Below are 183558 nucleotides of genomic sequence, written 5' to 3'. Positions count from 1 at the left end.
CCGCCGAATCCTGGTGGGCAGATCTGTTGGCCATGAGTGGGCAGTTTTCATGGCCATCAGCGGGCATTTTCCGTGGCCGCCAGTGGGCAGTTCTTCATGGCCCTTGACATTCAGCGAAACAGAAGGATTGGACGCTCTTGAAGGTGGTGTCTTCGACGCAGGCTGGGCTGGTTCGGTGCTCCGAGGGTCACCCGCGGCTGGCTGGGGTGAAGTATCTGAGTAGATGGGTTCCGGGTGCGTCCCGTGTTCGAGGTAGTACGCCCCGTCCTCCGTCAACGTGGCATTCCAAGTGGCGCCCCGACCAGAAATGACCACCAGCCCATGGTTGTGAAGCGAGCGAGCCATGATCCGGTGGGCCCAATCCGCGTAGATTCCGGCGGGGCATCCCTCTTGTACCCACGCGAGCAATCTTGCTTGTGTCGGGTTCAACTCCGCATTTTGCTTTGGCATGCCGCTAATCATCCCGCGCTGGCCTACCGTCGAGTCAAGCAGCGCGGTGAGTTGCCCTACCGTGGGCTCATGGACTTTGAATCATTTGGTGGCTGGTGGACAAGTCAAGCGTGGGGGAGCGTCCCAGACTGGATTGCTGCCATCGCCACCACAGGCGCGTTGTTCTGGGCCTTCCTTCTGTTCTCGTCGGACCGGATTCGAGCTTCGCAAGCTGAAGCCAATCGCTTCACGGCCTACATCGTCAGCACAACGCACGAAGGGACGTTTTCTACCGCCAAGTTCGAGTTCTTCAATGCAGGTGACACGCCTGTCCCGCTTGCCTATCTCATCACCTGCCAGGCGACTGGAAACAGTGGTATGCCGCTGACAGCTGATGGGGGATATATCTTTCGGCCAGGTTCACGGACGAGCTTTCGCACTCGACTTGAGCGTCACTCGAACGACACCTTCAATTACGTCTATTTTCAAGACTCGCACGGGCGCACGTGGCTGCGCGATATCGCCACAGGTAAGTACGTGTCACTTCGACGGCAGACGCGGGGACCGTGGCTGCGGTACAAAGGCAGTCCGAAAGCTAGGTGGGATCAGTTCGTTCAGAATCACCAGGAGCGCCCGCCGCGGTCGAGACAGTGAAGTGGCGGGATTTCGGTCCGAATGTCATAACCGCCCATATCAGTCAGTCTGACTCTCGATACTGGCGGATTCCCCCTGCTCGGCGTTGGCACCTCGTAGTGGGGTCTGGACCAGACATGGGCAAAGTCCGTAGGCTCACGACGAACCTTCCCTACGCGCTTACCAGCGCGGGCGCCTTGGCCCGCTCGTCGACTAATGGGGGCCTGCCGGCCGATGAAACTCCGCCCGGCAGTCGTCTTCGCTGCTCTTGCTCTCCCAACGGGCTGCACCTCATACTCCGACGTACTGCTGTGTAGGAGTGCAAATGAATGTCTCCTTTGAGGCTTACTCTCCTGGCAAGCCACCTTCCGTGACTGTCGCGGCGTCTCCTAACCGGCGCTGAAGATCCTCCCACCTGAGCGGACCAGCGCCCACGTCAACAAGAGACGCTCGTGTGACGTCCCTCGACAAGAAGCTGCCCGGAGCTGCCTCACCAACCGAAGCGACCTCAGTACGTCTCAACAGATAGTAATTGTACGTTTGGGGATCGGCAGTGCCGTCGGGGGCGTCCAATCGCGCCTCCATGAATACGAAGACATCTGCCGACCGAAGATGCAGGTCGATCGTGAAATAAGGTGCATTGTCTTCATCATTTTGGTGCAAGAAGAACGACTTGTTTGCGTTCCTACGGGGGAGGAATCGCACCGGGATTAGCGCAGCGACGGCGTCGTCGGAAAGCTTGATGCCTCCACTGTCGGCTCGGACGCCGCTCACACTTGCGGCCAGCTTGGCTTCAAGGGCCAAAATTGTCTCGCGCTCGGGACGCTTCCTTTCTCTATTCAAGACCTCAGGGAGGTTCGACAGTTTTGTGCGAAATGCAGGGAAGACCGGCCTGAACTCGCCAAACAGAAATGCCTCGTACTCGGATTCGTCCTCGCTTTCGGTGTGACCTCGCAGTGCGCTTTCACGTTGCAGAGAAGTGACGAGAGCAACCACTGCTAATGGGTATAGACCTGCCACTACCGCAGAAAGGATGGCCCAGGGAGCGTCACTTCCGCTGGCAATAACGCCATAGATCGCCGCTATCGCTAGCGGTGCGAGGGCGGCGGAAAGAACACCAGAGGCGAGGCGCGTGCCCGCCGCGGGGGTGCCGACGGCAAGACCTCGAGCAGCAAGCCGGTCCCACCATCTGAAAACGCCTCCTGTGAATATGGCCTGATAAACGACGGCCAGAGTCAAGCCGCAAACCGCCGCCGAGAACGTCTCGCCCAACTGCTGATTAAGGACGCCGGACAGATAATCCCGCAGCCAACCTGGAATGAACCACGCAACAGCAAGAAAATCGCTTACGAGCGCGGGCCATTGACCTTCCTGGAGGAGCAACGTGATACCTGGCGTCGCGGCAAGACTGAGCCAGCGGCAGACCATCCTCATCGCGCTCCGCAGCTCGCGCAATTCGACCGCTAGCGCGAACTCTTGCTCTTCCGCTTCGGTAAAGACTCGGTTGACGGGGCTTCCCGCCGTCTCGTCCTCGTTACCATTCGATCGAGCTGCATCGGCAACCACGGCTAGCAGGACGCTTAGAAAACCCTCCGTGTTCTTGAAATAGGTGGTGTGAGCGGAAAGGGGTGAGCCGCTGTTCTGCGCTATCAGTTCAATTGGGTAGTTGCTGTTCGAGATTTGGCCGGCCGATACCGGGTCCAGTTGACTATATATATTTATCCACCGCGTTTCTGGGCGTCTGGCGCGGAGTCGAGCTACCGGATCACGCCCTGGAAGTTGGAGGAGTCTGAGTGCCGAACCGACGGTCACTAAGAAATCACAACGTGGATCTGTAGTGGCGGCCAACGTTTCCACGGCGATTACGGAACCCTGAGAGTGAGCGATCACGATAACGCGGTCACATTTTTCCGCAATCCATTGGAGGTCACTCAGGCATCGGCTGCGCATCGCCGAAAACTTGGTCTCGCTGCTCCGCAGGACGAGAGCGTCTCCAGCGGCGGTCGTGAGCCAGTCTGCGAACTTTAGAGTGCTTCGCCTACCCCATGGCAGGAGTTGCAGAAGGACATATGCGATCAGAATCAGCAGGGGCACGGCAAGGACGAGAGCCACTGCGAGTCCAAGCGTCACTGCCGCGATCCACCACCATTCCCCCGGAAGAAAGAAGGACAGAAGAGCCAGAAATAGTAGAAGTAGTCCCCAGGTGAAGTGCGTCCACCTCCATATGACTCGATACATCATCCCGGGCATCCAGGCGAGAACTTGGGTCAGCGGCGGAGGAGCAAAGCTTTCGGCCCACCAGCATTCCGCCACTACCACTTTGGCTTCGTCGTTCTCGCAGGACCACGTTCCCTCGATGTGTCGAGGCGTTGTTGGGTCGTCGCTAATTGTTGAAAGATCGAAATCGCCGCCATGGCCGCGTGACCAGGTCCGGAGCCAGCCTAGGAACGGATCGCCCATGTCCGCCAGGGTCGAACCTGGCGCTTGCTTACCAATCCCATGCACGAGTAAGAGCCCGACGGTGTTGCCCATGCCAGCACACTAGCTCTGGTTGAAGGACTTGTGTGCTCGTTGTGGCTTTCGCCAGTGGGGTACCGAGGACATGCGCGGACTCAGAAATGGAGGTCAAATCGTCCGAGGTCACAATGAGCGACGGTCTTTCGATGCCGGACGTGCGCGGGTTCGAGCACGCGGGCGTCGCGCGAGTTCACGCCGACTCGGGGTTCTCGGTCGCCAGCACCTATGAGGACGCCCCGTCGGCCGCCCTCCGGAAGTGGTGTCGTCGGTGGCTCATCCGTTCATGTACTAATTATCTCGACTCTGCTCTGTCGACAGTTGCTCGTTGACGGGCGCTACTTTGCTCTGACAAGCAGTCAAACAAGACTGGCCACGCACAGGGCGACGATTCGGCTGCTCCGACGAATGGGACCACGATCGACTGGGGTTGGCAAGGTGCATCACCGGAATGGTGATAGAAAGTAGCGACTTTCTGGTACGCGGCCCAAGGCGATTATAGGAAGTGGAGGAAAATCCGGAAATTGTGGAGGAAAACGACGCCTGAGATCTGGCGCGATCCGCGCCCTGCAGCCTTTCGTAAACAGCCCACCAAATGTCCCGGAAACTCAAGGGTTTCCGGGACTTTTTGGTTAAAGGATTTAACGAGAGCCCCGCGCTACGCGAGCGGTCTCATCGAGGCACCCGGCTAAAACCGTAAAGGCCCACGGAACGTCTAGGCTCCTGAGGTCATCCGGGCGGTCGTGTCGAAGGTCTCGTGGACCTCTCGGTCGGCCGCGACGGGCAGCGCTAGAACTCACACCCGCGTGGGAGCGCAGTACGTCCATGTTGAGAGCGGCATCCGGGGTTCCCGGGGGCGAGCATCTCTTCGCTTCCCGAGTCGTCTGCGCTCACCATGAACGGCCGTAGCCGCGTGATTGCTGGGATGCCCATTCCCCCACCCGTTTCGAACGCCCGCGGGGTGAACGCTGGCCTTTCCATCAATCAAGAACCTCCATCGAAACCGGGGGGTGATACTACTGTTGCCGTATGTTCATGAACGAGCCGCTGCCCAGCCACCCCGCTCCGGATAACCCGTCAGGGAAGCTGATTCTCTTGCGCCATGGGGAGACGGAGTGGTCGAAGGAGGGTAAACACACTGGACTCACGGATGTTCCGCTCACCGACCGGGGAGAGGAACTGGCCCGCGGCGCGGGTAGGTTAGTGGCCGGCTACGATTTCTCCCTCGTGCTGACCTCGCCGCTGCAGCGTGCGCGACGCACTGCTGAGCTCGCTGGCCTTCAAGCGGAGGTTGATCCGCTTCTCGTTGAGTGGGACTACGGCGGGTACGAGGGGCGTACGACGCGCGATATCCGCAGCGAACTCGGCTACAACTGGAGCGCATTCACCCACGGCGTGATTCGTGGTCACACGCCCGGTGAGACGGTCGAGGAGGTCGCCGCCCGCGCGTCGCGGGTGCTCACGCGGGTGCTGCCTGCCATGGAGGAGGGAAATGTCGCCCTGATCGCGCATGGCCATTTCCTGCGCATTCTCACCGCCGTGTACCTGAGGATGGCCCCTCGATTCGGTGCTCAAATCACCCTGGATGCTGGATCAGTCTCCGTGCTCAGCTTCTACCGTGAGCAGCCGGCCATCGTGTCTTGGAACTACGGAGCCGAACTTCCCTTGGTGCCCTCGGAGTCCTAAGACGCAACTCAGGCTGCCCAAGGACTTGCGATTCGGTGCCGGCTGCTGGTGCGCCGGCATGTGAGCGAGGTTGAACATTTCGCGGATGCGGCTGCCTGGGCGAAACCGTCGGACCTAGAACTGCGCGGCCTAAAAGCGCGCGGTACCTCGCAACGGGCGGGGCCGGCCATCCGGGTCCATGACGAAGCGCCCGATGGGGACCGCCCAGAGCCGCTGGATGCGCGTGACCGGTTCGGGAGTGTGGTGGCGCACTCGTCCCGTGGGGCGGGTCGCGCGGTGGCCGGTTGCGTGCCAGTCGTCGAGGCCGTCGGCGGTGGTGTTCCACAGGCGGAGCGCGGCGGCGGGGTCGCCGAGCGCGGGATCGTCCGGGTCCAGGCCCAGGTGTTCCGACCACAGTTGCAGGCGGAGGTCCCGGGCCAGACGCCCGGAAGCATCGGGGCCGTTCCCTGCGCCGGGTGCTTCCGGGGTGCCCGGGGTGGTATCGATGACGGCGCACGTGAGCTCGCTGTCGGTGGTCCACGATCGGCGATTGAAGTTGTCCGAGCCACAGGTGACCCACGTGTCGTCGACGATGCAGACCTTGGCGTGCACGTAGATCGGAGTGCCCGCGGCGTTCTCGAGGTCGAAAACGCCGACCCGGCCTGGCGCGGCGCGGCGGAGCATGCTGAGTGCCCGCAACTGGCCCAGCCGGCTTGCCGGCCCGGCGAGACGCCCGTCGGAGTCGGGATACCGGGGCACGACGACGATCAGGGTCAACTCGGGGTTGCGTGTGAGGGCCGCCGCGAGAGCGGCTGCGACTTCCGTGGACCACAGATACTGGTCCTCTATGTAGATCAGCGAGCGCGCGCGGGCGAAGGCCTTCCCGTAGGCGCGGGCAATGCTGCGCTCCCCGGCAGGCGCGAACGGGAACGGTGGGCGCTTCACACCGTAGGTGCGCAGCAGCTGCACGGCGTGCGGGCCCGCCGGCGGCGGTGGTGGCGCGGATTCCGGCAGGGGCCTGGGGTGCCGGGGCATGCGGGCGAGACGCTGTAGCAGCATCCGGTAGGGCGTGCGCCGGTCCAGTGGGTGAGGGTCGTTCCATCGCTCGGCGAACACCGCCAGTAGGTCTGCCACCACGGGGCCGTGCAGTTCGAGGGAGGCATCGTGCCACGGCGGGCGTTTGCCGTACCGCGGATCCATATCCAGCGCCTGCGGGTCTCCCGTGTGTCCGGCGTCGTCCCGGCGGCCGTGGCAAAGGTCGAGTCCGCCGACGAACGCGATGTCCCGCGACGGGTCGTCCCGACGGCGGATGACGAAGAACTTCTGGTGATGCGAGCCGAAGAGGCGCACGCGCTGGTCCAGCAGCACCTCGCCGCCAGCCTCGTTGATCTCGCGACCCAGCCGTTCGTTGGAGCGGCCGCTCATCGGGGCCGACACGCTTTCCCCGTGGGATCTCCAGACGAGGCCGCGCACTTCCACTCCCGAGCGGGCCAGTCCAGCGAGCAGATCGCCGATCGATGGCCCGTCCGGCAGCATCCGCTCGTCGGCATCGCCACGCCAGTCGGTGAACCAGACGCGGTCTCCCGCCTGCAACGCCGTCAACTCCTCGTGCAGCCGGGCGAAGTAGGTGGTGCCATGCACCAGGGGCACCACGAGGTTGCCCTCCGACCAGGCCGGCGATCCGGCACTACCCGCATGCACGTCCGTGGACAGGTTTCCGCGCTCGGCCCGGCTGAGGAACCAGGTACTCGGATCAGTGCGCACGCGATGCACTTTACGGCACGACCGATCCGAGGCCGAGGATCACTCCTGCACATCCTCGGGTGGGATAAGGGATCCGTGGAAGTGCTGCTGCCGGAACCATCCCGATGTGCCTCCACCGGGGATCTGATGCAGCCAAACGGGCAATGAAACGACCGTGATGTCTCCTTCAGGAGCAGCCGCGTGGATTTCGCACATGGACTGGCTCACCGACCCGCCGATCTACCTTCCACTTTGCGCCGAGGATCGAGCGTTTTCAATCGTTCCATCCGCGAAAGCGGAAGAACGTCCGTAACTTCCTTGGCGGTGCCGGTGTTGCTCGACGTGTCGGTCACGGTTCAGCGCTCCTAGTGCGTGCGGCCCTCGACGGGTGTGGGGCATCGAGCCGGTGTGCCGGTCAGCCCTTGGTGGAGACGGTCGGGGCGGTCGGGGAGATCGCGTCCTCGGGCCAGGCCGACTCGTACGGGTGGCCGGTCAGCTTCTCGACGACCACACGGGCCTCGGAGGTGACGTCGTCCTTGGAGCCGCCGGCCTCGAGGCGGTCGATCTCGGCGCGCAGGACTGCGTGGTTCTGCGGGTCGAGGTACATGAACCGTGAGATGGCGAACGCGATAGCGATGAGGACGAGGGGCCCGACGATGACGACGAGTGCGATGACGTGCTGGGTGCCGGAGCTCTGAACGAGGGGACAGGAGTTGAGGCACGAGGCGTCGAGCTGCACGCCGCCCTCGCTGCCGGGCTTGAGGAATCCACCCAGGTCCAGGAACCACGAGACGATGAGGGTCGCGACCGCGCCTGTCGACTTGCGGCCGAAGGTCATCACCGCGGCATAGATTCCGGCGCGGTCCTGGCGGGTCATAATCCGGTCGACGTCGGGGATGAACGGGAAGACGTTCCACGGCGTGAACTCGAGGATGGATCGTCCGGCCTGATACGCGAGGCCGACGATGACGAGCAGCACCATCGTCGAGGACGGCTGGATGAGGTAGATCGCGCCGAGGGCGAGCAGGCAGGCGATGATCACGGAGTAGGACATGGCAAACAAGTAGCGCGGGCCCTTGCGGATCATGAGGAATGCGGCGAGCACCGTGGTCGGCAGCCCGATGATGGACAGCGCCTGGAGGGTGAGGCCGAAAGACTCGCTGCCGTGCACGGCGTACACGACGAAGAACGTCAGCGCTGTGGCGAAGATGTCCTTGCCCGTAAAGGAGAAGAGATAGATCGCCAGGTGCTTGCGGAAGCTCGAGTTCTTGAACGTCGAGCCGAAGTCCTTGAGGTTGTCGGTAATGAGCTTTCCGACAGGCACCTTGGGCTGGGCGTCGAGCTCCGCGAGGAACTCCGGGGTGAGCTTGCGCTCCCAGGTGGTGAAGTACGTCGTGATGACGGCGCCGGCGAACAGCACGGAGAAGATGAGACCGGTGATGAGGTAGGCGTTCGGGTTGTTCGTCCCTTTGATCTGGGCCGGGATGAAGAAGACGAGGAAGGTGCCCGTGGCCGACAGGAACATGCGGGTTGAGCTGAGCTTCGTCCGCAGCTTGTAGTTGTCCGTCATCTCAGTGGGCAGGGTCTCCCACGGGATGAGAATCATCGCCATGATCATCTCAACAGCCAGGTAGACGATCAGGTAGTACCAGAAGCCCTGTTGCGAGATCCACAGCAGGGGGAAGACGACGAGGAGCAAGGGTGCGCCGATGAGCAGGAAGAAGTGGCGGCGGCCGAACTTTTTGCCCAGGCGGGTCCGATAGAAGTTGTCGGTCAGCGGGCCGATGATGAGGCTGACGACCGCGTCGACGATGCGGGCGATGAAGAGGATGGTGCCGGCTTGGACGGCGCTGACGTCCCCGTAGGTCGTGAAGAAGTACAGCATCAGGCCGCTGATGATGGTGTTCCAGCCGCCGCCCATGAGGTCCAGGACACCGAAGCCGATGCTCCGGGCAAGCGTGATGGGTCGGGCCGTGTACACGCGTGGGGTCGATTTGTCGATGAGGGGGCTCACGTCATTGTGCCTTCTGCTTCAGGGTCCCAGGCTCGTTCCGGGGATGTCTGCACACTACCATACAAGCACACATGCGCGTGTGATCGAGGCATGAGCACAGCGATATACGGATCCTTCCCTGTGCCGACACGACCGAGCTCAGCGACTAGGTCCGGCTCAGCGCTTCCTCATCGGCCGCAACATTCTTCTGCACGGCGAACTGGGTCCGGTGCAATTCCTCGTACCGCCCACCCGCGGCCAGCAGTTCCTCGTGCGTACCGCGCTCCACGATCGAGCCGTCCTCAACCACGAGGATCAGGTCCGCGTTGCGGATGGTGGAGAGGCGGTGTGCGATCACCATCGCCGTCCGTCCCTTGAGCGCCTCGCTGAGCGCCGCCTGCACGGCGGCCTCAGACGTCGAGTCCAGCGCCGCCGTCGCCTCGTCGAGGATGACGACGCGCGGCTGGGCGAGCAGGAGCCTCGCGATGGTCATCCGCTGGCGCTCACCCCCGGACAGCCGGTAGCCACGCTCTCCCACCATGGTGTCCAGCTGGTCCGGCAGCGACCGGATGAGCGGCTCGAGCCGCGCACGGCGGACGGCGTCCCACACCTCGTCGTCGGACGCCTCCGGCCTCGCAAGGCGCAGATTGGAGAGGATGGTCTCGTGGAACAGGTGGCCGTCCTGCGTCACCATGCCCAGGCTGTGCCGCATGGAGACGAACGTAACATCGCGGACATCCGTCCCCGCGAGGCGCACGGCGCCGCTGTCGACGTCATACAGGCGCGAGAGGAGCTGCGCAATTGTGGACTTGCCGGCACCGGACGAACCAACGAGGGCAACGGTCTGCCCCGGCTCAATCCTGAAGGACACGCCGTGCAGCACCTCCTCGCCGCCGCGGGTGTCCAGCGTGGAAACCTCCTCGAGAGAGGCGAGGGACACCTTGTCCGCGGACGGGTAGGCGAAGCGAACGTTGTCGAACTCGACGGCCACTGGGCCTTCTGGGACGGGGACGGCGTCGGGCTTCTCCTGGATGAGCGGTTCGAGGTCCAGCACCTCGAAGACGCGCTCGAAGCTGACCACCGCGCTCATGATCTCCACCCGTGCGTTTGCCAGGCCGGTGAGCGGCGCGTAGAGGCGGGTGAGGAGGAGCGCCAAGGTGACCACGTCACCGGTATTCAGCTGGCCGGCGAGTGCGAGGGAGCCGCCGAGCCCGTACACGAGCGCCAGAGCGAGAGCAGAGACGAGCATCAGTGCGGTGAAGAAGACGAACTGCAGCATCGCGGTCCGGACCCCGATGTCGCGGACGCGGGCGGCGCGGACGCGGAACTCCTCGGCCTCCTCGTCGGGCCGGCCGAACAGCTTGACGAGGGTGGCGCCGGGCGCCGAGAAGCGCTCGGTCATCTGCGTGCTCATGGCGGAATTGTGGTCGGCGGCCTCGCGGCGCAGCGCGGCGAGGCGGCTGCCCATGCGGCGCGCGGGCACCAGAAAGATGGGGAGCATGATCACGGCGAGAATCGTCACGAGCCAGGACGTGCTGAGCATGACGATCAGGGTGAGGGTCAGCGCCACGAGGTTCGTGACCACGCCGGACAGCGTGCCGCTAAAGGCCTGCTGAGCGCCGATCACATCGTTGTTGAGGCGGCTCACGAGGGCGCCCGTCCGCGTGCGGGTGAAGAACGCGATCGGCATCTTCTGCACGTGGTTGAAGACGGCAGTGCGGAGGTCCAGGATCACGCCTTCGCCGATCCGCGCCGAGTACCAGCGCGTCACGAGTGACACGGCGGCGTCGGCCACGGCCACGAGGGCGATGACCACTGCGATCCAAACGATCGTGGTGACCGCGCCCTGGGCGACGATGACGTCGACCACCTTGCCGGCGAGTACCGGCGTCGCGACCGCGAGAAAAGCTCCCACGATGGAGAGGGTGATGAAGATCAGAAGCTTGGACCGGTAGGGCACCGCGAACGTCAGGATCCGCCGAACGGACTCACGGGAGAAGCCGTTCTTGCCGTCCCTGGCGGAAGAGATCTTGTACAGCGAGCTCCAGGCCGCGCTTTCCATGCTCATTGAGGTTCCTTCCGTGGGCAGAGGGCAAGCTTAGATGGGCGACTTGAGCCCGTATGAAACGAACCATCGTTGGTGTTGCCGCGTTAGTCCTCCTCAGCGGCTGTCAAGCGAATGTGAGTGCAGACACTGTCCCGTCCGGTCGCATCATTCCCACGACCACGGGTACTTCCTTAGATGGAGATTTCGTCGTAGTAGACGGGTGCGTCCACGTGCAGCTGCAAGACGACGGTGAGACATGCCCTGTCATCCGGCCGGAGGGGAGCGGAATCTCTGCTGAGGACTCCACCCGGGTGACCCTCCTCAACGGTTCTGTCGCCCTCAATCGGATGCGAACGAGTCCGTGGTTGTACTGACAGCCGTCGGCGACATCCTGCTCCCGCGATAACGCCACGCCACGCCAGAGTGACCATGCAGTCTCAGTAGCAGGAGACAGGACCTTATTCCGGTCTGGTGAAGTTAACGGTGACCGAGGATCCCGCGGGCTGGAAGTCGCCAGCTAGACGGATGAGTTTGCGGTACGAGATCCAACGAGACTCGCGCGTGTCAGTGTGGTCCCTGGTCTCCACGAACAATTCGAACCGCCGTTCGCCCTTCGTAGTGTGCAGCCAAGCCAGGACCTCTTCGATTGAGGTGACGCCTGTAATCCGTTGCGGATCGTGTCGCGCGGGTTGCTCGATATCGTCGCCAGTCCAGAAGCATACCCAATAGATCGACGCTTCTTCCTGCTGCGCGTCAAAATACGATTCATCCCAGTCGACTCGCACATAGCCTCCACCGTCGAGATTGACGATAGCGCCTTCGGCGGGCCAGCTCATCTTCACCAACGTGCCAACCGTGGCCACCAGCGTGGCCGGCGTGGACTTGCTCGACCAACATGCGGCGGCACGCGGTGGAGGATAGAAGGGGGCGCGTGGTGCTGCTCATGGCGCTCCACGAAGTCATCATTTACTCATCAAATTCATCTCTATTTGACCCAAAACGATGACGTACAATCCGAGGCAGCGAACCGCCCGGTTCCCTGTAAACATAAGGGAATCCGAGTGTTTTCGGAGACATTCGGTAGCGACTAAATTAAGGGCAGAACCTTCATGGGGTCGCAGGTACAAATCCTGTCAGCCGGACATTTGGACCCGGAATCATGTGGAAGCAGCGTGGTCCGGGGTTTTGTTGTTCCCCCTACCGTGTCCGGGCCGAAGGAGCGGGCCCGGTCGGCGAACCACCGCCTCGACCACAGTCGGTCAGCGGCACGATGCTGAAATCTTGTGAGCTAGGCTAACAAAAAGCTTGATGTTAGCGATCACTTTCGGCCAAAGAGCCCACTGGCGTGGCATCCAAGTCCCATAACCGGGAAGGGCATGCGTCAGAGGCATGCGTCAGAGTGGACAGCTGCGATAGGGAATAGCTGAGCACACCACAATGTGCCGCGCTCCATGTCATCGCCGAGAACGCACTCATGGCACAACGGCCTAGGCCCGAGACGACGTCCCGGCCAGCCATCCTTCCTAGTGATCAACCGGGGCTGAAACTAGTTCCTCACTCGGAGTGAAAAATGGAAAAAGAAAAAAAGATCGACAGCAAGTTCATCTACTTCTTCGGATCATTCGGAGGCATCCTTTTCGGCTACGACATCGGAGTCATGACTGGGGCGCTCCCGTTCCTGCAAAGCGACTGGGGCCTTGACGATGCCGCCATCATCGGTTGGGTAACCTCTGGCGTCATGTTCGGCGCCATCTTTGGTGGCGCTGTGGCCGGACAGCTATCCGATCGATTCGGACGGCGCAAGATGATTCTCGCCGCAGCGGTCGTCTTCATGCTCGGATCAATTCTCTGCGGCCTGGCACCCGAGGATGGTGTCATCTATCTGGTCATCGCCCGAATCTTCCTGGGGCTGGCGGTCGGCGCGGCGTCCGCATCGGTTCCCGCGTACATGTCCGAGCTTGCACCCGCGCGGCTACGTGGACGCTTGTCCGGCCTGAATCAGACAATGATTGTCTCCGGCATGCTGATCTCATACATCTTGGACTTCCTGCTGAAGGATCTGCCCGAAGCGTGGGCGTGGCGAGTGATGCTCGCGACGGCCGCAGTGCCGGCTGTGATTCTGTATCTGGGCGTGTTGCGGTTGCCCGAATCGCCCCGGTTCCTGGTGAAAGTCGGCAAGGAAGACGAGGCACTCACGGTACTTCGCTACATTCGCCGCCCAGACGAGGTCGATGCCGAGCTCAGATCGATCACAGAAACGGCCCAAGTCGAGAAGCAGGCGGCTGGCAATACCTCACTTGCAACGTTGTTCGACAGCAAGTACCGGTATCTCGTCATTGCGGGTGTCGGTGTCGCCGCGTTCCAGCAGCTCCAAGGTGCCAACGCGATCTTCTACTACATCCCGTTGATCGTGGAAAAGGCCACAGGTAATGCGGCAAGTTCGGCGCTGATGTGGCCGATCATCCAGGGCGTGCTCCTCGTGCTCGGCTCATTGCTGTTCCTGGTGATCGCGGACAAGTTCAACCGACGCCTCTTGCTGACCGTGGGTGGCACGATCATGGGTGTGTCCTTCCTGCTGCCCGCGATACTGAATACCGTGATGAAGGACGCGAATCCGATGATGATCGTGGTGTTCTTGAGCATCTACGTGGCAGCCTATTCGTTCACGTGGGCCCCACTCACCTGGGTGATCGTTGGAGAGATCTTCCCAATGGCGATTCGCGGCAGGGCCTCTGGTATCGCATCGTCTTTCAACTGGATCGGATCGTTCGCGGTCGGTCTCTTGTTCCCGATCATGACCGCATTGATGAGCCAGGACGCGGTGTTCGCGATCTTTGGTGCCATTTGTATTCTTGGTGTCATCTTCATTCGGACTCGTGTCCCCGAAACTCGTGGCCGCACGTTGGAGGACATCGAAACCAAAAGTATTCCGACCCAGAAAGCTTTCGCTTCTTACGAGAGGGCAGGAAGGTGACGATGTTCTCCGAAAGTTCGGGGCGCTGCGTGCAAGAGTTACGGCGGATGCGACATATTCAGTAGGTGAGCATCGCCGACACCCCAGCCACCGCCGACAGGAGCGAGGGAGTGGCGCTGCCTGACAGTGCGGACCCGCCCACGACTGCGGCCGATGTGGACTGGTTCACCGTGATGGTCCGCGAGTACTCGACCGCGCTCATCCGCTATTTCGCCCGCCGCGGGCCGCGTCAGGATGCCGAGGACCTGGCCGCTGAGGTCTTCGCGACAGCCTGGCGTCGACGCAACGACGTGCCCCGGGAGGCCGTGCTGCCGTGGCTGTATCGCACGGCGGGATTCACGCTCGCGAATGCGCGCAGGAAGCACGTTGATCTTCCGGTGGACGAGGTGCCCGAGTCGGGCGTGGCGCGAGTCGACGGTGATCCGGAGCTGAACAGCCTGTTCGATGCGGAACTCCGTGGCGCGTTGGCAAGCGTGAGCGAGCGCGACCGGCAGATCCTTCTTCTACACGCGTGGGAGGGTCTGGACGGAGCCGAGCTCGCCGAGGTGCTCGGTATCTCCCGATCCGGGGCGGACGCCGCGCTGTCGCGTGCGCGCAAGCGATTGCGAGAAGCCTGGGGCGAGCGGATGTCGTTCTAGGGCTTCTGCAAGATTCGGCACGCCCCGCACATTAACCAGGTGAACCGAAAGCCCGGAGGCTGATTGACATGAACGACGACGACAAACAACAAGACCCGGTCGCCCGGCTGCGTGCCGCCGACCCCGCTGGCGATATCGAAGCACGTGCCGGGTTCGCCGACGAGGTCGTCGCTCGGATGACCGGCCCTGAGGCTGAACCGATGGCCGGATCGGCACCCGTGGCCGACCTGGAGACGGCACGAGCACGCCGACGGCCGCGCTGGCTCCCGTTCGTCGCGGTCGCGGCGTCGATCGCGATCGTCGGTGCCGCGGGATACGGGATCGGAGCGAGCGAAGGCGGGCCGAAGAGCCTGGCCGACGGCGCTGCTCCGCCCATCACTCTGCAGTCCAATGGGCGCCCCGACAGCGTCGGGCAAGGCGGAATGGAGCCATCCGTGGGTTCTGGCGCCGCGACCGACCAGAAGATGTCTTCCTCGACCTACCCCTACGGATCCGGCCGGAACTCCTTCAGCGCGTCCGGTCTTGGCACACAGGCGGGCACAGCGCAGGCTTACGCCTACGACCCTCGTTCGGCATCCAGCTCAGAAAAGGTCACCGCGCTCGCCGCGGCGCTCGGCATCGGGTCACCAGCCGAACTGCGGGACGGCAGCTGGGTCGCCGGCCCGCAGGATGGCAGCGCCCCGAGCCTGTCCGTGAGTCTCGACGGCATGCTGTCCTTCTACTTCCAGAACCCGCAAATAAACCCGTGGAAGTGCGAGGGTGACAGCGCCTGCGAGCCGACCGGCCAGCCGCCCAGTGAAGACGCTGCGATCGGAGCGCTTCGTGCGCTCGTCGTCGCCGCCGGCCGGGACCCCGCCGCGTTCGCATTCACCTCTCAGGTGTCGGAGGGCTCTCCCACACGGACCGCCCTGGCAAAGCCGGTCATCGACGGGCAGCAAGTCGACCAGGGCTGGTCCTTGGAGATGGCCGAAGGTGGTGTCGTCAACGCCAACGGTGCCCTCGCAGATGTCGTCGCTCTGGGGACGTACCCGGTGGTCAGCGAGCAAGAGGGCTTCGAACGACTTTCAGACCCGCGGTTCAGCGGAGCGGCGACGACTCTGTCGATCGCCCTCCGCGATCAGGCGTCGACGACCGAGGGGTGGGTGGCACCGACGGAGCCGCCGGCAACACCAGTCGCCGGGGGCTCGGTCTCCTGGCCGGTGAACACGGTCGAGATCGTCAGCGCACGCCTGGGTCTCACCACCCAGTGGCAGCCGGACGGGAGCGTCCTGGTGGTCCCCGCGTTCGCGTTCACGGATGCCGAGGGCGGCACCTGGTCGGTTCTCGCCGTCGCGGAATCGAAGCTGGACTTCCGGGCCTTCTAGACCATGACAGTCGCATCGGGCGACTATTTCATTCCCCGGTTCGTGCAGAGGCTGCTCAGTGTCGTGTCACGGGCGACCGCGGCTTGGTTGACGAACCACTCATGGATCCAAGGATCGCGATCGTCTCGATGCAGGACCGAGTTGTCAGTCTCGGGCATGTCCGGATGGATCACCGCGTGCGTTCCTCCGACGACGTCCACCTGGAATCCATCGATATCGACACTGTCCCCGGGTGCGACGAACGTAACCCGGCCGTCGTTGTTGTGGACCTGCGCCACGACGTCTGCCGGCGCCCAGATCCGGAGCTCTCGCTGGGACTCGAGTGCCGCAGAGAGCAGGTCGACGTCGAAGTGGTCGGGGTGGTCGTGTGTGACCAGGACGGCGGACGTCCCGCCGACCACCCGAGGCGCAGCAGGTGTGAACGTGCCGGGGTCGATGAGGAGAAAGGTGCGTTCTGTTTGCGGGAGAACCGTGGGATGGGGGTGCTTGTGGAGGATCACGAGAGGGTTGTCGCCTGTTCTGCTTCGGAGTGAGCGTCGCGCTGTGCGTCGAGCGGTGACCCTGGCGCACGGCGGATGCTGACTCGTCGGAGGACGATGGCGACCACCGCGATGAATGCGGCGACGATGAGGGCGTCGATGCCGATTCCGATGCGTAGGGCGAGGAGGCTGGAGAGGCCGCCGGCAGCGGTCGCGATCGCCGACACGATCGGGGTGCCGAGGGTCATGCCGACCTGCTGTGTCATTGTGACCAAGCCGGTCGCGAGGCCCTGTTGTCCCGGTTCGACACCGGACGTCGCGGCAACCAGGAATGTGACGACGGCGACCATATGACCGATCGCGGCTATGAAGCCGACCACGGAGTAGAGGGCGATCGATCCGGGGTGGTCGTTCACGGCGATGAGTGCGGCGGTTGCCAGCGCCTGGGTTCCGAGGCCAAGGAGCATCGCGCCGCGGATACCCAGCCGTCCGACGACGCGGGGTCCAATGACGCCGCCGACGACAGCGCCGACGCCTGTCAAGCCGATGATCAGACCGGTGATGAGCGGGTCGAGTTCCAGCACGTGCTGGAAGTACATCGTGGACAGGAACACAAGGCCGGTCTCCATCGCGAGCGATGCGAAGCCGATGAGGTGACCGGCGAGGATATTCGGCCGTGTCAGGAGCTTCAGGGGCACCAGCGGGGCGCTGTGGCGTCGCTCGGTGCGGATGAAGAAGACGATCAGGACAATGCTGGCGGCGAGACAGATCAGGCCGTTCGGGTCCGTGACGCCGTGCTCACCGAACCGGGACATCGCGAAGACCAGGGTGATCAGCGCCGTGGTGATGAGCGCCGCACCGCGCACGTCAAGGCGGGCCTGATGCTCTCTGGTTGGTTCGCGGATGATGAGTAGCGCCAGTACAACGACTGCGGCGGCGATCGGGACGTTGACGAGGAACGCTGCCCGCCAGGACAGGTAGTTCGTCAAGATCCCGCCGAACACCGCGCCGGCAGTGAATCCCAGCGAGGCGAGGACGCTGCTCAGCCCGAGTGCCCGGCGTCGGAGCGGCCCCTCCGGGAAGATGGAGGTGACCAGCGCGAGCGCGGCGGGCATCGCGGCCGCTGTTGCCAAGCCCTGCAGCGCCCGCGCTACGAGCAGAACCGCGGGAGAGCCAGCGAAGCCGCCCACGAGCGATGCTCCAGCGAGGACTGCCATACCGATGACGAACATCCGGCGACGTCCGACCCAATCGCCCAGCCGCCCGAGCAACAATGTGAAGCCCGCCGCGCACAGCGCGAACGTCGTCGCGACCCACTGCACATCGGCGGACGCAAACCCCAATGCCGACCCGATTTCCGGAAGTGCGACGTTCAGAATCGAAAAGTCCACCGAGAGCAGGAACTGCGAGGAAAGGAGGATCAGGAGTGCGACGAGTTGGTGTCGGGTCATACGTGAGTGCATTTGCCATAGCCTGTCATTGCCGTTGATGACCAGCCAGCCCCCGGTGTGCGTACCACCAGCAGGGTCAGGCTGATCCTCCCGACCGGTCGCTGCACCGCGCATACTGGGATGATGTCAACAGAGTTCGGGGACTTCCTTCGCAGCCGCCGCGCCGCGCTGACTCCGGAAGCGGTTGGGGTGAATGCCTATGGGGCGCGGCGTGTTCCCGGATTGCGGCGAGAAGAGATCGCTCAGCTGGTCGGCGTGAGTGTCGCCTATTACACCCGGCTCGAGCAGGCAGCGGATGCAGAGCGAGCATCTGATCAGGTGATCGAAGCCCTCATTCGCGCCATGCGGCTCGACCCCGATGAAGCACTCCACCTCCGTCGCCTCGCGCGCCCCTCGTACGCGCGTGCGATCGGTGTCCCAGCCGAACGGCCGCGCCAGAGCATCTTGCGGCTCATCGCGGCCCTTCCCGGGCCTGCGATCGTCTTCGATCACGCCAACGATATCTACGCCTGGAACAGGCTCGGTCACCTACTACTTGCCCACGACCTTCCCTTTGACGCGACCGAGCGGGACGACATCCGTCCGAATTTCGCCCAGCGCTTCTTCCTCGGATGCGCTGGCCCCGAGCTGTTCGAGGATTCCGAGACCATGGCGCGTGAAGTCGTTGGGTTCCTCCGGTACTCGTCGAGCACCTGCCCCGACGACAAACGACTCAGCGGAGTCATCGGTGAGCTCGCACAACGCAGCGACGCGTTCGCCAGGATCTGGGCTGAGCACCCCGTGCACGACCTCAGCTATGGCCAACACCTTTTCGCCCACCCCTTGGTCGGTCGGCTCACCCTCGACTTCGACGTCCTCCGGCCAGCTGAATCCAACCTGCGCGTCCTCACCTACCAGGCACAGCCGGGCACCCCCGACGCCGACGCCTTACAACTCCTCGCCCAACTCCGCCAGTGACGGATGCGAGTGGGCACGTAGCATCGGTCGCGTGAGGTCCATATCATCCGTCACCGGGTCGTAGCTGTCATCGCTCAAAGGGGTTCGGACGGCCACTGGAGGGCGCTCCTATCCCCAGCGGGGACGCGGGACTACGCTGACGAAGCTCAGGATCTTGCGAATCCCGTCGAGACCATCGTGGTTGCCCGATCGACCTGCCTCGACCTGAAAACCGAAAAGTGGAGGAACGAACATGGCCACCGAACACGCAACCGTCCCGGCTCGCTCCCCATATCGAAGGACTTCGTTGATCGCGGGCATCCTTTATGTGCTCACCTTCGTCTCGATTCCGTCCCTCGTCCTGTACGGCCCGGTAAAGGGTGCGGACTATGTTCTTGGCCCCGGCCCGGACACCGGGGCCTTGCTCGGCGGTCTCTCGGAGATCATTGTCGCCCTCGCGGGTATCGGCACCGCCGTCGTTCTGTTCCCCGTGCTCAAGAAGCAGAACGAAGCGGCCGCACTGGGCCTGGTGGCCGCACGGATACTGGAGTCGAGCGCCATCTTGCTCGGCGTTGCCGTGATCCTGACGATCGTGGCATTACGGCAGGGCGGTACTGGAACAGACGTCGTGGTCGCCGGCCACACGCTCGCCTACCTGTACGATCGCATCTTCCTCTTGAGTCAGAGTTTCATGCCGGCCGTCTGTGACCTGTTGCTGGGGATCTTGCTGTTCCAGTCCCGCCTGGTGCCCCGGGCCCTGTCCCTGATCGGAATCGTCGGAGCCCCCGTACTCCTTGCAAGCTATCTCGCCGTATTCACCGGGCTCATGGGTCAACACGACGCATTGGCGGGAGCCTCAGCGCTCCTCGTTGCCGTATTCGAGTTCTCGCTCGGCATCTGGCTGATCGTCAGAGGGTTCAGCCCCCAGGCCATCGTGGCCCTGGAAAAGAGGAGCTTGTCCAGCGCTGCTGTTCGATAGTTCACCGGGGTCCTTCCCGTCGCCACTGTCTCGGATTCCGAGGCACGCGCACAGACGACGGCAGCGTCGGGAACAGATTCCGCGGGGATTTCGCCGGGTCTCGGGATCGAGTGCGTTACTCCGACTCCAGCCCCTCCGCGATCTGCTTGATCGTCGCCAGCCGGCGGTCCCACTGCGCCCCGATGAGGTCGAGCCGCCGAGCGGTCTCGGCGAGCTGGCTGCCCAGCACCCGGTACCGGACTTCGCGACCCACTCGCACTGGCTCGACCAGTCCGACGTCCTGCAGCACCGCCAGGTGCTTGGCGATCGCCTGGCGCGAGACGGGGAGGACCTCGGCGAGGGCGGACGCCGATGCGTCCGCCCCACCGAGGGCTGCCAGGATGCTCCAGCGCGTGTCATCGCCGAGGGCGGCGAAAACGGGAACGAGGGTGGACGCGGTCACTCGGAACCTTCGAGGTAGGCGACTAGCTCGTCCAGCTCGAAGTCCCAGCCGCCGCGGTTGCCGTCCATGCTCGCGGCGGGGTCACGGAGGGCGTCGAAACCGGATTCGACGACCGTGAGTTGCGTGCCGGCATCCACTGTTTCGAGGGTGAAGCGGAAGACGGTGGTCTCGCCCGACTCGAGAGTGGATGCGGCGGCGTTGCTGTTGCCCCAGCGGTAGGCGATCATGTGCGGCGGGTCGAGCTCCTCGATGCGGACCGGGAAGTCGCCGTGGTCGGACCAGCCGAAGACGCCGGTGGTGCCGACCGCGAGCGGTGACAGGGTCGCGTGCTCGGGAAACCAGCGGGCGATGTGCTGCGCCTCGGTAACGGCGGCCCAGACCTTCTCGATGGGGGCTGCGATGGTGATGGTTCGTGAGACGGTGAACTTGTCGGCATCGACAACGGACAACTCGTTGATCTTCGTGCTCATGGTGCATCCCTTCGATTGATTGGTCTTTCGGTTGATTGCTGCAACCCAAGAGTTGCACAAGCGAGGGAAAACTGCAACCAAAAAGTTGCAACCGGGCGTGGTTGTCAGGCCGTGCGCACACGTCAGAGCGCGGCTGCCTTGGCGCGCAGCACCGCGCTCTCGCGTTCGTTGCTCGCCAGGTCGGCGGCGGTGCTCAGTTCGGATCGGGCCTCGTCGGTGCGGCCGAGCCGGGCGAGCAGTTCGCCGCGCACGCTCGGCAGCAGGTGGGGCATGGCGCAATCCGTGGACGATCTCGACGAACTCCAGGTCGCGGCATGGATGACCAATGAAACGTCCGTGCCGGGTGTCGGCGGCAAGAAGTATTGAACCTGAGGGTCGCCGCCGCGGCAAGCCTTTCCGTGCGGAGGTGACTGCACAAGTCCGCTCCCCGTTGTGGGGCGTCCGGTGTGGCTTAGGTGCTGGGTGGAAGCGGCATAGTTAGGTAACGGTCGATTCAGTTCGACGGTCTTGGGAGACACTCCTGATAGAGGTTCCAATATCGGGGTAAACGAACCCGACCGTCTCACCACGATCGTCCAGCTCCGACTGAAACGAGGCAATGGTGGGGAACGCAGCAGCAGGTTGGTACGACGACGGTTCGGGTCGCCAGCGACGGTGGGATGGCAACCAGTGGACGGATGTCTGGCAAGACGAGGCGCCGGTGAACAGTCCCGCCGCTCTGATCGACCACATCAAGTCGGAGTCCGTTGCGGGAGGTAGAGCGCGGCCGGCGCAAAATGGGCAGAGCTACGTCGTGTTGCAGGTGGTGCTCAAGGAGAAGCTATTCGGTACCGGATCCGGCAACCTCACCGAGCTGGAAAAGTCCATCAACGCGCAAGCCGCTCTCGGCTATCGACTGCACACCATCACGACGTCAGCCTCAGGCAGTAAGGGTCTCGGGGGCGGCGACCGCATCCAGGCCACGCTGGTCTTTGAGCGACTGGGGATCAACTGACGACTCCCAGACGCGGTGGGTGTGACGCAGCAGAGGTGACGCGTTGTCCGCTCTGTACGTCGGCGTATTCGCCGGCCGTCGTGTTGGCCGCTTTCGGGGCCTCCAGCGGTTATCGCACTCGCTGGGCCGTGAACTGCATGCGCGGGTGCGCATAGGATTCTTGCGCCTGAACGAGCTGCAGTTCTCGCTCACCTGACTGGTAGGTCAGCTCGAGGAGATCGAACACGCTGGACACGGTGCGTTCCAGCGCGACCGCAGCGTCACCTGTCGCGCGGTAGTGCGCCGAGAAGAGCGCCGCGGTGACGTCGCCCGATCCGTTGGCTTTGAAAGGGAGATGGGGCGTCTGCACGATCCACGCGCCCGCAGCATCCACGGCGAGCATCTCGATGGTGCCGGGTTCGCGGTCGGGGCGTTCCACGCTGGTCACGAGCACGGTGCCCGGTCCCATCGCCCGGGCGATGTCGACGGATGCGAGTGTAGAGTCCAGCGTCGAGGGCTCGGTTCCGGTGAGGAATCCCAACTCGAACTGGTTCGGAGTGATGATGTCGGCCACGGGGACGACGCGATCCCGAAGCAGGTGGGGGATCTCGGGCGCAACGAAGCACCCGGACTTCGCGTTACCCATCACGGGGTCACACGCGTAGATGGCCGACGGGTTCGCCGCCTTCACCCGCTGCACCGCATCCACGATGACGTCGCCGATCCCGGTGCCGCCCTGGTATCCCGAGAGCACGACGTCGATCTGGGGGAGCACACCACGTTCTTCGATACCGAGGATGACATCGTGCACATCCTCGGGTGCGATGAGGGATCCGCGCCACGCGCCATATCCCGTGTGATTGGAGAAGTTCACCGTGTTGACCGGCAGCACTTCGACCCCGATGCGCTGGAGGGGGAACACGGCTGCGGAGTTGCCAACGTGGCCATAAGCGACGGCTGACTGAATCGAGAGAATCTTCACGACACCAATCCTCCTCCCTTCGAGAAGCCAGGGCCGTCCGGGAGCTCGCTGGCCTGTGGCGCAATGGCAAGAACTACGCCATCCCCTACTCCTCTCCGGAGCCGCTGAGCCGGCCCGGTCCAACGGGGTCCCGATGCGATACTTTGGTCGACCGGTTGCTTCCGATTGCGATGCCAAGCGCGACCATGACGAGCGCCGCTGCCAGCGCGAAAGCTGCCCGAGTGCCGGTGGCGACGTCACCGGGATCTGCGGTGGTGATATCGACCGCCCCTGACGCGAAGGCGAAGATGGCGCCCATCACGGATGCACCGGTGAGAAGCCCCAAATTGCGCGACAGGTTGAGCATTCCGGAGATCACGCCGCGCTGTTCGGCGAGGATGCCGGTCATGACGGTGGTGTTATTGGCCGTCTGAAACAGTGCATAGCTGGCCGTGATGACCACGAGCGAGATGACATATCCCGCGATTCCGAGCGAGATCGGCACGAAAGACATCGAAATCGACCCGATGACCATGCCGATCAGTCCGACGACGACCACGCGCTGGGCTCCCAGACGATCGACCAGGCGGCCAGCTGGCACGCCGGTGAGCGCTGCGACGACGGGACCGGCCGACATCACGAGTCCGATCAGGGCGGGCTGGATGCCGAGGGCACGAGCGAGATGGAACGGACCGACCACCAGCGTCGTCATCATGACCGTCGAGACGAGAGCGCTCATTCCAAGGCCGGCGCTGAGTGCGGGGTCACGGAAATTCTTCAATCGAATCAGCGGTGACGATACTCGCGTCTCGGTAAGCACGAACAGTCCCAATCCCACCAGGGTCGCCAACAGCAGGGCCATGCTGAGGGATCCGAAGACGCCATGCTCGAGGGTCACAGCGAGCGAGTAGGCGCCGAGCGTCAGGGCGAGGAGCAACGTCCCCACATAATCGAAGCTGAGTCGACCGGCCTTTCGCGTCGGCCCGTCGGCAGGCAGGTAACGTCGAGCGAGCACAAAGGTCAGGAGGCCCAGCGGCGCCGTGACGAGGAAGATCGCCCGCCAGCCGAAGCCTGCGATCAGGAGGCCGCCGAGCGACGGCCCGAGGGCCGTCCCGATCGCGGACATGGTCCCGAGCAACCCCATGGCCCGTCCGATTCGTGGCGTGGGCACCGTCTCCGCAACGAACGCCATGCTGAGCGCCATCATGCTGGCCGCGCCGATGCCTTGAGCCGCGCGCGCAGCGATCAAAAACCACAGGGTCGGGGCAACGCCGGAGAGGAACGTGGCCGCCGTGAATAGAGCGGTTCCGACCAACAACAGGCGCCGGCGTCCGGCGATGTCGCCGAGGCGCCCGACACCAACAATCAGGGACGATATCGCGAGAAGGTAGGCCAGGACAATCCACTGGACTTGCTGGAAGGAGGCAGAGAATCCCTCCGCCATGCTCGGCAGGGCGACGTTGACGATGCTCGTGCTCAGCGCGGGCAGCAACATGGACAGCGAAAGAGTGAGGAGTGCCCCCCGGAACCCGGTCGTACTGCCCGTCGTCGCGGCTGTCGGTTTGTCTCGATTGACGTTCGTTGATGTCATGTATGAACCTTGCTTCCCTGCGGTCTCTGAACGGACATCCTCAGAGTAAAGCCGCCTTTGGCATGGCGGAAGGCGCATCATTGTTACACATGCAGTGCATCAGACGCCATAGTCCGAGGTATCGTGAGACACTGGTCCGGTGGTGAGACCCGACTTGAATCTTCTGGTTGCCCTGGACGTGCTGCTTCAGGAAGGCAACGTCACTCGCGCGGCCGAACGGCTGCGGCTCAGTCCCTCCGCGATGAGCCGGGCGCTTGCCCGGTTGCGTGAGACCACGGGTGACCCTCTGCTGGTCAGGGCCGGACGCGGTCTGGTGCGCACGCCGCACGCGCTTGAACTCGTCGACCGCGTCGGTCAGCTTGTTCACGATGCCGAGGCCTTGCTCAGCCCGGCCGACACCGTCGACCTCGGTGCCCTGTCCAGGACATTCACTTTGCGGACCAGCGATGGATTCGTCGAGAGCTTCGGACCCGATCTGATCAGCAGCGTCATCGAGCAGGCGCCAGGCGTGCGGCTTCGCTTCCTGCAGAAGACCAACAATGACTCCGCATCCCTGCGAGATGGCACCGTGGACCTCGAAATCGGCGTGGCAGACGAGAACCTCGGGGAGATCCGCTCCGAGCCGGTGTTCCGGGACCGTTTTGTGGGCGTCGTCCGGATGGAGCACCCCTTGACGCAAACCAAGATCACCCCCAAGAGATACGCGACCGGTGGTCATATCCGCGTGTCGCGACGCGGTCTCGAAAGAGGACTCATTGACCAGGCGCTCAAGCTCTATGGGCTGGAACGGGAGATCGCCGTGGTCGTCGGCGGCTTCGCGGCCGCGCTCGCTCTGGCCCGGGCTTCAGATCTGATCGCCACCGTGCCTGAACGATAGACAAGGAACCTGCGCACCGACCTGTGGACGTTCCCCCTTCCGATACCCACGCCAGAAATCACCGTCTCGATGCTCTGGCACCCGAGACTGGATGTCGACCCAGCGCACCGGTGGCTGCGCACCTGCGTGAGGCGCTTGTCCGGGGAAATCGACGGCGCGGTCTGAGCCGTCGCGGGTCGCGAAATCATGTGGACGTGGACGTGGACGTGGCCGTGGACCGGGCCCGAATGTGGATGCGCTCGCCCTGTTTTCCAAACACGCTCAGAAGTTCCACTGGTCCCCGACCCGAGGACCCGAACCAGTGGGGATTCCGCGTGTCAAATTCCGCGGCCTCGCCTTCTTCCATCACGATGTCATGCCCTCCCAGGATCAGCCGAACCTGGCCCGACAAAACGTAGATCCACTCGTGGCCGACGTGGGTTCGTGGTTTAGGGTCGCGATCCGTGACGGGGATCGTGATCTTGAAGGTTTGCGGCTCACCGGAATGCTGTGACAGCGGCGTAAAGGTCCGGCCATCAGAGCGTGTCGCGGCGCGAAGAACTCGAGGGTCTTCGACCTGAGGCGACGTCACAATCTCCTCGAAAGGCACTGCAAGCGCGGCCACGATGGGAAGGAGGAGTTCGAGGCTGGGCTTTCGTTGCCCGGATTCGAGCCGCGACAAGGTGCTCGTGGAAATTCCGGTCGCCTCAGCGAGTTCGGCGAGGGTGACGTTCTTCTTCTGGCGCGCCCGGCGCAATCGAGGCGCAATCTCACTGAGCTTGCAGGCGATTCGTGGCGTGACACTCATTTCCACATCAGATCAGGTCGTCCCTATTTCAGCAAGTTAATTCCCAGACCGCCCGTCAGGCGTGGCACTCTCTCTTCAGTCAGCACTAGCCCAACCCCACTGAAAAGGAATACAAAAATGTCACAGCTCAGTCATAACAACGCACCAGCAGGCCCGCCGTCCGTCCACGTCCGCGCCGTGATCACGTGGATTGCAATCTTCCCGCTCGTCACTCTCGGGTTCTTCGCTATCGCTCCGTTCGCGACCGATTGGAATCCAGTACTCCGCGCCTTCGTCCTATCCATTGTTGTCGTACCCGTTGCGGTCTATCTCGTAGTGCCGCAGTTGATGCGCGCCTACAAGTCCCTTGGGCGTCCGCGTCGCTGAGACGTCTCGGGCGCTGAGCCACAGGTCGAGCTCAGCGGCGGGGACGGGCCGGGACATGTAGTAGCCCTGGGCTTGATCGCAGCCGAGGCGGACGAGCTCGGTGTAAGCGGCCTTGGTCTCGACGCCTTCGGCAACCAGCCGCAGGCCGAGGCTGTGGGCCAGGCCAATCGTGGAGGCGACCAGTGCTGCAGCGCGGGCGTCGTCGACCATCGGGAAGACGAACGAGCGGTCCAGCTTGAGCTCGTCGAGGGGCAGATCGCGCAGGTAGGAGAGTGAGCTGTACCCGGTGCCGAAGTCGTCGATGGAGATCTGGATACCGCTGCTCCGCAGCCGGGTCAGGATGCTCCGGGCTCGGTCGCGGTCGGCCATCAGGAACTCCTCGGTGATCTCCAGCTGGAGGGCACCCGGCGGGAGGTTACGGGCCGTCAGCATTGCTGCGACCTCGTCGGGCAGGCTGGTGTCGATCAGCGTGCTGCCCGAGAGGTTGACTGCGACCGTGAGGGGTCGGCCTTCGGCGTGCCACACCGCCGCCTGGTCCAGGGCGACCTGAAGGACGACCCGGGTCAGGGTCCGCATTAATCCTGATTCTTCGACCAAGGCCAGGAACGCGTCGGGGTAGAGCAGACCGCGGGTGGGGTGATCCCAGCGCACCAGCGCCTCCACGTTGTGGACCTCGCCGGTGTCCAGGTCGATCTTGGGCTGGTAATGCACCACGAGCTGGTCGGTGGTCAGTGCGGTTCGCAGTTCCTCGACCGTCTTCAGCCGGGTGGTGGCGTCGGTGTCGTCGGCGGTGTTGTAGACGTGCTGGCCACGTCCCGATGTTTTGGCCTTGTACATGGCGATATCGGCCGTGCGTAACAAGGAGCTCAGGTCCAGACCGTGGTCGGGGAAGAGCGCGATACCGACGCTGACACTGGTGTGCAATGTGATGTCCTCCAGAGCGAATGGCTCGGCCAGCGCGGCGCGCAACTTGACCGTCACCTCAATGGCCTCGGCGTGGCCGGCATCCTCGAGGAGGACCGCGAACTCGTCGCCGCCCAGACGCGCCAGCAGGTCCCCGGGTCGTAGGTGCTCACGCAGGCGGGCGCCGACCTGGACCAGCAGCTGGTCTCCGGCGTGGTGGCCCAGGCTGTCGTTGACCTCTTTGAACTTATCCAGGTCGAGCATCAGCAGCGACTGGCGGCGACGCTCCGGGTCCACCAAGCGCGCGTGCCCCTCTACGTGGAGGGCCCGCCGGTTCGGGAGGCCTGTTAAGTCGTCCGTTGCAGAGGCAACGCGGCGCAGGTGCGCCATCCACGCGACCTGACGGAAGGCGACCTGGGTGCGAGCTGTCGCCGCGACCAACGTCGCCCCCGCAAGAGCGACCGAAAGCGTTGACAAGGGCACCCGGCTGCTCACCAAGAGCACCCCTAGCCCTGCGGCGGTGGCCACCACCGGCACCATCAGTGCCGCCCTGCCGGTCGCTGGGCTCGTCTCGGGTGCCGCGGCCGGATGAGTTCGCTCCATACCGTCGACCCACAATGCCAACAGGGCAAGTCCGATCGCCCAGGCCGCGGCTAGCGGCGTACCGCGCACATACGTGTTGGCGTTCACCTGCAGCGCGTAGAGCACGTCCGCCGCGGCAAAGACCAGCAGGCCCACGAACAGCAACACCCACCGTCTTCCCAGCCGCCTGCCCCCCAAGGCGCCGATCCCGCCGATAGCGGCCACGAGCAGCAGATCGAAGAGTGGGAAGGAGATCGCCGTCACGGTGGCCAACCACGATGAACTGGTCAGGGCCGAGTCCAGCACCGGGCTCAGCGGAATCGCCAGCACCGCGGCTGCGCCGAGCGACCCCACCACGCAGTCCAGCCAGACCGACGATGCCAGCGTCCGCACGTGGCGGCGCACCGCAACGATCAGAGCGGCCAGCATCAGCAGGTAGAACAGCGAATACAGGACGTCGCCAACCGACGGGAACGGAATCGAGCCGGTCGTGGCCTCTACCCAGGCTCTGTAACAGTCACCAGCAACGTAGGCGGTCATCGCGGTCGCGGCGAGCAGAACCTCCGGGCGCCGAAGTCCGACCCTTCCGACAGCCATCCAGCACACTGCGACGGGTAACAGGTCCGTCAGCCCTACCGAGACGACAAGGACCGGCTCGAACCAGACGTCACCTGCCGGGCCCCATCCGCCCCAATGCACAGCCAGCCCGACCACGCTGGCGGCCAGGACCAGGACCATCGCCCACACCAGTCCGGTATGAATTCGCGCGCGCATCAGCGCCTCACCGGAATAGGCAGACTTGAGGTAGTACTCCGGACCAGGTCGCGTTCGCGAGGACAGACGCTCGAACGATCAACCACAGTCCCCCCTAGAACTCCCACCAATCTATCGACCCATTGAGTGACATTCCCCTCAAGAGGTGTCGACCCGAGGTCACCGCCCCAAACTGGGGGAGTCGCGAAGGTCGAGGCCTCCGCGCCCCCAGTCCACAGACACACGCTCACCTTGGCGAATGGTCCACTCAACTGGTCAATAAATGGCCCTTCACGCTGGACCGTAGAGCTTCTAGGTTGGGTGCTGTGAACGTCGGAATCTGGGCTGAACGAACGACAACATCCGCTACTCGCGAAGGAGACGCGTCATGAACGCCCCCATCACAATCACGCCCATTCATGTCGGTGACTTGACCGCAGAGGGGTACCCAATGCCCGTCTACGTGCACCTCATCGAACATCCCGATGCGAGGGTGCTCGTCGACACCGGTTTCACAGAGATCCACCCCGCAGCGGCCGATCTCGACCCTCGCCCCCACTCTCTCAAGGCGCAGGCATTCGACCTCGAGAGCGTCGACATCGTCATCAACACACACCTTCACTTCGACCACTGTGGCGGCAACCACCTCTTCCCCGGCACGCCCATCTACGTCCAGCGCCAGGAACTTGACGATGCCCGCACCGAAGACGACTACACCATCCGAGAATGGGTGGACCCGCCCGGCGTGCACTATGTACCCGTCGATGGAGAATTCGACCTGCTTCCCGGGATTCGACTCCTCCCGGCGCCGGGCCACACCCGCGGCTCACAGATCGTTGTCGTCGATACCGGCGAGCGTCCGACAATCATCGCCGGAGACACCGCGGTGTGGTTCGGCGAGCTGGACAACCCCGAGACCGAAGGCCAGCGACTGATTCGCTCGCTGCATCCTGAACACGTCTGGATCACGCACGAGCACACGTCCTGGACCGCAGATTAGCGGGATCTCCGTGTGCGACCGCGTCATCGGTTTCGCCGTGTCGTTCGCCGGCCGCGAGTAGCAGCCAGCGCTCTGATGGCACGATCCTATTAAAAGGATGTTCGTCCTCTATAATGGCACTCTGGGGTCATTCGACCCGCCCGAAGGAGAAGCCGTGACCGTCGAACCGATCATCCTGTCATCGGACCGTCGCCGTGCCGAACCTGCCGACCATGAAGCATCGGCCGAAGCGCCCACGCGCGCCATCTGACCCCGACGCTATCCTGACCTGACCCACGCCGATGACTACGCCGAGCCCTCTTCGCCGAACCGGCAGCGCTACGCGGGGCACCGGCCCGATGGAGCGGCCTCCTGTCACCGCCCGGCTGGTCTTCCTGCTCCTCGGGGGCATCGCCCTGCTCGCCGGACTCAACGGCGCGCTGCTCCTGCTCGGCCTCTGGGCGCCCGTCGACAGCACCCGACTCACGGAGGTGCACGGCCCGCTGATGGTGTTCGGCTTCGTCGGCACCGTCGTGGTGCTCGAGCGGGCCGTGGCCGTCCGCCGCACGTGGGCCTATCTCTCGCCCGGCCTGCTCGGTGCCGGCGGCATCGCGCTCATCTCACCGCTGCCGGTGGTCGTGGGCCAGGCCGCCTTGGTCGCCGGCACCACCATGTTGCTGGCAATCTACAGCGAGATCTGGCGCAAGCAGGGCTCGGTCTCCACCGCCGTACAGGTGCTCGGCGCCCTGGCCGGGCTCATGGCCACGATCTTCTGGCTGCGCGGAATCGGCATCCCGCAGCTCGCACCGTTGCTCATTCTCTTCCTGGTGCTCACGATCGCCGGCGAACGCCTCGAACTGTCCCGCATCTCGCCCACCGTCAACCGGCGCGCCGAACAGTGGATGCTCGGCATCAGCCTCGCGCTCAGCTTCGGCTCGGTCGTCGCCCTGGTCTGGCCGATCGCCGGCTACCCCCTGCTCGGTACCGGGATGCTGGCGCTGGTGGCCTGGCTGTTCCGGCACGACATCGCCACCCGCATGGTGCGCTCGGTCGGGTTGCCCCGCTACATGGCCTGGTGCCTGCTGGCCGGCTATGGCTGGCTCGCCGTCGTGGGCGGCATCTGGTTGCTGCGGGGTCCGGTCTACTCCGGCCCCGGTTACGACGCCATGATGCACGCCGTGTTCCTGGGCTTCGTCATGTCGATGATCATGGCGCATGCTCCCACCATCCTGCCGGCCGTGCTGCGCCGGCCATTGCCGTATCGGCCGGTCATGTACCTGCCGGCGTCGCTGCTGCATGTGTCGCTTCTGGTGCGGGTACTCCTCGGCGACACCTATGGCCGGCCCGTGCTGGTGCAGTGGGGCGGAGTGTTCAACATCGTCGCGGTGCTGCTGTTCGTGGCGATTGCGGCAGTCTCGGTTCTGCGCGGAACCACTGTGCTGCCCGTGCGGACAACACCGCGCAGCACTGCGGCCCCGTCAGCACCGCCCCTGGGGAGGTCGCTGCTGTGAAAGACAAGCTCTGGCACATCGTCTCGGGCAGCCTGGTGCCCGCGTGGCTGGCTGCCGCGGTGATTCTCACCGTGGTGCACCGCCAACTGCCCTCGTCGGGCTGGCTGCTCGTGCACCTGCTGCTCCTCGGCGCGGTGAGCACGGCCATCCTGATCTGGAGCCAGCACTTCGCCGACACGCTGCTGCGCCGCAAGGCCCTCGGCCATCGTCTCTCGCTCGGGCTACGGTTGAGTGCGCACACCGTCGGCGCCATCGCGGTGATGACGGGCATTGTCATCGGCGGGTATCCGCTTGTGCTGGTCGGCGGCATCCTGGTGGGCCTGAACGCGTTGGCCCACGCCGCCGTCATCGTGGGTCAGACCCGTGGTGCGATGCCGGGCCGGTTCGCCCCGCTGGTGCGCCACTACGTGGCGAGCGCGGTGATGCTCGCCGCCGGCGTGACCCTGGGCATCCTGATGGCCCGGCTCGACGGGGGAGGCGAAGACTACGAACGCCTGTTCATCGGTCACCTCGCGTTCAACCTGCTCGGCTGGGTCGGCCTCACCGTGATCGGCACCGTCGCGCTGCTCTGGCCGACCGTCTTGCACACCCGAATCGCGGGTGCCACAGTGGCGGCCGGCAGCACCTTGTCGGTGCTGGTGGGTGGCCTGGTTCTCGTCGGGCTGGGCTGCCTTGCCGACCTGCGCCTCGTCGTTGCACTCGGTGTTCTGGTTTACCTGGTGGCCCTCGGCCGCGTGCTCTGGGAGGGTGTCGGTCACCTGCGCCGGGCGCCCGCCGTGACCTTCGCAGCCTGGAGCCTGGGCTCCGCGCAGATCTGGTTCGCGCTCTGCACCCTCGGGTTCGGCCTGCGGGTAGCGATCGCCCCCAGCTGGACGGTCGCGGCCGCCGGCGTGGAAACCCTGGTGCCGTACTTCGCAATCGGCTTCGCCGCCCAGATCCTGCTCGGCGCCCTCAGTCACCTCGTGCCCGTCGTGCTCGGTGGCGGCCCGGCCGCCCTGAAAGCCACCGCCGCCGAGCTCGATCGCGGCGGCTTGTTCCGGGTCGTGGTCGTCAACGGCGCCCTCCTCCTGTCGCTGCTGCCGGTCTCCAGCACCCTCACCGTGGCGTTGTCGATGCTGATCGTGGCGACCCTGGCCAGCTTCCTGGTGCTGTTCACCCGGGCCCTTCGCGCGAACCGGCGGGTGCGCGCCCTGCCGCTCGTGCGCGTGGCGCCGGGCGAACGGCCGGTGGCGGGCCCGCGACCGCGCAGCACCGGGCGGATGCTCGCGGCCGCGAGCGTGCTGCTCCTCACGGTGACCGTGGGCATCGTTGTCGACCCGGCCTCGGTGGAACTGTCGGCGGTGTCGACCCAGGCCGCGGGCTCCTCTGGAACCGCTGCCGCGACCGGTCACACCACCACGGTCGCCGTGGACATGGTGCACACCCGCTTTGTGCCCGACCGCATCGAGGTGCCGCTCGGCGACGCACTTAGGATCACCCTCACCAATAGCGACGACATGGCGCACAACCTGGTGCTGGAGTCCGGCCTTGTGTCGGGGTCACTTGACCCGGGCACCACCACGACCGTGGCCGTTGGCGTGATCGGCGCGAGCGTGGACGGCTGGTGCTCGATCGCCGGACACCGGCTGCTGGGCATGGAGATCAGCATCGTCGCGGTGGGCGACGCGGGCGCATCCGCCACCGGCGACAGCACCTCGATGGGCGGCATGGCGGGCATGTCCGCGGACGGCAGTCACACCGGCCAGGACGCGGCCGCGACCGGAACCTCTGCGGCCGCCGACATCGACCCCTCGGCCGTACCCGACGCGAATTTCGAGGCGCACGATGCCGTGCTGCCGCCCGCTCCAGACGCCACGGTGCATCGCCGTACCTTGGTCGTGCGCAATGTGGAAACCGAGGTGGCCCCCGGTGTCACCCAGATGCTCTGGACCTTCAACGGCACCGCGCCCGGCCCCACCCTGCGCGGCAGGGTGGGCGACGTGTTCGAAATCACCCTGGTGAACAAGGGCACGGTCGGGCACTCCATCGACTTCCACGCAGGCGCCGTCGCCCCCGACGCCGTGATGCGCACCATCCAGCCCGGTGAGAGCCTGGTCTACACGTTCACCGCCACCCGGTCGGGCATCTGGCTCTATCACTGCTCCACAATGCCCATGTCGGTGCACATCGCGAACGGCATGTTCGGTGCCGTGATCATCGACCCGCCCGGCCTGGCCGACGTGGACCGCGAGTACCTTCTGGTGCAGTCCGAGCTCTACCTCGGCGCGCAGGGCGGCGAGGTCGACGCCGTCAAGGTCACGGCGCAGACCCCCGACCTGATGGTCTTCAACGGCTACTCCAACCAGTACGCCGCCCGTCCGCTTCCGGCCCGTGTCGGCGAGACCGTGCGGGTCTGGGTGCTGGATGCCGGCCCGAACGTGGGCAGCGCCTTCCACATCGTCGGCGGCCAGTTCCATACCGTCTATAAGGAGGGCGACTACCCGCTCAAGGACGGCGGCAGCACCGGGACGGGTGGCTCGCAAGCGCTCGATCTGGCCTCCGCGCAGGGTGGATTCGTGGAGCTGTCCTTCTCCGAGGCTGGGCACTATCCGTTCGTGAGCCACGTCATGTCGGACGCCGAGAAGGGCGCGCGCGGCATCTTTGAGGTGTTGCCGTGAGTGAGTCGCCGAACACCGTGACGCAGGCTGCGGGAACGCGACCATGCTGACACGTGATCGGCACAAGGCGCGTTGAAATTTTCTGACCCGATCAGGGGCAATTTGCCGTGAATTGCCCGCGGATGGCGTTCAATAGTCATGGGGGTGGTCATGAAGACTGCGGGGGAGTCCGATCTGGTTTTTTCGCGCGGGTCGAATAGTGCGGATCGCCGCGCGTTCGGGTTGCTGTTCGACCGTGTCCGCTCTTCGGAAGCGACGGCACCACCGTTCTCGGCACCTTCCGCGTCTATCCCTGACGGCAGTATCCATCGGGTGCGCCCAACACTGAAGGTCCCGGCTCCGCGCCCGGCACGGGTGTCCTGGAAGGTCCTTGGCATTGCGCTCGTGCTCCTCGTGCTGAGCGGATGCGCCGCCGCGCCGGTCGCTCCACCGTCGGCCACGCCCATCCCGGCGCCCATCCCGCCCGTGATGACCGAGGCCGCCCGGCAGGAGCTGGCCGATCAGGCGCAAACTGCCTTGCGCGACGGATTCGTCGCCAGCTATCCGGACGTGGCCGTGCCGACGGCGACGCGGGAGAGGTTCCTGAGTCTGGAGGAAATCCCGTCGGTGATCGCCGCCTGCTTGACCGCCGCAGGAGTCCCTGCGGTCGCGAGCCCTGAGGGCGGCATCGAAACCTACGTGGCGCTCGGCGACGAGGAGCGTCATGCGATCGCGGACTACGTCTGCAATACCCGGTTTCCCAGCGACCCGAAGAACTCCGTTCCGCTGAACGAGTCGCAGATCACCTACCTCTACCAGTACCAAACAACGGTCCTCATGCCGTGCCTGGAAGCCGCCCACATCCGGGTTGATCCGCCACCGACCCTGGAATCCTTCATGGCCAACTACACCGGCCAAGGCCCCGCAACCGTGACCTGGCAGCCCTATGCACACATCGACCAGGGGCCCCCCGATCAAGGCATCTACAAACAATGCCCACAAATGCCCGAACACCTCAGGGACTGAACACCCATGGCAATGGACGCCCACCGAATCATTGTGACCACCGCACTGACGCTCACGCTCGCGGCTGCACTCGCCGGGTGCGCAAGCTCGACAAGCATTAACGGCAGCACGCCTGCCTCGTCTCCGACAAGCACGCCCTCGCCGACGGCAACCTCGCACCTGTCGACGTACCCGACGCCGCGAGACCAAGGGCCGTTTGAGGGCGCAGAAGGGACCGCGACGACGGACAGTTCGGGCAAGATCATCTACACCGTCGTCAGCGGGGACTCCGCAAGCACGATCGCCACTCGCTTCGGCGTCTACCCCGAGCAGGTCGAGACCCTCGTCGGCGGCAAAGTCGGGATGTCCACCATCCATCCCGGCGACAAACTCCAATTCGGCACCCGCGGCTACACCTGATCGATCGTCAACGATGCCGCGCTCGACCCGTGGCACGAAGCGGTGAGCCCAATGCGCTTCGAGGCGTTGGTTCCAGCCGTCGGGCACGGACATTCGCCGGTGAAAGCGAACGGCCGGGGTATCTGTTTTGAATGCTAGTGACCGGCGTCGCTCACGAGCTTCAGTCCGATCACGCAGCCGATCAGTCCCAGGAGGAGCACGATCTTGAGGATGCTGAGCGATTCGGTCCCGGTGACCATCGCGTAGACGACGGTCAGCGTCGCACCGATCCCGACCCAGACGGCATAGCCGGTCCCGATCGGGATCTCTCTCAGTGCGAAAGCGAGTCCCGCCATGCTTGCGATGATCCCCGCACCGAACACGAGGGTCGGGACGAGCTTTGTGAATCCCGCCGACTTGCCCAGGGCGGTTGCCCAGACGGCCTCGAGAACTCCGGAGAGGGACAGAACGATCCACGGCAACATGATGACTCCACTGGCAAGTCTTGTCGCGTACCGGGTACTTGGCCATCGTCCGGGAACCGTCAGGGGCTCTGCGGCCATTCTGCTTGAGCGCCCTGAGCAACGCCTGATCACCGCGCCAGGCCGGCGGTTTCACTGCCAGGACACGCGAGTCTCCACTCCCGTGTCCTCCGGAGCGTTGCCGCCGGTGACACCAAAGCTCGGACTGTCGTGCGTCGACGAGGATCGATGCTTATGCCGACGCCTTGGGGAGGGCGTCGTCGATGAGGACGACCGCGATGGCGGCCGCGGTGGCAAACGTGTCGGTGTTGAGGACTCGGCTGCGAGCCGAGGCACCGTCCAGGAGCAGTGCCAGTTGCTCGCCGAGCTGTTCGGGGTTGGTGGCGCCGCCCTCGCGGGCGGTATCAGCGAGCCGGGCGGCGAAGCCCTCTTTATAGGTGCGGGCGAAGACGCGTGCTGGATGGCCCGGGTCCTGGATTTCGACGGCAGCCCCGATGAACGGGCACAGGGGGGAGTGGATGTCGAAGATGGCGAGGAGTCGCTCGCGCGGCGTCAGGTCGGAGCGGTCGAAGACTTCGGGCAGGATGTCGGGATCGAAACGGCGCAGATACTCGGCGATGAGCTCGTCCTTGCCGTCGAAGTGCTGGTACAGCGTCCGCTTGGAGACCCCGGCCACCGCACAGAGTTGGTCAACGCCGGTGCAGTTGATGCCTTGATCGGGAAACAGTTGCTGGGACGCGCTGAGAAGGCGCTCTCGAGCGCCCCTGCCGCTCCGCAGGCCGCGCGGTCCCTTCTCCAACTCCGTCATAGTCCCTAGCGTAGCCCGTTGGTACCGATCGGTGTGCATAGCTTGACTCGCCGCGCATCAGCCCGTTAGGTTAGGTACTCAGATCGGTGTACATACATCGACGCGGCGATTGGAAGACACCTCATGACCACCATCAGCATCATCGGCTCGGGCAACATGGCGACCGCCATCGGCACACGGGCGGCGAAGCACGGCCACACCATCGAGTTCATGAGCCGCAACGCCGCCAAGGCGCAGGCCCTCGCCGAACAGATCGGCAACGGTGCCACCGTCGGCGCGTTCGGCGCACGGCCGGCGGGGGACATCGTCATCGTGGCCGTCCTCTACGCCGGCGCCGTTGACGTGGTCGCGCACTACGGCGATGCGCTGGCCGGCAAGATCCTCATCGACATCACCAACCCGTTCAACGCTGACGCCAGTGGAGTCGTGACGACCCCGGGCAACTCTGTGTCGCAGCAGATCGCCGCGGCCGCCCCCGAGGGCGCACACGTCGTGAAGGCATTCAACACGATCTTCGGCGGCGTCATTGCGGAAGACAAGGCCGTCGATGTGTTCTTCGCCGGCGACAGCGCCGCGGCGAAGGCCGAGGTCGCCGCGTTTGTGGAGAGCCTGGGCATGCGGCCCCTCGACGCAGGAGCGCTTGAGATGGCCCACGCCCTTGAATGGGCCGGCATCCTCCTGGTGGGCCTGGCCGCCCATGGCGCAGGCTTCGACATCGCCATGGGCGCGAAGGTCCTCTGACGATTCTCTCCAACCGCGTGCCCGGCAACGGTGGTGAGCAGGCCTCGCCGGGCAGCGGGCCGGGGTAGCTCAGGGAGGTACTGAGCCACCCTCCCTCGTTGACGGGACCGCACGTAGCCTCGAATCATGACTACTTCGTTCACCCTCAACAATGGCGTCGATATCCCCGCGGTAGGTCTCGGGGTCTTCCAGAGCTCCGCGGAGGACACCGCGGCCGCCGTCGAGACCGCGCTGCGTACCGGGTATCGCCACATCGACACGGCTGCCGCCTACATGAACGAGCGGCAGGTCGGCGAAGGACTGCGCAACTCGGGTGTCGATCGCGCCGAGGTCTTCGTCGAGACCAAGGTCTGGATCAGCCAGTACGGCTACGAGGAGACCCTGCACGCCTTCGACGTCGCGACCGGCAAGCTCGGCCTCGACTACCTCGACCTCTTGATCCTGCACCAGCCGGTCCCGCTGAGCTTCGACAAGACTCTCGAGGCCTACCGCGCGCTTGAGACCCTCCTCGCCGAGGGCAAGGTGCGGGCGATCGGCGTGAGCAATTTCAAGCCGAAACACCTCGATGCGCTCCTCGAGGCGCGCACCATCGTCCCTGCCGTCAACCAGATCGAACTGCACCCGTACTTCGTGCAGAAGGAGACCCAGGCGGCGGATGCTGCCCGCGGCATCCTGACCCAGGCCTGGTCCCCGATCGGCGGCATCAACTTCTACCCGGGCTGGGGCGACGGCACTGCGAAGAACCCGCTGCATGACCCGGTGATCGAGGCGATCGGAGCCGTGCACGGCAAGTCGGCGGCGCAGGTCATGATCCGCTGGCACGTCCAGCAGGGGCGCAGTGCCATCCCGAAGTCGATCACGCCGTCCCGCATCGTCGAGAATTTCGACGTCTTCGATTTCGAACTGACGGATGCCGAACTTGCGGCGATCGACGGGCTCGACCTCGGCATCCGCCGCGGCCCCGAACCCGACACCCGCCGCATCGACGAGAACCGCTTCGTGATTCCGGAGGCGTGAACACGATGGCGATCAGCGAACAGGCACAGATGACGCGCTCGTCACCGCACAAATCACGGTGAAGGCCCCGCACCCACGCTCACGCGGGATGGGGGCCTCCACTGATGACGATCAGATGTTCTTCGTGACCTCATAGGCATTCCAGATGGCGTACATGATGCTGGAGACCTCGCCAGCATCTCCGATCAGGTGCAATTCGGGACCGGAGAAGCGCAGCTCCTCGTACAGTGAGCGCTCCGAGACGTAGCCGACGGCCACAACTGCCGAATCCGCCATCAGGACCGTCTCCTCGTTGGTTTCGCGGTCCTTGATGACGAAGCCGCCATCGCGGGCGCCGGTTACCATGCTGTTCACGACCAGGTCGACGTTCTTGAACGCGATGAGGTCCCGGATCATGTCGGAGTTCGCGGTGCAGAGTGGGCCACCGAGCTGCAGGATGTCCGGCTGGTATTCAACCAGAGTGACCTTCTTGCCCAGGCCCTCCAACCACAAGGCCAGCTCGCAGCCAACGAGGCCTCCACCGATGATCACGGCTGATTCGCCGACGTCTTCCTTCAGGAGCAGGACGTCTTCCGCCGTGAAGACCCTGTCGGAGCCCTCGAGGGTCATGCGCTTGGGCTTGGAGCCCGTGGCGATGATGACACAGTCGTAGTCGCCGGCCTCAACCTGTTCCTGGGTCACGGTGGTGTTGTAGTGAACGGGGATGCCCATGGTCACCAGTTCGTTGGTGTACCACCGGGCCAGAGCGAGGTCGTCTTCCTTGAAGTCAGGCGCTCCGCCGGGAATGAGGTTGCCGCCGAGGTGATCGGACTTCTCGAACACGTCGATGACGTGGCCGCGCAGGTGGAGGTTGCGGGCTGCTTCGCAACCGGCGACCCCGCCGCCGACCACCATGATCTTCTTCTTGGTGACCGCGGGCTCGAGGGCGTAGGTCTTCTCGCGACCGGCGGCCGGATTCACGGCGCAGGAGATCGACGTGAAGTGCTGCAGACGGCCCATGCAGGCCTCCTGGCAGGACAGGCACGGGCGGACCGTGTTGTACTTGCCCGCACGGATCTTGTTGGGGATGTCGGGGTCGGCGAGGAGCGGGCGGGCCATGCCGATGAAGTCGGTCTGTTTGTTCCGGATGGCGTCCGAGGCGAGGTCGGGATCTTCCATTCGTCCGGCTGTGATCACGGGGATGTCGACGTGGCGCTTGAGGATTTCGTTGTATGGCAGGTAGAGGCCCTTGGCCTGGTACATCGGCGGGTGGGTCCAGTACCAGGAATCGTAGGTGCCGACATCCGCGTTGAGGCAGTCGTAGCCGGCAGCCTCCATGGCCTTGGCCGTCTCGATGCCTTCTTCGATGTCGCGGCCTTTTTCCTCGAATTCCTCGCCGGGGAGTCCTCCCTGGCGCCAGTCCTTGATCATCGACTTGAGGCCGAAGCGCAGGGAGACCGGGTAATCCGCGCCGCAGGTCTTCTTGATCTCCTGAACGATCTCCGTCGCGAATCGGAGGCGATTCTCCAGCGATCCGCCGTACTGATCGGTGCGCTGGTTGAAGAAGGAGATCGCGAACTGGTCGAGCAGGTAGCCCTCGTGGAGGGCATGGATCTCGACACCGTCGAACCCGGCTTTCTTGCAGACCAGGGCGGCCTCACCGAACTTCCTGACGATGTAGTGGATCTCGTCAACGGTCATCTCGCGACAGACCACTCCGTCGATCCAGCGGTGGGGGATGGGTGATGGAGCAATGGCCGTCTTGCCGAGAATGGAGGGAATCGACACGCGGCCGAAGCCTCCGGTCAGCTGGCAGAAGAATTTGGCGCCGTATGCGTGCACACGCTCGGTCATCTGCTTCGCGTTCTGGATGAAGTGGTTCGGGTTCAACGTGGCGCAGGGGAGGGAGGGCAGGGAGCAGACCTCGACCTCGTTCTCGACCATCGTCGTACCCGTAATGATGAGACCGGCGCCACCCTTGGCTCGCTCCACGTAATAGTCCGCGGCACGCTCCGTGTAGGCGCCCTGTTCGTCGCAGAATCCGCCGGGGCCCATCGGCTCCATCACATAGCGGTTCTTAATCTCCAGGTTCTTAATTTTCAGGGGTTCGAATAGGACGAGGTATTTTTCTTCAAGCATCGTCAGGGCCTTCTCTCAGGGCGATTTCGGAAACGGTCGCTTCCTGAAATTCGCGTTAAACTGAGATTGCCACAAACCTATGTTTGTGGCAAACCTACATCGATACCGGAGGCTGTCCGTGAGCGAGATCGCGACCGAACTCACCCGATTGCTCGGGCCTTTGCGTCGGGAGATGTCCCGGGCGACCCGGGCCGCCGAAGACTTGCCGGACATCCCCGAAGCGCAGATTGAGCTGCTGCGAGTTCTCGTCGCCTCCGGCCCGGTCAATACCCGTGACGCCGCGATCGCTCTCCGCATCGCTCGCCCGACCGTCAGCAACCTCGTGAAAGCCATGACGGCGGCTGGATTGGTTGAGCGCGCCTCGACCGGGGACCTCCGCTCAGCGATACTCGTCGCGACGCCCCACGCGAGGGACATGCTCTACCGGTTCGACCGGACGAGCACGGCGACCGTGGCCGCGGCCATCGACATGCTCTCGCCCGCCGAACAAGACGTTCTGGCGTCCGCGATTCCCGTACTCAACATATTGCGCGATTTGTTTGAACACGCCGCCCGACCGGCCCCATCGGCTTCCGATGCATCCGGTGACCCACTGAGGACTTGAGCCCGGTCTCAGTTTCGAATCCCGTCGGCCCGACCACGAGTCCCGGAGACGCACAGGTCTCCGGGACTCTCTGGCTTTCCGGGTTGTAACCGCGTTCAGCCGAACGGGACGGCGCCGACAAGCACTCCGACGACCAGCATCACAAGCGAGATCACGCAGGCTCGCCAGAGCACTTTCCTGTGGTGGTCGCCGAGGTTGACGCCTGCAAGAGAGACGAGCAGAAGAATGGCCGGTACCAGCGGGCTCTGCAGGTGAACGGGCTGACCGATGATCGAGGCGCGGGCCATCTCGACCGGGGAGATCCCGTAGGTTGCTGCGCTCTCGGCGAGCACGGGAAGAATGCCGAAGTAGAACGCGTCGTTGGACATGAAGAAGGTCATCGGAATGGAGAGCACTCCGGTGATGACCGCGAGGAACTCGCCCATCGATGCCGGCACGACCTGGACAACCCAGTCGGCCATCGCCGTGACCATCCCGGTACCGTTCAGCACTCCGACCAGGACGCCCGCGGCGAGCACCATCGAGACGACGCCGACGATGCTGGGCGCGTGCGCGACGATCTCGTCGGCCTGGCTGCGGAGCTTCGGAAAGTTGATCACGAGCGCCACGCCGGTGCCCACCATGAAGATATAGGCCAAGGGCATGACATCAAGCACGAGCAGCACCATGACGGCGACGGTGAGCGCGAGGTTCACCCAAATGAGTCTGGGCCGCAGCGTCGGACGATCCGCCCGCATCATCGTGTCGGCCATCATCGTGTCGTGATCTTCGGCGTCGAGCACCTTCTGTTCGGCCAGGGCCGTGTGACCCACCGGCACACGCTGGCCCGGCCGCACCGTCACGATGCCGGTCGTCGACAGGGTTGCCGCTGCACCCGGACTGACCTCCGTGCCGCGCACGACGCGGTTGCCGCCGAAGAAGCCGCGCCAGAAGCCGGGCGACGCCAGCGGGGCGGCATTCGCCTGCGCAGCCTGTGAATATTCGAGCGACCCGATGCGCTTGCGTTCGCCGAGCCCGAGGAACCAGGCGAACGCCAGTGCAATGATGACTCCCGTCGCAAGAGACGGCAGCATCGGCACGAAGATGTCGGTCGGCGACACGCCGAGTGCCGAGGCCGCCCGCACTGTGGGGCCACCCCACGGCACGATGTTGAGCGTGCCGTTCATCAGGCCTGCAACGCAGGTGAGTACGACCGGACTCATGCCCAGACGCAGGTAGATCGGCAGCATCGCTGAGGTCGTGATGATGAAGGTCGTCGACCCGTCGCCGTCGAGCGACACCGCGCCGGCCAGGATCGCTGTGCCGAGGACGACCTTGGCCGGGTCGTTGCCGAGGAAGCGGGTGATGAACCGGATGAGGGGATCGAACAGCCCGACATCGATCATGATGCCGAAGAACATGATCGCGAACATGAGGAGCGCCGCCGTCGGGGCCAGGTCCCCGATCGACTCGATGATCATGTCGCCGAGGCCCAGGCCGGCACCGGCGAAGAGGCCGAAGATCGTGGGGACGAGAATGAGGGCGACCATCGGCGTGAGCCGCCTGGTCATGATGAGCACCATGAAGGTGAGGATCATGGTGAATCCGAGGATGACGAGCACATCGACTCCTTTGTCTATGTCTGAATGGTGCAGCCGAGCCAGGCGAATCCCGATCGGCAGTCACTGCCGAGGCGTATGACGAATGGCCTGAAGCTTAGGCAGACCGATGACGAAGCATCCGGTATCTCCCTTTGCTGCACGTATTGCGCATATGGTTGGTTGTGCGCATTTTGCTCAATGCGCCGCAAGGGGGCGGAGATGCGGTTCTCGACGCAGATGCTGCTGCTGCAACTCGCCTGCGTGAGCGTGGTCGTCGTGATCTGCACCGGCGTGTTCGTCTGGATCGGCGTGCAACAGCTCCGGGCCGAGGCCGAGGCGTCGGCGCTGTCGATCGCCCGCACGGTCGCCGCCGACTCCGATGTGCGCGAGGGCATCGCCCGCGCTTCTGCAGACGTCGGCACGCCGACGAACGCGGGCCTCCGCGGCGGACCGCTGTCAACCCTCGCCGCGGCGGCAGAAGCCAATACCGGTGCACTGTTCATCGTGATCACCGACGATCACGGAATCCGATTCGCCCACCCCGAGCCTCAGCTGCTTGGAGCGGTGGTGAGCACAGAGTTCGCCGAGGCTCTGGCTGGACGCGAGACGGTGTCGTGGGAATCGGGCACCCTCGGCGAGTCAGCTCGCGCAAAAGTTCCTGTCCGCGATCCCACCACCGGCGCGCCGGTGGGTGAGGTGAGCGTCGGATTCGCTCCGAGCAGTGTCTTCAAGGAGCTTCCCCTGCTGCTGGGGGGCGTCGCGCTGGCTGCCGCCGTTGCCCTCGCATTGGGCGCTGTCGTGTCGTTCGTCACTCGTCGCCGCCTCGAGCGACTCACCCTCGGGCTGCAGCCCGAGGAACTTGCCGCGCTGGTCCAGAATCAGGCGGCGGTGCTCGACGGCGTCGGGGACGGAGTGCTCGCATCCGGACCGGACGGCGTCGTGACCGTCGCCAACGCGACGGCCGCGCGATTGCTCGGCATCTCGGACCTGGTCGGACGGCGCATCCGCGACCTGGAATTGCCGGGGCCGGTGGTCGCAGCCCTGGCCGGTGAGCCGAAGCCGCCGTCTCGGGGAAGGCGGGGAACGGATGCCGCCGATCCGGTCGTACTCGCCAACCATGTCGTCTACATCGACACTCACGTGGTGTCGCGGGCGAATCGGGACCTGGGCCTGATCGCGGTGATCCGCGACCGCACCGACATCGTGAGTCTCACGGATCGGCTGGAAACCGTGGCGTCGATGACCGACGCACTTCGGGTGCAGCGTCACGAGTTCGCAAACCGCCTGCACGTGACGGCCGGTTTGATGGATGCGGGCCGCGTGTCCGACGCTCGGGGCTACCTCGACGACGTGCTGCAGGCGTCACGCACCCCCGGCGGTCCGTTCGCCGGCGAGCACCTGACCGAGCCCTTCCTGGTGTCGCTGGTGGAAGCCAAGGCCGCGCAGGCCGGTGAGCGCGGAGTCCGCCTGTCGGTGGGTCTGGACTCACTGGTGCGCGGGGTCGTCTCTGCGGCCGAGGATGTGGCCACCGTGCTCGCCAACCTCATTGAGAACGCGGTGAGTGCGGCAGTGTGCGGTCAGCAGCCGGGTTGGGTGGAGGTGGAGCTGCTCGACGACGGTGACACGCTCGTCATGACCGTGGCCGACTCCGGGCAGGGCGTGCCCAACGGGGCACGCGTGTTCAGTGATGTGCGGAGCACGGACCTGGACCCGGACGCGGTACATGGGCGGGGCATCGGCCTTCCGCTCGTGCGTGAGATCGCGGCGCGCCTCGGCGGAGAGGTGTGGCTGGTCGACGCCGGAGGCCGGGAAGGACACGGTGCCGTGTTCTGCGCCCGGCTGCCCGGGGTCATGGGGGAGCAGGCACGCCCACTACAAGGAGAAGAACAATGACCGATCCGATTTCCGTCCTCGTCGTCGACGACGACTTCCACGTCGGCGGCCTTCATCGCGATATCGTCGATGCGTGTACCGGCTACACCGCCCTTGAGCCGGTTCGGGGAGTGCGGGCCGCGCGCGCGGCGGTGCGGGATTTGTCTCCCGACCTCGTCATCTGCGACGTCTACCTTCCCGACGGCGACGGGATCGCCTTCATTGCGGAGATCGACGTGGACGCGTTCATGATCAGTGCGGCGTCGGATGGCGCCACCGTGCGCCGTGCCCTCCGCGCCGGCGCGCTGGACTACCTCATCAAACCGTTCGAACCCGCGCGGTTGAGCGAACGGCTGGGGGCATATCGCCGGTTCCGCACCCTGGTCGCAGAGGACCGCCAACTCGACCAGGACTCCATCGACAGGGCCCAGCGGGTGCTGCACGGGCGGGATGGTGGAGTCGCGTCGGTGTCGCGGTCCACGACCGAGAAGTTGCTCATCGAACTGCTCCAGGACGGGGAATCGTCCGCAAGTCTGATAGCCGGCCGTGCCGGTCTGTCCCGCGCGACGGCGCAGCGGCACCTTGCCGCCCTGGCAACCCGCGGTGACGTCGACGTGACCCTTCGTTACGGTTCGACCGGTCGCCCCGAGCACCGATACAGCGTTCGACGCTGAGCATCGGGTTCTCAGGCGCATGCGGCGGGCCCGATGTGACAGGACCGGCGCCGCATGATCTCCCAGGAGGCTCATCGGTTGGCTCGCCGACCCCGAACCGGTAGAGTTCCCCTGAACGTGACACGATCTGAGGAGGTGAGCCCGATGCACACACTGTCCACTCTGGGCGCTCCTTTCGAGTTCACGATCGCGCGACTGACGTAGCCGTCGCGGGGAGCGCTTCGCGCACTCTCAGAAAGCTACGACTATGAATCAACACCGTTTGCACAATGCGGAGCCGATCTCACGCGACGCCTCCCGGCACCCTTCCCGCACGGCCCTGGTCCTCGGTGGCGGCGGATCGACGGGTAACGCATGGCTGATCGGGGTCATCGCCGGCCTGTACGAGGCCGGTCTCGATGTGACCGACGCCGATCTCATCATCGGGACCTCGGCCGGAGCGACAGCTGCGGCTCAGTTCACGGGCGCGAACCCCACTGACCTCCTGGCGCCCACCCTGATCGCCGTGCCCGTGCCCGTGTCTGCGCAGCGCACCGCCCCGGCCGGTTCGGACGGCCATCGCGCTCAGGGTGGTCCGGTGACCGATCACCTGGAACGTCGGCGCCGCATCATCGCCGCCGCCGAGGACGCGGCCGACATGCGCCGCAGAATGGGTGCCGTTGCGCTCGACCTGGCTGCGGCATCGGACCCGGCGGTGCAGGCCCGGTGGCGCGCCACCGTCGCCTCGCGCCTGCCCAGCCACGACTGGCCCGAACGAAGGGTGCAGATCACCGCGGTCAATGCGGATACCGGTGCGCCGGTAGTGTTCGACCGGCACAGCGGGGTCGATCTGGTGGACGCCGTGGCCGCCAGCAGTGGCTTCGCCTACGGTATCGGCGGCGGCCGATATATCGACGGCGGTTACCGGTCCAACGCCGAGAACGCCGATCTGGCTGCCGGGTACGAGCGCGTGCTGGTGCTGTCACCGTTCGGCGGCAGGGCACTGACGCCGGTGGAGTGGGGCCTGCATCTTGCAACCCAGGTCGACGCGCTGCGCGCAGGCGGCAGCCGCGTCGAAACGATCTTCCCCGAGAGCAGCGCCGAACACTTGTTCGGCGCCAGGGCCATGGACGTCTCGTTGCGCCCGTCCGCCGCCCAGGCCGGATTCGACCAAGGCCGGGTCCGTGCGGAGCGGCTTACCGAGTTCTGGCGCTGAAGGACGCCGCCTCAGGGCTCAGGAGCGCTACGAGGAGCTTGCTTCCTCGTCGGGGCGGGACGAGGCGGGTTGCTGTGTCCAGGCGGGCGGTGTGTCCGTTCCGGCCTTTTCGTCGGCCGCGGCGTCGGCGGCCGTCTTGTGGATATTCCCGGCGGCGTGGTGGACCGGTGCGTAGATGACGTAGAGGTTCATGGGTCCGTCACCGATATTGGTGACGTTGTGCCAGGTGCCCGCGGGGACGAGGATGCACCACCCGTCAGAAACGTCCTGCTCGAAAACGAGGTTGTCTTTCTCCGGCCCCATCTGTGCCCTCCCGGCGCCCGCATCGAGGCGCAGGAACTGGTCGGTGTCGGGGTGCATTTCAAGTCCGATGGATTCTCCGGCAGGGATGCACATCAGGGTGACCTGCAAATACTTGCCGCTCCAGGCCACGGTTCGATAGTTCGTGTTCTCGGTGGTGGCGGTTTCCAGGTCGAAAGAGTCCGGGTGGGGGCCGATGTCGCTGCGAGTCATGGTGGAGGTTCCTTTTTCTCGGGGGCTTACCCCCAGTCTCGTTGAATCGACTGTGGTTGGCTACCGTTCAGAGCCGTCACGGGTGTGTGCGCGGTGGCTGCGGTGGTTGGACGAACGGAGGGACGCCGCTCCTCCGCCGTCGATGCCCGCGCGTAGGCTGGATCATGGCATCGTGTGCCGCATCACTCACACACACTTCGCTGGTTGCCCCAGACCCCGGCAGCTCCGTTTTTCTCGCAAGTCAAGGGAGCAAAAAATGAATCTCTTTGTCATCGTCGCCATCATCGCGGTTGTCTTGCTGGTGGTGGGTGGTTTCGTTCAAGCCCTCCAGTTCCTGCTCTGGGTTGGTGCAGTCCTCCTGATTATCGCGATCATCGGGTGGGTCCTTCGCGCCGTCAGGGGAAGCAACCGCTGATTCGGCTGACCGACCCGGCCCGTTAGTCGGGCGATCGACCACCCGGAGCAGCTCGCGTCATGTTACGTCGAGTCGCTCCGGGTGGCCGACGAAGTCGGTGCCCGACGGGTAACCTTCCCCGTGGTGAGCGCCCAGCCCAGCGCTTGGACCGTCTTACTCAGCCAGGGGACGGGTCACGGGCGAGGGTGCGAGTTTCGCTGATGTAGCTGCCTCGACTCGGCGTCACCAGGAGCAGCGGGCGCAGCCGGTTCTGCGACTATGCGCAGGCCGGCCGGCGTGTTGGAAAGGCCGACCAATTGCTCCAACCAGGCCCGGTTCAGGTGCGGTTCCTGACTGCCGGCGAATTCGAATTGGAGCGGTACGGCCGGGTTGAGCCAGATTGAACTGCGACCGCTTCCCGATTCCGGCGACTTCTCCCAGGAGAACGTGAAGCTCTCGCCGCGGCGCAGCTTCGCGATGATCACGACCTTCAGGTGAGCCAGGGTGCGATCGTCAATCTCGACCGACATGGCCGGGGTTCCGTAAATGAATTTACCCACGGGAAACCTCGTTTGATCGGGAGAATGGGAATACATCGACGACAGGGCGGAGGTGAGGGCAACAGCGCTTTGGTGGACGATTATTCTGATCATAGGCCGAAGCGGCCGCGGTGCATATTGAGAAACCCCGGTCTTCTCCTGATTCAGGTCGTGGCGCCCTGCCCCAGTCCGCCATCGATGTCCAGGATTGCCCGATTGAAGTCTTCCGCCCCCGTTTCGGCGGCGGGGGACGGCTCGGTCACGGCGACCGGTCTGCTGGTCGGAAAGACCGGAACGGGAAAAAGCTCGCCTTCGTCGCCGGTTGGCAAGTTCTCGGCATCGGCCACCTCGAATTGGCTTGCCGGACCGAACAGGAACGTGTGCGTAGTCGTAGCCCCGTTCGTCTCACGAACGGGTATGTCCACGGTCAGGCTCCCCGCGCCCGGATCCAGGTGCGTCGCGAAATCCAGTAGGGCCGCTGTAACGGCATCACCGGTGACAATGGACCCGCCTGCGTACGTGATGCGCTTCATGACACGAATATAGCGGGGCCGGCGTTGGAATCGTCCTGAACGTGACACGATCTGAGGAGGTGAGCCCGATGCACGCACCGTCCACTCTGCGTGCTCCTTTCGCGTTCGCGATCGCGCGGCTGACGTAGCCGTCGCGGGAAGCGCGCCGAACACCTGCTCGGCGCCGCGAAGGGGTGCGGCTCGAGTTCAACAGTCCACCCTGCGACGAGCCGTTCCAAGGCATCATCGATCAGGTACTCCGCGTCAACACCATAGTGAGCCGTTCCGAAACCGGTCAAGGCGAGCGCGGTGACCGCTTGCGCGATTCGTTGTGGCTGGGTATCGTACAATCAAATGGTTGTATCAGAGCTTTCTGAACAGGATGTGAACCGCCTCTTCCGCGCCCTCGCAGACGCGACGAGGCGGGATATCGTGCGCCGCACGCTGGTCACCGACATCTCGGTGTCGCAGTTGGCGGACTCCTACGAGATGTCCTTCGCGGCCGTCCAGAAACACATTGCCGTGCTGGAGGAGGCCCATCTCGTGACGAAGGCAGCGCGGGGCCGTGAGCGGATGGTACGGGGAAACCTTGATCGCATCCGTCAGGCCCAGCGCCTGCTCGACCACTTCGAGGAGCTCTGGCGTTCGCGCATCGACCGCCTCGACAGCCTGCTCGCGGAAGACTCTCCGGCTACACCTGACACCTAACCGAAAGGATCATCATGCCCGTCACCTCCGTCGAGAAAGACCTCGACCAGCTCACGATCACGATCGTCGCCGACTTCCCTGTGCCCCTCCGCCGGCTCTGGGATGCGTACACGGATCCACGCCAGATCGAACGGTTCTGGGGCCCGCCGACCTATCCGGCCACGTTCTACCGGCACGACGCTCTGACCGGGGGACGCAGCGTGTATGCGATGACCGGGCCGGAGGGCGATACGCACTACGGCTGCTGGGACTGGACCTCGACCGATGCTCCCCACGCGTTTGAAGTGCTTGACAGCTTCTCGGATGCGGCGGGTGTGCCCAACGCCGACCTCCCCACCACCCGAATGGACTTCGCTTTCGAGGAGACGCCCGGCGGCAGTCGCCTGAAGACGACGTCGTACTTCGGCTCCCTCCACCAGATGCAGCAGCTCATCGAGATGGGAATGCTCGAAGGCACCCGCCAGGCGATGGCCCAGATCGACCAGGTGCTGGCCGACCTGGCGTCATTTGCCGCCGACCACCTGGCGGAGGCGCAGATCCTCAGCGACACCCAGGTGCGAGTGGCACGGGTGATCCGCGGCACCGTCGACCAGGTGTGGCGGGCCCACAACGATGCCGCGCTCATGAAGCGCTGGCTCCTGGGACCGGACGGTTGGTCGATGCCCGTCTGTGAGATCGCAACAGCCGTCGGTGACAGCTACCGCTACGAGTGGCAGCGGGACGGCGGCGAGGAGCGATTCGGCTTCACCGGTGAGCTCCTCGAGTCGGTCGAACCGCACCGCGCGGTCACGACCGAGGCGATGATCGGGACGGACTTCCCGGCAACGCTCAACGAGCTGACCCTCACGGAAGTCGAGGGCGGAACCCTGCTCTCACTCGTCATCACCTACGCCAATGCGGAGCAGCGTGACGCGGTGCTTGCTACGGGCATGACCGGCGGAATGGAGACCAGCTACCAGCGCCTCGAGGGGCTGTTGCAGCCGACGCTGGCGTAGCTCCAGCCGTATCAGCCTCGTGCGTCTCCCGTGCACGAGGTTGGTAACGTCGGATCATGGCACTCATCGAGCTGGTCCGAGGCGACATCACGGCGCTGCCCGCGGACGCGATCGTCAACGCAGCGAATCACACGCTGCTCGGGGGCGGGGGAGTGGACGGCGCGATTCACCGGGCCGGAGGCCCGAGCATCCTTGCGGAATGTCGCCGGTTGCGTGCCACGACGCTGCCGGACGGGCTGCCGACCGGTGCCGCCGTCGCGACTACGGCGGGGCTCCTCCCCGCCCGGTGGGTCATCCACACCGTCGGCCCGATATGGGCGAAGACCCTCGACCAATCGGACCTGCTCGCCTCCTGCTACGTCGAGTCGCTGCGGGTCGCCGACGAACTCGGCGCCCACCACGTGACCTTTCCTGCGGTGAGCGCCGGCGTCTACGGGTGGCCGATGGACGACGCGGCGCGTATCGCCGTCGAGACGGTGGCCGCGAGCTCCACGGCCGTGGATGTCGTCACGTTCGTGCTGTTCAACGCTCACGCGATCGACGCGTTCCGGTCGGCACTGGCCCGGCTGCGCTGAGAAGAGTCGGCGACAGGCCGAGAGCCAGCCGGCACCTCATCCTCGCATCACAGCGGGGAGGGCACTCCGCACGCATCGGCGCCCGATGGGTTCGGCGACTCGGGCCGCCGACTCCCTAGGCTGTACGCATGGCCACAGTCATCCTCGTGCGGCACGGCCGCACCACCGCGAATGCCGACGGACTCCTGGCAGGGCGATCTCTCGGGGTCGGACTCGACGCGATCGGGCGCACCCAGGCCGCGAGCGCCGGCGAGCGGCTCTCCGTCGTGCCTCTGGTCGGCGTGGTCTCGAGCCCCCTGCAGCGATGCCGGGAGACCTCCCGGCTGATCCTCGACCTGCAGGGCGGCACTCCCTCGACTCCCGTTGACGAGGACATCACCGAGTGCGACTACGGCGACTGGCAGGGCCGCACCCTGATCGACCTCGCCCAGGAGCCCCTGTGGCCGGTGGTGCAGGCGCACCCCTCTGCGGTCGTCTTTCCCGGCGGCGAATCGATGGCCGCCATGCAGGCGCGGTCGGTCGCGGCCATCCGGCGCCATGATGCGATCTTCGAAGCCGAGCATGGTCCCGGTGCGGTGTGGGTCGCGGTGAGCCACGGCGACATCATCAAGTCCGTCCTCGCCGACGCACTCGGGATGCACCTGGACCTGTTCCAGCGGATCAACGTCGGACCAGCATCCGTCTCGATCGTGCGCTACGGGCCCCATCGCCCGAGTGTCCACGCCATCAACACCGACGCAGGCGACCTGTCCTGGCTGGCGGCGGCCGGCCCGGTGGCCGATGCGCCGGTCGGCGGTGGGGCCGGCACTGAGCGGCCGCAGGAAACCGGAGCCTAAAATATCCCCATGCCTACAATCCTGCATGAGTTCGACTGGCCGGACCGGGTCGTCGTCGGTACCGTCGGCCGGCCGGGGTCGCGCACGTTCTATCTGCAGGTGCGCAGCGGAACCCAGATCGTCAGCATCGCCATGGAGAAGCAGCAGTCGGCGCTCCTCGCCGACAGCATCGACGAGATCCTCGATCAGCTGATGTCCACCGAGGGAAATCCCTTCAGCGTCCCCACCACGACACCTGTGGAGCTCGTGGACAACGAACCGCTCGAGCAACCCGTCGAGGAGGATTTCCGCACCGGAACCATGACCCTGGGCTGGGACCCCTCGACCGTGCAGATCGTGATCGAGGCCTTCCCGATCGTGGTGGTCGACGAGGAGGGCCTCGGAGACGACCCCCTCGCCGTCGTCGATGCCGCAACGGCCGACCCCGAGCAGATGCTGTTGCTGCGGATTCCGGTCGGCACGGCCAGGGCCTTCGCGAAGCGCACCCACGAAGTCGTCGGCGCCGGGCGCCCCCTCTGCCCTCTCTGCGGTGACCCCATCGACCCGGACGGGCACGACTGCGTGCTGCGCGACGAGCCCTGATGACGCCGGGCTCCGGCGAGCTCGAGGCCGGCGGGCTTGAACGCGGTGAGCTCGAACTCACGGGCCGCATCACGACCGCCTCGAACGCGACATTCCTCGGCAGCATTGGCGGCGTCCCGGTGGTCTACAAGCCGGTCGCCGGCGAGCATCCGCTCTGGGATTTCCCCGACGGGACCCTCGCGAACCGGGAGGTTGCGGCATACCGGGTCTCCGAGGCCTTCGGGTGGAAGGTCGTACCCCGGACCTGGCTTCGTGACGGTCCGATGGGCCCGGGGATGGTGCAGCTGTGGCAGGACGCGGATCCCGAACAGGACGCCGTCGACCTGGTGCCCTGGGAGATCGGGCCGGGCGCTGGCTGGCGCCGCGTCTTCGACGGTCGCGACGAGCAGGACCGGGCGGTCACGCTCGTGCACGAAGACTCGGTCGCGCTGCGCCGGATGGCCGTGTTCGACATCGTCGTCAACAATGCCGACCGCAAGGGCAACCACATTCTCGCCATGCCGGATGGCCACCGGCACGGCGTGGACCACGGGTTGACGTTCCACGTCGAGCACAAGCTGCGCACGGTGCTGTGGGGCTGGCTGGGCGATGCCCTCAGCGCCGAGGAGCTCGACGGGGTCGACCGGGTGCGCGCGGGGCTCGACGGCGACCTCGGTGTCACCCTCGGGGAACTGCTCGACGCGGACGAGCTCGAGGCCCTGGCCGCCCGCTGTGACCGGCTGCGGGCGGCGGGCCGGTTCCCCGCCCCGCGCGGCCAGATGCCCGCGGTCCCCTGGCCGCTGTTCTGACCCTGCGACCCTGACCTGTGATCGTCGGGTGGGTACGATCAGTGGATGCCCCCGCGTTCGCCCCTTCCGCAACGTCACGGGCTCGACGCGGCCTGGGTCTGCACCCCGGAGCGCGACCCATCCCGGCCGAAGCCGTGGCCGACCATGGGCGCCTGGCTGGCAGAACGGTTGGCCGGGTTCGTCGACGTGGCCGGGTTGCTGGCCGCAGAGCGCTTCGCCTACGAAACGGGCACGCCCGTCGGTACCAGCGACCCCTACCGGCCGCACACCTTCGTCTGGTTTCATCGTGATCTCGCCGCGGAGGCGGTCGTGCCAGGGACCATTCATGTGATCCACCGCGACGAGCGGCTCGTCGTGATCGACAAGCCGGCCTTCCTCTCCACGATCCCGCGCGGCCGGCACGTCGTGCAGAGTGTTGTCGTGCGCCTGCGCGCCGAGCTCGGCCTGCCAGAGCTCTCTCCGCTGCATCGGCTGGACCGGGTGACATCGGGGCTGCTGGTGCTGGCGACCGAGCGGCGCTGGCGCGGGGCGTACCAGTCGATGTTCCAGCGCGGTGAAGTCCACAAGACCTACCGGGCCCTGGCCCCGGCCCGACCGGGGCTTGAGTTCCCCGTCACCGTCCGCAACCACCTGCTCACCCGGCGCGGCCACTGGCAGGCCGAGGTCGTGCCCGGGGCACCGGTCAACGCCGAGTCGCTGATCGAGCTGGAGACCACGCTCGGCAGTGCCGCCGTCTACCGGCTGACGCCGAGCACGGGACGCACCCACCAGCTGCGGATGCACATGCTGGGCCTCGGCATCCCGATCATCGACGACCCGCTCTACCCTGTGGTCCAGGACGTCGCCATCGACGACTTCTCCCGGCCGCTGCAGCTCCTGGCGAGCGAGGTGAGCTTCACCGATCCGATCGACGGGCATCCGCGCCACTTCGAAGGAGTGCGCAGCCTGCCGGTGCTCCCGGAGACTTGTGCCCCGGAGACGGGTGCCTCGGAGTGAGCGGGTGGCTCAGCCGAGGGTCTTCTTCATCTTGATCGATGTCGTCTCGTAGTCCAGCGTCTCGTAGAGCCGCCGCGCCACCGTATTGAAACCGAAGACGCTCAGGCCGAGGGTCCTGGCGCCGTGGGACTTCGCGAACTGTTCCGCGAGCAGCATGGTCTCCCGGCCCAGCCCCTTGCCACGTTCGTCCTCGTTGATGGAGATATCCCAGACCCACCAGTCCGAATCGTCCTCACCCTGGGCGCGGCCGATCCAGAGGTAGCCGACCGGGCGGCCAGGGCCGTCGTGCACGTCGAACACGTACTGACCGGATGCCGGTTGTCCGCCGGGGAAGGAATTTCCGAGACTCCGGGCGGCGAGCCGATGAGCATCTGAGGGGGAGCGGCCGAGGCTGATCAGATCGGATGCGTACTCCTCCGCGCTGCGTCGCAGCCATTTCGGAAGACGTTTGGGGGACAGGGGTTCCAGGGTGACGGGCACGAGCCGAGCCTATCCGTCGGCCGGTGCCCGGTCACACCGTTCGTGGGGGGGAGCTAGGTCGCGAGGAAGGCGAGGATGTCCTGGTCGAGCTCCGCCTGGTAGTCGCCATAGATGCCGTGGGGCGCGCCGGGATAGACCTTGAGGGTGCCGTTCTTGACCAGCTCGATCGACTTCAGTGCTGCGTCCTTGATGGGAACGATCTGGTCGTCGTCTCCGTGGGCGATGAAGATCGGTACCTCGAGCGCTGTGAGGTCTGCGGTGAAGTCGGTCTCCGAGAACGCCTTGACGCAGTCGTAAGCCGCGGCGAGGTTCACCAGCATTCCCTGGCGCCAGAATTCGCGCTTGGCACCCTCAGAGACCGCGCTTCCGGGCCGGTTGGCCCCGAAGAACGCTTCGGTGAGCTCGATGTAGAACTGGGACGAATCGCTCAGGACACCCGCACGGATGCCGTCGAACACCTCGATCGGAAGGCCGTCGGGGTTGCTCTCCGTCTTCACCATGAGCGGCGGCACCGCGCCGGCGGTGATGACCTTGGTCACCCGGCCGACCCCGTGCTGCGCCGCATAGCGCACCACCTCGCCGCCGCCCGTGGAGTGACCGATCACGGCGAGGTTCTTGAGGTCAAGCGACTCGACGAGTTCGGCCAGGTCGCGGGCATACGTGTCCATGTCGTTTCCGGTATACGTCTTCGCTGAGCGACCGTGCCCACGGCGGTCGTGTGCGATGGCACGGTACCCGTTGTCGGCGAGCAGTTTCACCTCGACCTGCCAGGCGTCGGACGAGAGCGGCCAGCCGTGGCTGAGGAGGACCGGCTGTCCTTCGCCCTGGTCGGTGTAGTAGATCTCGGTTCCGTCGGATGTGCTGAAGTACGGCAAGAGGGATCTCCTTCAAAGAATCGTCGGAATGAAAATGACAGGATAGCCCGGCCTCGTGAGCCCTGCCCGGACCGGTATGCTGCGAGTGCGTTCGGCGTTAACGAGGACACCCAGGGAGAAATTCATGAACAAGTACGTTGTCACCAACCCCGCCACGGGGACGAGCGGCCCCAGTTTCACGCTGGCAACCGACGACGAGGTTTCGGACGCGATCGGCGTGGCGGACCGCGCCCACACGGAGTTCTCGCGCCGCACATCCGTCGCGGAGCGGGCGGCACTCATGCAGCGCGTCGCCGACCTGCACACCGAGCGTCGCGAGCACCTGGCCGAGCTCATCGTGCGCGAAATGGGCAAGCCCGTCGAGCAGGCCCTCGGTGAGGTCGACTTCTCCGCCGACATCTACTCCTACTACGCGACTCATGGCGAGGCCTTCCTCGCCGACGAGCCGATCGAACTGCTGGGCGGCGAGGGCACCGCGTTCATGCGCAGCGCGTCCCTCGGCGTTCTCCTCGGCATCATGCCGTGGAACTTTCCCTACTACCAGGTCGCCCGTTTCGCCGGCCCGAACCTGGTGCTCGGCAACACCATCCTGCTCAAGCACGCCTCGCAGTGCCCGGAATCCGCCGCCGCCATCGAAGAGATCTTCACGGATGCCGGGTTCCCCGCCGGCGCCTACCGCAACCTCTACGCGTCCAACGCCCAGATCTCCGACATCATCGCCGATCCCCGGGTGCACGGCGTCTCCCTGACCGGGTCGGAGGGGGCAGGCGCGGCCGTCGCGGAGGTCGCCGGCCGCAACCTCAAGAAGGTCGTGCTCGAACTGGGCGGATCCGACCCGTTCATCGTGCTCAGCGCGGACGACCTCGAGGAAGCCGTCGACGCTGCCGTCGCGGCCCGCCTGGACAACTCCGGGCAGTCCTGCAACGCGGCCAAGCGTTTCATCGTCATCGACGCTCTCTTCGACGCCTTCACCGAGAGCTTCACCGCCAAGATCACCGGCAACGTGCCGGCAGACCCGACGTCACCGGAGACGACACTGGGACCGCTCTCCTCCCTCGGCGCCGCCGAAAACCTCGAGGAACAGCTCCAGCGGGCGGAGGCCCAGGGCGCCACCGTCGTTGCCAGGGGAACGCGGGACGGCGCCTTCTTCTCGCCGACGGTGATCACCGGGGTCTCCCCGCAGAGCGACGCCTACCGGGAAGAATTCTTCGGCCCGGTGGCCGCGATCTACCGTGTGCAGGACGAGGCGGAGGCGGTGCAGGTGGCCAACGACATCCCCTACGGCCTCGGTTCCTACCTCTTCACGACCGACCCGGAGCAGGCACTGCGCGTCGCCGACCAGATCGAGGCCGGGATGGTGTTCATCAACGGGTCGCTCCTGGACAGCCCGGAACTCCCCTTCGGCGGCGTGAAGCGGTCCGGCTTCGGCCGGGAACTGGGACGCTTCGGGATCGCAGAGTTCGCCAACCGCAAGCTCATCCGCATCCTGAAGTAGTCACTCGTGCCTCGGCCGGGTCCCGATCGGGCCCGGCCGACACGGGGCGTGCCAGCTCAACGAGCGCCCAGCATCAGGCCGGGAAAAGCGGCGAGGATGCTGGTGACGACACCGTCATCGTCGTTCGACGGAGCGAGGTGGCGGGCACGGGCACGGATGCTCGGGTGCGCATTGGCCATCGCGTAGGACTCTCCGGCGGCGTCGAGCATCTCGGCGTCGTTGAGGTAGTCGCCGAACGCCATCGTCTGCTCCCGGGTGATCCCGAGTTCGCGCTGGAGGCGGATCAGCGCCCGCCCCTTGTTGACCCCTGGACGCATCACATCGACCCAGTGCTCGCCCGAGACCACGACATCGGCCTCGAGTCCGAGGCCGCGCAGGGACGGCCCGGTGTGCTCTTCCGCTGAGGCGAAGTCGTAGATCGCGAGTTTCACCACCTCGTCGTCGGAGGACGCGGCGAGGACATCGTCCACGATCGCCAGGGCCTCGTAGTACGGCTTGACCCTGGCGAAGTACTCGGCGTCGGTGCGCTCGATATACGCCGTTCGCACCCCGCACACGACGATGCCCACGTCGGAGCCCGTGGCGGCCGCGGTGCGCACCCACTCGACGATGGCGGGGATGACGGACAAGACTACGGGTTCCAGTGCGATGCTCGTGCCGTCGCGAACGACGTTCGTGCCGTTCTCGGCGATGAACACGAGGCCCTCGCGCTCACCGAAGGTTTCCCGCAGGGTCTGGTACTGGCGTCCACTGGCAGGGGAGAACATCACTCCGGCGCGGAGCAGCGCCTCGAGCACGGGCCAGAAGCCGTCGGGCACCCGGCCGGAATCATCGAGGAGAGTGCCGTCCATGTCCGAGACGATCAGGCGGATATCGGCGGGTTCCTGGAGGTGAGTCACCCTTTCCATTATCGGGGACGGCGCGGGGTGCGGTGACCGTCGACAGTGGGCCGGCCCCGTGCACCCCGTTCCGGCGCCCTGCCCGGCGCCCTTGTGTGCTCCCGGTCGTGGGGGCACCATGCATCGTGGACACCGTGCCCGATTCACCGTCGAAAGGTCGTTCCCATGCCTCGTACCTCCGTTGTGACCGGCTCGGCAAGCGGCATCGGGAAGGCAACCAAAGAACTTCTCATGGAGCGCGGTGAGACCGTCATCGGCGTCGATATCCATGATGCGGACGTGGTCGTCGACCTGTCCACCGCGGCAGGGCGCGCGTCCCTCGTCGAACAGGTGAGCGACCTGAGCGGCGGTGCGATCGACGCCGTGCACGCCGTTGCCGGTCTGGCTTCGCCGACGGCCACCACCGTGGCCGTGAACTACTTCGGAACCATCGCGACGCTTGAGGACCTGCGCCCCCTGCTGGTCGGCTCGGCCGCCCCCCGCGCCGTCGCCGTCTCGTCGATGGCCTCGCTCTTCCCGCCGGACGACATCCTGCTCGCCGCACTCCTCGCCGGCAACGAAGCGGATGCCCTGGCCCGCGCCGCCGAGCTCGAAGCGGGCGGCGAGGAGCTGGGAGCCTTGATCTACGGCACGACCAAGCGCGCCCTGGCCCGGTGGATCCGCCGGAACGCTGCGACGGACAACTGGGCCGGCGCCTCGATCCCCCTGAACGCGGTCGCACCCGGGGTCGTGGACACCCCGATGACCTCCGACATGATCAAGACGCCGCAGCAGCGCGAGGCGATGGCCACGATGGTTCCGATGCCCCTCAACGGGATCTTCGAACCGCGCTCGGTCGCCTACCTCCTGGCGTGGCTCGCCGGCGAGGAAAACGCCCACCTGTGCGGTCAGGTCATCTTCATCGACGGCGGTTCGGATGTGGTCATCCGGGGGGATGCGACCTGGTAGCGACACCGGGCGTTCACCGTGTCGTGAGCGCGCCGTCGACCATCGAATGCACCGAGGTCATCAGCGGGAGCAGGCGCTGGTCGTGGGTGACGAGGATCGTGGCGGTGTCGAACTCCGCTGTCAGCCGCAGAATCAGGGCCAGGATGCTCGAACCGCGTTCCTGGTCCAGCGCACTCGTGGGCTCGTCGACCACCAGTGCGCTCGGCTCATTCATCAGTGCCCTGGCGATATTGACCCGCTGGCGTTGCCCTCCCGAGAGTTGCGCCGGATGCTTGGCGGCGTGATCGGCGAGGCCGACGGCATCCAGGAGCTCCCTGGCCCGCGCCCGTGCGGCGTTGCGGGCACTGCGACCCCGGCGGGGTCCGTCGAGTTCCCCCATCACAACAAGCTGCTCCTCTGCGGTCAACGACGGGATCAGGTTCGATTGCTGGAAGACGATGCCGATGCTGTCCCTTCGCAGCTCCGCCCGTTCGGCGAGGGAGAGGGCGGTCGCGTCCACGTCATCGACGTGCAGGGTTCCTGCATCCGGGCTGATCAGGGTCGAAGCCACGGCGAGCAGGCTCGACTTCCCCGATCCGGATGGGCCGGTGATCCCGACCACGGAACCGCGATCGACCGTGAGGCTGACGTCGTCGACGGCGGTGATCCGCCGGTCGCCGTCCGGGAAGCTGAGGGTGATGTGGTCAAGGCGGATCATCGGTTGCTCCCGAGGGCGGTGAGGGGGTCGGCGGTGGTGACGGAACGGAGCGCGAAGGCCGCGCCGGCGAGACCCAGCGCGATCATCGCCGCACCGGGAAGGAGGGTCGTCAGGGGACTGATCACAAACGGCAACGCGGTGCCGGCCAGTGCGCCGAGCAGGGCGGTGAGCGCGATGCCGAGCCCGACGCCCACGATGAGGACGAGGGCGGCCTGGCCGAGAGCGTCGCCGACGAGCATCCGGTTGGACGCACCGAGCGCCTTGAGGACTGCGACGTCCGGTTGGCGTTGCATGCTCCAGACGGTGAAGAACGCGCCGACCACGAGGGCGGAGATGCCGAAGAGCATGGCCACCATCAGGAGCAGCGAGCCGATTTCGGAGCGGAATGCCGACAGGGCCGTCAGCGATTGCAGGACGCCGGCCGAGGACGTGCCGGTCGCCGTGTCCGCGGCGGACCAGTCGGTTCCCGAGGCGGTCACGGCCAGGACGGTCGCGTATGCGCCGGGGCTGCCGGTCGTGGCGGCGAGCTTCTGCCAGTCGGTCAGGGCCAGCCAGCTGACCGGCGTGTGCGAGTACCAGGTGTCGTCGGTGACCCGGTCGACGACGAATGTTGAACCCAGGATGGTGACCGAATCGCCTGCCCCGATGCCGAGTTTCGCAGCGGCCGTCCGCGGCAGGGTCAGGTGCCCGCTCGCGGGAGCGCTGCCGGAACCGAACCCGGAGGCGCTGCCGAACAGCGCGACGGCGACCTGGTTGTCGCCGGCCGATACCCTCTGCTGGCTGATGCCCAGGGGGTGCACGTCCCGGACCCCGGCCTGGTCTCGCCACCGGATCGCATTCGCTTCGGTCACAGCGGAATCGGCGAAGCTGCGTTCGGAGTCCGCGACCGGGGCAGAGAAGACGATCCGATCGGCGCCGAGGCCGGTGATCGCGGAGATGTTCTGGTCGGCCAGGCCGCCGGTCAGGCCGGACAGGAATCCGACCAGCAGGGTGATCAGGGTCACCACGGTTCCGATGAGGACGAATCGCCCCCTGGCGAATCTCAGATCGCGCCACGCTACGTACACAGAGGACTCCTTTTCACGCCGGTCCCGTCACTGGACCGGCTGCAGATGGCGAGCCCGTGCCCGCCACTGACCACTCTGCCGAGAACCGAACGCCCGGTCATCGTGCACCCGAACGGTCATTCCGGGACGAAGGGCGGAGCATCCGCTACACCTTTCGAAGGATGCCGTCCCGGCCTATTCCCCGTACGGTGGACTGGTGATCGCCGAGTGAGAGAAGCAACGCCATGACCGCGCACGGCTCCGGACTCGACTCCGTCTTCCTGGGTCTGCGCGTGAGCCTGCACCTGTTGGTGCTCGGCCTCGTCGTGCTCGTGGTCGCGATGGCCGGGCAGGCGGGGATGCCCGCCGCGGGAGTCATCATCTGCCTTTCCGCCGTGCTGCTCGGAACCTATGCCACCGGCACACTCGTCGCATACAACCTCCCGAGCCGTTCCCTGCCCGGGTGGGCACTGGCCTGGACGGCCGCGCTGAGCCTCGAATGGGTTGTCCTCACGGTTTTCAGCCCAGAGGCCATCTACCTGCTCTTCCCGCTCTTCTTCATCTACCTGCACCTGCTTCCCGGCTGGACGGGCCCCGCAGCAATCGCCCTCGCGACCGGGATCGCGATCGTCGCGTTCGGCGTGCATCGCGGATTCAGCGTGGGCGGCGTGATCGGTCCCGTGATCGGTGCCGTGGTCGCCGTCGTCATCGGGCTCGCGTACCGGTCGCTCACCAGGGAAGCCCGGGAGCGGGACCTTCTGATCGCCGAGCTGCAGGACACCCGAACCCAGCTCGCGGCGGCCGAGCGGGCCGCGGGAGTGCTCGACGAACGCGGCCGGCTGGCGCGCGAGATCCATGACACGGTGTCCCAGAGCCTCTCCAGCATCGTCCTGCTGCTGCACGCTGCCGAGCGCTCCGCCGATTCGAGTGCCGCCGTGCGCATGCGCGTGGGCCAGGCCAGGGATGCCGCGACTCAGGCCCTCGGCGAGACCCGTTCTTTCATCGACGAACTCTCGCCACCGGCGTTGCGGCAGACCACGCTGGTCGAGGCGCTCCGTCGGCTTGCCGCCGAGACGGAGGCGGCCAGCGGAGTACCGGTCAACGTCACGATCTCCGGGGACATCGGCCTGTTGCCGACCCGGCTCGAAACGGCCCTGCTCCGGATTGCGCAGGGGTCGCTGGCCAACGCCGTGCAGCATGCCCGGGCCGGCCGGATCGACCTCACGTTGAGCCGGCTCGATTCGGAGGTCATTCTGGACGTGGTCGACGACGGAGTGGGGTTCGACCCCGAGTCCGGCCCACAGGCCGTTCCCGCTGCCGTCGTACCCGCTGCCGTCCCCACCGCTCGCAACACCTTCGGCCTGCACGCCATGCGGGAGCGGGTCACCGAGCTGGGCGGGACGCTCACGGTCGAGAGCACGCGCCCGGATGGCGACCGGAACCGGCACGGGACCAGCGTCGTAGCCAGCTTCGAGCTCGCCCGATGACCATCCGGGTGCTGATCGCAGACGACCATCCCATCATGCGAACCGGGCTGCTTGCCCTGTTGGACACGGAACCGTCGATCACTGTCGTCGCCGCGGTCGGTACGACCGCCGAAGCGCTCGCCGAAACCGTGCGCCTGGGCCCTGACGTCGTGCTGATGGACCTGCAGTTCCAGGGCCAGTTCGAGGGCGCCGCGGCGACGCAGCGCATCCGCGCGCTCGACAACGCGCCCGCCGTGCTGATCCTCACGAACTATGACGCCGAAAGCGACATCGTCACCGCGATCGAAAGCGGCGCCGCCGGATACCTGCTGAAGGACACCCCGCCGGACGATCTCATCACTGCCGTGATCGCCGCCGCCTCCGGGCAGTCGGCACTGGCACCGGCCGTGGCCACCCGGCTGCTCGCCCGGGTGCGCGACGCGCAGTCGGCGCTGAGCATTCGCGAACTCGAGGTCCTGACCCTCGTGGCGGCCGGGCACAGCAATGGCGACATCGCGCGCGGGCTGCACCTGAGTGAGACCACCGTCAAGTCGCATCTCGCCCATATCTTCCCCAAGCTCGGTGCGACGAGTCGCACGGCGGCGGTTGCGGCAGCGCGCGAGGCCGGGCTCATCCGCTGATTCAGCCTTCGGGTGGCCTGCCTGCTCGTCAGGGGCGTGGCTGCCGCCTGCCCGACTCTTAACGGACTATGTTGAAAAGGTGAACAACGGGTGAACGAAGCCTGATCGATCGGTGAACGTGAGCTGGTATCGATGAGCGTTGGGGCTTCGCGGGTCCGTCACGCCGACCGGATCCCTCACGGTGCTCCGGGCTTCCGAGACCGGAGTACCCCACGAGAGATGCGCAGCGCGACAGTAGCCAGTCGGTTCGAGCCCGGCTCCTCATCGTCGGTAGTTTCTGCGTCGCGACGGCGGTCGTTTCTGCGGTCTGTGTCTTCGGAGCCGGCCAGCACCTGAGCGCAACGTCGGCAGGACCGGGTTCCGTCGTGACCGTGGCGGCCGGGACTCTCCCTGACGCAGCGGAGTCGGTGGATGGCCTGGACAACTCCCATGACTCCGGGATCGAGCTCAGTGTCGATGTACTCTCCTCCCCGTCGATCGTGGACCAGGGCGCTGGCCCGGTCCAGCCTCGATCGTCGATGGGCGACGACTTCACGTCCACCGTCACGATCGCCGGCCGGCAGCCCGAGATCGACCTGTGTTCCGGGCTCGTGGACACGACAGCCTGGTACGGCACGCCGATGCTCGTCGAGCACTGGGGCTGCGGTGGCGAACTCTTCCCGCGGTGGACCGGGGCGCAGGTCCGCCTGGCCGGCATCGACGCCGGCGTCTACCGGGTGACCGGTGTGATCGGCTCCCTGAGCGCTGGCACCGCGATGGTCAGCGACGTTCCGCGTGGCCACGACCTCGTCTTTCAGACCTGCCTGAACGGCGACAGCACTCACATGGTCCTGGTCGGGCTATCCAGGATCGGCTAGACCTGCTCGCGTCGTTCGGGTCGTTCAGGCTATTGGGCTCGCCCGGCCTGTCCGGGCCAGGGCGCCGGCCGGCCGAAGAGATAGCCCTGCCCGTGCAGCCAGCCCTGTGACAGCAGGGTCCGCGCCTGCGTCTCGGTCTCGACGCCCTCGGCGACACCGGTCAGGCCCAGGTGCGCGACGAGCCCCGCGAGGTCTGCCGCCAGGGCATCTGCGCCGCGGTTGCCGTCACCGAGGCCCGCGACGAAGCTCGCGTCGAGCTTGAGTCCCGTGACCGGGAGGTCGCGCAACAGCGAGATGGAGGAGAACCCGGTGCCGAAATCGTCGACGTGCAGGCCGACGCCGAGATCGCGGACCGCATCGAGGCTTCCTGTGGTGGATGGCCGCAGTGACAGCACGGCCGTTTCGGTGACCTCGACGATGAGTCGGGACGGGTCGACGCCGTGGGTCCGGAGGGCCGACCGGAAGGTCTCGGCCCAGGACTCGTGGGCCAAGTCGACGGCGGACACGTTGACGCTGATCGTTGTCGCACCGTTGGGATCCGAGGCCAGGACGGCGCAGACCTGGTCGAGCACGTAGCGATCGATTCCGAGGATGAGCCGGGATTCCTCGGCGATCGGGAGGAACTCGGCCGGCGCAAGGAGTCCCCGCCCGGGGTGCTGCCAGCGGACGAGTGCCTCATAGCCGACGGTGGAGCGATCGAGGAGGGCGACGATCGGCTGGTAGTAGACGACGAAATCGCCCTTCCGCAGCGAAATGCGGATTTCGTCCTCGATGGTGAGCCGCTCCATCGCCTGGGAGTGCATCGTGTCGTCGAAGAACTGCCACCGTGCCCTGCCCGACTTCTTGGCCCGGAAGAGAGCGGAGTCGGTGTCCCGAAGAAGACTGGTGGCGGTGGAACCGTCCGTGGAGAGGGCGATTCCCATCGACACCGTCGGGATGATCCGGTGTCCGTGGATCGAGAGCTCGGTGCTGAGAGCAGCCGTGATGTTCACCGCGACACGTTCGACATCCGCGGGCTCGGATGCATTCGGAACGACGACGACGGTCCTGCTCGAGAACGCGGAGGATCCAGTCCCGGTTGTGCATCCCGGTCAGCCGGTCGTTGTGTGCCTGGAACAGCAGCTCCTCGCGGGACTCGTGCTCGGCCGTGACATCTTCGAGCTGCACGACCAAACGTTCCGGTGCGCCCGCACTGGTCCGGATCACCGACGCGGTCCGGCGGGCCCAGATAATGGCCCCGTCGGCCCTGACCATCCGCAATTCGCGGAAAGGAGCCCTGGCGGCGGTGGCGATCGTCAAGGCCCTGGCCTGGATCACGGTCGCCCTGTCGTCGGGGTGCACCAGCTCGTCGGTGCGCCTGGCGAGAAGCGAGGCCTCGTCGCGGAGGAGCATGGTGCACAAAACCTCGTTGACGACCTGGATGCGTCCGGTGAGGTCACAGAGGATCATTCCCGTCGTCGATGACGTCAGCACGGCCCGGAACAGCTCCTCCGACTTCTCGAGGGACTGCCGCGCGACGGTCTCCTCGTGCACGTCGCGCAGGGAAATCACCCGGCCGGTGGTCTGGCCTGCCGCGTCGTGGAGGTCGCGCGTGATGGTCGACACCCAGCGATAGGTGCCGTCACTGCGCCGAACCCGGAACGGACGATGGCGCCGCACGCCCTCGTTCTGGTTGGTGCGGGCCGCCAGCACGCCCGGCAGGTCGTCGGGGTGCACGAATTCGGCGGACATCCGATTCAGCAGGTCATCGTGCTTCCAGCCCAGCGCCTCTTCGAGGGAGGGCGACGCCCAGACATACCGGTCGGCGGAGTCGACCATGAGTACGACGTCGGAGGCGTTTTCGGCGAGCAGCCGGTAGGGCTGCTCCGAATCCTGCAGGGCCTGGAGGGCGAGGTGCTGCCCGGTCACATCCCGCCAGATCACGGACACGCGGTCACCGACAGGAGCGGCGTGGAAGTCGTACCACCGGTCCGGCCGGTCGCCGTGAGGTGAGGCGGCCCGGAAACCGTCGCGATGACAGGGGACACCCTGCTCGAGGACCTCCGCGCAGAGGTCGCCGAGCGCCCCGGAGATCGCCGCCGGCATGGGGTTGAGCAGCGAGCCGCCGATGAACTGCCCCTGCGGCATCCGGTGGAATGCACAGGCCGCGGGGTTGGCCTCGTCCACCACGAAGTCGATGATGGTCCCGTGGATGTTGCGCACCGCGTGGACGAGGACGTACGGGTCGCCCAGGCCGGCCAACGATGCCTGCAGGGTCCTCCGGTCGGTCCTCGCGGACGTCCAGGAGAGCGAAGGCGCCCACGGTCGCACCGGCCTCGTCGACGGCCGGAATCCCCGAGATCCTGAGCCAGGCCAGACGAGCCGGGTCGGTGTCATCGCCGGGAACGAACAATCCGATCAGGGTTTCTGCTACCGGCGCGCCCGTGCGCAGGGCCGACAGGGCCGGCAGATCGTGCAGGGCGATCGAGGCGCCCCACTCGTCGATGGGATTCCAATTCTGCGCCTCGGGCGTACGTCCGAGCTGATCGTCCCAGACCTATCCTCGCACATCGTGTCCCCCGTTTGGGGTCCAAGCCGGGCGGGACCAGAATCGGCAGAATTCGCACCGCCTACAGACAATTCGGCGGACGCGAGCGTATTTTGTTCGGTGAAGCACGGGGTCTCGCTCGTGGGATGGACATGAAGGGCAGGGTGGCCGGCATGACAGCAGTGGCCGCGGTGATTCTGGCATTGGCAGCGATCCTCGTCGTCTCCGCAGGCGCGACGATCGTGGTGGCGCGGATGCTGTACAAACGCATTCGTCGCAGCCGTGCCGTGGCCGGTGCGGCGCTTCGCACCCGGGCCGCCCTGAGCCGGGGACCGCAGCGCGAGGTCCTGGGACTGCGCATCCGACTGAGAGACACTCTGGGAAGCGGTCAGGCCGCAGTCGATCTCGCGCTGGGCAGTGACGGGCCGCGGGGCGAGCTTCCCCGCCTGTTTCACCGGATCCAGGATGAAGGCGCTGCCCTCGACGCGCAACTGGTGCTGTTGACGAGTGAGACCGATGCCGTCGTCCTCGCAGAGGAACTTCCGATGGCCAGACGCCGTGTGGACGACGTCGCCGGACTCGTTGGTCGGCTGCGGGCGACCGTTGCAGGCGGCCGCGGGGACCTCACCGATGATGTCCTGCTGGCGCTGCGTTCGGAGGTCGACCGCGAGGTCTTGGCCCTGGAAGCCGGAATCCAGGAACTGCACGCACTCAACCTGCACGATCACCGCGACACCACGAGAGGGAGCGAATCATGAGCGCCACGTCACGGCTGCGCATCATCTTCCGGAGCAAGACGTCACGCGCCCTCGACCGGCTGGAAGACCCAGGAGAGGCCCTCGACGACAGCTATGAACAGCAGCTGAAGATGCTCCAGCAGGTGCGGCAGGGACTCGCCGAGGTGACGACGGCGAAGAAACGGATCGAGCTGCAGGGGCAGGAGATGGGAGCCCGGTACCAGCGGTTGGCCGACCAGGCCCAGGAGGCCCTGGACCAGGGACGCGAGGATCTCGCCCGGACCGCTCTCGAACGCCGTTCCTACCTCGAGACCCAGGTCGGTGCCATTCGTGAGCAATACGCCTCGCTCGAACGGCAGCAGGGGCAGTTGCAGGACAACGAGCGGCGACTCGCCGAACGGGTCACCGCGTTCCGGACCGAGAAGGAGGCTCTCAAGGCCACCTATGCAGCTTCCGAGGCCCAGGCGCGGGCGAATGAGGCGGCGGCCGGCATCGGTTCCAATCTGGGTGATGTCGGCGCCAACCTCGATCGGGCCAGGGACCGGGTTGCGCAGATGCAGGCGCGTGCTGCCGCGACCGATGAACTGCTCGCCCGGGGCGTCCTGAACGACCTCACGGCGCCCGCGGACGCGGACCTCGACCGGCAGCTGTCCGCGGGAGTGCGTCAGGCATCCGTCGAACGCCAGCTTCAGGAACTGAAGAACGCCCGCGCAGCAACCGAGGACGGCGCCGCTCGCGCCCAGCGCGCGGGACCGGACGCGTGGCTGAGCATCGGGCAGGGGCCGGACGCCCCCTGAGGCAGAACCCTGAGGCAGAACCCTGAGGCAGAACTCGGAGGAACCAGGTCGACCATGAACCCCGCGGCGCGGCGCGTGCAGAGGATCTACCTGATCCTCCTGCTCGGCAACACCCTGGCCGCGTCTTTCATCTGGGGCATCAACACGCTGTTCCTGCTCGACGCCGGACTGTCGAACTTCGAGGCCTTCGCCGCGAACGCCTTCTTCACCGCCGGGATGGTGCTCTTCGAGATCCCGACCGGGGTCGTCGCGGACACGGTCGGGCGGAAGGCGTCCTACCTGCTGGGCACGATCACGCTCTCGGCCACCACCGCGCTGTACTGGTTGCTGTGGCTCTGGCACGCGCCCTTCGGATGGTGGGCGCTCGTGTCCGTGCTGCTCGGGCTCGGCTTCACGTTCTTCTCCGGTGCTGTGGATGCCTGGCTCGTCGATGCTCTGACCTTCAGCGGGTACACCGACGGCCTCGAGGCGGTCTTCGGCAGGGGACTCGTCGTGACCGGCATTGCGATGTTCGCCGGGTCGGTCCTCGGCGGCGTGATCGCCCAGGCGACCAATCTCGGCGTTCCTTTCCTGCTGCGCGCCGGGGTGCTCGTCGTGATGCTCGTGTTCGCGGCGGTCGTGATGAAGGACCTCGGATTCACTCCGGATCGATCCCAGGGACCGCTGAAGGCGACCAGGACCGTTCTCGCCGAGTCGATCGAGCACGGCCTCCAGAGGCGCTCCGTCCGGTGGGTGATCCTGTCCGCGCCCTTCGCCTCCGGGGTCGGGGTCTATGCGTTCTACGCCCTGCAGCCCTACCTGCTGGTGCTCTCCGGCGACCCGTCCGCGTACTCGATCGCCGGTCTCGCCGCGGCCGTGCTCTCGCTCGCGCAGGTCGCGGGCGGGGTGCTGGCCCCGCGTATCCGGGGAGTATTCCACCGGCGGACGACCACGGTGATCGGGGCATCCGTCACGAGCATCGTCGTGCTCATCGCTCTCGGGCTCACCAGCCTCTTCTGGCTCGCGATCGTGCTGCTGGTGCTCTGGGGGTTCGTCTTCGCCGTCGCCGGCCCGGTGCGGCAGGCGTACCTCAATGACATGATCCCGTCGAAGCAGCGCGCGACGGTGCTGTCGTTCGACTCACTGTTCGGCAGCCTCGGCGGGGTCTTCGTCCAGCCGGCACTCGGCCGCGCCGCCGACCTCTGGGGCTACGGAACGTCGCTCGTGATCGGAGGCCTTATTGAGCTGATCGGCATCCCGTTCTTGTTCGCCAGCCGGCGCCAGCGCGATCCGGCCGACACCGTCAGCACCCTGCGGGCGGATGCCGCGCCGCAGGATCCCGAGGCGTACTGACTGCTGGCCGAGCCGAGGCTCAGCTCTGGGATTCCCCGGCGCCGAGCGGTTCGTCGGCGTGCCAGTAGTTGAGGCTCAGCGCGACCCCGACGAGGAAGAGGACCGCTCCACTGAGGACAGTGGCCTGGAAGAATAGCTGCTCCTCGAAGGCGAGGGCGATCCAGCATGCCCCGAGGAAACCGCCGCCCAGGCCGCCGAGGCCGGCGAACCAGAGGTCGAAGCGCCAGCGGTATGTCATCCACCGCCAGAATCCCTGCGCTGAACCGCCGGAGGCCGCCTCGGGATGGACCCACACCCAGGCCAGGTAGAACGACTTCTTGATCAGGGAGGCGAGCATGGTCGCAGGGAGGCCGCCCGCGATCACGCCGTAACTGCCGAGGAAGAGCCAGACCGCGGTCGACTGGTCTCCGCGCAACCCGTCCGGCCAGCCCCGGCCTTCATACTGCGCACGGGCATGGCGATCAGGGCGACCCAGGCCGCCAACGGGAGCAGGAGCCACAGCGCATGCGCCCAGAGCGCGAGGGTCCGGTCGGCACCCGTCGCCGGCGTTGGTCGATCAGGACGCCCGCGACAACGAGACCCGCACCGATCAGCTGGCGTGGGCCGAAGGGCTCGGCGGCGATGAGCGTACCGAGAAGCACCCCGGTGACGGGATTGAGGAGGCCGACCAGGCCGACCGTCGCCGCCGGCAGGCGCCGAAGTCCCGAGAACCAGGCGACGAACGCGACCGCCGTGGCGATCACCGTGACGTAGGCGAAGCCGGCCAGGGCCGGGCCGTCGAGGGCGGGCGGGGGACCTTCGACGAACGCGGCGAACGGCAGGAGCAGGAGTCCGCCGGCGACGAGCTGCCAGGAGGTCATCGCGATGGTGGACTCCCGGACGGCCCATTTCCTGGTCAGGATGTAGCCGACCGACGACATCAGCATGGCGGCGACTGAGGCGAGTACCCCCAGCGGATTCACTGCCCCGCTGCCGTCGAGGAGCAGGACGCACACGCCGGCGAACCCGGCAGCAGCGCCGAGTGCCGCGGTCCAGGTCGGGTGCTCGGACAGCATCGGCCAGGCCAGGAGCAGGAGGACTCCCGCCGAACTTGCCATGATCGTGGCCGCAAGGCTCGAGGGCAGGAGGTGGGAGGCAATGTAGATGAGGACGAAGAACGCTCCGACGTTCAGAGCTCCCAGTACCAGGGACTTCCACCACCAGGTGCCGCGGGGAACGGACCGCGCCAGTGCCAGCAGGAGGAGACCCGCAGGCAGGGCGCGCAGCGTGCTGCCCCACAGCGGATAGTCGAGCGGCAGGAACTGGCGGGTGACGAAGTAGTTCGATCCCCACGCGATCGGGGCGATCGACGTGACGAGCAGCCAGCGCCATTTAGTTTCCATGGAAGCTACTATAACTTCCACGGAAGATATAATGACGGTATGACGAAGGACGCATCGGATCGGGTCGCACGCATCCAGGCTGAATGGCGACGCGAACGCCCGGATCTCGACGTCGCCCCGCAAGCGGTCATCGGACGACTGCACCGGCTCGCCGCCCACCTCACCGGGGAGCTCGCGAGTGTCTATCGCGCCCACGATCTCGGGGAAGGGGAATTCGATGTGCTCGCTGCCTTGCGTCGCGCCGGCAGTCCCTACGAACGAGCGCCTCGTGAACTCGCCGACCATACGATGGTGACGACGGGCGCGATGACCAAGCGACTCGACCGGCTGGCGGCGGCCGGACTGATCGTGCGCAGGCACGTCGCCGGAGACGGCCGGCGCCGGGTCGTCGCGCTCACCCCCCGCGGCCTCGACGTCATCGATGCCGCGTTCGCAGACCACATGGACAATGAGCGACGCCTGGTCGACCAGCTCTCCGACGACGATCGTGACCGGCTCGAGGCGATCCTGACCCGGTGGTTGCGCGCCTACGAATCCCCGCTGCCGTCGTAAGCACTACCGGGAGAGCGCCTGATTCGCCAGCGCGGGGCCGGTCGCCTGAAGCGACCGGCCCCGCGTCCTGCCGTGCGGTCAGCTCACGCTCTGGTGCACCTGGCTGTAGCCGATGGAATCCGCAAGGGTCCCGACGAGCCCGAGTGTCACGGAGCCGAGTGTCGACGGTAGCCCGCCCGGCGGGGGAGTGGCCGCTCCGAAGCTGACGCTGGTTCCGTCGGGCAGGGTCGTGGTGATCGAGTCCAGGTAGACCTGCACGTTGCCGTGCAATTCCATCCGCGGTGAGCTCGTCACGAGGCCGGAGCCGGATGTCGACCGCACGTCGATGACGGCGTCCGTCAGAACAATGTCATCGGCCACGATCCGGAGCGCGGGCACGGCGGTACCGTCGGCGTGCGACACGGTCACGACCGTCACTGAGGCGAGCCCGGTGATGGTCATCGAGGATGCGCCGAGTTGAGCCGCCGGGTTGCCGAACACGGGTGCATTCGGGTCTGCCACGGCGACAACCGCCGCCGCGGCCGGGGTGTTCGGGCCCGGAGCCGTGACGCCCACGGTCGGACCGGTGGTGGGGACCGGGATCGGGGCAACGACGGGAGCCGGATCGACCGGAGCTGTCGGGACGGTGCTGGGGGTCGCATCCGCCACGGTTGGGTCAGCGGTCGTGCTCGGCGTCGGCGTCGGGACGCCGCAGTCCACGAGGAGCAAATCGCACGGCACGGCCTGACCCGGCGACGGCATCGCCGCCGCCCCGATCGCCGACAGCGACAGCACGAGCCAGACGCCGACGACGCGCGGTCGCAGATCGCGGGTGCGCCCGCGGTCGCGCATCACAGGGCACGCCGCGGACGCGAGCGTTCTTCGAAGAGCTCACCCAACTGGATGTCGGGCTCCTCGACCGGGCTCGCAAACAGCTCAACGGCGGTTCCCGCCCTGGCCGGCTTCGGCATCCAGGCGACGACCAGAATGCCGCCGATCGCGCTCAGGACCATCCCGATGAAGAATCCGCCGAGGTTGACGCCGACCAGCGAATAGATCGAGAACACCAGTGTGATCACCCCGTAAAAGATCCGGTGCGTGGGCATCGCGATCGCGAGGATACCGAGCAGCACCACGATGATCGGGATGATCATCGCCTGCATGCCTTCGATCCCGACCTGCACGTGGATCGTGCCGACGTCGAGCTGGCCGGAGAAGAACATCTCCACTCCGGCCAGCACGACGAGGATGCCACCGACGAACGGTCTCTGACGGCACCAGGCAGTGAATGTGGCCCACGTGCTGGTTTTCATCCGGTCTCCTCCGTGGTGACGGGGTGCTTCGATTAGAAGCACTCAGTTCCGTTGGTCAGCTGCAGGTGCATGCCGTTCAGGGTGAACACCGAGGCCTGGGTGCTCCATGCAGTCTGCTGAAGCCCGGCGACCTTGATCGTGTCGGCGTCCTGGGCGAAGTCGCCCGTGGTGCCCTTGGCCGCCGTCTTCACCGCGGCGGCGTCCACGCCGATGCGGATGTTGCCGAAGGTCGCGTCGCCCTTGAGGTCGGTCATGCCGATCTGCAGGTCGGTCGCGGTGGCCGGCTTGCCGCCGCCGCCCGCACCGATGAGCAGGCCGACCTTGCCGAGCGGGGTCACGGCGACCACGGACTGGCACAGGTCGGCCAGGCTCGCGGTCGCGATGTTCGCGATCGCGACGGGGTGGTACGTGCCGGTCTTGCCTTCCTGGGCGACGCCTCCGTACTGAGAGAAGCCCGTCCCATCGAGCTGGGAAGCGCTGATCTTGAACTGGCCTCCCGACACGGCGAACGAGACGGGGACGGCGCCGTTGGCCACCCCCGCCATGAGGACGGTGGACAGCAGGGCCACGGGAACCGCAGCGAGCACGATCCGTCCGGCGTGGGTGCCGGTGAGCTTGGTGAACTTCATAGATCCTCCTTGATCTGGGCAAACAGTCCGGCAGGTCGTTATTGACTCGCCAACCAATAAGCGCTGTTGACGAGTGTACTAATAGCCGGATTTGCGAAACATCACGGTTTGGCAACGCTTTTTGCGATCTGCTAACCGGGCACTCGCGTGGGAGTGCCCGGTTCGGGGGTGCCGAGGACGGCCCGCTGCCGAACGCGGATATGCTCTAACCATGGAAACGGAGCGGCGAACGCGGCTGACTCCGGACGAGCGCCGGGCCCAGCTGGTCGCGCTCGGAGTGAAGTCCCTCGCGGACCAGCCGCTGGAATCCCTCACCATCGACTACCTCTCCGCGCGGGCCGGCGTTTCCCGCGGGTTGCTGTTCCACTACTTCACCTCGAAGAAGGGCCTGCACCGTGAAGTGGTGCGCACGGCCCGCGACGCCATGCTGGACGCCACAGAGCCTGCCCCGGAACTGCCGCCCCTCGAGCGGCTCCGCGACACCCTGACGCGGATCGTCGGTTTTGTCCGCGAGTACCGCGGGACATTCTTCTCCCTCGTGCGCGGTGTCGCGAGCGGCGACACCGAGGTGCGCGAGGTGCTGGAAGAAGCACGGGCGGCCCAGGCCGATCGCGTGATCACGGTCTTCCTGGAACTCGGAGTCGCGGACTCGGAGTTGCTTCGTCTCGCCCTGCGTTCCTGGGTCGGATTCGCCGAGGACATCCTCGTCGACCTCGCGCTCGACACCGAGATGCCCTCAGCGGAGATCGTCTCGTTCCTGGAGCGGAGTGTCACGGCGATCGCGGCATCCGTTGACCCGCAGGGCACGATCGCTCGCGACTGACGTTCGTCGCGGATTCCGGTCAGTCCTGGCGGGCGTCCCTGCGGTCCTGACGCAGCTGTGAGACCTTGGAGGCACCCCGCCTGGCGAGGTCGTTTGCCCGGCGGCTGACCTTCTTCGCGCCGTCGAACTCGGTGCCGAGCAGCGCGAGGCCGCCGAGGCTGATCAACGCGCCGGGCCCGGGGAGAGGGATGAGCACGATACCCAGCACGACGGTTCCCCCGCCGATGACACCGACGGAGGTGCGGTAGACGCGGTCGACGGTGCGGTTGCGGCCGATGAGGTCGCGGGCGGAGTGGGCTACGGTTCTGACCGGCATGCCGCGAGTGTAGCCGACCCGGCTGGGCTGGGGAGGTTAGGCCGTCTGGTCTGCCGGGGGGCCCGGTTGGACGATATTCGGCCAGAGGCGCCCGCGAGAGTACCCGGTTGCACTGCTGTGACCGAACCAGATGATCGTCGCGAGATAGCCCCAGGTGAAGAGCTGGGACTCGAGCCCGGCGCTCCAGGCCGTTCCCGACGCCGCGCCCCAGCTGTTGAGGAATCCGAGGCTGACGGCGCCCACGGCCAGCCACGCGATGATGGTCTGAAACATGCTCGCGCTCCGCAACGACTCGGCGCGGAATGCGTCGTCCCAGGCTCGCTCGAGGTCTGTTCCCGCAGACGGGGTCTGGCGAAGCATCCGTCGTGCTGCGAACCTGCCGACGATGAGGTTGACGCCCGCTACGGCGAGAACCGGAAGCGCGGCGCTCTGCAGGAACACGTCGGGAGTGAGCATGCCGACGAGCCCCAGCCACAGTGCCCCGCCCGCCAACACGGCGGCGAGGATCACCAGAAGGGGAGCCGCGCGCAACCGCCCGGGGCTCACGTAGTCGGCGAGAACGACCGCGGGCGACCGAGCCGGTCGGGGGTCGTCGGTCAGGGGCAGGATCCGCGATTCTCGGAGGGTCAGCCCCAAGTCGAATGTGGACGCGCCGATCAGGGTCGCAGGGAGGGCGATCAGCCAGACGAACGGGGGCGACACGAGCTCGGGTCGCAGCAGGAGGATCACGGTCGCCGCGAGCAGGCCGGCCAGGAAACCGACGAGGACTCCGGTCCCGGAGATGCGAATCCGGCGGCGAACGGTCAGGGCCATCCGCTCAGTACCCATCGGCAAACCGGTGTTCTGCCAGAACTGCAGAAAGCGCCGGTCTTGAGCCTTCCGGGTCTGCGCGAAGAGCAGCGAGCCCAGGATCATCAGCCAGCCTGCAGCGACGCAGATCCAGACAAAGACGGAATCGGATGACATGCGGCCCCCCAGCGATCGCGATGCACAACAATTTAGCAGGAGATATGGCATATTGTTCAGCGGATTGTGGCGGAGGCATCCGTTGTGTGACCCGTGAGGACTTTCGTCGTGACTCCGTAGGCTGGGGTCATGTTCGACGTGTTGGATGATCCCCGGGCACAGCTCGCGGCGCTGTGCAAGCGGGGACTGGACTGGCACACCGGCGTGGCTCGTTCGCTGCCGGATTCGACGCGGGCCAGGCGCGCTGCGGTGCTGGTCCTCTTCGGGGTGCTCGACTCCTCGCCCGCCCAGCCGCCGGTCGCGGGACGCGAGCGAGCGCAAGTCCCACGGGACCTTGACGTGCTCCTGCTACGCCGGGCCGCAACGCTCGGGAGCCACCCGGGGCAGATCGCCTTCCCGGGCGGACGGCTCGAAGCATCCGACGCCGGCCCGATCGCGGCCGCTCTGCGGGAGGCCGTCGAGGAGACCGGCCTCGACCCGGAGGGCCTCGAGCCGCTCGGCACCCTTCCGGCACTGCCCGTGCCGGTGAGCAACCACCTCGTGACCCCGGTGCCGGCCTGGTGGACGCGCGAGTCGGAGGTGGCAGCCGTCGATCACCTGGAGACGGTCGACGTCTTCCGGGTGCCCGTCGCAGACCTGCTCGACCCCGCCAACCGGGTGAGCACGGCTCACACCGTCGGGGGAGCCGCGTACCGTTCGCCGGCCTTCACCGTCGGCGGCCGGCTGATCTGGGGGTTCACGGCGATCGTGCTGTCGCGGATGTTCGATGAGCTCAGCTGGGCCGAGCCGTGGGACCTCGGCCGGACCGTTCGGCCGGACCTGTAGCCGCAGAGGTGTGGGCCGCTCCCGACCCCGGCAGTGGACGGGAGGTGCCTGAGACGAGCGCGGCCCCGGCGATCAGATCACCGGGGCCGCGAGTGCAGTTCTTAGACGGATGTCTCCGTGCGGGCGGGCAGGCGCCAGCCCGGCCGGACATAGTGGCAGGTGTACCCGGCGGGGTACTTCTCCAGGTAGTCCTGGTGCTCGTCTTCGGCTTCCCAGAAATCGCCAGCAGGCTCGACCTCGGTGACGACCTTGCCCGGCCACAGGCCGGAGGCGTCGACGTCCGCGATCGTGTCGCGGGCGACCCGTTCCTGCTCGGGCGTCGTGTAGTAGATGGCCGAGCGATAGCTGCGACCGACGTCGTTGCCCTGCCGGTTCTTCGTCGACGGGTCGTGGATCTGGAAGAAGAACTCCAGCAGCTCGCGGTAGCTGATCACCGCGGGATCGAAGACGATCTCGACGGATTCGGCGTGGTCACCGTGATGACGATAGGTCGCGTTCGGGGTGTCGCCTCCCGAGTAGCCGACCCGCGAGGAGATGATGCCGGGGCGCCGGCGCAGCAACTGCTGCGCTCCCCAGAAACACCCTCCGGCCAGGATCGCTTGTTCTGTACTCATGATTCCTCCACATACGTTGGGGTGACCGCCGGCTGCGTTCTCACGTCGCCCGCGGGTCAGTGGATAGAACACCGCTCGTGTCGCAGATGTTCCATCACCGCGCCGACGGCCTCCGAGCGCTAGTCGCGGCGGGGGTGGCGCGGGGCGCGGTCCTCGCGGCGCACCGGGCCGCTGTTGTCCGGCTGGATCTCGATGAGCTTGCCGCTGATCCGGGTTCCCACGAGACGATCGAGGACGTCCTGGGACAGGTTCTCTGGCAGCTCGACGAGCGAGTAGTCCGGGTTGATCTGGATGTGCCCGAAGTCCTCGCGGCTCAGGCCGCCCTCGTTCGCGATCGCGCCGACGATCTGGCGCGGCTCGACCTTCTGGCGCTTGCCGACCTCGATCCGGTAGGAGACGAGCGGGATGGTGCTGTCGCGGGGGCGCGGTTCGGGGCGCTCGCTCTTGCGCGGGCGGTCGTCGCGGTCCCAGCGATCGTCGCGTCCGCCACGGTCGTCGCGTCCGCCACGGCTGTCGCGGTTGTTGCGATCGTTGCGGGGCGCATAGCTGCCGCTGTCGTTGCGCTCGGAGCGTTCGCGTTCGTTGCGTTCGCGTTCGTCGCGACGCTGGTTGCGGGCATCCTGCTCGGAGAGGAGCAGCGGGGTCTCACCCTGGGCGACGACCGCGAGAGCTGCGGCGACGTCGGCCTCCGGCACGTCGTACTGCTCGACGTAGTGGGCGATGATGTCGCGGAACCGGTCGACGCGGGCGGTCTGGCCCAGCGCCTCGGTGATCGCGTCGTCGAAGCGCGCCAGGCGGGTGATGTTGACGTCCTCGACACTCGGCAGCTGCATCTGGGTGAGCGGCTGGCGGGTCGCCTTCTCGATGGCGTTGAGCAGGTGACGCTCACGGGGTGTGACGAAGCTGATCGCGGCACCGCTCCGCCCGGCGCGGCCGGTGCGGCCGATGCGGTGCACGTAGGACTCGGTGTCGATCGGGATGTCGTAGTTGATGACGTGGCTGATGCGCTCGACGTCGAGGCCGCGAGCGGCGACATCCGTTGCGACGAGGATGTCGAGCTTGCCCGACTTCAGCTGCTCGACCGTGCGTTCACGCTGAGCCTGCACGACGTCACCGTTGATGGCGCTCGCCGAGTAGCCGCGCGCGCGAAGCTTCTCGGCGAGGGTCTCTGTCTCGTTCTTGGTGCGGGTGAAGACGATCATGCCCTCGAAGTTCTCCACCTCGAGGATGCGGGTGAGCGCGTCGACCTTCTGCGGGTACGAGACCATCAGGTAACGCTGGGTCGTGTTCGCCGAGGTCGTGGTCTTGGTCTTGACCGTGATCTCTTCGGCGTCGTGCAGGTACTTCTTGGCGATGCGCCGGATGGACGCGGGCATGGTCGCAGAGAACAGCGCGACCTGCTTGTCTTCCGGGGTGTCGGCGAGGATCGTCTCGACGTCTTCGGCGAAGCCCATCTTGAGCATCTCGTCGGCCTCGTCGAGCACGAGGTACTTCAGCTCGGACAGGTCGAGGGTTCCCTTGGCGAGGTGGTCCATGATGCGACCGGGAGTACCGACGACAACGTGGACGCCGCGACGGAGCGCGGAGAGCTGGACGCCATAACCCTGTCCGCCGTAAACGGGGAGGACGTGCACGCCGCGCATGTGCGAGGCGTAGCTTTCGAAGGCCTCGCAGACCTGGAGTGCGAGCTCGCGGGTGGGGGAGAGGACGAGGGCCTGCGGGTTCTTCTGCGCCATGTCGAGGCGGGACAGGATCGGCAGCGCGAACGCTGCCGTCTTTCCGGTGCCGGTCTGGGCGAGGCCGACGACGTCGCGGCCGGCGAGCAAGGGGGGAATGGTCGCGGCCTGGATGGCCGAGGGAGTTTCGTACCCGACGTCCTTGAGGGCTTTGAGCACGGCATCGGTCAGGCCGAGCTCGGAGAAGGTCTTCGCGACGAGGGCAGTTGCTGCCTCGCTCGGCGCTGTTGTATCAGGAGGCGTCATGCTATCAAAGGTAGTCGGTCGAAGCTCACCCCCCTATTAGGGAGATCGGGCCATCGGGACGAATCGGGCCGAATATGTACCATAGGGGGGTATCGGGTGTACCATAGGGGGGTATAAGGATCCGACGAGGAGGACAGCGCGATGACGGATATCAGTTCTACGGAGGACGGTGCGACCGCGGTCGGTGCGACCGCAGCAGGTGCGACCGCAACGATCGCCGCCGAGGCGAGTGCAGACCCGCACAGCGGTCCGCATGGCTACATGTCCAACAAGGACGCCTACCTGAAACGGCTCCGCCGGATCGAGGGCCAGGCCCGCGGTCTGCAGGGCATGGTCGCAGACGACAAGTACTGCATCGACATCCTCACCCAGGTGTCGGCGATGACGAGCGCCCTGCAGGCGGTCGCTCTCGGCCTGCTCAACGACCACCTCAGCCACTGCGTGGTCGAGGCCGCCGTCAAGGGCGGCGACGAGGCCGACGCCAAGGTCAAAGAGGCCTTCGACGCCATCGCACGGCTCGTGCGGTCCTGAGCCACGGCTCACCCATTCACTACAAGGAACCAGAAAGAAGTGCATTCCATGATCGGACAGACGGAAAACGACCTCGGCATCAGCGAATACCAGGTGACGGGGATGACCTGCGCGCACTGTGTAGCGGCCGTGACGAAGGAGGTCGGCAAGCTCGCCGGCCCCGAGAACGTCGCGATCACCCTCGTTCCGGGCGGCACGTCCGTCCTGACGGTAACCGGCGCCCCTCTCGACCGCGCTGCCGTCGCAGCCGCCGTCGACGAAGCGGGTTACGAACTGGTCGCTGAGTCACGATGACCACCGAACGCGTCGACCTTCTCGTGGGCGGGATGACGTGTGCCTCCTGCGCGACCCGCATCGAGAAGAAGCTGAACCGGATGCCGGGAGTCGAGGCATCCGTCAACTACGCCACCGAAAAGGCGAGCGTCTCCCTGCCAGAGGGCACCACCGTCGACCAGGCCATCGCCGTGATCGAGGACACCGGTTATACCGCAGAGCGCCCGCGCCCGCCGGAGCCGACCGCCGGGACCTCTGGCAGCGCACCCGCTCCCACGGCGCAGGAGCTCGAGGTGGCGAGCCTGCGTCACCGCCTCCTCGTGTCGACGGCGCTCGCGATCCCCGTCGCCGCGATGTCGATGATTCCCGCCCTGCAGTTCACCAACTGGCAGTGGCTCGCCCTGACCCTCGCGGCGCCCGTCGCCGTCTGGGGCGCCTGGCCCTTCCACCGCGCCATGTGGATGAACCTCCGGCACGGCGCGACGACCATGGACACCCTGATCAGCATGGGCATCATCGCCTCACTCGGCTGGTCGCTCTACGCGCTCTTCTTCGGCACCGCCGGCATGCCGGGCATGCGGATGACGTTCAGCCTCACCGCCCAGGCCGGCGGCGGAGCGAACGAGATCTACCTCGAGGTCGCATCCGCGGTCACGGTCTTCCTCCTCGCGGGCCGGTACTTCGAGGCGCGCGCGAAGAAGCAGTCCGGGGCGGCGCTCACCGCCCTCCTCGAACTGGGCGCCAAGGAGACCGCCGTGCTCCGTGACGGCGTCGAGGTCATCGTGCCCACATCATCCCTCGTCGTCGGCGACCAGTTCGTGGTGCGGCCCGGCGAGAAGATCTCCACGGATGGCGTCGTGGTCGAGGGCGTGTCCGCCATCGACGCGAGTATGCTCACCGGCGAAGCCGTGCCGGTCGAAGTCGGTCCGGGCGCCGTCGTCGTCGGGGCGACCCTCAACTCGGGCGGACGGCTCGTGGTCCGGGCCACCCGGATCGGCGCCGACACCGAACTCGCCCAGCTCGGGCGCCTCGTCGAGCAGGCCCAGACCGGAAAGGCCGACGTGCAGCGCCTCGCCGACCGGGTCTCCGGGGTGTTCGTGCCGATCGTCCTCGGTCTCTCCCTCGCGACCCTCGCGGTCTGGCTTCTGGTCGGTGCAACCCCCGTCGTCGCCTTCACCGCCGCCGTCGCGACACTCATCATCGCCTGCCCCTGCGCGCTCGGGCTGGCCACACCGACGGCACTGCTGGTCGGCACCGGCCGCGGCGCACAGCTCGGCATCCTGATCAAGGGCCCGCAGGTGCTCGAATCCACCCGGCGCGTCGACACCATCGTGCTCGACAAGACCGGCACCGTGACCACCGGGCGGATGTCCCTGGTTCAGGCCGTCCCCGCCTCAGGGCTCGAGGCCGCCGAACTGCTCCGGTTCGCCGGGGCCGCAGAGGCCGGGTCCGAGCATCCGATCGCGAAGTCCATCGTGACCGGGGCGAGGGAACGGGTCGGTACCCTCCCGGCGGCCGAATCGTTCGCCTCCGCGGACGGCCTCGGAGTACAGGCCGTCGTCGACGGTCGCCTCGTCGCCGTCGGCCGGCCGCGTTGGCTCACCGAGCAGTGGGGCATCGTCTTCACGCCCGACCTCGAGGCGGCGCTCGCCGCTGGCGAGGACAGAGGCGAGACCCCGGTCGCCGTGGCCTGGGACGGAGTGGCCCGCGGCATCCTCACCGTCGCCGACGCCGTCAAGGACACGAGCGCCGCCGCAATCGCCGAATTCCGCCGCCTCGGCCTCACCCCGGTGCTCCTGACAGGGGACAACGACACCGTTGCCCGGAACGTAGGCACCCTCGTCGGCATCGACGACGTGCGCGCCGGCGTGCTCCCCGCCGAAAAGGCCGAGGTCATCCGCGCCCTGCAAGCCGAGGGACGGGTCGTTGCCATGGTCGGCGACGGCGTGAACGACGCCGTCGCGCTCGCCACCGCCGACCTCGGCATCGCCATGGGCACCGGCACCGACGTCGCGATCGAGGCGAGCGACCTCACCCTCATCCGGAGCGACCTCGTCGCGGCAGCGGATGCCATCCGGCTGTCCCGGCGCACGCTCGCCACGATCAAGGCGAACCTGTTCTGGGCCTTCGCCTACAACGTGGCCGCGATCCCGCTCGCCATGCTCGGCCTGCTCAACCCCCTGATCGCCGGCGCCGCAATGGCGCTGTCCTCGGTCTTCGTGGTGAGCAACAGCCTCCGCCTCCGCGGTTTCCGCGGACTGACCCTGCCGGCCGCTGCCCCTCGTACCCCCACGGGTATGGCGAGTAGCGTGACGGTACAACGAAGGAGAACAGAATGATGTGGGGCAACGGGTACGGCATGGGATTCATGTGGTGGGTGTGGCCGGTCGGGCTGGTCCTGATCCTGGGCGTAGTCCTGCTCACCATCGTGACCATCCGGGTCTTCAGCAGCGGGAGCGAGACCCGTGCGGAAGGGTCGCAGGGCAACGTCCCTTCCGGGCCGGTTTCGACCAGACGCAGCGCAGCACGCCTCCTTCTGGACGAGCGCTTCGCGCGCGGCGAACTCGACGCCGAGGAGTACCGGCACCGCGTGCAGGTGCTCGGGGAGTAGTCGACTCAGGCTCAGGCTTCGCCGCCGCCGCGCCCGTTTCGGCCGCCCGCTACCGCCGTTTCGGTAGCGGCGGCGGGCCCTGCACGAGCTCGTGCCGTGTCGCGCGCGGCCGGGGAGCGGTTCGCGGGAGGATGGGAGCATGGCCAACACTGAGCAGCAGCCCTGGGTAAAGAACTACCAACCGGGGGTTCCGGCCGAAATCGACCTTCCGACGGAGTCGCTCGTCGCCATGCTCGAACGGTCCGTCGCCGATGCAGGCACCCACCCCGCCCTCGAGTTCTTCGGACGGAGGACGACCTACACCGAGCTCGGTGAGCAGATCGACCGCGCGGCGGAGGGCCTCCGGCACCTCGGCGTCCGCGCCGGAGACCGGGTCGCGCTCCTGCTGCCGAACTGCCCCCAGCACGTCGTCGCGTTCTACGCGGTGCTGCGCCTCGGCGCGGTCGTGGTCGAGCACAACCCGCTCTACACCTCGCGGGAACTCCGCCACCAGTTCGAGGACCACCAGGCCCGCATCGTGATCGCCTGGGACAAGACGGTCGCGGCGATCCGCGCCTTCCCTGCCGACATCGAGATCGACCACATCGTCTCTGTCAACCTGCTGATGGCGTTCCCGACGATCAAGCGCCTGGCCCTGTACCTGCCGGTCAAGAGCCTGCGGGAGTCCCGCGAGGCCCTCACCGGTTCCGCGCCCGGCACGATCGCCTGGAAGGAACTACTCACGCACGGTCGCATCGACCCGGAGCACCCGCATCCGTCGGTCGACGACCTTGCCGCCATCCAGTACACCTCCGGCACCACGGGCCGTCCCAAGGGTGCGATGCTCACCCACTTCAACCTGTATTCGAACGCGCTCCAGGGCGAGGCGTGGATGCACGGAGCCGAATATCGCAAGGAGATCTTCTACGCGATCCTGCCGATGTTCCACGCCTTCGGCATGACGCTCTACCTGACTTACGGCATCCGCAAGCAGGCGCTGCTCGTGCTGTTCCCGAAGTTCGAGCCCGGGCTGATCCTCGCCGCGATGAAGAAGTCGCCCGCGACCGTCTACTGTGCCGTTCCGCCCATCTACGAGCGCACCGCCCGGGCCGCGCAGGAACAGGGCGTCTCGCTGCGCTCCTGCAAATACTGCATCTCCGGCGCGATGAACCTGCCCGCGCACGTCGTCGAGCTCTGGGAATCGGTCTCCGGCGGCCTTCTTGTCGAGGGCTATGGGATGACCGAATCCTCCCCGGTCGCCCTCGGCAACCCGTTCTACTCCACCCGCCGTCCCGGCACGATCGGGGTGCCGTTCCCCTCGACCCTGATGAAGGTCGTCGACCTGGACGACCCGAGCATGGAAGTAGCCCAGGGGCAGCCGGGGGAGCTGTTACTCAAGGGCCCGCAGGTCTTTCAGGGGTACTGGAACAACCCGGATGAAACCAAGAAGGCGCTCTTGCCGGGCGGCTGGCTGCGCACCGGCGATATCGTCACCGTGGACGCCGACGGCTTCACGACAATCGTCGACCGGGCCAAGGAACTCGTCATCACCGGCGGGTTCAACGTCTCACCCACCGAGGTGGAGACGGCGCTGCGGCTGCACGCGTCCATCAAGGACGCCGCGGTCTTCGGCAAGCCGCTCGAGCGCGGCGGGGAGATGGTCGTCGCAGCCGTCGAACTCGAGCCCGGCGCGACCCTCGACCAGGAGGCCCTGCGCGCGCACTGCCGTGAACTGCTCGCCGCATACAAGATCCCGCGCCGCATCGTGCAGATCGACGACATGCCGCGGTCGATGCTCGGCAAGATCCTGCGCAGGCAGGTGCGCGAGCAGGTGCTGCCGCTGCTCTGAGGCGGATCGTATCCGCCACCCGTTTGTTGTTATCGCAAACAAATACCCGGGATGCGGTTTAGGATTGTCCACGTGGACCTCACCGAACGACCGACCCCCGATCCCGACCGCTCCGAATTCGACAAGATGGTCGCGGGGGACTGGTACCGCTACCGGTCCGGCCCCGAGCTCGCCGAAATGACGAACAGCACCCAGCGCACCTGCCGTCGGATCACGGCCCTCTACGACGAGGACAGGGAGGCCGCATACGCGCTGCTGACGGGCATGCTCGGCACGGCGGGGGAGAACCTCGACTTCCGGCCGCCGATGTACCTCGACTACGGATCCCGCCTGCACATCGGCAGGGACACCTTCATCAACGGGGACTTCCTCACCCTGGGCGGCGGCGAGATCACGATCGGGAACAACGTGCTGATCGGGCCGAGCGCCCGCCTCTACACGCCGATCCACGCTCTCGACGTCGACGAGCGCCGCGCGGGCTACGAGCGCGTGCTGCCGATCCACATCGGCAACGACGTCTGGCTCGGCGGCAACGTCGTCGTATGCCCCGGGGTCACGATCGGTGACGGCAGCGTGATCGGTGCCGGGTCCGTCGTGACCAAGGACGTGCCGGCCGGGGTCATCGCCGTCGGCAACCCGGCCAGGGTCGTGCGCACGATCGGCAAGCCGGAGCAGGCCACGGGCGAAGGCGAATAGAGCCGCACCTCGCCGAGTGGCCCGAGTGGCCCGGCGAGCCCGAGACCACCCGCAGCGGATGCCGCGGCTCAGGTGCCGAGGTAGCGTCCCGGCCGGTGGTTGAGCGCGAGCACGAGGTTGAGCACGATCGCGCCCGCCGCCGAGAGGGCGACGTTCAGCGGTGCGACGACCGTGATCGCGGCGACGACGACGGTCACGTCGAACACCATCTGCACATACCCGGCACGCCAGCCGAGGCGCTCCTGCAGGAGCAGGGCGAGGATGTTGAACCCACCCAGGCTGGCCTTGTGGCGGAACAACACGATCAGCCCCACCCCGATCACGAGGTTGCCGAACAACACGCCGTAGACCGGATTGAGGTGCTCGATCCCGAGGGCGTACGGGTGCAGGGACGAGAACGCGGAGACGAGCGCGACCGCGATGACGGTGCGCAGCGTGAAGTTCCAGCCCTTCTTCCAGAGAGCGAGGGCGAAGAACGGCACGTTGATCGCGAAGAAGAACACACCGAACGGCACGGGAGCCGCGTAGCTCAGCAGGAGCGCGAGTCCCGCCGTGCCGCCGGTCACCGCCGCGCTCGCCTTGAGCAGGAACAGCCCGAACGACGCGAGGAGGGTGCCGGTGAGGATTCCGAGAACGTCCTCGACCGCCGAATGGCGCGGCGCGACATCCGTGTTGAGTGTTCTGGGCTCGACGGCCAGGGGAGATTTCGGCATTATGCAAGTCTGCACGATGGCACGGGTAACGTTTCGCACCCGTGCGTGGTTGTCCACGGTATGACTGTTGCCCTGTCCATTCTTGACCTCGCTCCGATCGCACCCGGGCAGACTGCCAGGGAGAGCTTCGCGGGAAGCGTCCGCCTTGCGCAGACCGCCGAGAAGCACGGCTATACCCGTGTCTGGTACGCCGAACACCACAACATGCCGACGATCGCGTCCTCGGCCACGAGCGTCCTCGTCGGCCATGTCGCGGGCCAGACGTCGACCATCCGGCTCGGCTCCGGCGGCGTGATGCTGCCCAACCACTCTCCGCTCACCATCGCCGAACAGTTCGGCACCCTCGCCGAGCTCTACCCTGGGCGGATCGACCTGGGCCTCGGCCGCGCCCCGGGCAGCGACCAGACTACCGCGCGGGCGATGCGTCGCGACCCCCGCGCCTCCGACCAGTTCCCCCAGGACGTGATGGAGCTCCAGGCCTACCTGCGCGGCGAGTCGATCGTGCCGGGGGTGCAGGCCATCCCCGGTGCCGGCACCAACGTGCCGCTCTACATCCTCGGCTCCTCGCTCTTCGGAGCAGGCCTGGCCGCGGCGCTCGGCCTGCCGTACGCCTTCGCCTCCCACTTCGCGCCGGACGCCCTGCACGAGGCCATCGCCCTGTACCGGCGCGACTTCAGGCCCTCGGCGCAGCTCGCCGAGCCGCACGTGATCGTCGGTGTGAACGTGATCGCCGCAGACGACCGGGCGGATGCCGTCCGACAGTTCGAGGAGACCCGGCGGAACCGGGTGCGCGGCATGCTCACGCGCGGTCCGGCGTCGCCGGAGTACACCGACCAGCAGGTCGACGCCTTCCTCATCACTGCGGAAGGGCGTCAGATCGCGAATATGATGCGCTACTCGGCCGTCGGCGATCCCGCAGACGTGCGGGTCTTCCTCGACGACTTCGTCGCCTCGACCCACGCCGACGAACTGATCATCGCGCACGCCTCGCGGGACATCGAGGCTCGGCTGCGCTCGGTCGAGCTGACCGCCGGAGCCATGAACGGCGTGACCGTCTGACCGATCCCGGCGCCTTGGATTCTTCGCATGGGAGGGTCCTCCTAAAAGGGGACTATCCGATTCCGGCAGGCGGTGGCGTTAATGTCAGCCACGAGTCGAGAGGTTCCATGAGCTGCCCGGGGTCACCGGTAGCCCCGGCCGACCGTCGTGAGAGCCGGAGATTCGATGTCGCACCCCGCAGTCCAAACCACCCGCCGCCGCACGCCAGCTGTCGCCTCCCTGTCGCTTCGCCTGATTTCCCGGGACGACGCGATCAGGACGATTCGCCTCGTCGTCGTGCGGTGCGAGGATGACAGCCTGCAGGAGATCCGGTTCCGCGACCAGGTGATCGGCTTCATCCGCCGGGACGAGCCGTTGTTCCGCGCGCTCAGCGGCACCCAGCTCGACGGGGCGTGTGAACGCGGACACTCCCTGCTCTGGGACAAGGCGGCGGCTCTCCTCGTCGACGCAAGCGGGCTGCTCCCCGCCTGACCGTGCATTCGGCGCGGGCGCGACCGGTCGTGGAGCGCGGGCGTCGCTGGGGAGCGTAGCGTGGAGCAGACCCGATCGATTTTCGATCGTGGGTAGACGCAGGGCATTTCTTGACTTCACCCGCGGATCTTTTCCCGCCCACCACTCCCATTCCGGTGAACGAAGGCCCCCGCCCGTGGCGCCAGACCCTCGACTCCCTGAGCGTTCCGAACTTCCGCCTGTTCACGGCGTCCAACGCGGTGGCCATGACCGGCACCTGGATGCAGCGCATCGCCCAGGACTGGCTCGTGCTGCAACTGACCGGCAGCGTCGCGGCCGTCGGGGTGACCGTCACGATGCAGTTCGCTCCGATGCTCGCCTTCGGCCTCTTCGGCGGCGTGATCGTCGACCGTTATTCGAAGCGGATGCTGCTCATGCTCACCCAGTCAGCGGCCGCCCTGCTCAGCGCTGTCCTCGCGGTGCTCACCCTCACCAACACCGTGCAGGTCTGGCAGGTCTGGGCGATCGCCTTCCTGGTCGGGCTCGTCACCGTGATCGACAACCCCACCCGTCAGGTCTTCGTGAACGAGATCGTCGGCCCGCGCTACCTCCGCAACGCGATCACGGTGAACTCGACGGTCTTCCAGCTCGGCGCGCTGATCGGGCCGGCCATCAGCGGTGCCCTGATCGTCGCGGTCGGGTCCGGCTGGTCCTTCGGCATCAACGCCGCCGCGTGCCTGCTGACCGTCCTCGCCCTGACCAGGCTCGACGCCGCCGCGCTGTACCGCACCCCGACGGCTCCGCGGCAGAAGGGGCAGCTCATCGAGGGCCTGCGCTATGTCGTCTCGAAGCCGACCATCCTCTGGCCGATCGTGATGCTCGCCTTCCTCTCCGTCTTCTCCCTCAACATGCCCGTGCTCCTGGCCGCATACGCCGACCACGTCTACAAGGTGGGCGCAGGCGGCTACGGCCTGTTCAACACCCTGATCGCCGTCGGCGCGGTCGCGGGTGCGCTTGCCTCGACACGTCGGGCCAACATCCGCTTGCGGACGGTCATCGTCAGCGGCGGAGTCTGGGCCCTGATCCAGGCGAGTTCCGGCCTGATGCCCACCGAGATCAGCTTCGGGGCCGCCCTCATCGTCACGGGCATCGCGAACCAGTTCTTCTTCACCGCGGGCAACCCACTCGTGCAGATGTCGTCCAACGTGCGGGTGCGCGGGCGGGTCATGTCGGTCTGGGTGCTCGTGCTGCTCGGCGGCCAGGCGATCGGAGGGCCCCTGATGGGCTGGATCGTCGAGTCCTTCGGCCCGGACACCGGGATGCTCGTGTCCGGCCTCGTGCCCGCGCTCGCCGCGGTGGTCATCGCCCTGATCCTCGCGCACCGGAACGAGCTGCACCTGACGGTGCGCCTCCGCCGACGCGGGCGCCAGGGAGAGCACTGGGGCGGCTCGAACCTAAGCTCCTGACCGGCCCCCGTGCCCGTCCCGTTCCTGCCCAGCGCCAGCCCGTGCGACCGGACCCTGGACAGAATCGAATCTCGCGCCCGTTACGGTTGAAGGGGTCCGGGAAGGGAACTACCACTGTGAGCGAAATTGCGGGTGAACTGGCGCGCGTGCGCGAAGCCTTCGACAAACCCACCCTGCGCTTGCTCGATCGCAAGTGGGCGCCGTTTGTCCTCGCCGTCTTCAAGTCGGCGTTCAGCCGTGACCGGCGGAGCGTCCAGGCCGACCGCCTGCACTCGCAGGTCGACGCCTACCTCGCCGACCTCCGGTCCGTCGGGAGCGAGGTGCCGGGCAAGAACGGCCGCGCCCTCTGCGTCCAGTGGATGAATGACCTCTGGCTCTACCGCGAGACCGGGGAGGGCGGTGAGGAGCAGTACTCCCTCACCTCGCACGCCCTCGAGGCACTCCTCCTCGTCGACAGCCTCTCCCAGGACCGCGCCCTGATCAGCGAGTCCCGCCTCACGACCATCGTCGACAGCGTCCGCCACCGCGCCACCCAGGCCACCCCCGACCGGGATGCGCGGATCCGCCGTCTCGACCAGGAGATCGCCGAGAAGACCGCGGAGCGCGACCGACTCCAGGGCGGCGGCGAGATCGCCACCGCGACCGACGAACAGATGCACGAAGGCTATGCGAACCTCGTCGACCTGATCATGCAGCTGCCGAGTGACTTCAAACGCGTCGAGGAATCCGTGGCGGCCATGCACCGCCAGATAGTGAGCGACTTCCGCGGCGAGGAACGCCCGATCGGCGAAGTCCTCGACGAATACCTCGCCAAGACCGATGCCCTGATGTCGGCGACCGCGGAAGGCCGCGCCTTCGAGGGCGCCTTCACGCTGCTGCGCGACGACGCACTCCTCTCCGATGTCAAGAACGACCTCGAAGCGATCCTCGACCATCCCTTCGCCGCCCGGCTGACCACCGCGGAGCGACGCACCTTCCTCGGCACCGTCGGGCTGATCCGCAAGGGCATCGACGACGTGCTGACCCAGCGGAACGGCCTCACGACCACTCTCCGCGAGCACATTGTGAACCACGACGTCGTCAAGGACCGCGAACTCGAGCGCCTCCTGCGGGAGATCAACAAGGAACTCGCGGTCTGGATGGAGACCGCCGGACCCCGGTCGACGGTCACGGCAGAACTCATGCCCGGCATTCTCGACGTCGAGCACCTCCGCGAACGGTTCTACGATCCGCTGAACCACAGGCCGCCGCCGGACCTCGAGGACGTGTCCGAGTATGCCCCCGAACCGCCGAGCCTCGACGAGATGCGCAGGCAGGGCGGCCCGATGCTCGAACGGATGCGTGACGCCCTCGTGACGTTCCGCGGAACGGGAGACGCGGCATCCGTCGGTGCGGCGTTCAACGGCCTCGAACCGGCGTTGCGGCGCCCGGTCGAGATTCTCGGCATGCTGCAGATCGCGACCCAGGTCGACGCGCTCGGCCGCGCGCACCAGGTCGAGAGCTTCGAGACCGTCCGGCCCGACGGCAGCCGGCGCACCTTCTCGGTTCCCCGCATCATCCTGAACGACGACGAAACGGCGGCCCTGGCCGCCCTGAACTATGGATCCGATCATGACTGACGAGTGGACAGACGACCAGGACGACCAGGACGGCCGCGACGACCTCGACCGCGACGACGACGGCCTGGACGGTGACGCCGGCGCAGGGATCGACGCCGCCATCGACGACGAGCCCGCGAGCTTCTCCCTCTTCGAGGGCGACGAGGGCGGCCTCACCGTGGAACAGCGCCGCACCCTGGTGCTCCTGATGAAGCACCGCTACGTGTCAGCAGCGCTTCAGCCCGCGGAATGGCGCACCCTGCTCGACTCGCAGCGGCTGCTCAAGTCGCGCCTCAACGACATGTTCCTCGACCTGCACATCGACCTGCACTACCAGGTCGCGTTCAAACGGCAGGCCGTCTCGGAGGCGGGAGACCGGTTCCCGACCCTTCTGCACGACGTCGCATACACGCGCGAGGAAACGATCCTGCTCGTGCTGCTGCGCCAGCGGTTCCGCAGCGAACGCGCAAACGGCCAGGACATCGTGCTCGTCGACCGCGACAATCTCGTGGAGAACGTGGCGCACTTCCGCCCCGAGTTCTCGATGGACCGGTACGGCGACGCCCGCAAGGCGAGCGCCGCCGTCGACAGCCTCGCCAAGGCGCGGGTGCTGCTCAAGACGAGCGATCCGGACCGATTCCGCATCTCGGCCGTGATCGAAGTTCTGCTTCCGCTCGAACGGCTCGCCGAACTGCACGAATGGCTCGTCGAGCAGAACGCAGCGGGTGCGCCCGCCGCGGTCGTGCCCGCACCCGGCCTCCCCGACCAGGGTGCGCCTGATCCGGGCGACCGCGACCCCGAACTGGAGGCGATCTCATGAGCGATTCCCCACTCTTCTACATCGACGGATCCACTGAGGGCACGACGCAGTGGCGCGCCGAACTGTTCCAGATGGTCAACTGGGGCGGCTTCCAAGGCCACCACGAGATCACCTTCGCCCCCTCGGCGACCCTGCTCTCCGGGGCATCCGGAACCGGCAAGAGCAGCCTCCTCGACGCCTACCTCGCGCTGATGATGCCCTCGGACACACCGTTCAACGGTGCGTCCAACGACGCGGGGTCCGGCAGGGCACGGAGCCTCGACCAGCGCAACCTGATGACCTACCTCAGGGGCAAGACCGACTCCAACCGTGAGGCCGGCACAGGGGAGATGCAGGACCAGGTCCTCCGCGGCGCGCACGACGCGACCTGGGGCGCGGTCGCGATGACCTTCGTCGACGACAACGGCCGCCGGTTCACGGTGCTGCGCGCCTATTTCGTGCCACGGGGCGCGACCAAATTCGCCGACATCACCATGAAGATGGCCACCCAGGACGGCCTCCTCGACCTGCGTGACCTCGCCGACGTCACCGAGGCGCGCTTCGACAAGCGGGCGCTCCGGACCCGGTTCCCCGAACTGGATGTCTTCGACACCTACGCGGCATTCGCCCAGACCCTCTACACCCGGCTCGGAATCGGCGCCAACGGCGAGGGCGGCAAGGCGCTGCGGCTCCTCGCGCGGATCCAGGCCGGACAGCAGGTCAAGACGGTCGACGGGCTCTACAAGTCGATGGTCCTCGAAGAGCCGGCCACCTATGCGGCGGCAGACAAGGCCGTCGATCATTTCGAGGACCTCGAGAGGTCCTACGGGGCCATGCTGACCGAGGCCCAGAAGGCGAAGGTCCTCGAACGAATTCCCGACCTGCACCGGGAGTACGAGACAGCTGCGGAGAAGGCCGACCTGATCGACACCTTCGGGGTCCATCGCACCGGCGACACCCCGTTCGTGCTCTGGCAGCTCCTCACCGAGCAGGGACTGCTCGAGGGTGCCGCAGACACCAATCGCATCCGCCGCCGGGACAACCAGGTCGAGCTCACCCGGGCCAGGAACGCCGAGACCGAGCTCAAGTCCCGCGTCGCCGAGGTGCAGCACCAGCAGCGTGACAACGGCGGCGACGTCCTCGTCAGCCTGCAGAACGAGATCGGCCAGCTCCGGGACCAGCGCGACGACGTAGCGGCTGAGCGTGCGAAGTTCGACGACCGCACCGCCGTCCTCGCCCCGGCGATCGTCTCGCCGGCCGAATTCACCCTCGCGCAGAACGACGCGGAACGCTTCCTCGCCGGGTTTTCCGGGGCCGAGCGTGACCTCGAGGCCGAGCGCACGACCCTGCAACGGAACGCCTTCCCCGTCGAGGAACAGCTCAGGACCCTGGGCCAGGAGCACGACTTCCTCGCGGGCCGCGAGAACCTGATTCCCCAGCACCTGCACAATGCCCGGATGATGATCGCGGAGGCCGCGGGGATCCCCGCGGACGAGTTGCCCTTCGTCGCCGAACTCGTCGACCTCGCCGCCGGCGAGGAATCCTGGCGCCAGGCCGCCGAAGTCACCCTGTCGTCCGTCGTGCGCGTCATGCTCGTCGACGAGACGCGGTTGCGCGCCCTCAGCGCGGCCATCGAACCGATTCAGATCCCGGTGCGCATCCACTTCGAGGGCGTCGCACTCCGGGCGCACCGACCTCGTACCGGCGACCCCCGCTACGTGTCCGGCAAGCTCGTCTATCAGGATTCACCCTTCAGCGGCTGGGTCCAGGACCGGGTCAGCGCACCGAGCCTCGACGCGCTCTGCGTGGCCGAGGCCACCGACCTGGCCGGCGACGGCCCGCGGGTCACCCCGAGCGGCCAGACCCGAAACGGCAAGCGCGGGGCACACGGCTGGAACAAGGGCCAGGCGCCGATCGTCGGCTTCTCGAACGCCGGTCGACTCGCCGAGATCGTGGCCGAACGCGCCGAACTGGCCGGCGCGGCCGAGGCACTCTCCCGTGACGCCGCCGAAGTGGGGAACCGCATCGCCGACCTCCGCAGCAGGCGAAGCGCCCACCAGTACGTCGTGGACACCACCTGGCTGTCGATCGATGTGGCCGGCGCCGAGGCCAGGATCGCCGAGAAGGAAGCCGAATCGGAGCGCGTCCTCGCGGGCAGCGACATCCTCCGCGCCCTCAAAGCCGAGGAAGGACGCTTCTCCTCCGAACTCGAGGCCGCCCAGAAGCTCAAACACGCGGCCGATGGGACCGCCGAGCGTCTTGCCGCCGAACAGGCGCGGATCGTCGACCGTCAGGACGCCGTCTCCGGCATGCTCGACCGGATCGAACGTGACCAGGCGGCCACCCTCTCCGAGGAGCACTTCGCGCACCTGACCGACCAGTTCGCCCTCGTCGGAGACCAGGGCGACCTCGCCGCACTCGAGGGCGGCGTCCGACGGCTGCGCGAGCGCCTCACCGAGCAGTCCGCGCACGACAGGGAGAACGCCACGAGCGCCCGGGATTCACTGGTCCGCATCTTCGAGACGTTCCAGGGCCGGTGGCCAGACCCGAACATCGGCACCTCGCTCGAGTCGTACACGAGCTACCGGGACATCCTCGACGCCGTCTACACGCTCGGCCTGCACGAGCGGCGCCAGGAATGGAAGCGACGGCTGTCGGCGTGGAGCGGACAAGACCTCGTGCCTCTCACTGCGGCGTTCAACACTGCCATCGAGGAGATCGAGGACCGGCTCAGACCGATCAACGAGATCCTTGCAACCCTGCCGTTCGGGGCCGGCCGCGATCGACTGAAGATCGCACTGCGCCGCCTGCACCGCGACGACGCCACCGCGTTCCGCAAGGAGCTCAAGGTACTCGCGTCCGGAGCGACCGAGGACTTCACCGACGAGGAAACCGAGGCCCGGTTCACCCGTCTCCACAATTTCATGGCCCAGATTCGCCGGCCGGAACCAGGGACGCGCACGGAGTCGCAGCGGGACCTGCTCCTCGACGTGCGCAAGCACGTGGAGATCACCGCGGTACGGTCGACGCCCGACGGCGTCGAGGTGAGCACATACTCCTCGCTCGGCGGCAAGAGCGGTGGAGAGTCCCAGGAACTCGTGGCGTTCGTCGTCGGGGCCGCGCTGCGCTTCCAGCTCGGCGACGAGAGCCGCACCCGCCCGCGGTTCGCACCGGTCTTCCTCGACGAGGGTTTCGTGAAATCGGACTCCGAGTTCGCCGGCCGTGCTGTGGCCGCGTGGAAGGGACTCGGCTTCCAGCTCATCGTGGGGTCGCCGCTCGACAAGGTCACCGCCCTCGAACCGCACATGGAACTCGTGCTCTCGATGACCAAGAACACCAGCACCGGCTACTCGTACATCACCCCGCTGTCGTCCCCAAATCCGGTCCCGGTAAGCTCGAACCATGGATGAAGAACAGACTGTACCGACCACCTATGTGCTGCCGAACAAGGAATTCCTCGAGATCGCCGATGGCGACACTCTTCCGGAAATCGGCGACGGGATCTACACCGGTGGCGTGGCCTACCGCGTCACCGACCTGTGGTTCATCGACGACGACGACGCGCCCTTGCCCTACGGCTTCAACGTGTTCCTGACGGAAGCACCCAAGAACGGCAACACTCTCCGCGAGTTCGACCCGATCTTCTTCGCGTAGGCCGTCTGCCGCCGCGCCGGCTCAGGCCCGCGCGGCGAGCTCGGCCTCGAGTCGTTCGACGTCCTCGCGGTGGCACAGTTCGGTTGCGGGTGTCGAGGCCGTGGCGCTCCCGGCGGCGACTCCCGCACGGAAGGCCTCCTCGACGGTTCTGCCCTGGGCGAGGCGCAGCACGAAGGCGCCGAGAAAGCTGTCGCCGGCCCCGACGGTGCTGATCACGGTCACCTTCGGAACCTCAGAGCGGATGACCCCGGTCTTCGATGCAAGCAGGGCGCCCTCTCCGCCGAGGGTGAGCGCCACGTACTCTGCTGCGCCGCTGGCGACGAGCGCCGACGCGGCCTCCGCCTGGCTCTCCGGAGTCTCGAGCTTCACGCCGGCGTGAGCCTCGAGTTCGCGGAGGCTGGGCTTGACCAGGAAGACCCCTTCCGCGAGCGCTCCGCTGAGGGCCGGACCGGAGGCATCCACGATGCACCGCGCTCCATTGGTTCTGGCCAGGCGGGCGACCCGTGCGTAGAAGTCGTCGGGGACTCCCGGGGGCAGGCTGCCGCTCGCGATGACATATCCGCCGCGGGGCATCGACGCGGCGAGGGTGTCGAGGCACGTGGTCCACTCGGCCTCGGACAACTCGGGTCCCTGGAGCACGAAGCGGAACTGCTTGCCGGTATCGGTTTCGTCGACGGTGAAGCTCTGGCGCGTGCTTTCCTTGATCGGCACCAGAACGGTGGGGAGTCCTTCCGCTGCGATGAGCTGGCGATAGGCCTCTCCCGTTGGCCCGCCTGCCGCATACAGGGACAGAGCGGTGCCGCCGAGGCGACGGATGACCCTGGCCACGTTCACGCCGCCGCCCCCCGGGTCGATGCGCGTGCTCCCGCACCGGAGCTTGTGCTCCCCGGTCACATGGGCCGTCGAGGTGCTGACGTCGAGGGCGGGATTGATGGTGAGGGTCAAAATCGGTGGTGCATTCACGAGGCTCGAGGCGTCCATCTGCCCAGTCTAGAAGCCGCTACCGGAAGCGCTGGAGGCTCACGCCCTTCGCAGCGCGCTACCTGAGCGCCTTGGCCTTGAGCGCCTCGAACTCCGTGGCCGTGATCGAGCCGCTGTCGAAGAGTTCTTTCGCCTTCGCGATTTCCGCGGAGGGGCTGGCGGACGAGGCGACGGACCTCACGTAGTCATCCGTATATGCCTGCGCCTGCTGCACGCGTTCCGCCTGTCGTCTTGCCATGTCCGGGCCGCGGGCGATCAGGTAGACCAGGGCCGTCAGGAAGGGAACGAAAACGAGGAAGATCAGCCAGACGGCCTTGGCCAAACCGGTGAGCTTGTGATCCCGGAAAATGTCGCCGACGATCGAGAACAACACCATGAGATACGCGATGAACGCGAAACTCCAAAAGAAGAACCACACGACGTCCCAGAAATTCGCAAACATGAACTGCTCCTTGCCTCAGGTGCTCTTCTGTGTTCTTGCGATGCCAGGGGTTCTTGCGGTTCCAGGCCGGGTGGAACAGGCAGGGCGAACCGAGCACGAGATCCGCTCCAGTGCCGGGCTATCTCGCCGGCAGCCCGACCATAGCGCGACCAGAGTCCGCCGGAAAGGTCTCCTTTCGCGGGCACCTTGATGCCCGCATCGGACGGGATTAGTGTCCCCAGTGTCCTGATGGAGCGTCTCGACGACGAGGTCGTGACGACGAGCGAGGAGAGACCGTGCCGACTCTCCGACGACGATGTTGACGAGCTGTCGACGGACCTCGAGAACAACAGCTCGGCGGCCATCCTGGTCTTCGAACACACCTGGTTCAGGCCGCTGCGCGATGCGATCCTGGACTCCGGAGGAGTCCTTCTCGAAGACGTGCACGTACCCGAATCCGTCGTGGACGAGGTGCTGATGGCGCTGGAAGAACCCGGGGCCGACACCGACTGACCCCAACAGACCACGCAACACATTTCGGAACACGACGAAAGGAACACCATGATGCGTCGAGGTGGGCGACCCGGGCTGATGGGGACGATGGCACGCACCGCGGTCATCGCAGGCACGGCGACCGCAGTTTCCGGCGGAGTGAGCCGTCGGCAACAGGCCAGGGCCCAATCCGCAGCCGACCAGCAGGCTGTCCAGCAACAACCGCAACAGCCGCAGTACGCTCCACCACCGCAGGAGTATGCGCAGGCGCCGCAACCGGCAGTCGCCGCCGACGACAGCCTGTCCGCCCAGATCGAACGGCTCGCGACCCTCAAGACGGCCGGCGTGATCACCGACGCGGAGTTCTCGGCGGCGAAGGCAAAACTCCTCGGCATCTGACAATTGTTACCGCAGGTTTCACGCATGACTTTGTGTGACCTGCCTGCGACCTGGCGGAACAGTGCCGTGCATATCGTGGGTGTCCGCGCAGACGACCGTGTCTCGCGCAGAGAAAAGGACACTCCCGATGACATCGTCGCTGTACCTGGGAATCGCACTCGACGGCGCCGGCTGGCACCCGTCGGCCTGGCGCGAGCCGGACGCCCGCCCCGCAGACCTGTTCCACCTCGACTACTGGGTCGCCCTCGTGCGTGCCGCCGAGGCTGCCGGCATCGACCTGGTCACGATCGAGGATTCCTTCGGCCTCCAGAGCTCGGGCTTCGGCGGAATCGACCCCCGCCGCGACGAGGTGCGCGGTCGACTCGACGCGCTTCTGCTCGCGACATCGATTGCGCCGCACACGAGCACGATCGGCCTCGTGCCGACGATCACCACGACGCACACGGAACCGTTCCACGTGGCAACGGGGGTGCAGACCCTCGACTACGTGAGCGAAGGCCGGGCCGGCTGGCGCGTGCAGGTCTCCGGGCGTGCCCATGAGGCCGCGCACGTCGGACGCCGCACGCTGCCCGCCCTCGACCCAGCCCTCGTCGTCCTGGGCGCAGACCCGGCCCAGACCGCCCTGATCGAGGACCTCTTCGGCGAGGCGCGCGACACCGTCGAGGTCGCCCGGCGGCTCTGGGACAGCTGGGAGGACGACGCCGTGATCCGCGATGTGGAGACGGGCCGGTTCGTCGACCGCGACAAGCTGCACTACATCGACTTCGAGGGCGACCGGTTCACCGTCAAGGGGCCCTCGATCACCCCGCGCCCGCCGCAGGGCCAGCCGCTCGTCTACGCGCTCGCCCACCAGAAGGTCCCGTACGAACTCGCCGTGGCCGGCGCCGACATCGTCGGTGTTACCCCGCACGACGACGCGCACCTCGAGGCCATCCTTGGGCAGCTCGAGACGGCGGCCCACGACGTGTCGCGCGGGGCAGACGAACCCCTGCGGGTCTGGACCGAGATCTCGGTCCTGATCGCGGAGACGGCGGATGCGGCCCAGGCGACCCTTGCCCGGCTCAACGCCACCCACGGGGAACCCTGGACCTCCGACACGCTCATCCTCGCCGACACCGCCGAAGCCGTCGCCACCCAGCTCCTGCACTGGCACAAGCTCGGCATCGACGGCGTTCGGCTGCGCCCGGCACGGCTTCCGGAAGACCTCTCGGCGATCACCGAGAGCGTCGTTCCGCTACTGCGTTCCGCGGGTGTCCTCGACCGGCCCGACGGGGTGGCCACGCTCCGCGCCCGGCTCGGATTCGGTCGCCCGGAGAGCCGCTACGCGACCCCTGCCGACGCCGACGCTCGCGGCACCGCTACGGCAGACACCGAAGGCGACCCCGCCGCAGACTCCACCTTCGAACTCGACCTGACCGGAAGCATCCGCTGATGACCACGACCGCCAGCACGACCGTCCACCCGATCCCCCAGGATGCCGCCGGGCGTCCGATTCGGCAGGTGCACCTCGCCGCGCACTTCCCCGGGGTGAACAACACCTCGGTCTGGAGCGACGGCAAGGCCGAGAGCCAGATCGCGTTCTCGTCCTTCCGGCACTTCGCGCAGAATGCCGAGCGCGGCAAGTTCGACTTCCTCTTCCTCGCCGAGGGGCTCAGGCTGCGGGAACAGAAGGGGCTCATCCATGACCTCGACGTCGTGGGTCGACCCAACACCCTCGCGATCCTGGCCGGGATCGCCGCCGTGACCGAACACATCGGCCTCGTCGGCACCCTCAGCTCGACCTTCAACGAACCGTACGAACTCGCCAGGCAGCTCGCGAGTCTCGACCTGCTGAGCGGGGGGCGGGCCGGCTGGAACATCGTCACGACCTCCGACGCCTTCCACGGCGAGAACTTCCGTCGCGGCGGCTTCCTCGACCCGAAGGACCGCTACGTGCGCGCCGAGGAGTTCGTCGCCGTCGCGCGCGCACTGTGGGATGGCTGGGCGCCCGGGGCCCTCGCCGCGAACAAGGACACGGGGGAGTTCCTCTCCGCCGATGCGCTCACGGCGGTCGACCACCACGGCCAGCAGTTCGACGTGAAGGGCTTCGGTACCCTCCCGCGCAGCCCACAGGGCCACCCGGTGATCGTGCAGGCCGGAGACTCTGCCGACGGCCGTGACTTCGCGTCGGCGAACGCGGAAGTGATCTTCTCCCTGCACTCCGAATTCGAGGACGGCCAGCGGTTCTTCCGCGATGTGAAGGGCCGCCTTCCGGCCGTCGGCCGCCACCCCGACTCCCTCAAGATTCTGCCGGCGGCGACCTTCATTCTCGGCGACACCGCGGCCGAAGCGCGGGAACGCTCCCGCGAAGTAGCGCTCCTGCAGGTGAGCCCGCAGACCGCGATCTCGTTCCTCGAGCAGCTCTGGGGCACCGACCTGGGCGGCTACGACCCGGATGGCCCACTGCCGGAGACCGACCCCGTCCTCGCCGACGAGGGCGTCACCCGCGGCCGGGTGCGCCATGTCGCGGACCCGGTTGCGGTCGCGAAGTCCTGGCGCGGCCTTGCTGAGGCCGAAGGGCTGAGCATCCGCGACCTGGTCATCCGCTTCGCCGCGAAGCACACCTTCGTCGGCACGCCGGTGCACGTCGCCGAGCAGATCAACCGGCACGTTCAGGAGGAAGCTTCAGACGGCTTCGTCATCGTCGGCCACACGAATCCGACGGGCCTCGACGAGTTCGTCGACCGGGTCATCCCGGAGCTTCAGGAGCGCGGCGTCTACCGCACCGAGTATGAAGCCGGCGCGACCCTGCGCGAGACGCTGGGCCTCACTCAGTAGCCCCAGGAGATTCGGGCAGCGATGGTTGCAAATTCAGGAGATTGTTTGGGCCGGGCGGGATCGGCAGCACTGGTCCGCGGGCCGGTGCTGCTCGCCCGGGCGGATCTCCTGAGTTAGCCACCACCGGGTCGGAGTACTCGTTTTCAGGTATGAAAGCTGGGCTGGACAGCCCAAAATTATGTGAGTAAGTCTCGTATTCGTGTTCGATTCGGGGTAGAATCGGGGTATGGCAGGAGCTTCCGATCCCCAGTCACACACCCCGCAGTCACCCGGTTCCGGGGCTGCGGGGCACCAGCCCACCGCAGCGGGCGACCAGCTGGCCCCATCGGCGGAGTCGGCCCATCCGGTTGCGGTTGCCGAGGGTTTCGAGGGCGCGGAGGGTCTGGCCGGTTCGGTGCCGTCGGTGCATGCGGATGCTGTCGCAAGGCTCGCCGGAGCCCGGGCGGCTCTCGCGGAGGCTTTGGCGGCGATCCCGGTGGGGTTGCTCAGTGATGCGGAAGCGGTCACTGCTCTGAAGGAAGTGGAGGCCATCGGGCGGACGGTTGACGCGGCCCGGGTGAGCACGGCGACGGATGTGGACCGGCGGGCTCGGGTTTTGGGCCGGGAGGGCCTGGCCTGGCGGATGGGCTGCACGGGCCCGTGGGATGTCCTCACCCGGGTGACGCGGGTGTCGGCCCGGGAAGTGAAGCGGCGCACGAAGCTTGGCGACGCGGTGTTGCCGCGGCCGTGCGGCGGGAGCAGCTGGTTGCCGCCCTTGTTCCCGACGGTCGGGGCCGCCCTGGCGGCGGGAGAGATCGGGGTGGAGACGGCGGAGTTGATCGTGGCGGGGTTGCAGGTGATCAGTCACCGGGTGGCGCCGGATGACCTGCTCACGGCGGAGCGGGCCCTGGTCGCCACGGCGGCGGGCCTGATCACCCCGGAGACGGAGGACCTGGCCGGGGCCGGTGTCCCGGTGACCACGGACCTGATCCGGGGCATGGTCGCGCAGTGGCAGGCAGCCCTGGACCCCGACGGGGTCCTCCCAACCGAGGACCTGTTCGAGGCAAAGTCCAACATCGGCTTCGGACAACTCAAGAACGGGCTCTACCCCGTGAAGGGCGGAGTCACGCCGGAACTCTACGGGGTGATGAACACCCTCTTCGACGCCTTCCTGAGCTTCCACGCCCGCCCGGCGTTCCCCACCGCCGAGGAACAGGCGCTGATGGATTCGGGGCAGATGATCCCCGGCGCCGAGACCGCGGGTACCGACGCCGACACGGGCCCGGATCTGGACGTGATCGAGGCAGAGCTCCGGGAGCGCCGGGCGGACACCCGCACCGGCGGGGAGAAACGCGCCGACATCCTCCGGGCCCTGTTCGAGCACGCAGCCCGCGACGAGGACACGCCCAGCATGGGCGGATCCGCCCCGACCGTGATGGTGCACGTGAACGCAGCGGACCTCGCGTCCGGGGTCGGGGTCGGCTGGATCGACGGCGTCGAGGCCCCCGTGTCGCTCAAAACGGTGCACCAGCGCATCTGTGACGGCGGCTTCCAAGGGGTCCTCTTCGGGGCGAACAACGAAGTGCTCAAGCTCGGGCCGGAACGACGGTACTTCAACCGGGCCCAGCGCCGGGCGATCACCGCCCGGGACGGCGGCTGCATCATCCCCGGCTGCAACGCCCCGGCGCACTGGGCCGAAGTGCACCATGTGAAGCCCTGGGCGAAAGACGGGCCCACGACCGTCGACAACGGGGTCCTACTGTGCTGGTTCCACCACCACAGCATCGATACCTCCGGGTGGGAGATCCGCATGGTGAAGGGCTCACCGCAGGTGCGGGCCCCCGGGTTGATCGATCCGCAACGACTCTGGCGGCCGCCGAACAGGCACCGCGCCCACCAGGTCCTCACCGGACCACCCAACCGCGACTGACCAACCGTGACGTGACCAACCGCGACGGGGCACGGCCTCCGTCAGCGGACCGGGAGCGACTCGAGGTCGAGGTCGGCTGCGGCGAGCACATCGGCACCGGCATCGCGGAGTGCGGCCATGAAGGCGGCATGAACGGATGCCCCCGGAACCTCAGTGCCCTGGAACTCGAAGGCAGGCGCCGCGCAGGCGTTGTGCACGATGGTGACGGCGAAGCCGAGGTCGAGGGCGGCCCTCGAGGTCGCATCGATGCACATGCTGCTCATCATGCCCATGACGACAAGGTGGTCGATGTTCTCAGCGCGCAACAGCCGTTCGAGGCCGGTGTCCACAAAGGCGTTCGCGGAGCCCTTGGTGAAGTGGCGCTCCGGTGTCACCGGTGCCACGAGCGGGTAGATCTCGACGCCTGTGGTCCCCGGGACGAAGAACGTCGCATCCGCTTCGGTGGCGATGTGCTGGAAGTGTATGACGGTCGTGCCGGTTGCACGGGCAGAGTCGAGGACACCCCGGGCAACCACCGCGGCGGACTCACTCCCGGAGAGGGGATATGCGCCCCCGGGGAAGTAGTCCTTCTGGATGTCAATGACCACAATTCCAGTGCTCACACCTGCTCCGCTTCGTTTCCTGTGCCGATTCCCCCACACGACTCTAATTGTTACGGGCCGGATTTGCAGTGTCACGGCGCTGCCGTATTCTCGGCTCCATCCTCCCCGTTTCATTTCCGATCCCGCAAGGACATCGTGACCGCCACATATACCGGAATCTCCGTCGAATTGCCCGTGCTGACCTGGGGCGATCCCGCCGCGTCGCGGAGCGTGCTGCTGCTTCACGGACTCACGTCCGCGGGAGCGGTCTGGTGGCGAGTCGCGAGCGGACTCGCTGCGGAGGGATGGTTCGTGGTCGCTCCCGACCAGCGTGGCCATGGTCGGGCCCCGCGCACGACCTCGTATCCGCTGGAGGGATTCGTCGCCGACACGCTGCGGCTCCGCCTGGCGCCGGGGAAGCCGTGGGACCTGGTCATCGGGCACTCGCTCGGCGGCGCTGTCGCGCTCCTCGCCGCGGCGGGCAGCGACGACTGGACTCGGAGCGTTTTGCTTCTCGACCCACCGCTCACCCTCGGACCGGACTCGGTCGCACCGCTCCTCGCCGAAACGATCGCGGAGATCACCGATCCGACAACGGCGGGAATACTCAGCCAGAACCCGGGCTGGCACGCGGAAGACGCGCACCAGAAGGTGGAGGCCGCACGTGTGGTCAGCCCGTTCACGGTCGAGCGCGTGCTGAGCGACACCAGCCCCTGGGATCTCGAACCGCACCTCGACGACGTCCGGGTGCCGGTCAGGCTCCTCGGCGCGGACCCCGCGTCGGGCAGCGCATCGGTGCTTCCCGAACAGGGCGAGCGCCTCGCAGCCCGGCACGCGAACCTCAGCTACGCGTTCGTTGCGGGCGCAGGGCATTCGATTCACCGGGACTCGGCGGATCGCGTGATTGCCGAGGCGCTCGGGGCCGCGTTCACGGCCGCGCGTACAACCAGTCCATGACCGCTGGACACGCCTCGAGCACGGAAATGTGGCCGTCGTCGGGGCGCAGCCGGAGCTCGGCTCGGGGAAGGCGCCGACTCAGCCAGTCGGCGTGAGATGGCGGGACCACCCGATACCTGACGCCCTGGAGGAGCAGGACCGGGGCGGAGACCGCGGAAACGGGGAAGCCCCACGGGGCCACGAAGGCGAGATCATCATCGATCAGGCCCTCCGGCCCCGCTTCCGAAGCCAGGCCGACATCGGTGCCCAGGGAGGCCCACGGGCCCGCCAGTGCGTCGTAGTCCGCCTCGATGAAGCTGTCCGGGTCGAAGTCCACGGTTTCCTCGTACGTTGTGCGCTCCGCGCGACCGAGCAGTGCCGCGCGGAGGGAGGCTCCGTCCGTGGCCATGCCGGCGAACCAGTCGATACCGTCGGCGTCGAGCGGGGCCAGACTCGCGAGGCAGCCCACTGCCGAGACTCGCTCCGGCAGCAGGGCGGCGCAAGCGAGGGCGTGCGGACCGCCGCCGGACGCGCCCATGACGGCGAATCGGGCGATGCCGAGCGCGTCGGCAAGCTGTTCGACGTCGGTGGCCGCGGCGGCCACGTCACGACCCGGCAGCGCAGACGAACCGCCGTAGCCGGGCCGGCCATACGAGATGAGACGGATGCCGCGAGCGGCCGCCGCGGACAGCAACGGCTCGAGCAGGGCTCCCGTCTGGGGTGAACCGTGCTGCCAGAGCACGGTGAAGGCCGAGTCGAGTTCGTGGTCGGCGGCGCTGTCGTGCACGCGGAGCGTGCGACCGTCGCGAAGGTGCAGGTCCTGAATGAACACCATGGAGACATCCTAGGCAGGGGGCGGGCAGGAGACAGGCGTGAAACCGGAAGAGCCGGGCCGGGAGAAGTGTCTCTCCCGACCCGGCTCTTCCGGTCACTGAGTGGTGGCTACTCGCGCTACTCGCGCGGGAGTCCTGCCGGGTTCACGAGGGACTCGGTGACGCCCTCGGACGTGAGGCCCCAGCGGGCGAGAACGTCGCCGTATTGACCGCCCGTGATCGCCTTGTTGAGCACGATGCTGACGCCCTCGATGAGGCCGTTGCCCTTCTTGGTGCCCGCAGCGATGTTGGCGTGCGCCGGGTAGCCGCCGTTGAAGGTGCCGACGAGCCTGGTCTCACCGTTCTGGGCTGCTGCGTAGGCAGAGGTCGCGTTCGGTCCGAAGTTGGCATCGGCGCGCCCGGACTGCAGGGCGAGGTTCGCGGCTGCGGTGTCGTCGAAGTACTGGTACTCGACGGGGGCGAGGCCCTTGGCGATGTTCTCCTTGTCCCAGCCCTGGAGGATCTTCTCCTGGTTGGTCCCGGAGCCGACGATGACCTTGAGGCCGGCGACGTCCTTGGCTTCCTTGATGGACGAGATCTTCGAGTCGCTCTTCACGTAGAAGCCGAGGAGGTCCTCGCGGTAGCTCGCGAAGTCGTAGAGGTCCTTGCGGGCCTCGGTCACGGTGACGTTGGACGTGATCAGGTCGTACTTGCCGGACTGGATGCCGAGGGGCCAGTCCGCCCACGCTGCCGGCTGCAGGTTGAGCTCGAGGCCGAGACCATCGGCGATGAGCTGGGCGATGTCGGTTTCGTTGCCGATCAGGGTCGTGTCGTCGGTCGCGAACAGGCCAAGGGGAGCGACGTACGGGCTGACGACGACCGTGAGCTTGCCGGCCTCGATCGGGGTGAAACCGCTCTTCTTGATGGCCGCGATGGCCTCGGGCACCTTGTCGAGACGGATCCGGTCCTGCTTCGGGCCGAGGTTGAACGTCACAGGTGCGGCGGACGCCGAGGGAGAGGCCGCGCCTGCGGCCTGGGCCGAGCTGTTGCCGGTGCCGGCCAGGACGGCCGCGGTGATGCCGCCTGCGACGAGAGCAACGGCGGCGATGCCTCCGATGATGACCGCGGTTTTCTTCTTAATTGCCATTGTGTGCCTCTATTTCTGTGGGGTTCTGTTTGTGAATGCTGCTGCGCAGGGTGGGTGGTGGCTGGTTGGCCCGGAACGCGTTTAGAGCACGCGACCCAGGAATTCTTTGGTGCGCGGGTGCTTCGGCGAACCGAAGACCTGCTCGGGGGGACCGACTTCGAGGACGTGCCCGGCGTCGATGAACACGATCCGGTCGGCGACCTCGCGGGCGAATCTGATCTCGTGGGTCACGATGATGAGCGTCGTGCCGAGTTTGGCCAGGTCCCGGATCACGTCCAGGACCTCTCCGACGAGCTCGGGATCGAGCGCCGATGTCGGTTCGTCGAAGAGCAGCACCTTGGGCTGCAGGGCCAGGGCCCGCGCTATCGCGACGCGCTGCTGCTGGCCGCCGGAGAGTTGGCGGGGATAGGCGTCCGGCTTGTCGGCGAGGCCCACCTTCGCGAGGAGTCCGAGGGCGAGTTCGCGGGCATCCGACTTGCCCAGGCGCCCGAGAGCGACGGGAGCGACGGCGATGTTCTCTGCGGCCGTGAGGTGCGGGAAGAGGTTGAAATTCTGGAAGACGACGCCAACGTTGGTGCGCCGCTTCAGGATCTCGCGTTCCTTCAGCTCGAAGAGCCGGTCACCGCGCTGCTCGTACCCGATGAGCTCGCCGTCCACGGTGACCCAGCCCCTGTCGACGCTCTCGAGGTGGTTGATTGTGCGGAGCAGGGTGGACTTGCCGGACCCCGACGGCCCGAGGATCGCGACGACCTCCCCGGGCTGCACGGTCAGGTTCACGTCGTGCAGGACTTCGTGGCCGGCGTAGCTCTTGGAGACGCCGCGAATTTCGACGAGGCCGCGGGTCGCCGGTGCGGTCAGCGTGCCGGAGGCCTGGGTTACTGCGATGCTCATGATCCGTTTCCGCCGATCCGGGTGGTGGGTGCTTCGGGTGTTTCGGGTTTCTCGTCGAGCCGCGCCCATTGGGTCTTCACCCAGCCGCGTGCCGCCTGGATGGGCGTCGGCGGAACCACTCTGAGGGCACCTCTGGCGAAGTGGCGCTCCACATAGAACTGGGCGACGCTCAGCACGGTGGTGAAGATGATGTACCAGACCACCGAGACCAGCAGCAGCGGGATCACCTGCTGGTTGCGGTTGTAGATCACCTGGGTTACGTAGAAGAGTTCGCCGAGGGCGATGACCGACACGATCGAGGTGCCCTTGATCAGGCCGATGATCTCGTTGAAGGCGTTCGGGAGAATCGCCCGGGCGGCCTGCGGCAGGATGATCCGCAACACCCGTACGTGCCGGGGGAGTCCGAGGGCGGCAGCGGCTTCCAGCTGGCCCTGGTCGACCGAGAGGATGCCGCCGCGGATGATCTCGGCGGAGTACGCCGCCTGGTTGAGCGAGAGTCCGAGCACCGCGGCAGCGAACTGGCTGACCAGGGTCACGGTGTCGAAGCTCCAGAAGTAGTTGTCGGTGAACGGGACGCCGAGCCCGAGGCGCGGGTACAGGTAGCCGAGGTTGTACCAGACGAGCAACTGGACGAGCAGCGGAACCGAGCGGAAGAACCAGATGAACGACCAGGACACGCTGTTCAGGATCGGCGACTTCGACAGCCGGGCGAGGGCGAGCAGTGTGCCGAGGACGAACCCGATCGTCCCGGAGACGACCGTGAGGGCGAGTGTCAGCTGGATGCCCTTGATAATCGCCGGTGCGAAGAAGTAGGTCGCGAAGATCGGCCAGCCGTATTTGTCGTTCGTGGCGAGGCTCCAGAGGAACTGCAGCACGACGAAGAGCACGAGGGCGCCGAAGATCCAGCGCACAACGTGGCGGGTGTGCACGACCTTGAGGGCGGCGAAATCGGGCGAATTCCGGTTCACGACCTGGTTCACGTCTCGGCGAGAAGCGGACGAGTCCTCGGTCGGCGCCGCCGACCGGTGTTCCTTCACGGTGTCCGTCATGGTCTCAGTCGCTTTCGGGGATCAGTGCGACGAAGCGCGGGTTGTCAGCGTGTTCACGCCGGATGGCTGCATAGTGCGCCGCCGTGATGCCGGCAACGTCGAGTTCCTGGGCGTCGAGGCTCTTCGCGAAGGCGTGGATGACCACCTCGTCGGGGGTGAGCGCGGTGTCGAAGAGCGGCGTGTAGCCGGTGACGAGGTAGAGGTTCTTCGCTTCGGGCTGGCGGGGGCCTGTCGTCAGGAACACCCGGTCGTAGCCGCGCCTGGCGGACTCGGCTTCGAGTTCGGCGACGACGAGCCGGGCCAGGCCCTGACGCCGATGGGTCGCGGCGGTCCAGATGCGCTTGAGCTCTGCGGTGCGCTCGTCGAACCGTTTGAACGCGCCACCGGCGATCGGGATGCCGTCGCGCACCAGCACGACGAAGGCTCCGTCGGGCGCCGCGAAGGCGTCGACCGGGTACCGGGAGATCTCGGTGGAAGCACTCTCGCCGAAGTATGAGCCGTACCGGGAGTGGTACTCCGCGGCGAGGTCCGTCAGCAGCGGCTGGGCGAGCGGGTCGTCGGCGGCGACGTAGACGAAGGTGTCTCGCGTGGTGGTGGTGCCGGCAAATTCGATGCTCACGGGGTGCCTGCCTTTCTCGTGGGTGGCGGTGGGAAGCGATGGGGAGCCAGGAAGCGGGACGACCCCGCTGGAGTTGAAACCTAAGGGGGTCTCCGAAGCGGCGCCAACGCATCCGCTTCACAATTCGTCACCTCGTCACGGCGCGACACATTGGGCGGGATTTGTCGCCGTCGAGACGACTCTTGTGTCATGAGCGACTCCAGAGGCACTGACCCCACGGGACCCGACCGCGCCCCGGCCATCGCGATCATCGGCGGCGGGCCCCGCGGATCCGGCGTGCTCGAACGCCTCGCGGCAAACCTCGACGAAACGTGGGGGAGGGACCGGCCCCTGGTCGTGCACGTGATCGACCCGTTCCCACCCGGAGCCGGCCGGATCTGGCGGCACGACCAATCCCCGCTGCTCAAACTGAATTCCCTCGCCGAGGACGTCACGATGTTCACCGACGAGACGTCGGTCATCGAGGGCCCGATTCTGCCCGGACCATCCCTGATCGAGTGGGCCGCCGGCGTCAGGGCCGGAACGATCGAGATCCCCGCGATCGACGGTGCCGGAAAGGACGGTGCCGGAAAGGACGGTGCCGGCGAGATCGATGCGGTCCTCGCCGCCGAGATCGCCGGCCTCACCGGGGCGAGCTTCCCGACCCGTCGCCTGCAGAGCCTCTATCTCGCCTGGTTCCATGAGGAGGCCGCCGCCGCACTGGGGCCGAACGTGACCGTCGAGTCCCACCGGGCCACCGCCATCCGGGTCGACGACATCGACGACGCCGCCGGCCAGATCGTGGTCCTCTCGACCGGGGTCACCCTGAACGTCGATCTCGTGCTCTACTCCCTCGGTCACAACGGTGCCGACCCGTCCCCAGAGCACACGGCCCTCACCGAATTCGCCCGCCGTCATGACCGCTACTACCTGCCGCCCGCCTTCACGGCGGATGCCGACACGAGCGCGCTCGAGCCAGGCGAGCGGGTCATCGTGCGCGGCTTCGGCCTGGCCGCGGTGGACCTCACCGTGCTCCTGACCGAGGGCAGGGGCGGCCGCTTCACCCGGCTGCCCGATGGGCGGCTGCACTACGCGCCGTCCGGGCTCGAACCCCGGGTACTGATCGGGTCGCGCAGGGGAGTGCCGTACCACTCCAAGATCAGCTCGACCATCGTCGGGGAGCCACCGGTTCCCCGGTTCTTCACGCCCGACGTTGCCGCGGCCCTCGACAGGGACAGCTCGAGCCTCGACTTCACGAGCGATGTCTGGCCACTGATAGCGCAGGAAATGGTCTGGGGATACTACCGGGAGCTGTTCACCGGACACCCCGAGCGGGTGTCCGCGTCCTGGGCGGACTTCTCCGACCGTTTCGACGCGATCGACCCGAGGGCGCTGCCGGTCGCCGCCGCACGGCCGGAACGGTCAGGGGAACGTGCGGCGAGTCATCCGCTCACCGAGTGGGGTGCCGACACGTTCCTCATCGAGCAGGATGCGGCACGCTTCCGCGCCCTCGTCGAGTCAACCGTCACCGACCCGATCGACCGGCTGTTCCTGCCCGACTTCGACCGTCCCCTCGACGGCCTTCGGTTCGAGTCGGTCGCCGAGCTCCAGGATGCCCTGCGCGACTATATCCGCCGCGATCTCACCCTCCGCACCGCGCCGGAGCACAGCGCGACCTTCGCCCTGTTCATCGCCCTGCTCCGGAGCCTCTTCGCGCTTTCGGACATCATCGATTCACCGAAATGGAGCGCGCAGTCACGGGTGCGTGACATCCACGGCTGGTGGCTCGGCTACTTCAGTTTCATCGCGAGCGGTCCACCTGGCCACCGGCTCGAGGAACTCCTCGCGCTCTCCGAAGCCGGCATCGTCGAATTCCTCGGTGGCGACCTCTGGGTCGAGACCGACGAGGTGACGGGCCTGTTCCGGGCCGGAAGCGCGAACCTCGACCGGGTCGTCACGGCGACCGCACTCGTCGACGCGCGACTTCCCGACACCGTGGTCTCCGCGAGCGACAACCCGCTGCTCAGGTCGCTCCTCGACTCCGGCGCCGGTGTCGAGGAGCAGGCGACGGATGCCGGCTTCACCGGGAGCACGGGACGTCTCGCGGTGCGCCAGGCCGACACCCGGGTCCTGACGCCGGACGGAGACCACCACCCGCGACGATTCGCCATCGGGCCGTACACGAACTCGCCGTTCGTCGGCGCCTTCTCCCGCCCGCGCACGAATGCGATCTCCTTTCGCGAGAACGACAAGGTCGCCAGGGCGCTCCTGGTCCACCTCGACAGCCTCGTGGGCGACCCGGGGCGCACTCGGCTGCCGGCCGACCTGGCCGCGAGCACCCGATGATCCGGGCGCTGTGGGCGTTCCTGGCGAGTTGCCCGGTGCCGGCCGATGAGACTCTGCTTGCGACCTCGTCGCCCTATGTCCTGCGTCTCGTTGATGACGGCGTCGCCCCCTTCGACAGAAAGGACGAGCTCACCACCTGAATTGCACCGCGGCGTGCCCGAGAGGACGAAGGGACCGGTTTCATATTCCGGTAATCGCAGGTTCGAATCCTGCCGTCGCGTCACGACCCGTCGACGCTAGGCACTGGCGCGCGATAATGCCAGCGATCACGCATTCTTTACGACATGTTTCCGTCCGCGACGGGATGTGTCGGCCGGGACCCCGGCCCGAATCGACCCGGCCTAGCGTCGACCCATGACGAATCACACCTCCCCGGCGTTCGACGCCGACTGGTCGGAGCGCGACGGCCACCTCGTGCTCGGTGCGATGGTGCGCACCCTGGGGTCCTTCCCGTCCGGTTGGAGGTATCCCGGTGCGCACAACGACCCTTCGACCGATCCCCGCGCGCTCAAGCGCCTCGCGCTCGCCGCGGAGAAGGCCGGCTTCGACTACCTGTTCCTCGGTGACTGGCTCGCGACGGATCCGGAGCTCGAGTTCTCGGACCCGCACCTGCTCTCCCGCGTCGACTCGATGAGCACAGCGGCTTACCTCGCGGCGATCACGCGACGGATCGGTCTGGTCGGAACAGTGGAGACCGCCCACTCCGAGCCATACGCGACGGCCAGGGCCGCTGCGTCGATCGACCGGCTCAGCGGAGGGCGCTTCGGGCTGAACCTCACCGTCGGATCCGATGCCAAGGTCGAGGCGAATTTCGGGCCGCCCGGAGCCCGCACCCACCTCGACCGCTTCGACGTCGCAGACGAATACGTCACCGTGCTCCGCGGCCTCTGGGACACCTGGGGCGAGAACGCCTTCACCAGGAACGTCGCGAGCGCCGCCATCATCGACCGGTCCAGGGTCACGCCCCTTGAGCACGTCGGACCGGCCTTCGCGGTGGCCGGTCCCCTCAATGTGCAACGACCCGTCCAAGGCCATGTCCCGCTCGTCCACGCCGGCACCTCGCGTCGCGCCCAGCAGTTCGCGGCCGAGCAAGCCGACATCTACGTGGTCGCACCGACGAGCCTGGGCGACGCCGCCGAGTTCTATCACGACACCAAGGCCAGGGTCGAGGCGGCCGGCCGTGCGGCATCCGCCCTGACCATCGTCGCCCTCGTCCTTCCGATCGTCGGCGAGACGCGAGCGGATGCCTGGGCCGTCTACGACCGGCTCGTGGACCTGTTCCCCGTCGACGACGGCACCCCGGAAGCGGCGGACCTCGACCTGCCCGCCAACCGGAACATCCGGCACCTGCGCCAGGTCATCGGGCTTCCGCTCGTCGAGAGACGCTTCGACGAGGCCGTCACCCCCGGCACCGCGAGCCGTTTCACCGCGGCGGGCGCCCGTCTCGTCGACGTGGTCACCCGCCGCTCCGGTCGCACGATCGGCGGCAAGCGGCCGGTCACCTATCGGCACCTCCTCGTCGCCCACCTGATCAGGTCCCCGATCGTGGTCGGGTCGCCCGCCGATATCGCCGACCACCTCGAAACCTGGTTCCGGGCGAGTGCGGTCGACGGCTTCAACGTACTGAACGCCTTCCTGCACGAACAGTTCGAGACCTTCGCCCGTCTCGTCGTGCCCGAACTCCGCAGTCGCGGGCTCATCAGGGACGAGTACGAGGCCACCACTCTCCGCGGTCACCTCGGTTCTCCACTGCCGACCGCGCCATTGCCGGCGCTCGCCGCCGCGACCGCCCCCACCACCCGCACCGACTGAAGGACAACCATGACCGAATCACACGTGACCGAGACGCCGACCGAGACGCCGACCGAGACACTGGCCAGGCCCCTCCGCGTCGTCGCCGTGTCCGGCAGCCTGCACGCGCCCTCGAAGACGACGGTCCTCCTCAAGGAAATCCTCGCCTCCGTCGGCCGGGAACTCCCTATCGACGCGCATCTCATCGGCGTGCACGAGATCGGCGAGCAGTTCGCCGGCGCGTTGCGACGCGACCAGCTGCCCGCAACGATCGAGGCCGAACTCGACCGGATCGAGGGCGCCGACCTGCTCATCGTGGCGAGCCCGGTCTACCGGGCGTCGTTCACCGGACTGTTCAAGCACCTCTTCGACTTCGTCGACCAGTACGCCCTCGTCGACAAGCCGGTGCTGCTCGCGGCCACCGGGGGGAGCGACCGCCACGCCCTGATCATCGAGCACCAGCTCCGCCCGCTGTTCGGATTCTTCCAGGCGCTCACCCTCCCGATCGGCGTCTACGCGAAGGATTCCGACTTCACCAACTACCGGGTCTCGAGCCTCGACCTGCAGGAGCGCATCGATCTCGCGGTCACACGCGCCCTGCCCTTGATTCGCAGCAGGCGGGAGAGCCTCGAAGCGGCTCTGTGACGCCGCTTTACCTTTCATGACCTGCCCGATTCCCTCACCGTGTTGCCGGACGCTAGATTGCCGGACATGACCTCCCCAGCCTCAGTTCCAGCATCAGCGCCCACGCCGTCCCCGTTCCGTCTCGGCTTCCTCGCGTTCGTCGAACACGGCGGTGTCGCCGGCGCCACGTCGCAGGGCCTGCAGGACGGAATCGACCTGTTTCGGCACGCCGACGAACTCGGTTTCGACACCGGCTGGGTGCGACACCGGCACCTCGAGAAGTACATCTCCTCGCCGCTCACCTTCCTCTCGGTCGTCGCCCAGCACACCGAGGGCATCAGGCTCGGCACCTCCGTGACCCCGTTGCGGTTCGAGAACCCGGTGCGACTCGCCGAGGAGGCGGCCACCGCCGACCTCCTCACCGGTGGACGCCTCGAGGTCGGCTTGAGCTCCGGCTACGCCCAGTCAGAAGGCATCTTCGGCCCCGTCTACGGCGCCATCACCGGCTCGCTCAGAGAAGAGGCGGATGCCCGGCTCGCCTCCTTCCGTTCGGCACTCCGCGGCGACACCCTCGCCATCGCCGACGCGAGCTTTCCCGCCTTCCCTGCCGGCACGCCACTCACTGCCCAGCCGCTGAGCCCGACCCTCTCAGACCGCCTCTATTACGGCGCGGGCGCGACCCCGAGCGCAGTGCGCACCGGCCAGCAGGGCCTCCGCCTGCAGCTCTCGACCCTCAACACGGAACCGAGCGAGCTTTCCTTCGAGGAAGCCCAGCTCGAGTCGATCACCGCGTACCGTGCCGCCCACGCCGCTGTCACCGAGCGGCCGTCCTACGCACTCGTCGGACGTCAGGTGCTGCCGATCCTCGGCAGGGACGACGCTGACGAATTCGCCTGGCTGATCGAGCGCGACGAGGAGCGGCAGCGCGCCCACGGCACTCCCGGAGCCGCCCTGCCGTTCCAGTTCGGCAAGGTGCCTTCCGGCGATCCGGACGACATCATCGAGGCCCTCCTCGCCGACGTCGCCTTCCGTGGGTCCGACGAGCTCGTGATCGCCCTTCCCTTCGACCATCCGCCGGCGGGGTTGCACCGCATTCTCACGGCCGTGGCCGAACGCATCGCCCCCGCCCTCGGCTGGACGCCGCGCCGTTAGGCCCCATCCGCGAATACCCGGCCGCCCATACAGATCCGGGTGGCACTGTCAACCCCCTTTTGCCGGAACTGACAGCCCGTAGCGTGAAAGGACGCACAGCGACGTGCGCGCGAATCCCTCGGTTCGCGAGCTCAGCAAGGACAGCGCCATGAACACACTCAGCCTCACCCACTTTTCACAGCGCGGGCAGCGGCAGGGAGACGACAGTCATTCGTCGCTGCTCCTTGCTGATGCTCTCCGCTTCGCCAGGACGGCCTGCGCGGGGAAACGCGACGAGGCAGGGGAGGCGGCCATCGAGCATCCGCTTCGTGTGATGGCCGCACTGGCCCGCGAGGATGAGAAAGTCGTCGCCCTGCTGCACGACACCTGCGCGTCGTCCGGCCCCGGCCTGGCCGGACTGCGCGGCTTCGTACCCAACCGGCTGCTGATGGCCGTCACTGCGCTTGGGCACGGCTTCGAGGAAACGGACGACATCTCGTTCCGGTTCCTGCTCGCCGACCCGATCGCCCTCGCCGTGAAGCTCGCCTGCGTCGGAGACCTCACCGATCCGGGGCGGCTCGCCCGACTTGACCCGTTCACCCGTCGGCGCCGGGAAATCGCGGGTGCTGCCGCCGCGCGCGGACTCGGGACAACCCTCGACGCGATCCGCACTCCGTTCGCAACGCCGTGATCGCCGAATAACGGAGTACGCTCAGTTTTACGGCATACTCCCCACTACGGGGGTGTCGCCCCGACTGTGAGGAGTGCACCATGGCGCACGCCGCCGAGAATCGATGAGCTTTTCGGCGAGCACTTCTTCGCGACCAACTTCTGGCAGATGTGGCGCACGACGTTCGCCTTCCAGAACTGGCACTCCGCTGCCGAAATGCGTCGGTACTTCAAGCGCTTCATCCAGGAATTCGACCGGATCCACCTCCTGTCCGGCGTCAGCCGGACCACGTACAACCAATACGATTCGATGGTCGTGCCGACGTCGACTTCGCCGCGGCTCTGGAACCACGCCGGGCGACCCGGCTTCACCTCGAGAACGCCGAGGGGACATCCGCTCTCGACCTCGACGACAACACCTTCATCACAATCGGTTCGATCACTGACAAGAAGATGTCCGAGGCGACGGGCGAAGAGATTCTGACGGAGCTCGTGCACCAGCTCGGCTTCGAGGACATCCTCGACGAGGTGCTCGCGTCGACCGACGTGACAACGGTCATGATGCCGTATGCGTCAGCCCTCTTCAGCCGGCGCGTGCCGGAGGACCGGCCGAAGGTGCTCCCGGACGGCGCGGAGAACTTCGCCTTCCTCGGCCAGTTCACCCCACTACCCGAGGACGTCGTCTTCACGGTCGAGTACTCCGTGCACGGCGCCATGCATGCTGTCTACACGCTCTTCGACGTCGAGAAGCCCATCCCGCCGATCTATCACGGGTTACTGGACCCGAAGGTCGACCTGCACGCGCTCGCAGCGGCGTTCCGGTAACCCGCTTCCCCCGCGTCCTGTGTCCGCGAGAGCCCGCCGCACCGCTACCCGACGGCGCGTTCGATCCCCGCCGCGGCGTAGATGGCATCGATGGCCGCCATGTTGCCGACGGAATCGTCCCCCTCGGTGAGGAGCGGCTCGCCGCTCGCAAGGCCGCGCACGACCGCATCGAGCTGGTGATCGTAGGTCTCGTTGCCGCGAACGGTGAGCCAGCGTTCGATTCCCCGGCTGACTTCGCGGATGCTGTGGCCGCGGGACGGGAAAACCATGTTGTCCACGTGCACGGTGCCCTCTGTCCCGACGATGTCGAACGAGGTGTCGAGGGGAGTGCCCGCGATCATGCTCGAGGAGACCCGGGCGGTGACGCCGGAGGGGAACACCAGTGCGGCATCCATGCTCATGTCGGCCCCCAGCGGGTTCAGGGTGGATACGGCGCTCGTGACGAGGGGTTCCTCGCCGGTGAGGGCCCGCACCCAGTGCAGCGGGTAACACCCGAGGTCCATCAACGAACCACCGCCGAGGGCCGGGATGTGCCGGATCGACGTCGGGTCGAAGGGGTTGCTGCCGGAGAATTCGCCGCGCAGGGACACGACGTCGCCGAGCCGGCCGGACGCGACAATGGCGTCGAGCTCGAGGCTGAGCGGGTGGTAGCGGTCGTGGAACGCCTCGATGAGACGCTGCCCCGTCTCGGCGGCCGCCTGGCGCATCAGCCCGGCCTGGGCGGCGTTCATCGCGAAGGGCTTTTCGCAGAGCACGTCCTTGCCGGCCTCGAGCGCTGCAATCGACCACTCGGCGTGCTCCGAGGGCGGCAGCGCGACATAGACGAGGTCGATCTCCGGGTCCGCAAGGAGTGCGCGGTAGTCGCCGTATGAGCGGTCGATGCCGTGTTCCTGCGCATAGGCGGCGGCAGCGGATGCCCGGCGCGAGGCGACCGCGGCGATCACGACATCGGTTCGTCGCCGGGCGGGGCGGATGATCGCGGACGGCGCGATGCCGGCGGCACCGAGGATTCCGATCCTGAGCATCAGCGCACCGACCCACGGGCCGCGACATTGCGGCGACTATTTGTTGCGTGTAGTGACATATTCGGGACACTACCATTGAGCAGCGGCCTGCCGCATCTCACGTGCCGCTATCGCTGGATCTGTCGAAGAATCGAATCGGAGGGGCTCGTGTCTGAACCCGTTTCCCCGGCCGGCCGCCGCCGCCTCGCGGTACTGGGGTCTCCCATCGGTCATTCGCGCTCGCCCCTGCTGCACACGACGGCGTACACCCTGCTCGGTCTCCCGTTCGACTATTCCCGGGCCGAGGTCCGCTCGGGCGAGCTGGCCTCGTGGCTCGTCTCCCTCGACGACAGCTGGCTCGGGCTCAGCCTCACCATGCCGCTCAAACGCGAGGTCGTCCCGCTGCTCGACACGACCTCGTCGCTCGTCGACGACCTCGGCGTCGCGAACACCGTGCTGTTCACGGCCGACAATGGCACGCGCCGGTTGCACGGCTTCAACACCGACGTCGACGGCATCGTCCGTACGGTTTCGACGCTGGACTCTGCTCGACCCTCCTCTGCCGCGATCCTCGGCGGTGGTGCGACGGCAGCCTCGGCACTTTACGCGGCTCACGCGCTCGGCGCGGGGGAGATCACGGTCTACCTGCGGGATCCCGCCAGGGCCACCGGCCTGTCGGCCCTCGGCGACCGGCTCGGGGTCCCCGTGCGGGTTCGGCGGCTCGACGAGCTGGACGCGGCCGGCCCGCTCTCCTTCGTCATCAGCACGCTGCCGGGCGGGGTTGCGGACGGCCTCGACCTCCGGCCCCTTGACGCCGGTTCCATCCTCTTCGACGTGGCGTACGACCCGTGGCCGAGCCCGATCGCCGAGGGTTGGGGTTCCGCAGGCGGCGTCGTCTTCAGCGGGCTCGACATGCTCGTCGAGCAGGCGATCAGCCAGGTGCGCATCTTCACCGGCGGGAAACAGGACGAACCCCTGCACGGTGAGGCGGGCATCCGCGCTGCCATGCGGTCGGCCGTCGGCCTTGCGCCCGCGCACTCCCCGGCAGGGGGAGAGGCCTCATGACCGGCGCGACGGCACGGTCCTCTGTGCGGATGCGCTCGATCGTGCTCGGCGAGGGCAGGCCGCAGATCTGCGTTCCGTTGGTCGGGGCGACGATCGCCGAACTCGCGGCGGCCGCCTCCGGACTCATCGCCGGGGACTATGACCTCGTCGAACTCCGGATCGACTTCTTCTCCGAATCGGATATCCCAGCGGCCGTCCGGGAAGCGATCGCCGTCGTGCGTGCTGCCCTTCCGGAGGGCGTCCCGGTGATCTTCACCTTCCGCACGAAACGGGAAGGCGGGCAGCGGGACATCCTCCCGGAGGCCTACGCCGACCTGCTCGGGCTGGCGATCGCCGCCGGGGTCGATGCGGTCGACGTCGAACTCTTCACCGAGCGGTCGTGCCTGCTCCGCATCGTGAGCGCGGCCCACGAGACGGGCGTCCTCGTCGTGATGTCCTCGCACGACTTCGAGTCCACGCCGCCGCGGGCCGAGATTCTCGCACGCTTCGCGGAGCAGCAGGCACTCGGGGCGGATGTGCTCAAGCTCGCGGTGATGCCGTCGAGCCCGCGCGATGTCCTCACCCTGATGGACGCGACCGCCGAGTTCGTCGCCGAGCAGGCCCGGCGCCCGGTGATCGCGATGTCCATGGGGGGACTCGGCGTGGTGTCGAGGCTGGCCGGGGAGACCTTCGGTTCCTGTGTCACCTTCGGTTCCGTCGGAGCCTCGAGCGCCCCGGGCCAGATCGAGGCCAGCGAGTTGCGTGCCGTCCTGGACCTGGTGCACGGAGCCCGGTGACCGGGCCTGCTGAGCCCCGCCAGATCGCTGTGTGCTAGATCGCGGTGTCGTCGAGCTCGAGGGTCGATTCGCGTTCGCGGAAGATGTTCAGCTGGCGACGCCGGTACTCGGAGAACATGCTGCCCACCTCCGACGGTGCCAGGGTCTGGCCGTGCTCGGGTTCGTCGGCGTGCTTCAGGCTCTCGGTGTACGCGACGTTCTCGGTGCGCTCGGTGCGCTCGGTGCGCTCGGTGTGCTCGGTGTGCTCGGTGTGCTCGTAGTTCTCCGCGTGTTCGGACTTCTGCGGCAGGTCGGAGGATTCGTGGTTCATGGGGATACCCAATTCTTTCTCTGGGGTGAGTGTGGGGGAGCTGCTGCGGCGGCGAGCGAACCGGGGACAACCGGCAGTGGTGCCGGGCGTTCCTGGTGAGCGCTCTCAGCGCGTGGTGTGGGCCGATGGGCGGCGCAGCGGATGATGTCGCGAACCGACGTGAGGCGAAGCCTGGAGTCGTTCCCGCATCAGTGGTCCTTCCGTGATGAAGCGGTTTCTCGGGTGCGGCAGTACGGCGGGTTACCGAACGGCCGACGGGGATCCTGAAGCACTTCATCGGGCGGAGGAGCTTTGGAGGAACGTTATGTGATTCACTCCGAGATGTCAACGGCCGGATATCGGCGATCCATGAGATATTTCTGAGTATCACCGTGTCTCAGGCGAGGTCTCTGTCGTGCGGGAATAGGAAACCCCCGATCGAGGTTGGGTACGATATCCATGCAAATGCATTGAAAATACTGCCCGAGAAAATGCAGTGAACACTCAGAGAGGCTGACCATGCAGTTCGGAATCTTTTCGGTCGGGGACCTGACAACCGACCCGACCACCGGCCGTACCCCGACCGAGCAGGAGCGCATCAAGGCGATCCTGACGATCGCCCAGAAGGTCGAAGAAGTCGGACTCGACGTGTTTGCAACCGGTGAGCACCACAATCCGCCCTTCGTGCCCTCGAGCCCGACCACGATGCTCGGCTACATCGCGGCCAAGACCGAGCGCATCATCCTCTCCACGGCGACGACCCTGATCACGACGAGTGACCCGGTCAAGATCGCCGAAGACTTCGCGATGCTCCAGCACGTCGCCGACGGCCGGGTGGACCTGACCCTCGGCCGCGGCAACACCGGCCCGGTCTACCCGTGGTTCGGCCAGGACATCCGCCAGGGCATTCCCCTCGCGCTCGAGAACTACGCGCTCCTGCGCCGGCTCTGGACCGAGGAATTCGTGGACTGGGAGGGCCAGTTCCGCACCCCGCTGCAGGGCTTCCAGTCGACGCCCCGCCCCCTGGACGGCGTCGCGCCGTTCGTCTGGCACGGCAGCATCCGCACCCCGGAGATCGCCGAGCAGGCCGCATTCTACGGCGACGGCTTCTTCGCCAACCACATCTTCTGGCCGGCCTCGCACACCGCGAAAATGGTCGGGTTCTATCGCCAGCGCTTCGAGCACTACGGCCACGGCACCGCCGAGCAGGCGATCGTCGGACTCGGCGGCCAGGTCTTCATGCGCAAGAACTCGCAGGACGCCGTGAAGGAGTTCCGCCCGTACTTCGACAACGCGCCCGTCTACGGCCACGGCCCGAGCCTCGAGGAATTCACCTCGCAGACGCCGCTCACCGTCGGCAGCCCGCAGGAAGTCATCGACCGCACTCTCGGCTTCCGGGACTACGTGGGCGACTACCAGCGCCAGCTGTTCCTGATGGACCACGCCGGACTGCCGCTCAAGACCGTTCTCGAACAGCTCGATCTGCTCGGTGAAGAGGTTGTGCCCGTGCTGCGCCGCGAGTTCGCGAAGAACCGTCCGGCAACGGTTCCGGATGCCCCCACCCACGCGTCGCTCGTCGCTGCGGCGGCCGCGGCTCCCGTCGGCGCATCCGTCGGCGCTCCGGTCGAGGTGGCCTAGCCATGACGGAACGCACCCGTACCATCGCCGTCGTCACCGCAGGACTCAGCCAGCCGTCCTCGACGAGGATGCTCGCCGACCGTCTTGCGGAGGCGACCTCCTCCCGCCTGGCCGAGAAAGGCATCCCCGCCGAGGTCAGGATCTTCGAACTGCGCGACGTCGCCCTCGACGTGATGAACAACATGCTCACCGGGTTCCCGAGCCCGAAGCTCGATGCGGTGATCGAAGCCGTGACCGGCGCGGACGGGCTCATCGCCGTCACCCCGATCTTCACGACCAGCGCGAGCGGCCTCTTCAAGTCGTTCTTCGACGTCATCGACAACCGGTCGCTGACCGACATGCCGACGGTCATCGCGGCGACGGCGGGCACCGCACGCCATTCCCTGGCCCTTGACTACGCCATCCGCCCGATGTTCACCTACCTGCACGCGGTCGTCGCCACCACCGCGGTGTTCGCCGCATCGGAGGACTGGGGAAGCGGCGCGGACACGGTCAAGACGCTGCCCGACCGCATCGACAGGGCGGCCGGGGAACTCGCGGCTCTCATCGCGGCATCCGATCGCTCGAATTCCGTGCGCGACCCGTTCACGATCGACGCGTCCTTCAGTCCGACGGGCGGATTCCAGCCCTCGATCTGACCGGTTCCCTGCGAGAATGGGGGAATGCCCGCACCTACCGCTCTCCCCGCTGATCCCGAGCTGCTCGCGCAACTCCTGCTCGCTCGTCGCGCGACCGCGTTCTTCGCGCACGAGCTCAACGGGTTGTCGAACGTCGACCTCGACGGCGACTCGCTGTTGCCCGGCTGGAGCCGCCGTCACGTGATCGCCCATGTCGCATATAACGCGAGGGGCATCGTACGACTCGTGACCTGGGCGCGCACCGACGTCGAAACGCCGATGTACGTCTCGAACGCGGCTCGCGACAGCGACATCGCCGCCGGGGCCGAGCTCGACCGCGACGCCCTGCGGACCCTCTTCGACGTCGCGACCATCCAGCTCGACGCCGCGTGGCGCCGGCTCACCCCTGAGACGTGGAGCCACCCGGTCCGGACCCCGAGCGGCCGGGAGATCGCCGTGTCCGAGACCGTGTGGATGCGCAACCAGGAACTCTGGGTGCACACGATCGACCTCGCGACCGGCGCCTCCTTCGCCGACGTGCCGGTCGAGGTGCTCGATCGCCTGCTCACCGAGATCACCTCGGCCTGGGCGACCCGGGGTGACGGGGGAGACCTCGTGCTCTCCGTCACTGATTCCCGCGACGAGCGCAGGTTCGGCGACCTCCATTCCGCGCATCCCGTCGTCGTGTCCGGCAGCCTCGCTGGCCTCGTCCAGTGGGCGACCGGGCGTGGCGGTTCCGGCGTGGGCTCGAGCGCCGGGACTCCGGCCGACCCGCCTCGGTGGCTCTGAGCCCAGCTGAACGATCCTGCTGAACGATCGCGCTGAACGATCCCGCCGCGTGGCAGACTGGTACTCGAAACAACGGGGGCAGACAGTGGACGATCCGCGCGCGAACATGCAGGACAACCGACTGATCGCCCTCGGCGCGCCGCGTGCCGACTGGACGAAGACACCCGGGCGCTCGCTCGGATTCTGGATCACCCTCGCCGGATTCGTCCTCGCTCTCGTGCTCCCGTTCGGGGGAGTCATCGCTGTCCTCGTCGGGCTCGCATACTCGATGCGCGCGCTCCGGGTCATGCCCGCCGGCGTGCACGGCCGGGGCCTGGTCCTGATCGCGCTGGGCATCGCGGCCGTGACCGTCGTCGTCGTCGTGGCCCGCGGCATCCTCGGGGCCTGAACCTCTGGGCCCGTTCGCACCCCGTTCGCCGACCGCGTAACCGGGGGTTTCCCAGCATGAGGCGGGAATGAAACCCACGGCCTGACGTTGAGTTGAGTCAATAGCACTCAAGTTTCAAGATCAGGAGGTCTCGTGCCTACATTCTTCGGTCCCGCGGATTCCGGCAACGGTTCGTTCGACGAGTTCATCGCCCGCTACCTGCAGGGCCAGCAGGGTGCTGCACCCACAGGGCGCCCGATCGACATCACCCGGCTGCTCAGCCGGCGCACCCACGAGGTGCTCGCCGAGGCCGCCCAGTACGCGGTCGAGCACGGGCACTCCCACGTCGACGTCCTGCACATCCTCCGGGTCCTCGTCCTGCGCGAACCGGCCGCCCAGGCGATCCGGAATGCCGGCGCAGACCCCGCGGCCCTCGCCCTGGCCGCCGAGCAGCGCCTGCCGGAGCGCTCCGCCCCGACCGGAGACGCGACGCCGGGACTCACCCCCTCCGCCCAGCGCGCCCTCCTCGACGCGCACCAGATCGCGCGCGCCTTCGGGTCGACCTACATCGACCCCGAACATCTCTTCTTCGCCTTCGTGGTGAACGAGGACTCCCCGGCCGGCCAGGTCCTCGCCGCGGCCGGCGTCACCCAGGAATCCCTGCAGGCCGGTGCACGCGAGCCGCAGGCGGATGCGACGGGCCAGGACCCTGCCCCGGCATCCGCTTCGGAAACGCCGATGCTCGACACCTACGGCACCGACCTCACGGCCCGGGCCCGCGACGGGAAACTCGACCCGGTGATCGGCCGTGCGGACGAGATCGAACAGACGATCGAGATCCTCTCCCGGCGCACCAAGAACAACCCGGTTCTGATCGGCGAGGCCGGCGTCGGCAAGACCGCCGTCGTCGAAGGGCTCGCGCAGGCCATCGTGGCGGGAACCGTGCCGGAGCAACTGCGCGGCAAGCGCGTCGTGGCACTCGACCTCGCGGCGATGGTCGCCGGGACCCGGTACCGCGGCGACTTCGAGGAACGCCTCGGTAAGACCATGGACGAGATCACCGCGCACAGCGGCGAGCTCGTGATCTTCATCGACGAGCTGCACACGGTCGTCGGCGCCGGCGGATCCGGCGACGGCGGCATGGACGCCGGAAACATCCTCAAGCCGCGGCTGGCGCGCGGTGAGTTGCACGTGATCGGCGCGACGACGCTCAAGGAGTACCGCAAGGTCGAGAAGGACCCGGCCCTCGAACGCCGTTTCCAGACAGTGCGGGTCGGCGAGCCGAGCATCGACGACGCGGTGAGCATCCTTGCGGGGCTGCGCGGCCGCTACGAAGAGCACCACGGCGTGCGCTACACCGACGAGGCGCTGCGTGCCGCCGTCGAGCTTTCCGCACGCTACGTGTCCGACCGGTTCCTGCCCGACAAGGCCATCGACCTGATCGACCAGGCCGGTGCCCGGCTGCGCCTGACCCTCGGCTCCCTGCCCGACCGTGAGGCCCTCGAGGCCCTGCGTGCGCGCGTGGTGACACTCGAGGAGGCGAAGAGCGCCGCCGTCCTCACCGAACAATACGAGGAGGCCTCCCGGCTCCGGGACGAGATCGAGACGGTCCAGGCACAGCTGCAGCTCCAGGAAGACCCCGCCCAGGCCGTTGCAGCAGAGGCCGTCGTCGGCGAGGCCGAGATCGCCGGCGTCATTGCCCGCGCGACGGGCATACCCGTCGCCCGGCTCACCGCGGACGACCGTTCCCGCCTCGGCCTGCTCGAGGCCGAGCTGCACGAACGCGTCGTCGGACAGGACGACGCCGTCACGCTCATCGCCAAGGCGGTGCGCCGCAATCGCACGGGCATGAACGATGCCGGCCGACCCGTCGGCAGCTTCCTGTTCCTCGGGCCGACGGGCGTCGGTAAGACAGAGCTCGCCAAGGCCCTCGCTGAATCGTTGTTCGGCGACGAGCACGCGATGGTGCGCTTCGACATGAGCGAGTTCGGCGAACGGCACACCGTGAGCCGGCTCGTCGGGTCCCCTCCCGGCTACGTCGGCTACGACGAGGCCGGGCAGTTGACCGAGCGCGTGCGCAGGAACCCGTACTCGGTGATCCTGCTCGACGAGATCGAGAAGGCCCACCCCGACGTGTTCAACCTGCTGTTGCAGGTGCTCGACGACGGCCGCCTGACCGACGGCCAGGGTCGCACCGTCGACTTCCGGAACACGGTCATCATCATGACCTCCAACCTCGGCTCCGAATTCCTCGCCAGCCGGAGCGGCGCCCTCGGCTTCACCGCCCAGATCGATGGCGGGGCCGACAACGGCTTCGGCTCGGAGAAGGCGCTCCGCGACCGGGTGATGGGCAAGCTCCGCGAGGCGATGCGTCCGGAGTTCCTGAACCGGCTCGACGAGATCGTGCTGTTCCGCAAGCTCGACGCGCCGGAACTGCACGACATCGTGCGGATGCTGCTCGCCGGGACGCGCACCCGGCTCGCCGCCCAGGGCTTCGCCCTGACCGTGAGCGAGGACGCGATCGACTGGATCGCCACGCGGGGCTACGAACCCGAGTACGGTGCCCGGCCGCTCCGCCGCGTGATCCAGCGGGAACTCGACGACAAGATCGCCGACCTCCTCGTCGGCTCTGACCTGCTGGCGAGTACCGGAGTCGACGTCTCGGTTGCTGACGGCGCACTCGTCGTCGCGGCCGCGGCATCCGCGCCGGCGCAGCCGCTGCCCCTGGCCGCGTAAGGAGTCGCTGCGGAGTCGCCGCCAGGCTGGTTCAGCCCCTGGCGGCGATCCCGGCGGCGATCTCCGCGGCGATCTCCGTGTCGGAGCGGGCATTGAACACACCCCACATGATGTGCGTCGGGCCGCTGCCGTCGCTTCCGGGGGCCGCGGCCCGCGCGGTCCACCGGTTGGCGATGGCGGCGCGACCGAGGTCCCCGAGGGAGTCGGCGATCCGGGCCTTCCGGAGTTTTCCGGCCACGACACTGCCGTCCTCGGCGAGTCGCCAGCCGCGATCGCTCGCGAGCACGCGTCCGATCTCCTCCTCGGTGAGCCAGCGCGAAAAACTGCGACCGGGCGGGTCGATATCGGTGAGTTTCATGCTCGAAACTGTACCCAGCTTTCCGGGTAAGCGATTGAGAACCCCAACTGGTCAATCACAGCGATGACGGCTGTTGGACAGATCAGTGGTCCTGGAGGAGGCTGAAGTCATGGAATACACACACCTCGGTCGCTCTGGTCTTTCCGTCTCCCGACTGTGCCTCGGCACCATGAACTTCGGGCCGCTCACGCCGGAACCGGAGGCGCACTCCATCATGGACTCGGCGCTCGCCTCGGGAATCAACTACTTCGACACGGCGAACGTCTATGGCGGCGACCTCGGGCCCGGGGCCACCGAGTCCCTCGTCGGCCGGTGGTTCGCGCGCGGCGGCGATCGCCGGGAGCGGACCGTGCTCGCCACCAAGCTCTACGGGACGACCTCGGACTGGCCGAACAACGGCACGCTCTCGGCCCTCAACATCCGCCGGGCCCTCGACGCGAGCCTCCGGCGACTGCAGACGGATTACATCGACATCTACCAGTTCCACCACATCGACAGGGAGACGCCCTGGGACGAGATCTGGCAGGCCATGGAGACGGCCGTCGCCCAGGGAAAGATCCTCTACGCGGGCAGCAGCAACTTCGCCGGCTGGCACATCGCCACGGCCCAGGCGGAAGCGCGACGTCGCAACTTCACCGGCCTGGTGAGTGAGCAGTCGATCTACAACCTCCTCACCCGGGACCTCGAGCTCGAAGTGCTCCCGGCGGCGCGAGCGAACGGGCTCGGTGTGATCGCCTGGTCCCCGCTGCAGGGCGGCCTCCTCGGGGGAGTGCTCGGCAAGGAGCGCGACGGCAGACGGCGCCTCGAAGGGCGCTCTGCCGAGACGCTTGCCGCGCACCGACCGGCCATCCAGGCCTTCGAGGACTTCGCCGCAGACCTGGGGCACGAGCCGGGAGACGTGGCCCTGGCCTGGCTCCTGCACCAGCCGGGAGTGACGGCGCCGATCATCGGGCCGCGCACCCAGGCCCAGCTCGACGACGGTCTCCGGGCGCTCGACGTCACCCTCGATGCCGCAGCTCTGGCCCGTCTCGATGAGATCTTCCCCGGGCACAAGCCGGCCCCTGAGGACTATGCCTGGTGACCAACCCCGCAACAGATCCCGCAACAGATCCCGCAACAGATCCCGCAACAGATCCCGCAACGAATCCCGCAACGAACACTGCAGAACCGCCAGCCCCGTCAACCGCTCAACGAAGGAAGCCATGCCGACCCGAATGATGCAAACCCGAATGATCGCCGACCGAACCGTGAGCGCGATCGGACTCGGCGGAATGCCGATGTCGATTGAAGGACGACCGGATGCGGCCAGGTCCGTCGCGACGATCCACGCGGCCCTCGACGAGGGCGTGACCCTGTTCGACACCGCGGACGCGTACCACCTGCACGCCGACGAGGTCGGCCACAACGAAACCCTCATCGCAGGAGCGATCGCGTCGTGGGGCGGGGACACCAGCGACGTGCTCGTCGCGACGAAGGGCGGGCACCTGCGCCCCGGTGACGGCACCTGGTATGTCGACGGCCGCCCTGAATGCCTCAAGAAGGCCGCGGAGGCCTCACTCGCGCGGCTCGGCGGCGACGCGATCGGCCTCTATCAGTTCCACCGGCCGGACCCGGCGGTGCCGTACGCCGATTCCATCGGGGCGCTCGTCGAGCTCCTCGACGCCGGCACGATCCGCCTCGCCGGCATCTCCAATGCGAACGTCGATCAGATCCGGCTCGCCCGCGAACTGCTCGGCGGGCGCCTCGCGAGCGTGCAGAACCAGTTCTCTCCTGCGTTCCGCAGCAGCGAACCAGAGCTCGAGCTCTGCACCGAACTCGGAATCGCCTTCATCCCCTGGAGCCCGCTCGGTGGGATCTCCTCTGCGTCCCGGCTCGGCGAACGCTTCGCGCCGTTCCAGCAGGTAGCAGCAGACCGCGGGGTCAGCCCGCAGGTCGTCTGCCTGGCCTGGCACCTCGCGAAGTCCCCTGTGGTCATCCCGATCCCCGGCGCCTCGCGGCCGGAGAGCATCCGGGATTCGGTTCACGCTGCCGGCATCACGCTCACGCCTGAGGAACTGGCGCTGCTGGGCTGATCCCCGCGAGCTGGGCTGATCCCCGCGAGCTGGGTGAGGAACGCCGTGGCGGCCGGGCTGGGCTCGTCCGCCACGGCGACCGCGGCCGTCCACGGCGGCATCGGATCCTCGATCTGAATGGCTCGCAGGAGGTCAGGGCGCTTCGCTGCGAAACTCTCCGGCACGATCGCGACACCGAGGTTGTAACCGACGAGGTCGAGCATCGGATGCACGTCGTTGACCTCGAGCGCGGCCCGGTAATCGAACCCGGCAGCGGCGAAACCGCGGCGGGCGAGGACGTGTGCGCCCCAGCCTGCGGGGAACCCGACGAGTGACTCGGCATGCAGGGATGCGAGGTCGACGGAGCCCCTGGCCGCGAACGCGTGATCGGGATGGCAGAGCACGATGAGCCGCTGCGTGCTGAGCGGACTGAGTCGGACGCCGGGAGTCTGGTCGCCGACCGAGACGACAAGGGCGACGTCCGTGCGGCCGTTCGCGACGCCCTCGATGAGCTCGAGCGATCCGGCGTGCCTGAGACGTACGTCGACCCCTGGATGCGTCATGCGGAAGCGGGCGAGCTCTCCCGGAAGGTCCACCGAGCCCAGGCACGGCTCGGCGCCGACGGTCAGGCTCCCCAGCATGAGGCCGCGCACGGCCGCAACGGCGTTCTGGGCCGCGGTGGCGCTCGCGAGCGTGCGCAACGCCTCGACCAGGAAGGCCTGTCCGGCGACCGAGAGTTCGACGCTGCGGGTGCTGCGGATGAAGAGTGACGTCCCGAGCTCGCTTTCGAGCGCCCGAACGGATGCCGACAGACCGGATTGTGAGATCTGCAGGATCTCGGCGGCCCGGGTGAAGTGGCGTTCCTCGGCGACGATCGCGAAATGTTCGAGCTGGCGGAGTTCCATTCAGCAAGGCTAGTGCCTCACGCGGGACCATTCACAGGTGCGAGGACTGGATCCACCGCCTCGTCTTTTGCCGTTCCGGGGTCGATAATGTCTCGGGAGCGCGGGCCCGACGGCGGGCACGCCCCGGTCTGGAGGTCTCAGATGACAACGCTCAACCCCTATCTCTCGTTCCGTGATTCGGCCAGGGCGGCCATGGACCTGTACGAGTCGGTCTTCGGCGGCACGGTCACGCGCAGTACCTTCGCGGAGCTCCACGCCAGTGAGGATCCTGCGGAGGGCGACAAGATCATGCACTCCGCTTTGACGACGGACGGCGGGATGGTCCTGATGGCGGCGGACACACCGAACAGCATGGATCTGACACCGGGCACCACTATGTCGGTCTCGCTGAGCGGCGACGACGAGGCGGAACTGAGCGGCTACTTCGAAAAACTGTCTGCCGGCGGGACCGTACTCCAGCCGCTTGCGAAGGCGCCGTGGGGAGACAGCTTCGGGATGCTCGTGGACCCGTTCGGCGTGAGCTGGCTGGTCAACATCTCCGGATCGGGCAGCACAGCGCCCGAGTGACGTTCAGGCGCCGGGCTGGACGTCGAGGCTGATCGAGTCGTCTTCCGTGCCGTCGACAAGGCGCTGCAGGGCGTTGCGGACGAGGAGGCCGCGCATGGTGTCGCGGTGCGCCCGCGCCTTCGGCAGGAAGTGCGGCACGTACCCGTAGACGGCGTGGCTCTTCTTCGAGCCGAGGTACGGACCAGGGGGAGTGTCGGCGAGCGGTACGAACGGGATGCCCAGAAAGTCCCGCATCTTGCGCAGCGGGCGGTCGTCGACGATGGACACAATGTGCTTGATCCGGTGCACGAGCGCGGAGAGGTACATGGCGCGGTAGAGCTGCACGCTCACCGCTGCTTCGCCGCGACGGTAGTCGGGGAGGACGGCGACGGTGCCGATGTCCCAGATCTCGGTCGGATCGGTGATCGCGTGAAAGCGGAACGCCTCATCGAGTTCCAGATTGAACGGTTCCTGGGCGGCATCGTTGAGGCTCTTGAGTCCATGCGGGGAATCCTCGATGATCCGCAGCACCCCGCTCGGCGTGCCGGTGTCCCTGTCGATGGAGATGAAGAATGTGCTCGTGCCCTCGTACGCGCCGTACTCGTCCGTCATCTGCGCGGCATCGTTGCCGAACGTCGCCTCGAAGACAACACGTTCCACGTGCCGGCCGACGTTCGAAAACGGGCTCCGGCCGTCGACCTCGATCGCGACCAGCCGGTAGTGCTCCGGGAGGTCACGCGTGCGCGCGGCGAGCAGCCGCACGGTGAGGTCCTCGAGCTCGGCATCGCTCAGGTCGTATCGGGGGCTGAACACCTCGGCGCCGATCACGGTATCGGTGTCGCGGGTCGGCACTAAAACTCCTTGTATTCGGCGCTGGCACTGCCGAAGAAACGCGTGGTGTATTCGACGGCCACGAGGGGGTCGAACGGCTTGCAGGTGTAGATGTCGACACTGTAGAAGAGCACCGGTTGTTCCCACGCGTAGAAATGCGCCCCCGACGTTTCCCAGTGAGTCCACCCGGCCCAGCCGTACAGATCGCTGCGATGCGTGACCGGTTCGATCAGGCCTTTCATGTCGAGCACCGGGGCAAGCCCTGACAAGTAGTCCGTGATCTGCACTGCGCTGATCGGTTCGGCGGGGTAGGCCTCGATGACAAGACGCTGCCGGTAAATGGTTGGTGCAAGGTCGCGCATGAAAGCCATTCCCCCAGTGATGTGATCAAGAGCTTGGGGAAAGGAATCCCCGGCGGCAGCCGTTTCATCAGGGCGACATTGGAACCTGAGACTGAGCGGTGCTGCCTCACTGTACGCCCCCCAGACATCCATCGGGGTCCGAGGGCACGTGCGACAGTCTGGACGAGTCCCCGGTGGGTCCCTTTTCTTCACCGCGATGCCGGTGCACACTGAGCGAATGCGCAGGCTTTCCGTCACGAGACACCCCGGAAAGGGGCCGGTTGCGCCGCCCATTTTCGGGGCCGCGCTGCTGGTGATCCTTGCGGTGGGCCTTCCCCTCGCGGCCATCCAGGTGGCAGGTGCGATCCGACCGGACCCGGCGACATCCGTCCCGTCCGGCATCCCAGCGGTTTCCCCGACCGAGGCCCCCACTCCGGTGCCGACCGTATCGGCCCAATCGTCGCGGGCCCAACCGTCACCGGCGATCAGGGCGCTGGATTCGGACAATCCGATTTCCGATCCTGCCTGGTTCGTGCAGGCATACGAAGCAGGGTTCCGGCTCTACATCCTCAGCTCCACCGAGTTCGGCACGTGCACGCCTCTCGCCCGCACCCAGGCGCAGCTCGCGATGGCCATCGACGCCGGTCTCGCGATCGCCGCGTACACCAGGGATCCGCGCTGCTGGCGGGAGGGGATCGCGGCGACGGGCTCCTTCCGCATCCGGCTTCAGTTCTTCGCCCTCGACATCGAAACGGGCGGCCCGCCGCTCACCCGCGCCATGATCACGGGCGTCCAATCCACCGGAGTGCGCCCCGTCGTCTACACCGGCGCGCGGATGTGGGACGACATCATGGGCGCGGGAACGACGGAGTTCTCGGACGTCGCCCTCTGGGATGCCGTGCCCGTCCAGCCGGGCGCGACCGCCGTGGCCGGCCTCCCTGACGACCCGGTCGATCTCCTCTCGCCTGCGCCGATTCCGTTCGGTGGCTGGAACGCGTCCGGGAATCTCCGAGTCGGTGTTCAGCAGCATTTTGAACGGGTCTTCAACGGCGTCAACATCGATGTGAACACCTTCGCGAGGTCATTCCTGTACTGATCGGGAAGCGCGCACCGGAATGGGCGCCGCACCGCGTATCATGGCGGCGTGAAGCCCTACCTGCTCTTGGCCAGCCGTCCGGAGGACGAAGCCGCCGACGACGAGTACGAGGGTTTCCTGAGCGCCGGCGGCCTCACCCCGGAGGACCTGCACCGGGTCAGGCTCGAGGCGGCGCCGCTGCCGCCGATCCGGCTGGACGACTACTCCGGCATCATCGTCGGTGGCAGCCCCTTCAACGCCAGCGACCCCGAGGCGACGAAGTCCGCCGTCCAGCTCCGGGTCGAACGGGAACTCCAGTCGCTCCTCGACCTCGTCGTAGCCCGTGATTTTCCCTTTCTCGGAGCCTGTTACGGTATCGGGCTGCTGACGACACACGGCGGGGGTGTCGTCGACGGAACGTGGCCGGAGGACGCCGGCCCGACGAGAGTGCGGCTGACGCAGGAGGGAGCCGCCGACCCGCTGTTCGGTATCCTCGAGCCCGACTTCGAGGCCTTCGTCGGACACAAGGAGGCGTGCACGGTCCTCCCGCCCGGCGCCGTACTCCTCGCCACCGGAGAGGATTGCCCGGTCCAGGCCTTCCGGGTCGGACGGAACGTCTACGCGACCCAGTTCCACCCGGAGCTCACCAATGCGAGCATCCTCACCCGCCTCCGGATCTACCGCGACAACGGATATGTCAAGCCGGATGCCTGGAGCGGAGTCATCGCGAGCATCGCGGCGGCAACCGTGACGCAACCGGCGAACCTGATGCGTGCCTTCGTGCGGCGCTTCGGCACCGAATAAGCTGCGCCACCAAATAAACTGCTACGAATGCCAACCTCACTCGCGACCCCGTATGAAGACCTGCTTCGCCACACCCTGGCGACGGGCACCGCCAAAGCCGACCGGACCGGGACCGGAACCACGAGCATCTTCGGCGCCCAGCTCCGCTTCGACCTTCGTGAGGGCTTCCCGCTCATCACGACGAAGCGCGTGCACTTCAAGTCGATCGCTTACGAACTCCTGTGGTTCCTGCGCGGCGAGAGCAACGTCGGATGGCTCCGGGAACACGGCGTCAGCATCTGGGACGAGTGGGCATCGGAAACCGGAGAACTCGGTCCCGTCTACGGAGTGCAGTGGCGCTCCTGGCCCACCCCCGACGGTGGTCACATCGATCAGATCGCCCAGGTGATCGAGACCCTGAAGACAGACCCCGATTCGCGTCGAATGATCGTGTCGGCCTGGAACGTCGCGGACATCCCGTCGATGGCCCTCGCACCGTGCCACGCGCTCTTCCAGTTCTACGTCGCCGACGGCCGCCTGTCCTGCCAGCTCTACCAGCGCAGCGCCGACCTCTTCCTCGGCGTCCCCTTCAACATCGCGAGTTATGCGCTGCTGACCCACCTCGTCGCCGCCCAGGCCGGCCTCGAGGTCGGCGACTTCATCTGGACCGGCGGGGACTGCCACATCTACGACAACCATCGTGACCAGGTCACGGAGCAGCTGACCCGTGCACCGTATCCGCTCCCGACGCTTCGCATCACGGGCGAACGCGCGAGCATCTTCGACTACGGGTACGAGGACCTCGAGGTCGTCGGCTACCAGCACCACCCCGCGATCAAGGCACCCGTTGCCGTCTGATCCCGCCGGTCACACTCCCGTGGTCGCACTGGTCTGGGCGCAGGCGCACGACGGGATCATCGGCAGCGCCGGTTCGATACCCTGGCACCTTCCCGAAGACCTCGCGCATTTCAAGGCCGTGACGGATGCCGCGACGGTCGTGATGGGTCGTCGCACGTGGGATTCCCTCCCCGAACGATTCCGGCCGCTCCCCGGGCGACGGAACATCGTCGTCACCAGGGACGCCGACTGGGCCGCTGCCGGAGCCGAACGCGCCGGGTCCGTGGACGATGCCCTCGCTGCGGACGACTCGGCCACAGATCCGGCCACGACGATCTGGGTGATCGGCGGAGGCGAGGTCTACCGCGAGGCCCTGGCTCGCGCCTCACGACTCGAGGTCACCGAGCTGGACCTCGCCGTGCCCGGCGACACGAGGGCCCCCGCTGTTGACGGGGAGTGGACGCGTGCCCACGCCTCGGAATGGATGGTCTCGAGGACCGGCATCCGCTTTCGCTTTGTCGGGTACGAGCGGCCGGTTCCGCGGAACTGACGTCTTTTCGGGCACGGACATCTCTTCACGAGCTGACGTCTCCGGCGGCACCGGCTTCTCCTGCAGCGCGGGTGCCACGGGCGCCACGGTGACTCGGCGTTCTGGACTCGTCCAGCGTCCGCTCGACGGCGTCAGGAATGCCTGGGGAAGGGTCGCCAGGCAGATCGCCGCGTCGACCACACGTACGAGTGGGAAGGCGAACCCGAGCAGCAGATAACTCGGCCGGCGGGTGACGGCGACGACGAGCACGGTCAACAGGTAATCGGGCACGAGCACGCCGAGCAGGATCAGGGTCGGCGGAATCGCGTCCGTCAGCCGCGTGGCGATGCCGGACGGGTCCGTCGACGTCGCCTCCCAGATGACCGCGACGACCGATACGACGAGCAGCGGCAGGAACAGCAGCATCATCACACTGCTCGTCACGAGCTCGAACACGTGGAGCGCCAGCGCACCCCAGAACCAGCCGAGCCGGAATCCGTGGCGGCGCAGCGTCTGCCAGAACCCCAGGGTCCAACGCCGGAGCTGCCGGGTGTAATCGTGCAGGTTGTCCGGATCCTGGGTCGAGGCCCTCGCGATCGAGGGGTGGAATGCGATCCGGCCGAGCTTGCGCGCGTGCACTTCGAACGTCATGTTGAAGTCCTCGATCGCGAGCCCGGGAGGATCGATGTCGATGCTTCCGAGGACCCGGCTGCGATACATGCTCGCGAAACCGGGAACGATCGAGATCACGTTCGCGAGCCTGGCGGCCTGACCGTACTTGAGCAGGTACTGCACCATGACGTAGAAACGTTCCCGGTATGCGACCAGGAATCGGCCCATCATCGTCGCGGGGGGAGGATCAGCGATCGTCGACGCACACGCTGCAACCGCGACGACCCCCGGATCCTGGAAGCAGGGCAGGCCGGTCAGCAGGTAGTCGGGGGCCAGCACCGTGTCCGCATCGAGGAGCACCACGACCGGGAACCGGCGTGCCAGTTCGAAATGGTCGATTGCCGCGACGAGCGCGCCGGCCTTTCCATGATTCGACTCGAGTTCGAGCACGTTCGCTCCGCTCGCTCTCGCGAGGTCCGCGGTCCGGTCTGCTGAGGCGTCCGAAACGACGAAGACGTGTCCAACGGGCACCTGGCCGGTTGCGGAACCGATCGTCGCGGCGATCACTTGTTCTTCGTCGTGGGCGGCGACCAGCACTGCGACCTCGTCCGCGGAGATCAGCGGGTCCTGCGATCGATCGGGCGACCGGCGGCGGCTGCTCTCGACCACGGCACGGATGAGACCGACCGTGGTCCAGAGCAAGGTGTTGATTCCCACAACAAGAATGAAAATGACGAAGAACGTAACCATCTGTGCCCCCGGGGTGAAATCGAACGTCCCACACTGGAACCGGAGACGCCACGTCGAGACTGTCGGTGTTGACGTGCACGAAGCTACCCGAGGCCGGAGGGGACCGCTGGCCCTGTCACCCGGATGGGGCGACCCATGTGGTTAACCACATCCGGGTGTGGGTTGCCCCCGGAACGCGCCGCGACGTGCTTTCCGGATGCATGCAGTTACAGGCATTTATGAGTGAGGATGATGGAGAAGTGACTTTTCCGACGAGTACCTCCAATTTTCGTGCCGCCCGCGATCAGCTGCTGCGCCTCTGGGACGGCCACGCCCGTGCCGCCGCGGAATTCCGCTGGCCGGAAGTCGGTGCGTCATTCAACTGGGCCGTCGACTGGTTCGACGTGATCGCGGCCGGCAACGACAACATCGCCCTGTGGATCGTCGAGGAGGACGGCCGTGAGCTGAAGGTCACTTTCGCGGAGATGTCCGCACGCTCCAACCAGGTCGCGGCGTGGCTCACCCAGCAGGGCGTCGGCAAGGGCGATCACGTGATGCTCATGCTCGGCAACCAGGTCGAACTCTGGGAGCTCATGCTCGGCATCATGAAGATCGGCGCCGTGATCCTCCCGACATCGACCGTGCTCGCAGCCGGCGACCTCGCCGACCGCGTGCAGCGCGGCGAGGTGGACTGCGTCATCGCGAATGCGGGTGACGCCGCCAAGTTCGCGGAGATCGACGGCGATTTCCGGCGCATCTGCGTCGGCGGCACGGTTCCCGGCTGGGCTCACTACGCCGACGCCGCCCTGCTTTCCACGGCGCCCGTTCCCGTTGCCGTCGGTTCGGACGACCCGTCGCTCATCTACTTCACCTCGGGGACCACGAGCAAGCCCAAGATGGTCGTGCACACCCAGACCTCGTACCCCGTGGGCCATCTCTCCACGATGTACTGGCTCGGGCTTCGTCCCGGCGACGTGCACCTCGCCATCAGCTCACCGGGCTGGGGCAAGCACGCCTGGAGCAGCTTCTTCTCGCCCTGGATCGCCGAGGCCACCGTCTTCGTCTACAACTACGGCCGGTTCGACCCGCAGGCGCTCACGGCCCAGCTGCACCGCGCCAAGGTCACGACGTTCTGTGCGCCGCCGACGGTATGGCGGATGCTGATCCAGTCCGATGTGGGGGAGAAGCCGGTCGGCCTCCGCGAGATCCTCTCGGCGGGTGAACCGCTCAACCCCGAGGTGATCAGCCAGATCCAGCGTGCCTGGGGGCTCACGATCCGCGATGGGTACGGCCAGACCGAGACGACGGCCATCGTCGGCAACGTGCCGGGGTCCGTCCTCAAGGCCGGGTCCATGGGCCTGCCCCTGCCCGGTGTCGCGATCACCCTCGTCGATCCGATCACGGGAGGCGTCGCAGACGAGGGCGAGATCTGCCTCGACCTCGCCGAGCCCGCCGTCAACCTCATGGCCCGGTACCACGGCGACCCGGTCAGGACCCAGGCCGCGCTCCGGGATGGCTACTTCCACACGGGCGACGTCGCCACCCGGGACGACAACGGCTACATCACCTTCATCGGCCGCACGGATGACATCTTCAAGTCCTCCGATTACAAGGTCTCCCCGTTCGAGGTCGAAAGCGTGCTGCTCGAACACCCCGCCGTCGCCGAGGCCGCGGTCGTCCCCGCCCCCGACGACACCCGACTCAACATCGCCAAAGCGTACATCCACCTCGCGGCCGGCTGGGCACCCGACAGCGCGACCGCTCTCGCCGTGCTGCGCCACGCCCGCAACGGGTTGCCGCCGTACATGCGGGTGCGGCGTATCGAGTTCTTCGAACTGCCCAAGACGAGCTCAGGCAAGATCCGCAGGGTCGAGCTGCGGGCGCGCGAGAACGATGCCGCAGAGCAGCAGCTCCGGCTTCCGGAGGAATGGCGCGACGACCAGTTCCCCGAGCTCAAGCGTTCGTCGAAGAGCTGATCCGCGCCCCCGCGAAAGCGGGTGAAACGTCGTTCTGAGCTCGGCATACCGACGACTCACCCGCTTTCGCGAACGGCGGCGGGGACGGGAACGGGAACGGGGACGGGGGCGAGCAGGGCGTCGATCGCTGCGAGGGGGATCGGCAGCCAGTCGGGCCGATTGAGTTTTTCGTAGACGACCTCGTAGAGAGCCTTGTCGAGTTCGAAGGCGCCGAGCAGCGGGCGTTGCTCTCCGAGGCTCCTGCCGGAACGTTCGCTGTACCCGGCAAGGAACGCCCGACGGCAGGCCTGTGCCCACCCGGTGACGACACCGGTCCGCTCCGGAGCTTCCCGCGCCACGGTTCCGGCCGCGTAGGAGAACGACCTCAGCATCCCGGCGACATCCCGCCAGGGCACGTCGACACGGGTCCGGTCCTCGAGAGGAGTGAGCGGTTCGCCCTCGAAATCGACGAGCACCCAGCCCCTGCCCGGAACGAGCAGCACCTGGCCGAGGTGCAGGTCCCCGTGGATGCGCTGCAGCCTCGGCCAGGACACCTCGGCCGCTGCGGCGAACACCGCCTCGATCGCCGGGGCGTACCGGTCGAGTGCAGGCACCTCCGCGATCGCGCGCCGGGCGCGGGCGCGCAGGCCGTCGAGGACCGTGCCGACGACCTCAGCGGTCGGCTCCGCCGTCGGCATCGCGTCAGCGAGGTCGGCGTGGACTGCCGCGGTCGCGACGCCGAGGCTCCGCGCCCGCGCAGTGAAGTCCTCGTTTCTCCGTGCCGCACTGAGTACCACCCGCCAGGCGTCTTCGACGCCGGGCAGGAACTCCTGGGCGAAAGCGAGGTGGCCGCGCGCGGTGCCGCCAGGCGCGCGGGGGTCCGCCCAGTCCCCGACGATGCAACCGACGGGAAGGGGAACGAAGTGCGAGCCGGCGCGGGCGAGTGCGGACTGCACGGTGACGTCGGGGTTGTCGCCGTGGTGGAGCGCCCGGAAGACCTTGCAGATCACGGGAGTGAGTGCGCGACCGTCAGGACCCGCGAGTTCGTAGATGATCGAGGTGTTGGACTGCTCTCCCCGGAGCACGTGACTCGACACGACGGTCGGCTCGACACCCTCCGGCGCGACTCCGTCGCCGGGTACACCTCCGGGTACACCGCCGGCGAGGCCGTTGGGAAAGGTCTCGCCTTCCGCGACCGAGCATCCGTCTGCACCAGGGCCTGACGTGCCGCGACGCAGGATCAACAGGAGCAGCGCCCGCGCATAGGCCGGATCCGCCGGAGCGTCATAGACGAACTTTCGCCGCCCGTCCGCTCCGGTAAGGGTCGTGATGAGGGCCGCCTCGCCGCCAGGGAGAGCCACCTCCCGCTCGGTCACGGGAAGCTGGTAGACCGTCCGGCGAGGGTCGCCGGCGTCGACGACGCAGTCGGTGCGGATCAGCACCCCCGGCTCGCCGGAGGGCAGCGACCAGCCGCCCACGCGCGCCAGCGCCACCGGGCGGCCCGTGTCCGCGAACCAGCGCTGGCGGGCGGCCCAGGAGCTCACATCTTCGGGCACTGCGGATCCGAGGCCATTCCCAGTCATGCCGCCAGCGTACGCCAGCGGCAGAGTGTGGCCCGCAGACATCCTGATCAGCTTGGAAACACCAGTGCCCAGCCGATGTTCATGGGGCAGAACTGTCATTTGACGGCGTATTCACAGGAAAGTGATAGCGTCCGGAAAGCCCTGATCCATAACTTCGATCCCGGTGGGCCCCACGGAGAGTCCCCGGAACCGGAGACTCATGTTCTATACCTACCTGCGTCGGGAACTTGCGGGCCGTCGCAAGCAGACCGCCATCGTCGCGATCGGCATGGCCCTCGCCATCGCGCTGGTCATCATCGTCAACTCGGTGTCGAGCGGAGTCCAGCTCGCCCAGGCATCCGTTCTCGAGTCCGTGTACGGCGTCGGCACCGACATCACCGTGAGCCAGGCCCCTGCTGCCGCCGCGACGCCGGGCACCGGAAACGGCGCGCCCCAACGCTTCGACTTCGGTTCGGCGGACGGTGCCGCAGCGGACGGAACCACGACGATCAGCCGCAGCAGGCTCACGGCTGAACGCGGGACGGAGACTTTCGCCTCGACCGGTCTCGACTCGGTGCGCGCGGTTCCGAACGTCAGTGCGGCCGCTGCGACGCTCCTGCTGAGCAACTCCACCTTCAGCGGCGCCCTCCCGACCCGCAGCCAGGGCGCCACCCGGCCATCGACCGGCCAGGGCGCTCCGTCAGGCCAGAGCGCTGAGACGCCGCCGACGGGCGGCCCCGACGGTGCGGGCGGCAGCTCGTTCAGCGTCGACTCCTTCACCGTGCTCGGGCTGAACCCGGCCGACGCAGCCGTCGGCCCGCTCTCCGCCGTGACGCTCACAGCCGGGCGCTCGCTCGCGAGCACGGATGCCGGTGCGAACGTCGCCGTCCTCGACGCGAGCTACGCGACGACCGCCTCCCTCGCCGTCGGCGGCACCGTCGTTATCGCGGGCACCGACTTCAGCATCGTCGGGCTGGTCTCCGCGGCGACCGCGGACAGCGCGACCGCGGCCAATGTCTACATTCCGCTCGACGTCGCCCAGTCCCTCGCGGCCCTGCCGGGCCAGGTCTCCAACATCTACGTGCAGGCGGCGTCGTCGACGGACATCAACCAGGTCCAGGCGGACATCAGGACCGCACTGCCCGCAGCGACCGTCAAGACCCAGGCGGACCTCGCGTCGAGCGTATCCGGGTCGCTCGCGAGCGCATCGAGCCTCGTCTCCAACCTCGGGTTGTGGCTCTCCCTGATCGTCCTCGCAGCGGCGTTCCTGATCGCGATCCTCTTCACGATCTCCGGGGTCACCCGGCGCACCCGTGAGTTCGGAACGCTCAAGGCGATCGGGTGGTCCAACGGCCGGATCGTGCGCCAGGTCGGCGGCGAATCGCTCGTGCAGGGCCTGATCGGCGGCGTCGTCGGGATCGCCGTCGGGCTCGCCGGGATCCTCGTGATCAACATCATCGCCCCGACGTTGACCGCAGGGGCCTCGACGGCCGTGCAGGCGGTGGGCCGCGGGGCCGGGGCCGCCGGCGGCGCGGGAGGTGCGGGAGGCGCAGGCTTCGGCCCTGGCGGTGGCGGATTCGGTGCCGCAACCCAGGCGGCCACCCAGTCGAACATCGTCCTGACGGCGCCCGTCACGGTATCCGTGATCCTGATCGCGGTCGGACTCGCCGTTCTCGGCGGCCTGCTCGCCGGAGTGATCGGGGGGTGGCGAGCCTCCCGGCTCCGGCCGGCGGAAGCCCTGCGCAGCATCGCGTAGCACTGCCTGCGTCACCCGATTCGATTCGCTCCGATTCTCACTTTCAGCTTCCAGAAGGAACCAGACCATGTACCAGCTGACGAATGTCACCAAAAAGTATGACCAGGGCAAGCGCTCGGTGACCGCGCTGCAGGACGTCACCGTTTCGATCCCCGATGGCCAGATGGTCGCGATCCAGGGGCCGACCGGTGGCGGCAAGTCGACCCTCCTGCAGATGCTCGGGGCACTTGACCGCCCGAGTTCCGGATCCGTGTTGCTCGAGACGGAGCACCTCGGCAGTTCGAACCTGTCGAGCCTCGGGGACTCCCAGCTCGGTCGCATCCGCGCCACCGAGATCGGCTTCGTGTTCCAGGGCTTCAACCTGATCCCGACGCTGACCGCCCAGGAGAATGTCGAGACGGCGCTCGCGCCGCTCGGCGGGACGAACGCCGCGCGCCGGGAGCGCTCGGCGGCCGCCCTCGAGGCCGTCGGCCTCGGGGACCGCCTCGGCCACCTTCCCGCCGAACTCTCGGGCGGCCAGCAACAGCGGGTCGCGATCGCGAGGGCACTCGTCAAGGACCCGACCGTGCTCCTCGCCGACGAGCCGACCGGCAACCTCGACGAGGAGACCAGGGACGAGATCATGGACCTGCTCGAGGGGCTCTGGCGGGCACAGGGCCTCACCCTGATCGTGGTCACGCACGACAGTGCCGTCGCCAGGCGCGCCCAGCGCCGCCTGCACATCAAGGCCGGACGACTCACCGAACTCGCCTGACTGCCGGGCTCGCCTGATGACCGCCGGGCTCGACAAACATTAGAGTAAAGACTCTAATGGGAGTATGACGCCCGACAGGACACCCAGGAACGACCGGAACGAGCCGAAAGGCCGGTACGACAAGAAGGGGCGGACGTCGACCCGGCGTTCGTTCCTCAAGGTCGCCGGCATCGGCCTGGGGACGATCGCGATCGCCGGCGCCGCAGGCCTCACCTGGCGCGCGGTCGACGGTGGCGTGTTCGCGAGCGGGACAGGCGAGGCATTCGCCGCATGGGCGCAGGCCGGCCCGGAGGCGCATGACGCCCTCGGCCTCGTTCGGGCCGCCGTGCTCGCCGCGAACGCGCACAACGCCCAACCCTGGCAGTTCAGGGTCGCCGACAACCGGATCGACGTCTTCGCTGACACGACCAGGAACCTCGGGACGATGGACCCGCTGCTCCGGGAGATGGACGTCTCGCTCGGGTGCGCGATCGAGAACATCGTCGTCGCGGCACCCGCGAACGGGAAGAAGGCCGCCGTCACCCTGCTGCCGGACCCCGCGGACCCCACACACGTCGCACGGATCGACCTTCAGGCGGCGGAGGCATCCGTCTCACCGCTGTTCACCGCGATCGCATCCCGACACACCGACCGCAACTCCTATGACCTCACGCGGCCCGTGAGCGCCGCGGAGCTGGCACGGCTCAGCGGACTCATCGACGAGACCGTCGCCGAACTCGTCTGGTTCTCGGACCCCGCGGAGAAGAATGCGTTCGGTGCCCTGACCGTCCGCGCGACCGAGGCGATCATCGCAGACCCGCAACAGGTGGCGGACGACGCCGCCTGGTACCGCACCGACTGGCACGAGATCCAGTCGAAGAAAGACGGCATCACGATCGACCCGTCCGGGCAGTCGGAATTCATCAGGGCCGTTTCGAAGGTCATTCCCGTTTCGACGGCCCAGAACAACGCGGGCTGGCTCGCCGGCACCAGGGACAGCCAGGTCCCCACGGCCGCGGCCTTCGGAGCGCTCGTCGTGCGCGACCCGCTCGACACCGGCGAGCGTCTCGCCGTCGGCAGGGCCTGGCAGCGCCTGCACCTGAGCATGACGGTCGACGGGGTGAGCGCCCAACCGCTCTGCCAGCTTCCGGAACGGATCGACAGGGAACGCTCGACGGGCCTCAACCCGGACTTCGGCGACGCGCTGGCCGCGCTCCTGCCCGCCGGCCGCCACGCGATCATGACCTTCCGGATCGGACATCCGACCGGCTCGGCCCTGCCGAGCCCTCGACGCCCCGCGCGGGAAGTCGTGCTTTCGTGAGCCGGGTCCCGACCACGGTGACGGCGGGGGAGACCAGGGCCAGGATCCTCTTCGTCGCCCTCGGCCTCTTCAACGAACGCGGCACCGCCGCCGTGACCACCAACGCGATCGCGGCGGCCGCCGGAATCAGCCCGGGCAACCTGTACTACTGGTTCGGCGGCAAGGACGAGATCGTGCGCGAGCTGCATGCCCAGCGCGTGACGGCCTATGAATCTCTCTGGGAGGCATCCGCTGCCGGGGGAGGGGACGGGCCTGAACGCCTGGACCCCGAGCAGGTACTCGACCGCCTCGGTGCCGGTGTCGCGCTGACGCGGCAGTACGCGTTCCTGGCCCGCGACCTCTTCGGCCTGCTGCACGCGGACCCGGTGCTCGCCGAACACTACCGGCTCGTGCGCGCCCGGCGCCTCGTCAGGTTCAGCGAGATCGCCAGGGGCTGGCGTGAACACGGCGAGATCCGCCCGCTCGGCGATCGGGAGCTCGATGACCTCGTGCGGGCGCTCTGGATCCTCGCCGAGTCCTGGTTCGCCTTCGAGGAGCTCGACGGGGCGGACACCGGAGGGCCTTCGGATTCCACTGCAGATTCCACCGGCGGGACGCGCTACCTGCGCGCCGTCCTCACGCCGTACCTCAGCGCCCCTTTACCCGGGCGGGGCTAGACGCGGCGGATGCCCCAGGCCACGACGGCGAGGGACGCCGCGCAGACGACACCGAGCAGGGACATCAGCAGGGTGTAGCTCGCGACGGCGTTGAGCGCCGCGAAGAGGACCGGCAGCAGGAACCCGAGGTAGGTGAGGCTGTAGTACACGCCCGTGATGCCGGCGAGGTCGGCAGGGGTGGAGATGCGCTGCACCTCGACGAGGCCCGCGACGACGCACACGCCGTACGCGGCGCCGAGCACGATCGCCGTGACGAGGGCGACGATCGGGGACAGGGTCGCCGCGGCGCAGATGGAGAGCAGGATGCCGACGAGCATCATGCCCATGCCGACGACGAGCGCTCGCCCGTTGGTGCGTGTGTTGATCCGGGCGACCTGCGGCTGGACCAGGGCCCCCGTACCGAGGGTGACGACCGTGAGCAGGGTCGCGTATGCGAGGTTGAACTCGCCGAGCTGGGTGTCGACGAGCTTCGGCATGATCGCGTACGCGATCCCGGCCGCGCCGAAGACCCAGGGCGCTGAGGGCGCGATGACGCGCAGGAAGCGGCGATGCCCGGCGAGAGGAACCGCAAGGTCACGCCAGAACGGGCGGTGCGCCCGATAGCGCGGCACGGTCTCCGGCGTCGTGACGAGCAGGGGCAGTACGGCAAGGCTCAGCACGATGTGGACGAGGTAGGGGGCGAGCGTCGGCATCGGGCCCCACTGGGCGAGTGCGCCGGCGACGCCGGCACCGAGTCCGAAGCCGAGGGTGAGGGTCAGTGCCGGGCGCCGGGCGCCTGCCACCGTGTCAGCGCGCTTGTCGAACGGCGCGGCGGAGAGTTCCTTGAGCCACGCCGTTCCGACCGACATCGCAACGCCCACGCTCAGCCCGGCCAGGAAGCGGCCGAGGCACAGCATGACCGTGCTCGAGAAACCGAAACCGAGAAGGATGCTGGCCACGAGTCCCGTGATCACGCCCGCGATCGCGAGGGGCTTGCGTCCATACCGGTCCGAGAGCGCCCCGGCGAGGAGGAGCCCGGGAATCAGGCCGACGACGTACGCCCCGAGGAAGACATCCGCCATCACGGTCGTGTAGTGGCCGAGCGCCTCGTACATGTGCAGCAGCGGGGTGAAGTGGTTGCCGCCCCAGGCCATGACGAAGATGGCGGGTGCTGCGCGGAGCCAGGCGGGAATGGTACGGGGAATCATCGGACTTTCGGAACGCGATCGGGGATGGACGGTGGTGGTGGTGGTCAGGGGACCGTGGCGGTCAGGCGACCCTGGTGGAGAAATGCCCGGCCTCGACATGTTCGCGGAGGGCACGGTCGTACGCTGCGGTGTCTCCGCTGGACACGTGACCGGCCAGGGTGCGGTGCTCGGCGAGAAGGCGTTCGAGGTTGCGGGGGTCCCGGGAAGCGACCCGGTGGGTGAGGCGTTCGAGCCTCGGGCCGAGCTGGGCGTAGAAACCGTCGATCACCCGGTTGCGGTTCTCGTCCACGATCCGGGAGTGGAAGCGGTGGTCTGCCCTGGCGAAGGTGAGCAGGTCACCGCTCGCAGCGGCATCCGCCTGGATCTCGATCAGGGCGGCGAGGTCGGTGTCCACCGCGCCTGTCCCGCCCTCGCGTTCGCCCAGGAGCCGGACGGCGGTCGTCTCGAGCATGATGCGCACCTGGAGCAACTCGGCGGTCTCCGCCTCGTCGAGCGCGGTGACGACGGCGCCCTTTTTCGGGAAGAGCCGGATCAGCCCGCGGGCCTCGAGCGCGAGGAAGGCTTCGCGCACCGGTGTGCGGCTGAGTGAGAGGGCTCCGGCGATCTCCCCCTCGGTCAGGAAGGAGCTCGCAGGGAGGGACCCCGAGATGATCAGGTCCGCGACGTGCGTGTAGGCCCTCTCGACGGCGGAGGCCCCGGCCGGCATGAGGGAGGCTGATTCGGTCGGCATACCCCCAGCCTAGCCATAGATACATCAATAACTACAAGTCGGCTGCGGAATATACCGCCTCATATACTGGGCAAACGCCCCGATTGAGGCACACCCACCGCCGGGCCGCAGGCCTTTCGCCCGGTGCCGGCTCGTCCACTCTGACCCAGAGGCCCCCGTGACTGAAACGCTTTCCCCGCAGACGATCCTCGACGAACTCGCCACGATACTGCCGCCCGTGCAGCTCGTGACCGGACAGGCGACCGATGCGTATCTCACGGACCAGTCGGACGGCACCGCTGCGGGGGAGCCCCTCGCCGTCGTGTTCCCCAAAAGCACCGCCGAGGTTGCGGCGGTCGTCACCCTCGCAGCGGCCAACGGCATTGCGCTCGTGCCGCAGGGTGCCCGCACCGGACTCGCCGGCGGTGCGAACGCGATCACCGGAGCCATTGTCGTGAACCTCACCCGGATGAACCGGATCGTCTCCGTCGACAAGGCAGACCAGACCGCGACGGTCGAGGCCGGCGTGCGCACATACGCCCTGGCCAGGGCCGCCGCGACCGCCGGCCTCTTCTACCCGCCGGACCCCGGCTCGTGGAAGGGCTCGACGATCGGCGGCAACGTGGCCACCAACGCCGGCGGGATGCTGTGCGTCAAATACGGCGTGACGGGTAACTTCGTGCGCCGCCTCACGGTCGTCCTCGCGGACGGCTCCATCGTGCACACGGGGCAGCGCACCATCAAGGGTGTCGCCGGGTACAACCTGACGGCGCTCCTCGTCGGGTCGGAGGGCACCCTCGGGATCATCACCGAGATCACGGTCGGGCTGCTGCCTGCCCCTGCCCCGGCCTCCGGCGTGTCCGCGACGTTCTCGACCACCGCGGAGGCCCTCGCCGCCGCCGCACTGATCGTCACGAACAACCGGCGTCCGAGCGTGCTCGAATTCCTCGACGGATCCTGCATCACCGCGATCAACGCCTTCGACCCCGCGTCCACGCTCCCGGAGGGTGCTGCAGCACTTCTCCTCGTGCAGTCGGATGCCGCGGGGCAGGCCGACGACGACGTCGCAGAATACGCGCGCATCCTCGAGGCCGGGGGAGCGGGCGAGATCGTCATCGCGCACGACGCCGCGCACCTCGACCAGCTGATGAGCGCGAGACGCCTCCTCCAGCCGGCCCTGCAGGCCGCGCGCGGTGCGAGCCTCAACGAGGACGTGACCGTTCCGCGGTCGCAGCTGCAGGCGCTCCTCTCCGGCCTTCAGGAGATTTCCAGCGAACTCTTGATTCCGATCAGCACCGGAGGGCACCTCGGCGACGGGAACCTGCACCCGGTGATCGGCTTCAACCCCGACCTGCCCGCGGAGGTCGATGCCGCCCACCGCGCGTTCAAACGGGTGATCCAGCTCGCCGTCACGCTGGGTGGGTCCGCGTCGGGGGAACACGGGATCGGCCTGCTCAAGCAGGCGCACCTCGACGACGAACTCGGCCTCGCCGTGCGGGAGCTGCAGCGCCGCGTCAAGCTCGCTTTCGACCCCGCCAGCCTGCTGAACCCCGGAAAGAAGCTCTAGCCGCCAGGTTTGAGAATTCTCAGGATCGTCACTCCCCGCAGTGGATTACCGGGGTTTGGCTGTGCTAGGCGAGTCCTTTTAAACGCGCGGGCGAGAGACGCGGCGGAAGAACCCCCCGACCGGCCCTTGCCGGGGAGTAGTGTTGGAAAAAGAGAGCGGACCACGGTGCATCGGTGCACGTCTGGCGCCTCGTGTCCCCCCGCTCACTACCCCGAGCGCGGGATCTTCCGCGGCGGGAAAGCTCAATCCCACGAGGAGAGTAGTCCACATGACAATTACAGAGGGCGTCCTCAGCGGCGACACTTCGATGCAGCACGGCAAGGCGGAATTCGTTTCCGGGCCGTGGCAGGATTCGATTAACCTTCGCGATTTCATTCAGCGCAATTACACGCCGTATATCGGCGACGCGTCCTTCCTGGCCGGGCCGACTGCCCGCACCACGGGAGTCTGGGCCAAGTTGTCCGCGATGTTCCCCGAGGAACGTCGTAAGGGCGTCTACGACATCGACGCCTTCACGCCGTCCTCCATTACAGCCCACAAGCCGGGCTACATCGACAAGGACAATGAAGTCATCGTCGGCCTCCAGACGGATGCGCCGCTCAAGCGCGCGATCATGCCGTTCGGTGGATGGCGCATGGTCGTCAACTCCCTCGAGACCTACGGCTACCCCGTCTCTCCCGAACTCGAGAAGATCTTCACCGACTACCGCAAGACCCACAACACCGCCGTGTTCGACGTCTACCCTCCCGGTGTGCGTCGTGCCCGCAACAGCCACCTGATCACCGGTCTTCCGGATGCCTACGGCCGTGGCCGTATCATCGGCGACTACCGTCGTGTCGCCCTCTACGGCGTCGACGCACTGATCGCCGGCAAGAAGAACGACCGCGCCGAGCTCGACATGGAGCCCTCGACCGAGGACATCATCCGCGCCCGCGAGGAAAACTCGGAGCAGATCCGGGCCCTCAAGGAACTCGTCCAGATGGCCGCGTCCTACGGCTCCGACATCTCCAAGCCGGCCCAGACCGCCCAGGAAGCCGTCCAGTGGCTGTACTTCGCGTACCTCGGTGCCGTCAAGGAACAGAACGGCGCTGCAATGTCGTTCGGCCGTAACTCGGCCTTCCTCGACGCGTACATCGAGCGCGACCTCGCCGACGGCACCATCACCGAAGAGGGCGCCCAGGAGCTCATCGACGACCTCGTCATCAAGCTCCGCATCGTGCGCTTCCTGCGTACCCCGGAATACGACGAGATCTTCGCCGGCGACCCGACCTGGGTCACCGAGTCCCTCGGCGGCATCGGCGAAGACGGTCGCCCGCTCGTCACCAAGACGGCGTTCCGTTTCCTCCAGACGTTGTACAACATCGGCGCAGCACCGGAGCCGAACCTCACCGTTCTCTGGAACGACGGCCTTCCCGATGGATTCAAGCGCTTCTGCGCCCAGGTCTCCATCGACACGTCGGCGATCCAGTACGAGTCCGACGACCTCATCCGCGCCGAGCTCGGTGACGACGCTGCGATCGCCTGCTGCGTCTCCCCGATGCGCGTCGGCAAGCAGATGCAGTTCTTCGGTGCTCGCGTCAACGCCGTCAAGGCGCTGCTCTACTCGATCAACGGCGGCAAGGACGAGGTTTCCGGCAAGCAGGTCGCCCCGGCGACCGCGCCGAACCTGGACACGATCCTCGACTATGACACCGTCTTCGCGAACTACCTCGTCACGCTCGAGTGGCTTGCCGAGACCTACGTCACCGCGCTGAACTGCATCCACTACATGCACGACAAGTACGCGTACGAGCGTCTCGAAATGGCTCTCCACGACAAGGAAATCGTTCGCACGATGGCCTGTGGCATCGCCGGCCTGAGCGTTGTCGCCGACTCCCTGTCCGCGATCAAGTACGCCAAGGTGCGTCCGGTCCGCGACGACAACGGACTCGTCATCGACTACACGATCGAGGGCGAATTCCCCAAGTTCGGTAACGACGACGACAAGGTCGACTCCATTGCGATCGACGTCATGGAACGCTTCATGAACATGATCCGCAAGCACCCGACCTACCGCAACGCGATCCACACCCAGTCGATCCTGACGATCACGTCCAACGTGGTCTACGGCAAGGCAACCGGCAACACGCCCGATGGCCGTCGCAAGGGTGAGCCGTTCGCTCCGGGTGCAAACCCGATGAACGGCCGCGACACGCACGGCATGCTCGCGTCGGCGCTCAGCGTCGCCAAGCTGCCGTTCAGCCAGGCGCAGGACGGCATCTCGCTCACGAACACGGTCGTCCCCAGTGGCCTCGGTCACACCAAGGACGAGCAGATCACGAGCCTCGTCGGACTCATTGACGCGTACACGGAAGCCACCGGCTACCACATCAACGTCAACGTGCTCAACAAGGAAACCCTTGAAGACGCCATGCTGCACCCGGAGAACTACCCGCAGCTGACGATTCGCGTCTCCGGCTACGCGGTCAACTTCGTGCGCCTCACGCGCGAACAGCAGATGGACGTCATCAGCCGTACGTTCCACCAGCGCTAAGGATTCACCAGCGCTAAGGATTCACCAGCACCGAAGATTCACCAGCACTAATATCCACCGATAACAGATGGCGGCGACGCTGAGTAGGACGAGACAATGCCCGCAATAAACCTCGGCCTACCCAGCGTCGGCCCCGCCATCGCACTCGTCGCGCTGGAGGACGGCAAGACTCCCAGCACCGAACAAGCTGAACTTGCCGAACTCCATCACCTCGAGATGGCCGCGATTCACAACGGCTCGGTGGCGAGCGTCCATTCCTGGGAACTCGTCACGGCCGTGGACGGTCCCGGAACGCGGATGACCCTGTTCCTGTCCGGGTGCCTGTTGCGTTGCCAGTACTGCCACAACCCGGACACCTGGAAGATGCGCGACGGGTTGATCACCACCCTCGACGACCTGGTCACGCGCCTCAAGCGCTACAAGGGCGTCTTCGACGCAACCGGGGGAGGCCTCACCATCTCCGGCGGTGAGCCGCTCATGCAGCCGGCCTTCGTGGAGCGCATCTTCGAGGAATGCCACAAGCTCGGCATCCACACCACCCTGGACACCTCGGGGTTCCTCGGGAAGAGCGCGTCAGAGACGCTGCTCGACAACCTCGACCTCGTGCTTCTGGACGTCAAGTCCGGTCTTCACGACACGTACAAAGAGGTCACCGGGCGTGAGCTCCAGCCGACACTCGATTTCGGCGATCGCCTCGCGGAAAAGGGAATCCCCGTCTGGGCCCGCTTCGTGCTCGTCCCCGGACTGACCGATGCCGTCGACAACGTCGACGCCGTCGCGGAAATCATTTCCCGCTGGCCGAACGTCGAGCGCGTCGAAGTGCTCCCGTTCCACCAGATGGGCGAGGACAAGTGGGACCGGCTCGAGATCCCGTACCCGCTGCACGGGGTGACGCCCCCCGACAACGATCTGCAGGAGCGCGTGCGGGAGCAATTCCGCGCGAGGGGCCTGACCGTTTTCTAGGCGAAACCGGCGTTCAGACGCTGGGAAAGGCGCGGCATCCAACGGATGCCGCGCCTTTCCTCCGCCACCGTGCAAACGTTTACCACCAATGTTGCAATCGGCAGAGAAAATGTGATGAATGCGCTTTCATTACTGGCAGACTGGGGGGTAACACGAGTGTCACGACAGGCGCGACACCAGGAAAGGTATCTCATGACAACCGCTACGACAACGGCTGCCCAGCCCCTGATCGCCGGTTCCGGCCAGGCGCGTATTCTTCGGATTATCGGCCTCCTCGGCATTATCGGCGGCCTCGTTATGCTCCTCGTCGGCGGCGTCGTCTGGGGCACCGTCAGCAGCCAGCTGGCCGGCGAGAAGATTACTGTCGCGGCCGACGCATCGTTCCTCGCCGGAACGACCGTCGACAACCCCCTCTCCGCCCTCGCGCAGGCGAACATCATTAACCACCACGCCATGGAGGCCTCGGGCGGCAAGACGTACGCCGAGCTCGCCCAGGACGACAAGGTCCGCCCGACGGTCATGACCGCGTCGCTGCTGCGCGCCTCGCTCTTCACCTCGATCGTCGCCTTCGGCGTCTCCTTCTTCGCCATGGGCCTCGGCATCCTCGTCGGCCTGTTCGGCTGGGCGATCTTCGTCCTCACGCCGCACGCTTTGAAGAAGACCGCGGTTCCGGCCGTCGCCTGATCCGATCCGGCAGTATCGAACGGGCCTCGCGGTAGTCGCGGGGCCCGTTTTCTGTGCCCGGCGCAGCTTGTTACCGTGCCGAAACACGGGAACCCCTACGATGGGGCTAACGGACGATCTTGCCGCCCCGAGGGGTGGCCATCGGGAACCACGTCCGCGGAATACTGGGGGACCAGCATGAGTGCTCGCGACAGCTATGCCACGAGGCAGATTTCCCCAACGGCGTCGGTACGACCGCGGCGCGGAGGCGCCACCGGACGCCTGGTCGCATTCGTGGCTGCCGCCCTGCTCCTGACGGGCGGCCTCGTGACGGCGGCTCCGCAGCCGGCGGCATTCGCGGCATCCTCCGTCAGTGCGCCGTCCGGCTGGCTGCACACCGCGGGTGGCACGATCCAGAACTCCGCCAACCAGACGTATGTCGTCAAGGCCATCTCCTGGTTCGGAATGGAGACGAGCAACTGCGCCCCGCACGGACTCTGGACGATCGGCCTCGACGCCGGCCTCGCGCAGATCAAGTCGCTCGGATTCAACACCCTGCGGCTGCCGTTCTCGAACGAGTGCCTCGGCGGGGCCCCCAGCAATTCGATCAACTACGCGGTGAATCCGACCCTCGCGGGACTGACCCCGCAGCGGCTGATGGACACGGTCATCGCCCGGGCGAAGGTCGCCGGACTCAATGTCATCCTCGACCGGCACCGTCCGGATTCCGGAGCCCAATCGGAGCTCTGGTACACGGCGCAATACAGTGAAGCCAAGTGGATCAGCGACTGGCAGGCACTCGCCACCCGGTATAAGAATGATCCGACCGTGATCGGCTTCGACCTGCACAACGAACCGCACGGGCAGGCATGCTGGGGCTGCGGTAACCCCGCGATCGACTGGCAGGCGGCCGCGACCCGCGGTGGGAACGCCGTGCTCGCCGTGAACCCCCGGCTGCTGATCCTCGTCGAGGGCATCGAGAACCAGGCCACCGGCGGATCCACCTGGTGGGGTGGCGGCCTGAGCGGTGTCAAGGGCAAGCCTGTCATCCTCTCCGTCGCGAACCAGGTGGTGTACTCGCCGCACGACTACCCGGCGACGGTCTACGCGCAGAAGTGGTTCAGCGCGGCCAACTACCCGGACAACCTCGCCACCGTCTGGGACCAGAACTGGGGCTACATCAGCAAGACCGGGATCGCACCGGTGCTGCTCGGCGAGTTCGGTACGAAGCTTGCGACCGAATCCGACCAGAAATGGCTTGCCAAGCTCGTACCGTACCTCTCGAGCAACGGCATGAGCTTCGCGTACTGGTCGTTCAACCCGAACAGCGGCGACACCGGCGGCATCGTCAAGGACGACTGGGTCACCCCGGAGGCGGCAAAGCTCACGGCCCTCACGCCGCTGCTCGGTGCAGGGACTCCGATCGTCGTTCCGCCGACTGCGACGCCGACGCCGACCGCTACTCCGACTCCGACCGCTACTCCGACTGCGACGCCGACTCCGACGGCGACTCCGAAGCCGACCGCTACTCCGACTGCGACGCCGACTCCGACGGCGACTCCGAAGCCGACCGCTACTCCGACGCCGACTCCGACCGCCACTCCGATTCCCGTCCCCGGCACGGCCTCGATCACCACGACGTGGAACCTGCAGAGCGCGTGGGGCGCCGGCTACGTCGCCGACTTCCAGGTGAAGAGTGCGACCGGTGCCAAAGCCTGGAGCGTGACCTGGTCCGATCCGACCGTGACTGCGGTGACCAACGCGTGGGGGATGACGTGCACGGTCAAGGTCAGGACCTCGATCACGTGCACCGGAGCGGGTTGGGCGAGCACCATTCCCGCGGGGCAGAGCGTCTGGGTGGGCCTTCAGGTCGAGGCGACCAAGGCCCCGGTAGCACCGGCGCTGATCCTCACCGCCAGGTAAGCTCCCCGGCGGGCCAGCTCGACATCCGTTGCCCAGACCTGATCGCTCCGATAACGATCGTGAGACGCCCCTAGCAATTCTGTCGGCGCCGGGGTTCCATGAACCGTGATGGGGGGTTCAGATGCGGACGACGGAATTCCAGGAGCGGCGCACGCCTCGGGGTGTGATCGGCGGGCTGGTCGGGCTTGTGGCCATGAGCGGGGTTGCCGGACTCCTGATCGCCGCGTCGGTGACGCCCGTCGTCGCGCTGTCGGGACTCGCCGTGACGGACACGATCAACACCTTCCAAAGCCTTCCGGAATTCCTGTCGATCGACAGGCTCTCCCAGAAGAGCAACATCTACGCGATGCGGGGTGATGGCTCTCCCTACCTGCTCGCCTCCTTCTATGACCAGAACCGGATCGAGGTCGGCTCGGACTCGATCAGCCCCTTTGTGACGGATGCCGCGGTCTCGAGTGAGGACCCGCGCTTCTATGAACACGGCGGCATCGACATGCAGGGCACGATCAGGGCCGGACTCAGGGTGAGCCTTGGCGGGGAAACTCAGGGCGGGTCGTCCATCACTCAGCAGTATGTCAAGAATGTCCTCGTTCAGAAGTGCGAGGTACTCTCCGACCCCGTGGCGCGCGACTCCTGCTACACGACGGCCACCCGAACGAGCGCCGAGCGCAAACTCAAGGAGATGCGGCTCGCGATCGGCGTCGAGAAGAAATACTCCAAGAAGGACATCCTTCGCCAGTATCTCAATATCACCGGCTTCGGAGGAACGGTCTACGGAATCGAGGCGGCCGCCGAGTACTACTTCAACACGACGGCGGCGGCCGTGAGCCTGCCGCAGGCCGCGAGCCTCGTCGCCATCATCAACAACCCGGTCAAGTTCCAGCTCGACGACCCGAACAGCGCCTCCAACGGTACGGCGAACGGCTACGCGGCGAACCGGGACCGCCGGGACTATATCCTCGGGACGATGCTGAAGTACGGCACGATCGGACCGGACGATTATGCGGCGGCGGTCGCGGCACTGGTCGAACCCAGCATCCACGAGCCCAGTACCGGGTGCCAGACCGCGGGCGGAAGCGCCTATTTCTGCGACTACGTGACCCATGTGCTTCGGAACGACCCGGCGTTCGGGGCGGATGCCGACACCCGGCTTCTCAACTTCCGCCGGGGTGGCTACAACGTCTACACAACCATTGATCTGGACCTTCAGAATGCCGCGGAGGCCACGATGAAGCAGAATGTGCCGTCGACCTTCCCCGGCTGGGATGTCGGCGCTGTCATCTCGAGCGTGCAGGTCGGCACCGGTCGGGTGCTTGCGATGGTGCAGAACAAGGACTACAGCCAGGATCCTGTCGTCGAGGCCACGGGAGCGAACTACACGAGCATCAACTACAACACCGACTATGCCGATGGCGGTTCGAGTGGCTTCCAGCCGGGTTCCGGGTACAAGGTGTTCACCCTCGCCGAGTGGCTCACGGAAGGTCACGCTCTCTACGAACGCGTCGATTCCCGCCGCAAGGCCAATTGGGGCACCTTCCAGGACAGCTGCCTCGGCCCGCAGAACTACGACAAGGAGAAGTGGAACCCGAAGAACGACGCCAACGAGAGTGGGGCGCACTACAGCGCCCTCGAAGCCACCGTGGGTTCGATCAACACCGGGTACATCGGGATGGCCAAGAAGCTCGACCTGTGCGGAATCCGTAAGACGGCTGAGGCATTCCGGATGCACCGCGCTGATGCGACCCCTCTCCTGCAGAGCGCTGCGTCGGTGATCGGCACGAATGAGATCGCGCCGTTGAGCATGGCCGTCGCGTTCGCGGGAATCGCGAACAGGGGGGTGACGTGCAGTCCGGTCGTGATCGACCGCATCGTTGGCCCGACCGGTGCTGAGGTTCCCGTGCCGACCAGCGAGTGCGCGGCTTCCGTCAACCCCACGGTTGCGGCGGGCATGGCCTACGCCATGCACAAGGTCATGACGACCGGGACAGGGCAGCAGTCGAACCGGGGCATGGCGCCGCAGGTGCCCGTGATCGGAAAGACCGGTACGACGGATGGCAATAAGGACACCTGGATGACCGGGTCGAGTACGAAGGTCGCAACCGTCGTCGCGGTGGTCAGCCTCACCGGCGATGCGAACCAGCGGACCACATACTTCGACAGCGGCCAGGCCGCGACCGCCCGGCACCGGATGTGGCCGGCGGTGATGTCGGTCGCGAATGCGAAGTACGGTGGAGATGACTTCATCGAAGCCAATCCGACGCCGACTCAGACACCGAGACCGACACCGGCGCAGACTCAGACTCCGACGCCCCGTTAAACACAGCGCTGAGGGTTTTCCTTCCTGAGAGTTTCTCAGCTATGAATGTGTCGTGAGTTCCCCGTGATTACGGCGATCTCTCAGTTTTTTTGTTTGTCAAGCCCCTAGCGCAGCCGTAAAACTGGGGGTATTTTCCGGAGCCGTGTACTTCGAATGGGTTACAGTCAACCCATCGAAAATGCGTGTCGTAGGTTCTGTGGATGGATTTGTGATCGGCGCGTTCCGGTCATTTGAAAGGCAAAAAACTCTATGCAACAGCTCTTTCGTCGCGCCGAGAAGTCCTCGCCGCGTAGTACAACCGCGCGTCGCAAACTCGCAGGCGGTGTCCTGGCCGCAACGGCGGCCCTGTGCATCGCCGTCGGCACAACGGCCTCCTGTGCGTTCGCCTCCGGCGACTCCTCGTCTTCGTCGTCCCGCTCGTCGTCCGGTTCATCGTCCGTGAGCGCACCGTCAGGCTGGCTCGCCGTGACCGGGGTGTGGTCACACCGTAAGAACCACCACAACGGAACTCCGACTCCGACTCCGACTCCGACGCCTGCGCCGACGCCGACGCCTGCGCCGACGCCGAAGCCCACGCCGGCTCCGACGCCTGCGCCGAAGCCCACGCCCGCGCCGACGCCGAAGCCCACCCCGACTCCGACTCCGACTCCGACGCCTGCGCCGACGCCGAAGCCCACCCCGACTCCGACTCCGACTCCGACTCCGACTCCTACGCCTACGCCGACGCCGAAGCCCACCCCGACTCCGACTCCGACTCCTACGCCCACGCCTACGCCGACGCCGACGCCTACTCCTACTCCTACGCCGACGCCGACGCCTACTCCGACGACGCCCCCCATCGCCATCGGAACGTCCCCGCTGCACACCAATATCGTGTCGACGACCTTCTGGGTCGGCGAGATCTTCAACGCGAACCTCAGCGACGGCAGCCAGGTCTGCAGCACCTATGACAGCAAGTGGGCGCTTCACCACACCGGCGTTCAGCTCGGGTCCTCAACGGACACCGGCTGCGGCGGCTCGCCCGTCGGCGGGTGCGATGGCCCGTCCAGCGGCGCGACCGCTGCGACCTTCACGTGCACGACAGAGAAGCGCACCGCTGCCAACGGCTACTTCCCGACCAGCCAGCCCAAGCCGCTCGAGAACCCGTTCTACCTGGATCTTCCTTACGACGACGTCAACGACGCGACGGCGTTCGCCAACCGCGACACCGTCGTACCGTGGGCGAACGTGGCCCCGTACAGCGCTCACCATGGTGACTCGAACTACTCGTACATGAAGAACCACTGGGTCCAGCTCACCGGTCCCAATGGCCAGACGTGCTACGGACAGGTTGAGGACGCGGGCCCCTCGAGCGGCTCGCTGTACCACGACGCTGCCTACGTGTTCGGAAGCAACGACGCCCGTCCGGTGAACAAGCAGTTCAGCGGCGACCCGAGCCAGGGCGCAGGCACCGACGTGTCGCCCGCCCTCAACGGATGCCTCGGCTTCACCGACCTCGACGGGGACAACGACCACGTCAACTGGCGTTTCGTGGACCGGTCCGCCGTTCCCGCCGGCCCGTGGCTGAACGTGGAAACGACCAGCCAGGTGGCCCAGTAGCCGCCGGATAGTCGAACGGCCGTCCGGATCTACCGCCGGACGGCCGGTACAAGGATCCATCGGATGCCCGGTGCCGCGCCTGCGGCACCGGGCATTCGCCTGCCCGGACGGGTCGCGGCCGTTCCGTGGGCCGGGTTCGTGGGCCGGGTTCGCGTGTCGGATCAGGCGGAGCGCGCGGACCAGAGGTGGCGCACGTTTGTGGGCGCGACCGCGGCGAGCTCGGCCGCCAGGGCCTCGGCCCGGGCCTCGTCGCCCGCAGCGTTCTTGGCCGCGCGCTCGGCGCTGTGCCGTTGTTTGACCAGCCGGGCGGCATCCGCGAGGTCCCAGAGCGAGTCGCCCGTCACCGACACCCCTTTCGCACCCGAGCGCCTGGTGCGGCCGCGGACGAGCAGGTGCCTGGTCTGGAAGACCGGGGCGCCGATGCGTTCCTGGGCGTCGTGGAAGAACACCACGTTCGCGACCGGCCCGGTGCCGTCGTCGAGGCTCACGAACACGACGCGTCGCCCGCCGCGCATCGGCGGGGTGTTCGTCGCCCGCCGCACGCCGGCGAGGAGCACCTCGGTGCCGCCGGGCAGGTCGGCGAGGGCCGACGCCGGGGTGACGCCGAGTTCGGCGAAGAGCGGATAGAAACGGGCGAGCTGGTGCCCGGACACGGCGAGGCTCAGGTCGCGCAGCTCGAGTTCGGTCTGGGTTCGGCCGCGCAGCTCGAGGGAGGTGACGGCGGTGAACCGGTCGCCGGTGTACCGGGGGACCGGCAGGTCGACGTCGAAGGCGAGTTGGTCGTCGTGCACGGCGACGGCCGTGCCGCGGAGCGACTGGATGTGCGCGAGCAGCTCATGCCGGCGCTCACGGTCATAGCCGATGAAGCTGTCGAGGGCGCCGACCCGTGCGAGCGCCTCGAAGCTCGACCGCCGTGGCCGCACCCGGTCCCGGAAGTCCTGGAGCGAGGAGAACGGCTGGTGCCGCACGATCCGGGCCCTCTCGGCGGCGGTGCTGCCCGAAAGCTCTGGCAGCGCCAGGCGGATGCCTCTGCGCGGCCCGGCAGGCCCGGGAGACCCGGCAGTCACCGGTTCGACCTGGACAGGCCCGGCGTGGCCAGGAGGAAGATCCTCGACCCGGTAGTCGAGCACGCTGTGCTGCACGTCGAGCGGAAGCACGGGCACCCCGAGCGCCCGGGCTTCGGCCACGAGCAGGTCCTTCGGCCACATTCCCGGGTCGTGGGTGAGGAGACCGGCAAGGAAAACCGCAGGGTGATGGGTCTTCAGCCACGCGGACTGGTAGGTGGGCAGGGCGAACGCGGCGCCGTGCGCCTTGGCGAAGCCGAAGCTGCCGAATCCGGCGAGCACGGTCCAGATCCGGTCGATCACCGCCGGGGGGAATCCGCGGCCCAGGGCCTGCTCACGGACGTACGCCTCGATGAGGGGCAGCTGCTCGGGTTTCCCCAGGTGCCTGCGGAAGACATCCGCCTTGCCCAGGCCGCAGCCGGTGAGTTCGTCGAAGAGCCGCATCACCTGTTCGTGGAAGATGACGACGCCGCGGGTCTCCCGCAGGATCGGTTCGAAACGCGGGTGGATGTAGTCCGGCACGACCTCGCCGTGCCGCGCCTGCAGGTAGAGCAGGGGCATGTTGTTCTGCATCGGGCCGGGTCGGAACAGGGAGATCTCCACGGTGAGGTCGTTGAAGACCTCGGGCTGCAGCTTGCCGACGAGCTCCATCTGGCCTGGCGACTCGAGCTGGAAGATGCCGAGGGTGCGCGTCGAGCGGATGAGCTCGAAGGTCGGCTCGTCGTCGAGCGGGATCCGGTCGAGGTCGATGCTCTCGCCGGTGAGGCGTCGGTGCTCCTCGACGGCATGCGCCATCGCAGACTGCATCCGAACGCCCAGGATGTCGAGCTTGATCAGGCCCATCGGGTCCATGTCGTGCTTGTCGAACTGCGACATCGGCAGTCCCATTCCCGACGCCTGCACCGGGGTGCGGTCGAGCAGGCTCGCGTCGGAGAGGATCACGCCGCACGGGTGCACCGAGATGTGCCGCGGCAGCCGGTCGAGCCGTGCGGTGAGGTCGACCAGCTGATCGAGCTGCTGCGAGGCGCGCACTTCGGCGGCGAGCGGTTCGAGCTCGGGCTTCTCCTCGAGGGCACGGCGGAAGTCGCGGGCGTTGAACCGCCACATCTGCTTCGCGATCGCCGACACCTGCCCGGCATCCATGCCGAGGGCCAGCCCGGCGTCCCTGACGGCGCCGCGGCCGCGGTAGGCGTTGGTCATCGACATCAGCGAGACCCGGTCGGCACCGAAGGTCTGGAAAATGGCGCGGTAGATATCGTGGCGGCGCGCTGACTCCACGTCCAGGTCGATGTCGGGCAGGGTCTGGCGTTCGGGGGAGAGGAACCGTTCCCAGAGCAGGCCGTTCGCGATCGGCTCGACCGATGAGGTGTGCAGGGCGTAGTTGAGCACCGAGCCGACGCCGGAGCCACGGGCCTGGATACGAACGCCCATGCCCCTGACGAGGTCGGCGACGCGGGCGACCGTGAGGAAATAGCTCGCGAAGCCGAGATGCTCGACCGTCGCCATCTCGTACTCGAGGCGGGCGTGCGCCGTTTCGACCGCCGTCCGACCGGATGCCGCGTAGCGTTCGTCGACGCCGGATCGTCCGCGTTTCCAGAGTTCGGCGAGCGGGTCGCCGGTGACCCCGATCACGCGTGCCTCCGGCATCCGCGGGGTACCGAGGCCGATGTCGGCCTGCGGGTCGAGGGTGCAGCGGTCGGCGAGCATGTCCGTATCGCGCAGCAGCCGGGTGAGCGCGCCGTCGTCGTGCAGGCCGGCATCGACGACCATGCGGGCCACCTGCCGCATCGCGCCTGCCGGTTTGAGCCAGGCCTGTCCGTTCGTCTGCGGCTGCTCGAGCTCGGCGAGCGGGGTCAGGGTGCGGGCGGCGTCGGCAAGGTCTGCGGTCACCGCGTCCTCCGGCTCGCCGTAGCGCACCGCATTCGTGAGCACGGCGGGCAGGCCGTTCTGCTCGGCGAGGGCGAGCATGCGGGTCGCGGGAGTGACGCTGCCGCGGCTGCCGGGCTCGGCGAGATGGCAGACGACTTCGAGGCACACCGACCCGGTGGGCATCGATCCCTGCCAGGCCGTGAGCCGGGCGCCGGCTTCCTTCGTCGCGCGGCGGCCGATCGCCTCACCGACGTCTGAGACCGGCCCGAGCAGAACGGTCAGCGCCCGGAGCCCGGCCAGTTCGGCAAGCTCTGACCGGCCGATGCTCGGCTCGCGCCCTGTTCCGGTCGACATGGCCTGGTGGGCGGCGGACACGGCGCGGCACAGGGCAGCATACCCACGGCCGCTGGTGCCTCCGTGCGCGAGAACGACGACGCGGCCGAGCGGCAGCCGGTCGTCGTCGTGCACCGCGAGGTCGGCCCCGAGGCCGGCGCGGATGCCCTCCGCCCCACACGCCCGAAGGTGCTTGACGGCCCCATAGAGCCCGTCACGGTCGGTGAGTGCAAGGAAGGAGGCGCCCTGGGCCCTCGCCTGGCCGGCAAGCGCTTCGGGAAGCGTCACCCCGTAGTGGGTCGAGTATGCGCTCGCGACGTGCAGGTGCGGGAAGCCGGTGCCCGGCCCGGCAGTGCCCGACCGGCCCGTGCCCGGCTCGTTCATCCCCAGTCGAGGGCGAGCACCCACGACCCGTCGACGTCGCGTCGCAGGTCGTACCGGTGTTGTTCCTCGCCCCCGCGGGCCGCGTCGACCCGCCACAGCTCGGTGTCGATGCGGGTGGGCACCCCGTCGTTCTCCCACCAGCGGGTGCGCGTGAACACCGCCTGCGGTTGCCCGATGATGGTGTGCTCGAAGCGGTCCCAGGTGAAGGCGCGGGGGTCGCCGTCGGCCGAAAGCTCGACGTCGACGCGGATGTCGATGATCTGGGGCATTCGGTGGCTCCTCCGTAATGATCGAACAAACGTTCGATATTGGGAGTGTACGTCACCCCGCCGACACTAGCCAGCGCCGACCGTCGATCGACGTCGCTCCGGTGCCTCGACGCGCAGCGCGTCGGCCCCGAGCAGGGCGGTCGGCACCCGGAAGGTCTCCCGCGCGGTGACGGCGGCGATCGCCGAGAGCACCATGGTGGCTGCGGTGAAGACGGCGACGGGAACCCAGCCGTCGATCCCGCTCCCGAGCAGGGCATAACAGATGCTCGGAGCGAAGCCGGCGAGCAGGAATCCGAGCTGGGTGCCGATCGCAAAGCCGGAGTAGCGCACCGGCGCGGCGAACATCTCCGTGAAGAACGACGGCCAGAGCCCGTTGACCATCGAATAGAACAGCGTCATGTTCAGGAAGCCGCCGAGGAAGATGAGCGGGATCGAACCGGTCGAGATCGCCCAGAAGTAGAGGAAGATGGTCGCCGCGGAACCGAGGGTGCCGATGATCCAGACCGGCCGGCGCCCGATGCGGTCCGACAGAGCCGAGAACAGCGGGATGGTGACGAGGGAACCCGCGATGGACACGGTCGCGACCCACAGCATCGTGCCGCGATCGATGCCCACGGCGGGGCTCGTCGCATAGGCGAGGCCGAAGACGGTGAACACGGTCTGCGTCACAGCGAACAGAGAGCAGACGAGCACGCGCACGACGTCGCGCCACTGGTGCCGGAACACCTGCGCGGCCGGGAACCTCTCGACGGCGGCGACGGACTTCGTCTCGGCGAACACCGGCGTCTCGTCGAGACGGGACCGCACGATGTATGCGACGACGAGCACGACCGCGCTCAACAGGAACGGCACCCGCCAGCCCCAGGCATACAGCTGGTCCTCCGGTAGGGCCGCGACGGGAATGAAGACGATGGTGGCGAGCACCATACCGGCCGCATACCCGGTCATCGTGAAACCGGAGAAGAACGCCCTGCGATGTTCGGGGGCGTGCTCGATGGCGAGGGTGCTCGCCCCTGCCGCTTCCCCGCCGGCCGAGAACCCCTGCGCGAGGCGGCACAGCACGAGGAGGGCCGGGGCGAAGGCCCCGATCTGGTCGTAGGTGGGCAGGAAGCCGATCGCGAGGCTCGCGACCCCCATGATCACGAGGGTGAGGATCAGCACCCGCTTGCGGCCGATCCGGTCGCCGAAGTGGCCGAGGATCAGCCCGCCGAACGGCCGGGCGACATAGCCGACGCCGAATGTCGCCAGGGAGGCGATGGTCGCGATCGCCGGGTCGGCGGCGGAGAAGAAGATGTGGTTGAAGACGAGGGCGGCCGCGGCGCCGTAGATGAAGAAGTCGTAGTACTCGAGGGCGCTGCCGACGAATGCCGCTGCCGCGGCCTTTCGAGGCATCCGCTGGGGGATGGTCGACGCTGGAACCGTGCTGGACATGCTGTCTCCTTTGACAAGGTGCCTGGTGGGGTTGGGGCGGGTGGTTCGGGTGGTGCGGGTGGTCTGCCCTGGGTCAGACGGCGGTGTATCCGCCGTCGATGACCAGTTCGGAACCGGTGCTGAAGCGGGATTCGTCGCTCGCGAGGTAGAGCACGCCGTAGGCGATCTCGTCGGGTTCCCCCTGCCGGCGGAGCGGATTGCCCTCGACCAGCTGGCGGTAGTACGCCTCTGGCCCGACAGCGCTCATGTCGGCGGCCGTGCGGCTCATCCTCGTGTTCATCGAGCCGGGGTGGATCGAATTCACCCGGATGCCGTGCTCACCGTAGGTCGCGGCGTCGGACTTGGTGAGCAGCCGGACCGCGCCTTTCGTGGCGTGGTACAGCGGCACGCTCCTGCCGCCGGTGATGCCGTGGATCGACGAGAAGTTGACGATGCTGCCGCGCGACGCGGCGATCATGGCCGGGACCACGTACTTCGTCATGAGCCAGGTGCCCTTGACGTTCACGTTGAAGATCCGGTCGAACTCGGCGAGGGTCGACTCGTGCGAGGGCGCCGCGCGCCCGATGATACCGGCGGCGTTCACGAGGATGTCGGGAACGCCGACCGTCTCGAGTACCCGGGCCACGGCGCGTTCCACCTGTTCCGGGTCGGTGATGTCGAGTTCGAGGGAGGTGATTCCCGGCTCGTGCCACGGTTCGGCCGGCGGGGTGACGTCGAGGCTGACGACCACGGCGCCCTCGCGGGCGAGGAGCCGCACGCAGGCGCTGCCGAGGTCGCCGCTCCCTCCCGTGACGATGGCGATCTTGCCGTGCACCCGCCCCTTCCTCTGCTCCGCGTGCGTCGTGGCCGGTTCCGGAACGTCGAAATCGACGGATGCGATCTGCCGGGTGTGCGGGCTGGAGAGGGCGATCAGCGGGGTGTGCAGTGGATGCCCTGCGTACCCGGCCACGTCGGCGGCCGTGTCGAAGTCCGCGACGATCGTGCAGTCCCAGGACCTGGCCTGTCCGGAGAGGTCGCGGCCGACGCTCAGCGACCGGAGCCCCGGTACGTGACCGACGAGACCGTCGAGCCCGGCACGCCAGTCGTGTTCGATCGCGGGGGTGAAGCTGTCTTCGAACCGGAACAGCACCACGTGGCGGATCATCGGACGACCGCCGTCGCCGCAGCGTCGGCCAGGTCGGGGTAGCCGATCGGGCTGCCTGCGAGGGTGCGGCCGATCAGGTAGCCCATCGTCATCAGCGGCCCGAGGGTCGCGCCTGCGCCGGGGTAACCGGCCCCGTACGCGCTCTCGGTGGTGTTCCCGGCGGCGAACAGTCCACCGATGACGGCGCCGTCGACGTCGACGACGCGACCGACGCCATCCGTCGACACGCCTCCGCTCGTGCCGAAGGCGCCGTTGACGACCGGGAGCGCGTAGAACGGCCCGGTGGTGAGCGGGCCGAGGCTCGGGTTGGGGAAGACGTTCCCCGCATCGCCCCAGTAGGTGTCGTAGCGGCTCCGGCCCCTGCCGAAGTCTGGGTCCTCACCGAGCTCGGCGTAGTGGTTGAAGCGGCCGACCGTCTCCGTGAGGGCGGCCGGGTCGACGCCGATGCGCGCGGCGAGGTCGGCCAGGGTGGCGCCTTCGAGCAGCCACGCCGGCGTCGGCCGGCCGGCGCGGTGGCTCAGGACGCCGTAGCGCTCGAGGAAGGCGTGGTCGAAGACGACGTGGGCCGGCGTGTTCAGCGGGGCATTGGCCGCGGGGTCCCACGAGTGCAGGGCACGCGCGAGGTCGTTGTAATCCTGGGATTCGTTCGCGAAACGGCGCCCGTGTTGGTTGACCATGATCGAACCGGGACCCTGGCGTTCGAAGCGGAGCAGGGTGCCGACCTGTTCCCCGTCGCGGAGATCGCCGGGGATGACCGACATCGGCGCCCACCAGGCTTCCCTGGTCCCACCGGTCCGTGCACCGATGCGCTGGGCCATCCGGAGGCCGTCTCCGGTGTTCGACGGGGGAGAGCAGACGACGTGCAGACGGGTCTGGAGCAGCCCGTCGGCGAGTTCCTTGTCCCACTCGAAGCCGCCGCAGGCGAGCACGACGCCGTCATTCGCGTGGAACGTGCGTCCGTCCACGACGACGCCCGTGACGCGCCCGTTCTCGACGACGAGGCGTTCGGCGCGGGCGTCGACGGAGAGGGTCACGTCGTTCCCGAGGCAGGAGGCGAGCAGCATGCTGACGAGCGCCTGCCCCTTGGCGACGAGGCCCGCCGCTTCCCGTGCCGCGAGTTCTGGCCAGGGGAAGTGGGTGAAGGCTCCCCAGGCTTCGTATTCCTGCATCGTGAAGGGCGCCCGGCCGTCGGTGCGCACGTGTGCCCGCACGGGGCCGAGCGCGGCAGCGGCGTCGAAGAGTTCGGGTTCGACGGTGCGTCCGCCGTCGAGGGCGCCGTCGAGATCCATCCGGTAGTCCGGGAAGTTATCAAGCAGCAGGAAGGCCACGCCGAGCTCGCGTTCGACGTAGCGCAGCATGTCATCGCCGCTGTCGATCGCGGCATCGAAGAGCTCGTCCCTGCCCCGGCCCCTGGAGACCGCTCGCACGTACCGTGCGGCGTCTTCCGGCGAATCCGCGATGCCCGCGCCGCGGGCGAGATGGTTGGCGGCGACCCAGAGCATCCCGCCCGATACCGCCGAGGTCCCGCCGAGCAGGGCCGACTTCTCGACCACCAGCACGCTCTTGCCTTCGTTGGCCGCCGTCGCGGCGGCCGTGAGCGCCGCGGCGCCGGACCCCACCACCACGACATCGAATCGGTCCTGCGGCTTGCCCTGGAGAATTCGCATCGAATCCCACTCCCGTCGTCGTTGACACAAGAATTTGCGTTTCTGAAGACTGCCAACGGTCGGGGTCGCTCATCGTGCCCCTCCCATTCAATGGGAGGAATATTCGCCGGGGAATCGGGGCGTCCCGGTCAGACGGCCCGCGGCATCCGGCTTGTGCCGCCGCGCGGCCGGTCGGAGCCGAGGGCGCGGGAGATGCCGTGCGCCGCGGTCTTCAGGGCGGGCACGGTCGCCCGGAGGTCCTCCTCGCCGAAGGGGACGATCACGTTCAGCGCGGCGATCACCCGATCGCCGCGTTCGAACACCGGAACGGCGATCCCGGTCGTGTTCGGCACGATGATCCCGGGCACGGAAGCGTGGCCGAGCTGCCTGATCCCGGCCAGTAGCCGGCGCAGGGCTGCGGGTTCGGTGACGGTGTGTTCCGTGTAGCGCACGAGTTCCCTGCCGAGCACGTCGTCCTGGAACTCCGGCGGGGAGTATGCCAGGAGCACGAGCCCGGACGAGCACGCGTGGATCGGCAGCCGGCCGGCGATCTGGGTGATGTTCACCGCCGAACCGCGGGTCGTGAGCCGCTCGATGTAGAGCACGTTCTCGCTGTCGAGCAGGCTCAGGGTCGTGTGCTGCTGCACGACGGCGTGCACGTCCTCCATGAAGGGAAGCGCGATCTCGCGCAGGTCGGTGGTGCGCGAGCCCCGCGAGGCCAGCTCCCACAACCGGATGCCGAGGCGAACTCCTCCGTCCGCGTCGCGCTCGAGGAGCCGTTCGTCGAGGAGCTGCACGACGAGCCGGTGGGTCGTGGCGAGTGGGATGCCCACCCGGCGCGATAACGCGGAGATCGTCATGGACGAGCGATGGGAATCGAAGGCGTCGAGAATCGTCACGAGCCGGGACAGCAGGGAGTCGCCGGAGCGGGAATTCGCCATGGCCCCACAATATGCTGCCCGCCGGTGCGCGGGCGAGTAGCGTGGTGCTGATGTCAGGGAAGCCCGCACAGTCGAGGGGAACCGAGGACGCTGCGGCGTTCCCGGTCGATGACCGCGGCGTGGCCGCCCGGCTCTTCGCCATTCTCGACGCGTTCACCGCGCCGCCGGCGAGTTCGCTCACCCTCACCGCGATCGCGCAGCGCACCGGGATCCCGCTGACGACGGTGCATCGCCTCGTCGGCGAATGGACGAGCTGGGGAGGCCTTGCCCGCCAGGAAGACGGACGCTACGCGCTCGGGATGCGGCTCTGGGAGGTCGGGGTGCAGACCCCGACGGCGCGGAACCTGCGCACGATCGCCCTGCCCTATCTGGAAGACCTGTACGAGTCGACCCATGAGCACGTGCACCTCGCCGTCCTCGATGGGAGCGACGCCCTCTACCTCGAGAAGCTGTCCGGGCACCAGGCCGTGCGGGTGATCTCCCGGGTGGGCGGCCGCCTGCCGCTGCACGCGACCGGGGTCGGACTCGTGCTGCTGGCCTTCGCTCCGAACGAGGTGATCCAGGCCTACCTGGCCGGGCCGTTGCCGCGGTTCCTGCCACAGACGGTGACCGACCCCGAGGAATTGCGGCGGCGCCTGGCCGGCATCCGCGCCCAGGGCATCGCCCGCATGTCCGAGGAGATGACGGCCGGTTCGAGTTCGATCGCGGCGCCGATCCGGGACCGCACCGGCCAGGTGGTTGCGGCCGTGTCTATCGTCACCCGTACAACGCCCCGGTCGAGCCCCGAGCAGGAACAGGCCGTGCGCGTCGCGGCCCACGGGGTCGGCAGGGCGCTCGGGTACCGCCGCGCCGCCGGCTGAGTGCGGATCAGCTGCGGACTGATTGCGGACTGATCGCGCGGGGATGCCCGCTCGATGGTTGCGGCAGTCGATAATGGGGGAATGCCCGTTGAGGAGCTCGTTCCCCGTGGTCGATGGCGACCCCTGCTGTCGGTCCGGGTGCGCATCCTGGCCGCCATCCTGGTCGTCACAGCGTTCGGCATGGCCACCGCGGGGACGACCGCGTATCTGGTGCAGCGCGAACGAACCCTGGATGCTCTTGACGCCTCACTGAAGGTGACGGTCGAGGACGCCCGTTTCATCGCAGGGGACTCCGGGCTGACCACGGTGGCCGGCGTGCTCGGTGCCGTCGTGCAGCGAGTGCGGCCGGGAACGAATGAGTCCACACTCGCCGTCATCGACGGTGCTGCGGCCTTCGCCCCCGCTGGGGACGTCGCCTTCCGCCTCGAAGACGACGCCGGGTTCGTCACGCGGATCACGGCCGAGACGTCGGGCGGAGCGGTCGTGCTCGGCACCGCGGTCGGGAACGGACGGGCTGTGCGTTACGTCGCGGCACCCGTCACCGTCGGCACGGACCCCGCCGCCGGGGTGTTCAGCGCCGCCTTCGATCTCGACGCCGAGCTGCGGCCCGTCACGGATGCCTTCCGCACCTACCTGGGAGTGGCCGCGCTGACCCTGGTCCTGCTCGGCCTCGTCGGCTGGCTGGTATCCGGACGTCTGCTGCGTCCCATCCGTGCCCTGCGTGAGGCGGCCGCGCGGATCACCGCGTCCGACATGAGTGAGCGCATTCCGGCCTATGGCCGGGACGATGTCTCACTCCTGACCGAAACCGTCAATGGCATGCTCGACAGGCTCAATCACTCGATCACCAGCCAGCGTCGCCTGCTCGACGACATCGGCCACGAGCTCAAGACGCCGATCACCATCGTGCGCGGGCACCTGGAACTCATGAACGAATCCGACCCCGCCGACGTTGCGGCGACGAGGGCACTGGCGATCGACGAGCTCGACCGGATGAACGGCCTGGTCAGGGACATCTCCGCGCTCGCAGAAGTGCACAGGCCGGTGAGCCTGAACCTGGCGCCTGCCGACATCGCGGCCCTCACCGAACTCGTGCGCGCCAAGGCAGCCGCGCTCTCCGACCACCACTGGGTGTCGAGCCGGAGTGCCGCTGTCACGGCTACCGTCGACGCCGACAAGCTCACCCAGGCCCTGCTCCAGCTCGCGGCAAACGCTGTCAGTCACGGTTCGCCCGGAGGAACGGTCGACATCGGCAGCGCGGTCGACCGGGCGGCGGACGGCTCGTCCCGGCTGCGGCTCTGGGTCAGGGACGACGGTCCAGGGATCAGCATCGAGGCGCAGGAACACATTTTTGAACGATTCACGCGTGGAGCGGTCGGACGGGGAGAGACCGGTTCCGGACTCGGCCTCGCGATCGTCGCGGCGATCGCCGACGCCCACGGCGGTTCGGTCCTGGTGACGTCGCAGCAGGGACAGGGCGCGACCTTCACGCTCGATATCCCGCTCCCGCCCCGAAGCGTCGAAGCGCCAGAGACCACGGAGGTCACCCCATGAGCCGCATCCTGATCGCAGAGGACGAAGCGCGGATCGCGACCTTCGTCGACAAGGGCCTCTCGGCGGCCGGGTACGCGACGTCGGTCGTGCGCACCGGACCTGACGCACTCGACTTCGCCCTCACCGGCGGATTCGACCTGATGGTGCTCGACATCGGCCTTCCGGGCATCGACGGTTACGAAGTACTCCGCAGACTGCGCGCGGAGGACTCTGCGCTACCGGTGATCGTGCTGACGGCGCGGGACTCTGCAGAAGACACCCTGGCCAGCCTTCAGGGCGGTGCCAACGACTACATGGCCAAGCCGTTCCGGTTCGATGAGCTGCTCGCCCGCGTGCGCCTGCGTCTGGCAGATGCCGCCAGAGTCCTCGAACCCGTCCTGGGCGTCCCTGGGCTCCAGCTCGACCTGCGCAGCCGCCGGGCGATCGTCGGTGATCACCAGGTGGACCTGTCGGCCAGGGAATTCGCTCTGGCCGAGGAATTCCTGCGCAACCCCGACCAGGTGCTCAGTCGGGAGCAGCTGCTCAGCCGGGTCTGGGGCTACGACTTCGATCCCGGTTCGAACGTTGTCGACGTCTACGTCGGCTATCTCCGGGCCAAGTTCGGCGCCTCGCGTATCGAAACGGTCAGGGGAATGGGCTACCGGCTGCGCTGATCGCGCTGAGCCGGCAGCCCATTTCCCGTCCCCGGCGACGAGCCCGGGCGGATGTCGGTGTTCGGGGAGTTCTAGCCGTTGCTGCCGTGCCCGGAGTTGTCGTGCCCGGTGCTGTCGTGGCCGGAGCTGTCGTGGCCGGAGTTGCCTGAGCCGGAGTCGGTGGAGCCGGAGGTGTCCGTTCCGTGGTCGTCGCCGACGTCGTGGGTTGCGGGGTCGTCGACGCCGTGGTCATCGGTGCGGACGGGAGTCGCAGGCGTGGCGGGCACGGCCGGGGCGGCGGAGTGGTCGTCGCCGACGTCGTGGGTGGCGGGATCGTCGGCTCCGTTGTCGTCGGTCGTGACGGCGGGGGTCGTCGGTGTCGGCGTGGCGGGGTCGGTCGAGTGATCGTCGCCGAGGTCGTGGGTCGCCGGGTCGTCGGTGCCGACGATGGTGCCGGGTGTGGTCGTGCTGGAACTGCTGGTCGGCGTCGGGATGACGTCGCCGTGCCTGCCGGTGTCTGCCTGTGCGGTGGCGATACCCGCAGACAGGAGCCCGGCGAGGCCGAGGGTGGCGAGTGCGAGGGAACTCTTCTTTGTCAGGTGGGCCATGAGATGTCCTTTCGACGGCGCCGGGACCGGCGCTTCAGCGGATGTCACTGAGTGCTTCCACTCTGCGGTGTGGTTCTAAGCCCGGAAGGAGACGCCGGTGAGAGCTCTCTTAGCGTTCGGGCGGTTCAGTCCTTACCGCTGCTCCCACTGCTGCCGCTGCCACCGCTTCCTCCCGATCGGTTACCGCCGTGGTCGTCCACGACAACCGGCGTCGGGGCAGGCACCAGCTCGGGCACGGGTGCGGTGGTCGGTATCGTGGCCGGGACCGTGCCCACCGACGGCGCGCCGGTGGAGACCGCGCTCGGCGCGACGACCGGGGCGTCGCCCGTGGCGGGCGGCTGGGTTCCGACCGTGACCCCGGGAACGGTGAGCGGCGTCCCCGCCTGGTCCGCGAGCGCGAGGGAGCTCACCATGGCCGCGGCAAGGCCGGCGGTGGCGACGACGACGATGAGTGCAGCCCCGGCGAGGCCGGCACGTGTCCGCCGCCGACGACTGTCAGGTGCTGGGATGGGCTCGCGCATTGATCTGCTCCTATTCAGCGGGGGAAGGCTCCACAGCCAGTGTGCCGTCACCGGGCGTCGGGGTCATCATCCGACAGTGTGCCTGTCCTCGATGAGGCAGACGCGAGACGCGTGTGAGAGCTTTCTTAGAAAGACCTGCTTGCCGTGAGTCCAGCCCGCGATCTTTCACTCAGTGGAAACGGCTGCGCTGGAGGGCTGCTGACTCCGCAAGATGGTGCGATCACCTGTCATCGTCGCTAGGAGAACCCCGTGTCCCCAGAAAACACCCGTGTCGCCATCATCGGCGCAGGCCCCGCCGGTCTTCTCCTCAGCTGGGCGCTGCGGGACGCCGGAATCGACTCGATCGTGGTCGAGAACCGTTCGCAGGACTACGTGCTCGCCCGGATCCGGGCCGGCGTACTCGAGCAGAGCGCCGTCGAGACCCTCACCCGCCTGGGGCTCGGCGAGCGGATCAGGACCGAGGGCCTCGAGCACGACGGCATCTACCTGCAGTTCCGGGGCGAACGCCACCACGTCGACTTCCAGGAGCTCATCGGCCGCAGCGTCACGGTGTACGGCCAGCAGGAAGTCGTCAAGGACCTCATCGCGGCGCACAACGCCGCCGGCTCGACGATCTACTATGAGGCGGCGGATGTCGCCGTGCACGACCTCGAGTCGAGCGCGCCGCGGGTGACGTTCACCCACGCGGGCGAGGCCCACGAGATCACGGCGGACTTCGTCGTCGGCGCCGACGGCTTCCACGGCGTCTGCCGCGCGAGCATCCCCCGCGAAGCCATCACGCTCTACGACCGGAGTTACCCGTACGCCTGGCTCGGGATCCTCGCGAACGTGGCTCCGTCGACCGACGAGCTCATCTATGCGCTGCACGAAGACGGCTTCGCAATGCACTCGATGCGTTCGCCGCACGTCTCCCGGCTCTACCTGCAGGTCGACACCGCGGACTCGCTCGACCAGTGGCCGGACGAACGGATCTGGGAGAACCTGCACGCCCGGCTCGGCGTGCCGGGCTGGACCCTCCAGGAGGGCGAGATCACCGACAAGTCGATCACGCCCATGCGCAGCTTCGTGGCGTCCCGCCTCGCGTACGGCAGTCTCTTCCTCGCGGGGGACGCCGGACACATCGTGCCGCCGACCGGGGCGAAGGGCCTCAACTCCGCCATCGCCGACGTCACCATGCTCGCCGCCGCCCTCGCCGCCCACTACGCGGACGACGACGCCCTCCTCTCCGGTTACGGCGAGGCGGCGCTCCGCCGCCAGTGGCGCGTGCAGCAGTTCTCGCAGTGGATGACCGACCTGCTGCACCGCAACCGCACCGACCTGCAGACGATGGAGTTCGACTACCAGAGCCAGCTCGGCCGTCTCGACTACGTCACGGGCTCGGTGCACGCCCAGCGCGAGCTCGCCGAACAGTATTCCGGACTCCCGTTCTAGCCCCGCACTCCCGACCCCATACTCCCGAGAGGAATCAGCGACATGACCGATACCACGTCACAACACGAGATCTCCGCAGAGATGCAGGCCATCGAGGCGGAAGCCAGGGCCCGCGTCGCGGAGGGCAACGCCCCGGAACTGCACCCCCGTCGCGACTACCCTCCCTATCGCAGTTCGATCCTGCGGCACCCGACCCACGAGCTCGTGCGGGCGGACCCCGAGGAGATCGAACGGCACTCGCCCGCCTTCGGGCACAGCGACGTCAGCCCCCTCGAGAGCGACCTGACCATCCAGCACAACGCCGAACCTCTCGGCGAGCGGATGACGGTGTCCGGGCGGGTGCTCGACGGCGAGGGCCGCCCGGTGCGGCACCAGCTCGTCGAGGTCTGGCAGGCCAACGCCGGCGGACGCTACGTGCACAAGCGCGACCAGCATCCCGCCCCACTCGACCCCAACTTCACCGGCGTCGGCCGGGTCATCACGGGGGACAACGGCGAATACTCCTTCACCACGATCAAGCCGGGACCTTACCCGTGGCGGAACCACCTGAACGCGTGGCGGCCGGCACACATCCACTTCTCCCTCTTCGGTACCGCGTTCACCCAGCGTCTGATCACCCAGATGTACTTTCCGGGCGACCCGCTCTTCGCGCTCGACCCGATCTACCAGTCGATCACAGACCCCGCAGCGCGCGCCCGGCTGATCGGCGTGTACGACCACGACCTGAGCGTGCCGGAGTTCTCGCTCGGCTACCGGTGGGACATCGTGCTCACCGGTCCGAAATCCACCTGGATGGAAAGTGAAGAAGCCCATGACTGAGTCGCCTGCTGCCCGGTACGTGCAGACCCCCGCGCAGACCGTGGGCCCGTTCTACGGGTTCGCGTTGCCGTACGACGGGGGAGCTGAGCTCGTGCCCGGCCACCACCCGCACGCGATCCGGCTGCACGGAACCGTCTTCGACGGCGCAGGGGAACCGGTGCCCGACGCCATCCTCGAAATCTGGCAGGCCGACGAGACCGGCGCCCTGCGCAACGAACGGGGCTCCCTCGCCCGCGACGGCTTCGGCTTCACGGGTTTCGGCAGGGCGGCCGTCGACTTCGGCGGTCACTACACCTTCACGACGGTCGAGCCCGGCCCGGTCGCGGGCGGTGCGCCGTACGTGCTCGTCACCGTGTTCGCCAGGGGGCTCATCCACCACCTCTTCACCCGGGCCTACTTCCCCGGGAATGCGGAGCTGAATGCCACGGATGCCGTGCTCGCCGCGGTCCCGGCGGACCGGCGGCACACCCTCGTCTGTGTGCAGGAAGGGACCGGGCCGACGGGCGCTGCCTCGTACCGGTTCGACATCCGCCTGCAGGGCGAGAACGAGACCGTGTTCCTGGATTTCGATGCCTGAGTCAGTGTTGCCTGAGTCTTCGATGCCTGAGCCCATTCTCGACGTCGGGCTGCTGGCTCCGCTCGACCACGGCAGCCGGGCGCGGGCGCTCACGAGCGACGCGGCCTGGCTCCAGGCGATGGTCGACACCGAGCTCGCCCTGACCAGGGCGCTCGTCGACGCAGCACTCGCCCCCGAGTGGATGCTCGGCGTCTGCGACACTCTCGCCGACGCCGGTGCGCTCGACCTCGGTGCGATCGCGCGGGAGGGGCGCGGCGGCGGCAACCCCGTGATCCCGCTCGTGAAGCACCTCGGCCTCGCCGCGGAACGCGTGCGTGCAGGGGCTTCCGACCACATCCATGTCGGCGCCACGAGCCAGGACGTCCTCGACACGGCGGCGATGCTCGTCGCCGACCGGGTCTGCGGCGAGCTCGCCGACCGGCTCGGGGAATTCGCCGCCGCGCTCGCCGCGCTCGCGGGGCAGCACCGGGACACGATCATGGCCGGCCGCACCCTGGGCCAGCAGGCCTCGCCCACGAGCTTCGGCTTCGTGGCGGCCGGCTGGCTCGACGCCGTGCTCACGGCCGCGACCGCACTCGCCCGGGTGCGCGCGGGGCTGCCAGCGCAGCTCGGCGGCGCCGTCGGGAACCTCGCCGTGCTCACCGCCATCGCCAACGCCCGCTCCGGGGTCGCCGGGCCGGCGGCATCCACGTCGGGCACCCCGGCCGTCGAGGTCGTCACGGACCGGTTCGCCGCCCGGCTCGGGCTGCGCCGCCCGCTGCTCAGCTGGCACACCGACCGCCTGCCGGTCGTGGAAATCGGATCCGCGCTCGCCGCGGTGACCGGGGTCGCCGGGGCGTTCGCCCTCGACGTGTCCGTGCTGTCCCGCACCGAGATCGCCGAGGTGAACGAGCGGCTCGGTGCGGGACAGGGCGGCTCCAGCGCGATGCCGCACAAGCGCAACCCGGTGACGGCCGTGCTCGTCACGGCCGCAGCGCGCCAGACCCCTGCTCTGCTGGCGTCGCTCTACGGCAGCCTGCTCGCCGAGGACCAGCGCCCGAGCGGAGCCTGGCACGCCGAGTGGCAGACCCTGCGCGAGCTCGAGCGGCTCGCGGTTTCCGCGGTCAGCGGAGCGGCCGACCTCGCCGGGCGCCTCGACGTCCACCCCGGGCGGATGCGGGTCAACCTCGAGTTCACCGACGGGCTCGTCTTCAGCGAACGCGTGACCACCCTGCTCGCAGAGGCCCTCGGGAAGACCAGGGCCTTCGCACTCGTACAGCGTGCCGCCGAGGAATCCCACGAGACCCGGCGACCGCTGCGGGTGACGCTGGGTGGCCTGCTGGCAGCAGAGGGCGCCACCGGGGGAGTGACCGACGCACTGCGGGACCGGGCCTGGGCCGCATTCGACGCGGACTCCGGCCTTGGCCAGGGTTCGTCAGCGATCGACCGGGTGCTCGCCCGATACCGGGCACACGTCGAGGCAGAAGTGCCTCGTGAACCGGCAGTGCCTCGTCAACCGGCAGTGCCTGCCCACCCAGCACGGAAGGTTGAACGATGACCCAGCCCCTTCTTCGTGGCACGATTCGCCCTGGCCCGGCTGGCCGGGCGTCGCTGCTCGTTCTCGGACCGTCGCTCGGCACCACGACGACGCTCTGGGACCCGGTCGTCGACGCCCTCGGCGCCCTCGGCGACCCGGCACATCCGGACCTGCGGGTGCTCAGCTTCGATCTGCCCGGACACGGGGTCAGCCCGGCCGCGCGGGAACCGTTCACGGTCGCCGAACTCGCCGACGCGGTGATCGCGCTCGTCGACTCCGCGACGGCCGCCGCCCTCGGTCCGGACGCAGCACCGGAGTCCTTCCACTATGCCGGGATCTCGCTCGGCGGAGCGGTCGGGCTCGAGCTCGGCATCCGCCACCCCGGGCGCCTGCTGAGCCTCACCGTCGTCTGTTCGGCGGCACGGATCGGCACAGCGGAGGGCTGGCACGAGCGCGCCGCACAGATCCGGGCGAGCGGAACGCCCTCGATGGTGATCGGCAGCGCCGAACGCTGGTTCGCTCCGGGGTTCCTGGAGCGCGATCCCGCGGCGGGTGCCGGTGCGCTGAACCGGCTGCTCGACATCGACGACGAGTCATACGCGCTCTGCTGCGAGGCGCTCGCCGCCTTCGACGAGCGCGACGCGGTCGCCGGCATCGCCGTGCAGACGCTCTGCGTCGCCGGGGAACTCGACCTCGCCACGCCGAGTGCCCTCGTCACCGAACTCGCCGCGGCCATTCCCGGCGCCCGGTTCGCCGAGATCGCGGGAGTCGCCCACCTGCCCTCCCTCGAGCGGCCGCGGGACCTCGCAGGCCTGCTCAGGGAACAGCTCGCGGCGACGCCCCCGGCAACGTCTGCGGAGCAGCCGATCGGACTAGCCGTGGCCCAGGATCCCTCCGCACGAACGGCGGCCGAGGTGTACACCGCGGGCCTGGCCGTGCGCCGGGCCGTGCTCGGTGACACGCACGTGGATGCTGCGACGGCCGCGATCACCCCGGAGACCGCCGACTTCCAGGACTTCATCACCCGATACGCCTGGGGTGAAATCTGGACCAGGCCCGGCCTCGACCGGCGCACCCGCAGCTTCCTCACCCTCGCCTGCCTGATCACCGGCGGCCACGAGCACGAGCTCGCGATGCACGTGCGCGCCGCGCTCACCAACGGGCTCAGCCGCGCCGAGATCAGCGAGGCGATGCTGCATACCGCGATCTACGCCGGGGTGCCTGCCGCAAACTCGGCGCTCTCGATAGCCCGCACGACGTTCGCCGCCCTGGACGCGGAGGCCGCCGCCTCTGCACCGACCCCGACACTTCCCTGAACCGGACCGAAGGACTGCTCCATGGATAAGACGTTCACCTCCGCGGCGGCCGCCGTCGCGGACATCCCAGACGGCGCTTCCCTCGCCGTCGGCGGCTTCGGCCTGGTCGGCGTGCCGATCGTGCTGATCCGCGCCCTGCTCGACCGGGGCACGACAGACCTTCGGGTCGTCTCCAACAACTGCGGCGTCGACGGCTGGGGACTCGGTGAGCTGCTCAGGGAGGGCAGGATCAGCAGGGTCATCGCGTCATACATCGGCGAGAACAAGGACTTCGCTCGGCGCTACCTCGGCGGGGACCTCGAGGTCGAGCTCACTCCGCAGGGAACCCTCGCCGAGCGGCTTCGCGCGGGCGGCAGCGGCATCCCGGCGTTCTTCACCGCGAGCGGCGTTGGAACCCTGGTCGCCGACGGCGGCCTGCCCTGGCGCTACGGACCGGGCGGGGAGGTGCTGGTGTCCTCGCCGCCGAAGGAGACCCGGGTGTTCTCCTCGCTCGGAAAGACGCAGGAATACGTGCTCGAGGAGGCGATCGTCACCGACTTCGCCCTGGTGCGCGCCGCTCGCGGCGACCGGCACGGCAATCTGGTCTTCGAGAAGTCGGCCCGCAACTTCAACCCGCCGGCAGCGATGGCCGGCCGGATCACCATCGCCGAGGTCGACGAGCTCGTCGAACCGGGCGAGATCGATCCGGACGACGTGCACCTCGCCGGCATCTACGTGCAACGGATCGTGCAGCTGAACCACGCGGATGCGCATGACCTCCCGATCGAGAAGGTCACGACCCGGCCACGGCCGGGAGACGCCGCCGCGGCCGCGGCATCCGCCCAGACCGCCAGAACGGAAGGCTGACATGCCCCTGACCCGCAACGAGATGGCGGCCCGAGCCGCGCAGGAACTCGCCCCCGACAGCTACGTCAACCTCGGGATCGGCCTGCCGACCCTGATCCCGAACTTCCTGCCGGAGGGGGTGCACGTCATCCTGCATTCGGAGAACGGGGTGCTCGGCGTCGGGGCGTACCCGTGGGAGGGCGAGGAGGACCCGAAACTGATCAACGCCGGCAAGGAGACCATCACCGTCAATCCCGGTGCGGCGTACTTCGACTCCGCGCAGAGCTTCGGCATGATCCGTGCCGGGGTCATCGACGTGGCCGTTCTCGGCGCGATGCAGGTCTCGGAGACGGGAGACATCGCGAACTGGGCCGTGCCGGGCAAGATGATCAAAGGTATGGGCGGGGCGATGGACCTCGTGCACGGCGCCGATACCGTGATCGTCGTGATGGAGCATGTCACGCGTGCCGGCGAGCACAAGATCGTGGCGGAGTGCTCCCTTCCCCTGACCGGCAAGCACGTGGTCACCCGGATCATCACCGACCTCGCGGTGATCGACGTCACCGGGGAAGGGCTCGTGCTGCGGGAGGTCGCTCCGGGTCTCACCGTCGCGGAGGTGCAGGCCGCGACCGGGGCGCGGCTGCTCGTGCCCGCGGAACCGGGCGTCATCCGCACCCTGCTGTCAGGGGTCGGCGCATGAACGAGCGGATGCGCGAGGTCGTCATCTGCGAACCGGTGCGCACCCCGATCGGGCGCTTCGGCGGGATGTTCGCCACGGTCGCGCCGGCCGACCTCGCCGCCGCCGTGATCGCGGCCCTGCTGGAACGTACCGGCATCGACGGGGGTGTGATCGACGACGTGATCCTCGGGCAGGCCTACCCGACCGCGGAGGCGGCATCCGTCGCCCGCGTCGCCGCCCTCAATGCCGGCCTGCCGGTGACCGTCGGCGGGCTCCAACTCGACCGGCGGTGCGGCTCCGGCCTGCAGGCCGTGCTCGACGCGGCGATGCAGGTGCAGACCGGCATCAGCGACGTCGTCGTGGCCGGCGGAGTCGACTCGATGAGCCAGGCGCCGTTCTACACCGTCGATTCCCGTTTCGGAATCACGGCCGGGCCGGGCCTGCTGCTGCGCGACGCGCTCAGCCGTGGCCGGGAGACCGCCGGCGGCCGCAACTACCCGGTTCCCGGCGGCATGCTCGAGACCGCGGAGAACCTGCGCCGGGAGTACGGCATCGGTCGTACCGAGCAGGACGAGCTCGCCGTGCGGTCCCAGCAGCGCGCCGCGGCGGCCGTTGCCGAGGGCCGCTTCGACGCCGAAATCGTTCCGGTCACGGTTCCGGGGCGGAAGGGCGCCGTCGTCGTCTCCCGCGACGAAACCCCGCGGCCGGACACGACCCTGGCCGGTCTCGCCGGGCTGCGTCCCATTCTCGTGAAGACGGATGCCGCCGCGACGGTCACCGCCGGAAACGCGAGCGGGCAGAACGACGCCGCCGCCGTGTGCCTCGTGACGACCCCTGAGCGCGCCGCGGAGCTCGGGCTCACCCCGCTCGTGCGCCTCGTGACGTGGGCAAGGGCCGGCGTCGAGCCCTCGCGGATGGGCATCGGGCCGGTGCCCGCAACGAAGAAGGCCCTCGAACGCGCAGGCCTCACCCTCGCGGACATCGACCTGATCGAGCTCAATGAGGCATTCGCCGCGCAGGTGCTCGCGGTCAGCCGGGAGTGGAAATTCACCGACGCCGACTGGGAACGCACCAACGTGAACGGTTCCGGCATCTCCCTGGGTCACCCCGTCGGTGCCACCGGCGCACGCATCCTGGCGACCGCGAGCAGGCACCTGCACCGCACCGGGGGGCAGTACCTGCTCGAGACCATGTGCATCGGGGGTGGACAGGGCCTCGCCGCCGTCTTCGAACGGGTGTGATGGGAGGCGATCGCTGTCCGGTCGCTCGGGCCGGGCATCCGGTGCGCGCAAGCCGAAGCAGGAGCCGACCGTGCGCTCCGCAGTTGGCGGCCGTGCTCAGGCGGCCGGGGGCCGGAACGCGAGCGCGAGCTCGACGAGCAGGCGGGCTCCGAAACCGGTCGGTCCCTTGGTCCGCCAGGAGTCGTCGGAGTCCGACTGCATCGGGCCGCACATGTCGACGTGCGCCCAGGGGGTGTCGCCGACGAAGTCCGCGAGGAACAGGGCAGCGGTCGTCGCGCCGGCGAACGGCCCGCCGAGGTTCGACATGTCCGCGACGTCCGAGTCGAGCTGGTTGCGGTAGCGGCGGTCGAGCGGAAGTTGCCAGACTGTCTCGTCGGTGAGGTCGGATGCCGCGCGCACCTGGTCGATGATGTCCTGGTCGTTGCCGAACAGCGCCGCCATCATCGGGCCGAGCGAGACGAGCGCAGCCCCGGTGAGGGTCGCGAGGTCGACGATGGCGTCAACGCCCTCTTCGGTGGCGAGGACGAGCCCGTCCGCCATCACGAGCCGCCCCTCCGCGTCGGTGTTCTTGACTTCGACGGTCGTGCCGCCGCGGATCGTGAGGACGTCACCCATCGCGGTCGCCGAACCGGAGGGCATGTTGTCTGTGCACATCAGATAGGCGGTCACGGCGTTCGTGCAGCCGAGTTCTGTGAGCGCAGTCATCGCGGCGAAGATCGCGCCGGCACCGGACATGTCCATCTTCATCGCGAGGTGCGTGACGTCGCCCGGCTTGAGAGCGATCCCGCCGGAGTCGTACATGATGCCCTTGCCGACGAGGGCGAGGTGCCCGGTCGGCTGTTCGGAGGGGCGATACCGGACCTCGATCATCCGGGGCTCTTCGATGCTGCCGGCATTGACGCCGAGGAGGCCGCCGCAGCCGAGCTCGATGAGTTCCGCCTTGTCGAAGACGCTCACCTCGAGCCCGAATTGCGGTGCGAGAGCCTCTGCGAAGTCGCCGAAGACCGTCGCCGTGAGATGGGAGGGCGGGGCGGCAGCAAGGTCGCGCGCGAGGGCCGTCGCCCGGGCGAGGGCGAGGCCGCGTGCGACGCCGCCTGCGTGTGCGGTGCTCCCGACGAGGTCGAGCGCTTTGAGGGGAATGTGGGTGGTCGCCGTCTTGAGTTCGAGGTAGCGATAGCGTGCGAGCACGGCGCCCTCGACGACGGACGCGCTGGCCGCGACCGGGTCGAGCCCGCTCGCGGCGTCCAGGAGGTCCGTCGCGAGACGGCGTCCCTGCCGGCCGGCCCTGGCGAACGCGGCGGCGGCGTCTCTCAGGGTCGCCGTCGTGAGCAGACCCTGCGCGCCGACGCCGATGGCGACGAGGGTCGGTGCGGATGCCTGGGGGAGCACGAGCGCCTGGCCCACCGCACCGGTGAACCCGGCCTCCGTGAGCGCGGCACGGTCGAGTCCGATCGCCGCGGGGACGGGGCCGTCACTCGAGACGGCGTAGCCGGCGATCGTGGCGCCCTGACCGAAGTCGGGCGTGATCTCGACCCGCGTGCGCAGGTCGAGGGAGGGTCCGGGAGCGAAACTCGCGGGGATCAGTCTGTGGGGCTGGTGGGGCATCGGTGAACCTCGTTCCGGCAGTCGGTTCGGCGGAGCGGGGATTCCGCCGGCGCCAGCATACTGCCGGGTGCGTCCGCGCGGCGAGGATGCTGCGCGGGTACTGTGGGGCTGTGGAATCCGAACGCATACCGCCGCTATCCCTCGTCACCGAGCAGACGCTCGATGTGGCTGCGCACGTCCTCGCGGTGTCCTCGCGGTCAGCCGGCGCCGTCGTCACCTTCGTGGGCCAGGTGCGGGATCACGACCCCGACGCCGCAGGCGCCGTGACGGGCCTCGACTACAGCGCCCATCCGGATGCCGGACGTATCCTCACGGAGATCGCCGCGCGGTTCCGGGCCGGGAACCCCGCGGTGGAGCTCGTCGTCAGCCACCGGATCGGCCACCTCGAGGTCGGCGACCTCGCCCTCGTCGCCGCCGTCGCGAGTGCGCACCGCGCCGACGCCTTCCTGGTCTGCGAGCGTCTCGTCGAGGCGGTCAAGGCCGAGGTCCCGATCTGGAAGAAGCAGTACGAAGTCGACGGCACCCACTCCTGGGTCGGCCTGGGCCTGTAGCGTCTCGAGCGTCTCTGGCGTCCTTCCGCGTGAAGCCCGTCGCGCGCGTTCGATCGGGCTTCGCCCGAACCCGGGTTCCGGGGGTGGACCCGGCGCGTACTCCGCCCGGGCGTCCGAGCCCGTCCTGTCCGTCATCTCCGCTGATTCAGTCGTCGTCGCGGAGGATCTCGCTCCTGCTGGTGAGGGGGATGGGTTTCTGTTCGGGGTCGAGTCCGGGTGGTGGGGTGAGCCAGTAGCCGCCCGTGTCGTCGCGGGTGATGCGCCAGTGTTCGTTGTGGAGCCTGAGGTGGTCGCCGCGGCAGAGCAGGATGCCCTGGTCGAGGTTGGTCTCGCCGGTGTCCTCTTTCCAGTGTTGGATGTGGTGGGTTTCGGTTCAGGAGGGTGGCCGGTCGCAGCCGGGCCACATGCAGCCGCCGTCGCGGAGGGCGAGGGCCGCGCGTTGGGCGACCGCAGTCCCCTCGATGACGCCGGGCTGGAGCGCGGGTGACGCGGTTTCGGGGTTCGCCGCAGCGTCGGCTGTGGGTGACGGGGCCTCGGTTGGCGCGGCATCGGTGGTTGTGGTTCCCCTGGGCGCGAAACCGGCGGGTGTGGTGCTCCTGGGGCGGATGGTGATCATGCGGACGGCGGGGCTGCGGCTTCCGGCGATGCGCTTGGGGTCGGCTTTGACGCCGAGTTTGGTCAGGGCGAGGAATGCGTCCGCGGTGAGCTGTTCGGTGGTGCGCGGGTCGTCCTGCACGCGCTTCGCCCACGCTGCCTGCTCCTTGTCCACAAAGCGGACCCCGCCCCGGCGGGGGCTGGTAATGGCGTCGTAGGTACTCATCAGGTATTCGCCGTCTTCCGGGGCGAACAACCCGACCATGCGCACCTGTCCCGTGTGGAGTCGCCAGAACCGCAGGGACCGGTCGTCGTAGTCGGCTTTCTCGCGGGCGGCGATGCCGGCTTCATCGAGCACGTCCCGCACCTGCCGGGCGCGCTTGAACAGTTGGTCAGCGTTCACCGTGCGCGCCTCGGCGAGGAGCCGGGCCAGGGCAGTGGCGAGTTTCTCCGGGGTGATCGCCCGGTCCAGGTCGCCGAGCCCTTTCCGGAGCGAGTCTGCCTTCTCGACGCTCAGCCAGCCCTCGCGCAGGGCCCGGCCGATCGGGGCGTGCCAGGGCGGCACTGCGGCCGGCGGAACCGGCAGTTCGAGCGGCGGTAGGTCCGGGGCGGCGCCGTCGAGGGGCGGGATCTCGTCGAGCAGCTTCTTCGCGTCGGCGGCTTCGCGGGCGGCTTTCTCGGCGGCGTCGGTCTCAGAGAGCAACCGGCCGACCGCGAAGAGCTTGGCAGCGTCCCCTCTGCTCGATCCGGAGATGCTCTGCAGCAGGTCTTCCGGAGTCCGGAAGCCTTGCCGGGCCGCGAGGCCCTTCCCGCCGAGTTCGGGTCGGGACCGCCGGGCCAGGGTTGCGGCGAACCACGCCGCCTGGGTGTCCAAGGCCCGCCGGGCTCCCGCGATCAACATGTGCCCCTCGAGCACCGCTTCATCGCTGAGCGTGTCGACAGCTGCAGACGAACCGCCCAGGCCGGTGACGACATCCGCCATCGACCGCAACCCGTCGAGCACGCCGCCCTGCACCGGGTCACCGTGCACCGGGTCACCCTGCCCCCGGTCGCCGTGCGGCTGATCGGGTGAAGCGGGTGACTCGGGACAGTTGGTCATGCCCCCACGTTACGACCGACCACCGACATTCTTTGAGCATGGCTCAGGTCTGTGGAAACTAGCTCTGATCAGGTACGTGTTGAGGAGATTCCGTCATATTCGCAGCCTGCCGACCTGGCGCAGGTGCTCGACCTCGCCGCGGCGCAGGGCGGCTTCGTCGAGCTCACCTTCCCCGAGGCCGGGCGCTATCCGTTCGTCAGCCACGTCATGTCGGATGCGGAGAAGGGTGCCCGTGGGGTCTTAGCCGCCACACCGTGAATCCGGTCTGAAAACGCCGGGAAGGCGCCCCATGCGGCGTGTCGCACCTCACCGGTGAATTTGTTTCGGCGATGTTTCGCCGCGGTCCTATTCCGGGGCCTCACCGTTTGATCTGGTGTTTATGTTCCGATCACTTCCCTTCGACGAGAATTGTGCGCATTAAAATGAAGTTAATAAGTTTTAAGACGTGGTAGTTTTTCCCCACCTCGCGTGACCCATTCGGGGGAGGAACTTCGGCTGTCGCGAGCGCGGGCATGCCGCACGACCTTGAACAAGGCAACAGCGAGAGGGTCCGACATGGTCCAACTGAAATCCGGGGTCGGAAGAATTCGTTCCGAGTTGATGGTGTCCAAGGGTTGGCTGCAGGGCGTCGCCCTCGTGATGATCTTCGGCTTCGCGGTGATGGGATTCCTCGCCGTGATGACGTACACCGATTCGATGCCCCAGCCCAAACAGGTCGTGGACGAACGGGGAACGGTCGTCTTCACGGGCGCCGAGATCACTGCCGGCCAGCAGACCTTCGTGCAACGCGGCCTTCAGGAATACGGCTCGATCGTCGGACACGGCGGCTATCTCGGTCCCGACTACACTGCCGACTATCTCCGCCGGTCCTCGACCTTCGTCCTCGACGCCCTCACCGCCTCGGGCGTGCAGGACCCGCACGGAGCACTCGTCACGATGATGCGGACCAACCGGTACGACCCGGCAACGGGAAATCTCGTGTTCACGGACCTGCAGATCAGTGCGTTCGAGTCTGTCCAGAAACACTATGCGGACTTCTTCGGCACTCCGACGACCCAGAACGGGCTGATCCCGAGCGTGATCACCGATCCGGCCGAGATCCACGAGCTCACGGCGTTCTTCGCCTGGACCGCGTGGGGCTCCGCGGCCGAACGGCCGGGGCACAACTACTCGTACACCAACAACTGGCCGGCGGAGAAGCTCGTCGACAACGGGCCCACCGCGGACATCATCGTGTGGAGCGGTCTGTCGCTCATTTCGCTGATGGTTGCCCTCGGCGCGCTGTTCGCCCTCTACGGGCGCTGGAGCAAGCGAATGGGCTGGCAGCACGGAGAAGAGACCCCGCCGCTGTCCTTCAGGCAGCCCGGCGACGTCGCCGTCACCCCCGCCCAGTCTGCGACCGCCTGGTTCTTCTTCGTCGTCGCGTTGATGTTCCTCGCGCAGGCGTTCCTCGGCGCGGCCGTCGAACACTACCGGGTCGATCTGACGAGCTTCTTCGGGATCGACCTCGCCCAGCTGTTGCCGATCAACCTCGCCAGGACCTGGCACGTGCAACTCTCCCTGCTCTGGACAGCAGCCTCGTTCCTCGCGGCAGGGATCTTCCTCGCGCCGTATATCTCGGGTCACGAACCGAAGCGGCAGCACTGGCTCGCATACATCCTCCTGGGAGCCCTCGCCTTGGTCGTCGCCGGTTCCCTAGCGGGAGAAGCCCTCAGCATCTTCGGCGTCACCGCCGCCAAGGACTCGCCGTTCTGGGGGATGCAGTGGGAGTACATCGACCTGCCGAAGTTCTGGCAGGGCTTGCTGACCGTCGGGATGTTCATCTGGATCGCGATCATCTACCGCGGTATCCGGGCCCGGCTGAAGTCTGAACACCGGTTCAACCTGCCGTGGCTGTTCTTCTATTCGGGTCTCTCCATCCCCGCCTTCTACGCCGTCGGCATGCTCGCCGGCAGCGAAGTGACACTGAGCGTCGCCGAATTCTGGCGCTTCTGGGTTGTGCATCTCTGGGTCGAGGACTTCCTCGAACTTTTCACGACCGTCATGGTCGCCTACATCTTCGTGATGCTCGGCGTCGTGCACCGCCGGATCGCGATGCAGATCATCCTGCTCGACGTGATCCTGTACTCCGCGGGCGGAATCCTCGGAACCATGCACCACCTGTACTTCTCGGGAACCCCCGTCGAGCACATGGCGCTGGGTGCGTTCTTCTCCGCACTCGAGGTGATCCCGCTGACGTTCCTCACTGTGGAAGCGTGGAGCTTCCTGCAACTCGGGGCCCGCCAGCAATCCCGAAGCGCCGCCCCGTTCCCACATCGCTGGTCGGTGATGTTCCTCGTGGCCGTCGGCTTCTGGAACTTCCTCGGCGCCGGCGTCTTCGGATTCCTGATCAACCTCCCGATCGTCTCGTACTACGAGATCGGCACCGCCCTGACCGCCAACCATGCCCACGCGTCGATGATGGGCGTCTACGGGATGATGGGCGTGGGACTATCCCTCTTCGCCCTGCGCTACCTGATTCCGGCCAAACGCTGGCCGGACCGGCTCGCCAAGATCTCGTTCTGGTCGCTCAACATCGGCCTGGCCTGGATGACCTTCGCGACGCTCCTGCCGCTCGGTGTGCTGCAGTTGTGGCACTCCGTCAGCGATGGCTACTTCGAGGCCCGCAGCATGAACTTCATCACCGGAACCGGCAACACGGTCCTGGAATGGCTGCGGATGCCCGGCGACCTCGTCTTCATCTTCGGTGGAGTCGTTCCGTTCGTCTGGATCGCCTGGCTGGGCGTGCGGTACCGCATCAAGGGAACCACCCAGGATGTCCCGATGGAGGCCCTCTTCGTGGAGGCGCAGCCCGCCGGGGCGGTCGGCGGCACTTCCGATGCGGGTGTCGATGGCGCGACACCGGAGTCCGGGTACGGGTCGGGCTACCGCAGGCGCGTCGCCGATCAGGACGGTGAGAACCGGCCGGACAGGGGCGCGTGATGGAGACGGTCAATCCTGACGTCTGGTTCGCCCTCGGCTACGGCGGCTTCCTGCTGCTCGTGGCGCATGTCCTGGACATCCTGGCCCGGCGCACGGCGGCGGCGACGACGAGCGCGCGGTCCGGGGGATTCGAGTACCACGAGGGACACGACGCCTGGACCTGTTCCGAAGATCAGTGGCTCTGGCCGATCTCCTTCGACCCGGAGAATCGGGTGACCCGGTACCGCGCTTCCCCGACCGTCTGCAATCCGTGCCCGGTCAAGGACGACTGCACTCCGTCCCACGCGGGCCGGGAGGTCGTGCGGAACATCGATTCCTGGCCGAGCTCCGAAGCCGAGCGATTCCACAGGGGGATCGCCTGTGCCGTCGTGGTCCTCGGGGTCATCTGGCCGATCGCCGTCATGTTCCAGGGCCGCACCGGCCTCGAACTGCTCATCCTGGGAGTCGTGTCCGCGATCATCGCAGCGGGCAGCTGGCCGCTCTGGTCCCATCTCCGACGCGCTCCCGCGCGCTTCCCCGATCACCTCACGGCGCTCGGACTCGAAGACAACGAGGACCAGCGGGCCGCCATCTCGGCGAACGAACTCGCCAGGCGGAGCGGCTACGGCAGCATCCGCAAGACGGGACCGCGCACGGTCCCCGGAAAGGAAGCCCGATGACCGGAATACTCGTGACGGCCGGCGTCATCCTCCTGATCGTCGTGGTCTGGTTGACCGTCGCGTTCACGGTCCTGCAGGAGTACGAGCGGGGGGTCGCCTTCCGGTTCGGCCGCCTTCGGCAGCTCCGGGAACCCGGAGTGCAGATGGTCTTTCCGGGCCTCGACACGATGGTCAGGGTGGACCTGCGTATCGTCACCCTCAC

174 protein-coding genes, 1 tRNA gene, 3 pseudogenes and 1 riboswitch (1 of these 179 cut by a window edge) are annotated in these 183558 nt (G+C 67.3%); of the genes and pseudogenes, 108 read left to right on the top strand and 70 right to left on the bottom strand.

Translation table 11 applies throughout. The features are described from left to right. Positions 1–519: 519 nt before the first annotated feature. Entirely contained in the window at positions 520–1083 is a 564-nt protein-coding gene (locus tag E3O46_RS06615; RefSeq protein ID WP_134561363.1) for a hypothetical protein, read from the top strand. Between the two features lie 324 nt (positions 1084–1407). Here the strand turns inward: E3O46_RS06615 and E3O46_RS06610 are convergent, their stop codons facing one another. Then, entirely contained in the window at positions 1408–3594 is a 2187-nt protein-coding gene (locus tag E3O46_RS06610) for a hypothetical protein (RefSeq protein WP_134561362.1), read from the bottom strand. A 1011-nt stretch (positions 3595–4605) separates the two neighbouring features. Here E3O46_RS06610 and E3O46_RS06605 point away from each other — a divergent pair. Further along, positions 4606–5262 (top strand): histidine phosphatase family protein, encoded by a 657-nt coding sequence (locus tag E3O46_RS06605; RefSeq protein WP_241975277.1) that lies wholly within the window; start codon positions 4606–4608, stop codon positions 5260–5262. 129 nt (positions 5263–5391) lie between these two features. On the opposite strand, the gene E3O46_RS06600 is transcribed toward E3O46_RS06605, so the two are convergent. From E3O46_RS06600 to E3O46_RS06585, 4 genes are all read right to left on the bottom strand, one after another. Continuing rightward, on the bottom strand, positions 5392–7005 hold the full coding sequence (locus E3O46_RS06600) for a phospholipase D family protein (protein WP_166791034.1): 1614 nt from the start codon (positions 7003–7005) through the stop codon (positions 5392–5394). A gap of 394 nt (positions 7006–7399) precedes the next feature. After that, positions 7400–8998: an MFS transporter gene (locus tag E3O46_RS06595; protein WP_198413693.1), complete on the bottom strand. Its 1599-nt coding sequence runs from the start codon at positions 8996–8998 to the stop codon at positions 7400–7402. A gap of 145 nt (positions 8999–9143) precedes the next feature. Beyond that, complete coding sequence (locus E3O46_RS06590) at positions 9144–11045, bottom strand: ABC transporter ATP-binding protein (RefSeq protein ID WP_134561361.1); 1902 nt, start codon at positions 11043–11045, stop codon at positions 9144–9146. A 437-nt stretch (positions 11046–11482) separates the two neighbouring features. Further along, entirely contained in the window at positions 11483–11860 is a 378-nt protein-coding gene (locus tag E3O46_RS06585) for a hypothetical protein (RefSeq protein ID WP_134561360.1), read from the bottom strand. Positions 11861–12594: 734 nt separating this feature from the next. Here E3O46_RS06585 and E3O46_RS06580 point away from each other — a divergent pair. From E3O46_RS06580 to E3O46_RS06570, 3 genes are all read left to right on the top strand, one after another. Continuing rightward, positions 12595–13998: a sugar porter family MFS transporter gene (locus E3O46_RS06580; protein ID WP_134558554.1), complete on the top strand. Its 1404-nt coding sequence runs from the start codon at positions 12595–12597 to the stop codon at positions 13996–13998. A gap of 65 nt (positions 13999–14063) precedes the next feature. Next, positions 14064–14636 (top strand): RNA polymerase sigma factor, encoded by a 573-nt coding sequence (locus E3O46_RS06575; protein ID WP_241987347.1) that lies wholly within the window; start codon positions 14064–14066, stop codon positions 14634–14636. A 68-nt stretch (positions 14637–14704) separates the two neighbouring features. Continuing rightward, complete coding sequence (locus E3O46_RS06570) at positions 14705–16000, top strand: hypothetical protein (RefSeq protein WP_134561359.1); 1296 nt, start codon at positions 14705–14707, stop codon at positions 15998–16000. A 23-nt stretch (positions 16001–16023) separates the two neighbouring features. Here E3O46_RS06570 and E3O46_RS18980 read toward each other — a convergent pair whose 3' ends face one another. Further along, a complete protein-coding gene (locus E3O46_RS18980) occupies positions 16024–16500 on the bottom strand; it encodes an MBL fold metallo-hydrolase (protein ID WP_166791033.1) in 477 nt (158 codons plus the stop codon). Further along, positions 16497–17930: an MFS transporter gene (locus tag E3O46_RS06560; RefSeq protein ID WP_198413692.1), complete on the bottom strand. Its 1434-nt coding sequence runs from the start codon at positions 17928–17930 to the stop codon at positions 16497–16499. The genes E3O46_RS18980 and E3O46_RS06560 overlap by 4 nt, the downstream gene beginning before the upstream one ends. A gap of 123 nt (positions 17931–18053) precedes the next feature. Between E3O46_RS06560 and E3O46_RS06555 the strand changes: the two genes are divergently transcribed. Then, on the top strand, positions 18054–18887 hold the full coding sequence (locus E3O46_RS06555; protein WP_134561356.1) for a helix-turn-helix transcriptional regulator: 834 nt from the start codon (positions 18054–18056) through the stop codon (positions 18885–18887). A 232-nt stretch (positions 18888–19119) separates the two neighbouring features. After that, positions 19120–19845 carry a DUF4386 domain-containing protein gene (locus tag E3O46_RS06550; RefSeq protein ID WP_134561355.1) on the top strand — a complete coding sequence of 242 codons (726 nt, stop codon included), beginning with the start codon at positions 19120–19122 and terminating at the stop codon, positions 19843–19845. Between the two features lie 115 nt (positions 19846–19960). On the opposite strand, the gene E3O46_RS06545 is transcribed toward E3O46_RS06550, so the two are convergent. The 3 genes from E3O46_RS06545 to E3O46_RS06535 form a co-directional block, all read right to left on the bottom strand. Further along, positions 19961–20287 (bottom strand): ArsR/SmtB family transcription factor, encoded by a 327-nt coding sequence (locus E3O46_RS06545; RefSeq protein WP_134561354.1) that lies wholly within the window; start codon positions 20285–20287, stop codon positions 19961–19963. After that, complete coding sequence (locus tag E3O46_RS06540; protein WP_134561353.1) at positions 20284–20757, bottom strand: SRPBCC family protein; 474 nt, start codon at positions 20755–20757, stop codon at positions 20284–20286. Before E3O46_RS06540 ends, E3O46_RS06545 begins: the two co-directional genes overlap by 4 nt. A 122-nt stretch (positions 20758–20879) precedes the next feature. Beyond that, complete coding sequence (locus E3O46_RS06535; RefSeq protein WP_420897718.1) at positions 20880–21029, bottom strand: hypothetical protein; 150 nt, start codon at positions 21027–21029, stop codon at positions 20880–20882. Between the two features lie 326 nt (positions 21030–21355). Here E3O46_RS06535 and E3O46_RS06530 point away from each other — a divergent pair, with 326 nt between their 5' ends. Then, positions 21356–21751, top strand: coding sequence for a DUF4177 domain-containing protein (locus E3O46_RS06530; protein WP_241985008.1), 396 nt, complete (start codon positions 21356–21358; stop codon positions 21749–21751). Positions 21752–21860: 109 nt separating this feature from the next. On the opposite strand, the gene pdxY is transcribed toward E3O46_RS06530, so the two are convergent. Next, a complete protein-coding gene (pdxY, locus tag E3O46_RS06525; RefSeq protein WP_134561352.1) occupies positions 21861–22712 on the bottom strand; it encodes a pyridoxal kinase PdxY in 852 nt (283 codons plus the stop codon). A gap of 85 nt (positions 22713–22797) precedes the next feature. After that, the gene (locus E3O46_RS06520; RefSeq protein ID WP_134561351.1) at positions 22798–24282 is read right to left on the bottom strand and encodes an MFS transporter; all 1485 of its coding nucleotides are present in this window, start codon (positions 24280–24282) and stop codon (positions 22798–22800) included. 139 nt (positions 24283–24421) lie between these two features. On the opposite strand from E3O46_RS06520, the gene E3O46_RS06515 reads away from it, so the two are divergent. Then, entirely contained in the window at positions 24422–25159 is a 738-nt protein-coding gene (locus tag E3O46_RS06515) for a LysR family transcriptional regulator (protein WP_198413691.1), read from the top strand. 184 nt (positions 25160–25343) lie between these two features. Here the strand turns inward: E3O46_RS06515 and E3O46_RS06510 are convergent, their stop codons facing one another. Both E3O46_RS06510 and E3O46_RS06500 read right to left on the bottom strand, forming a co-directional pair. Beyond that, the gene (locus tag E3O46_RS06510) at positions 25344–25946 is read right to left on the bottom strand and encodes a helix-turn-helix domain-containing protein (protein WP_134561350.1); all 603 of its coding nucleotides are present in this window, start codon (positions 25944–25946) and stop codon (positions 25344–25346) included. Positions 25947–26222: 276 nt separating this feature from the next. Beyond that, positions 26223–28571, bottom strand: a complete 2349-nt coding sequence (locus E3O46_RS06500; RefSeq protein WP_134561348.1) for a putative bifunctional diguanylate cyclase/phosphodiesterase — start codon at positions 28569–28571, stop codon at positions 26223–26225. A 367-nt stretch (positions 28572–28938) separates the two neighbouring features. On the opposite strand from E3O46_RS06500, the gene E3O46_RS06495 reads away from it, so the two are divergent. The 5 genes from E3O46_RS06495 (at position 28939) to E3O46_RS06475 (ending at position 35101) form a co-directional block, all read left to right on the top strand. After that, on the top strand, positions 28939–29550 hold the full coding sequence (locus E3O46_RS06495) for an MBL fold metallo-hydrolase (RefSeq protein WP_134558546.1): 612 nt from the start codon (positions 28939–28941) through the stop codon (positions 29548–29550). A gap of 338 nt (positions 29551–29888) precedes the next feature. Then, a complete protein-coding gene (locus E3O46_RS06490; protein ID WP_134561347.1) occupies positions 29889–31040 on the top strand; it encodes a hypothetical protein in 1152 nt (383 codons plus the stop codon). Then, on the top strand, positions 31037–33697 hold the full coding sequence (locus E3O46_RS06485; RefSeq protein ID WP_134561346.1) for a multicopper oxidase domain-containing protein: 2661 nt from the start codon (positions 31037–31039) through the stop codon (positions 33695–33697). The genes E3O46_RS06490 and E3O46_RS06485 overlap by 4 nt, the downstream gene beginning before the upstream one ends. A gap of 144 nt (positions 33698–33841) precedes the next feature. After that, positions 33842–34702, top strand: coding sequence for a hypothetical protein (locus E3O46_RS06480; RefSeq protein ID WP_166791032.1), 861 nt, complete (start codon positions 33842–33844; stop codon positions 34700–34702). Positions 34703–34714: 12 nt separating this feature from the next. After that, the gene (locus E3O46_RS06475) at positions 34715–35101 is read left to right on the top strand and encodes a LysM peptidoglycan-binding domain-containing protein (RefSeq protein WP_166788252.1); all 387 of its coding nucleotides are present in this window, start codon (positions 34715–34717) and stop codon (positions 35099–35101) included. A gap of 134 nt (positions 35102–35235) precedes the next feature. Here E3O46_RS06475 and E3O46_RS06470 read toward each other — a convergent pair whose 3' ends face one another. Then, positions 35236–35562, bottom strand: coding sequence for a DMT family transporter (locus tag E3O46_RS06470; RefSeq protein WP_134450272.1), 327 nt, complete (start codon positions 35560–35562; stop codon positions 35236–35238). A gap of 12 nt (positions 35563–35574) precedes the next feature. Beyond that, a riboswitch (guanidine-III (ykkC-III) riboswitch) is annotated at positions 35575–35637 on the bottom strand. A 157-nt stretch (positions 35638–35794) separates the two neighbouring features. Beyond that, the gene (locus E3O46_RS06465; RefSeq protein ID WP_134450202.1) at positions 35795–36370 is read right to left on the bottom strand and encodes a TetR/AcrR family transcriptional regulator; all 576 of its coding nucleotides are present in this window, start codon (positions 36368–36370) and stop codon (positions 35795–35797) included. A 123-nt stretch (positions 36371–36493) separates the two neighbouring features. On the opposite strand from E3O46_RS06465, the gene E3O46_RS06460 reads away from it, so the two are divergent. Together E3O46_RS06460 and E3O46_RS06455 are read left to right on the top strand one after the other, a co-directional pair. Then, positions 36494–37111, top strand: a complete 618-nt coding sequence (locus E3O46_RS06460) for an NADPH-dependent F420 reductase (protein ID WP_134561344.1) — start codon at positions 36494–36496, stop codon at positions 37109–37111. Positions 37112–37237: 126 nt separating this feature from the next. After that, on the top strand, positions 37238–38128 hold the full coding sequence (locus E3O46_RS06455) for an aldo/keto reductase (protein ID WP_134561343.1): 891 nt from the start codon (positions 37238–37240) through the stop codon (positions 38126–38128). Positions 38129–38239: 111 nt separating this feature from the next. Here the strand turns inward: E3O46_RS06455 and E3O46_RS06450 are convergent, their stop codons facing one another. After that, positions 38240–40246 carry an oxidoreductase gene (locus tag E3O46_RS06450; RefSeq protein ID WP_134561342.1) on the bottom strand — a complete coding sequence of 669 codons (2007 nt, stop codon included), beginning with the start codon at positions 40244–40246 and terminating at the stop codon, positions 38240–38242. Between the two features lie 118 nt (positions 40247–40364). On the opposite strand from E3O46_RS06450, the gene E3O46_RS06445 reads away from it, so the two are divergent. Then, on the top strand, positions 40365–40850 hold the full coding sequence (locus tag E3O46_RS06445) for a MarR family winged helix-turn-helix transcriptional regulator (RefSeq protein ID WP_198413690.1): 486 nt from the start codon (positions 40365–40367) through the stop codon (positions 40848–40850). Between the two features lie 95 nt (positions 40851–40945). Here E3O46_RS06445 and E3O46_RS06440 read toward each other — a convergent pair whose 3' ends face one another. After that, positions 40946–42427: a CitMHS family transporter gene (locus tag E3O46_RS06440; protein WP_241987350.1), complete on the bottom strand. Its 1482-nt coding sequence runs from the start codon at positions 42425–42427 to the stop codon at positions 40946–40948. Positions 42428–42649: 222 nt separating this feature from the next. Here E3O46_RS06440 and E3O46_RS06435 point away from each other — a divergent pair, with 222 nt between their 5' ends. From E3O46_RS06435 to E3O46_RS06425, 3 genes are all read left to right on the top strand, one after another. Next, positions 42650–44323: a sensor histidine kinase gene (locus E3O46_RS06435; protein WP_174775118.1), complete on the top strand. Its 1674-nt coding sequence runs from the start codon at positions 42650–42652 to the stop codon at positions 44321–44323. After that, entirely contained in the window at positions 44320–44976 is a 657-nt protein-coding gene (locus E3O46_RS06430) for a response regulator (RefSeq protein WP_134561339.1), read from the top strand. Before E3O46_RS06435 ends, E3O46_RS06430 begins: the two co-directional genes overlap by 4 nt. Before the next feature lie 247 nt (positions 44977–45223). Next, a complete protein-coding gene (locus E3O46_RS06425) occupies positions 45224–46171 on the top strand; it encodes a patatin-like phospholipase family protein (RefSeq protein ID WP_241987345.1) in 948 nt (315 codons plus the stop codon). A 27-nt stretch (positions 46172–46198) separates the two neighbouring features. Here E3O46_RS06425 and E3O46_RS06420 read toward each other — a convergent pair whose 3' ends face one another. Then, complete coding sequence (locus tag E3O46_RS06420; RefSeq protein ID WP_134561338.1) at positions 46199–46684, bottom strand: cupin domain-containing protein; 486 nt, start codon at positions 46682–46684, stop codon at positions 46199–46201. Between the two features lie 256 nt (positions 46685–46940). Between E3O46_RS06420 and E3O46_RS18225 the strand changes: the two genes are divergently transcribed. After that, a complete protein-coding gene (locus tag E3O46_RS18225) occupies positions 46941–47099 on the top strand; it encodes a hypothetical protein (protein ID WP_166787437.1) in 159 nt (52 codons plus the stop codon). A gap of 173 nt (positions 47100–47272) precedes the next feature. Here E3O46_RS18225 and E3O46_RS06410 read toward each other — a convergent pair whose 3' ends face one another. Together E3O46_RS06410 and E3O46_RS06405 are read right to left on the bottom strand one after the other, a co-directional pair. Further along, positions 47273–47638, bottom strand: a complete 366-nt coding sequence (locus E3O46_RS06410; protein ID WP_134561376.1) for a DUF7882 family protein — start codon at positions 47636–47638, stop codon at positions 47273–47275. Between the two features lie 143 nt (positions 47639–47781). Then, the gene (locus E3O46_RS06405) at positions 47782–48150 is read right to left on the bottom strand and encodes a hypothetical protein (protein WP_134558537.1); all 369 of its coding nucleotides are present in this window, start codon (positions 48148–48150) and stop codon (positions 47782–47784) included. Positions 48151–48483: 333 nt separating this feature from the next. Here E3O46_RS06405 and E3O46_RS06400 point away from each other — a divergent pair, with 333 nt between their 5' ends. The 7 genes from E3O46_RS06400 to E3O46_RS06370 all read left to right on the top strand — a co-directional run bounded on the left by E3O46_RS06400 (position 48484) and on the right by E3O46_RS06370 (position 53609). Beyond that, positions 48484–48837: an ArsR/SmtB family transcription factor gene (locus tag E3O46_RS06400; protein ID WP_134450211.1), complete on the top strand. Its 354-nt coding sequence runs from the start codon at positions 48484–48486 to the stop codon at positions 48835–48837. A gap of 14 nt (positions 48838–48851) precedes the next feature. Beyond that, positions 48852–49832: an SRPBCC family protein gene (locus E3O46_RS06395; protein WP_134561337.1), complete on the top strand. Its 981-nt coding sequence runs from the start codon at positions 48852–48854 to the stop codon at positions 49830–49832. A gap of 56 nt (positions 49833–49888) precedes the next feature. After that, the gene (locus tag E3O46_RS06390; RefSeq protein WP_134450213.1) at positions 49889–50407 is read left to right on the top strand and encodes an O-acetyl-ADP-ribose deacetylase; all 519 of its coding nucleotides are present in this window, start codon (positions 49889–49891) and stop codon (positions 50405–50407) included. A gap of 128 nt (positions 50408–50535) precedes the next feature. Further along, positions 50536–51243, top strand: coding sequence for a histidine phosphatase family protein (locus E3O46_RS06385; RefSeq protein WP_134450214.1), 708 nt, complete (start codon positions 50536–50538; stop codon positions 51241–51243). Between the two features lie 9 nt (positions 51244–51252). Continuing rightward, positions 51253–51825 (top strand): DUF3090 domain-containing protein, encoded by a 573-nt coding sequence (locus tag E3O46_RS06380; RefSeq protein WP_134450215.1) that lies wholly within the window; start codon positions 51253–51255, stop codon positions 51823–51825. Further along, complete coding sequence (locus E3O46_RS06375; protein WP_134450216.1) at positions 51825–52613, top strand: SCO1664 family protein; 789 nt, start codon at positions 51825–51827, stop codon at positions 52611–52613. Before E3O46_RS06380 ends, E3O46_RS06375 begins: the two co-directional genes overlap by 1 nt. A 45-nt stretch (positions 52614–52658) precedes the next feature. Further along, positions 52659–53609 carry a pseudouridine synthase gene (locus tag E3O46_RS06370; RefSeq protein WP_134450217.1) on the top strand — a complete coding sequence of 317 codons (951 nt, stop codon included), beginning with the start codon at positions 52659–52661 and terminating at the stop codon, positions 53607–53609. 9 nt (positions 53610–53618) lie between these two features. Here E3O46_RS06370 and E3O46_RS06365 read toward each other — a convergent pair whose 3' ends face one another. Together E3O46_RS06365 and E3O46_RS06360 are read right to left on the bottom strand one after the other, a co-directional pair. Further along, on the bottom strand, positions 53619–54089 hold the full coding sequence (locus tag E3O46_RS06365; RefSeq protein WP_134450218.1) for a GNAT family N-acetyltransferase: 471 nt from the start codon (positions 54087–54089) through the stop codon (positions 53619–53621). Between the two features lie 53 nt (positions 54090–54142). Then, positions 54143–54964 (bottom strand): alpha/beta fold hydrolase, encoded by an 822-nt coding sequence (locus tag E3O46_RS06360; RefSeq protein WP_134450219.1) that lies wholly within the window; start codon positions 54962–54964, stop codon positions 54143–54145. Positions 54965–55088: 124 nt separating this feature from the next. On the opposite strand from E3O46_RS06360, the gene E3O46_RS06355 reads away from it, so the two are divergent. After that, positions 55089–56459 carry an NAD-dependent succinate-semialdehyde dehydrogenase gene (locus tag E3O46_RS06355; RefSeq protein ID WP_134450220.1) on the top strand — a complete coding sequence of 457 codons (1371 nt, stop codon included), beginning with the start codon at positions 55089–55091 and terminating at the stop codon, positions 56457–56459. A 56-nt stretch (positions 56460–56515) separates the two neighbouring features. Here the strand turns inward: E3O46_RS06355 and E3O46_RS06350 are convergent, their stop codons facing one another. Continuing rightward, a complete protein-coding gene (locus E3O46_RS06350; RefSeq protein ID WP_134450221.1) occupies positions 56516–57367 on the bottom strand; it encodes a Cof-type HAD-IIB family hydrolase in 852 nt (283 codons plus the stop codon). 156 nt (positions 57368–57523) lie between these two features. On the opposite strand from E3O46_RS06350, the gene E3O46_RS06345 reads away from it, so the two are divergent. Then, complete coding sequence (locus tag E3O46_RS06345) at positions 57524–58306, top strand: SDR family oxidoreductase (RefSeq protein WP_134450222.1); 783 nt, start codon at positions 57524–57526, stop codon at positions 58304–58306. A gap of 13 nt (positions 58307–58319) precedes the next feature. Here E3O46_RS06345 and E3O46_RS06340 read toward each other — a convergent pair whose 3' ends face one another. Both E3O46_RS06340 and E3O46_RS06335 read right to left on the bottom strand, forming a co-directional pair. Next, the gene (locus E3O46_RS06340; RefSeq protein ID WP_134558527.1) at positions 58320–59003 is read right to left on the bottom strand and encodes an ABC transporter ATP-binding protein; all 684 of its coding nucleotides are present in this window, start codon (positions 59001–59003) and stop codon (positions 58320–58322) included. Then, positions 59000–60070: an FtsX-like permease family protein gene (locus tag E3O46_RS06335; RefSeq protein ID WP_134450224.1), complete on the bottom strand. Its 1071-nt coding sequence runs from the start codon at positions 60068–60070 to the stop codon at positions 59000–59002. The genes E3O46_RS06340 and E3O46_RS06335 overlap by 4 nt, the downstream gene beginning before the upstream one ends. 224 nt (positions 60071–60294) lie before the next feature. Here E3O46_RS06335 and E3O46_RS06330 point away from each other — a divergent pair, with 224 nt between their 5' ends. From E3O46_RS06330 to E3O46_RS06320, 3 genes are all read left to right on the top strand, one after another. After that, entirely contained in the window at positions 60295–61536 is a 1242-nt protein-coding gene (locus tag E3O46_RS06330; RefSeq protein WP_134450225.1) for a sensor histidine kinase, read from the top strand. Beyond that, positions 61533–62156 carry a response regulator gene (locus tag E3O46_RS06325; protein ID WP_134450226.1) on the top strand — a complete coding sequence of 208 codons (624 nt, stop codon included), beginning with the start codon at positions 61533–61535 and terminating at the stop codon, positions 62154–62156. Before E3O46_RS06330 ends, E3O46_RS06325 begins: the two co-directional genes overlap by 4 nt. A gap of 365 nt (positions 62157–62521) precedes the next feature. Further along, a complete protein-coding gene (locus tag E3O46_RS06320; RefSeq protein ID WP_134450227.1) occupies positions 62522–63013 on the top strand; it encodes a hypothetical protein in 492 nt (163 codons plus the stop codon). 29 nt (positions 63014–63042) lie between these two features. Here E3O46_RS06320 and E3O46_RS06315 read toward each other — a convergent pair whose 3' ends face one another. The 3 genes and pseudogenes from E3O46_RS06315 to E3O46_RS06310 form a co-directional block, all read right to left on the bottom strand. Next, a complete protein-coding gene (locus E3O46_RS06315) occupies positions 63043–63801 on the bottom strand; it encodes an EAL domain-containing protein (RefSeq protein WP_166791031.1) in 759 nt (252 codons plus the stop codon). A 99-nt stretch (positions 63802–63900) separates the two neighbouring features. Beyond that, positions 63901–64005: pseudogene (locus E3O46_RS18975) on the bottom strand (hypothetical protein); the annotation flags it as partial. 139 nt (positions 64006–64144) lie between these two features. Beyond that, positions 64145–65389, bottom strand: a pseudogene (locus E3O46_RS06310) (PAS domain-containing protein); the annotation flags it as partial. Positions 65390–65686: 297 nt separating this feature from the next. Between E3O46_RS06310 and E3O46_RS06305 the strand changes: the two are divergent. Genes E3O46_RS06305 through E3O46_RS06295 form a run of 3 tightly spaced genes read left to right on the top strand, consistent with a single transcriptional unit; the run spans position 65687 to position 68406 of the window. Continuing rightward, entirely contained in the window at positions 65687–66298 is a 612-nt protein-coding gene (locus tag E3O46_RS06305) for a hypothetical protein (RefSeq protein ID WP_134450229.1), read from the top strand. Next, positions 66295–67074 (top strand): PspA/IM30 family protein, encoded by a 780-nt coding sequence (locus E3O46_RS06300; protein ID WP_134561333.1) that lies wholly within the window; start codon positions 66295–66297, stop codon positions 67072–67074. The genes E3O46_RS06305 and E3O46_RS06300 overlap by 4 nt, the downstream gene beginning before the upstream one ends. A gap of 54 nt (positions 67075–67128) precedes the next feature. Continuing rightward, positions 67129–68406, top strand: coding sequence for an MFS transporter (locus E3O46_RS06295; protein WP_134561332.1), 1278 nt, complete (start codon positions 67129–67131; stop codon positions 68404–68406). Between the two features lie 19 nt (positions 68407–68425). On the opposite strand, the gene E3O46_RS06290 is transcribed toward E3O46_RS06295, so the two are convergent. Then, entirely contained in the window at positions 68426–68821 is a 396-nt protein-coding gene (locus E3O46_RS06290; protein ID WP_134561331.1) for a hypothetical protein, read from the bottom strand. A 46-nt stretch (positions 68822–68867) separates the two neighbouring features. Beyond that, entirely contained in the window at positions 68868–69788 is a 921-nt protein-coding gene (locus tag E3O46_RS06285; protein WP_134561330.1) for a DMT family transporter, read from the bottom strand. Between the two features lie 39 nt (positions 69789–69827). Here E3O46_RS06285 and E3O46_RS06280 point away from each other — a divergent pair, with 39 nt between their 5' ends. Next, the gene (locus tag E3O46_RS06280) at positions 69828–70340 is read left to right on the top strand and encodes a MarR family winged helix-turn-helix transcriptional regulator (RefSeq protein WP_134561329.1); all 513 of its coding nucleotides are present in this window, start codon (positions 69828–69830) and stop codon (positions 70338–70340) included. Between the two features lie 78 nt (positions 70341–70418). Here E3O46_RS06280 and E3O46_RS06275 read toward each other — a convergent pair whose 3' ends face one another. Genes E3O46_RS06275 through E3O46_RS06265 form a run of 3 tightly spaced genes read right to left on the bottom strand, consistent with a single transcriptional unit; the run spans position 70419 to position 72261 of the window. After that, the gene (locus E3O46_RS06275) at positions 70419–71174 is read right to left on the bottom strand and encodes a hypothetical protein (RefSeq protein WP_134558517.1); all 756 of its coding nucleotides are present in this window, start codon (positions 71172–71174) and stop codon (positions 70419–70421) included. Next, a complete protein-coding gene (locus tag E3O46_RS06270; RefSeq protein WP_174774589.1) occupies positions 71171–71632 on the bottom strand; it encodes a DUF6114 domain-containing protein in 462 nt (153 codons plus the stop codon). The genes E3O46_RS06275 and E3O46_RS06270 overlap by 4 nt, the downstream gene beginning before the upstream one ends. 32 nt (positions 71633–71664) lie before the next feature. Continuing rightward, positions 71665–72261 carry a DUF6230 family protein gene (locus E3O46_RS06265; protein WP_134450236.1) on the bottom strand — a complete coding sequence of 199 codons (597 nt, stop codon included), beginning with the start codon at positions 72259–72261 and terminating at the stop codon, positions 71665–71667. A 211-nt stretch (positions 72262–72472) separates the two neighbouring features. Between E3O46_RS06265 and E3O46_RS06260 the strand changes: the two genes are divergently transcribed. Further along, a complete protein-coding gene (locus E3O46_RS06260; RefSeq protein ID WP_134561328.1) occupies positions 72473–73084 on the top strand; it encodes a TetR/AcrR family transcriptional regulator in 612 nt (203 codons plus the stop codon). A gap of 19 nt (positions 73085–73103) precedes the next feature. Here E3O46_RS06260 and E3O46_RS06255 read toward each other — a convergent pair whose 3' ends face one another. Beyond that, complete coding sequence (locus tag E3O46_RS06255; RefSeq protein WP_134561327.1) at positions 73104–73400, bottom strand: PGPGW domain-containing protein; 297 nt, start codon at positions 73398–73400, stop codon at positions 73104–73106. 36 nt (positions 73401–73436) lie between these two features. Next, entirely contained in the window at positions 73437–74366 is a 930-nt protein-coding gene (locus E3O46_RS06250; protein ID WP_134561326.1) for a hypothetical protein, read from the bottom strand. Between the two features lie 129 nt (positions 74367–74495). Here E3O46_RS06250 and E3O46_RS06245 point away from each other — a divergent pair, with 129 nt between their 5' ends. Then, positions 74496–75191, top strand: a complete 696-nt coding sequence (locus tag E3O46_RS06245; RefSeq protein ID WP_134561325.1) for an NUDIX hydrolase — start codon at positions 74496–74498, stop codon at positions 75189–75191. A gap of 101 nt (positions 75192–75292) precedes the next feature. Here E3O46_RS06245 and msrA read toward each other — a convergent pair whose 3' ends face one another. Continuing rightward, positions 75293–75805 carry a peptide-methionine (S)-S-oxide reductase MsrA gene (msrA, locus tag E3O46_RS06240; RefSeq protein WP_134558512.1) on the bottom strand — a complete coding sequence of 171 codons (513 nt, stop codon included), beginning with the start codon at positions 75803–75805 and terminating at the stop codon, positions 75293–75295. Positions 75806–75924: 119 nt separating this feature from the next. Further along, complete coding sequence (locus E3O46_RS06235) at positions 75925–77787, bottom strand: DEAD/DEAH box helicase (RefSeq protein WP_134558511.1); 1863 nt, start codon at positions 77785–77787, stop codon at positions 75925–75927. Positions 77788–77928: 141 nt separating this feature from the next. Between E3O46_RS06235 and E3O46_RS06230 the strand changes: the two genes are divergently transcribed. The 6 genes from E3O46_RS06230 to E3O46_RS06205 all read left to right on the top strand — a co-directional run bounded on the left by E3O46_RS06230 (position 77929) and on the right by E3O46_RS06205 (position 83726). After that, entirely contained in the window at positions 77929–78318 is a 390-nt protein-coding gene (locus tag E3O46_RS06230; RefSeq protein ID WP_134561324.1) for a metal-sensitive transcriptional regulator, read from the top strand. 48 nt (positions 78319–78366) lie between these two features. Further along, positions 78367–78612, top strand: a complete 246-nt coding sequence (locus E3O46_RS06225; protein WP_134561323.1) for a heavy-metal-associated domain-containing protein — start codon at positions 78367–78369, stop codon at positions 78610–78612. Next, on the top strand, positions 78609–80930 hold the full coding sequence (locus tag E3O46_RS06220; RefSeq protein WP_134561322.1) for a heavy metal translocating P-type ATPase: 2322 nt from the start codon (positions 78609–78611) through the stop codon (positions 80928–80930). The genes E3O46_RS06225 and E3O46_RS06220 overlap by 4 nt, the downstream gene beginning before the upstream one ends. Beyond that, positions 80927–81202, top strand: coding sequence for an SHOCT domain-containing protein (locus tag E3O46_RS06215; protein ID WP_134561321.1), 276 nt, complete (start codon positions 80927–80929; stop codon positions 81200–81202). Before E3O46_RS06220 ends, E3O46_RS06215 begins: the two co-directional genes overlap by 4 nt. 139 nt (positions 81203–81341) lie before the next feature. Beyond that, positions 81342–83030: a long-chain-fatty-acid--CoA ligase gene (locus E3O46_RS06210; protein ID WP_134558509.1), complete on the top strand. Its 1689-nt coding sequence runs from the start codon at positions 81342–81344 to the stop codon at positions 83028–83030. A gap of 72 nt (positions 83031–83102) precedes the next feature. After that, positions 83103–83726, top strand: coding sequence for a sugar O-acetyltransferase (locus E3O46_RS06205; RefSeq protein WP_241985013.1), 624 nt, complete (start codon positions 83103–83105; stop codon positions 83724–83726). A gap of 68 nt (positions 83727–83794) precedes the next feature. Here the strand turns inward: E3O46_RS06205 and E3O46_RS06200 are convergent, their stop codons facing one another. Continuing rightward, positions 83795–84439 carry a YitT family protein gene (locus tag E3O46_RS06200; protein WP_134450252.1) on the bottom strand — a complete coding sequence of 215 codons (645 nt, stop codon included), beginning with the start codon at positions 84437–84439 and terminating at the stop codon, positions 83795–83797. 60 nt (positions 84440–84499) lie between these two features. On the opposite strand from E3O46_RS06200, the gene E3O46_RS06195 reads away from it, so the two are divergent. The 7 genes from E3O46_RS06195 (at position 84500) to E3O46_RS06165 (ending at position 93465) form a co-directional block, all read left to right on the top strand. Further along, positions 84500–85498 (top strand): LLM class flavin-dependent oxidoreductase, encoded by a 999-nt coding sequence (locus tag E3O46_RS06195; RefSeq protein WP_134561320.1) that lies wholly within the window; start codon positions 84500–84502, stop codon positions 85496–85498. 165 nt (positions 85499–85663) lie between these two features. Further along, the gene (locus tag E3O46_RS06190; protein WP_134450254.1) at positions 85664–85969 is read left to right on the top strand and encodes a hypothetical protein; all 306 of its coding nucleotides are present in this window, start codon (positions 85664–85666) and stop codon (positions 85967–85969) included. A gap of 149 nt (positions 85970–86118) precedes the next feature. Continuing rightward, positions 86119–87414, top strand: coding sequence for an MFS transporter (locus E3O46_RS06185; protein WP_420897721.1), 1296 nt, complete (start codon positions 86119–86121; stop codon positions 87412–87414). Between the two features lie 116 nt (positions 87415–87530). Then, positions 87531–89033, top strand: a complete 1503-nt coding sequence (locus E3O46_RS06180) for a DUF3375 domain-containing protein (protein ID WP_166791029.1) — start codon at positions 87531–87533, stop codon at positions 89031–89033. Next, the gene (locus E3O46_RS06175; protein ID WP_134561318.1) at positions 89026–89832 is read left to right on the top strand and encodes a DUF4194 domain-containing protein; all 807 of its coding nucleotides are present in this window, start codon (positions 89026–89028) and stop codon (positions 89830–89832) included. Before E3O46_RS06180 ends, E3O46_RS06175 begins: the two co-directional genes overlap by 8 nt. Then, positions 89829–93221, top strand: a complete 3393-nt coding sequence (locus tag E3O46_RS06170; protein WP_134450257.1) for an ATP-binding protein — start codon at positions 89829–89831, stop codon at positions 93219–93221. The genes E3O46_RS06175 and E3O46_RS06170 overlap by 4 nt, the downstream gene beginning before the upstream one ends. Next, a complete protein-coding gene (locus tag E3O46_RS06165) occupies positions 93214–93465 on the top strand; it encodes a hypothetical protein (RefSeq protein ID WP_134450258.1) in 252 nt (83 codons plus the stop codon). The genes E3O46_RS06170 and E3O46_RS06165 overlap by 8 nt, the downstream gene beginning before the upstream one ends. Positions 93466–93486: 21 nt before the next feature. Here E3O46_RS06165 and E3O46_RS06160 read toward each other — a convergent pair whose 3' ends face one another. Further along, positions 93487–94446: a 1-phosphofructokinase family hexose kinase gene (locus tag E3O46_RS06160; RefSeq protein WP_134450259.1), complete on the bottom strand. Its 960-nt coding sequence runs from the start codon at positions 94444–94446 to the stop codon at positions 93487–93489. Between the two features lie 58 nt (positions 94447–94504). Beyond that, positions 94505–94888, bottom strand: coding sequence for an SHOCT domain-containing protein (locus E3O46_RS06155; protein ID WP_134450260.1), 384 nt, complete (start codon positions 94886–94888; stop codon positions 94505–94507). A gap of 228 nt (positions 94889–95116) precedes the next feature. On the opposite strand from E3O46_RS06155, the gene E3O46_RS06150 reads away from it, so the two are divergent. The 5 genes from E3O46_RS06150 (at position 95117) to E3O46_RS06130 (ending at position 100484) form a co-directional block, all read left to right on the top strand. Continuing rightward, positions 95117–95380, top strand: coding sequence for a hypothetical protein (locus tag E3O46_RS06150; protein ID WP_134450261.1), 264 nt, complete (start codon positions 95117–95119; stop codon positions 95378–95380). A 48-nt stretch (positions 95381–95428) separates the two neighbouring features. Continuing rightward, positions 95429–95758: an SHOCT domain-containing protein gene (locus tag E3O46_RS06145; RefSeq protein WP_134561317.1), complete on the top strand. Its 330-nt coding sequence runs from the start codon at positions 95429–95431 to the stop codon at positions 95756–95758. Positions 95759–95885: 127 nt separating this feature from the next. Further along, positions 95886–97190 (top strand): LLM class flavin-dependent oxidoreductase, encoded by a 1305-nt coding sequence (locus tag E3O46_RS06140; RefSeq protein ID WP_134561316.1) that lies wholly within the window; start codon positions 95886–95888, stop codon positions 97188–97190. After that, positions 97190–98575 (top strand): NtaA/DmoA family FMN-dependent monooxygenase, encoded by a 1386-nt coding sequence (locus tag E3O46_RS06135; RefSeq protein ID WP_134450264.1) that lies wholly within the window; start codon positions 97190–97192, stop codon positions 98573–98575. Before E3O46_RS06140 ends, E3O46_RS06135 begins: the two co-directional genes overlap by 1 nt. A gap of 226 nt (positions 98576–98801) precedes the next feature. Then, positions 98802–100484 (top strand): HNH endonuclease signature motif containing protein, encoded by a 1683-nt coding sequence (locus E3O46_RS06130; RefSeq protein ID WP_134561315.1) that lies wholly within the window; start codon positions 98802–98804, stop codon positions 100482–100484. A gap of 41 nt (positions 100485–100525) precedes the next feature. On the opposite strand, the gene E3O46_RS18220 is transcribed toward E3O46_RS06130, so the two are convergent. Then, complete coding sequence (locus tag E3O46_RS18220; RefSeq protein WP_198413439.1) at positions 100526–101086, bottom strand: cysteine hydrolase family protein; 561 nt, start codon at positions 101084–101086, stop codon at positions 100526–100528. Between the two features lie 135 nt (positions 101087–101221). Here E3O46_RS18220 and E3O46_RS18215 point away from each other — a divergent pair, with 135 nt between their 5' ends. Beyond that, positions 101222–102022, top strand: coding sequence for an alpha/beta fold hydrolase (locus tag E3O46_RS18215; protein ID WP_166791028.1), 801 nt, complete (start codon positions 101222–101224; stop codon positions 102020–102022). Here the strand turns inward: E3O46_RS18215 and E3O46_RS06120 are convergent. The 5 genes from E3O46_RS06120 to E3O46_RS06100 form a co-directional block, all read right to left on the bottom strand. Beyond that, positions 101994–102836, bottom strand: coding sequence for an alpha/beta fold hydrolase (locus E3O46_RS06120; protein WP_134561313.1), 843 nt, complete (start codon positions 102834–102836; stop codon positions 101994–101996). The genes E3O46_RS18215 and E3O46_RS06120 overlap by 29 nt on opposite strands. A gap of 116 nt (positions 102837–102952) precedes the next feature. Next, complete coding sequence (locus tag E3O46_RS06115; RefSeq protein ID WP_134559974.1) at positions 102953–103960, bottom strand: ABC transporter substrate-binding protein; 1008 nt, start codon at positions 103958–103960, stop codon at positions 102953–102955. A gap of 81 nt (positions 103961–104041) precedes the next feature. Further along, positions 104042–104851 (bottom strand): amino acid ABC transporter ATP-binding protein, encoded by an 810-nt coding sequence (locus E3O46_RS06110; protein WP_166791027.1) that lies wholly within the window; start codon positions 104849–104851, stop codon positions 104042–104044. Beyond that, positions 104848–105900, bottom strand: a complete 1053-nt coding sequence (locus tag E3O46_RS06105) for an amino acid ABC transporter permease (protein WP_134561311.1) — start codon at positions 105898–105900, stop codon at positions 104848–104850. The genes E3O46_RS06110 and E3O46_RS06105 overlap by 4 nt, the downstream gene beginning before the upstream one ends. Before the next feature lie 4 nt (positions 105901–105904). Next, positions 105905–106519: a GNAT family N-acetyltransferase gene (locus tag E3O46_RS06100; protein ID WP_134559980.1), complete on the bottom strand. Its 615-nt coding sequence runs from the start codon at positions 106517–106519 to the stop codon at positions 105905–105907. Between the two features lie 189 nt (positions 106520–106708). Here E3O46_RS06100 and E3O46_RS06095 point away from each other — a divergent pair, with 189 nt between their 5' ends. From E3O46_RS06095 to E3O46_RS06070, 6 genes are all read left to right on the top strand, one after another. Further along, a complete protein-coding gene (locus E3O46_RS06095) occupies positions 106709–108844 on the top strand; it encodes an FAD/NAD(P)-binding protein (RefSeq protein WP_134448834.1) in 2136 nt (711 codons plus the stop codon). Between the two features lie 147 nt (positions 108845–108991). After that, positions 108992–109065 (top strand) — tRNA-Met (locus E3O46_RS06090). Positions 109066–109198: 133 nt separating this feature from the next. Then, complete coding sequence (locus E3O46_RS06085) at positions 109199–110656, top strand: NtaA/DmoA family FMN-dependent monooxygenase (protein WP_134448835.1); 1458 nt, start codon at positions 109199–109201, stop codon at positions 110654–110656. 9 nt (positions 110657–110665) lie between these two features. Next, positions 110666–111280, top strand: coding sequence for an FMN reductase (gene msuE / locus E3O46_RS06080; RefSeq protein WP_241987343.1), 615 nt, complete (start codon positions 110666–110668; stop codon positions 111278–111280). Between the two features lie 66 nt (positions 111281–111346). Then, positions 111347–112411, top strand: a complete 1065-nt coding sequence (locus tag E3O46_RS06075) for an LLM class flavin-dependent oxidoreductase (RefSeq protein ID WP_134561310.1) — start codon at positions 111347–111349, stop codon at positions 112409–112411. A 148-nt stretch (positions 112412–112559) separates the two neighbouring features. Beyond that, on the top strand, positions 112560–113081 hold the full coding sequence (locus tag E3O46_RS06070; RefSeq protein WP_134561309.1) for a phosphohydrolase: 522 nt from the start codon (positions 112560–112562) through the stop codon (positions 113079–113081). A 44-nt stretch (positions 113082–113125) separates the two neighbouring features. Here the strand turns inward: E3O46_RS06070 and E3O46_RS18660 are convergent, their stop codons facing one another. Continuing rightward, complete coding sequence (locus E3O46_RS18660; protein WP_241975445.1) at positions 113126–113302, bottom strand: hypothetical protein; 177 nt, start codon at positions 113300–113302, stop codon at positions 113126–113128. Between E3O46_RS18660 and E3O46_RS18970 the strand changes: the two genes are divergently transcribed. Next, positions 113229–113543, top strand: a complete 315-nt coding sequence (locus tag E3O46_RS18970) for an oleate hydratase (protein WP_420897720.1) — start codon at positions 113229–113231, stop codon at positions 113541–113543. The two genes, E3O46_RS18660 and E3O46_RS18970, sit on opposite strands and share 74 nt — an antisense overlap. After that, positions 113483–113884 carry an oleate hydratase gene (locus E3O46_RS18965; RefSeq protein ID WP_420897719.1) on the top strand — a complete coding sequence of 134 codons (402 nt, stop codon included), beginning with the start codon at positions 113483–113485 and terminating at the stop codon, positions 113882–113884. Before E3O46_RS18970 ends, E3O46_RS18965 begins: the two co-directional genes overlap by 61 nt. Positions 113885–113928: 44 nt before the next feature. On the opposite strand, the gene E3O46_RS06055 is transcribed toward E3O46_RS18965, so the two are convergent. Further along, positions 113929–114909 (bottom strand): Gfo/Idh/MocA family protein, encoded by a 981-nt coding sequence (locus E3O46_RS06055; RefSeq protein ID WP_134561307.1) that lies wholly within the window; start codon positions 114907–114909, stop codon positions 113929–113931. A gap of 147 nt (positions 114910–115056) precedes the next feature. Between E3O46_RS06055 and E3O46_RS06050 the strand changes: the two genes are divergently transcribed. Both E3O46_RS06050 and aroD read left to right on the top strand, forming a co-directional pair. Continuing rightward, positions 115057–115953 carry a shikimate dehydrogenase family protein gene (locus E3O46_RS06050; protein ID WP_134448842.1) on the top strand — a complete coding sequence of 299 codons (897 nt, stop codon included), beginning with the start codon at positions 115057–115059 and terminating at the stop codon, positions 115951–115953. Next, positions 115950–116729 (top strand): type I 3-dehydroquinate dehydratase, encoded by a 780-nt coding sequence (gene aroD, locus E3O46_RS06045; protein WP_134448843.1) that lies wholly within the window; start codon positions 115950–115952, stop codon positions 116727–116729. Before E3O46_RS06050 ends, aroD begins: the two co-directional genes overlap by 4 nt. 34 nt (positions 116730–116763) lie before the next feature. On the opposite strand, the gene E3O46_RS06040 is transcribed toward aroD, so the two are convergent. Next, positions 116764–117039 (bottom strand): hypothetical protein, encoded by a 276-nt coding sequence (locus E3O46_RS06040; protein WP_134561306.1) that lies wholly within the window; start codon positions 117037–117039, stop codon positions 116764–116766. A gap of 498 nt (positions 117040–117537) precedes the next feature. Between E3O46_RS06040 and E3O46_RS06035 the strand changes: the two genes are divergently transcribed. From E3O46_RS06035 to E3O46_RS06015, 5 genes are all read left to right on the top strand, one after another. After that, on the top strand, positions 117538–118656 hold the full coding sequence (locus tag E3O46_RS06035) for an LLM class flavin-dependent oxidoreductase (protein ID WP_134448845.1): 1119 nt from the start codon (positions 117538–117540) through the stop codon (positions 118654–118656). Positions 118657–118658: 2 nt separating this feature from the next. Continuing rightward, positions 118659–119294, top strand: a complete 636-nt coding sequence (locus tag E3O46_RS06030) for an FMN reductase (protein ID WP_134448846.1) — start codon at positions 118659–118661, stop codon at positions 119292–119294. Positions 119295–119318: 24 nt separating this feature from the next. Continuing rightward, the gene (locus tag E3O46_RS06025) at positions 119319–120062 is read left to right on the top strand and encodes a maleylpyruvate isomerase family mycothiol-dependent enzyme (RefSeq protein ID WP_134561305.1); all 744 of its coding nucleotides are present in this window, start codon (positions 119319–119321) and stop codon (positions 120060–120062) included. Positions 120063–120147: 85 nt separating this feature from the next. Next, positions 120148–120450 (top strand): hypothetical protein, encoded by a 303-nt coding sequence (locus tag E3O46_RS06020; protein WP_134561304.1) that lies wholly within the window; start codon positions 120148–120150, stop codon positions 120448–120450. A gap of 132 nt (positions 120451–120582) precedes the next feature. After that, a complete protein-coding gene (locus tag E3O46_RS06015) occupies positions 120583–123165 on the top strand; it encodes an ATP-dependent Clp protease ATP-binding subunit (protein ID WP_134561303.1) in 2583 nt (860 codons plus the stop codon). 31 nt (positions 123166–123196) lie between these two features. Here E3O46_RS06015 and E3O46_RS06010 read toward each other — a convergent pair whose 3' ends face one another. Continuing rightward, entirely contained in the window at positions 123197–123523 is a 327-nt protein-coding gene (locus tag E3O46_RS06010; RefSeq protein ID WP_134448850.1) for a hypothetical protein, read from the bottom strand. 109 nt (positions 123524–123632) lie between these two features. Here E3O46_RS06010 and E3O46_RS06005 point away from each other — a divergent pair, with 109 nt between their 5' ends. Together E3O46_RS06005 and E3O46_RS05995 are read left to right on the top strand one after the other, a co-directional pair. Beyond that, positions 123633–124604 carry an aldo/keto reductase gene (locus E3O46_RS06005; RefSeq protein WP_134561302.1) on the top strand — a complete coding sequence of 324 codons (972 nt, stop codon included), beginning with the start codon at positions 123633–123635 and terminating at the stop codon, positions 124602–124604. A 136-nt stretch (positions 124605–124740) separates the two neighbouring features. Beyond that, positions 124741–125595, top strand: coding sequence for an aldo/keto reductase (locus tag E3O46_RS05995; RefSeq protein WP_134561373.1), 855 nt, complete (start codon positions 124741–124743; stop codon positions 125593–125595). Here E3O46_RS05995 and E3O46_RS05990 read toward each other — a convergent pair. After that, positions 125544–126479: a LysR family transcriptional regulator gene (locus E3O46_RS05990; RefSeq protein WP_134448852.1), complete on the bottom strand. Its 936-nt coding sequence runs from the start codon at positions 126477–126479 to the stop codon at positions 125544–125546. The genes E3O46_RS05995 and E3O46_RS05990 overlap by 52 nt on opposite strands. 141 nt (positions 126480–126620) lie before the next feature. On the opposite strand from E3O46_RS05990, the gene E3O46_RS05985 reads away from it, so the two are divergent. Next, complete coding sequence (locus E3O46_RS05985) at positions 126621–127046, top strand: VOC family protein (protein WP_134448853.1); 426 nt, start codon at positions 126621–126623, stop codon at positions 127044–127046. A gap of 3 nt (positions 127047–127049) precedes the next feature. Here E3O46_RS05985 and E3O46_RS05980 read toward each other — a convergent pair whose 3' ends face one another. After that, a complete protein-coding gene (locus tag E3O46_RS05980; protein ID WP_134560002.1) occupies positions 127050–127877 on the bottom strand; it encodes a hypothetical protein in 828 nt (275 codons plus the stop codon). Then, complete coding sequence (locus E3O46_RS05975; RefSeq protein ID WP_198413440.1) at positions 127877–128218, bottom strand: S-adenosylmethionine decarboxylase; 342 nt, start codon at positions 128216–128218, stop codon at positions 127877–127879. Before E3O46_RS05975 ends, E3O46_RS05980 begins: the two co-directional genes overlap by 1 nt. A gap of 217 nt (positions 128219–128435) precedes the next feature. On the opposite strand from E3O46_RS05975, the gene E3O46_RS05970 reads away from it, so the two are divergent. From E3O46_RS05970 to E3O46_RS05955, 4 genes are read left to right on the top strand one after another with little or no spacing between them, the layout of a single operon-like run. Beyond that, positions 128436–129293: a glycoside hydrolase family 25 domain-containing protein gene (locus tag E3O46_RS05970; protein ID WP_134561301.1), complete on the top strand. Its 858-nt coding sequence runs from the start codon at positions 128436–128438 to the stop codon at positions 129291–129293. 48 nt (positions 129294–129341) lie between these two features. Next, positions 129342–130076, top strand: a complete 735-nt coding sequence (locus E3O46_RS05965; RefSeq protein ID WP_134561300.1) for a glutamine amidotransferase — start codon at positions 129342–129344, stop codon at positions 130074–130076. 27 nt (positions 130077–130103) lie between these two features. Further along, positions 130104–130913 (top strand): thymidylate synthase, encoded by an 810-nt coding sequence (locus tag E3O46_RS05960; protein ID WP_134448858.1) that lies wholly within the window; start codon positions 130104–130106, stop codon positions 130911–130913. Then, entirely contained in the window at positions 130903–131442 is a 540-nt protein-coding gene (locus E3O46_RS05955) for a dihydrofolate reductase (protein ID WP_277612966.1), read from the top strand. The genes E3O46_RS05960 and E3O46_RS05955 overlap by 11 nt, the downstream gene beginning before the upstream one ends. Before the next feature lie 372 nt (positions 131443–131814). Here the strand turns inward: E3O46_RS05955 and E3O46_RS05950 are convergent. Further along, positions 131815–132783, bottom strand: a pseudogene (locus E3O46_RS05950) (glycosyltransferase family 2 protein); the annotation flags it as partial. A gap of 239 nt (positions 132784–133022) precedes the next feature. Between E3O46_RS05950 and E3O46_RS05945 the strand changes: the two are divergent. Further along, on the top strand, positions 133023–134738 hold the full coding sequence (locus tag E3O46_RS05945) for an AMP-binding protein (RefSeq protein ID WP_241987342.1): 1716 nt from the start codon (positions 133023–133025) through the stop codon (positions 134736–134738). A gap of 56 nt (positions 134739–134794) precedes the next feature. Here E3O46_RS05945 and E3O46_RS05940 read toward each other — a convergent pair whose 3' ends face one another. After that, positions 134795–136300, bottom strand: a complete 1506-nt coding sequence (locus tag E3O46_RS05940; protein WP_166791026.1) for a maltokinase N-terminal cap-like domain-containing protein — start codon at positions 136298–136300, stop codon at positions 134795–134797. Positions 136301–136499: 199 nt separating this feature from the next. Here E3O46_RS05940 and E3O46_RS05935 point away from each other — a divergent pair, with 199 nt between their 5' ends. The 4 genes from E3O46_RS05935 (at position 136500) to E3O46_RS18205 (ending at position 140745) form a co-directional block, all read left to right on the top strand. Next, on the top strand, positions 136500–138035 hold the full coding sequence (locus E3O46_RS05935) for an ABC transporter permease (RefSeq protein ID WP_134561297.1): 1536 nt from the start codon (positions 136500–136502) through the stop codon (positions 138033–138035). Between the two features lie 67 nt (positions 138036–138102). Beyond that, complete coding sequence (locus E3O46_RS05930) at positions 138103–138789, top strand: ABC transporter ATP-binding protein (protein ID WP_134561296.1); 687 nt, start codon at positions 138103–138105, stop codon at positions 138787–138789. Positions 138790–138853: 64 nt separating this feature from the next. After that, on the top strand, positions 138854–140089 hold the full coding sequence (locus E3O46_RS18210) for an Acg family FMN-binding oxidoreductase (RefSeq protein WP_166791025.1): 1236 nt from the start codon (positions 138854–138856) through the stop codon (positions 140087–140089). Beyond that, positions 140086–140745 carry a TetR/AcrR family transcriptional regulator gene (locus E3O46_RS18205; RefSeq protein ID WP_134560012.1) on the top strand — a complete coding sequence of 220 codons (660 nt, stop codon included), beginning with the start codon at positions 140086–140088 and terminating at the stop codon, positions 140743–140745. The genes E3O46_RS18210 and E3O46_RS18205 overlap by 4 nt, the downstream gene beginning before the upstream one ends. On the opposite strand, the gene E3O46_RS05920 is transcribed toward E3O46_RS18205, so the two are convergent. Next, positions 140742–141932: an MFS transporter gene (locus E3O46_RS05920; protein ID WP_134448864.1), complete on the bottom strand. Its 1191-nt coding sequence runs from the start codon at positions 141930–141932 to the stop codon at positions 140742–140744. The two genes, E3O46_RS18205 and E3O46_RS05920, sit on opposite strands and share 4 nt — an antisense overlap. Before the next feature lie 61 nt (positions 141933–141993). Next, positions 141994–142662, bottom strand: a complete 669-nt coding sequence (locus tag E3O46_RS05915; protein WP_134561295.1) for a GntR family transcriptional regulator — start codon at positions 142660–142662, stop codon at positions 141994–141996. Positions 142663–142819: 157 nt separating this feature from the next. Here E3O46_RS05915 and E3O46_RS05910 point away from each other — a divergent pair, with 157 nt between their 5' ends. The 6 genes from E3O46_RS05910 (at position 142820) to E3O46_RS05885 (ending at position 152607) form a co-directional block, all read left to right on the top strand. Next, on the top strand, positions 142820–144208 hold the full coding sequence (locus tag E3O46_RS05910; protein WP_134561294.1) for an FAD-binding oxidoreductase: 1389 nt from the start codon (positions 142820–142822) through the stop codon (positions 144206–144208). A gap of 268 nt (positions 144209–144476) precedes the next feature. Then, the gene (pflB, locus tag E3O46_RS05905) at positions 144477–146741 is read left to right on the top strand and encodes a formate C-acetyltransferase (RefSeq protein ID WP_134448867.1); all 2265 of its coding nucleotides are present in this window, start codon (positions 144477–144479) and stop codon (positions 146739–146741) included. 96 nt (positions 146742–146837) lie between these two features. Further along, positions 146838–147704, top strand: coding sequence for a pyruvate formate-lyase-activating protein (gene pflA / locus E3O46_RS05900; protein WP_134448868.1), 867 nt, complete (start codon positions 146838–146840; stop codon positions 147702–147704). A 192-nt stretch (positions 147705–147896) separates the two neighbouring features. Continuing rightward, the gene (locus E3O46_RS05895; RefSeq protein WP_174775116.1) at positions 147897–148388 is read left to right on the top strand and encodes an aromatic ring-opening dioxygenase LigA; all 492 of its coding nucleotides are present in this window, start codon (positions 147897–147899) and stop codon (positions 148386–148388) included. A gap of 177 nt (positions 148389–148565) precedes the next feature. Further along, positions 148566–150290: a cellulase family glycosylhydrolase gene (locus E3O46_RS05890; protein WP_134561293.1), complete on the top strand. Its 1725-nt coding sequence runs from the start codon at positions 148566–148568 to the stop codon at positions 150288–150290. Between the two features lie 121 nt (positions 150291–150411). Beyond that, positions 150412–152607, top strand: coding sequence for a transglycosylase domain-containing protein (locus tag E3O46_RS05885; RefSeq protein WP_134561292.1), 2196 nt, complete (start codon positions 150412–150414; stop codon positions 152605–152607). A gap of 164 nt (positions 152608–152771) precedes the next feature. Here the strand turns inward: E3O46_RS05885 and E3O46_RS18200 are convergent, their stop codons facing one another. Further along, positions 152772–153452 (bottom strand): hypothetical protein, encoded by a 681-nt coding sequence (locus E3O46_RS18200; RefSeq protein WP_166791019.1) that lies wholly within the window; start codon positions 153450–153452, stop codon positions 152772–152774. A gap of 28 nt (positions 153453–153480) precedes the next feature. Between E3O46_RS18200 and E3O46_RS18195 the strand changes: the two genes are divergently transcribed. Next, the gene (locus E3O46_RS18195) at positions 153481–154206 is read left to right on the top strand and encodes a hypothetical protein (protein WP_166787356.1); all 726 of its coding nucleotides are present in this window, start codon (positions 153481–153483) and stop codon (positions 154204–154206) included. 161 nt (positions 154207–154367) lie between these two features. Here E3O46_RS18195 and E3O46_RS05875 read toward each other — a convergent pair whose 3' ends face one another. The 6 genes from E3O46_RS05875 to E3O46_RS05850 all read right to left on the bottom strand — a co-directional run bounded on the left by E3O46_RS05875 (position 154368) and on the right by E3O46_RS05850 (position 163287). After that, on the bottom strand, positions 154368–157856 hold the full coding sequence (locus tag E3O46_RS05875) for a DNA polymerase III subunit alpha (protein WP_134561291.1): 3489 nt from the start codon (positions 157854–157856) through the stop codon (positions 154368–154370). Further along, positions 157853–158125, bottom strand: a complete 273-nt coding sequence (locus tag E3O46_RS05870) for a hypothetical protein (RefSeq protein WP_134448872.1) — start codon at positions 158123–158125, stop codon at positions 157853–157855. The genes E3O46_RS05875 and E3O46_RS05870 overlap by 4 nt, the downstream gene beginning before the upstream one ends. 66 nt (positions 158126–158191) lie before the next feature. Beyond that, entirely contained in the window at positions 158192–159556 is a 1365-nt protein-coding gene (locus tag E3O46_RS05865; RefSeq protein WP_134448873.1) for an MFS transporter, read from the bottom strand. A gap of 73 nt (positions 159557–159629) precedes the next feature. Continuing rightward, positions 159630–160700 (bottom strand): SDR family oxidoreductase, encoded by a 1071-nt coding sequence (locus E3O46_RS05860; RefSeq protein ID WP_134560024.1) that lies wholly within the window; start codon positions 160698–160700, stop codon positions 159630–159632. Next, positions 160697–162367, bottom strand: a complete 1671-nt coding sequence (locus E3O46_RS05855; RefSeq protein WP_134561290.1) for an FAD-dependent oxidoreductase — start codon at positions 162365–162367, stop codon at positions 160697–160699. The genes E3O46_RS05860 and E3O46_RS05855 overlap by 4 nt, the downstream gene beginning before the upstream one ends. Before the next feature lie 128 nt (positions 162368–162495). Further along, entirely contained in the window at positions 162496–163287 is a 792-nt protein-coding gene (locus E3O46_RS05850; protein ID WP_134560028.1) for an IclR family transcriptional regulator, read from the bottom strand. A gap of 50 nt (positions 163288–163337) precedes the next feature. Between E3O46_RS05850 and E3O46_RS05845 the strand changes: the two genes are divergently transcribed. The 3 genes from E3O46_RS05845 to E3O46_RS05835 all read left to right on the top strand — a co-directional run bounded on the left by E3O46_RS05845 (position 163338) and on the right by E3O46_RS05835 (position 166354). Beyond that, positions 163338–164147, top strand: a complete 810-nt coding sequence (locus E3O46_RS05845; RefSeq protein WP_134448877.1) for an IclR family transcriptional regulator — start codon at positions 163338–163340, stop codon at positions 164145–164147. Between the two features lie 81 nt (positions 164148–164228). After that, positions 164229–165701 (top strand): sensor histidine kinase, encoded by a 1473-nt coding sequence (locus E3O46_RS05840; RefSeq protein WP_166791024.1) that lies wholly within the window; start codon positions 164229–164231, stop codon positions 165699–165701. After that, the gene (locus E3O46_RS05835; RefSeq protein WP_134560034.1) at positions 165698–166354 is read left to right on the top strand and encodes a response regulator transcription factor; all 657 of its coding nucleotides are present in this window, start codon (positions 165698–165700) and stop codon (positions 166352–166354) included. The genes E3O46_RS05840 and E3O46_RS05835 overlap by 4 nt, the downstream gene beginning before the upstream one ends. Positions 166355–166425: 71 nt before the next feature. On the opposite strand, the gene E3O46_RS05830 is transcribed toward E3O46_RS05835, so the two are convergent. Together E3O46_RS05830 and E3O46_RS18185 are read right to left on the bottom strand one after the other, a co-directional pair. Beyond that, a complete protein-coding gene (locus E3O46_RS05830; RefSeq protein WP_134448880.1) occupies positions 166426–166941 on the bottom strand; it encodes a hypothetical protein in 516 nt (171 codons plus the stop codon). Positions 166942–167066: 125 nt separating this feature from the next. Then, the gene (locus E3O46_RS18185) at positions 167067–167462 is read right to left on the bottom strand and encodes a hypothetical protein (protein WP_166790688.1); all 396 of its coding nucleotides are present in this window, start codon (positions 167460–167462) and stop codon (positions 167067–167069) included. Positions 167463–167711: 249 nt separating this feature from the next. Here E3O46_RS18185 and E3O46_RS05820 point away from each other — a divergent pair, with 249 nt between their 5' ends. The 8 genes from E3O46_RS05820 to E3O46_RS05785 are packed head-to-tail and all read left to right on the top strand — an operon-like array spanning position 167712 to position 175866. After that, on the top strand, positions 167712–168893 hold the full coding sequence (locus E3O46_RS05820; RefSeq protein ID WP_134448882.1) for a 4-hydroxybenzoate 3-monooxygenase: 1182 nt from the start codon (positions 167712–167714) through the stop codon (positions 168891–168893). 42 nt (positions 168894–168935) lie between these two features. Next, on the top strand, positions 168936–169712 hold the full coding sequence (gene pcaH, locus E3O46_RS05815) for a protocatechuate 3,4-dioxygenase subunit beta (protein WP_134448883.1): 777 nt from the start codon (positions 168936–168938) through the stop codon (positions 169710–169712). After that, positions 169705–170289, top strand: coding sequence for a protocatechuate 3,4-dioxygenase subunit alpha (gene pcaG, locus E3O46_RS05810; RefSeq protein WP_134448884.1), 585 nt, complete (start codon positions 169705–169707; stop codon positions 170287–170289). The genes pcaH and pcaG overlap by 8 nt, the downstream gene beginning before the upstream one ends. 22 nt (positions 170290–170311) lie before the next feature. Then, the gene (locus E3O46_RS05805; RefSeq protein WP_166791023.1) at positions 170312–171826 is read left to right on the top strand and encodes a lyase family protein; all 1515 of its coding nucleotides are present in this window, start codon (positions 170312–170314) and stop codon (positions 171824–171826) included. Next, complete coding sequence (pcaDC, locus tag E3O46_RS18920) at positions 171823–173121, top strand: bifunctional 3-oxoadipate enol-lactonase/4-carboxymuconolactone decarboxylase PcaDC (protein WP_134561286.1); 1299 nt, start codon at positions 171823–171825, stop codon at positions 173119–173121. The genes E3O46_RS05805 and pcaDC overlap by 4 nt, the downstream gene beginning before the upstream one ends. Before the next feature lie 21 nt (positions 173122–173142). After that, positions 173143–173967, top strand: coding sequence for a CoA transferase subunit A (locus tag E3O46_RS05795; RefSeq protein ID WP_134561285.1), 825 nt, complete (start codon positions 173143–173145; stop codon positions 173965–173967). 1 nt (position 173968) lies between these two features. Next, a complete protein-coding gene (locus tag E3O46_RS05790; RefSeq protein ID WP_134448888.1) occupies positions 173969–174646 on the top strand; it encodes a 3-oxoacid CoA-transferase subunit B in 678 nt (225 codons plus the stop codon). Then, positions 174643–175866, top strand: coding sequence for an acetyl-CoA C-acetyltransferase (locus tag E3O46_RS05785; protein WP_277612965.1), 1224 nt, complete (start codon positions 174643–174645; stop codon positions 175864–175866). The genes E3O46_RS05790 and E3O46_RS05785 overlap by 4 nt, the downstream gene beginning before the upstream one ends. Positions 175867–175962: 96 nt before the next feature. Here the strand turns inward: E3O46_RS05785 and E3O46_RS05780 are convergent, their stop codons facing one another. Next, on the bottom strand, positions 175963–177471 hold the full coding sequence (locus E3O46_RS05780) for a leucyl aminopeptidase family protein (protein ID WP_134561284.1): 1509 nt from the start codon (positions 177469–177471) through the stop codon (positions 175963–175965). A gap of 110 nt (positions 177472–177581) precedes the next feature. Between E3O46_RS05780 and E3O46_RS05775 the strand changes: the two genes are divergently transcribed. Beyond that, the gene (locus E3O46_RS05775) at positions 177582–178022 is read left to right on the top strand and encodes a molybdenum cofactor biosynthesis protein MoaE (protein WP_241975370.1); all 441 of its coding nucleotides are present in this window, start codon (positions 177582–177584) and stop codon (positions 178020–178022) included. A 145-nt stretch (positions 178023–178167) separates the two neighbouring features. Here E3O46_RS05775 and E3O46_RS18960 read toward each other — a convergent pair whose 3' ends face one another. Together E3O46_RS18960 and E3O46_RS05765 are read right to left on the bottom strand one after the other, a co-directional pair. After that, positions 178168–178380 (bottom strand): hypothetical protein, encoded by a 213-nt coding sequence (locus E3O46_RS18960; protein WP_134448991.1) that lies wholly within the window; start codon positions 178378–178380, stop codon positions 178168–178170. Positions 178381–178395: 15 nt separating this feature from the next. Next, complete coding sequence (locus E3O46_RS05765) at positions 178396–179715, bottom strand: DUF222 domain-containing protein (RefSeq protein WP_134561283.1); 1320 nt, start codon at positions 179713–179715, stop codon at positions 178396–178398. Between the two features lie 51 nt (positions 179716–179766). On the opposite strand from E3O46_RS05765, the gene E3O46_RS05760 reads away from it, so the two are divergent. From E3O46_RS05760 to E3O46_RS05745, 4 genes are all read left to right on the top strand, one after another. Further along, on the top strand, positions 179767–179973 hold the full coding sequence (locus E3O46_RS05760; RefSeq protein ID WP_134448892.1) for a cupredoxin domain-containing protein: 207 nt from the start codon (positions 179767–179769) through the stop codon (positions 179971–179973). Between the two features lie 297 nt (positions 179974–180270). Further along, a complete protein-coding gene (locus tag E3O46_RS05755; RefSeq protein WP_134560190.1) occupies positions 180271–182697 on the top strand; it encodes a nitric-oxide reductase large subunit in 2427 nt (808 codons plus the stop codon). After that, positions 182697–183356: a hypothetical protein gene (locus E3O46_RS05750; RefSeq protein ID WP_134448894.1), complete on the top strand. Its 660-nt coding sequence runs from the start codon at positions 182697–182699 to the stop codon at positions 183354–183356. The genes E3O46_RS05755 and E3O46_RS05750 overlap by 1 nt, the downstream gene beginning before the upstream one ends. Further along, positions 183353–183558, top strand: partial view of a slipin family protein gene (locus tag E3O46_RS05745; RefSeq protein WP_134448895.1) — the beginning only. 625 nt of this gene lie beyond the right edge of the window; the window shows 206 of its 831 coding nt (coding positions 1–206); its start codon is at positions 183353–183355; the stop codon falls past the right edge of the window. Before E3O46_RS05750 ends, E3O46_RS05745 begins: the two co-directional genes overlap by 4 nt.

It is taken from the genome of Cryobacterium glucosi (assembly GCF_004402235.1).
Taxonomy (GTDB): Bacteria; Actinomycetota; Actinomycetes; order Actinomycetales; family Microbacteriaceae; genus Cryobacterium; species Cryobacterium glucosi.
This window is presented reverse-complemented; position numbering and strand designations above follow the sequence as displayed.

Bases quoted from the DNA above. Each gene is read 5' to 3' on its own strand.
- E3O46_RS06615 (WP_134561363.1), top strand. From the start codon at position 520: ATGGACTTTGAATCATTTGGTGGCTGGTGGACAAGTCAAGCGTGGGGG.
- E3O46_RS06610 (WP_134561362.1), bottom strand. From the start codon at position 3,594: ATGGGCAACACCGTCGGGCTCTTACTCGTGCATGGGATTGGTAAGCAA.
- E3O46_RS06605 (WP_241975277.1), top strand. From the start codon at position 4,606: ATGTTCATGAACGAGCCGCTGCCCAGCCACCCCGCTCCGGATAACCCG.
- E3O46_RS06590 (WP_134561361.1), bottom strand. From the start codon at position 11,045: ATGAGCATGGAAAGCGCGGCCTGGAGCTCGCTGTACAAGATCTCTTCC.
- E3O46_RS06585 (WP_134561360.1), bottom strand. From the start codon at position 11,860: ATGAGCTGGCCCGCCGAAGGCGCTATCGTCAATCTCGACGGTGGAGGC.
- E3O46_RS06580 (WP_134558554.1), top strand. From the start codon at position 12,595: ATGGAAAAAGAAAAAAAGATCGACAGCAAGTTCATCTACTTCTTCGGA.
- E3O46_RS06570 (WP_134561359.1), top strand. From the start codon at position 14,705: ATGAACGACGACGACAAACAACAAGACCCGGTCGCCCGGCTGCGTGCC.
- E3O46_RS06560 (WP_198413692.1), bottom strand. From the start codon at position 17,930: ATGACCCGACACCAACTCGTCGCACTCCTGATCCTCCTTTCCTCGCAG.
- E3O46_RS06555 (WP_134561356.1), top strand. From the start codon at position 18,054: ATGTCAACAGAGTTCGGGGACTTCCTTCGCAGCCGCCGCGCCGCGCTG.
- E3O46_RS06550 (WP_134561355.1), top strand. From the start codon at position 19,120: ATGGCCACCGAACACGCAACCGTCCCGGCTCGCTCCCCATATCGAAGG.
- E3O46_RS06540 (WP_134561353.1), bottom strand. From the start codon at position 20,757: ATGAGCACGAAGATCAACGAGTTGTCCGTTGTCGATGCCGACAAGTTC.
- E3O46_RS06535 (WP_420897718.1), bottom strand. From the start codon at position 21,029: ATGCCCCACCTGCTGCCGAGCGTGCGCGGCGAACTGCTCGCCCGGCTC.
- E3O46_RS06530 (WP_241985008.1), top strand. From the start codon at position 21,356: ATGGTGGGGAACGCAGCAGCAGGTTGGTACGACGACGGTTCGGGTCGC.
- E3O46_RS06520 (WP_134561351.1), bottom strand. From the start codon at position 24,282: ATGACATCAACGAACGTCAATCGAGACAAACCGACAGCCGCGACGACG.
- E3O46_RS06510 (WP_134561350.1), bottom strand. From the start codon at position 25,946: ATGAGTGTCACGCCACGAATCGCCTGCAAGCTCAGTGAGATTGCGCCT.
- E3O46_RS06500 (WP_134561348.1), bottom strand. From the start codon at position 28,571: ATGCGCGCGCGAATTCATACCGGACTGGTGTGGGCGATGGTCCTGGTC.
- E3O46_RS06495 (WP_134558546.1), top strand. From the start codon at position 28,939: ATGAACGCCCCCATCACAATCACGCCCATTCATGTCGGTGACTTGACC.
- E3O46_RS06490 (WP_134561347.1), top strand. From the start codon at position 29,889: ATGGAGCGGCCTCCTGTCACCGCCCGGCTGGTCTTCCTGCTCCTCGGG.
- E3O46_RS06475 (WP_166788252.1), top strand. From the start codon at position 34,715: ATGGACGCCCACCGAATCATTGTGACCACCGCACTGACGCTCACGCTC.
- E3O46_RS06465 (WP_134450202.1), bottom strand. From the start codon at position 36,370: ATGACGGAGTTGGAGAAGGGACCGCGCGGCCTGCGGAGCGGCAGGGGC.
- E3O46_RS06460 (WP_134561344.1), top strand. From the start codon at position 36,494: ATGACCACCATCAGCATCATCGGCTCGGGCAACATGGCGACCGCCATC.
- E3O46_RS06455 (WP_134561343.1), top strand. From the start codon at position 37,238: ATGACTACTTCGTTCACCCTCAACAATGGCGTCGATATCCCCGCGGTA.
- E3O46_RS06450 (WP_134561342.1), bottom strand. From the start codon at position 40,246: ATGCTTGAAGAAAAATACCTCGTCCTATTCGAACCCCTGAAAATTAAG.
- E3O46_RS06440 (WP_241987350.1), bottom strand. From the start codon at position 42,427: ATGATCCTCACCTTCATGGTGCTCATCATGACCAGGCGGCTCACGCCG.
- E3O46_RS06435 (WP_174775118.1), top strand. From the start codon at position 42,650: ATGCGGTTCTCGACGCAGATGCTGCTGCTGCAACTCGCCTGCGTGAGC.
- E3O46_RS06430 (WP_134561339.1), top strand. From the start codon at position 44,320: ATGACCGATCCGATTTCCGTCCTCGTCGTCGACGACGACTTCCACGTC.
- E3O46_RS06425 (WP_241987345.1), top strand. From the start codon at position 45,224: ATGAATCAACACCGTTTGCACAATGCGGAGCCGATCTCACGCGACGCC.
- E3O46_RS06420 (WP_134561338.1), bottom strand. From the start codon at position 46,684: ATGACTCGCAGCGACATCGGCCCCCACCCGGACTCTTTCGACCTGGAA.
- E3O46_RS18225 (WP_166787437.1), top strand. From the start codon at position 46,941: ATGAATCTCTTTGTCATCGTCGCCATCATCGCGGTTGTCTTGCTGGTG.
- E3O46_RS06405 (WP_134558537.1), bottom strand. From the start codon at position 48,150: ATGAAGCGCATCACGTACGCAGGCGGGTCCATTGTCACCGGTGATGCC.
- E3O46_RS06400 (WP_134450211.1), top strand. From the start codon at position 48,484: ATGGTTGTATCAGAGCTTTCTGAACAGGATGTGAACCGCCTCTTCCGC.
- E3O46_RS06395 (WP_134561337.1), top strand. From the start codon at position 48,852: ATGCCCGTCACCTCCGTCGAGAAAGACCTCGACCAGCTCACGATCACG.
- E3O46_RS06390 (WP_134450213.1), top strand. From the start codon at position 49,889: ATGGCACTCATCGAGCTGGTCCGAGGCGACATCACGGCGCTGCCCGCG.
- E3O46_RS06385 (WP_134450214.1), top strand. From the start codon at position 50,536: ATGGCCACAGTCATCCTCGTGCGGCACGGCCGCACCACCGCGAATGCC.
- E3O46_RS06380 (WP_134450215.1), top strand. From the start codon at position 51,253: ATGCCTACAATCCTGCATGAGTTCGACTGGCCGGACCGGGTCGTCGTC.
- E3O46_RS06375 (WP_134450216.1), top strand. From the start codon at position 51,825: ATGACGCCGGGCTCCGGCGAGCTCGAGGCCGGCGGGCTTGAACGCGGT.
- E3O46_RS06370 (WP_134450217.1), top strand. From the start codon at position 52,659: ATGCCCCCGCGTTCGCCCCTTCCGCAACGTCACGGGCTCGACGCGGCC.
- E3O46_RS06355 (WP_134450220.1), top strand. From the start codon at position 55,089: ATGAACAAGTACGTTGTCACCAACCCCGCCACGGGGACGAGCGGCCCC.
- E3O46_RS06350 (WP_134450221.1), bottom strand. From the start codon at position 57,367: ATGGAAAGGGTGACTCACCTCCAGGAACCCGCCGATATCCGCCTGATC.
- E3O46_RS06345 (WP_134450222.1), top strand. From the start codon at position 57,524: ATGCCTCGTACCTCCGTTGTGACCGGCTCGGCAAGCGGCATCGGGAAG.
- E3O46_RS06340 (WP_134558527.1), bottom strand. From the start codon at position 59,003: ATGATCCGCCTTGACCACATCACCCTCAGCTTCCCGGACGGCGACCGG.
- E3O46_RS06330 (WP_134450225.1), top strand. From the start codon at position 60,295: ATGACCGCGCACGGCTCCGGACTCGACTCCGTCTTCCTGGGTCTGCGC.
- E3O46_RS06325 (WP_134450226.1), top strand. From the start codon at position 61,533: ATGACCATCCGGGTGCTGATCGCAGACGACCATCCCATCATGCGAACC.
- E3O46_RS06315 (WP_166791031.1), bottom strand. From the start codon at position 63,801: ATGGAGCGGCTCACCATCGAGGACGAAATCCGCATTTCGCTGCGGAAG.
- E3O46_RS06305 (WP_134450229.1), top strand. From the start codon at position 65,687: ATGGACATGAAGGGCAGGGTGGCCGGCATGACAGCAGTGGCCGCGGTG.
- E3O46_RS06300 (WP_134561333.1), top strand. From the start codon at position 66,295: ATGAGCGCCACGTCACGGCTGCGCATCATCTTCCGGAGCAAGACGTCA.
- E3O46_RS06295 (WP_134561332.1), top strand. From the start codon at position 67,129: ATGAACCCCGCGGCGCGGCGCGTGCAGAGGATCTACCTGATCCTCCTG.
- E3O46_RS06285 (WP_134561330.1), bottom strand. From the start codon at position 69,788: ATGGAAACTAAATGGCGCTGGCTGCTCGTCACGTCGATCGCCCCGATC.
- E3O46_RS06280 (WP_134561329.1), top strand. From the start codon at position 69,828: ATGACGAAGGACGCATCGGATCGGGTCGCACGCATCCAGGCTGAATGG.
- E3O46_RS06270 (WP_174774589.1), bottom strand. From the start codon at position 71,632: ATGAAAACCAGCACGTGGGCCACATTCACTGCCTGGTGCCGTCAGAGA.
- E3O46_RS06265 (WP_134450236.1), bottom strand. From the start codon at position 72,261: ATGAAGTTCACCAAGCTCACCGGCACCCACGCCGGACGGATCGTGCTC.
- E3O46_RS06260 (WP_134561328.1), top strand. From the start codon at position 72,473: ATGGAAACGGAGCGGCGAACGCGGCTGACTCCGGACGAGCGCCGGGCC.
- E3O46_RS06255 (WP_134561327.1), bottom strand. From the start codon at position 73,400: ATGCCGGTCAGAACCGTAGCCCACTCCGCCCGCGACCTCATCGGCCGC.
- E3O46_RS06250 (WP_134561326.1), bottom strand. From the start codon at position 74,366: ATGTCATCCGATTCCGTCTTTGTCTGGATCTGCGTCGCTGCAGGCTGG.
- E3O46_RS06245 (WP_134561325.1), top strand. From the start codon at position 74,496: ATGTTCGACGTGTTGGATGATCCCCGGGCACAGCTCGCGGCGCTGTGC.
- msrA (WP_134558512.1), bottom strand. From the start codon at position 75,805: ATGAGTACAGAACAAGCGATCCTGGCCGGAGGGTGTTTCTGGGGAGCG.
- E3O46_RS06235 (WP_134558511.1), bottom strand. From the start codon at position 77,787: ATGACGCCTCCTGATACAACAGCGCCGAGCGAGGCAGCAACTGCCCTC.
- E3O46_RS06230 (WP_134561324.1), top strand. From the start codon at position 77,929: ATGACGGATATCAGTTCTACGGAGGACGGTGCGACCGCGGTCGGTGCG.
- E3O46_RS06225 (WP_134561323.1), top strand. From the start codon at position 78,367: ATGATCGGACAGACGGAAAACGACCTCGGCATCAGCGAATACCAGGTG.
- E3O46_RS06220 (WP_134561322.1), top strand. From the start codon at position 78,609: ATGACCACCGAACGCGTCGACCTTCTCGTGGGCGGGATGACGTGTGCC.
- E3O46_RS06215 (WP_134561321.1), top strand. From the start codon at position 80,927: ATGATGTGGGGCAACGGGTACGGCATGGGATTCATGTGGTGGGTGTGG.
- E3O46_RS06210 (WP_134558509.1), top strand. From the start codon at position 81,342: ATGGCCAACACTGAGCAGCAGCCCTGGGTAAAGAACTACCAACCGGGG.
- E3O46_RS06200 (WP_134450252.1), bottom strand. From the start codon at position 84,439: ATGCCGAAATCTCCCCTGGCCGTCGAGCCCAGAACACTCAACACGGAT.
- E3O46_RS06195 (WP_134561320.1), top strand. From the start codon at position 84,500: ATGACTGTTGCCCTGTCCATTCTTGACCTCGCTCCGATCGCACCCGGG.
- E3O46_RS06190 (WP_134450254.1), top strand. From the start codon at position 85,664: ATGTCGCACCCCGCAGTCCAAACCACCCGCCGCCGCACGCCAGCTGTC.
- E3O46_RS06175 (WP_134561318.1), top strand. From the start codon at position 89,026: ATGACTGACGAGTGGACAGACGACCAGGACGACCAGGACGGCCGCGAC.
- E3O46_RS06170 (WP_134450257.1), top strand. From the start codon at position 89,829: ATGAGCGATTCCCCACTCTTCTACATCGACGGATCCACTGAGGGCACG.
- E3O46_RS06165 (WP_134450258.1), top strand. From the start codon at position 93,214: ATGGATGAAGAACAGACTGTACCGACCACCTATGTGCTGCCGAACAAG.
- E3O46_RS06160 (WP_134450259.1), bottom strand. From the start codon at position 94,446: ATGGACGCCTCGAGCCTCGTGAATGCACCACCGATTTTGACCCTCACC.
- E3O46_RS06155 (WP_134450260.1), bottom strand. From the start codon at position 94,888: ATGTTTGCGAATTTCTGGGACGTCGTGTGGTTCTTCTTTTGGAGTTTC.
- E3O46_RS06150 (WP_134450261.1), top strand. From the start codon at position 95,117: ATGGAGCGTCTCGACGACGAGGTCGTGACGACGAGCGAGGAGAGACCG.
- E3O46_RS06145 (WP_134561317.1), top strand. From the start codon at position 95,429: ATGATGCGTCGAGGTGGGCGACCCGGGCTGATGGGGACGATGGCACGC.
- E3O46_RS06140 (WP_134561316.1), top strand. From the start codon at position 95,886: ATGACATCGTCGCTGTACCTGGGAATCGCACTCGACGGCGCCGGCTGG.
- E3O46_RS06135 (WP_134450264.1), top strand. From the start codon at position 97,190: ATGACCACGACCGCCAGCACGACCGTCCACCCGATCCCCCAGGATGCC.
- E3O46_RS06130 (WP_134561315.1), top strand. From the start codon at position 98,802: ATGGCAGGAGCTTCCGATCCCCAGTCACACACCCCGCAGTCACCCGGT.
- E3O46_RS06120 (WP_134561313.1), bottom strand. From the start codon at position 102,836: ATGGTGTTCATTCAGGACCTGCACCTTCGCGACGGTCGCACGCTCCGC.
- E3O46_RS06115 (WP_134559974.1), bottom strand. From the start codon at position 103,960: ATGGCAATTAAGAAGAAAACCGCGGTCATCATCGGAGGCATCGCCGCC.
- E3O46_RS06110 (WP_166791027.1), bottom strand. From the start codon at position 104,851: ATGAGCATCGCAGTAACCCAGGCCTCCGGCACGCTGACCGCACCGGCG.
- E3O46_RS06105 (WP_134561311.1), bottom strand. From the start codon at position 105,900: ATGACGGACACCGTGAAGGAACACCGGTCGGCGGCGCCGACCGAGGAC.
- E3O46_RS06095 (WP_134448834.1), top strand. From the start codon at position 106,709: ATGAGCGACTCCAGAGGCACTGACCCCACGGGACCCGACCGCGCCCCG.
- E3O46_RS06085 (WP_134448835.1), top strand. From the start codon at position 109,199: ATGACGAATCACACCTCCCCGGCGTTCGACGCCGACTGGTCGGAGCGC.
- msuE (WP_241987343.1), top strand. From the start codon at position 110,666: ATGACCGAATCACACGTGACCGAGACGCCGACCGAGACGCCGACCGAG.
- E3O46_RS06075 (WP_134561310.1), top strand. From the start codon at position 111,347: ATGACCTCCCCAGCCTCAGTTCCAGCATCAGCGCCCACGCCGTCCCCG.
- E3O46_RS06070 (WP_134561309.1), top strand. From the start codon at position 112,560: ATGAACACACTCAGCCTCACCCACTTTTCACAGCGCGGGCAGCGGCAG.
- E3O46_RS18970 (WP_420897720.1), top strand. From the start codon at position 113,229: ATGTGGCGCACGACGTTCGCCTTCCAGAACTGGCACTCCGCTGCCGAA.
- E3O46_RS18660 (WP_241975445.1), bottom strand. From the start codon at position 113,302: ATGAAGCGCTTGAAGTACCGACGCATTTCGGCAGCGGAGTGCCAGTTC.
- E3O46_RS06055 (WP_134561307.1), bottom strand. From the start codon at position 114,909: ATGCTCAGGATCGGAATCCTCGGTGCCGCCGGCATCGCGCCGTCCGCG.
- aroD (WP_134448843.1), top strand. From the start codon at position 115,950: ATGACCGGCGCGACGGCACGGTCCTCTGTGCGGATGCGCTCGATCGTG.
- E3O46_RS06040 (WP_134561306.1), bottom strand. From the start codon at position 117,039: ATGAACCACGAATCCTCCGACCTGCCGCAGAAGTCCGAACACGCGGAG.
- E3O46_RS06035 (WP_134448845.1), top strand. From the start codon at position 117,538: ATGCAGTTCGGAATCTTTTCGGTCGGGGACCTGACAACCGACCCGACC.
- E3O46_RS06030 (WP_134448846.1), top strand. From the start codon at position 118,659: ATGACGGAACGCACCCGTACCATCGCCGTCGTCACCGCAGGACTCAGC.
- E3O46_RS06025 (WP_134561305.1), top strand. From the start codon at position 119,319: ATGCCCGCACCTACCGCTCTCCCCGCTGATCCCGAGCTGCTCGCGCAA.
- E3O46_RS06010 (WP_134448850.1), bottom strand. From the start codon at position 123,523: ATGAAACTCACCGATATCGACCCGCCCGGTCGCAGTTTTTCGCGCTGG.
- E3O46_RS06005 (WP_134561302.1), top strand. From the start codon at position 123,633: ATGGAATACACACACCTCGGTCGCTCTGGTCTTTCCGTCTCCCGACTG.
- E3O46_RS05995 (WP_134561373.1), top strand. From the start codon at position 124,741: ATGCAAACCCGAATGATCGCCGACCGAACCGTGAGCGCGATCGGACTC.
- E3O46_RS05990 (WP_134448852.1), bottom strand. From the start codon at position 126,479: ATGGAACTCCGCCAGCTCGAACATTTCGCGATCGTCGCCGAGGAACGC.
- E3O46_RS05985 (WP_134448853.1), top strand. From the start codon at position 126,621: ATGACAACGCTCAACCCCTATCTCTCGTTCCGTGATTCGGCCAGGGCG.
- E3O46_RS05975 (WP_198413440.1), bottom strand. From the start codon at position 128,218: ATGCGCGACCTTGCACCAACCATTTACCGGCAGCGTCTTGTCATCGAG.
- E3O46_RS05970 (WP_134561301.1), top strand. From the start codon at position 128,436: ATGCGCAGGCTTTCCGTCACGAGACACCCCGGAAAGGGGCCGGTTGCG.
- E3O46_RS05960 (WP_134448858.1), top strand. From the start codon at position 130,104: ATGCCAACCTCACTCGCGACCCCGTATGAAGACCTGCTTCGCCACACC.
- E3O46_RS05940 (WP_166791026.1), bottom strand. From the start codon at position 136,300: ATGACTGGGAATGGCCTCGGATCCGCAGTGCCCGAAGATGTGAGCTCC.
- E3O46_RS05935 (WP_134561297.1), top strand. From the start codon at position 136,500: ATGTTCTATACCTACCTGCGTCGGGAACTTGCGGGCCGTCGCAAGCAG.
- E3O46_RS05930 (WP_134561296.1), top strand. From the start codon at position 138,103: ATGTACCAGCTGACGAATGTCACCAAAAAGTATGACCAGGGCAAGCGC.
- E3O46_RS18210 (WP_166791025.1), top strand. From the start codon at position 138,854: ATGACGCCCGACAGGACACCCAGGAACGACCGGAACGAGCCGAAAGGC.
- E3O46_RS05920 (WP_134448864.1), bottom strand. From the start codon at position 141,932: ATGATTCCCCGTACCATTCCCGCCTGGCTCCGCGCAGCACCCGCCATC.
- E3O46_RS05915 (WP_134561295.1), bottom strand. From the start codon at position 142,662: ATGCCGACCGAATCAGCCTCCCTCATGCCGGCCGGGGCCTCCGCCGTC.
- pflB (WP_134448867.1), top strand. From the start codon at position 144,477: ATGACAATTACAGAGGGCGTCCTCAGCGGCGACACTTCGATGCAGCAC.
- pflA (WP_134448868.1), top strand. From the start codon at position 146,838: ATGCCCGCAATAAACCTCGGCCTACCCAGCGTCGGCCCCGCCATCGCA.
- E3O46_RS05895 (WP_174775116.1), top strand. From the start codon at position 147,897: ATGACAACCGCTACGACAACGGCTGCCCAGCCCCTGATCGCCGGTTCC.
- E3O46_RS05890 (WP_134561293.1), top strand. From the start codon at position 148,566: ATGAGTGCTCGCGACAGCTATGCCACGAGGCAGATTTCCCCAACGGCG.
- E3O46_RS05885 (WP_134561292.1), top strand. From the start codon at position 150,412: ATGCGGACGACGGAATTCCAGGAGCGGCGCACGCCTCGGGGTGTGATC.
- E3O46_RS18200 (WP_166791019.1), bottom strand. From the start codon at position 153,452: ATGGCGATGGGGGGCGTCGTCGGAGTAGGCGTCGGCGTCGGCGTAGGA.
- E3O46_RS05875 (WP_134561291.1), bottom strand. From the start codon at position 157,856: ATGAACGAGCCGGGCACGGGCCGGTCGGGCACTGCCGGGCCGGGCACC.
- E3O46_RS05870 (WP_134448872.1), bottom strand. From the start codon at position 158,125: ATGCCCCAGATCATCGACATCCGCGTCGACGTCGAGCTTTCGGCCGAC.
- E3O46_RS05865 (WP_134448873.1), bottom strand. From the start codon at position 159,556: ATGTCCAGCACGGTTCCAGCGTCGACCATCCCCCAGCGGATGCCTCGA.
- E3O46_RS05860 (WP_134560024.1), bottom strand. From the start codon at position 160,700: ATGATCCGCCACGTGGTGCTGTTCCGGTTCGAAGACAGCTTCACCCCC.
- E3O46_RS05855 (WP_134561290.1), bottom strand. From the start codon at position 162,367: ATGCGAATTCTCCAGGGCAAGCCGCAGGACCGATTCGATGTCGTGGTG.
- E3O46_RS05850 (WP_134560028.1), bottom strand. From the start codon at position 163,287: ATGGCGAATTCCCGCTCCGGCGACTCCCTGCTGTCCCGGCTCGTGACG.
- E3O46_RS05845 (WP_134448877.1), top strand. From the start codon at position 163,338: ATGTCAGGGAAGCCCGCACAGTCGAGGGGAACCGAGGACGCTGCGGCG.
- E3O46_RS05840 (WP_166791024.1), top strand. From the start codon at position 164,229: ATGCCCGTTGAGGAGCTCGTTCCCCGTGGTCGATGGCGACCCCTGCTG.
- E3O46_RS05835 (WP_134560034.1), top strand. From the start codon at position 165,698: ATGAGCCGCATCCTGATCGCAGAGGACGAAGCGCGGATCGCGACCTTC.
- E3O46_RS05830 (WP_134448880.1), bottom strand. From the start codon at position 166,941: ATGGCCCACCTGACAAAGAAGAGTTCCCTCGCACTCGCCACCCTCGGC.
- E3O46_RS18185 (WP_166790688.1), bottom strand. From the start codon at position 167,462: ATGCGCGAGCCCATCCCAGCACCTGACAGTCGTCGGCGGCGGACACGT.
- pcaH (WP_134448883.1), top strand. From the start codon at position 168,936: ATGACCGATACCACGTCACAACACGAGATCTCCGCAGAGATGCAGGCC.
- pcaG (WP_134448884.1), top strand. From the start codon at position 169,705: ATGACTGAGTCGCCTGCTGCCCGGTACGTGCAGACCCCCGCGCAGACC.
- E3O46_RS05805 (WP_166791023.1), top strand. From the start codon at position 170,312: ATGCCTGAGCCCATTCTCGACGTCGGGCTGCTGGCTCCGCTCGACCAC.
- pcaDC (WP_134561286.1), top strand. From the start codon at position 171,823: ATGACCCAGCCCCTTCTTCGTGGCACGATTCGCCCTGGCCCGGCTGGC.
- E3O46_RS05795 (WP_134561285.1), top strand. From the start codon at position 173,143: ATGGATAAGACGTTCACCTCCGCGGCGGCCGCCGTCGCGGACATCCCA.
- E3O46_RS05790 (WP_134448888.1), top strand. From the start codon at position 173,969: ATGCCCCTGACCCGCAACGAGATGGCGGCCCGAGCCGCGCAGGAACTC.
- E3O46_RS05785 (WP_277612965.1), top strand. From the start codon at position 174,643: ATGAACGAGCGGATGCGCGAGGTCGTCATCTGCGAACCGGTGCGCACC.
- E3O46_RS05780 (WP_134561284.1), bottom strand. From the start codon at position 177,471: ATGCCCCACCAGCCCCACAGACTGATCCCCGCGAGTTTCGCTCCCGGA.
- E3O46_RS05765 (WP_134561283.1), bottom strand. From the start codon at position 179,715: ATGACCAACTGTCCCGAGTCACCCGCTTCACCCGATCAGCCGCACGGC.
- E3O46_RS05755 (WP_134560190.1), top strand. From the start codon at position 180,271: ATGGTCCAACTGAAATCCGGGGTCGGAAGAATTCGTTCCGAGTTGATG.
- E3O46_RS05750 (WP_134448894.1), top strand. From the start codon at position 182,697: ATGGAGACGGTCAATCCTGACGTCTGGTTCGCCCTCGGCTACGGCGGC.